Annotated in this window: 109 protein-coding genes and 1 pseudogene (2 of these 110 only partly in view); 56 read left to right on the forward strand and 54 right to left on the reverse strand. The window is 71.8% G+C overall.

Features of this window, described 5'->3' with window-relative positions; translation table 11 throughout:
• The 7 genes from O7614_RS13905 to O7614_RS13935 form a co-directional block, all read right to left on the reverse strand.
• Positions 1-1383, reverse strand: partial view of a PIN-like domain-containing protein gene (locus O7614_RS13905; protein ID WP_278138856.1) — the 5' portion only. It extends 147 nt beyond the left edge of the window; only the first 1383 of its 1530 coding nucleotides appear in the window; it begins with the start codon at positions 1381-1383; the stop codon falls past the left edge of the window.
• Between the two features lie 294 nt (positions 1384-1677).
• Complete coding sequence (locus tag O7614_RS13910; protein WP_278138857.1) at positions 1678-3348, reverse strand: hypothetical protein; 1671 nt, start codon at positions 3346-3348, stop codon at positions 1678-1680.
• A 273-nt stretch (positions 3349-3621) separates the two neighbouring features.
• Positions 3622-4353, reverse strand: coding sequence for an SUMF1/EgtB/PvdO family nonheme iron enzyme (locus O7614_RS13915; RefSeq protein WP_347404400.1), 732 nt, complete (start codon positions 4351-4353; stop codon positions 3622-3624).
• Between the two features lie 158 nt (positions 4354-4511).
• Positions 4512-4913: a DUF4260 domain-containing protein gene (locus tag O7614_RS13920; protein ID WP_278138859.1), complete on the reverse strand. Its 402-nt coding sequence runs from the start codon at positions 4911-4913 to the stop codon at positions 4512-4514.
• Between the two features lie 385 nt (positions 4914-5298).
• Positions 5299-5580, reverse strand: coding sequence for a (4Fe-4S)-binding protein (locus O7614_RS13925; RefSeq protein ID WP_278138860.1), 282 nt, complete (start codon positions 5578-5580; stop codon positions 5299-5301).
• Positions 5581-5611: 31 nt separating this feature from the next.
• Positions 5612-5920, reverse strand: a complete 309-nt coding sequence (locus O7614_RS13930; RefSeq protein WP_278138861.1) for a GNAT family N-acetyltransferase — start codon at positions 5918-5920, stop codon at positions 5612-5614.
• Between the two features lie 639 nt (positions 5921-6559).
• A complete protein-coding gene (locus tag O7614_RS13935) occupies positions 6560-7219 on the reverse strand; it encodes a TetR/AcrR family transcriptional regulator (protein ID WP_278138862.1) in 660 nt (219 codons plus the stop codon).
• 124 nt (positions 7220-7343) lie between these two features.
• Between O7614_RS13935 and O7614_RS13940 the strand changes: the two genes are divergently transcribed.
• Both O7614_RS13940 and O7614_RS13945 read left to right on the forward strand, forming a co-directional pair.
• Positions 7344-8315 (forward strand): aldo/keto reductase, encoded by a 972-nt coding sequence (locus tag O7614_RS13940; RefSeq protein ID WP_278138863.1) that lies wholly within the window; start codon positions 7344-7346, stop codon positions 8313-8315.
• Between the two features lie 37 nt (positions 8316-8352).
• Entirely contained in the window at positions 8353-9186 is an 834-nt protein-coding gene (locus O7614_RS13945; protein ID WP_278138864.1) for an SDR family NAD(P)-dependent oxidoreductase, read from the forward strand.
• An 859-nt stretch (positions 9187-10045) separates the two neighbouring features.
• Here O7614_RS13945 and O7614_RS13950 read toward each other — a convergent pair.
• From O7614_RS13950 to O7614_RS13960, 3 genes are all read right to left on the reverse strand, one after another.
• A complete protein-coding gene (locus O7614_RS13950; protein ID WP_278138866.1) occupies positions 10046-10783 on the reverse strand; it encodes an SDR family oxidoreductase in 738 nt (245 codons plus the stop codon).
• Positions 10784-10855: 72 nt separating this feature from the next.
• Positions 10856-11905: an alpha/beta hydrolase gene (locus O7614_RS13955; protein ID WP_278142260.1), complete on the reverse strand. Its 1050-nt coding sequence runs from the start codon at positions 11903-11905 to the stop codon at positions 10856-10858.
• A gap of 119 nt (positions 11906-12024) precedes the next feature.
• Complete coding sequence (locus O7614_RS13960) at positions 12025-12714, reverse strand: maleylpyruvate isomerase family mycothiol-dependent enzyme (protein WP_278138867.1); 690 nt, start codon at positions 12712-12714, stop codon at positions 12025-12027.
• Between the two features lie 81 nt (positions 12715-12795).
• Here O7614_RS13960 and O7614_RS13965 point away from each other — a divergent pair, with 81 nt between their 5' ends.
• Complete coding sequence (locus O7614_RS13965) at positions 12796-13455, forward strand: TetR/AcrR family transcriptional regulator C-terminal domain-containing protein (protein ID WP_278138868.1); 660 nt, start codon at positions 12796-12798, stop codon at positions 13453-13455.
• A 279-nt stretch (positions 13456-13734) separates the two neighbouring features.
• Here the strand turns inward: O7614_RS13965 and O7614_RS13970 are convergent, their stop codons facing one another.
• The 6 genes from O7614_RS13970 to O7614_RS13995 all read right to left on the reverse strand — a co-directional run bounded on the left by O7614_RS13970 (position 13735) and on the right by O7614_RS13995 (position 23107).
• Complete coding sequence (locus O7614_RS13970) at positions 13735-16827, reverse strand: hypothetical protein (RefSeq protein ID WP_278138869.1); 3093 nt, start codon at positions 16825-16827, stop codon at positions 13735-13737.
• Between the two features lie 145 nt (positions 16828-16972).
• Entirely contained in the window at positions 16973-17692 is a 720-nt protein-coding gene (locus O7614_RS13975; RefSeq protein WP_278138870.1) for a VOC family protein, read from the reverse strand.
• A gap of 203 nt (positions 17693-17895) precedes the next feature.
• Positions 17896-20367, reverse strand: coding sequence for an FtsX-like permease family protein (locus O7614_RS13980; RefSeq protein ID WP_278138871.1), 2472 nt, complete (start codon positions 20365-20367; stop codon positions 17896-17898).
• Positions 20364-21125, reverse strand: coding sequence for an ABC transporter ATP-binding protein (locus tag O7614_RS13985; protein WP_278138872.1), 762 nt, complete (start codon positions 21123-21125; stop codon positions 20364-20366). Before O7614_RS13985 ends, O7614_RS13980 begins: the two co-directional genes overlap by 4 nt.
• Before the next feature lie 111 nt (positions 21126-21236).
• On the reverse strand, positions 21237-21893 hold the full coding sequence (locus O7614_RS13990) for a response regulator transcription factor (protein WP_278138873.1): 657 nt from the start codon (positions 21891-21893) through the stop codon (positions 21237-21239).
• Entirely contained in the window at positions 21881-23107 is a 1227-nt protein-coding gene (locus O7614_RS13995) for a sensor histidine kinase (RefSeq protein ID WP_278138874.1), read from the reverse strand. Before O7614_RS13995 ends, O7614_RS13990 begins: the two co-directional genes overlap by 13 nt.
• 168 nt (positions 23108-23275) lie before the next feature.
• On the opposite strand from O7614_RS13995, the gene O7614_RS14000 reads away from it, so the two are divergent.
• Entirely contained in the window at positions 23276-23506 is a 231-nt protein-coding gene (locus O7614_RS14000) for a hypothetical protein (RefSeq protein WP_278138875.1), read from the forward strand.
• Between the two features lie 81 nt (positions 23507-23587).
• On the opposite strand, the gene zwf is transcribed toward O7614_RS14000, so the two are convergent.
• The 3 genes from zwf to O7614_RS14015 all read right to left on the reverse strand — a co-directional run bounded on the left by zwf (position 23588) and on the right by O7614_RS14015 (position 29148).
• Positions 23588-25081 (reverse strand): glucose-6-phosphate dehydrogenase, encoded by a 1494-nt coding sequence (zwf, locus tag O7614_RS14005; protein WP_278138876.1) that lies wholly within the window; start codon positions 25079-25081, stop codon positions 23588-23590.
• A 263-nt stretch (positions 25082-25344) separates the two neighbouring features.
• The gene (locus O7614_RS14010; RefSeq protein WP_278138878.1) at positions 25345-28563 is read right to left on the reverse strand and encodes a DNRLRE domain-containing protein; all 3219 of its coding nucleotides are present in this window, start codon (positions 28561-28563) and stop codon (positions 25345-25347) included.
• Between the two features lie 249 nt (positions 28564-28812).
• Positions 28813-29148, reverse strand: a complete 336-nt coding sequence (locus O7614_RS14015) for a cupin domain-containing protein (RefSeq protein ID WP_278138879.1) — start codon at positions 29146-29148, stop codon at positions 28813-28815.
• A 217-nt stretch (positions 29149-29365) separates the two neighbouring features.
• On the opposite strand from O7614_RS14015, the gene O7614_RS14020 reads away from it, so the two are divergent.
• Entirely contained in the window at positions 29366-30568 is a 1203-nt protein-coding gene (locus tag O7614_RS14020) for a M48 family metallopeptidase (RefSeq protein WP_278138880.1), read from the forward strand.
• A gap of 53 nt (positions 30569-30621) precedes the next feature.
• On the opposite strand, the gene O7614_RS14025 is transcribed toward O7614_RS14020, so the two are convergent.
• Positions 30622-31494 carry an oxygenase MpaB family protein gene (locus O7614_RS14025; RefSeq protein WP_278138881.1) on the reverse strand — a complete coding sequence of 291 codons (873 nt, stop codon included), beginning with the start codon at positions 31492-31494 and terminating at the stop codon, positions 30622-30624.
• 185 nt (positions 31495-31679) lie between these two features.
• Positions 31680-32603, reverse strand: a complete 924-nt coding sequence (locus O7614_RS14030) for an AEC family transporter (RefSeq protein ID WP_278138882.1) — start codon at positions 32601-32603, stop codon at positions 31680-31682.
• A gap of 409 nt (positions 32604-33012) precedes the next feature.
• Between O7614_RS14030 and O7614_RS14035 the strand changes: the two genes are divergently transcribed.
• Positions 33013-33645: a hypothetical protein gene (locus O7614_RS14035; protein WP_278138883.1), complete on the forward strand. Its 633-nt coding sequence runs from the start codon at positions 33013-33015 to the stop codon at positions 33643-33645.
• Between the two features lie 63 nt (positions 33646-33708).
• Here the strand turns inward: O7614_RS14035 and O7614_RS14040 are convergent, their stop codons facing one another.
• The 5 genes from O7614_RS14040 to O7614_RS14060 all read right to left on the reverse strand — a co-directional run bounded on the left by O7614_RS14040 (position 33709) and on the right by O7614_RS14060 (position 48946).
• A complete protein-coding gene (locus tag O7614_RS14040; RefSeq protein WP_278138884.1) occupies positions 33709-39897 on the reverse strand; it encodes a S8 family serine peptidase in 6189 nt (2062 codons plus the stop codon).
• 14 nt (positions 39898-39911) lie between these two features.
• Positions 39912-40073 (reverse strand): hypothetical protein, encoded by a 162-nt coding sequence (locus O7614_RS14045; protein WP_278138885.1) that lies wholly within the window; start codon positions 40071-40073, stop codon positions 39912-39914.
• A gap of 81 nt (positions 40074-40154) precedes the next feature.
• Complete coding sequence (locus O7614_RS14050) at positions 40155-43109, reverse strand: LuxR family transcriptional regulator (protein ID WP_278138886.1); 2955 nt, start codon at positions 43107-43109, stop codon at positions 40155-40157.
• A gap of 120 nt (positions 43110-43229) precedes the next feature.
• The gene (locus O7614_RS14055; protein ID WP_278138887.1) at positions 43230-47516 is read right to left on the reverse strand and encodes an NACHT domain-containing protein; all 4287 of its coding nucleotides are present in this window, start codon (positions 47514-47516) and stop codon (positions 43230-43232) included.
• Positions 47517-47707: 191 nt separating this feature from the next.
• Entirely contained in the window at positions 47708-48946 is a 1239-nt protein-coding gene (locus O7614_RS14060; protein WP_278138888.1) for a helix-turn-helix domain-containing protein, read from the reverse strand.
• Between the two features lie 237 nt (positions 48947-49183).
• On the opposite strand from O7614_RS14060, the gene O7614_RS14065 reads away from it, so the two are divergent.
• From O7614_RS14065 to O7614_RS14085, 5 genes are all read left to right on the forward strand, one after another.
• On the forward strand, positions 49184-50101 hold the full coding sequence (locus O7614_RS14065) for a dihydrodipicolinate synthase family protein (protein ID WP_278138889.1): 918 nt from the start codon (positions 49184-49186) through the stop codon (positions 50099-50101).
• Positions 50102-50280: 179 nt separating this feature from the next.
• Positions 50281-52323 carry a M6 family metalloprotease domain-containing protein gene (locus O7614_RS14070; protein WP_278138890.1) on the forward strand — a complete coding sequence of 681 codons (2043 nt, stop codon included), beginning with the start codon at positions 50281-50283 and terminating at the stop codon, positions 52321-52323.
• 85 nt (positions 52324-52408) lie between these two features.
• Positions 52409-52843 (forward strand): hypothetical protein, encoded by a 435-nt coding sequence (locus tag O7614_RS14075; protein ID WP_278138891.1) that lies wholly within the window; start codon positions 52409-52411, stop codon positions 52841-52843.
• Positions 52840-53418 (forward strand): TlpA disulfide reductase family protein, encoded by a 579-nt coding sequence (locus O7614_RS14080; protein ID WP_278138892.1) that lies wholly within the window; start codon positions 52840-52842, stop codon positions 53416-53418. The genes O7614_RS14075 and O7614_RS14080 overlap by 4 nt, the downstream gene beginning before the upstream one ends.
• 166 nt (positions 53419-53584) lie before the next feature.
• Complete coding sequence (locus O7614_RS14085) at positions 53585-55480, forward strand: CocE/NonD family hydrolase (protein ID WP_278138893.1); 1896 nt, start codon at positions 53585-53587, stop codon at positions 55478-55480.
• A 66-nt stretch (positions 55481-55546) separates the two neighbouring features.
• Here O7614_RS14085 and O7614_RS14090 read toward each other — a convergent pair whose 3' ends face one another.
• From O7614_RS14090 to O7614_RS14100, 3 genes are all read right to left on the reverse strand, one after another.
• Positions 55547-56788, reverse strand: coding sequence for a PQQ-dependent sugar dehydrogenase (locus O7614_RS14090; protein ID WP_278138894.1), 1242 nt, complete (start codon positions 56786-56788; stop codon positions 55547-55549).
• A 187-nt stretch (positions 56789-56975) separates the two neighbouring features.
• Entirely contained in the window at positions 56976-57446 is a 471-nt protein-coding gene (locus O7614_RS14095; RefSeq protein WP_278138895.1) for a carboxymuconolactone decarboxylase family protein, read from the reverse strand.
• A 48-nt stretch (positions 57447-57494) separates the two neighbouring features.
• Positions 57495-58412 carry an NADP-dependent oxidoreductase gene (locus tag O7614_RS14100; RefSeq protein ID WP_278138896.1) on the reverse strand — a complete coding sequence of 306 codons (918 nt, stop codon included), beginning with the start codon at positions 58410-58412 and terminating at the stop codon, positions 57495-57497.
• A 583-nt stretch (positions 58413-58995) separates the two neighbouring features.
• Between O7614_RS14100 and msrA the strand changes: the two genes are divergently transcribed.
• Together msrA and O7614_RS14110 are read left to right on the forward strand one after the other, a co-directional pair.
• A complete protein-coding gene (gene msrA / locus O7614_RS14105) occupies positions 58996-59499 on the forward strand; it encodes a peptide-methionine (S)-S-oxide reductase MsrA (protein WP_278138897.1) in 504 nt (167 codons plus the stop codon).
• 181 nt (positions 59500-59680) lie between these two features.
• Positions 59681-60337 (forward strand): TetR/AcrR family transcriptional regulator, encoded by a 657-nt coding sequence (locus O7614_RS14110; RefSeq protein ID WP_278138898.1) that lies wholly within the window; start codon positions 59681-59683, stop codon positions 60335-60337.
• A gap of 246 nt (positions 60338-60583) precedes the next feature.
• On the opposite strand, the gene O7614_RS14115 is transcribed toward O7614_RS14110, so the two are convergent.
• The 4 genes from O7614_RS14115 to O7614_RS14130 all read right to left on the reverse strand — a co-directional run bounded on the left by O7614_RS14115 (position 60584) and on the right by O7614_RS14130 (position 65908).
• On the reverse strand, positions 60584-63067 hold the full coding sequence (locus O7614_RS14115) for a tetratricopeptide repeat protein (RefSeq protein WP_278138899.1): 2484 nt from the start codon (positions 63065-63067) through the stop codon (positions 60584-60586).
• A gap of 66 nt (positions 63068-63133) precedes the next feature.
• Positions 63134-64156 (reverse strand): alcohol dehydrogenase catalytic domain-containing protein, encoded by a 1023-nt coding sequence (locus tag O7614_RS14120; protein WP_278138900.1) that lies wholly within the window; start codon positions 64154-64156, stop codon positions 63134-63136.
• Positions 64153-65343 carry a radical SAM protein gene (locus O7614_RS14125; protein WP_278138901.1) on the reverse strand — a complete coding sequence of 397 codons (1191 nt, stop codon included), beginning with the start codon at positions 65341-65343 and terminating at the stop codon, positions 64153-64155. The genes O7614_RS14120 and O7614_RS14125 overlap by 4 nt, the downstream gene beginning before the upstream one ends.
• A 97-nt stretch (positions 65344-65440) precedes the next feature.
• The gene (locus O7614_RS14130; protein WP_278138902.1) at positions 65441-65908 is read right to left on the reverse strand and encodes an NUDIX domain-containing protein; all 468 of its coding nucleotides are present in this window, start codon (positions 65906-65908) and stop codon (positions 65441-65443) included.
• Positions 65909-66104: 196 nt separating this feature from the next.
• Between O7614_RS14130 and O7614_RS14135 the strand changes: the two genes are divergently transcribed.
• The gene (locus O7614_RS14135; protein ID WP_278138903.1) at positions 66105-66734 is read left to right on the forward strand and encodes an AAA family ATPase; all 630 of its coding nucleotides are present in this window, start codon (positions 66105-66107) and stop codon (positions 66732-66734) included.
• A gap of 19 nt (positions 66735-66753) precedes the next feature.
• Here O7614_RS14135 and O7614_RS14140 read toward each other — a convergent pair whose 3' ends face one another.
• From O7614_RS14140 to O7614_RS14150, 3 genes are all read right to left on the reverse strand, one after another.
• Positions 66754-69075: an FG-GAP-like repeat-containing protein gene (locus tag O7614_RS14140; RefSeq protein WP_278138904.1), complete on the reverse strand. Its 2322-nt coding sequence runs from the start codon at positions 69073-69075 to the stop codon at positions 66754-66756.
• Between the two features lie 155 nt (positions 69076-69230).
• Positions 69231-69971, reverse strand: a complete 741-nt coding sequence (locus tag O7614_RS14145; protein WP_278138905.1) for a class I SAM-dependent methyltransferase — start codon at positions 69969-69971, stop codon at positions 69231-69233.
• Positions 69972-70302: 331 nt separating this feature from the next.
• Entirely contained in the window at positions 70303-72150 is a 1848-nt protein-coding gene (locus O7614_RS14150; RefSeq protein ID WP_278138906.1) for a glycoside hydrolase family 15 protein, read from the reverse strand.
• A gap of 603 nt (positions 72151-72753) precedes the next feature.
• Between O7614_RS14150 and O7614_RS14155 the strand changes: the two genes are divergently transcribed.
• Positions 72754-74472: a cellulose binding domain-containing protein gene (locus O7614_RS14155; protein WP_278138907.1), complete on the forward strand. Its 1719-nt coding sequence runs from the start codon at positions 72754-72756 to the stop codon at positions 74470-74472.
• A 149-nt stretch (positions 74473-74621) separates the two neighbouring features.
• Here O7614_RS14155 and O7614_RS14160 read toward each other — a convergent pair whose 3' ends face one another.
• The gene (locus O7614_RS14160; RefSeq protein WP_278138908.1) at positions 74622-75176 is read right to left on the reverse strand and encodes a hypothetical protein; all 555 of its coding nucleotides are present in this window, start codon (positions 75174-75176) and stop codon (positions 74622-74624) included.
• A gap of 180 nt (positions 75177-75356) precedes the next feature.
• A complete protein-coding gene (locus tag O7614_RS14165) occupies positions 75357-75626 on the reverse strand; it encodes a GlsB/YeaQ/YmgE family stress response membrane protein (RefSeq protein WP_278138909.1) in 270 nt (89 codons plus the stop codon).
• A 303-nt stretch (positions 75627-75929) separates the two neighbouring features.
• Here O7614_RS14165 and O7614_RS14170 point away from each other — a divergent pair, with 303 nt between their 5' ends.
• From O7614_RS14170 to O7614_RS14205, 8 genes are all read left to right on the forward strand, one after another.
• Positions 75930-76973 carry an aromatic ring-hydroxylating dioxygenase subunit alpha gene (locus O7614_RS14170; RefSeq protein ID WP_278138910.1) on the forward strand — a complete coding sequence of 348 codons (1044 nt, stop codon included), beginning with the start codon at positions 75930-75932 and terminating at the stop codon, positions 76971-76973.
• Positions 76970-77176: a hypothetical protein gene (locus O7614_RS14175; protein WP_278138911.1), complete on the forward strand. Its 207-nt coding sequence runs from the start codon at positions 76970-76972 to the stop codon at positions 77174-77176. The genes O7614_RS14170 and O7614_RS14175 overlap by 4 nt, the downstream gene beginning before the upstream one ends.
• Positions 77173-78126 (forward strand): PDR/VanB family oxidoreductase, encoded by a 954-nt coding sequence (locus O7614_RS14180; RefSeq protein ID WP_278138912.1) that lies wholly within the window; start codon positions 77173-77175, stop codon positions 78124-78126. Before O7614_RS14175 ends, O7614_RS14180 begins: the two co-directional genes overlap by 4 nt.
• Before the next feature lie 30 nt (positions 78127-78156).
• Positions 78157-78912 carry an IclR family transcriptional regulator gene (locus tag O7614_RS14185; protein WP_278138913.1) on the forward strand — a complete coding sequence of 252 codons (756 nt, stop codon included), beginning with the start codon at positions 78157-78159 and terminating at the stop codon, positions 78910-78912.
• 76 nt (positions 78913-78988) lie between these two features.
• Complete coding sequence (locus tag O7614_RS14190; protein ID WP_278138914.1) at positions 78989-79915, forward strand: SDR family NAD(P)-dependent oxidoreductase; 927 nt, start codon at positions 78989-78991, stop codon at positions 79913-79915.
• Between the two features lie 23 nt (positions 79916-79938).
• Positions 79939-80820 carry an amidohydrolase family protein gene (locus O7614_RS14195; protein WP_278138915.1) on the forward strand — a complete coding sequence of 294 codons (882 nt, stop codon included), beginning with the start codon at positions 79939-79941 and terminating at the stop codon, positions 80818-80820.
• Positions 80821-80837: 17 nt separating this feature from the next.
• Complete coding sequence (locus O7614_RS14200) at positions 80838-81290, forward strand: MaoC family dehydratase (RefSeq protein WP_278138916.1); 453 nt, start codon at positions 80838-80840, stop codon at positions 81288-81290.
• Between the two features lie 57 nt (positions 81291-81347).
• Positions 81348-82871 carry a long-chain fatty acid--CoA ligase gene (locus O7614_RS14205; RefSeq protein WP_278138917.1) on the forward strand — a complete coding sequence of 508 codons (1524 nt, stop codon included), beginning with the start codon at positions 81348-81350 and terminating at the stop codon, positions 82869-82871.
• Here the strand turns inward: O7614_RS14205 and O7614_RS14210 are convergent.
• The 7 genes from O7614_RS14210 to O7614_RS14240 form a co-directional block, all read right to left on the reverse strand.
• On the reverse strand, positions 82795-83682 hold the full coding sequence (locus O7614_RS14210; RefSeq protein ID WP_278138918.1) for a PaaX family transcriptional regulator C-terminal domain-containing protein: 888 nt from the start codon (positions 83680-83682) through the stop codon (positions 82795-82797). The genes O7614_RS14205 and O7614_RS14210 overlap by 77 nt on opposite strands.
• Positions 83683-83721: 39 nt before the next feature.
• The gene (locus tag O7614_RS14215) at positions 83722-84534 is read right to left on the reverse strand and encodes an ABC transporter ATP-binding protein (protein WP_278138919.1); all 813 of its coding nucleotides are present in this window, start codon (positions 84532-84534) and stop codon (positions 83722-83724) included.
• Positions 84527-85351 carry an ABC transporter permease gene (locus O7614_RS14220; RefSeq protein WP_278138920.1) on the reverse strand — a complete coding sequence of 275 codons (825 nt, stop codon included), beginning with the start codon at positions 85349-85351 and terminating at the stop codon, positions 84527-84529. Before O7614_RS14220 ends, O7614_RS14215 begins: the two co-directional genes overlap by 8 nt.
• Positions 85348-86148, reverse strand: coding sequence for an ABC transporter permease (locus O7614_RS14225; RefSeq protein ID WP_278138921.1), 801 nt, complete (start codon positions 86146-86148; stop codon positions 85348-85350). The genes O7614_RS14220 and O7614_RS14225 overlap by 4 nt, the downstream gene beginning before the upstream one ends.
• Before the next feature lie 72 nt (positions 86149-86220).
• A complete protein-coding gene (locus O7614_RS14230; protein ID WP_278138922.1) occupies positions 86221-87195 on the reverse strand; it encodes an ABC transporter substrate-binding protein in 975 nt (324 codons plus the stop codon).
• A gap of 195 nt (positions 87196-87390) precedes the next feature.
• Positions 87391-88563: a 4-hydroxybenzoate 3-monooxygenase gene (gene pobA, locus O7614_RS14235; protein WP_278138923.1), complete on the reverse strand. Its 1173-nt coding sequence runs from the start codon at positions 88561-88563 to the stop codon at positions 87391-87393.
• A gap of 14 nt (positions 88564-88577) precedes the next feature.
• Positions 88578-90038: a benzaldehyde dehydrogenase gene (locus O7614_RS14240; protein WP_278138924.1), complete on the reverse strand. Its 1461-nt coding sequence runs from the start codon at positions 90036-90038 to the stop codon at positions 88578-88580.
• A 274-nt stretch (positions 90039-90312) separates the two neighbouring features.
• Between O7614_RS14240 and O7614_RS14245 the strand changes: the two genes are divergently transcribed.
• From O7614_RS14245 to O7614_RS14280, 8 genes are read left to right on the forward strand one after another with little or no spacing between them, the layout of a single operon-like run.
• Positions 90313-91131 (forward strand): CoA transferase subunit A, encoded by an 819-nt coding sequence (locus O7614_RS14245; RefSeq protein ID WP_278138925.1) that lies wholly within the window; start codon positions 90313-90315, stop codon positions 91129-91131.
• 38 nt (positions 91132-91169) lie between these two features.
• Positions 91170-91916, forward strand: coding sequence for a CoA-transferase (locus O7614_RS14250; RefSeq protein ID WP_347404401.1), 747 nt, complete (start codon positions 91170-91172; stop codon positions 91914-91916).
• A complete protein-coding gene (gene pcaH, locus O7614_RS14255) occupies positions 91913-92662 on the forward strand; it encodes a protocatechuate 3,4-dioxygenase subunit beta (RefSeq protein ID WP_278138927.1) in 750 nt (249 codons plus the stop codon). Before O7614_RS14250 ends, pcaH begins: the two co-directional genes overlap by 4 nt.
• Positions 92655-93227 (forward strand): protocatechuate 3,4-dioxygenase subunit alpha, encoded by a 573-nt coding sequence (gene pcaG / locus O7614_RS14260; protein ID WP_278138928.1) that lies wholly within the window; start codon positions 92655-92657, stop codon positions 93225-93227. The genes pcaH and pcaG overlap by 8 nt, the downstream gene beginning before the upstream one ends.
• On the forward strand, positions 93202-94542 hold the full coding sequence (gene pcaB / locus O7614_RS14265; RefSeq protein ID WP_278138930.1) for a 3-carboxy-cis,cis-muconate cycloisomerase: 1341 nt from the start codon (positions 93202-93204) through the stop codon (positions 94540-94542). Before pcaG ends, pcaB begins: the two co-directional genes overlap by 26 nt.
• Positions 94539-95327, forward strand: a complete 789-nt coding sequence (gene pcaD / locus O7614_RS14270) for a 3-oxoadipate enol-lactonase (RefSeq protein WP_278138931.1) — start codon at positions 94539-94541, stop codon at positions 95325-95327. Before pcaB ends, pcaD begins: the two co-directional genes overlap by 4 nt.
• The gene (gene pcaC, locus O7614_RS14275) at positions 95314-95694 is read left to right on the forward strand and encodes a 4-carboxymuconolactone decarboxylase (RefSeq protein ID WP_278138932.1); all 381 of its coding nucleotides are present in this window, start codon (positions 95314-95316) and stop codon (positions 95692-95694) included. The genes pcaD and pcaC overlap by 14 nt, the downstream gene beginning before the upstream one ends.
• Positions 95691-96497 carry an IclR family transcriptional regulator gene (locus O7614_RS14280; RefSeq protein WP_278138933.1) on the forward strand — a complete coding sequence of 269 codons (807 nt, stop codon included), beginning with the start codon at positions 95691-95693 and terminating at the stop codon, positions 96495-96497. Before pcaC ends, O7614_RS14280 begins: the two co-directional genes overlap by 4 nt.
• Here O7614_RS14280 and O7614_RS14285 read toward each other — a convergent pair.
• The 4 genes from O7614_RS14285 to O7614_RS14300 form a co-directional block, all read right to left on the reverse strand.
• Complete coding sequence (locus tag O7614_RS14285) at positions 96488-97864, reverse strand: permease prefix domain 1-containing protein (protein ID WP_278138934.1); 1377 nt, start codon at positions 97862-97864, stop codon at positions 96488-96490. The two genes, O7614_RS14280 and O7614_RS14285, sit on opposite strands and share 10 nt — an antisense overlap.
• Entirely contained in the window at positions 97861-98226 is a 366-nt protein-coding gene (locus tag O7614_RS14290; protein ID WP_278138935.1) for a PadR family transcriptional regulator, read from the reverse strand. Before O7614_RS14290 ends, O7614_RS14285 begins: the two co-directional genes overlap by 4 nt.
• 159 nt (positions 98227-98385) lie before the next feature.
• Complete coding sequence (locus tag O7614_RS14295; RefSeq protein WP_278138936.1) at positions 98386-99129, reverse strand: SDR family oxidoreductase; 744 nt, start codon at positions 99127-99129, stop codon at positions 98386-98388.
• 140 nt (positions 99130-99269) lie between these two features.
• Positions 99270-99668: a hypothetical protein gene (locus tag O7614_RS14300; protein ID WP_278138937.1), complete on the reverse strand. Its 399-nt coding sequence runs from the start codon at positions 99666-99668 to the stop codon at positions 99270-99272.
• Between the two features lie 128 nt (positions 99669-99796).
• Between O7614_RS14300 and O7614_RS14305 the strand changes: the two genes are divergently transcribed.
• Complete coding sequence (locus O7614_RS14305; protein ID WP_278138938.1) at positions 99797-100975, forward strand: aminotransferase class I/II-fold pyridoxal phosphate-dependent enzyme; 1179 nt, start codon at positions 99797-99799, stop codon at positions 100973-100975.
• 233 nt (positions 100976-101208) lie between these two features.
• Complete coding sequence (locus tag O7614_RS14310; RefSeq protein ID WP_278142261.1) at positions 101209-101805, forward strand: HNH endonuclease family protein; 597 nt, start codon at positions 101209-101211, stop codon at positions 101803-101805.
• A 107-nt stretch (positions 101806-101912) separates the two neighbouring features.
• Here the strand turns inward: O7614_RS14310 and O7614_RS14315 are convergent, their stop codons facing one another.
• Positions 101913-102557 (reverse strand): alpha/beta hydrolase, encoded by a 645-nt coding sequence (locus O7614_RS14315; RefSeq protein WP_278138939.1) that lies wholly within the window; start codon positions 102555-102557, stop codon positions 101913-101915.
• Between the two features lie 74 nt (positions 102558-102631).
• On the opposite strand from O7614_RS14315, the gene O7614_RS14320 reads away from it, so the two are divergent.
• The 4 genes from O7614_RS14320 to O7614_RS14335 all read left to right on the forward strand — a co-directional run bounded on the left by O7614_RS14320 (position 102632) and on the right by O7614_RS14335 (position 108850).
• Positions 102632-102997, forward strand: coding sequence for a DNA polymerase ligase N-terminal domain-containing protein (locus tag O7614_RS14320; protein ID WP_278138940.1), 366 nt, complete (start codon positions 102632-102634; stop codon positions 102995-102997).
• Positions 102998-103203: 206 nt separating this feature from the next.
• Positions 103204-103854, forward strand: a complete 651-nt coding sequence (locus O7614_RS14325; RefSeq protein ID WP_278138941.1) for a TMEM175 family protein — start codon at positions 103204-103206, stop codon at positions 103852-103854.
• Positions 103855-103968: 114 nt separating this feature from the next.
• Positions 103969-105408, forward strand: coding sequence for an AMP-binding protein (locus O7614_RS14330; RefSeq protein WP_278138942.1), 1440 nt, complete (start codon positions 103969-103971; stop codon positions 105406-105408).
• Positions 105409-105664: 256 nt separating this feature from the next.
• Positions 105665-108850 (forward strand): BTAD domain-containing putative transcriptional regulator, encoded by a 3186-nt coding sequence (locus O7614_RS14335; protein ID WP_278138943.1) that lies wholly within the window; start codon positions 105665-105667, stop codon positions 108848-108850.
• 105 nt (positions 108851-108955) lie between these two features.
• On the opposite strand, the gene O7614_RS14340 is transcribed toward O7614_RS14335, so the two are convergent.
• Positions 108956-109141, reverse strand: coding sequence for a hypothetical protein (locus tag O7614_RS14340; RefSeq protein ID WP_278138944.1), 186 nt, complete (start codon positions 109139-109141; stop codon positions 108956-108958).
• Positions 109142-109414: 273 nt separating this feature from the next.
• On the opposite strand from O7614_RS14340, the gene O7614_RS14345 reads away from it, so the two are divergent.
• The 3 genes from O7614_RS14345 to O7614_RS14355 are packed head-to-tail and all read left to right on the forward strand — an operon-like array spanning position 109415 to position 114409.
• Positions 109415-109753 carry a hydroxyisourate hydrolase gene (locus O7614_RS14345; protein ID WP_088990103.1) on the forward strand — a complete coding sequence of 113 codons (339 nt, stop codon included), beginning with the start codon at positions 109415-109417 and terminating at the stop codon, positions 109751-109753.
• 58 nt (positions 109754-109811) lie between these two features.
• The gene (locus O7614_RS14350; protein WP_278138945.1) at positions 109812-111587 is read left to right on the forward strand and encodes a 2-isopropylmalate synthase; all 1776 of its coding nucleotides are present in this window, start codon (positions 109812-109814) and stop codon (positions 111585-111587) included.
• A gap of 47 nt (positions 111588-111634) precedes the next feature.
• Positions 111635-114409, forward strand: coding sequence for a LuxR family transcriptional regulator (locus O7614_RS14355; protein ID WP_278138946.1), 2775 nt, complete (start codon positions 111635-111637; stop codon positions 114407-114409).
• 87 nt (positions 114410-114496) lie between these two features.
• Here the strand turns inward: O7614_RS14355 and O7614_RS14360 are convergent, their stop codons facing one another.
• The gene (locus O7614_RS14360; RefSeq protein WP_278138947.1) at positions 114497-115354 is read right to left on the reverse strand and encodes a metallophosphoesterase; all 858 of its coding nucleotides are present in this window, start codon (positions 115352-115354) and stop codon (positions 114497-114499) included.
• A 214-nt stretch (positions 115355-115568) separates the two neighbouring features.
• On the opposite strand from O7614_RS14360, the gene O7614_RS14365 reads away from it, so the two are divergent.
• Both O7614_RS14365 and O7614_RS14370 read left to right on the forward strand, forming a co-directional pair.
• Positions 115569-116537: an ATP-binding cassette domain-containing protein gene (locus O7614_RS14365; RefSeq protein ID WP_278138948.1), complete on the forward strand. Its 969-nt coding sequence runs from the start codon at positions 115569-115571 to the stop codon at positions 116535-116537.
• A gap of 13 nt (positions 116538-116550) precedes the next feature.
• Entirely contained in the window at positions 116551-117303 is a 753-nt protein-coding gene (locus tag O7614_RS14370; RefSeq protein WP_278138949.1) for an ABC transporter permease, read from the forward strand.
• 78 nt (positions 117304-117381) lie between these two features.
• Here O7614_RS14370 and O7614_RS14375 read toward each other — a convergent pair whose 3' ends face one another.
• Positions 117382-117756: a DUF5988 family protein gene (locus tag O7614_RS14375; protein ID WP_278138950.1), complete on the reverse strand. Its 375-nt coding sequence runs from the start codon at positions 117754-117756 to the stop codon at positions 117382-117384.
• A gap of 307 nt (positions 117757-118063) precedes the next feature.
• Between O7614_RS14375 and O7614_RS14380 the strand changes: the two genes are divergently transcribed.
• The 11 genes and pseudogenes from O7614_RS14380 (at position 118064) to O7614_RS14430 (ending at position 194366) form a co-directional block, all read left to right on the forward strand.
• Positions 118064-128152, forward strand: coding sequence for a type I polyketide synthase (locus O7614_RS14380; protein ID WP_278138951.1), 10089 nt, complete (start codon positions 118064-118066; stop codon positions 128150-128152).
• Positions 128153-128185: 33 nt separating this feature from the next.
• Positions 128186-146305 (forward strand): type I polyketide synthase, encoded by an 18120-nt coding sequence (locus tag O7614_RS14385; protein WP_278138952.1) that lies wholly within the window; start codon positions 128186-128188, stop codon positions 146303-146305.
• Between the two features lie 44 nt (positions 146306-146349).
• Complete coding sequence (locus tag O7614_RS14390; protein WP_278138953.1) at positions 146350-152757, forward strand: type I polyketide synthase; 6408 nt, start codon at positions 146350-146352, stop codon at positions 152755-152757.
• Between the two features lie 33 nt (positions 152758-152790).
• Positions 152791-162162: a type I polyketide synthase gene (locus O7614_RS14395; RefSeq protein ID WP_278138954.1), complete on the forward strand. Its 9372-nt coding sequence runs from the start codon at positions 152791-152793 to the stop codon at positions 162160-162162.
• A 38-nt stretch (positions 162163-162200) separates the two neighbouring features.
• A complete protein-coding gene (locus tag O7614_RS14400; RefSeq protein ID WP_278138955.1) occupies positions 162201-172862 on the forward strand; it encodes a type I polyketide synthase in 10662 nt (3553 codons plus the stop codon).
• Entirely contained in the window at positions 172862-177715 is a 4854-nt protein-coding gene (locus O7614_RS14405; protein WP_278138956.1) for a type I polyketide synthase, read from the forward strand. The genes O7614_RS14400 and O7614_RS14405 overlap by 1 nt, the downstream gene beginning before the upstream one ends.
• Before the next feature lie 29 nt (positions 177716-177744).
• A complete protein-coding gene (locus tag O7614_RS14410; RefSeq protein ID WP_278138957.1) occupies positions 177745-186978 on the forward strand; it encodes a type I polyketide synthase in 9234 nt (3077 codons plus the stop codon).
• A gap of 13 nt (positions 186979-186991) precedes the next feature.
• Positions 186992-190846, forward strand: a pseudogene (locus O7614_RS14415) (alpha/beta fold hydrolase); the annotation flags it as partial.
• A gap of 13 nt (positions 190847-190859) precedes the next feature.
• The gene (locus tag O7614_RS14420) at positions 190860-191615 is read left to right on the forward strand and encodes an alpha/beta fold hydrolase (protein ID WP_278138958.1); all 756 of its coding nucleotides are present in this window, start codon (positions 190860-190862) and stop codon (positions 191613-191615) included.
• A 43-nt stretch (positions 191616-191658) separates the two neighbouring features.
• Positions 191659-192429 carry an ABC transporter ATP-binding protein gene (locus tag O7614_RS14425; protein ID WP_278138959.1) on the forward strand — a complete coding sequence of 257 codons (771 nt, stop codon included), beginning with the start codon at positions 191659-191661 and terminating at the stop codon, positions 192427-192429.
• The gene (locus O7614_RS14430) at positions 192414-194366 is read left to right on the forward strand and encodes a hypothetical protein (protein WP_278138960.1); all 1953 of its coding nucleotides are present in this window, start codon (positions 192414-192416) and stop codon (positions 194364-194366) included. The genes O7614_RS14425 and O7614_RS14430 overlap by 16 nt, the downstream gene beginning before the upstream one ends.
• Before the next feature lie 58 nt (positions 194367-194424).
• Here the strand turns inward: O7614_RS14430 and O7614_RS14435 are convergent, their stop codons facing one another.
• Positions 194425-195666: a cytochrome P450 gene (locus O7614_RS14435; protein ID WP_278138961.1), complete on the reverse strand. Its 1242-nt coding sequence runs from the start codon at positions 195664-195666 to the stop codon at positions 194425-194427.
• Positions 195667-195903: 237 nt separating this feature from the next.
• On the opposite strand from O7614_RS14435, the gene O7614_RS14440 reads away from it, so the two are divergent.
• The 3 genes in view from O7614_RS14440 to O7614_RS14450 are tightly spaced (at most 28 nt apart) and all read left to right on the forward strand, a layout consistent with a single transcriptional unit that may run on beyond the window.
• Positions 195904-212499 carry a type I polyketide synthase gene (locus O7614_RS14440; RefSeq protein WP_278138962.1) on the forward strand — a complete coding sequence of 5532 codons (16596 nt, stop codon included), beginning with the start codon at positions 195904-195906 and terminating at the stop codon, positions 212497-212499.
• A 28-nt stretch (positions 212500-212527) separates the two neighbouring features.
• Positions 212528-228142 carry a type I polyketide synthase gene (locus O7614_RS14445; protein ID WP_278138963.1) on the forward strand — a complete coding sequence of 5205 codons (15615 nt, stop codon included), beginning with the start codon at positions 212528-212530 and terminating at the stop codon, positions 228140-228142.
• A 23-nt stretch (positions 228143-228165) separates the two neighbouring features.
• Positions 228166-230686 carry the 5' end (the start) of a type I polyketide synthase gene (locus O7614_RS14450; protein ID WP_278138964.1) on the forward strand. 11840 nt of this gene lie beyond the right edge of the window, so only the first 2521 of its 14361 coding nucleotides appear in the window; it begins with the start codon at positions 228166-228168; its stop codon lies beyond the right edge, outside the window.

Raw genomic sequence — 230686 nt, forward strand, 5'->3', positions numbered from 1 at the left:
TCCGAGGATATCTTCGATTTCAGCGAAGGTCATCGAGGTCGAGTCGGCCCTGATCGCGCTGAGGTAGTCGGTGAGCGGCCTGTACTTGCCGGCTGGCTCGAACTCCACTCCCGTGTCTGATCGTGGCAATCTCGGGCCAAGGATCTCCGTGACCTCTGGAGGGATCCGTACCGCGTAAAGCCGTCCGGGACCGCGGTACAGCGCCGTCAGCATGGGGGTTACCGCTTCAGGCAGACGCTGTTCGGCTTGCAGGCTGGCGGTGATGCGGGCGGTTGGCCGGGTGAAGCCAACCAACAGTCGGTCATTGCTGTAGCCGCATATCGCATAGACGGCATCGCGGCTGATGGTGCCACCCTGGCGAGCGGCCTCAAGGATAACCTCGGCCAGATCTCGTCGGCTCTCAACGCGAAGCCGATCCAGCAGGTCGTCCACGGTCTCGGCGGTCCACTCTCCGACGCCCACGTCGTCCGCACCCGCATCTATGACGTCATCGATGTCAGAGCGGCTGGTGCCGGCGTCTTTTGCGGAGTTCGGGTTCACCTGCACATTGAGGGCGTCCGAGTGGTCGAGTAAATCACTGGGACGCATCAGAAACAGCCTGTGTCCCGTGAGGTCAAAGAACTCTCTCGTCATCTCCTGGCGCGGTCCGATCAAGTCTCCGCCCCGTCTCCACCACCAGTCTTCCTTCTCGTCGTTGGTGACGATAACCAGGTCTAGTTGGCGGGTCTTGGCCTCTTCGCATGCCTGGATGTATACGAGGAAGTCACCCGCGGCGCCCTCCGGATTCTGATCGCTTTTCTCCGCATCCAGGTAACCGGGCGGCACCACGTCGGCTACCCGCTGCTTCCCCTCGTCGATGAGGGCAGACCAGCGGCCGTCGTCGGGGCGCGGAAGCACCTTACCGTCGAGAAGCTCTGTCAGTCTGCGCAGGACGGGGTCCTCGTCGGTAGGTGTGGATGGGTGAACGCGATCTGGCGCGGCGCCGTCGACGGCGCTCCGCAGCTTGTCGAAGATCTGTCCCACGTCGGCGTGTAGGTGCTGCAGCCGGGGTTCATCCAGTGCGACCTGCTTGGACCAGCTATCGAGGGCGCGCAAGGCTGCCTGCTGACTCTTGTCGAGCGCGGTACGTGCATCGTTGTTTGCTTGTTCCGGGTTGCCGATCGCTTTGAGGCGGTTGCGGTGAAACTCTAGAATTGCCTGATGGGGTACGACGAGTCGATCGCCGAGCTTGTCGAGAACCGCCAGTAGGTCGTTCGTCGTCCGCGGGTTGTAGCGGTACAGGTTGAGAAGCACGTTGGCGTCGACTGCAACCAGGGCTGCGGTGAGCGCTTGGCGCTTCTCCGCAGTGGTCACTACCCGGTAGCCCTCGAAACCGTCGAACAAGCCGGCCATCATTGCCTTCCGCCAGGGCCCTCCGGGGCTGACCAATCTCGCAGCGTGCCGAGGTCATTGAGATTAGCGAATCTCCACGGGTCCTGGGAACTATGGAGATCTGGCGAAGCGTGGGCAGGGCCGACCGTTGGCCCCGACCACCCCCAACCCGTGGTGGTCGGGGTGGCAACAGTGGTTCGATCTCGGCCCAGAGTTCGTCCGAGACGATCCACGGCGGTGGCTCACCCTCCTCACGTTCCGACAGAACGATCCTCGTGTCCCGAGGACTCGCCCAACATCGTTTCGCTAGGGGTTCTTGGTGTTGGTGTCGATGGTGTAAACCACGTCTGACCCGACGTCGTGGCGCGTGATGCCGGGTACGTCGGGGATGTTGAGCAGTGGTTCGTATGGGGTGCCTTGGACCCGGTTGCGCAGCAGGACGACGCTGCGGATGCCGAGCTGGTGCAACCGATCCAAGGCCGGCTGGCTGGGGAAGGTCGTCATGACATCGCGGATCGCCTGACGGTTGGGTGTGGTGTAGCTGGCCGCACCGTTGACCATGGCGGGAAAACCGTCGGTCGACCAAAGTAGGACGTGGAGATCGATGCCGTCGTCGGACGGCAAAACCATGATCGGAGCGTGCGCGGAGGCTAGCGCCATCGCGGCCGGTTTGGCTGGGGTTTGGGGGTGGTCCAGGTCAGGCAGGCCCTCAGCTAGCACGAGGACCAGCAACGGAACGGTCAGTAGACGTGCCGCTCCCACCGACCATTTCGGCTTGGCGCCCTTGCGAGCCACCTCGGCCAGGTGGGTAACCAGGCCGGCCGCGAGGATGGCCAGGCAGAGAGTGGGCCACAAGATCAACCGGCCTGGTGTACGGGATCCATCGAACCCGGGTACGTAGAGATAGAGCAGGCGGTAGATCGGCCCGTTCGTGCCTAGCGCGAACAGCACTCCGACGACCGTCCCAAGCAGCAGCAGGAGCCGTTGCGTCGGTGACCAGCGGGACAGGAAGAGGCCGGCGAAGGCCAGTAGATACAGTGCGTACCCGCACAGCAGCACTTTCTCAGTCGGTGCGCCACCAAGAGCGATGCGGGCGTCGTTGTGCAGGGTGCCCCAGGGCAGGGAGGACTGCGGCGCCACGAGAAGTCCGCGCAGTGTCGGGGAGAAGTAGGCGACGTAGTCCCAGTCCCGGGTGACATGTGGATTGAGCTCGCGGACTTGTTGGTACGCGTACGCGAAGTATCCGGTCACCGCGGTGAAGACCAGCCCGCCGATCAGATCACTGATGATCAGCCGGAGGTTGAGGCGTGGGCGGTGGATCAGCCAGGCTGTCAGTGTGATCAGGCAGAGGGCGGCGAGGATGTATACGAATCCCAGCCCCACGCCGAAGCCGAGGCTGACCTGCCAGGCCGCGACGAGCCAGCCAGCGAACGCCCATCCCGGCCGGACTCGTTCGGGACGGTAGCCGCGGGTGAACGAGAGTCCGTGGCCGCGCGCCAGCATCGCCAGGGCCAGAGTGATGCCGCCGGTGGAGAGAATATTCAAATGGCCGGCGTGGCCGTAGCGCCAGGGCGCGTAGGCGAGGGCGGCCCCGGCCACCGCGGCGGCGACCTTGTTCGCGCCAAGTTGGCGCAGGAGCGCGTAGCCGCCGAGGAAGGCGAGCGCGAAAGCCAGCACGAACAGGATGTTGTAGCGCAGCACGGCGGCGACTACACCGTTGCCGATCAGCCCTGCCGGGGCATAACCGAGCAGGCTGTCGTTCAGGGCCAGGCCGTAATTGTCGGGATAGAACGCGTTGGTATTCCACAGGCCACGCAGACCGTGGGTGAGAGCGTGGCCACCCCATCCCACCAGCCATGCTTGGGCCGTCGGGTCACCCGCGTCACCGACGATGGTGTGGGCCGGGTCGGCGATCGGCGCAGTCTTGGCGCCGGCAGTCATCACGCGAACCGCGTACGGCGGAATCAGCCAGATCATCGCGACAGCGAGGAGCACCGAACCGAGGACCGCGATGCTCAGTTCCCGCCGATGGGCCCCACGTGTCAGCCAATCCCTCGTGCCTGAACTGGCACGCGCGAGTCGGCCATATTTTCCAGGCTCGCTGCGAGTGGCGGCTGATGTGGGGCCTCCTGCTGGTGGCTCTACCTGCGTCATCACATTGACCCTCACTGTTGAACCGCCGCAGTAAATCATGAGCAGGGCGGCGCACAGAGTCAAGACCTCGATCAATGCCTTTCAGGTAGCCGGGACTTAGTGGGGTGGCAATGGTGCGGCCGGGCGTACGGCTGTGAAGTCGGCGTGTTCGTATCGGGTGGCGGAGAGCAGTAGCAGCCACTCGTCGCAGCCCTGCCATGGATACAAGTCGGCGGCTCCGCCGCGTACGGTCCGGGGTCCGTCTCCGGTCCGCGGTCGCGCGTTCGACGGTGCGCCGTCGAACCCGGGAATCCATACGTCGGCGCAGAGCTCGTTCGCCGAACCCATCGCCGCCAGCCCGAACGCGTTCTCGCCGGCGGCCGTCCGTGTCTCGTCGCCGAAGTCGTCGAGAAGCTGGTCCTCGTCGGGTTTCCCGTCGCCGTGGAAGGTCAGCGTAGTGGTGCCGGCCCGGGCTGCGTATTCCCATTGCGCCTCGCTGGGCAGGTCGAACGGCAACAGCTTGAGCAGGTCCTCCAGGTCGCCTTCGAGCCGGGCTGTGCCGGTGTCCGCCTCGGCGTAGTCGTCTTCGTACTCGGGCAGCCAGTATTGGACCTGCGCCACGGTCAGCGGGTGTCGGGCGAGCAGGAACGACTCGACGTGCACCTCGCGTACCGGTTGTGCGTCCGTGGCGCCGGTAAGGAACGGGTCGATGGTGTCCTCGACCCCGCCGCTGCGCTCGATGGCGCGTACGGCGTCGAGCTCCGCTTCGGACAGCCCCATCCGGAACGCACCGCCCGGAACCTCGCGAAACACGGTACTCCCGACCCTCGGCGTGCCTATGCCGGGCACCTGCGTCGGCTGCCGAGTGGGCCAGCGCGCACCGTTGTTCGCATCGGCAGTTGGGGCGCGTCCCGTGATGCTGGACATCTGTCAACGCCGGCTGAGGTATTACGCGGGGGTGACAATATCCTCCCGGAACCCATCAGGCTCCTGATCCTGGATGTCCGTCAATGCGGGTCAGGCCTTCGGGCCTTGCCGATCAAGCCGAGGTGGGTGTGCTCGAATCCTTCGGTCGTCTTGAGGCCGTAACCGAGGCCGCGATCGACGGCGATGTGGAACACCCAGGCAAGGGCCAGAACTCCGAGCCAAGCGATCCGGTCGCCGAATCCGGCCGCGGCCACGGCAACCGCGCCCAGCGCAGCCGGCAGCGTGTAGGAGTGCGCCAGGTTGTAGCAGAAGGCGCCGACGCGTGGCCCGCGCAGGTAGCCGAGCATGGACAGGTCGAAGACGAGGAAGAGGGCAAGCAGCGACCACCACGGGTACCCGGCGGTGACGGTCACGACGACGGCGAGAGCCGCGACGACGAGGCCTTCGACGCGCTGCACTGCGACCGGACTCAGATACGGCATCTCACACCTCGATGTCGGTCAGGGACACGGGTGGGTTGTCGTCCCGTTGCTGGCCTGACCTCGGGAAGAGGATAGACCGGCGGTGGCGACCCTCGTGCTCGGTTAGCGGACACCAGCTTCGTCGAAGGCGACGAGCCGCCCCGCGAACCAGGCGGGTCGGCCAGATGGGGTGGTGGGTGACGGCCGGTGCCGATGTGACGAGCGCACGGGACGGCGGCTGCGAAGCCAGTCGGGGTAGTGGGTCAGCCCTGCGGTGTCTGACCGCAGGGCTGACCCGCGTGGCCGCAGTACGGCTGAAGACGGCTCTGCCAGCAAGCACACAGGACGGCCCTGGTGTCGGTGCGTGGGCCTTTCGGCGTGTGCAGGCTCAGCTCTCCGTGCACGACTAACTGTCCGACGGAGTTGCGCGTGATCTGCGTGGGCCGGTCTGGGTCTCGGCCCCGCCGTCCACGAGTTCGTACTGCAGCGCCCCCGATGGGCAGCGCCGTACCACTTCGGCCAGGCGCTCGGCCTCGGCACCGTCGGGCCGAATCCACGGGCGCTGGGCCGTGTCGAAGACCTCCGGCAGGCCGCGGACGCACTCGGCGGCGTGTACGCAACGCCTCGCTTCGAACGTGACAGTGATTTTCTGGCCCTCGTACGCCTTCTTCATGGTTCCGTTGCTCATCGCGGCCTCCGTCGTCGCTGTGCTCGGCCGTTCAGTCACTGACCCTGCTGTAGGCCTGGTACACCAGGTTCTGATACTCGGGGTGCCTGGCGATCCACCCCGCGATAAATGGGCAGGTCGCCAAGACCAGCAGGTTCGCGGCGCGCGCATCGTCGAGGGCGGTTCGGGCCAGTGCTGCCCCGACTCCCCTTCCCTCGTACTCCGGCGAGACCTCGGTGTGTACGAACGCGACGAGTTCCGTGGTACGGATGTACTGCGCGACGCCCGCGACCTTGGACTCTCCGTCGACGCGGGCCTCGTATCGCTTGGCCTCGGGGACATCACTCACTCTTACTGCCATGTGTCCTCCATATGTCTTTAGCGTGGATCTCAAGCCACGGTGGTTCGGTCTAGTTGATGCATCACTTAACGCCCCCGGCCTCCTGGGCCGACCCGTTATCAGGACTTGGTGGACAACGCGGCGCTGGGCGTCGCCAAGTTGCCCGGGCGCAGCCGTCTCCGCGTCGTCTCGGTCAAACGCGGCGGTTCCGCGGTCACCACCCAGTGTGCGTCAGCAACCGGCCGCGACCAGTGACACCGCGTCACATGCGGTGATGACACGGTGCCACTACCGGATCGGCTGCTCCCGCACTTCAAGGGAGTCCTGGCCACCAAACAGTCGCCGACGTCGAACGGCTCAACGTCATCTGCAGCGGCGCTCATTCAGTGGAGGATCTCTCTTTCCAGGTACGGCGAGGCGAGCACCACGTGCCGTTCGGCAAGAGCGGTGCCGGAAGGACCTCGATCCTGGTCGTCATCGAGGGGCACCGGACGCCGATTTCCGGCATAACGCCCGGGCTCAGGCCTCCGGCAGTGCGTGTTTGCGGGCGCAGCCCGCGCGATCAACGGCGGGGGTGCTCGATGCGCCAGCGTCTCTTGAACAGCACGACGAACATCCCCAGGCCGATCCAACGGAGACAGGCCAAGTGACGTTGGAGTATTAGCCCGCGGCGAGTCGGCTGAGGAACGCAGATGTGCTCAATGGTTGCTCGGGAAGCGACGTCGGCGCGTCCGCCCGTAGGCCATCAAGGAGAATCGGGAGAAGTCGCCGCCAGAGCCGTGGGTTCGCCTCGCCGAAGGTCTCGATGAGGTGCGCCATCAGGGACATCAGGACTCCGATGTCGGTGGTTGTGACGTCGGCCCGGATCGCCTGCTGCTCGCGACCGCGCTGCAACAGGTGGTCGATGCAGCGCTCGACACGGGCCCGGACGTCGTCGGCTCCAGAGTCTTCAGTCGGCGCGCCTCTCAGAAGCTTCCCGAGGGCCCGTTTGTTCGCCTGCGGTTCGAGCACCGCTTCGAAGAAGGCCGCAAGTCCGTCGGCCGCGTCCGCCATCGTTGCCGCGCGTTCTGCTGCCTTGAGCATTGTCTCGACCGTCTCGGCGAAGACTGCTTGCGCGAGAGCGTACTTGTTGGGGAAGTGGCGATAGGCGGTGCCAACACCGACTCCGGCTCGTCGTGCGACGTCGTCGAGCGTCGGCATCAGCCCTGCCGCGTCGAACAGCTCGCTTCCGGCGGCGATGAGCGCAGAGCGGTTCCGCTCCGCGTCCTTGCGTCGCACCCGTCCATCGGGCGGCTGGGCTGGGCGTGTGCTCTCGTCCATACGTCCTCCCAATCACGTGTCCCAGGAATCGGAGACGCTTCTCCGCTATGCTACCGTGGCTGTAGCGGAGATACTTCTCCGTTTCCGTGAGGCATGTCGGCCCAGGTGGAGGAGGAGGACTTCTGTGCCCGTCGAGCGGATCATCTTCGGCACCATGACACTCGGCTACCACGGCAGGGGAGTGCGCGTCCGCGACGTCTCCACGGCGAGGCGGATGCTCGATCAGTTCCATAGCCGTGGCTACCGCGAGATCGACACCTGCTACGTCTACGGCGACGGCTCGTGCGAGCAGATGCTCGGCGATCTGCGCGTCCATGACCACCTCGAGGTCGCCCTACGGTACGACCCGGTCGCCACGCCCAGGGGCCACGAGCCGGAGGTGCTTCGCGCCTCCTTGAGCGCCAGCCTCAAGCGACTCCGCGTAGCACGGGCCGACCTGCTCTATCTGAACCTGCGCGGCCGGGACACCCGCTGGGAGGACACTCTGCGAACCGTCCATGAGCTGCACGAGGAAGGCCTCGTCACGGAGTTCGGACTGAGCAATATCGCTCCGGAGGATGTCGCGGAGACGCTCGCCATCGTGGCGCGCGAAGGCTGGGTCCGCCCGACGGTCTACCAGGGCCTGTACAACGCCATGTCCCGCTCGGCGGAGGTCGAACTCTTGCCGCTGCTGCACGAACAGGGAATCCGTTTCCACGCCTACAACCCGCTCGCTGGCGGTGCCTTCGCACCCGGATTCGGGGACGACGAGTCAGTGGGCACCGGCTCCCGATTCGACCAGGGGCACCCTCAGGGCATCGAGTATCGCCGCCGATATTGGAACGAGCCGTACCTGCAAGGGATGCATCAGTTCAGGGCTGGTTGCGAAGCATCGGGCGTCTCACCCACCGATGCCGCCCTGCGCTGGCTCGTGCATCACTCCCACCTCGGCGCCGTACATGGCGACGGCATCATCCTCGGCGCGTCCAGACCCGAACACCTCGTCCAGAACCTCGACGCGGTGCAGAGCGCGCCGCTTTCTCCCGAGCTGCTCGTCGCGATCGACGCGGCGAGCGAGACCACTCGCCCGGCCTGGCCGTCGATGCGCCGAGCCTGACACCCACGGATAGTGAAGTGATAAGGAGTTCACTGGCATGACGACAAACGCCCCTAAAACCTGGTTCATCACGGGAGCATCGCGAGGCCTGGGCGTCCGGTGGGCGGAAGCTGCGCTCTCCCGTGGCGACCGTGTCGCTGCGACCGCACGATCTGCCGACGCGTTGCGCCCTCTCGTCGAGAGTTATGGCGACCTGGTCCTTCCGCTCGAACTCGATGTCACGGATGAGACGGCGGTGCATCAGGCGATCGATACCGCCGAGGACCGGCTCGGCGGTATCGACATCCTGGTCAACAACGCGGGGCAGGCGGTGATGGGCGCCGTCGAGGAGGTCAGCGCGGCGCAGGCACGAGTGCAGATGGAGGTCAACTACTTCGGCGCTCTGTACGCGACGCAGGCAGTTCTGCCGCACATGAGGGAGCGTCGCCGCGGCCGGATCATCCAGATCTCGTCCATGGGTGGGGTCATCGCCACCCCTGTCATGGGGACCTACCACGCAACGAAGTGGGCGCTGGAGGCGCTGAGCCAGGCTCTGGCGGCAGAGGTCTCGGAGTACGGCATCCACGTGACGCTGATCGAACCACTGACGTTCCCGAGCGAACTCGGTACTCCTGCTCCGCAGATGTCCGAGTACGACCATGCCCGCAAGGCGCTGATGGCGGGCTTCGAGGGCACCGGAATCGCTCCAGGTGATCCGGCCGCGGCCGCACAGGCGATCCTCGCCGTCGCTGATGATCCCAATCCACCGCTGCGAGTTCTGTTCGGCGCGAATGGCCTGAAATTGCTTCGTCCAGAGTACGCGCGCCGAATCGCCCTGTGGGAGGAGTGGGATCACCTCGCCCGGCTCGCACAGGGCACCTCACCAGCCTGAGGTTGGGACCCTGCCCCGGGCTTGGTTGAACGACGGTGTCGGGCATTCCTCGGGAGGCGCCCGACACCGTCGGACGGGTCGCCACGGCACGCAGAGAGCCAGCCACGCCTGGACCTGAGCGGCCTGCCGGTTACCGTCTGGCGCGCCGAGCAGAGAGTGCCACGGCGAGACTGCGGAGTGGCGCGGCCTTGGCAATGGCGGCAGCGAAGTGGGGCCACCTCTCGCCACGTCGAGACCGACCCGTCCGGGTCAGATCACCCTGCCTGCGGGTAGGGCGGGCCGAGGAGCACTCGCTCCGCGCGAGTCTCCAAGGGGTCTGCACGTCGACCTGGTCAAGACCGTCCTCGGCGGACGTGGCGGCGGCAATGCCGGCCTCGCCCAAGGCGGCCGGGGCGGGGTACGGCCGGAACAGGGCGTCGATCTGGTACGGGAGGTTACTGGCGGCAGCAACGGGACAGAGTGATCATGTCCGCTGACGGGCGGACAGCCGGTCGGCGGACATGATCACCTCTGGCCTCTGCCGTGTACGACCACTCCGCGGAGTGTCCCGCCGGGTCGGCGCTGAAACCGGCCTCGCGCGCCGCCTCCACTACGCCCCGATCACCGCAGCGGCTGGAAACTGGACGGCGCACACGACGGGGCTCGACCGGCTCTCCGTACGGCCCCCCTGGTCGGCACCGGTATGTGCGGCGTGCCGGAGTCAACGAAGGCCGGCGACAGGATCCTCACGTGAGGCGAGGTTGATGATGGATGTGTCGCGCACGGGGAGCTTCTTTTCGGGGTTGTGGTCGGGCGCCACTCGATGGTGGTCTCGGGCGCCACGAACCCATCGCGGCAGGCATCTGAGCTTCACCCGTTCTCACACGATGGTGCGGCCGCCGTTCACGTCCAGCACGGTGCCGGTGACGAACCGTGCCTCGTCGCTGACGAGGAACGCGATGGCTGCGGCGATGTCTTCCGGATTGGCGACGAAGCCCAGCGGGGCCTGCGCTGCGAGCAGTTGCAGGTAATCTCCCATGGCCTCGGATCCCGGAGTACGGGTCGGACCGGGGCTGACGGAGTTCACGCGTACACCGGCGGGGCCGAACTCGGCTGCCCAGCTCTTGGTCAGCAGGTCCAGGGCGGCCTTGCTCGCCCCGTAGACCGACAGACCGGGGAGCGCGACTTCGGCGGCCAGCGTGGACACGTTGACGATCGCTCCACTGCCGCGCGCGGCCATCGCGGGTGCGATGTTCGCGACCAGGTAGAACGGGGCCTTCAGGTTGGTGGCCAGCACCGCGTCGAAGGTCGACTCCTCGGTGCCGGCGGTGGGGCCGCCGGCACCGATCGCCGCGTTGTTCACCAGGATGTCGAGGGTTCCGCCGGCGACCTCGGTGGCTTTGGCCGCGAGTTCGACAGCGGACTGTGCGTCACGCAGGTCCGCGCGGACGAAGTGGGCCTCGTTTCCTTCGGAGCGGATCTGCTCCACTACTTCCTGCCCTCGTCGCGTGTCGCGGCCGGAGACGACGACATGGATGCTGTTGCGGGCGAGCTTGAGCGCGGTGGCGCGGCCGATTCCGCTCGTCGAGCCGGTGATGAGGGCGGTTTTGGTGCTCACGGGATCTCCTCGCTGGTGGTTTCTGACGGTCCGGGATGTGACCGGGTGACGGGGGCCAGGAAGCGGTTGGTGTTAAAGGCCCTGAAGGAAGGCGACGCGATCTGCGAACGCGCTCTGTGCGATGCGGGAGTGGGGCGCGAGTCGGTCGAAACCGTGGAATGCGCCGGGGCGCACCGACAGGTGCACGGGCACACCGTGTTCCATGAGTCGCGTGGCGTAGGCGACCGTCTCCGCGCAGAAGAGATCCAGTTGGCCGACTTCGAGGTAAGCCGGTGGCAGCTCGTGGAGTGAGCCTGCTCGGGCGACGGACGCGGAGGCCGGCACGTCCTCGGTGCCGTACTTGTCGCCGAGGTAGGCCCGCCAGCCGGTGATGTTGTCGGCCACCGACCAGGCCAGAAACGGCTCGACCGCCGGGTCGGCGACTGCGGTGCGGTCATCGAGCATCGGGTAGACCAGGATCTGCGCCGCCAAAGGCCCGATCTGACGGTCACGACACACCAGCGCGGCCGCTGCCGCGAGGCCGCCTCCGGCGGAGTCGCCCATGAGCGCGACTCGGGCCCCGGGTACGCGCTCTGCGGCGTGCTCGATCGCCCACCGGACCGCTGTGACGCAGTCCTCGACCGCTGCCGGGAACGGCGATTCGGGCGCCAGGCGATAGTCGACCGCGATCATCGCTACCCCGGCCTCCTCGGCGTAGCGGCGGCAAACGTGGTCGTAGCCGTCGAGGTCACCGGCGATGAGACCGCCTCCGTGGACATAGACAACTAGTGCGTTCGGTACGTTCTCCGGCTTGTAGAGGCGTAGCGGAATGGCGTGCCCATCCGAAGACGGCACGGTGAAGTCCACGATCTCGACACTGTCGTCGGGTGTGGCGACGGCAGTGAGTCCGTTGTAGAGGGCGTCGATGTTCGCCCGCCGCGTCTTCCAGTCATCGACGACCGGCGGCGTGGGTGGGGCGGCGGCCACGATCGCGCGGGCGGCCTCGAAAAGTTCCTTGTCGATACTGAACATGTGATCCTCTGAATGAGAGTGAATTCGCCCCGGCCCCGCTGCGCTCTTGATTGGGCCAGCCGCCGGGATCCGTCTGCTGATCGCGCAGAGCGGGTGCCCCCAACAGGACACGTACAACGTACGTAAGCCTGTCTCGCGTACGCCGTACGTGTCAAGTGATCTGGGGCACCTCGCGTCGAGAGGCTGGGCTCGGCACGACGCAACTGGGCCATCCCGAGCCTGATTCCGGTTCAGAGTCGGCTTGTCAGGGTGGCGACGCCGCTGCCGGTCAGGTCGGGGATGGCGTGGGGTCGGCCGGCGAGGACGGAGATGATGTTCTCGGCGGTGCCGAGCACTTCGAGGGGTTGCCCCGACGAACGCCACCAGTTGGTGTCGGTGGTGCGGAACGCGATGCCCCGGGCTCGCGCGGCCGCCGGGATGAACGGGTTGGGCACGCGCGTCTCGACGGCGAGGACCGCGTCGGTCACCTGCGGCGACAGGACGCCGGACCGGCCGAGCGCGAGCGCGATATCGAGGTGGTGGACGGCGTGGTCACCGAGCATCAGCGGTGCCGGCAGTAGGCGTCCGATACCTTTCGGGCGCGCCCGGGCGCGGTCGAGCGCGTCGATCAACTCATGAGCGGTGCACTCGCTGGCGTACGCGCGACTGAGGGCGTCGTTTGCCGCGTCGAACGACCAGTGCCGCCGCGCCATCGCGAGCAGCAGTCGGGGCGGCGGTAGGCGCAGGCCGAGCACGAGGTGCGCGAGCACATCCTTGTTCGTCCAGCCCGCACAGAGGCTGGGTCGCTCCCACTCTTCGTCGGTCAGGGTGCGGGCGAAAGCGACGAACGCGTCGTCCTGGTGTCGAACGAGGTCGCGGAAGCCGGTTTGGCCCCTGCGGCCGGTTTGGGACGGCAGGCCCCTCGGGTTCGTGATCGTCACTGAACTCCTCCTCATCTTACGTACGTTGTACGTATAGTAGCCTGGGATACGTACGCCGTACCTAAGTCGGGAGTGGCCAGCATGAGAGCCCGTTTCACCCTCGTGGACATCCAGCAACATGCGCTGGCGATCGTCGACCGGGACGGTCTGGCCGGACTCACCATGCGCTCTCTCGCGGCGTCCCTGCAGACGGGGGCCATGACCCTGTACAACTACGTCGACAGCCGCGAAGCCCTCGAGGAACTCGTGGTCGACGCCGTCTCCGCGCTCGTCGAGATACCAGAGCCGACCGACGACTGGATGGCCGACACACGGGCAGTGGCTACGGCCCTATGGCGAACGTTCCGTGCGCATCCCGCGGTGATCCCGCTCGTACTCACGCGCCGCACCTCCTCCCGCGCCAGCCTCGCCCCAGCCGAGGCGCTTGCGGCAGCGCTGGCACGCGGAGGCATGGACGGCGTCGACCTGTTCGTCGCATTCCGCACCGTCTCGGCCTTCGTGATGGGTATCGCGCAGAACGAGCTAGCCGGCCGACTGTCGCGCGAGAAGGATGCCGACTCCGCCGCCCAACGTGTCGCAGTGCTCGCACCCGACGCACTCCCGACCCTGTCGAAGTTGGCCCCGGTCGGTGCCGCGTTCACCGGCCAGGAATTCGAGCGAGGATTGACCGTTGTGCTCAACGGCCTCGTACACACACCCCGTCCGTTCGATTCCAGCGCCCAGGCGTCTGGACTTTCGTGATTGACACCTGCAGCCGGCTCTGATCACGCCGGACATCTGCCGAACCGCACGGCGACTCCGGCGGGCCGTACCCGGACCGATCGCAGTGGTGGCCCAGATGCTCAGCCAGCCGATCGCGGCCCACGAAGTCGCACACTGTCTCGTCGACCTCGCCCTGCTCGGCCTTCTCGTCATCGCCCCTGACGCTCACCCGAGACGCCAGGCATCGCACTTGAGCGGGGCCTGTTCGGTTGGGCAAGGGGCTGTCTCGCTGACGAACTTCTCTGGCGCGACGGTGCTCTACGTCCGGTGGCGGTCGAGTGAGAGGAGGAGGCCGGCGGCGGCCAGGGCGATTCCGGCGGCGGCGCTGTAGGCGGGGAGTTGGGCGGGGATGCCGAGGTGGACGGTGATGCCGAGGATGCGGGACAGGCCCCAGGGCAGCAGCGCGAGCTGGTCGTTCCACACCGTCAGCGCGCGTTCCAGGCCCACTACCCAGACCAGAGCGGACAGCACGCCGAGGGGCACACCCACGGCGGTGAGGGTCAGCCCGACGGCGCTTCGGCGGCGCAGGCCGTACCGGTCCCGCAGGACCACGGCGACGGCCACGAACAGCCAGCAGAACGCCGCGAACGCGACGGTGACGTACGCCGCGCGCAGGCTCGGTGCCGTCCAGAAGACGAACCAGTAGCCGCCCGGTCCGCGCCCGGCGAGCGCCGCCAGCAGCAGCACGCTGCGCAGCAGCGCGACACCGCCGATGACGGCCCAGAGGTGGAACGGATCCCGCCGGCCGACGACGAGGCGTACGACGAGGGCGAACAGCACCCACCCACCGAGGGTGACCAGCAGGTGCGCCGGCGCGGCGAACCAGGTCAACACGAGTCGGCTCGCCACCAGCACCACGGCCGGGACCAGCCACACCAACACCCGGTCCGCCCGTGTCGTGGGCGTCGGCAGCGCGGCGACCCGCCACGGCCGGAGCGCGCCGAGCAGCAACCCGCGCGCGGCGGCTGCGCCGAACCCGCGCCCGTACCGGCCGAGCAGCACCAGCAGCAGGATCGATCCGAGCATCACCCGGGCCGCCCAGGCCATCGCCGGGTCCCGGTCGGCGCGGCGCGCGCCGAGGTCGGCGGCGGTGAAGTTGTACGCGGGCAGGTCCAGGTCGGCGCCGTAGCGCTGCCGGTGCGCGTCGCGCGCGTCGTGGTATGCCGCCGCGGCCAGCCGCCAGTCGTGTCGGGCGGCCGGGGTGCCCGTGTCCAGCCACTGCGCGTGCCGCAGCACCATGGCCCGGTACGCGCCCAGCGTCTCGAACAGGTCGACCTGGTAGTCGAGAGTCGCAATGAAGCGCCCGCGCAGTTCGGCGTCCCGCCAGGTCGCCGGATCGGTCGCGGCGACCAGGTCGCGCATGCGCCGGGCCAGCGCGACGGCCTGCGTGCCCTCTTCGATCGCCTCGTCGACACGGCCGCCGGTCACCGCGTAGATGCTGTCCAGCGCCGCGGAGTCACCGGTCGGGATGTCCCACTCGAAGATCCACATCATGGGCGGCGGTTCCAGCCCGAGCGCCCGCACCGACCGGTCGGCGTACGGGCCGATGTAGAGGCCCTTGGTGACCGCCTGCCGGGACAGCGCCATGGCCTGCCCGATCGCCGCGACGGTGCCCGGGTCGCCGGAGAACGTGCGGTACGCCCAGTCCGCCGTGACTTGCGCCGGGTCGGTGGCCGGGTCCCAGGCCAGGCGGCCGACGGCGTACGTGTTGAGGTCGTAGAGCTGCCAGAACCCTGCGCGTAGGTACAGCGACATGGGCCCGGCGCGCAGCGGCCCGCCGTCCTGCGTCCAGTTCCAGACCCCCTCGACGTTCGGGTTGGCGGCGAGGAATGCGCGCAGCGCCTGGCGGTGCAGCGGGCCGAGGTCGTTGGGCAGCGAGCCGAACGCCTCGAACTCGCGCCGGGCCTGGAACTCCACGATGCGGCGGTGCCCGCCGCCGAGCAGGGTGGTGTTCAGCGGTAGGTGGCTGTAGAAGTCGCCCAGGGTGTACTTGGTGGACACGATCAGGTGCGGATCGTCGAACCCGCCGAGGACCTGCGCGTACGACGTCGGGTTGGTGTGCAGGTCACCGACGGCCCCGACGCCCACCGTCCACGTCCGGAAGATGATCTCCTTCCCGGCTGGGCCCGCCGTGTCCAGCAGCGCCCGCAGCATCGCGCGCACGGACGCTTCCGTGGTGACGGCGAGCCTTGACGAGTAGTCCCAGCCGGTCCCGGCGTACACCTCGCCACCCTCGCCGACGCGGACCATCAGGCCGTCGACGAACGGCATGCTCTCGAACAGCTCGGCCAGACCGGCCTGGTAGACCGCCCACAGCCGAGGGTCAGCCGCGTCGAGGCCGCCGACGGTCCGCGTCAGGTACGCCTCCAGCGGGGGCGACACCGCGAGCATGTCGGTCAGCAGGAAGACCCGCACGCCCATGTCCTCGGCGTACCGGAAGACGGGGCCGAACGCCGCGACCATCGCCCGTGCGCGGTCGACGTGCGGGTCGCCGGGCGGGTAGACCGCGCGCCCGTCGCCGACGTTGGCGAACGTGACGTACTCCAGGAAGCCGGGCACGACGATTCCGTTGAAGCCCTGCGCCACCGAGTGGTCGACGAACTGCCGGAACTGTGCGTCGATGCGGGCCACCGCGCCGGCGTCCACCCACGGGGCGTCAGGCAGCACCGCCGACCCGACCACGTCGGTGTTCAAGCCATAGTCGTCGCCGGCGGCGAAGACGGCCGGGTCGGGCTCACGCCCCACCGACCCGGCGTCGGTCAACCGCAGGCCGAGCCGGGGGGTGACCACCCGACCCGCGTCCGCCGCGGGCAGCACCTCGGCGCCGGAGCGGATCCGGTCGGCCAGCCGGTACATCCCGGCTGCCACGCCCGCGACGTCGCCGCCCTGGACGGTCAGCTCGGCGTCGCGCACGTCGAGCCGGTACGACTCGGGCGTCCCGCTGAGGGTGGCCAGCACGCCCGCCCGTAGCGTGCTCGCCGCCGACAGGTCCGGGGCGGTGACGCGCGCCATGCCGGTGCCCGGGGCGGCCGCCGCGGACCTGGCCGGGCTCGACGCGGCCGGGGCGAGCAGCGGCCGGGGCAGGCCGCGAGAGACGACCGCGTCGGCGACGGCGGTTGCGGCCTTCCTGACGCGCGGCTCGTCGGGCACGACGAGGGACTCCAACGGTGGGACCGGCGCGGGCGTCCGCGCCGGCGCGGCGACGGCGTCCTCGCGCGGCACGGCGGCGGGGGCGTGGCTCAGCCCCAGCGTGTCGCCGACCGCCCAGGCCGTGGCCGCGCCGAGCGCCAACAGGACCGCCGCGGCGACGAGCAGCGGGTACGGTCTGCGGGCCTGGGCAACGTGAGCCACGCTCGCATGGTAGTAGCCTCACCGGCTTCGTCCTCGACGTGCGAAAGCAGCCGGCGAACGCCGTCGTGGACCTGTCGTGCTGACACCGCTGCAGGCGGGAGGGCGGCGTCCGTGGATGTCGAGACGAGGGGATTCGTATGGTGCGTCACCGCAGTGCCTCTGCGAGTTCGGCGGCGTTGTCGAACGCGGGTGCCGCCCTTTCGGACTCGTCTTCCGTGAGCGTGACGGACCGGGCGCGGGCCAGCATCTCGGTCGCGGTTGTTGGATCGTGCAGCACCATCGCGAGTTCGGCGCGGTAGACCAGGACCTCCACCTGCTCGACCGGGTCGTCGTCGGCTCGTAGGCGGGCCAACGCGCTGTCGAGGATCCGAACGGCTTGTCCGACGCTTCCCCTGGAATCGGCCTGCACGACGGCATTCGCCAGGGCCTTGGCCAGCCGCCCGGCGGGCGTGGTGGCCGGCATGGGAGCGGGGGCGGCGTTCCGGAAGACGCGGATCCAGTTGCCGCCCGGGTCGATGACGCTGAACCCGCCCAACCCGTCGGCGTTCTTCCGCGCCCTGGGCCGGGTCATCCGTGGCGTTCCGGACACCAGTACCTTGCCGTACGCGGCGCGCATGCCGGCTGCGAATGCTCGGTGTAGTCCCTCGATGTCCGCGGTGAGTACCAGACAGGAGCCATAGGACTGCTCGGGGTCAAACCCGGCGATCTCGAAGAACTGCAGCTGCAGGTCTTCCCGCTGCACCCCCACACACGCGTTGGGCTTGCGCTGCTTGTACGTGGTGCGGAAACCGAGAACTCGGTAGAAGGCTTCGATGTCGTCGATGGATGCGCACGGCAGCAGGGGGACGGTCACCTCGTTGGTCATGCCTCCTTCCTAGGCGCTGAAGGGTGTTCGTCGCCCATGGAAATGTCCGATCATCGCCCTCGGCCAACCGATCGGCCGGGCTCGTGTACCGACCGTGGCGGAGCTCCCGCCGCTCGACACCATCCGTCTCCGGGACATCAGGGCGACCGTGCCGCCTCCGGGATGTCCCGGAGGCGGCACGGTCGCCGATGTTCGAGCCGCGGCTACTCCTTCACACCGATGTTGTCGATCGGAGGTGCGCCGAGCAGCCGTCGGACGGGCCATACCGTGGTGGTCAACGCCAGCAGTGTCGTGCCGCCGAGCACCGCCGCCCAGCCGAGCGGCGGGACGTACGGGATCGGGCTGCCGGTCAGTCCGTTGACGACCGCGCTCAGGGTCAGCGCCGCGATGGTCGCGCCGATCAGCACCGCGGTGCCGAGCAGCCCGGCCTGTTCGGCGTGGACCATCCAGCGAATCTGACGGCGGGTGACCCCGACCAGTTGGAGCAACGCCAACTCGCGGCGGCGAGCCAGCGCGGCCAGCACCATCGTGGTGGCCGCCGCCAGCGCCGCGTACCCCACCATCACGCCGATGAGCAGCCGGTTCAGCCAGGCGCCGAACGCCAGATCGGTGCTGATCAGGCGCGTACGGGTGGCCGCGTCGAGGACCTGGCTGCCCGGATGCCCAGCCGTCCAGGCGGCCAACGCGGTGTCGGCCTCCGGGCCGGCGCTGACCAGGATCTCGTCGTCGGTATTCCCGGCCGTGTGCCCGGCGACCGTCTCGGCGGCCAGTGTGACGTCGCCGAAGCCGAGGCCACGGCCGTAGATCGCGATGACGTCCAACGTGACCGGGGTGCCGTCGCCCAGCCAGAGCTCCGCCTGATCGCCGACGTCCCAGCCGGACGAGGACGCCTGCATCGCAGACAGTGCGACCGTGCCCGCCCGCAGGTCGGCCAGGTTGCCCTCGCGCACCGCGAGGTCCATCGTCGACGTGATGCCCGCCGGGTCGACCGACTGCGCGCTGACCGGCTCGATTCCGCCGAGCGCCCGCACCACCACCTGCGTACGGTGCACACCAGTGGCCGCCCGCACCCCGGCCAACTCCCGGATCTCCCGCGCCGCGTCCGCCGGCAGCCCACCCGGAGCGACAAGCACCCGCTCGGCGAGGGTTCCCGCGCTGCTCTGCGTGGTGGTCTGCCGTTCCAGGTTCGTCTGCAGGAACCAGACCGAGTCGCCGAACCCCACGGACAGCACGAGGGCGGTCAGGACTGTCGCCATGCCCTGCGCGTTGGCCCGCAGATTGGCCGCAGCCAGGTAGCCGCTGACCCGCCACATCCGCGGCAACAGCGGTGTGAGCAGGCGTGCCGCGTACGCGTTGATCCTGGGTGCGAGCAGCGCCACCGCGATGACGAACAGGTACAGCATGCCGACCGCGCCGGCCAGTGCCCCGGTCGACCCGGCGGCACCGAGCGTGAACGACGCGGAGGCGCCGGCCGCCACCAGCGTCACCACGCCGGCGATCAGCCGCACCCGGCCGCTACGCCGAGGCTCGACAGCGATCTCGCCGAGCGCCTCGATCGGCTTGATCCCGGTGATCCGGCGTGCGGCGACCAACGCGGCGAGCACCGCCACGAGGACCGCCGTACCGACCGCGGCCGGCACCGCGAACAGGCCGTCGGCCATCGGGAAGCTGGCCGGCACGAACCCCCGCCCGACCAGCTCGCCGTGCAACCAGCGGGCCGCCAGCAGGCCGGCCGGGCCGCCGATCGCAGAGCCGATCAGGGCGAGCAGCGCGGCCTCGGCGACCAGCATGCGACGCACCTGCCCCGGCGTGGCCGCGACCGCGCGTAGTAACGCCAGGTCACGTCGACGGTGCCGGACGGACAACCCGATGATGCCGGCCACCACGAAGACGATCAGCAGGACGACGTACCCCCCGAAGACCGATCCGACCTCGATCAGCAACGTCTGGGCGGCCTGGTTCTCCGACTGCTCGACGTTCCCGCGTTCTTTCCCGCCGTACGTCGTGGCGCCGGCCGCCGACGCGATCTCGCGTACCGCGCCGAGGTCGGCGCCGGGCACCATCCGCACGCCGATCGCATCCACCCGACCCGGGTGGGCGGACAACCGGGCGGCCTGCGCGTCGGTGAAGAACACCGCCGCCGAACCGATCTCGGCGGCTCCGCTCACCCGGTACGACCGCCCGACCCCGCCGACGACCAGCTCGATGCGCTCGCCGGGTGCCACGCCGAAACGGGTGTCGACCAACACCTCGTCGTCGGCGCGTGGCGCGGCACCCGCGGCGATGGGACGACCGGTGAAGGCGTACGTGTCCCAGCCATGTCCCACGGCAGCGGGTGAGCCGATCAGCACCCCTTCGTCGCCGGTGACGGCCGCGACGCCCGGCACCCGGCGGATCCGGTCCACCAGGGCCGCGTCCACAGTGCCGCCCTCGGGCAGCGTGACGGTGCTCGTGGTGGTGTCGCCGCCGAACTCCCTGAACGTGTGGCTGACCGTGCGGTTGGCGACGACCACGTCGGCCGTGGCCCAGAGCCGTGGCTCCGGGCGGAAACGCAGCCCGGACTCGACGAGCGTGCCCATCGCTACCAGGATCAGCACGCCGGCCATCAGGGCCAGCAGGGTCGCGGCGGCCGGGCCGGCGCGGTGCCGCAGCAGGCGGGCGGCGAGGCCGATCATCGGACGACCCGCCGATCCAGCGATGCCAGGTGCTCGGCGATACCGGCGGCGCCGAGCTGCGGAAGGTCGGCGACGATCGCACCGTCGGCCAACACGAGCACACGGTCCGCGTACGACGCGGCGATCGGATCGTGGGTCACCATCACCACGGTCAGCCCGTGTTCGTCCACGACCGCGCGAAGCAGCGTCAGCACCTCCGCCGCGGTCCGCGAGTCGAGGGCGCCGGTGGGCTCGTCCGAGAAGATCACCTCGGGGCGGGTGGCCAGCGCCCGGGCGATCGCCACCCGCTGCTGCTGGCCGCCGGAGAGCGCGGCCGGCCGGTGGTGCAGTCGGTCGGTGAGGCCGACCCGCTCGACCACCTGGGTCAGCCAGGCCCGGTCCGGACGAACGCCGGCCAGGCGCAGGGGCAGCACGATGTTCTCCTCGACGGTGAGCGCGCCGATCAGGTTGAACGCCTGGAAGACGAACCCGATCCGGGTACGACGCAGCTCGGTCAGGCGGGTCTCGGACAGCCCGGACAGGTCGGTGCCTCCGATGACCACCCGACCGGAGGTGGGCCGGTCGAGCCCGGCCGCGGTCTGCAGCAGTGTGCTCTTGCCGGAGCCCGAGGGCCCCATCACCGCGGTGAAGGTGCCCCGGTCGAAGCCGACGTCGACGCCCGCAAGCGCAGTCACCGGGTTACGGCCGGCGTCGTACACGCGGGTGAGGTGTTCGACGCGTACCGCCGGTTCGATGGTCTGTCCCGGATAATCCGGCATTCTGGTGGCCTCTCTCCGTCTCATCGGCAAGAACTGCGCGCACCAGAAACGCTATTGACGTACGAGAACGGCGACCATCCCGCGGGCTACCAGGTCCGGGTACAGCAGGCGCTACCGCCGATCACCGTTCAGGTAGCGCAGCACCGCGGTGACCCGGCGATCGGCTTGGTCGTCCGGTGGAAGCTGAAGCTTCGAGAAGATGCTGCGGATGTGCTTGTGTACCGCGCCGTCGCTGACGAACAGCCGCCCGGCGATCGCGCTGTTGCCAAGCCCTTCGGCCATCAACGCCAGCACCTCACGCTCACGCGGCGACAGCTCGCTCAGCGCCGTGTCCGTCCGGCGGTTGCGGGCGAGCAACTGCGCCACCACCTCCGGGTCGATCACGCTGCCGCCGTTCGCGACGCGGTGCAGCGCGGCGAGGAACTCCTCGACCCGACCCACCCGCTCCTTCAACAGATAACCGAGCCCGACGGCGCCGACCGAGAACAATTCGGTGGCGAACGCCTGCTCCACGTACGCCGACAGGACCAGCACCGCAAGGCCGGGGCGGCGCTGTCGGGCCTCCACCGCGGCCACGATGCCCTCGTCGGTGTGGGTCGGCGGCATCCGTACGTCGACGATCGCGACGTCCGGCGCATGGTCGTCGACGGCGATCAGGAACTCACCCGGAGTACCGGCCGTGGCGACCACGTCCAGATCCTCCGCCCGCAGCAGCAGAGCCAGCCCCTCACGCAGCAGCGGGTCGTCCTCGGCGATCACGATCCGCACGGCAGCTCCACGTCCATCCTCGTCGGCCCTCCCGGTGGGCTCGTCAGCGTCATCCGGCCGTCGTACGCCTCGACCCGCCGGCGGATACCGGCGAGCCCTGAGCCACGTGCCTCGTCCGCGTCACCGTGCCCGTCGTCCTCGATGCACACCAGCAGCCGGCCGCGTTCGCGGCGCACGGCCACGTCCACCTGGCTCGCACCACTGTGCCGGACGACGTTGGTCAGCGCCTCGGCCACCACGAAGTACGCGGTGGCCTCGACCGAGGCCGCGCACCGCACCGCCACGTCCACCTCAAGCCGGCAGGGCACCACACAACTGCCGGCCAGGCCCGCCAGTGCGCCGGCGAGACCCCGGTCGTCCAGCACCGGTGGCAGGATCCCGCGCACCACCGTACGCAGCTCGGCGAGCGCCTGTTCCGCAGCGTCCTGCGCCTGCCCGAGGATCTCGTCGGCGCGGTCCGGATTGCGGCGCGCGGCCCGCCGCGCGGCACCCAGCAACACGTTGACCGCGACCAACCGGTTCTGGGTGCCGTCGTGCAACGAACGCTCGATCCGGCGCAGCTCGACCGCGTGGGCGTCCAGCGCCGCGGCGCGGGTGGCGGTCAGCTCGGCCACCCGCAGCGACAGGTCGACGCCCGGCGGCGGAGACAGCAGCAGCCGGCTCGGCCATGCCTGGAGACGGGCCAGGACCGGGCCGAGCCAGAGCGCGGCGGCCAGCCAGCCCACCCCGAGCAACCCGACCGCGAGTGCCTCGGACAAACCGTCGATGCGCCACCAGACGATCCCCGGCGCTCCGGCGTCGGCAGGGAGCAGCCCGTACCACAGCGGGAACGTGACGTACTGCACGGCAGAGAGTGGCAGCGTGAGGCCGACCAGCCCGGTCACCAGGCCGATGAGCGAGTACAGCGCGACCCAGCCGAGCTCCCGGCGCACGAAAGGATCACGGGTCGCCGTCCGCAACCCGGCCGGCACCGGCCCCGGCGTGGGGATCGGCTCATCCCAGCGGGACAGCCGGGCCCGCTCGCGGTCGGCCACCGAGCGCACCGCCCGCAACGCACCGGGCGCCGCCAGCAGCCCCACCCCGCCCACGCAGGTCACCGCCACGATCGCCGCCCAGAGCAGCGCGCCCAGCGCCAACGTGGCGGTGCCCAGCCCTCCGACGAGGTGCTCCAGGGCGTCGACCAAGGTGCGAACCCGGTCCCGCACGTCCGCCATCGACCCACCTCCCCCGCCAACATAGGCCACCGCGGAACCCGCCCGGCAACGTCCGGCGTGCAAGGTACAGCCTGCTGTACCACGGTCGTCGAGCTGGCGGGATCGTCCCCGCCGCGCCGCCCGCCTAGCGTTGACGGCATCGAGGAACGTTCGTCGAAGGAGGTTGTCATGACCGATCCGTATCGCCTCACCCAGGCCCCGGTCACCGCACCGAACAAGCCGGGCGGCCTGCTCCGCCCGCTGCTGTGGCTGGTGCTCTTCGTCAGCGCGGCGGCCAACGTGGTGCTGTCGACCGCAGCGGACAACCCGTGGGTCAGCTCGGCGTCCGGGCTGGTGGCGGTGCTCTGCGCGGTCGCGCTGATCGTCCACCACCGCCGTAACCGCGCGCGAGAGTCGTAGGGGGACAACCCCACCCGTCGTCGCGCTCGATCACCCCCCGCCACTCCGGCTCGGCAGCGCGGTCACACTCGTGGTGGCGGGTCACGCGGAGTTGCGCCACCTGCGGCCGTGCCGGCCGATGAGCCGGTCGGCGTCGGTGGGGCCCCAGGAGGCGGCCTCGTAGGTGGGGATCGGCGAATTGTCCTTCGCCCAGTTGTCGATGATCGGGTCGACGATCCGCCAGCACTGCTGCACCTCGTCGCTGCGGATGAACAGCGACGCGTCGCCGATCAGTGCGTCCAGGAGCAGACGCTCGTACGCCTCCGGGGACTCCTCGGCGAACGTCTGGTCGTAGGAGAACTCCATCGTGGCGGTGCGGACCCGGAAGGAGTGGCCCGGCACTTTGGCGCCGAAGCGCAGCGAGATGCCCTCGTTCGGCTGGATCCGCAGGATCAGCGCGTCAGCGTCGAGGCCGGTGAGCTGGTCGGTCGGGATCGGCAGGTGCGGCGGCCGTTGGAACTGCAGTGCCACCTCGGTGAGCCGGGCCGGCAGGCGCTTGCCGGTGCGCACGTAGAACGGCACCCCGGCCCAGCGCCAGTTGTCCACGTTGAGCCGCATCGCGGCGTACGTCTCGGTCCGCGACAGGGGGTCGACGCCGGCCTCCTCGCGGTAGCCGGCCATCAACTCCTCGCGGGTGCCGCCCCGGGTGTACTGCCCCCGGACCGCGGCCTCGGCGATGTCCCGGTCGGTGGGCAGGCGGATCGCCTGCAGCAGCTTCACCTTCTCGTTGCGCAGGCCCTCAGCCTCGAACGAGGCCGGTGGCTCCATCAGGGCCAGTGCGAGGACCTGGAGCACGTGGTTCTGCACGATGTCCCGCATCGCGCCGGCGTCCTCGTAGAAGCCGCCGCGGCTGCCGACGCCGAGGGTCTCGGCGACGGTGATCTGCACGTGGTCGACCCAGGAGCGATCCCAGATGGGCTGGAAGATCGAGTTCGCGAAGCGCAGCGCCAGCACGTTCTGGACGGTGTCCTTGCCCAGATAGTGATCGATCCGGAAGACCTGGTGCTCGTCGAACGCGTTGTGCACGACGCCGTCGAGCTCACGGGCCGTGACCAGGTCGCGCCCGTACGGCTTCTCGATGACCAGGCGGGAGAAGGAACCTTCGCGTGGCTGGTTGAGCCCGACACCGGCCAGTCCGTTGATCACCGGCTCGAACGCGCCGGCGGGGGTGGACAGGTAGAAGAGCCGGTTGCCGGACGTGCCCCGCTGTGCGTCCAGCTCGTCGAGGGTCTCCACGAGCCGCTTGTAGGTCTGCGGGTCGTCGTAGCCGCCGGCCACGTACCGCACCCCGCCCTGGAGTTGGCGCTTGCTGGCGAGGGTGCGTTCGCCGAGGGCGCTCTCGGCGAACTGTTCGTCGGTCATCGGCGTGCGTGCGACGCCGACCAGCGCGAACTGGTCCGGGAGCCGCTCGTGCCGAGCCAGGCTCTCGACTGCGGGCAGCAGCTTACGCCGGGTCAGGTCACCGGAGGCACCGAAGATCACCAGCGTGGCCGGTGGGGCGCTCCGCTCCTGGATGAGCTGAGATGCGTGGTCCATGGTCTGCGTTCCTCCGGGCACAAGGGGTGTGGGGTTGAGGGGTGCCGCGCTGTCACGCCAGAAATCGTGCGGTTGTGGCGGTAGGGTCCGGGGGCCACGCGGCGTGGCCCGTTGGTCGCGAACCTTGAGCGTCGCATGCCGAGTTGACGGTTAGGCAACTCGGCAGCGATTCGGCGCGGCCTGTCGGCTCCCCGCCAACACGAGCTGCCTCGATCGAGGCTGAGCCGGAGGATGGCCGCCGGATACCCGGCACCGCTCTCCGCTCAAGAGACCGTCAACTCGAGGAACGGCCGCTGGAAGCTGGCCTCCCTGCTGTTGAAGCCGACCCACGGGCCGTGACCGGCCGCCAGTTGTGCGACGCCGATGCTGATGGGCTTGCCGGCGGCCAGCTGGTCCCTGACATAGCTGGTGAGGTCGAGGCGACGCCACATCTTCTGCTCGTCCGAGCCGATCACGCCGAGTATCGCGCCCAACGCCGGACGGTTGGCGCAGGTGACGTCGTACTCTTTCCACGGTGAGTCCACCATGAGGACTGCCGACGTGGTGAAGTCCACGTCGGGGTCGGCCGCCATCCCGCCGTAGAGCCACAGGGTGGCGCTGCGGACCGTGCCGGGGACGGAGGCCGGCTCGAACCGGAGATAGCTCAACCGCCGGTATTCGGCTAGGACCGTCGGGTCGTTCGGATGGTTGCGGATCTCCAGCTGGCTTCCGCGGCCGAAGTTGGTGCCGGCGTGGCTGCCACAGCGGACGAAGGCGTCGGCGGTCGGCGTCATCCGGCGGGCCGGCGTGTCCGCGTATGCGTCGGTGGTGCTGGCGTAGATCCGGACCTCGGCGACCACCGTGGAGCTGGTGGACGAGTTGCCCTGCCCGACAAGGCGCACATAGCGGGCGGTGGTCGGCGTGATCGGGTACACCTCGGCGTTGTCCGTGGCGGCGGAGGAGACGGCTCTGGTCGCGGCGGCCTGCCAACTGGTGCCGTCGGTGGAGGTCAGCAGGTCGAATGCGAAGCTTCGCTGCGAACCGAAGGCGAAGGCGACGTTCACCGCCCCGACGGTGCGCTGCGCACCGAGGTCGAGGTCGAGGGTCGAGCCGGCCCAGGTGGTGTCCAGGTCGGCGTCGATGGTGGCCGCGGCTCGGTGGGCGTACTCGCCGGCGGTTACCGAGGCGATGGGCAGCGAGTTGCGGGTCTTCCCCGGCACCCGGAAGTGGATCTTGTAGCTCGGACCGGCGGCCCCGTCCTGGCGGTAGGTGCTCACGGTGGCCGTGCCGGGCAGTTCGGTCGCTTGGCTCACCTGGGCGTACCCGCCGCTCTGGCTCACCGGCGTGACCTGCGGTGGGTCGGTGGTGCCGGGGCCGAGCACCACCTCGTACCGGAAGCGGTTCGGCGTGAACCCGGCCACCGGCGCGCCGTCGACGTGTAACCCGGCCAACTGGGTCGTCGGTGACGCCGGCACGGACCAGTTGGCCAGCGGCGTCAGGGACGGCGCCGCTGGCGGCTGCTCGCCGCCGAACAACGGCGTCAGGCGTAGCGCCAGGGTGGCATTGGTGACACCGGGCAGGTGTACGACGAGCTTCCGGAGCGCTGGCTGGGAGTTCTGCCCCGGCGGGTTGGGGCTGCCCGCCATCGGGGCGGGAAGTCCGACGGACATCGTCGCACCGGCTGGGCCGACAAGTTGCACCGCGAGGCGCTCGTCCCCCCGGTGCAGGGTCGCGGACCGTCCGTCCGGGGCCAACACGACGTCGGCGCGGGTGTGCAGGAAGGACCGGTAGTCGATCGCCGTGGTGGACCGTACCTCGTCCTGGACGAGCACCTGACGACGGTCGTCGAAGAGTTGGATGCCGCGTCGGGCCTGCTGCACCCGGCCGCCGTACATGGCGGTCAGGTCGGTGATGGCATGCCACTGCCGGGGGGAGGAGCCGGTCGACACGATCCGGGCGCCCTGGGTAAGGGCGGTGGACGGCGTCGGGCCCGCACCCAGCAGCATGGTGTTCTGCCCCTGCGGGTGGTTCACGTAGTGGTCCCACCGGCCGCCGGTGTTGCTCTGCCAGGTGAAGTAGTTGGCCAGGTCGTAGTCGTCCGCGCCGAGATCCTCGAACCAGCGCGTCCCGCTCGCGTCCAGGACGAACGAGCCGGCGTCCAGGTTCTCGTGGCCGGCGACCGGATCGAACCCCGCTCGCAGTCCCTTCGTCGCGACATGGACGCCGTTCGGATCGTCCCAGTCGCTGCGTGCCGTGGCCACCTCCACGTGCCGGAAGTAGGCATCGGTCGCGGCTGGATGGGTGGTGCCGGTGGCGGTTGCCGGGTCGTACCAGAGGATGTCCAGCGGCGTGGCCCCCTCGTCGGCCCGGGCAGCTGCCCAGGCGGCCCATTCGGGCCGTTGGTAACGCTGGGCCAGCCACATCAGATAGGGCACCTGCCGGCCCCCGGCGGTGAGTGAGTTGTAGAAGGTTGTACCCCCGTCGCCGTAGTTGAAGAGCGCCCCCTTCGGTCCACTGACGTGAATGGCGAAGTCACCGGTCTTCGCCAGGCCGGGCAGGCCGGAGAGGCCGAAGTCGGTGCCCGTCGCGGTGGTGAAGGCGGCCAGCCAGGTGACGAGGTACTCGGTGGCGAAGAGCCAGTAGGCCGGACCTTCGGCGTAGGCGCCGTCCGGGCCGTACTCCGCGATGCCGTACTGGATGGAGCGGACGCTGCCGACCAGCAAATTGTTGACCTTGGTGCGGACCGTGTCGCCGGCATCGGCGCCGATCGCCAGCGCTCCCAGCGCGACACCGTTGCAGACGATGTTCCAGTTGTGCGGTGCGGTGAAGTTGCCTCCACCCAGCAAGGGCAGCGTCGCATCGATGCCGTGCCTGATGATCGCGTCACGGATCGTCGTCCTGTCGCTCGCGGACAGGAACTGGTAGAACCAGTCGTAGCCGATCGCGAGGGCGTGTGTCATCTGCGCGACGTCGAGGAACCTGCTGTCCGGGTTCCAGGTCTGCAGGCCGGCCGCGGCGAGGAGCTCCGCCCTCGCGCGTTGGGCGTACTCCTGCGGGTCGGTCCCGCCACTGGGGGAGATGTTCCAGACCAGACCCAGCGCGTAGATCCGGCGCTTCACGTCGTCGGCGGTGACCTCCCCGCTCTGCAAACGCTCGTTGGTCGGCAGTTTCTCAGCGGTGGTGTCGAGGACCCGATCGGCGCGTTCCCGTACCGCGGTGAACCACCGCTGTGCCCGGCTGTCGGTCGCGAGCCGGTTGCGCGCGTTGCCGAAGGTTTCCGCGGTGGCGAGCAGCCGGGGGTGCGGCCGGCCGGCGATCTGGGACACGATGTCGGCCGGCGGTTCGATGGCGGCCAGCTGACCGGCTGCCGATCGGCTGGCAGATGGGGTCGCCCCCGTGGCCGGGCCGGGTGCGGAGATGGCGACGAGGCAGGACGCGCCGAGCACCAGAACGGTCAGCCGAGCGCGCCAGCGGGCAGCCGCAGGCGTGATGACATTCGACACAGACAACCCCCGTTGAAGCGTGACGAGCGCGATGACCGTATCGAGGGTGGTGTGTCGTCACAAGAGGTCGCCCGACTGATCCACCACGGCCGAGAGGCCAGGCCGTGCACCGGGTCCACCAGTCCATGGCCCACGGTCCTGCTGGACGAATCCATGATCGCTCGGCCGGTACCGCTGTTCGCACCTACTCGTTCGGCGTCGACGGCGCGATGGCCGCGGCACCTGTTCGCGGTGGAGGCGGTGAACGTCTCACCGATCCGAAGCGCGCGAGCCGTAGGCCGGGCCGAACACCACCAGCAGCGCCAGGTCCTCGGTCACCTCCTCGAACCGGTGCTCCTCGCCAGCCGGCACGAAGATCACCGAACCCGGGCCCACCTCGGCCGCGCCGTCCGGGGTCACGATCCGGGCCTGCCCCGCGGTGACCACGTAGATCTCATCCTCGGTGTGCGGGCTCTGACCGTCGAGACCGCCCGCCGGGATGCAGTACGTTCCCACCGACAGGTCCGGCACCCTCAGGTGTTCGACCCAGTCGTTGGCGGCCCCGGCGGGTGCGGTCCACCGGCCCGCGCCCTCGATGATCTGCATGGCAGAACCCTAAGGGGCATCTCGCAGCCGGTACCCATCGCGCCCCCTCGCATCCGTAGGCGCACTCGCTGCTGGGGCAGGTGCCCGGCATCTACACTCCACCCTCGTGCCGACGAAGACGACGACGCCGCGCAGGTGTCCGACCTGTGCTGACGACCTGGTCCTGCTGGAGGCGGGGGCGCTCTCCTGGTGCGCTGCCTGTCAGTGGAACCTGGACGTGTACGACCCCGCCCTGGCGCCGTGGCGCGGCACTACGATGGTCGGCCGCTGGGGCTTCCGGCGAGGGCTGGAACTCGACCGGTCGACGCATGAGGACTTGCTGGCCGATCCGGAGGCACGCCCGGCCGGGCCGTCGTCGGGCGAGTTCTGGCTGTCGGCGGTCTCCGTGGTGCTGGCGCTGCTGGGGGTGGCGGCAGCGGGCTATCTCGTCTGGCTCGTCGTGGCCAGCGACCTGCCACCGGGGGTACGGCTGGCTCTGGCGATCCCCGCTCTGCTCGTCTTGCTGCTGGTCAAGCCGTCGTTCGGGCGGGTGCCCAAGCATGGCGTGATCACCGAGCGCGAAGCCCCGCAGTTGCATCGTCTGGTGCGGGAGGTCGCAGATGCTGCCGGGACACCGGTTCCCGACGTGATCTGTGCGGACCTGAGTCTCAACGCCGGTGTCGCCCGGCTGGGCTGGCGGCAACGGTCGGTGCTCGTCATCGGGATCCCCCTGTGGGTGATGCTGCCGCGGCCGGCTCGGCTGTCCCTTCTGGCCCATGAGCTGGGTCACCTCGCCAACGGCGATCCGCTTCGGGTCCGCCGGACCCTGCTGGCGAGGACGTTCGGCACCCGGGCGGTAATGGCCACCGGTGGGCGGAACCCTTGGCAGCGGGCCATTCGCGCCTCGGAATCGCTGGCCTCGAACGTCAGCGGGACGGCCGTCCTCTTCGGAATGATCGTTAATGGAATCGTCGCTCTGGTGAACGTCGCCGGCGCGACCGCGCAGCTGCTCGTGGACAGTGTGGCGATGCCCGACAGTCGCCGTGCCGAGTACCGGGCCGATCTGGTCGCCCGCCGGGTGGGCGGCAGCGCACCCTTCCTCCGGTCTTCTGAGACGGTCCTGCTCGCCGGCCGGATCTGGCAGGACTTGTGGCATCAGGCCCCGCGTGTCGACGCTGAGCAACTGGAGGCGATGGCCGCTGAAGCCCGCCAGCGCCTGGCCGCTGACCTGCCGCTGGCCCGTCAGCTCAGCCGGCGGACCACCGATCTGTGGAGTACCCACCCGGGCGAAGACCAGCGGATGCGGCTGATCGAGGCTCTGCCTGACGTCGACGGGGTCCTTTCTGTCGATGACGTCCGTTGGGCCGGGGTCGACACCGAACTCGCGCCGTGGCGCCGTGCCGCACACAACGCCCTCCTTGGTACCCGGGACCGGTTCTGAAGGCCTCGCGCCGCGGCAGCGTGGTGGTGCCGATCGCAGGGCCGGCCGGGCGCTCAGGCGTTGGGTCGACCGGGTACCTGGTCGTGCTGCGGACCGAGCTGGCTGATCTCGTACCCGTCGGGGTAGCTCTTGGCCCTGATTCCCTCGGCGAACAACGGCGTGGTGCGCGGCGCTCCGAACCATCGCTGCAGCCGCGAGCGCACCTTGAGGGCGCCGTGCAGGCCGGCCCGGATCGGCCATGCCGGCGGATCGACCCGCATCGCGCGCCGCAGCGGGGCGTCGTACATGGCGCTGACCAGCGCGTTCCCCAGCGGGCCAAGCATCCGGGGGATCCGGGTGAGCATCAGCATGCGGGTTGCCCGCTCGATGGCTGCCGCGTCGGCGTTGGGCTGTAGGTGAGCAGCGTCGTGGGCGTTGAACCAGGTTTCGAACTCGTCGTACGAACCGGGGATGTCCGTGATGCCCATCCGTCGGCCGAGCTCTCGGTAGAACAGGTGCGTGGCCCGCAGTTCGTGGCAGCAGGGTGGGCGCCAGCCGTATTCCTGCAGCCATCGGGTCGGGATCACCACCAGGCAACCGAGGACGTAGCGGAAGTCGTCGTTGCTGATGTCGTACGGGCGGTGGATCTGGTTGACGCGCCGCAACGCGTCGCGCCCACGGGGTTGCTCGAAGCCGTTGAGCACCATCTCGTACATCAGCAGGCCGGTGTCGTCGATCCGCTTCTGGGTGCGTTCGGTCAGCTCTCCGGTGGCCGTGTGCACCGCGGCGATGGCCGGGACGGAGAAGGACCGGTTGAAGGCGAGGTTGAGGCCGAGTTTCAGGTCCCACGGGAACTCGTGGCGCAGCATGGTCTGGTAGATGTCCAGATAGTTGCGCTCGGGGTCCAGAGTCCGGATCCGGTCCAGGTTGGCGTAACGGCCTTTCATCGGCGGGCCTCTCCTACCGTCGGCTGCGGGGCGCATTCAGTCGCGAGCGCTCAGGTCCAGGCGAGTGTCTCAGTGATGCGGAAGCCACGGCGCAGCCAGGGGCACCCGCAGATTTTCGCGAAGTCCCGGCCAGCGTCATCGTCGACGTGACTCACGACGGTTGCTGGACGAGTCAGCTGACGGACCTACCCGAGTAGCGTCGCCGCCGCGGCCAGGGTGGCCAGCGACAGCGTCGTGGTCACCGCCACCGCCCGGTTGACGACCGTCTCGCCGACGCCGTACTCCTGGCTGTAGATGAAGGTGTTCTGCGCTGTCGGCAGGCCCGCGCACACCACTACGGCGAGCAACTGCGGCGTGGACAGGTGCAGGGCCAGGCCGGCCGTGTACGCGATGATCGGCTGTACGACGAGCTTCAGCGCGGTGATCACGGTCAGTTCGGCCAGCTCAGCCGGCTCTGCCCACGACGGCGCCGTCCGGTGCAGTGACGCGCCGAGCGCGACCAGGGCGGCTGGAACCGCGGCGCCCGACAGCAGGGTGAGCGACGCGCTGGCGGTCGACGGCAGGTGCAGGCCGGTAGCCGAGCAGGCGACACCGAGCAGCGACGCCAGGATCACCGGGTTGCGTACCGGTAGGGAGGCGATACGGCGGACCCGTACCCGCCCGGACGGGTCGCTGTGCCGGTCCAGGGCGACCAGGATCACCGGCGTCACCACCAGTACCTGCAGCAGCACCACCTCGGCCAGGAACGACACGTCGCCGAGGACCTGCGTGGCGATCGGGATGCCGAGGTTCGCCGAGTTCACGTAACCGGCGGCCATGCCCCAGATCGGCCGTTCGCCGCGTGTGCGACCGAACAGCCGGCTCGCGCCGACCCACCCGAACCCGACGACCGCGGCGGTGCTCACCGCGAAGGCGAGCAGCGGGCGACCGGCGAATCCGGATAGCGGCATGCGGGACAGGGCGAGGAACAGGGCGGACGGCATCGCGAGATGGAACACGAACCGGCCGAGCACCGACGCCACCGCCTCGCCCAGCAGGCCCCAACGACAGGCGATGTAGCCGACGGCGGTGAGGATCCAGACCGGTATGAACGCCGACACCAAGCTCATGGGGGCGTCACCGGCGGGCCTGCGCCGCGCTTTCGCCGGTCTTCAGATACACCGACGCGCCCAAGGTACCGACCACGCCGCCGGGGGTTGTCCACGGGCACGTCGACCGGGAAGCCACGCGCTCAGCCTCGCATCCCGTCCGGACCGAACAAACATCCCGCTCATCCGCGGCGTCACGTCACTGACTGTCCCGCCTCGGCACCGTCGGGTTGCGCGCGGAGGGAGGCAGCGAGTTCGTCCTGCTGTCGAAGCCGAGTAACAGTCGGCGCGGAGCGGCTGGCACCGCACCCGGCGACCCTGTTCGCCCACTCGATCCAGACGGGTGGTCACCTACGACCCTTCAGTGCTTACCGCCCGGCGGTTCTGTGCATAGCCTGCTCGAATGAGGCGCCCCCGGAACGTCATGAGAGTGGTCATCGGCGGGGTCGCACTGTTTCTGTTCCAGTATTTCGAGGAGAAGGTGGCGAAGCAGCTCACGTTCGCCTTGTACATTCTCACCCTGTTCGTCGAAACCTGGTTCACCGACAACGCCAAGAAGATCAAGGCCGGACGGGGGAGCGGAGGCAGCCCCGCCTCCCCGGTGTCCGTGCCCGGGCAGACGTGGCCGTCCTCGCTGCCGTCGGACCGGTCCACCTTCGGGGATTTCCTCTCGGTCCTGGCGATCTTCATTCCGTCGGCCATCATGGCCGACTCGTTCTTCTTCACCGACTGGCTCGACCTTCCCGCGACGTCACCAGGTCCGGGTGAACTCGACCTCGGCGCCATCGCTGTGGTGGTGAAGATCGTGGCCTCGGTGCTCGCACTGGGGATCGCATTCCTGGGACCGGTGGTCGTCAGCGTCTTCTCGTACATCGGGCTGACGTCCTGGATGGAGGAGCGGACCGCCGACCGCAGAAGAGCCGCAGGGGAACCTGCCACGCAAGCCGTAGGGGCCGGCTGTCTCGCCCTCGTGCCGGCTGCGGTGGTCCTGCTCCTCGGCTACGGTCACTTTCTCCTGAGCTATGCGTTCTACGAGGCGATCGGTGCACTCAGGACGCAGTGAGGTGGTCAGAGCCGCCCCGGCAACCCTGCTCCGGTGCGGCTCTGACCACTGTCCGCGGCTACCTCACCGGCGAGGGTCCTCCTGGACCTTCAGGGCGTTGAGGATCGGGTCGCTCTCGCCCTTCTCACGGCGAAGCTCGATCGTCAGATCGCCACCGGCGTGTTCGACGGTGACCGCGTTCGTGTCTGCGGTCTTCGCACCCACCTTCGCCTGCACGTCGTGGTCGTGGAGCACCACCTTGCCGTCGGCCAGCACATCGAAGGCGCGGTTGCCGGCCTTTACCTTCTCGATCTCCGCGAAGTCGAGGCCGATCCGGTACGTCCCGGCAGGGGCGTTCTTGAACACGTAGCTGAACGTCTTGCCGCTCCGCTGGGTGCGGAACAGCGCGTCGTCCTCGGTGCCGGCGATGTCGGCCCTGGTGGAATGCGCCTTGCCGCCGACGTGACCCCACGGCCGCGAGCCGAGCCCCTGGTCGGGCGACCAGAAGAAGCCGTCGGCACCGACGTACCCGGATCCACCGACGTCGACGCCCTTCCAGTAGGCCGAGGTCGCCACACGGACCGGCTTGAGCTGGGCTTCGCCCTTGCCGGCGTTCGATGCCACGAGCAGGTCGCCGACGAGTACGCCGGGCTCGACGCCGGCGTTGTCGGCCGTCGCCGTAACCGTGGTGGACGTGCCGGCCGCGAGGGTGACCGTGCCGGTTGCTGCCGCGCCCGTGAGGGTCAGCCACGGAAGGTCGGCGGCCTCGTGCCCACCGTCGCTGGTGCGCTTCTGCTCGCTGATCCGCACCTCGAGCGGGGCGGAGCCGGTGTTGGTCACCGTCACGTCGGCCGTCGCTTTCTGGTCCTTGTCGAGGAGCCAGTCGACGTCAGCGCCAGTGACGGTGGCGACGCCCGTGGTCAACGCCGTGTCGACAGTCTCGGCCTGATCCTTCTTGGCGATGGTCACCGGGTGGCTCGCGGTGACGTAGTTCGGCGCGTCGACCTGTACGGTGTTCTCGCCGACCAGCGCCTGGGCCTTCCACCGGCCCTTCGCGTCGGTCGTGATGACCCGCTCACCGGCCGGCCCCTTGAGCGTGACGATCGCGCCCTCGATCGGCTTGCGGTCGTTCGCGTCGGTGACCGTGCCCTCGATCGTGCCGGCGGCGGGCAGGGTGTACTCCAGCCCCAGACCGGCCTTCAGGATGGGCTGGTTGAAGGAGTACTGGCTCGCGGGGTTGCGGTTCAGGCTCTCCACGCCGACCGTCGCCGACGAGCCCTTGGTGAGGGGGTTGTCGCCGCCGACGCCGTCGCCGTACCCGATCTGGATCCGTCCGTCCGCGATCAGGGTGACCGAGAAGCTCACGCGGGCCGTGCGGTCACTGTAGAACGCGACGTTGCGCCACTCGACGACCTGCGCCGCCAACCCGTCCACCTCGGTCGTGCCGAAGTAGATACCCGCCTCGTCGTCGACGATGAGGTCGTCCCAGAGCGGATAGATCGCGTCGATCGGGTACGGCGACGGCAGTGCCGTGTTGTTCCCCGACGTGCTGGCGCGGTCGAAGGCCAGCGTGCCGTTCGTCGTCACGCACACGCCGTCCCACGCCGTGTCGTAGAACGGTTGCAGGAAGCTGGAATCAAACCACAGGGGGCCGCACAGGTCGTCGCCGTGCCACCCGGACTCCTGCGTGCCCTGGCGGTAGAGCCCGTCGGTCACCTTCATCGAGTACGAGCGACCGGCGGGGGACACCGGCACCGGGCCTGGCTCCGGCTCCTCGGGCTGAGGCTCCGGCTCCGCCTCGTCCCCGCGCGGGTCGAGCGTCACCCGCAGCGCGGCGATGGTCGGAGGTTTCAGGCCCTTCGAGCCCCGCAGTTCCACGGTCAGCGGACCACCCTCGTGCTTGACGACGGCGGTGCGCCAGTCGGCGACGTCCGACCCCACCGCCCCAGCCGGGTCGTACGCGTAGTCCGTCAGCGTTCCGCCCACGAGGACGTCGAACACCCGCTTGCCCTTGGCCACCTTCTCGATCTCGGCGAACCCGAGGTCGACCGCGTAGGTGCCCTTGGGCGCGTCGGGGAAGCGGTAGAACAACTGCTTGTCCGATGTGGTGCGCTGCGACTGGAACAGGATGTCGTCCGTCGTCCCGTCGATTCCGTTCTTCGTGGCGGTGACCTTCGTCTTCCCCTCGTAACCCCACGCCTTCTTGCTGGCGGCCTGGTCGGCGAGCCAGGTGTAGCCGGAGCCGTCGGTGACCTTCGCGCCACCGGCGTTGACGCCGACCTGGTACTTCGTGGTCGTGAGCGTCACCGGTACGTAGGTCTTGGACTGGCGTCCCGAGTCGGACCTGACCACGATGTTCGCGCCGAGGACGCCCAGCTTGGCGCCCTTCGCGGAGATCGAGACCTTGACGGTCGTCGACTGACCCGGGGCGAGGGTGCCGCCGGTCGAGGAGAGCGACAGCCACGGCAGGTCGGTGACCAGGTCGTCCTCGACGTCGACAAGTACGACGTCGTCGGCGAGCTGGTCGGCCGCCCACAGCGCCCCGGTCGAGTCGGTCTCCAGGCCGCCGCCCTGGCCCGCCTTCTGGCCGGGGAACCACCACGCGTTCACCAGCGCGCAGTCGTCGGGGTCGACCTGCAGCAGGCGGGTGGGCCTGTTCGAGGTGAGGTCGGTGTACCAGATGGTGTCGGACGCCTGGTTGTAGGCCAGGCCCATCACCTCGGGCAGCGGCGGGGTGCAGAAGGACAGCAGCGCACCCGGGTTGTCGTGCGACGTCCCGGCGACGGTGCCGATCATCCCGTTCCTCCGGCCGCCGACGTAGAACACGTCCTGGATCGGGTTGTAGGCGAGGCCGGTCAGCTGCAGTGTGGACCAGTCACCCTTGATCTGCCGGGTCTCCTTCCCGGTCGTGCGGTCGAAGCAGTGAATGAAGCTGGCCGGGCTGTCCTCCATCTGGCACATGTCACCGGTCTTGGTGTCGAGCGCCATGTCGAACGCCCGGTACGCGGGGTTCCACGAGGCGTCGAAGACCTTTCCGGTCGGCTTGCCCGTCACCGTGTAGGCGGTGTTGGTCCGCTTGTTGTAGTCGTGGACCCAGACGTCGCCGTCGTACCCGATGCCGGAGGGCTCTTTGTCTTCGATCGTGCCCGGGATGGCGATCCGGGTGATGACGTCGCCGCCGGAGGTCGTGCCGACCTTGCCAGCCGCCTGTGCCTCGGCGGCGCTCGACGTCGCCGCCTTGCCGTCGACGTTCGACGGCTTCATGCCGCTCGCCCCGGACCTCCACGCCGTGAGGTCGATCGTGCTGGCCGCGCCCTTGCCGGTGCGCGCGGTGGTGCCGGCGGCGTCGAGGTCGGGGTGGCGCGCCGCCTCACCCAGGTTGTACGTGAGTGGGGCGGAACCGTTGTTGGTCAGCGTCAGCGAGCCCACGCCGTTCTGGTCGGCGCCCAGGAGCGCGTCGAGGCCGTCGGCCTTCAGGCCGGCGACGCCCGTGGTCAGACGTGCGTCGATCGTCGCCTTCGCATAGAGCTTGTCGAGGGAGAAGGGGTATGCCGCGGTCGTGTAGTTCGGCGTGTCGACAGTCATGGTGTAGTCGCCGACCGGAAGCTGGCGATGCACGATGCCGGTCCCGTCGGTCGTGACGGTCTCGACCAGCCCGGACTTGTTCGTGAAGGAGACCTTGGCCCCGGCCACCGGCAGCCCGTCGTTCTGGTCGACGACTGTCGCGTCGAGGTACCCGAAGTCAGGCAGGTCGTAGGTGACGATCATCCCGTCGCGCAGCACCGGGGCGCTCTCGGAGAACCGGATGCCGTCGACACCGGCCCAGCCCTGGATGCCGGTGGTGGCGTGCGCGCCGGCGGTCACCGGGTCGTCGGTTCCGATGCCGTCGCCGTAACCGAAGATCACCGTGCCGGATCGGGTGAGCGTGGCCGAGAAGTTGACCGGCTCGGTGTACTCCGACCGGTCCGGATAGGCCCACAGTTTGGCGTTGCGGTACTCGACGACGAACGCGTCCTCACCGTTGACCTTGGTGGCTGCCGTGAACACTCCGCCGCCGGGGGCGAACTCGACCGGGGTCTGGACGTAGAAGGGGAAGATGCCCGCTCCGCCGTTGCCGGGTCCGGTGCTGGTGTCCGGGGAGATCACGCCGCGCCGGCCGACACCGAGGGTGTCGTGGCTGCCGTTGTAGAGCGCGACCGGGAACGGCAGCTTCACCGTCGCCCACACGCCGCTGGTGAAGGCGACCGGGTCGGTTCCGCGCAGGTACTCGCCGTCGGAGACGGCGCAGCTGTAGCCGCCCTTGTCGACGACGAGCCCGACGGGGATCTCGCGCGACTCGTTCTGCGCGCCGACGGTCAGCGGGACCGCCGTGGCCGAGAAGCAGGCGTTGGGTTTGACGGTCAGAGTGTACCCGCCCTCGGGGACAGCGCCGATCGTGAACGCGCCGTTGGCGTCCGTGCGTACCGGCTTGAGCGGCGTGTCCTTGACGGAGACGTCGGCGTTCGGGACGGGCCGCTTCTTGTCGTCGACGACCCTGCCGCTGATGTCGTGCTTCGCGGCGGCGGTGAGCGGCAGCTTGACGGAGGTGTCCTGGCCGAGGGAGATCGTGACGTCGGCGGTCGCGGTCAGGTAGCCGAAGACCTTGGTGCTGAGCTGGTAGTCGCCGACCGGGAGGTTCGTGGTGAACCGGCCGTCCTTGTCGGTGCCGATCGAACGGCTGAACGGTCCGCTGATCGTCACCTCGGCGGCGGGGACCGGGGTGCCGTTGGCGGTGACCACACCGGTGAGGGTGCCGCCCTTGCGGGGGGCGAGTTCGAGCAGGCGGACGAGGTCGAGCCGCCCCTCGCCGTACTTGTTGTTGACCTCGGCGGTCCCGCCGCACTCGGTGTCGTCGACGTCGACGGCCGACTCCCCGAGCAGGCGGCGGGTCTCCTCGACCTGCCCGATCAGGGTCGGGTCGTAGCTCCACAGCGCCGCGACGGCGCCGGCGACGTGGGGGGCCGCCATCGAGGTGCCGGACATCTCGACGTAGCTGTTACCCGGGTACGACGAACGGACCCCGTCGCCCGGAGCGGAGATCTCGGGCTTGATCCGGCCGCCTTCGCCCTCGCCCTTGCGGGAGAACAACGCGAGCGTGCCGTCCGAGGAGTAGGCGCCGACGGAGTAGGCACTCACGGCGGAGCCGGGCGAGGAGACGGTGTCGCAGGCCGCGTACGGCACGGTGTTGCCCGATGACCAGACGCTGAAGATGCCCGCCGCGCTCCAGGCCTCGTCGACGGCCTGGAAGAAGTCGTCGAAGTTGTGCTCGATGTCCTGGCCCCAGGAGTTGTTGACGACGTGGGGGCGCTTGGACGGGTCGGGGTTGTTGCCCTGGACGTCGGTCGGCGCGAGCAGCCACCAGCCGGACCGCAGCAGCGACTCGGCGCCGGTGCTGTCGCAGCAGCCGTTCGTCGCGATCCACTGCGCGTCCGGGGCGACGCCGACGTGATTGGTGCCGTCGTCGCCGACCATGGTGCCCATGGTGTGCGTGCCGTGTCCGTTGTCGTCGCACGGTGCGCCCGTGCACGCCCCCCGGGTGGCCATCCAGTTGTAGTTGTGGTCGACGGTGCCGTCGGCCTTCGTGCCGCGGTACTGGTGCGTCAGGGCGGGGTGGTCGAATTGGACGCCCGAGTCGAGGTTGGACACGGTGATGCCCGCACCGGTGGCGCCCATCGCCCAGGCCTGCGGGGCGTGGATGGCCTCCAGACCCCACGTGGAGGTGCCCGCCTCGGCGGTGGCCTTCGGCGCGGAGGGGCGGGCGGCCTGGTCGGCGGGGACCTTCTTTTCCACGGGCTCGACCAGCGCGACCTGTGGCGTCGCGTGGATCTCGGCGACCTGCACCTTCGCGGCCACGTCGAGGGCGAGCTTCTCGGTGCCCCCCTTGACGAGAACGGCGTTGGCGATCGGGTACGAGGTGTACTTGACTCCTGCCCGGTCGAGTTCGGCGGAGACGGACGCCACCGAGTCCTTCGCCGCCGCGGCCAGCGCGTCGTAGACGAACTGACCACGAGCGGTCCAGTTGGCGATCTTCTTCGCCGGCCCGAGGTCGGCCTTGGTCCCGAACGTGATCCAGAAGTCGGAAGCCGGAGATGTGCGGAAGCGGTCCTTCAGGCTCGACGCGATCTTCTTTGCGGCCGAGCCGGGATCCGGCTCGGCGGCGGACGCCGACGACGGTTGGATGATGCTGAGGCCGACCACAACGGCCAGCGAGGCCGCGAGGGTTTTGAGTCTCATCTGAGTCCTTTGACCTACAGGGGCTGATAGGGGTCGTGGCTCGTGTGGTCGTCGACACCGTCGACGTCGCGGGCGTCGGAGTCGTCACGGGCGCCGACGCGCGGCTCGCGGGACGGCTCGGGTGGTGGCCGGTGCTCGATGGCGGAGTCGTCACGCGCGGCAGGTCGTTCAGGCATGCATCGCCCTACGGCTATGGATCATGCAGTCATGCTCGGGGCGGACGAGTGACCTTAGCTATCCGGCGGATACGTCAATTTTCACGATGCGTCGTCGAGGGAGTGCTCTTCTGCGAACACTCCGGCCTCCACTGCCTTGACCGCGAGCGCGGTGCGGGAGGTCACCTTCAACTTGCGCATCGCCGCACGTAGCTGCTGATCCACAGTGGCCGGCGACTTGGCCAGAATCCGGCTGATCTCCCGGTTCGTCTTGCCGGCGACCACCAGTTGGACCACGTCGAGCTCGCGAGGTGAGAGCTGGTCGCCGTACCCGCGTCGGCCCCCGCGCCACAGTCGCGGGACATCGGCGCCGTGTTCGCGGAGCCGCTGTGCGACACGGTCCGCATCGCCGCGGGCTCCGAGCCTGAACAGTCGCTCGTACTGTGCCGCCAACAGGTCTCGGCCCTGTTCGATCTGGCCCTGCGCGATGAGCGCCTCGGCTTGACGCTCGCGGGCGAGCATGGCGTCGTAGGGGCGCGGCAACGCGCTCCAGGCGCGCGCCGCCCGATCGTATGCCGTCGCCGCGCGGGCGTGGTCTCCGGCTGCGGCGAGCAGCAGGGCACGGCACACGGTGAGCGCGGCGCGAGGCGCGGGCGCCGTACGACCACGCAGTCCTCTGGCGAACTGGTCGCCCAGGCGTGTCGCGGCCTTCAGGTCGCCCGCGGCGAGGTGCGCCTCGATCCGGGCGGGGACGAGGTCCGTCGCCCAGACCCAGATGCCCTTTCTCCGCACGGTGTCCATCGGCTCGTTCGTGATCTGCAGCGCCCGGTCGCTGTTGCCGTCCGTCAGCCACAGTCTGGCCAGCGCCGCGGCGGCCTCCATCGTGTCGTCGGCTGCGCCGAGACGGGCGGACTCCTGGAGGACCAGCCGGAACTGCTCCTCCGCAGCGCGCCGCCGTCCTGCTGCGGCTGCCAGTCGGGCAGCGAGGCGAACGCTGCCGAGGTAGTGCGCCGGACGGTCTCGGTCGGCGTCGGCGAGCGCCTCGCTCCGCTCCGCGAGGCCCTCCCACCGACCGGTGAGCCACGTCAGGTTGGCCTGTTCGAGCCGGACGTTGTGATGCAACCGGGACGCCTGCTCGGCGTCGGCAAGACGCAGGGCCACGTCGAGGTGCTTCTCCGCGTCGGCGTACCGACCCCAGAGCAGTGCCCCGGTGCCGACGTTGGCGTGGATGCGGGCCACGTCGAGACGCTCCGCCGGAGTCGCGCCGTCGGTGGGCAGGTCGGCGACGACGTCCCAGGCCTCCTCTTCGCCGAGCATGAGCAACGCGGCGGCTCGGTTGCCGGCCAGGTTCAGCCGTTCCGCGGGAGAAGCGAATTCGGCGGTGAGCTCGGCAGCGCGATCCAGCCAACGCCGGTGGGTCGACGCCGGCCACGGTCCCGCGTAGGCCCATCCGAGATAGGTCATTGCCCGAGCCCCCTCGATCGGGTCATGGTCGAGGTTGGCCACCGCCTGTTCGAGCTCGCCGAGCGCGGCCTGCGCCTCACCCCCGATGATCAGGAGCCGACCCAGAGGGTTGCGGATCTCGGCCTGCTGGCGGGCGGAGAGGCCGGGGGTCTCCAGCACCGAGCGCAGGGTACGGATCACGCGGTGGTAGACCGCGTCGACCGGTTCGCGCCGGCCCAGTGCGGCAACTCCGGCGATGCGTGCGACTCGTGCCCGATCCACCGGTGGCAGCACGGCCCGCGACAACAGATCGACCAGCAGATCGACCGCCTTGGTGTGGTCACCCGAGGCCATGGCCAGCTCCGCACCCTGCTCGGCGTACCGCGCCCAGGACCGCGTCTCGCCCGCTTCCCGGAAGTGGTGGGCCAGGCGTGCGACAGGTGGCGGATGGATGTCCTCCAAGGCCCGGCCGGCCAGCAGGTGGATGTGTCTGCGGTCGGTCAACGGGATCGCCTCGTAGACAGCCGTGGCGGCCAGCACATGCCGGAACCGCCACCGGCCGCGGTCGTCCCCGTCCAGGACGCCAGCGGATGCCGCCTCCGCGACAGCGCCTCGGCAGGCGGCTTGCGAGAGACCGGCGGTCACCGCGATCGTGGCCACCGATGACCGCTCGACCAACGTGGCCGCGGCTCGCAACACCTGCTGCGCCGTCGGCGACAGACGGCCCACCCGCTCCCGGGTGGAGTCACGCACCGTTGGCGGCACCTGAAGCTCGCGCAGCTTCAGCCGGACCCACTGTCCGTCGCGGACGACGAGGTCGGCGCGGTCGCACATGAGGCGAACCGACTCCTCCAGCGCCAACGGAACGCCACCGGTCCGCTCGTGCATGAACGTGGTGAACTCCTGCGATATTGGGTTGCCGTCCAGCATCGAGGACACCAGCGCCGCCGTGTCGTCGGGTCGCATGGGTGCCAGCGCGATCCTCAGCTGGGTCACGCCGGCGGGCAACCGGGATGTCAACCGCAGCAACAGCGACCCCACGTCCACCTCCTCCGGCCGGTAGGAGACCACGAGGCTGGGCCCGTCCGAATGCTGTCGGGAGGTCACGAACAGCAGGAACTCCAAGGTCACCTCGTCGGCCCAGTGCGCGTCCTCGAGCACGAGAACGTCGACACGTAGAGCCCGCAGCAACTCGTCCAGGGCGCGGAACAGGCGATGCCGTGCCGCCTTCGCATCGTCCAGGGGCGGCAGTGCGGGTGGCAGGTCCGAAGACCACTCAGGGAACAGGGGCCGTAACGCACCCGCGAGCTCGGTGAGCCGCAGCCGCGGTACCGGACGGTCGATCCCACGGAACGCGTCGACGATCGGCCCCAACGTCAGCGACTCACGAAGCGGCGGGCACACCGACACCAGAGCGGTGCGCTGGTCCGGTGCGGCCAACCACTCTCGTAACAGGCGGCTCTTCCCGATCCCGGCCTCGCCCTCCACCAGCACGATCGCCGGTGGTCGGGCCAACGCGCCCCGAAGCGCCGCCACCTCCCGGTCACGTCCGACGAAACGCGGCGCGGAGACCGTCGGTGAGGTCCCGTCGTCCTCGGGCGAGGGGTCGAGCATGCGTGATGATCTCGCTTTTCCATGCTCGGGCACAAGTGCCCGCCTTCGACGAGGCTCAACTGGCGACGAGTTCGGCGCTTGAGGGCCCTCGGTCGGGTGCTTCGAGGTGGCTGCTCGGTCTCAATAGAGTTTGCTTCTGCATATCTCCCGGTAGGGCGCGTCAGCCGGCGCGATTTCCCGCCATCGTTCCTGGCTGAGCGGTGTCTTGACCAGCCCGCAGGCAACCTGCCAGGGTTCCCTCTTGAGGGACGGCGGCCGCGGTTCGAGTGGTTGGACCGACATCATGGTTCCGCTCGGCTCCCGGGGGCCGTGTTCGAAAAGCCCCCACTCGCCGCCGTCGGCGAGTGTAATCCCCGAGACGTATTCCCGCTGGGATCGCAACTGCGGCTTGTCGCCGTCGGCCGGCAGATCGTAAACCCGGGTCCCGGCCGCGTCGTCGGTGTAGACAAGGTGGCGGCCCGAGAACGACGCCCATCTCCCGTCGTACAGCGCCCCGAGCTCAGTGGCCTTCGGCGTCCCGCGGAGGTGCCACAGCTCGACCGCGAAGTCGTCCGTCCTTTCTCGCTCCAGCAACACCCAGGACTGCGTCGCGTCGATCTCGATCGCGGTGAAATCCGCAGCGTCCTGGGAGATCGGATTGGCGGGAAGATCGCCGACCCTCCGTGGCTCGTCCGCGATGGTCCACAGCGTCGTCGTGGGGGCCTCGTCGTCGCCAGCGATCAAGGCCCAGTCCCGGGTCAGGGCGATCCAGGGGGCAGGGCCGACCTCTCCGACCTCGTGCACGCTCGGCGGACCCGATCGCAGGTCGACCAGCGCGACACTGCCGTCGGGCCGGGTGGCCGCGACAACATGGTCGCTTCCACCGGTGACGACATCCTCGACGCCGGCCAGGAACTCCTCTTTGGCGGGCTGTCCGGTGCGCTCGTCGATCAGCCAGCGATCCACGACCCCCGAGTCGTGCGTCACTGCGAGCGATTCATCCGGCAGTTCGACGAGAGCGGTGACATCGTCGCCGAGGGAGATGTTCTGCTGTCGCGCGTCCCGCTCGTAGAGCGCTGCCGAACCATCGTCCTGTGCGACGGCGAACCATGCGGGGCCGAGCAGGGCGTCGTCAACGGCCTGGCTTTCCAGAACGACGTCCCGGCCCGAGCGGAGGACTCGGACCGCGAAATCGTCGTCGGTCACGTACTGCACTAGCCCGGCCGAGCGCAACCGTTCGTTCGGCAACAAGTCGTTCGGCAACGAACCGTTTGGGCTGATCCGTTGCGGTGCCCCGGATCCGTCGAGCGGTCGGGCCTCCAGGCCGCCGCCGGACCGTTGATAGATGATCCAACCGTCGTCGACGTCCAGCAGCTGTAGGTCGGTCGGTCCGATCTTGACCGGCTCGGAGTGCGGACGACGGAGGTCGGATACGTAGGTGAGCCCGTCGATGCCTTCGTAGGCCATCCAGTTGGCCTCCACCGACAGAACCAACTCGATGTCGGCCGGCAGCGCGACCAGAGACAGCGGCGCGTTCTCGAAGTCGACAGTCGTGTAGCGACCGTCGTTCATCGAGAACACTCCGAAGCGGTCGTTGACATCCTCCACGATTGCCGGATGTGGAGAGAGGAGGACGGGAGCCGGCCGGCTGCCGGTCAAGTCCCAGGCCCGTAACGGCTGCTCGATACCATGGGTTAGCGCCCAATGTCCCGCCCGGATGACACCGAAAGAGCGCATCCGCGGCACACCGGCGGGTGTCTGAAGAACGGCGCCCAGCTCGTTCTTCGAGCTCGGATCGGAGTCGATCTCAACGGCGGCGATGCGCAGCCGAAGGGCGTCCTCGGACGCGCTCGTCTCGATCTTGTCGGCTGCCAGGTCGAGCTCGTGGGCCTGATCGCTGCGCACCCGCTGAAAGTAGCCGGTGACCTGGTCGCGGACCACCGGAACGGTCAGCGTGCCGACGACCACCGGCACGACGACGCAGGCGATCGCCGTGCCAATCCGCGAGCGCGAGACCCCAGCGCGCTCGGCCCTTGACTGGGTCGCGAGGTCCGGGAACTCTCGGGCCTCCCGAACGGGCTGTATCCGGCGGCGGATTCTCGGGTGTCCGGCCAGATGCCGCTGCACCAGGTCGTGGCGGAACTGGTAGGCCGGTCCGACCTGCCGCAGGATCCCGCGCTGGTGCGCGTCGTCGAGAAAGCCCATCAACCGCCACGGCAGGCGTCCCCAGAGAGCCAGCCATGCCCGGGCCACCGTGTACGACGTCCATGGCGATCCCGCGCCGAGCAGAACCGAGCCGAAGACGGCTAGGCCGCCGAACCCGGCCGGGCCGAACGACGTCCCGCCCGAGTGCCCCGAGAAGGCGAGCAGCTCCGGATCCACCCGATGCACGATCGCTAGGCCGGACCCAGCCGAGACCCCGGCTGCCAGGGAGACGGTCAGGCAGGTCACGCGGTCGCTGCGCAGAACCGAGCGCGGCGAGACAGGCGCCTGATCGTCCAAGGGTGTGGCGAGCCACCGTCCGATGCCGATCGGAACGCCGATACCCACGGTGATGGCGAGGACCGTCCACATCGCGAGCGGACCGCCATCGGCCATGATCGTGGCCAACATCTCCGACTCGGAGTCAAGGTCGTCGAGGCCGACGATCAACCCGACCAGGGCACCGACGGGAATCGCTAGGGCGAGCCCGGTGGCGATCCCGGACAGCAACCGGGCCGGCAGGGTGCGTAGATTCCAGGACGGCCGGGTGGGCAGCGCCTTGCGCCAGGTACTCAGCACCGTGTTGATCAGGCTGAACGCGCTAGCCAGAGCCGCGACGAAGATGGCGTCCTGCAGTGCGGTGAGCGGGTCCACCGACCCGCCGAGGTCAAGGGCGTTGATGGTGTCGGCGACCATCGTGACAGGATTGACCGAAGCGCCGCTTTCGACCCGCCGGATGACCTCGGCGACGGTGGTAACGAGCGCGACGGCGGCGAACGCGTCGCGGGCCGTGGTGGCTACCACGCGACCGGCCCGGCGCAGCCGTCCCGGGTCGCCCACGTCGCGCCGGGCCCGGCTGCGTCCCGCGCCGAGGCCTGAGACGATGCCCGCGCCAAGGCCGAGCGCGGCGCCCAACTGGGCATTGTCGCCAGCGCTGCCCGGGAACGGCTCGATGAGCGTGCAGCTGACCGCCCCCGTCAGGCCGATCACGAAGGTCACCGTGCCGACGATCACCGCCGACGGCACCGCCCGCGGCAGGTCCCACCACGTCAGGGTAGGGCTGAACAGGCGATGTTCCAGGTGGCGGGCCAGTGTGGTCAACCACCGCTCCGGGCCGCGGGCCTTTTCGCGGCTCCCGTAGGTGCCGACCAGGAACTGGTCGAGCAGGTGACTCTCGGCCTCGGTCCGCGACGTCAGGTGGGTCAGCTCGTCGGGGTCTGTCGCGCCAGGGCCGTAGACCGTCCGTGCCAGGGCAATCATGAGCGGCGTCGACAGTGCCTCGGCGAGCCAGCCGCCCGGCGCGGCCCGCATCACCTGCGTGATCTTCTCCCAGCGGCGGCTGCCCGCCGGTTCCGGGCCGGTCAGGAACTCGATCGCGTCCTCGACCGTGACCGGGCTGATCGTGACCTCGGCGGCCATGGGCAGGCGGCCCGCCTCGTCCACGATCTCCTCGTACTGGGCCGCCCGGCAGGTCACCACGGTGTTCAGGCCGTTGCGGGTGGCCACGTCGCCCAGCTCGCGCGCCGCCGCCGGGCGCAGCGCCTGCGGCATCTCGTCGAGGCCGTCGAGCACCAGCAGCACTCGGTCGTGGTCGACCAGCGCCCGCGCGGCGCCCGGGCCGTACTTCTGCTCGTTGGCCAGCTCCGGATAGGTGTCACCGATCCACTCGGCCGCCCAGCCTCGGAGGTCCTGCAGGTCGGGGCGCCACCCGGCCAGCGGCAGAAGCACCGGCACCTTCTCGCCCGGCTCCAGGGCGGCCATCGTGAACAGCAGCGCCAGCGTGCTCTTGCCCGAGCCGGGCGCACCCAGAATGAGCAGCTGCCGGTTGGTCAGCGCGCGGAACTGCCGCACCATCCCGGCCGCCGGCACCCGATCGGCCGGCTCCAGCAGCTGCCCGTCGGTCACCACCGAGGACGTCTCCCCGGCCGGCCGGCCGGTAAGGACCCAGCGCAGACGCAGCGGCCGGGGATGTTCGAGCCGCCGGGTCGCGATCTCCTGCTCCCACTGCCGGCGGACCCGGTGGCGCAGCACGTCGGCAGCGGCGGTCAAACGGTCGGTCGGCGTACCCGTGGACGTTTGAGCCCGGACACCGAAATAGATGGCCACCACCAGCGACAGGAGACCCACGATGGCCGAGGCGACGCTGGCGAGCGAGTCGGCGGCGTCTCGAACGTTGCTGCGGCCGAAGCCCAAACTCAGCAGAAACGCGGTCAGCGCCACCGCCACGGCGACCGCGCAGACCGTCCACCTGGCCCTGACGCTCAGCCGTCCGGGGATGCGCACGTCTCATGATTACGTAAGAGCGGCCGAGCCGCCACGGCACGACCTGATCGAACTGGTCCTCACCGTGGGTCGAGGCGGTCATGGGCGGGTGCCACTCGACTCTGCCAACTGGTGATCGTGCTTGTCCAGGTCACTCACTGCATGCCGCGCGAGCGGTAGTGACCGGTGAGCCGACCGAGCTTCATGGCCAGGTGCAGGCACAGCCGTTCGTTGCCGTCCTTGAGGTCGGTCCCGGCGAGCTGTTCCACCCGTTGCAGCCGGTAGTAGAGGGTCGTCCGGTGCAGTCTGAGCTTCTCGGCGGTCGCGTGCGCGTTGCCCGCCAGGTCGAGGTAGGCCTCCAGGGTCTCCAGGAGCACCTGGTGGGCGTCGTCGCGCAGCAGTCGCTCCAGCCCGGGATGCACGCCCGCGACGTCGAGGTGCTGACTGTCCAGTTGGGACAGCACCCGGTAGATGCCCAGACCAGCCCAGGAGACCACCCGGCCCAGCGCGGGCAGTTGCGTACCGACCCGGGCGGCCTGCGCGGCCTCCTGGTACGACTCGATCGCGCTGGACAGCCCGGCCCGGGGCTGGCCGATCCCGGTCACGGTCCGGTCCACGGAGGCCAGACCCCGGGTCGCGGTGCCCAGCGCCTCGTCCAGGTGCCCGGCGGAGGCCTCCGGCGAGGGGCGGCCGGCAACCCGGTCGCCGCAGAGCAGCAGCACCCCGTGGTCGTGCCAGACGAGGTGCAGCGTCTCCCGCACTCCGATCCACCGGCGAGTGGTGACCAGGGCCTGTTCCAGGGCGATCCGCGCCACCTCGTCGGGTTGCCGCCCGCCGGCCGGCACGAGCTGCGCGACGAGCGCGACGGTGGACCCGTCTGCGGCCACCACGCCCTCCTCCACCAGCGCCCGCGCCGCGTGCTCGCGCGCCTGCCGGCTCTGGACGAGTAAGGTGCGGGTGGCCTCCGTCTCCCGCTGCGAGGCGAGCTCACCGAGCAGGTTCTCCCGGTACAGGGCCAACGACAGGTCGGCGAAGGGGCCGGTCGCGGTGGCGATGTCGGCGTCGGTCATCGAACCGTCCGCGTCGATGAACCAGACGAACCCGAGCAGCAGGTCGTCGTGCCGGATCGGCACGCAGACCCTCGCCAGCAGGTCCAGTTCGGGGCACGCGGGGGTGCGGATCGGCGCGTAGGCCGTGAGCACGCCCATGCCCCGGAACCAGGCGATCACCTCCGGCGTGGTCTGCCGCCGCAGGATCGACGTCCGGCGGACCTCGTCCATCGGGCCGTCGTGCTCGCTGTAGGCGACCACCCGCTGTCGCCGGTCCTCGATGAGGGCGGGTCGCCCCACCCGGGCGGCGACGGCGTCGACGATTCGCTGGAGCTCACCGTGCATCTAACTCCCCAGGTTGCGCTGCGTGACAGGAATCGCGCGACCGCCAGTCCTTACCCTCCGGTGCGGGTGGGTCATCGCGCAAGGTCCACTGTCGAAGTCTCGACAAAAAGACGGACGGCACCGCGACGGTTCCGGCATCTGTCCGAAGACCGGAGGCGACAGGCGTTCCTAGGGTTCCGATACGCACCGCGCCGGCGCCCTCCTACCGGACGGTGTCGGCGGAGAGGGGATTTCCGAGTGGGAACTGGTAGGCCCTGGCGGGGCGTGCTGGTCGCCATCACCACGCCGTTCCGCGCCGACCTGTCGGTCGACTTCGACCAGCTCCAGGAACACGTCCGTCGGCTCGCCGCCGAGGGGTGCCACGGGGTCGCGCCGTGCACGTCGTTGGGGGAGTACCGGGCCCTGTCCGACGACGAACGGGCCGCCGTGGTGCAGGCGACCGTGGAGGCCGCGCCGTCCGGGTGCGCCGTGGTGCCCGGCGTCGGCGGCTACGGCAGCAGACAGGCCCGCCGCTGGACGGAGCAGGCCGCCGAGGTCGGCGCCCACGGCGTGCTCGCCCGGCCACCCGACGGGCCCGCGGCCCGAGCCGCCGACGTGGTCGCCCACTACCGGGAGGTGGCGGCGGTCGGCCTGCCGGTGGTCGCCCACAACGACCCGTACGACACCCGGTTGGACCTCACGCCGGACCTGCTGGCCACCGTCGCCGAGATCGACGGGATCGTCGCGGTCAAGGAGGTCACCGGCGACGTACGCAGGCTGCACCGCCTGCGGGACCTCTGCCCGCACGTCGACGTGCTGGTCGGCGCCGACGACGTGGTGCTCGAACTGGTGCTGTGTGGCGCCGCAGGATGGGTCGCCACCCTGCCGAACGCGCTGCCCCGCCAGGCCGTGCGCCTGTACGAGCTGTGCGTCGCCCGTGACCTGGGCCGGGCGCTGCCGCTCTACGCCGAGTTGCACCCGATTCTCGGTTGGGCCTCCCGGCCCGAGTCCGTGCAGGCCGTCAAGTTCGCCATGGAGTGCGCCGGACGGTCCGGCGGGCGGTGCCGCCCACCGCGCGGACCCCTGTCCGGGTCTGCCGTCGACCGGGTGCGTCGGGACGTGCTGCGGGCCCTCGCGGCAACCGCCGAACCCGCTCCCCGCGGCCACCCCGGCTGACCCGCCGGCAGCTGCCGGTCCTTCAGGTGTCGGAAGTCGCCGGCCGACCTGCCGACATCTGCACGGTGACCGGCACCGGCCCGCCCTCCTAGATTCGCTGCGCGGCCTGCTGACAGATGTTCCGCGAGACCCCCACCGGGACGTCGGCGCCGCGCTTTCCTCCGACGAGAGGTGGTTCCGTGCACCGTACCCCCCATCGAACCCGGCTGCGGCGAGCCGTGCTGGCCGCAGCCGTGGTGACCACGCTCGTGGCGACCGGGGCGGCGCAGGCCGCCGCGGCTCCGGCCAACCCCGCCGGCGGTACCGCGCCGTTCCAGGTCCTCGACCCGCAGGCCTGGCAGAACCCGGACACGATGACCTGGAACGACTACAAGGCCGTGCCCGGCAAGAACTGGGCGGACCCGAGCGTGTCGGGGTCGGTCCGCAACTTCAAGATCGCCCTGGTGGCGCTCGACTATCCGGACGAGACGTTCGCGGTCTCCCAGCGGGCCCGCTCGACGGTTTTCGGCAATCCCCAGTCCGTCGCGACCAACATCCCCCGGGCGGACGTGCCGACGTTCTACCAGGACTTCCTGAACACTCCGAACACCCTCAACAAGGGTCACACCCTGCACGAGTACTGGATGCAGGACTCCAACGGCCGCTACGGCGTCGACCTCACCGGGTTCGGGCCGTACCAGATGCCGGCCAAGTCCTACCAGTACGGGCTGGACAACGGGTTCAACCCGGGCGCCTGCCCGAGCGGGGACGTGTGCGCCAAGAACATCCGCACCGACGGCCTGGGCGCCTGGCGGGCGGCCGTCGGCGAGGAGGTCGCCAACCAGTACGAGCTGGTGTTCATCCTCAGCGCCGGTCAGGACGAGTCGTCGACCTGGCAGGAGTTCGGGCAGATGATCTTCCAGAACAAGGAGGACGTGCCGGACGCCTGGGGTCCGCCGGACCCCAACCTGCCGAACTGGGCGAAGACCCGCTACGTGGACTGGACCTCGTGGAAGGCGGCGGCGACTCTGTGGCCGAACGCCGGCGGTGGCTCCTCGACGCAGGGGGAGAGTTCCGGCATGGGCGTCTACGCCCACGAGCTGACCCATCTGCTGGGCATCGGCGACAACTACAACAACCCGTACGGCGAGCCGCTGCGCAGGGCGTACACCGGGATCTGGAGCATGATGTCGCGCGGGTCGTTCAACGGCCCGGGCGGTCCGCACACCCGCTGGCAGATCCCGCCCACCAACGGCGGCTCGATGGGTTCGCTGCACACAGTGCGGGACAAGCTCAAGATCGGCCTGCTCGGCGAGGAGCATGTGCTGCGACTGTCGCGGGAGTCGCTGGCCTCCTCGGGCCTGGTGGTCGCGCAGGTCACGGCCCGGGCGGTCGACGCCGGCCCGAAGGGTCTGACCGGCGTGAACGTCGCGCTGAACAAGGACCTGTCGCCGGCGTGCGGGGTCAGCACCGACCCGCTGTGCGACGGTGGCAACTTCAACAACTACACGGTCGAGGTCGTCGACCGGATGGGCGCGGACTCCTTCACCCCGGACAGCGGCGTGCTGCTGAGCAAGACGAAGAACGCCGACAGCGCGCCGTTCCAGTGGGTGGTGGACGCCAACCCGCAGGACATCGACATGATCGACTTCTACCGGCCGGACGGCACCCCGCAGAAGATCACCATGGGGGACTACCGGCAGCTCTCCGACGCGCTGTTCCACGCCGGCGCGGACACCGGCAGCCAGTACGAGTACGTCGACGAGGCCAACCGACTGCACTTCTACGTCATCGACCTCAAGCGGGACGCGACCGGTTCGCTCTCGTACACCGTGGCGGTGCGTTCGCTGGACGGCACCGGCGGGCCGAGCAGCCACGGCGTGACGCTGGCCAAGGGCGAGGTGACCGGCGGCGGCAAGCCGACCAACCGCGGAGTGACCTGCTCGTTCGAGCTGACCAACACCGGTTCCTACTCGGCCGGCGGCCAGCAGCACCCGGAGAACGTCAGCGCGTACCTGAAGTCGGATGTCTACCGCCTGTCGGCGGAGGTGGCCGGAAAGGGCTGGCGGACCTGGCTTCCCAACCAGCTCGCCACCGCGCAGTTCGGCAAGGCCACCACGGTCAAGGTGTCGGTGGGCGCCACTGCCGCCGCCGCGGACACCGGTTTCGTGAAGCTCACCGCCACCTCGGAGAGCGACCCCACGAAGACGGTGACCAAGCAGTGCCGGGTCGAGAAGTCCTGACCGACGCCCGGGGTTGACCCCGTTCCTGCCGGGTCCGCGGTGGCCTGCCATCGCGGACCCGGCAGGCGGGCGAGAGGAGGATGACGTGCGGCGAGGCACCATGGCGTTGCTACCCCTGCTGCTGGCCGGAGCGACCGGCTGCGGCACCGTCGGCGCCGACCCGGAGGCGGTCTCCCCGACGACCGTCCGGGTCCTGGTACGCGACATCAACATCCGGGCCGCAGGCGTGGACTGCGCCGGCACCGGTCCCTACCAGCACTTCCACAACCGGGCACCGTTTCGCGTGCTGGCCCCGGACGGGTCGGCGCTGGCCAGCGGGCAGCTGTCGGCGGGTACCGCGGTGGCGGCGTTCACCGAGGACCTGGGGGTCGAGCGGCTGCCCACCTACTGCGAGTTCGCCGTCGGTGTGCGGGTGCCGCAGCGGGCCTCCTACCGGCTGGAGGTGGACGGCCGGCCGGCGCTCGACCTGACGCCGGACCACAGCGAGGGCCCTGCGCTGGTGGCGGTGGTCCCGTCATGAGGCGGGCCGTCCTGCCACTGGTGCTGGCCGCGGCGCTGCTGGTCGGATGCAGTACGCCCGAGCCCGCACCCGGGCCGGCACCGGCCGGAGGGGCGGCGGCGCTGCCCGGACCGGTCCCCGCCGACCTGGCGCTGCGCCCGGCACCCGGCACCGCACCGGCCGCCCCGACGTTCACCGGCGCGCTGACCGACGGCACACCCTTCGTCGCGGCCGACCTGTGGGCGCAGCGTCCGGTGGTGCTCACCTTCTTCACCTCCTGGTGCACCACCTGCGCCAGTCGCCAGGCCGCCTTCAGCGAGCTCGCCCGCACCTATCGGGACCGGGTGGTCTTCGTCGGTGTGGCCGGCACCGACCAGGCCGACGAGGTCCAGGACTACCTACGCGCGCACCGGGTGGAGTATCCGGTCGTCCTGGACGACCAGCAGACCATCTGGCGTTCCTACGCGGTGCGGGAGCCGCCGGCCGTCGTACTGGTGGCCAAGGGTGGCGCCCTGCTCCGCGGCTGGCCGGGTGGCCTGGACGCCCCGGCACTCGACCAGCGGCTGCGGGAGCTGGTGCTGGCCGGCCAGCCGTAGTCCCGTCACCCAGACACTTTGATGCGGCCTCACCCGGGACCCCCGCCCTCGACAGGCGAGGGCCGCAGCCGTCGAACCACACCGGGTGAAGTTCCTACACGTGCAGATGGCGGCACCGGCCACCGGCTCGTAGCGTACGCATCCTCGGACACATCAAGGAGACTGCATGTCTACAGTGGGAACGCGCTGGCGCTCAGCCGTGGCCGTACTGTCCGCGACAGTGCTCGCCACCCTCGGCGCGGCGCCGCAGGCGCTGGCGGCGGACGGCCCGCCGTCGATCGTCGTCCAGGACGGCGTCACCCAGCCGGTGTTCGGCTACGCCGACGCCATTCGGGAACGCCTCTTCATCGACTCCACCTTCGACAGCGACAACGACGGTCTGCGCGACATCATCGCGTTCGACCTGATGCGGCCGGCGGCCACCGCGCAGGGGTTCAAGGCTCCCGTGGTGATGGACGCCAGCCCCTACTACTCGACGGTCTGCCGGGGCAACGAGTCCGAGTGCAAGGCGGACCTCGACGGCGACGGGCTGCTGGACAAGTGGCCGCTGTTCTACGACAACTACTTCGTGCCGCGCGGCTACGCGGTCATCCTGCTGGACATGGTCGGCACGAACAACTCCACCGGCTGCCCGACCACCAACGCCAACCAGGACAACCTGAGCGCCAAACAGGCCATCAACTGGCTCAACGGTCGGGCCACCGCCCGTAACGCCGCCGGTGAGGTCGTCAAGGCGGACTGGCACAACGGCAAGACGGGGATGATCGGCAAGTCGTACGACGGCTCGCTGGCCATGGCCACGGCGGTGACCGGCGTGAAGGGCCTGACCACTGTCGTGCCCATCAGCGGACCGACCGAGTACTACGACTACGTGCGCAGCAACGGTGTGGTCACCCGAGGCAACAGCTACGTTTCGTCGCTGGCCAACACGGTCACCAACCCCGAGCGTCGGGACTACTGCAAACCGGTGCGGGACGCGATAGGCGCCGCCGACGGCGACGAGCACGGCGACTACACGGCCTTCTGGAACGAGCGCAGCTACGTCAAGAAGGTCCCCAACGTCACCGCCAGCGTGCTGCTCTACCACGGCCTCAACGACGACAACGTCCGACCGGACCACTTCAGCAAGTTCTGGTACGCCCTGGCGGAGAACAACGTGCCGCGCAAGCTGTGGTTGTCGCAGGAGGGCCACGTCGACCCGTTCGACTCACGCCGCGCGGTGTGGGTGTCGACGCTGCACCGCTGGTTCGACTTCTGGCTGCAGGGCGTCGCCAACGGCATCATGGACGAGCCGCGGGTGGACCTGGAGCGCTCCGCCGACGTGTGGGAGACCCACGCCGACTGGCCGATCCCCGGCAAGGCCGACACCGAGGTGTTCCTCCAGCCCGGCACCACCGGAGCGGGCGGTCTCGGGCTGGTGCCCGCCGCGAAGCCGGCGACCGGGGCGTTCCAGGACAGTCGTACGCAGAGCCAGAACACCATGATCCTCAACCCGGACGTGGTGCAGCCCAACCGGCTGGCCTTCCTGTCCGCGCCACTGACCGCGCCGCTGCACATCTCCGGCACCCCCACCGTGCAACTGCGGGCCTCCGCCGACCAGACCGACACCAACCTCGGCGCGATCCTGGTCGACTACGGCACCGACGAGCGCGTCGCACACCGGGCCTCCGGCGAGGGCATCATCACCCTGACCACTGAAGACTGCTGGGGCCAGAGCAGCCCGACGGACGACGGCTGCTACAAGCAGACGGAGAAGCGGGTGGCCACGGCCGACTACGAGCTGGTCACCAAGGGCATCATGGACGCCCAGAACCGGCAGTCGATCCGCATCGCCGTGCCGCTGGTGCCCGGGGATTCGTACAACTTCAGCTTCCCGCTGCTGCCGGAGGACTACGTCTTCAAGCCCGGCCACCGGATCGGCGTGATCATCGTGGCCAGCTACCCGCAGTACTCCAGCCAGGCGGACACCACCGCCGCGAACCTGCAGGTCTCGCTCAAGAGCAGCAACATCGTGCTACCCGTCGTCGGCGGCACCGCCGCCGCGCACGCCGCCGGGCTCTGACCGGCTGATCGGGGACGGCCGCCCGAAAGCGGCCGTCCCCACGGGTGCTGCGGATCGCTCCGAGGTTCAGCGGGTCGGCACCCCGGCGGTCGGGGTCGGTTGGACCCGCTCGAATCGCACCTTGCTCAGCCAGCCCGGGAGGTCGCTGAGCACGTACAGCTCGCCGTTGACATCGGCGCCGAAAGCCGTCGGCTGGGTGGGGAAGGTGCCGATCTCAGCGGACTCGTACCCACCCGTCGACTTGGGACGGATGGCGAACGCGCGGGTCGAGCAGTAGTCGCTGGCGATGTAGGTCCCGCGGGCCTCCGGGGTGACGGACCCCCGGTAGACCAGGCCGCCGATGATGGAGCAGTTCTCCGTCATGTAGTGGTCGTACTCGGCGATCGGGTCGGTGAGCCGCACGCCCGGCCGGCACTGCGTCTGGTCGAAGACCGGCGTGCCCTCCCGGCAGGACCAGCCGAGGTTCGCGCCACGCTGCGACGGGCGGATGTGGTTGATCTCCTCGATCAAACCCTGACCGACGTCACCGATCCACAGCGAGTTGTCGACCGGGTCGACGGAGAACTTCCACGGGTTGCGCAGCCCGTACACCCAGATCTCCGGCCGCGCGCCCGGCGTGCGGACGAACGGGTTGTCGAAGGGTACGCAGTACGGCTTGCCGCCGCAGCTGCGGTTGACGTCGATCCGCAGGATCTTGCCGAGCAGGGTGCCGAGGTTCTGGCCGCTCTTGAACGGGTCGTTCGCGCCGCCGCCGTCGCCGGTCGACCAGTAGAGGTAGCCGTCGCGGCCGAACGCCACCTGTCCGCCGTTGTGGTTGCCGTACTCGGCGTGCTCCTGGGTGAGCAGCACCTGCACCCGATCGGGGGCGCCGATGGGCACTCGTGCCAGGGTCAGTGCGCCGGCCGGCAGGCTCGTGTAGGCCACGTAGAGGATGCCGGTACGCGCGAAGTTCGGCGCAGGCGTGATGCCGAGGAGGCCGCGCTCGTTGTCCGACGCGTCGATCCGGGAGGTCAGGTCGAGCACCGGATCGGCCGCCAAGCCGCTGTCGGGGTGGTACGCGCGGACGGTGCCGCCTTTCTCCGCGATCAGCATCCGGCCGTCCGGCAGCCCGGTGATCGCGACCGGACGCTGCAGGCCGAACGCCACCCGTTCGGATACCACGGTCAGCTCGGCGAGTGGCGTCGCACGGGTGTGGGATGGGCCGGTTGCAGCGCTGCCGGTCGCCGACAGCGGTGGCAACACGAGTGCGGTCAGGGTGAGGATGAGCAGCCCGGCCAGGATGGCCGGGCGACGACGTCGTCGCGACATGTTCAGCTCCTCGAGCAGGTGGGTGGTGGACGCGGTCTGGGAGCGTTCCCACACTACATTGACTGGAGTCAATGACAAACTCACCTGTCGTCTGCGGGCGAACCGCCCTCGGGCTGCTCCGGCGGGCAGCGGATCTCGCCGTTCATGCCGGCCGGGTAGCGGCCACTCGACGTCGCCGGGCCCCGGCTCACGTACCGGGCATGGCGCCTTCGGCGAGCTTGAGGCGCGTCCAGATGTTCATGTTGATCACAATGGCGACGATCTCCAGGATCTCCGCCTCGGTGAAGTGCATGGTCATCTTGTCGTGTGCCTCCTGGACCCGGTCGTTGACGGTGTTGTCCGCGGTTCGGGTCAACGCCTCGGTGTAGGCCAGCGCGGCTCGCTCCTTCTCGGTGAACAGATGCGTCTCCCACCACGCGGTGAGGGTCTCGACCTTGGCGGGCGGGATGTCGGCGGTACGAGCGGCGGCGTGGTGCACCAGGAGGCAGTAACTGCAATTGTTGATCTGCGCGACGCGTAACCGCAGAAGCTGCGCCAGGGCGGGTTCCACCTGGAGTGTCGCGGTGTGGTCGAAAGCCGCCGCCCCGGCGTCGGCCAGCGCCATGAGCTGCTCGTTCGACGCGGCGTTCAGTCGGACGTTCTGGATCCTGGCGTCCACGAGGCGACCTCCTCCAGGTGTTCGTGTAACCGAGCGTGGTAGGGGCCATCACCGACGAACGTTGACGACGGTCTTCCCGGTGACCCGCTCGGTCGGGTTGAGTGCGGCGACGGCGTCGTCCAGGGTCGTGACGGTGCCGATATTCGTCCGTAGTCGTCCGTCCCGCACCCGCCCAACGATCTCAGACAGCTGGGCGCGATCGGACACGACGACGAAATCGACCGCCAGGCCGTCCGCCGGCCGCGCCTCGGACGGGCCGACGACAGACACCAGTGTTCCTCCGGCTCGGATCAGAGCGGCGGAGCGCTTCCCGATGTCACCGCCGATGACGTCGAAGACGAGGTCGACTCCACCGATGTCTTCCAGGGCGTCCTCGCCGAGGTCGACGAACTCCTGTGCGCCGAAGTCGAGCGCGCTCTGCCGGTCGGCAGTGCGTCCGGTGCCGATGACGTGGGCGCCGAACTCACGTGCGAGCTGCGCCACCATCGAACCGACTGCGCCGGCGGCACCGTGCACGAGGACGCTCTGCCCCGACCGGAGGCGGCCGTGTTCGAACAGTCCCTGCCACGCGGTCAGCCCCGAGATCGGCAGGCTCGCAGCCACCGCGTAGTCGACGTCGGCGGGCAGCGGCGCGAGGTTGCGAGCCTCGACCGCCGAATACTCCGCCAGGGTGCCGTCGCGAGTCCAGTCGGTGAGGCCGAAGACCCGCTGTCCGACGGACAACCCGGTCGTGCCATAGCCGAGAGCGGTGACCACTCCGGCCAACTCGTGCCCGGGCACAGACGGCGTCCGGTCACGGCCGAGGCGATCCGTCCAGGTCGAGGGCCAGGCCATCTCGGTCGGCACGAAGCCCGAGGCGTGAACCTGAACGACGACGTCGTTCAGCGACGGTTCCGGCTCGGGCCGCTCCACCAGCGTCATCCCGGCCGTTCCCGCCGCCTCGTCCGTCACCACGATCGCCTTCACTCATTACCTCCTCAATCCAGCCCTCGTTCGCGCCATCACGAGGAGCACGATCGTCAACAGCATCAGCGGTGCCGGGCTCGGCGTCCTGTCACGGCCGTCGGCAGCGCTCGGGGTCACGGGTGTCGAGGAGCGGGCGCGACAGCGGCGGCATCGGCAGCACGGCACCGCGTCGAGACGCCACCCGTCGAGACTCGCGCTCATGACCGGCGTTCTTCCGGGCAGCACCGGGTTCCCCCGAGAGTGGCGGACACACGTTGGAACTCGATGCCGGTGGGTAAGTCGAACCGTCGGTCGCGAGCGAAGGACGACCCGAAGCTAGTCCCGCCAGAACTGGTCCGTCAAGTCCAGTTTTGGGAACGAGGAGTGCCGGTGCGGAAGGGTGCAGGCCAGCTCATCTGCCGTTGGAATGACCCTCCGGGGTGGCTTAGGATTCCTCGCAGCGGGACTATACAGTCCATGAAGAGCGTGATCTGGAAACGAGCCCGGCCTGCGGGGCGCTCGGACTTCTCGCCTGATTAATCGGTTTCGGGTGCTCTGTCCCGTGACCGCGACACCGGTACCAACGACACGTTGAGGAGACGACATGACCACCGAAAAGGCGATCCTCGCCGGCGGCTGCTTCTGGGGCATGGAGGAACTCTTCCGCCACCAGCCGGGCGTCGTGTCCACGCGTGTCGGCTACAGCGGCGGCGACGTGCCGAACGCCACCTACCGCAACCAGGGCACCCACGCGGAGTCCATCGAGGTCGTCTACGACGCCGAGAAGACCGACTTCCGTGCGCTGCTCGAGTTCTTCTTCCAGGTCCACGACCCCTCGACGAAGAACCGCCAGGGCAATGACATCGGTGTCAGCTACCGCTCGGCCATCTTCTACACCACTGACGAGCAGAAGCGCGTTGCCGAGGACACGATCGCCGACGTCGACGCCTCGGGCCTGTGGCCTGGCAAGGTCGTCACCGAGGTGACCCCGGCGGGCGACTTCTGGGAGGCTGAGCCTGAACACCAGAACTACCTGCAGACCTACCCTGACGGTTACACCTGCCACTTTCCCCGCCCTGGGTGGAAGCTGCCGAAGCGGACCGCCTGACGCCGCGGCGATCCGATCCGACTTTCGCCAGGGTGAGGACCGAATAGTCCACCAAAACGCTCCGGCGATCGCTGAAATGGCGAACCTGGAATAGGTGGGATCAGTTGGCACGACGCACAATCGGAGGACTCGAAGGTCCAATTCCCAACTGACTATCCGGTGCGCTGGATAGACTCGGCCGATGAGCGACGAGCAGGTGGCTGTGCCGACGAGTCAGCGGCGGATCAGTCAACGCGGCATCGCGACCCGAGAGCGGATCCTCGAGGCAGCGAACCGGTTGATGTTCGTGCGTGGGGTGAACGCCACGACCCTCGACGACGTCCGCGAGGCCAGCCAGACCAGCAAGTCTCAGCTCTACCGGCACTTCGCCGACAAGCAGGAGCTCGTACGCGCACTGGTCGGGTATCGAGGTGCGCTTGTGCTTCAGCGTGAGCGCGCAGGGCTCGAACGACTGAGGTCCTTCTCAGGGCTGGTCCGGTGGCGCAACGCGCTGGTCCAGGCGAATTCGCTGAACAACGGCAAGTACGGGTGTGGCCTCGGGTCGATGGCTCTCGAGCTGTCCGATCAAGATGAGCAGGCGCGTTCGATGCTGGCAGAGACGTTCGCGGCCTGGGAGAAGCTGATCAGCGATGGTCTGCGCCGGATGCGGGACGCCGGCGCGCTGCGCCGGGACGCCGAGCCGGAGAAGCTGGCCACCGGGTTGATGGCGGCCCTGCAGGGCGGCTACCTGCTGGCGAATGCCGCGCACGACGTCGCTCCCATGGAGGTTGCTCTGGACATGGCGCTGGAGCACATCAAGTCGTTCCTCGTGGAGCCGTCCGGCGAGCCGACCCGGTGAGGCCGGCTATCGGTAGGTGAGTCCACCTGAGTCGCGGGAGGCGACGTCGAGCGCCCGCGCTGGGATCAGGCCGATCACCGCCCGGTGTGGGCATCGCCAGATCTGGCGCCGCACACACCGATCCTCACCCCCCGGAGAACGTGCTCACTGTTTGTTGCGGATGTCGCAGGTCGTGACGACCGCTGCGGGAGGATCAGCTGGCCGAGTTCCTCGGTGCATCGGCAACGGCCGCCGTCGAACTCCCCATCATCCGGTCGACGTCGACCCCGAGGCAGCCTCTGGTGCCCCCGCCCCCTTGAGAGCACGGTGCTTCAGCGTCAGCCGCTCGCCGGCCCTGACCTCCTCGCGCATCCCCAGCCGCGCGGCGAGCCGGGTCGCCTCGCTCAGGGTCGTGGCGGCTTCGTGCACTCGGCCCTGGTCCAGCTGGACGTCGGCGAGGCGGATCAGGAGAGTGGCCAGGTTGGACGCGCTGCCGTGCTCCCGGGTGAAGTCGACCGCCCGTTGGAGCAACGCCGAGGCCGACGCGAGGTTGTCGCGGCGATGCTCGACCACGCCGAGGTTGCCGAGGACGCGTACCGCCCACTCGGGGTCGTACGTCGGAGTCTCGCCGTCGGCCAACGCCCGGGTGACCGCCTCGGGGTCGAACACTCGACTGGTCTCGCGGAAGGCGCGCTCGGCCGCGTCCCAGTCGCCCAGGTCGCGTGCCAGCTTCCCCGCCTCGAACGTCAGGTGGGCCACCAGGCCGGACGCCGCCGGCATGGTGAGGTCGGGCACCAACGCCTGCGCCTGGTCGAGGTGCGCCGCGGCCTCCTCGTGGCGTCCCTCCCGACGGTACGTCTGCGCGCAGCAGACCTGATGGCGTAAGCGTTCCTCGGGCGTCGTCGGTAGGTGCGAGACCCGGTCGAGGGCGAGCCACGCCTGGTCGAACTCGCCTCGCTGTGCGTAGATCCAGTTCTGGTACCAGCCGGTGTGCAGGACGAGCTCGTCGGCAGCCGTGGAGGACGCGTAGCTCTCGACCTCCGCGCAGGTCGCGAGCAGGTCGTCCCACCGGCCCACGGCGTCGAGGTCGGCCAGCACCGCACCGGCGAGCGCCAGCGCGTGGTGGACCTGCCCGCTGTCACGCGCCCAGGCGTACGCGACGTGCAGGTGCGGGCCGAGGGAGCGCAGCCGAGTGAGATCACGCCAGCTCGGATCGGGCAGCCGGTACTGGGCGGCGACCTCCAGCATGGTGGTCAGCCAGGCGGCGCGTACCCGGTCGCGGAGGTCGGGGTGTTCCTCCAGGAGACGTTCGACGTACGTCCGGGTCAGCGGCAGTAGCGTGAACATGCCGGCCCGCAGGTCGATCAGCGACAGTTGGATGAGCGTCTGGATGCCGTCGTCCCGGGCGACGACGTCCTCGCCGAGGCCCGCCGCGCGACCGAGGAGAGTGCGGTCCACGGGATCCTCGAACATGGCGATCGCCGCGAGCACCCACAGCGCCTCCGTGCCCTCCACCGCCCGGACGCTCTCCCGGAAGCAGAAGGCGGCGATGTCGCTGTGACCGGAGCCGAGGCGTCGGAGCACGGATTCGACCGAGTGCCCGAGGTTCATCAGACTCAGGCTCCAGACGATGGCGAGCGGAATACCGCCCGTCTTGCGAGTGAGCGCGGACGCCTCCGCCTGACTCAGCACAAGGTCACGCTGGTCGGCCTGGGCGGCGATCAGCTGCGCCGCCTCGTCCTGCGGCAGCCCGGACAGGCGGAGGGAGTAGGCGACGTCGAGGCGGTGCCGGGACGTGACGATCGCCTTGGTGGGCTGGGGCAGGTCGCGCAGGAAGGCGGCGATCTCGTTGTCGTCGACGGTCTCCAGGTTGTCCAGGACGAGCAGGATCCTGGTGTCACCGGAGAGTAGTTCCCCGATGACGGCCCGCTGTTCGCGGAACGGCATCTGGATCAGTTCGCCGCGTCCGAGCACCGAGCCCATCACTGTGAACAGGTCCCGGAGCACGGCCAGCTCGGGCTGCCGCGTGTTGATGCCGTGTGCGGTCAGCAGAGTCTGTTTCGCCGAGACCCAGATCGCCGCGTCGAACTGCCGTTGCCCTGGGTCGCCGTCGATCAGTTGGTACGCCGCCTCCAGGGCCAGCGACGTCTTGCCCACGCCCCCGATGCCGTCGATCACGACCACCCACGTCCGATCCTCGGGACGCATCCGCTTGAGCACCAGCTCAAGCTCCGTGGCTCGCCCGACGAGTCGGTGGTACGTCCGGTGTGGCAGGTTGTGCCGCGACGATCGGTCGCTCGGTGCCGGGGAGGTCGGCCGAGCCGTCGCGCGCAGCACCTCAAGCTGTTGTTGCTGGTACATCAGGGCGAAGGACGGTTGGAGCTCCGGCAGGTGTTGTAGCTCGTCGCGGAGGCAGCGGACGAGTTCCTGCAGGGCCCGGTCGACTCTCTCCTCGTTCACCGACGGGGCGAAGCGTCGGAGCACCTGGGCGAAGTCGTCGCTCGCCTGGTCCTCCGAGCGGGCCGGGTACAGCACGAGCTGCCGTAGCGCCTCACCGACGCTGGGTAGGTCCAGAACCGGCGCGTCGTCCAGGAGGAACGAGGTCAGTTCCCGGTCGACCGAGAGGTGCCGGTCGCGGAAACGCTCCACCGCCCGCTCTGTGGCCGCCCGTAGCCGCCGATCGAAGTCCCGCTTGCGAAGGTGGGCGCCGACGGCCGTCTCCACGGCTCGCACGAGGACGTCTGCCAGCATGCCTAGCACGGTAGGGCTTCGCTGCCACTTCCTCACCGGTCGGACGGTCGAGATGGGACGGTGCCCTCATCGGGGCCTCGGCAGCAGCATCGTCCGGCGGCCGGGATGGGCCACGGCGTACACCATCGCCCGCTGGACGTCCGCCAGTTCGAAGGATCGGCCCACCAGGTCCTCGGTCGGGATGGCGCCGGACGCCACCAGCGCCGCGGCTGCGGCGAAGTCCTCGCGGGTGTGGCTCACGGAACCGGTCAACATGATCTCTCCGCTGCGCAGGCGCGGCAGGGTGAGGTCGAGCGGAACCGACGGGGTCACGGACTCGAACAGGACCACCTGACCGCCGAGGCCGACGACCTCCATCGCCGTCTCGATCGACGCGCTGCCGCCACGGGTGACGACGGCCGCCGCCACCTCCGATCCGACCGCGGCGCGGATGCTCCGGACCGCGTCCCGCCCGTCCGGCTCGATGATCACATCCGCCTCGACCGGTGCGCGTCCGTCCACGTCGCGGGCTGTCGCGATGCCGACCGTGCGCAGGCCGCGGGCTCGGGCGGCGGCAAGGTGCAGGGCCCCGGTGAACCCGAGGCCGAACACGGCCAGCAGGTCTCCCGGCCGACATCCGCTGCGGTCCAGCGAGTGGACGACGCAGGCCGTCGGTTCGACCAACGCGGCGTCCTGGCACGTCGCCGCCGCTGCGAGGGGGAAGACGTCGACGTGCGGGACCACGAGCAGGTCGGACATCCCCTTCGGTCCGTGGGGCTGCCGGTGCGGGCCGGCGGCCTTCGCGTACGAGCACAGGTTGCTCCGCCCGGCTCGACAGAACGAGCAGTCACCGCACCTCGGAAGTAGCGAGACGGCAACCACCTCTCCCGAACGCAGACCCGTCGAAGCAGGCGCGTCGAGGACGACCGCGCCCACCTCGTGCCCGCCGAGCAGCGGATACTCCGGTCGGACGCCGCGGAACACCCGCTGCTCCCACGTGCAGATCCCGCAGGCGCCGACCGAGACCAGCACCTGCTGAGCAGCCCGCTGGGGCTCGGGCACGTCGCGGACCTCGACTCGGCGCGGTGCCACGAACACCGCCTGCCTCATGCACCACCGGGGCCGGTCGAGGACAGCGCTGTCAGCGGGAGCAGACGCCGACCGGGCGGGCCCGCGGTCGCCGGCGGCGTCTCGGCGTACGGGGTAGGGCGAGCGGCGTCGCGCAACATGGCCGCGGGGAAGTGGCCGCCGTCGTAGAGCACCTGGCAGAGGGGGTACGGCGCGCGCAGGTCGCGGTAGCGGGCGATGGCGCTGGCCCGGCACAACCCGCGACACGACTCGGCGACGGCGCAGTTGCCGCAGACTCCGTGCAGGTCGTCGACCTGCCAGGCCCGGGTGCTGGTGAACAGCGGGCTGTCGTGCCAGATGTCGGCCAGCGAGCGTTCCCGGACGTTGCCGGCCTTGGCCTGGTCGAACTCGTACATGCCCTGACAGATGGCCACGTCGCCATTGGCGAGTACGGCGAGGAAGGACTTGCTCCAACCACAGGTGGTCGTCGCGCCGCCCGGTTGGAAGGCGGGCGGAAGGGTGGTCATCAGCACCGGGGTCCGCGATCGGTGCGGATCCCAGGCGTAGTCCCAGAGGCGCTGCGGTGGTAGGTCGGCCAGGAGCCCGAACAACTCGTCGGCGTCGATGACGTCGCTGGCGAGGCCGTGGCCGCGCCCCAGCTCGTGCACGCTGAGGATCAGCTTCAGTTGGGACGCGCCCAGGTCGCCGGCCAGGTCGAGAATGTCGCGGATCTCGTGCAGGTTGCCCCGCCGGACGACGGTGTGGATGGAGAAGTAGAGGTCGTTGTCACGCAGGCGGCGAATGTTGTCGACAGTACGAGTGAACGCGCCGCGCTGCCCGCGGAAGGATTCGTGTGTGGCCGGTGAAGCACCATCCAGGCTGACGTAGAGGTGCAGACGATCGCCGACCCGGGTGAGCTGCGCGAGCGTCGCGTCGCTCAGGATGGTGCCGTTCGTCTCCAACGAGATCCGGAACCCCTGGTCGTACGCGGCGCGCAGCACGTCGACGAAGCCCGGACGCAGCAGGGGTTCACCGCCGGTGAACTTGACGTGCCGAGCACCCAGACGGCGGGCCTGCGTGAGAACGGAGCGGATCTCGTCATCGTCGAGTTCGCCAGGCTGTGCCGTTCCGGCGTCGACCCAGCAGTGTTGACATGCCTGGTTGCACGCCAACGTCAGAGAGATGGTGAGGTTTTCGAGAGAGTGAGAGCCGGACTCGCGGTCTGTCATGCATGGCCCCTCGCTGTCGGCGGATGGAAGCCTCAGCGGATGGTCCCACGCCCTCACCCGGGTGTGAAGTGTCGTGATTCCGGTTGCGTCGACGACGCTATTCCTGGTGGCGCGCGCCCAGCCAGTCGATCGCGGCGGCTATCAGCGCGGGCAGTTCCGGTGGGGTGTCCAGGTGTTCGACCTCCGCCGCCGAGAACCAGCGGCAGGCGCTGACCTCGTTCAGCTGAGGGCGCAGGGAGCCCGCACCCGGCCGACAGACGTAGATCATTTCGACATGGTGGTGAACCTCGAGGGCGGCGGTCTTCATGTCTATCTCGAGAATGGCGAACGGGGAAGGAATGGTCCGGGCCGCCGGATGGGCGAACGGCTTCCGGTCGACGACGCGGACGTCGATGCCGGTCTCCTCGCGGACCTCGCGTACCGCCGCCTCCGCCGGATCCTCCTGCTCGGCCAGGTGACCCCCCGGATAGATCCACATTCCGATCTTGTTGTGGTGGACCAGCAACACTCGACGGTCGTCGTCGACCACGATCGCGGCAGCTGTGAAGTGGCGGGCGGGTCTCATGAACATCTCCGATACGACTGCGTGCTGCGGCGGCAGATGAGCTGATGCTGCCACGTGACGACCGGGATGACCCCGTGGCGACACGGCCGATCCATGGTCAGCACATTGTGACTCCGCTCGACGCGGTTAGGCTTGTCGATCTGCCGGGAGACGACCGCACCGTGCACGATCAGGTGGCAACGGGGGAACGCGGACCATGAGCTATCACGAAACGCCGGACAGTCGCCTCGTCGTCATCACCGGCGGGCCGGGGTCCGGCAAGACCGCGCTGGTGGATGCGCTGCACCTGGCCGGGTACCGGGCGGTACCCGAAGCGGGTCGCGCCATCGTCACCGACCAGCGTGCGATCGGCGGTAGCCTGCTTCCCTGGAACGATCCCGCTCTCTTCGACGAACTCGTCCTCGCGATGGGGATGCGCGCCCACGCGGACGCGTGCGCGACCGGTGGGACCGCCTTCTTCGACCATGCGATTCCCTGCACCGTCGGCTTCATCAGAGCCCGCGCCGAGCCGGTGCCGGCTCACTTCCGCGCCGCCGTCGCGCGCTTCCGGTATCACCCGACGGTTTTCGTGGCACCGCCATGGCCGGCGATCTACCGGCGTGACGAGGCGCGGTGGGAGACCTTCGAGCAGGCGCAGGGCATCCACGCGGCGATCGTCGAGGCGTACCGTGAGGTCGGCTACCGGTGCGTCGAGCTGCCCCGCGCCGACGTCGCGACGCGGGTGCGCGTGGTCCTTGATCTGCTCGGGGACGGCGACGAGCGTCAGCACGGCGGCGGCCAGCCGCTCGGCCAGCCTTCCGTGTACGAGCAGCGGTCTGGTCTGTGAGTCGGGCAGCCGGTGCCGTTCACAGGATCGGCCCGAACTCGGTCGGGTCGCCCCACACCTGGCCGCCGGTGGAGGTGCCGGGGTATACCCAGACCTGTCCCGTCGCCGCGTCGCCCGCGACCAGGTCGTCGTAGCCGTCCTGATCGAAGCGGAGGGAAGCGAGCTCGTTTCGGCCGGCCCAGCCGCCGCCGAAGACCTCGACCCTGCCGGCGAAGGAGCCGCCTCCAGCGGTGCCGGGGTAGAGCCACACCTTCCCGGTGGCCTTCTCCACTGCCATCAGGTCGTCGTAGGCGTCCCGGTTGAACCGGCCACGCACCACCGCGCCGAGAGTGTTCCAGTCGCCGGAGTCGATGATGCTGCTCGCACCCCAACTGCTGCCGGCGGCGGTGCCCGGGTAGAGGCGCAGCTTCCCGGTGGCCTTCTCCACGGCCACCACGTCGTCGTACGCGTCGCCGTCGAAGCGGCCCGCGGTCAGCCGCTCCAACCCCAGCCAGTTGACGCCGACCGGCTTGGTGCCACGACTGCCCCAGAAGGTGCCGGCCGCCGTGCCCGGGTAGAGCCACAGGCTGCCCGTGCTCACCTCCATGGCGAGCAGGTCGTCGTACTCGTCCCGGTTGAACCGGCCGACCGTGAGATCCCGGTAGCCGTTCCAGCCCGAGCCGACGGCGACTCGAGCGCCCCAGGTGCCTGCGGCGGTGCCCGGGTACAGCCAGAGCCGCCCGGTGCCCTTCTCGACACCGATCAGGTCGGCGTACCCGTCGCGGTTGAACTCGCCGGTCACCGACTCCAGCAGACCGTGCGGCTGCATGACGGGAACGCGGCCGACGGGTGGCACACGGGCGCCGAGAGTGCCGCCTGCGGCGGTGCCCGGGTACAGCCAGACCTGGTCACTCTCGACGGCGAGCAGGTCGTCGTAGCCGTCCGGGTTGAGCTTGCCGGCCACGAGCGCGGTCAGCCCCTTGCCTCCGGTCTGAATGGTGGCCAGCTGTCCCCAGGACGATCCACCGGTCGCGGTGCCCGGGTACATGTGGAGGTCGCCGCTGCTCTTGTCCAGTGCCACGAGGTCGTCGTAGTTGTCGCGGTTGAAACGGCCCGCGACCAGTTCGCGCTTCGTCGTCCACCCGCTGAAACCGATCTCCGTCAGGTCGCCCCAGAGGGTGCCTCCGGCTGACGTGCCGGGGAACATGAGCAGCTTGCCGGTGGAGAGTTGGATGCCCGCCAGGTCCTCGTAGGCGTCCCTGTCGAACCGGCCGACGACCAGGTCGGTCAGGTCCTGCCAGTTGGTGCCGGCCACCAGGCGGTCACCGAAGTCGGTCCCGCCCGCGGTGCCCGGGAAGAGCCACAACGTGTTGGTGGAGACCTCGATGCCCAGCAGATCGTCGTATGCGTCCCCGTCGAACTGGCCGGCGACGAGGTCCCGGTACCCGGTCCAGTTGGTCTCCGGCTCGATCTGGACACGCTCGCCCCAGACCCGGTCCGTCGACGTCCCGGGATAGAGCCAGAGCTTGCCGGTGCCCGGCTCGGCGGCCACCAGGTCGTCGCGTCCGTCGCGGGTGAACTCTCCTGCGACGGTGTTGGACAGCGCGTAGGGCTGAAGACGCAGGGCCTGCCGGAACCACTCGCCCAGGTCGTCGAGCCGGGTCTGGGTGACGCCGGTGCGGGTCTCGGTCTCGCCGAGGCAACCGTGTTGCCAGCTCGAGTTGTTGATCGCCACCAGCTCGATGTCGGCGCCTGACTCACGGAAGGCCGGACCGCCCGCGTCGCCCTTACAGACCGTGGCCGCGGCAGAGGTGCCGGTGACGTCCACTGTCGACGCGCCCACCGCGCCGACGGTGAAGGTGGCGGTGTGCAGCCGATCGGGCGTCCACTCGGTCGCGGTACGGCCGAAGCCGGTGACCCGCAGGGTCTCCGCCGACGTGGGCGGCGTGTCAGACCAGGGAACCGGCGTGACGTCGGTGACCGGCGCGGACAGTTCCGCGAGCAGGACGTTGCGGGTCGGATGCGGAACCAGGGTGGTGACCGCCAGGCGATGTCCTGAGGCGCCGGCGAGATTCGTCCGGCCTACCACGGCGCTCGTGGGTCGGCTCGGCGCGCCCTCGGCGACCGGCGCTGTTCCGTCGGTGAAGCAGGTCTTCGCGGTGACGATCCACCGGCTGGCGACGAGAGCACCGGTGCAGCTGTGCAGGCTCCCGAACGTCACCTTGGCGGTGAACGGGTAGCCGCCGTCGGGCACGTCCTGGCCGCCTGAGACCGCGGACGCGCCGCTGCCGACGAGCACCCCGGCGGCCAGCCCAGCCGTCGCCAGAACGCCGCCCCAGGTGCGTGCAGACCTACTGAACAAGATGATCCCCCGTCATCCAGGTGGCCGACCCGACGTCGGGCTGGTGGTCGAAGGCTATCCATGTCTGCAGGGTGGGAGAGACCCGCGAGAATAAGTCGGGCGAATTGCCCGGGCAGCGGTCACCGTGGTCCGGACCGCTGGCGTAGCCGTGCGGCTCACCCTCCGCCGGGGCCACGACGCGGCTGACCGTACGCGTTCACGAGCGAGAACACGATGAACGCGGGACTGGCGGACAGGCGTTCCGAGACATCCGGGTAGCGATCGCGCAGCTGTGCTGACGGCCGTGGTTCATGCACCCGCTCGATGAGAAAACCAGCTGCGCTGAACTCGTCACACGTGACGTCCAGCGGTTGACGCCAGTAGGCGACGTCCCACCCCTTGTTCCAGCGTTCCCGCACCCTCTCCACGGTGAAGTAGCTCCCGCCCAGACGGCGCCAGTCATCCATGGGGTGATGCGTGGAGACGACCAGCCGGCCGCCGGGCCGCAGCAGACGGGCGATCTCCCGCAGCGCACCGACCCGATCGTCGACGTGAGGCAGCACCAACGGCATCACGGCCACGTCGAACTCCCCATCAGTGGCCCACGACATCGGGGTGTTGAGATCGTGTTGACGGAACTCGACCGGTCCGCGAACCCGCTCGGCTGCCAACCGCACCATCGCCGCGCTGGCATCGACACCGACGACCCGGCTGGCACCCCGGGCCACCAGACTCTCGGCATACAGCCCCGGCCCGCAGCCCACGTCGAGCACCGCGAGGTCACGCACGGAGCCCACGACGGCCAGCACCGCGGGCCGGTCGTAATAGGCGTTGTACGCACCATCACGGGCGTGTTCGAGGAACTCCTCGGCGAAGGCGTCGTACATGCCGGGGTCCGACTGCGGATTCTCGCTCACCGAGCCATGCCTACCAGCGCTGACGCTGCTTGTCGCTCGCATTCCGGTGCCTGCGGCGGCAGATCGAGTAGCACGCCAAGCCGAGGCAGCGCTCGTAGCGGCTGTCCGAGGGCGCGTGCGAGCGGTACCCGCAGGAGTAGATCCGGCCGGCACACGCCATGGCGCCGTCGCGACGGAACCGCGAATCGTGCTGACCCTCGACCATGCCCACCTGGCGGACCTGTGACCCATGGCGATGATCTTCCGGGCCGCGCACCCGGGCCGCCGTCTCGCTCCCTGTCGTATCCGCCTGCCCGGCGGTGACCAACGGTCACCGCCGACCATTCCCCTGCTACCGGCGGCGTCGGGCGTCGGCCTCGGTGTCGAGCAGGTCGTTGAGCGTCAGCGCCGAGTTGATCAGCGAGAGGTGACTGAATGCCTGGGGGTAGTTGCCGATCTGCTCGCCGGTCGACGCGATCTCCTCGGCGTACAGCCCCAGGTGGTTGCTGAAGGTGAACATCTTCTCGAAGGTGAGTCGGGCGTCGTCGAGGCGGCCGGAACGGGCCAGCGCCTCGACGTACCAGAAGGTGCACATGTTGAAGGTGCCCTCGTGGCCTGGCAGACCGTCGGGGGAATGGACCGGGTCGTACCGGTGGACCAGGCTGTCGGAGACCAGGTCGCGCTCGATCGCGGCCAACGTGGACTGCCACAGCGGATCGCTCGGCGTGACGAAACCGACCGCCGGCATGGCGAGCAACGCCGCGTCCAGCACGCTCTCGCCGTACGCCTGTACGAAGGTGCCGCGGCCCCTGTCGTACCCGCGCTCCATGACCTGGTTGTAGATGCGGTTGCGTTGCTCGGTCCAGCCGCTGATGTCGCCGGGTCGGCCGGTCCGCAGGGCGAGGCGGACGGCCCGGTCCAGCGCGACCCAGGACATCACCCGACCGAAGGTGTAGTTGCGGGGGTGGTGGCGGCTCTCCCAGATGCCGGCGTCGGCCCGGTCCCAGTGGCGGCAGAGCCAGTCGACAAGCCGGACGGTGCTCTTCCACACCTGGTGTGAGACGCGGATGCCCTGCTCGTCGGCGAGGTGCATGGCGTACAGCGCCTCGCCGTGGATGTCGAGCTGGAGTTGGTCGGCGGCGCCGTTGCCGATGCGCACCGGCCGCGAGCCGCGGTAGCCCTCCAGGTGATCGAGGTTCTCCTCGTGCAGGTCGGACGAGCCGTCCACCCGATACATGATCTTCAGGGGGTCCTGGAGGTCGCCGGCTTCGCGGATCCGCTCGTCCAACCAGTCCATGTACCGGCTGACCTCCTCGGTGAAGCCGAGGCCGAGCAGCGCGTGCACCGAGAACGACGTGTCCCGTACCCAGGTGTAGCGGTAGTCCCAGTTGCGGGTTCCGCCGACCAGTTCGGGCAGCGCGGCGGTGGGTGCGGCGATCATCGCGCCGGTCGGCGCGTACGTCATGAGTTTCAGCGTGATGGCGGAGCGCTCGACCATCTCCCGCCAACGGCCGGTGTAGCGCGAGCGTTCGAGCCAGCGTCGCCAGTAGTCCCGGGTCCACTCGAACATGGCCTGGACCTCTTCCGGCGCGAAGATCCGCGGCTCGGTGCCGTCCGTCTCCAGGACCACGCCGCCGGTGTCGCCCTGGCTCAGGGTGCCGTACGCGACCAGGTCGCCGTTGTCGAGACGGATGTCGCCGCGTTCGGAGATCAACTGCCGGACCGGGTCGACGGGGTTGAACGTGAGGCTCGCCGACCGGCCGCGGAAGACGTAGCCGTTGCGGTGGGTCTCCAACTGGTGCTCTTCGCGGGCGTAGTCGAACCGGGGCCGGCACTCGACCTTGAAGCGCATGCTGCCGCGGACCATGGTGACGAGGCGGACCAGGCGGTGCGCGTCGGTGGCCCGCTCGCCGGTGACCGGCATGAAGTCCATCACCTCCGCCACGCCGTCCGCGCTGATGAACCGGGTGATCAGGATGGGTGTGCCGGGAAGGTAGAGCTGCTTGGTGACGTACCGAACCTCGCAGGGTGCGATCCGGAAGTAGCCGCCCTTGTCCTTGTCGAGCAGCGCGGCGAAGATGCTCGGCGAGTCGAAGCGCGGCGCGCAGAACCAGTCGACCGTCCCGTCACAGGTCACCAGCGCGGCGGTCTGCAGGTCGCCGATGAGCCCGTGATCCTCGATCGCCGGATAGCTGTCCACGTCTCTCCCCGGTTCGGCGGCGTCCTGCGCATCGAACCTAGGGGAGAAGTTGTCGGGTTAGGCGTGTTTCATGTTCCGCCACCCTGTCGCGTACCCCGATGGGGTGGCGTCCTGCTGGTCCGTGACCCTGGAGGACGCGTTGGGTCGTGCGACCAGGGTCATCGGGCGGCTGGCGGCGCGGTGCTGCCACGGACGACGAGGGTCGTGCCGAGGTCGTACCGTTCCTGGGCGCGGGACGAGACTTTCGCGAAACCTGTCGGCGCATCTTGACGAGCGGTATACGAATCCACGAAAGTCGATGTGGGCATGGTGGCGCTCCGGCTGGGAGCACGGGCGCCGTCCAGACATCGACGATTTCAGCGCTGGGTGCGACGGGCCGCCCCTGTTAGCGCTAACGACGATTTTTGCAGCCGACCTGACCAGGGTTTCGGTTCGCCCACGGCGATCGATCGACCACTGCCGGGCCCGGTCATGGGCGTCGCGGTCCCTGCCGGCACCTCGCCGGCGACGTTCGGGTTCACCGCCAACGGCAGTGCGACGACACCGTCCCTCGCCGGTGGCCGCCTCTGGTCCGGGCGGCTCCCAACCCCCAGGAGAATGTCGATGAGAAGACTGAGAAAGACCAACCTGGCGCTGACGTCGGTGGGTGCCGTCCTTGTGGCATCGACGGCGGTGGCCACAGCGGTGCCGGCCGGGGCCGCGGCCGCCGGTTGTTCGGTGGACTACGGCGTGTCGTCGCAGTGGCAGGGCGGCTTCGGGGCCAACGTGGCCATCACCAACCTCGGTGACGCGCTGTCGAGTTGGACGTTGACCTGGTCCTACGGTGCCGGCCAGACGGTGACGCAGGCGTGGAACGCGACGGTGACCCAGAGCGGTGCCGCGGTGACCGCGAGGAACGTCAGTTACAACGGAGGCGTCCCGACCAACGGCACGGTCTCGTTCGGCTTCAACGGCTCGTGGACCGGCAGCAACCCCGCTCCGACCAGCTTCGCGTTGAACGGGGTGGCCTGCACCGGTGCGACGACGCCGACCACACCGCCGCCGACGACTCCGCCTCCGACGACCCCGCCGCCGACGACTCCGCCCCCCAACGGGCCGGCGGACATCACGGTGAACAGCGCGACCAGGTACCAGACCGTCGACGGGTTCGGGGCGGCGCAATCCATCTGGGGCAGCGCGTGGTCGACGGCCGAGACGCAGACGTTGGTCGGGATGGGCGCCAACCAGTTGGGGCTGTCCATCGTGCGGACCGGACTCTCGCCGGTGTCGAGCGAGTGGGCGACGCATGTGAACTCGTTGAAGACGGCGAAGTCCTCCGGATCGAACGTGAAGATCCTCGCCTCGCCGTGGACCGCTCCGGCGGCATGGAAGACCAACAACAGCCGGGTCAACGGCGGGAAGCTGAGGACCGACTACTACGACGACTACGCCAACCACCTCAACAGCTACGTCCAGTACATGCGTGGCCAGGGTGTGACCATCGACGTGACCTCGGTGCAGAACGAGCCGGACTGGCACCCGGACTACGACTCGATGGACTGGAACGGCACCGAGCTGCGCACCTTCGTCCGCGACCAGGGCGCCAGGGTGCAGAACACCAAGCTGATGGTCGCCGAGGCGGTGAACATGAACTACAACTTCACCGATCCGACCCTCAACGACGCGACCGCCCGCAACAACATCGGCTACATCGGAGGGCACCTGTACGGCACTGAGGAATCCGGCCGGCTGCGGCCGTACTCCCTGGCCGAGCAGCACAACAAGCCGGTCTGGATGACCGAGTGGAACCTGCACGCCGCAGACGGTGGCGGCTCCAACATCTGGGGCAACCCCGCCAACACGGCGGTCTGGAACGAGACCCTCGACGACATCATGCGCACCGTGCACAAGTCGATGGAGGCCAACTGGAGCGCCTACATCTGGTGGTACGGCAAGCGCTACTACTCCTTCATCGGTGACGGCGAGTCGGCGTTCGGCACCGTGGCGGGTGCTCCGCTCAAGCGCGGGTACGCCTTCTCCCAGTACGCCAAGTACGTGCGCCCCGGCTACCAGCGGGTCGCCCTGACGAAGAGCTCGAAGGCCTCCCCACTGGAGGTGACCGCCTACCAGGGTGACGGGAAGATCACGCTGGTCATCCTCAACCGCTCGAACAGCGCGGTCAACAACGCCGTCGTCCAGGCCCCGCAGAACGTCAGCCGGGCTGAGCACTACCTCACCTCGCAGAACGCCAACGCCGCCAGTCAACCGACCAGCGTCAACGGGGGGCAGGCCACCATCAACGTCGGCGCACGCAGCATCTCCACGCTCGTGTTCACCCTCTGAGGTCGCCCGCCGGCGTCTCGTCAGGCGGTCGGGCTGGTGCGGTGCGCACGATCAGTCGCACTCCACCGGCCCGACCGGTCGGCAAGCTCTGGCCTGCGCCAGGACGGACACCGCTACCGCGGGGGCCGTCCTGGCGAACTGCCCGCTGGTCAGCTCAACACGAAGGTCACGTCGTCGACGTCGAAGGCCGTGGCGCCGTTGCCGGCCACCTCGCTGGCCAGGAAGCTGGCCGTCGCGGTGCGCTCGGTGGCCGCCGTCCCGGTCGACATGGTGTACTGCCGCCACTGTGACCCGCCGTCGAAGGCCAGCGAGAACCTCGTCTTCGGGGGTATCCCGGTGACCGCCAGCCCGACGTTCAGGTAGTCGCCGCGGGTGGTCTCCGTGGTGGTGGTCCGGACCCAGAAACGGACAGTCAGGTCGCAGTTCGCGGGCACCGTGACGGTGGCGCGCAGCAGGTCGGTACGCGTCACGTCCAGACCGGCGAAGGTGGCGTACGCGCGGCCGGTGTGTGCGGGCCGGGCCTCGTCGCCGAACACGACGATGCGGGGGCCGGCGGTCCAGCCGGTGGTGCCGCGCTCGAACCCCGGGTTCGCGTGGATCTGCCCGGCGCACGGCGCGTCGGCCGCCGGCCGGCCGTGCGACGCGCCGCCCGTGGCCAGGAGTAGCAGTGCAGCGGCCGAGACGGTGGTGACGAAGGCCTTCATCAGTCCTCCCGCATTCGTCTAGACATTCGAGACTGTCGATGCCTGATCGACCATGCGTGATGGGCCTCGGCTCGTCAAGTCCTTCCCGGTGCCAGCGCTGCCTGGAGGTGGTTGGTTGCGGACAGTGTGCTACGCGGACCAGCCCAGAGGGTGAGGGCGGGCCCGCGCGGCGGTGGTTGGCTAGTGCCTGCGACGGCCGTAGGTGCGGTCCAGGATCGCGACGCCGGCCACGGCGAAGGCGAGCTGCAGGCCCAGCTCGATCCAGTCGACGCCGGAGGTGTCGTCGACGCCGAGGGCGCCGGCGAGCAGCGTACCGACGATCGCGGCGACAACGCCGACGGCCAGGGTGACCAGGAACGACAGGTTCTGCTTGCCCGGCAGGATCAGTCGTCCCAGGACACCGATGATCAGGCCGATGATGATTGCGCTGAAGAAGCCAGCGATTTCCATGGTCTTGTTCCTCCCACCGAGTTCTCGTCGGGCTGGTCACTGCCCCGGCCCGCGCGCCGGCAAACCCCGGCGACGCGTGCCGAGGCGCTCGCCACGGGTACGCCGCCGGCATCGGTGTTCGGGTCGCTGCCGCGCCGACGGCACGGCAGCCACCCGACGGGTCCTGGAGGTTACCGCCCGCGCAGACCCGACTCCGCTGCGGACGAACGCTGGAGTTTTCACTCAGTGAAAGCTCCGGTCTCCGCTGCGGAGGCCGCACGGGATGATTCGACCCTATCGACGGTCGTCTGGCTGGAGGGTCGCATGGCATTCGCTCGTAACCAGTGGTACGTGGCGGCCTACGGCAGTGAAGTCGGTCGGGACCTGCTCGCCCGCACGGTGCTCGGTGAACCGCTGGTGCTGTACCGCACCGCCGCAGGGCAGGCGGTGGCCCTCGCCGACCGGTGTGTGCACCGGCGTTTCCCGCTGTCGGAGAGTCGCCTCGACGGCGACACGATCGTCTGCGGCTACCACGGTTTCACCTACGACCCGACCGGCGCGTGTGTCTTCGTACCCGGTCAGCAGCGCATCCCCCGCACCGCGCGGGTCGTCTCCTTCCCGGTGGTGGAACTGGACTCCTTCGTCTGGGTCTGGATCGGCGACCTGGACCGGGCCGATCCGGCCGCGATTCCCCGCGCGCCGTGGCTGGCGGACCCGCGGTACGCGGTGGTGAAGGGCATGGCGCCCTTGAACGCGCGGTACGGCCTGCTGGTGGACAACCTGTTGGACCTGTCCCACGAGACGTACCTGCACGGTGGTTACATCGGCACGCCGGAGGTGGCGAACACCCCGATCACCACCACCGTGGACGAGGACCGGGGCATCGTCCACGTCAGCCGGCACATGGACGACGCCGAGTGTCCGCCGTTCTACGCGCGATCGACCGGGATCCAGGGCCGCATCACCCGGTGGCAGGACATCGAGTACCACCCGCCCTGCCTCTACCTCCTGCACAGCCGGATCGCTCCGCAGGGCGTCTATCCGCCGACCGAGGGCGACGACACCGAGGCCTTCCACGCCGAGATCGTGTACGCGATCACCCCGTCGACCGAACACACCACCTACGACTTCTGGGCCGTGGCGCGTGACTTCGCGATCGACGACGAGTCGGTCAGCGAGTACCTGCACGACAGCAACCACACGGTGGTCATGCAGGACGTGACGGCGCTCAACATCCTGGAGCAGGTGATCGCCGCCGAGCCGGACCGGTACCAGGAGTTGAGCATCAACATCGACACCGGGGGCCTGGCCGCCCGGCGGCTGTTGGCCCGGCTGGTCGGTTCGGGGACGGTGGGAGTGCCGCGGTGAGTTCCCACTCCGGGGAGCGGGTCTACCGGGTGCACTGGTTGCCGGGCACCGACATCCTGCGGGGCAGCTGTCACTGCGGCGCCGAGCGCCTCGCCGAGGAGCCGATCGAGCTGTGGGAGTGGCTGCTGGCTCACCCGCAGGGCCACCAGGCCGCGGCCGTGCCGGCGCCCGACCCGCCGACGCGGGTGGCGATGCCAGCGTGACGGTGGACGAGTTGGCCGGTGTGGAGCTGGTGGTCACCCGCCGGGACCAGGTGGCGACGGAGGTCGTCGCGATCAGCCTGGGCCGCCCGGATCGCGGCGACCTGCCTGACTGGACGCCGGGCGCGCACATCGACCTGGAGCTGGGCACCGGACTCACCCGCCAGTATTCGCTCTGTGGCGACCCGGCCGACCGGTCCGTCCTGCGGATCGCGGTACAACGCGAACCGGACGGGCGCGGCGGCTCCCGGCTGGCGCACGAGCGGCTCACCGTCGGCGCGACCGTCCGGGTGCGGGGGCCCCGCAACACCTTCCGGCTGGTCGCGGCCCGGCGATACCTCTTCGTCGCCGGCGGTATCGGCATCACCCCCATCGCACCGATGGTCGCCGCCGCCGACGCCGCAGGCTCCGACTGGCAGCTGGTGTACGGGGGACGTAGCCGCGCCACCATGGCCTTCGCCACCACCCTGCGGGAGCGGTACGGCGACCGGGTGAGCCTGTGTCCGCAGGACGAGACCGGGCTGCTCGACCTGGCCGGGTTGCTGGGTCGGCCGGACGACCGGTTGGTCTACTGCTGCGGCCCTGAGCCACTGCTGAAGGCGGTCGAGGAGCGGTGCCTCGGCTGGCCGCCCGGCCGGTTGCACGTCGAACGTTTCACCCCGCTGGCCACCACCGGCGGGGAGGAGACGTCGATCGAGGTCGAGCTGGTGCTCTCCGGGCGGACGGTCACCGTGCCGCCGGGCACACCGATCCTGCAGGCGGTGGAGGAAGCCGGGGTGACAGTCCTGTCGTCCTGCCGGGAGGGCACCTGCGGCACCTGCGAGACGCCGGTGCTCGACGGTGTGCCGGATCATCGCGACAGCCTGCTCACCGCGCAGGAGCGGGCCGCCGGGGACACCATGATGATCTGCGTGTCCCGGGCCCGTACGCCCCGGCTCGTGCTGGAGCTGTGACCTGCCGGCGCGGGCGGGGATGATGGCGGAGTGCGCGCGCAACCGGGGCGGTCGGTGACGAGCAAGGTGCTGGCCCTGCTCGACGCGTTCAGCCCGGCCACCCCTGCGTTGACCCTGAGCGAGCTGGCCCGTCGCGCCGGGCTGCCACTGCCCACTGTGCACCGACGGGCCGCGGAGCTGGTCGAGTGGGGTGCGCTGGAGCGCGGCGACGACGGGCGGTACCGGATCGGCCTGCGGTTGTGGGAGGTGGGGTCGCTGGCACCGAGAGGTCTGGGGTTACGGGAACTCGCCCTGCCGGTGATGGAGGACCTGTACGAGGTGACCCACGAGAACGTCCAGCTCGCCGTCCGGCAGGACCTGGAACTCGTCTTCATCGAACGGATCTCCGGGCGGCACGCGGTGCCCGTGCTCACCCGGGTTGGTGGCCGCTTCGCGTTGCACGCCACCGGAGTCGGGCTGGTCCTGCTCGCCCACGCACCTGGCGACGTGCAGGAGCAGGTGCTGGCCGCGCCGTTGGAGCGGTACACCGACATGACGATCACCGACCCGAGGCGGCTGCGCCGCTGCCTCGCCGAGGTGCGCCGGGCAGGTTACGCGGTCAGCGACCGTCAGGTCACGATGGACGCGCTCTCGGTGGCGGCGCCGATCCGCGTACCGGAGGGTGTGGTCGCGGCGATCTCGCTGGTGGTCGCCCACGAGCGGGCGGACCCGGTGGCGCTGGCCCCGCTGGTGCGGGCGGCGGGTCGGGCGCTCTCCCGGGCGCTGGGAAAGACTGCAGATCGTTGACGCCCGATCAAATTCTGCATTACGTTTCCGGTGCGCGTGTTACCCGGAGGTCCGGCACCGACGAGAGGGAGCACTCATGTCTCTGCACGGCAAAGTCGCCATCGTCACCGGGGCCGGGCGCGGTCTGGGCCTCGCCTACGCACAGGAGTTGGCGCGGCGCGGCGCCGCGGTCGTGGTCAACGACGTCGACGCCGAGGCCACCGCCGACGCCGTGACGGCGATCCACGCGTCCGGCGGCCGGGCCGTCGCGGTGGTCGCACCGGTCGGCCCGACCGAGACCGCGAAGGAACTGGTCAGCACCGCGGTCGAGCACTTCGGGCGGCTGGACATCCTCGTCACCAACGCCGGCGTCCTGCGCGACACGGTGCTGTGGAAGATGAGTGACGACGACTTCGACACCGTCATCAACGTGCACCTGCGCGGCACGTTCACCACCGTGCGCGAGGCGGTGCAGCACATGCGGCAGGCCGGTGAGGGCGGGCGGATCATCTGCGTCGGGTCACCCACCGGGCAGCGGGGCACCTTCGGCCAGACCAACTACGCGGCGGCCAAGGCGGGCATCGTCGGCATGGTCCGTACCTGGGCGCTGGAGCTCAAGCGGGCCGGTATCACCGCCAACACGGTCGTCCCGGTCGCCGCGACCGCGATGACCGCCACCGTCCCCTACTTCGCGGCGGCGGTCCGGGCCGAGGCGAACGGGGAACCGATGCCCGCTTTCTTCCGACACGACCTGGGGTTCGGCACCGCGGACGACGTGGCCGGGCTCGTCGCGTTCCTCGGCTCCGACGCGGCGGCCTCGGTGACCGGCCAGGTGATCGGTGTCGGCGGGGACCGCCTGCAGATCTGGACCCACCCGGAGGCGGCGTTGACCGCGCACCGCGAGGGCGGCTGGACGTACGACGCGCTCGTCGACGCCTGGCCGACGACCTTCGCCGGTGCCGCGCAGAGCGTCGGCGAACGGTTCCCGAAACTCCCCGAGGAGTTCGAGCCCGCCACGTCCTGACCCGCCCGACGAAGGTTGGCCCCATGTACCAGCCCGCGATCGACCTCGACACCATCACGGCGATCGACATGCACGTGCACATCGAGGTCGACGACCACGGTCACGCCTCACTGCCCGAGCCGCTCGTGGCGGCGGCGTCGGCGTACTTCCGGACGGACGGCCCACGGCCCGCTGTCGGCGCGGTGGCGCAGTACTACCGCGAGCGGAGCATGGCGGCCGTCGTGTTCACCGTGGACGCGCGTACCCAGCTGAGGCACCCACCGCTGTCGAGCACCGACATCGCCCGCGCGGCGGCCGAGCACGCCGACGTGCTCATTCCGTTCGGCTCGGTCGACCCGCGCACGGGGGAGGCCGCCCTCGAACTGGCCAGCCGGCTGATCGAGGAGGAGGGCGTACGCGGAATCAAGTTCCACCCCACCGTGCAGGGCTTCGACCCCAGCCACCACGAGTACGCGCCGCTGTGGGGTCTCCTGGAGCGGGCCGGCGTCCCGGCGCTGTTCCACACCGGGCAGACCGGCATCGGCGCGGGCACCCCGGGCGGCTACGGCCTGCGGCTCGGCCTGTCGAATCCGATCCTGCTCGACCCGATCGCGGCCGACTTCCCCGACCTGCAGATCATCATGGCGCACCCGTCGGTGCCCTGGCAGGACGAGGCGTTGTCGGTCGCCACGCACAAGCACAACACCTGGATCGACCTGTCCGGCTGGAGCCCGAAGTACTTTCCGGCCGAGTTGGTGCGCTACGCCAACTCGGTGCTGAAGCGACGGGTGCTCTTCGGCACCGACTACCCCCTGCTCACCCCCGACCGGTGGCTGCGCGACGTGCAAGCGACCGACCTGAAGCCGGACGTGCTCCCGGGCATCCTCAAGGACAACGCGGCCCGCCTGCTGGGCCTCGCCGGGTGACGACGAGAGGAACCGCCATGACGACGACCATCACCTACGACCGGCTGGGCGACCTCGCCGGCACCGATCTCGGCCACACCGGATACCGAACGGTCACCCAGGACCAGGTGGACCTGTTCGCGGACGCCACGGACGACCACCAGTGGATCCACGTCGACCCCGAACGGGCCAAGAACGGCCCGTTCGGCGCGGCCATCGCGCACGGCTTTCTCACCCTCTCCCTGGCCGTGCCCTTCTGGACCGAGTTGCTGGAGGTCAAGGGCGTCACCACGAAGGTGAACTACGGCCTGGACAAGGTGCGCTTCCCCGCGCCGGTAGTGGTCGGGGCGCGGGTACGCATGCAGGCCACCGTCGTCGAGGTCGTCGAGGTCCGCGGTGGCTACCAGATCGCCGTCGACCAGACGATCGAGATCGAGGGCGGGAGCAAGCCGGCGGTGGTCGCGCGAGGTCTGTACCGCTTCTACGCCTGAGCCCGGGCGTCCGCCGAACCGGGTGAGCACACCACCTCCACCACCAGGAGACTGATGATGCACCAGCACGGAATCGGCGCCTGGATGGCCAAGCGCCGGCTCAAGTCCCCGGACAAGGTCGCCCTCATCCACGGCGACGGGTCGACGATGACGTACGGCCAGTTCGCCGACGCCACGGACCGGATCTCGGCACTGCTGCGGGAGTGGGGCGTCGGTAGGGGTGACTCCGTCGCCTACCTGGGAGAGAACAGCCCCGAGTTTCTTCAGGTGATGTTCGGGGCGGCGCAGGTCGGGGCCGTCTTCGTGCCGGTGAACACCCGGCTCGCCGCACCCGAGATCGCCTACGTCCTCGCGGACTGCGACGCGCGGGTGCTGATCCACGATCCGGACCTCGCGGTGCCGGTGTCCTCCGCCGCGCCGACCGTCCCGCCCCCGTACGTCGTCGTCAACGGCGCGGGCACCGCGGACCGGCCCGGGCTGGCTCACCTGGCGCGGGCCGCCGCCGGTTTCACCGACCACGCCGACACCGCCCACCGGGATCCGGCGGCGATCGTCTACACCTCGGGTACGACCGGCCGGCCCAAGGGCGCCGTGCTGACCCACGGCAACCTCACCTGGGTGGCGCTCAACTGTGTGGTCGACTACGACGTCGTCTCCACCGACGTCGCGCTGATGATCTCGCCGCTGTTCCACGTCGCCTCGCTCGGGATGGGCGCCCTGCCCGTCATCCTCAAGGGCGCCACGATGGTCATCGAGAAGGGCTTCGAGCCGGGCCGCGCGCTCGCGCAGATCGAGCGGCACGGAGTCACCATGCTCAGCGGTGTGCCGACCACCTATCAGCTGATGGCCGACCATCCCGCCTGGGCGTCGACCAACCTGTCGACGTTGACGAAGCTCACCTGCGGAGGTTCGGCGGTGCCCGCTCGCATCCTCAACGCGTACGAGGCGCGGGGTCTGTCGTTCTCCCAGGGTTACGGCATGACCGAGGCCGCGCCGGGCGCGACCGCGCTGCCCTCGACGATGACCCGCGTCAAGCAGGGCAGTGTCGGTCTGCCGCACTTCTTCACCGACGTGCGGATCACCGATGCGACAGGCGCCGTGCTACCCACCGGCGGTGTCGGTGAGATCGAGGTGGCCGGACCCAACGTCTTCCCCGGCTACCACGGGCTCCCGGAGGCGACCGCCGAGGCGTTCACGGCCGACGGGTGGTTCCGCTCCGGCGACCTCGGCCGCCTGGACGCCGACGGCTACCTCTACATCTCCGGCCGCCTCAAGGACATGATCATTTCGGGGGGCGAGAACATCTACCCACTCGAAGTCGAACAGCTCCTCACCGAGATCGACGGGGTGACCTCGGCGGCGGTCATCGGGGTGCCGGACGAGCGCTGGGGGGAGGTGCCGTGGGCGATCGTGACCGTGCGGGAGGGGGCATCGGTGGACACCGCCACCGTCCGGGCGGGCCTCGACGGCAGAATCGCGCGCTACAAGCTCCCGAGGAACGTGGTCATCGTGGACGAGCTGCCGCGGACGGCGTCGGGGAAGGTGCGGAAGGCCGATCTGCGGACCCGTTTCGGCGCCTAGTCGTGGGCCGGGCAGCGACGAGCGCGGCGAACTCCGCAGTCGACGCCGCGGCCAGCTTCTCGTGCACCCGGCGGTAGGTCTCCACCGATCTCGCGGCGGGCCACTCCGCGTCCATGAATTCGGCCGGCAGCCTCGGGTCGGCGCGTAGCAGCGCGAGCCAGTCCGCCACGAGCATCGTCCGTACGGTCAGGGCGCTCGACGCCATCGCTGTCGCGGACGGATCGGCCCACACGTCGATGAAGGCGAGGTGCGCACGCCGGATCGCCTCGATGTCCCACGCGGCGCGCACGCTCTCACCGATCGGGAACCCGGCGAGTTCACGGGCGTGGAAGGCGACCACCGTGTTGGGCGCGAGGTCCTGGCGCAGCGGCTCCAACGACCCGGCGAGGTCGACCTCGCCGGGCGCAAGCCAGAGCCCGTCCCGGATCGGCGCGAAGCCCTCCCAGGTGAGGATCGAACGCAGCCGGTGCCGCAGCGTCCGCTGACCCTCCGGAATGGAGAAGGTCACGAGCGTCCACCCGCTGCCCTGCGGGTCGAACGGCCGCGGCCCGCGAACGCGGGACTTCGCCTCGCGCAGCACCGCCACGCCGTGCTCGGTCAGCGAGAACAGGGTCTCCCGGCCACTCCTGCTGCGGGCCAGGATGCCGCTGTGCACGAGGCGGTCGAGGGTCGCGCGGGTGGCCGGCGCGGCGACGTCGGCACCCTCCAGCACGGTGATCAGGACGCTCGCCCGGATCGGGCCGGTGGCGCCGTCGACGACATGCTCGCCGAAGAAGGCGAGCAACAACTGCTTCGGCTGACGACTACCCACAGCCCTTCCCTTCGGGGAACTCGTTGGCCTGGCCGCCGATCACCGCGCGGATCGCGGGGCCACAGCCTGCCCGCGCTTGGCCCGCTGGATCTGGTCGTAGACGTGCGTCCGCAGTTCCGTGAAACGGGGCAGAGCGCGGGTCGTGATCTGATCGCGCTCCGGCGGCAGGTCGATCGCGAGGTCCTCCTGGACCCAGGTCGGCGAGGTGGACAATACTAGAACCCGCTGCCCCAGATACACCGACTCGTCGATGTCGTGGGTGACGAAGACAACCGAGATGGTCCGGCTGGCGTGCAGCTCGCGGACCAGGTCCTCCAGATCGGCCCGGGTCTGCGCGTCCACCGCCGCGAACGGCTCGTCCATGATCAGCACGTCCGGCTGGTAGGCGATCGCCCGCGCGATCGCCACGCGCTGTTGCATCCCCCCGGAGAGCTGCCACGGGTGGCTTCGCGCGGCGTGCGCCAGGCCCACCGCCTCCAGGGCATCGGCGACCAGTTTGTTCCGGTCCGCGCGGGGGAGCTTCTTGTGCCGCAGCGGAAGCTCGACGTTGCCCCGCACCGTCAGCCAGGGGTAGAGGCTGCGACCGTACTCCTGGAAGACGACGGCCATGGCCGGGCTGGGCCCGGTCACCGGCGAGCCGTCCATCTCGACCACGCCGCTGGTGGGCCGCAGCAGGCCGGCGAGGCACTTCAGGAGGGTGGTCTTGCCGCAGCCGGACGGCCCGACGATGCAGACCAGCTCGCCGGCGTCCATCGTGAAGCTGATGTCCCCGATCGCCTCGACGTTCCCCGTCGGCGACTCGTAGACCTTCCGCAGATGCTCCACCCGCAGCAGGGCGCTCCGATCAGGCACGGTTGACCTCCCTGATTCCGTGGTACCAGCGCAGGACGCGCCGTTCGACGAGACCGAAAGCTACGGCGAGGAAGACGCCGACGAGACCGAGCAGGAGGATGCCGCTCCACATCTCGGCGATCAGGTAGTTGCGCTGGAAGTAGGCGATCCGGTAGCCGAGGCCGGAGGACGAGGCGAACATCTCGGAGATGACCATCAGGATCAGCGCGACCGAGAGGGCCTGCCGCACCCCGGCCATGATGCGTGGGCTGGCGGCCGGAAGCACGAGGAACCAGAGCCGTTCCCACCAGGAGACCTGGAACGACTCCGCGGTCTCCGTCATGACACTGTCCGTCGCCCGGACACCCTCGATCGTGTTCAACAGGATCGGCCAGACCGCCCCGGAGACGATCACGACCACCTTCATGGTGTCGGTGATCCCGAGCAGGAGCATGGCCACCGGAATCAGCACCGGTGGCGGGATGGCCCGGAGGAACTCCAGCAGCGGTTCGAGGAGTTCCCGCAGCCAGTGGGTCAGGCCGATGACGGTGCCGGCGGCGATGCCGAGCACGATCGACGCGGCGACACCGAGGCCGAGGCGGGCGAGGCTCGGCAGGACGTCCTCGACGAACGCCGGGCCGACCCAGGTCTCCCGGAACGCTTCGGCGATCGTCAACGGGTCGGGGAAGAACTGACTCCTCGCCCTCGTCGCCACCAGACCCCAGACCACCAGGAGGAGCGTCGGCAGCCCCAGCGTGTAGAGGAGACTCACCGCGATCCGGGTTCCGACCTTCCGGCTGCGCGGCGCGGTGGCGATCCGGCCGGTGTACGCGGTCACCGCGCCTCCTCTCCTCGAATGGACTGGTGCCACGACAGCACCCGACGCTCGACGAACCGGAAGACGATGTTCACCATGAGCCCGAGCAGGCCGGTGACCACGACCAGCGCGTACAGGCCGGCGGCGTCTCCGGCGGACCGGGACAGCTCGATCATGCGCCCGAGACCGGGGTTGCCGATCACCATCTCCGCGGTGATGGCGAGGATGAGCGCGACCGCCGCCGCGAGTCGCAGGCCCGTCATGAGGTACGGCAGGGTGGTCGGCAGGACGAGGTGCGACAGCTGCTCCCGCCGGGTCAGACCGAAGCTGCGGGCGGTGTCGCGGGCCACCGCGTCGACGTCGGCGACGCCGTAGATCACCTGCACGAACACCTGCCAGAACGACGCATAGATGATGATGACGAGGGCGGCCTGCATCTGGATGCCGAACATCAGCACGGCGAGCGGGATGAGGGCGACCGACGGGATCGGTCGAAGGAACTCGACAGCCGTGTGGGTGCAGCGCCGTAGGAACGGCACCAACCCGACGACCGTGCCGAGGACGACCGCGGCGATCGTCGCCACCGTCAGGCCGATCGCCCAGGACGTCATGGTGCTGCCCAGCCGCCGCCAGAACGCGAGGTCGACGAGCTGCTCGAACAGCCGCGCCAGGACGTCCGTCACGTACGGCAGATACAGCGGGTTGACCAGTCCCAGTGTCGGGAGCAGCTGCCAGACGACGAGGAAACCGGTCAGGCCGACGACGCCCAGCATCGCCTTGCGTAACGCGCGCCGGCGTCGGGTGGAAAACACGCGCATGTCACTCCCGTCGTCAGGCGGGCGGCGAGGCCCTCCCCGGTCCGCAGGCAGGGGAGGGCGGGATCGCGCCGGCTACTGCTGCTGGATGAGACGGTCGAAGTTCGGTTGCTTGTCGAGCACCTTGTACTTCAGCGCGAGCTCGGCGAGCGTCTGCAGGCTCGACCGGTCGACCTCCCAACCGAAGGCCGGGAGCCGCACCGAGTCGGCCACCGGCGGGGGCAGCTCCAGGTTGTCCTTGATGGCCTGCCGCAGGGGTGCCACGTTGGCGGGGTCGTTGGCCCACTGCAACGTATCCTTCATCGCCGCCGTGAAGTCTTCGACCAGCTTGGCGTCCTTCTCCGTGCGTTCCTTCGTGGTGATCGTGGTGAGGGTGGCCAGGCCGGGCACCACCGCCTGGTACGGCGCGACGACGAAGGTGTCGCCACGGGCCTTCAGTTGCGTGACGAACGGCTCCGGCACCCAGGCGGCATCGATGTTGCCGGACTCGAGTTGGGCCGGGGCGTCCGGGAAGGCGACCTCGACGAACTTGATCGTCTTGGGGTCGCCGCCGTCCTTCTCGACCGCCGCCATGATGGTCACGTCGCCGGCCGCGCCCAGGCTGTTGACCGCGACCCGCTTGCCCGCGAGGTCGGCCGGCCGCTTGACGCCGGACTTCGCCGAAGCCACCACGGCGTTGATGTCGTCGCCGTCGGCGTACGAGGAGGCGTAGTTGCCGATGATGACGACGCCGAGGTCGCGCAGGTCGGCCCGGAACGGGCCGAAGGGCTGGCCGATCGCGAAGTCGATGTCGCCGTTCATCAGCGCGGGAATGGCCTGCGCGCCACCCTGGGCGGGCAGCACCTCGACCTGGAGCCCGCGTTCGGCGAAGAGGCCCGCCTTGATGCCGCCCCAGAGCGCGGCGGTCTCGGTGATGGGCAGCGCCGCGACCCGGACCTTGCGTAGATCGCCTGAGGTCTGATCGGACGGGTTGGACGCGTCGGAGTCGGTACATCCGGTGAGGGCGATCGCGGTGGCGGCGATCAGCCCGAGAACCATGACCTTCTTCATTGACGAGGCCCTTCCTGGGCGGGGGTGGTGGGTGCGTCGGAAGTCGGCGGATGCCTCGGATCTGCAGGTGGACTACCGCTGCGTGGGGGCGCACGCCGGTGTGTTGGCCATGGTCAGTCACCTCGGCATTGAAAGTCAATAATTTCTGACGCCCGTCATGAATAAGTTGAATAATGCTCCGCGGCGCGGCGGCGCTCAGACCTCGGGCAGGCCCACGTAGTTCTCGGACAGGCTCGTGGCGTACGCCTCGGACGTGGCGACGTACCTCAACGTGGCGGTCTGCAACTTCGTCTCGTACGGGTCGTCGCGCTCCAGCCGGTGCAGCATCGAGGTCATCCACCAGGAGAAGTGCTGGGCCCGCCAGACCCGGCGCAGCGCCGTGGCCGAGTAGCTGTCCAGCAGATCGGTGCGCCCCCCGTCGTACCAGGCGGCGAAGGCGTCCCCGAGCAGCGCGACGTCGGCGAGGGCCAGGTTCATTCCCTTCGCGCCGGTGGGTGGGACGATGTGCACGGCGTCCCCGGCCAGGAACAGTCGCTCCCACCGCATCGGCTCCACCACGAAGCTGCGCATCGGCGTGACGGACTTCTCCAGGATCGGCCCCTCGTTGAGCGACCAGCCCGGCACCGTCTCCAACCGCGCCCGCAACTCCGTCCAGATCCGCTCGTCCGGCCAGTCGGCGATGTCCTCGTCCGGCGCGACCTGCAGATACAGCCGGGACAGCTCCGGGGAGCGCATGCTGTAGAGGGCGAAACCCCGTTCGTGGTTGGCGTAGATGAGCTCCCGCACCGCGGGCGGGGCGGCGGCGAGGACCCCCAACCAGGCGAACGGGTACGCCCGCTCGTAGGTGGTCAGCACCCCGTCGGGCACCGCCGCGCGGCTCACCCCGTGGAACCCGTCGCAGCCCGCGACGAAGTCGCAGTGCAGCTCCTCGTCCCGCCCGTCGCGTCGAAAGTGGACGACCGGCGCGTCGGTGTCCAGACCGTCCAGGCGTACCACCTCGGCCTCGAAGAGCACCGAGCCGCCGACGGCGAGCCGGGCGGCGATCAGGTCCTTGACCACCTCCTGTTGGCCGTAGACGGTGATCGCCCGTCCGGTCAGATCGGTCATCGGCACCCGGTGCGACTCCCCGGCGAAACGCAGCTCGATGCCCTCGTGCCGCAGCCCTTCCCGTTGCAGCCGCTCGCCGACACCGGCACCGCAGAGCAGGTCGACCGAACCCTGTTCGAGGACTCCGGCCCGCAGTCGGTGCTCGACGTGGTCGCGGCTGCGGCTCTCCAGCACCACGGACCCGATCCCGCGCAGGTGCAGCAGGTGCGACAGCATGAGTCCCGCCGGCCCGGCGCCGACGATGCCGACCTGGGTACGCATCTTCCCTCCCGGTGTCAGAACGGGTACCGCGTGATGTCGCCCTGCACGGTGAGCCACTGGGTCTCGGTGAACGCCTCGACGTTCGCCGCTGCCCCGCCGAACCGCGAGCCGGTGCCCGAGGCACCGACCCCGCCGAACGGCGCCACCGCCTCGTCGCTGACCGTCTGGTCGTTGATGTGCACGATCCCGCTGGGGATCCGGTCGGCGAGGGCCATCGCCCTCATCACGTCCCGGCCCAGGATGCCCAGCGACAGGCCGTACTCGGTCTGCCGGGCCAACTCCACCGCCTCCTCCTGGTCGGCGAAGGTGGTCACCGGTGCGACCGGGCCGAAGACCTCCTGGGCATACGCCGGGGTCGCGGGGGTCACGTCGGCGAGGACCGTCGGCCGGTAGAACAGCCCCTCGTAGGTGCCTCCGGCCGCCAGACGGGCGCCCGCGTCGACGCTCGCCGTGACCAGCGCATGGATCTTGTCGCGCTGGCGCTCGTCGATGATCGGCCCGAGCGCCACCTGTTCCTTCGCCGGGTCGCCGACCGGCAGGTGGTCCGCCTTCTCGGCCAACCGCTCCACGTACCGCTCGGCCAGGCTCTCGTGCACCAGGTGCCGACCGGTGGTCATGCAGATCTGACCCTGGTGCAGGAAGGAGCCCCAGGCGCCGGCGGAGACGGCGAGGTCCAGGTCGGCGTCGTCGAGCACGATGAGCGCCGAGTTGCCACCGAGTTCGAGGTGCGCCCGCTTGAGGTGGCGTGCGGCCGCCTCGCCGACCTTGCGGCCGGCCGCCGTCGAACCGGTGAAGCTGACCACCCGCACGTGCGGGTCGGCCACCAGCGCCTCGCCGACGTCGACCCCGCCGGGAAGGACGTGCAGCAGGCCGTCGGGCAGGCCGGCCTCCTCGAAGACCCGGGCGATCGAGACACCACCGCAGACCGCCGTGCGCGGATCGGGCTTGAGCACCACGGCGTTGCCCAGCGCCAGGGCCGGAGCGACGGAACGGGTGGCCAGGATGAGCGGGAAGTTGAACGGCGCGATGACGCCGACGACGCCGACGGGCAACCGGCGGGCCAGGCTCAGCCGCGGTTGCGCGCTCGGGATGATCTCGCCGAGCGGGTGCGAGGCCAGCGCCGCCGCCTCGTAGCACTCCTGCGCCGCGGTGTCGGTCTCGACACCGGCCTTGGGTGGGATGGACCCGGACTCCCGCACGATCCAGTCGCCGATCTCGGTGGCGTGCCGTTCGAACAGCTGCCCGGCCCGGCGCAGCACCGCGGCCCGCTCGGCGTAGCCGGTGGCGGCCCAGGCGCGTTGGGCGGTGGCGGCGCGGGCGCAGGCTCGCGTCACGTCGTCGGAGTTCGCCACGCCAACCTGGCCGATCTCCTCGCCGGTGGCGGGGGAGCGCACGGACGCCGTGCCGCCGGCCGGCTCCACCCAGCCGCCGCTGTGCACCGTGCCGTGCCAGGTCGTGGCGTCCAGCAGTGTCATGGCGGTCCTCCTGGGAGCGTGGGGCGGTGGGGTGGTCCCGGGCGTGACCGGGCGTGCCGTGGTTCCGCTCACGACGACCCGGGGTGTTCGCTTACCGAACGGCCGTTCTCTCCATGAACGTTGGCACGTGGTCCGGCTCGCGTCAACGCATCGGCCGGCGTGACTTGGCAGCGCTGGACGGCCCGCACCAACCTGTCGTTGACGGAGAGTCTCGCCCGCCGTACGTTCGATGTGAGTACAGCGGTCCGCATAGCGAACAAGGGCGGGGAGGCTCATGGCGAAGCTCGTCTCGCTGGCCGAGGGCGTGGCGCACCTGGTCCGCGACGGTGACGTGGTGGCCCTGGAAGGGTTCACCCACCTCATCCCGTTCGCCGCCGGTCACGAGATCATCCGCCAGGGACGGCGCGATCTGACCCTGGTGCGGATGACACCCGACGTCATCTACGACCAGCTCATCGGCGCGGGTTGTGCCCGTCGCCTGGTCTTCTCGTGGGGCGGCAACCCGGGCGTGGGGTCGCTGCACCGCTTCCGCGACGCCGTGCAGCACGCCTGGCCGTGCCCGCTGGAGTTGGAGGAGCACAGCCACGCCGGCATGGCGAACCGCTACGTCGCCGGGGCGTCCGGGCTGCCGTTCGCCGTCCTGCGCGGCTACACCGGCACCGACCTGCCCGAGCACACCACCAACATCCGTCCCATCACCTGCCCCTTCACCGGCGAGACGCTCACCGCCGTCCCCGCCCTGCGCCCCGACGTGACGGTGGTGCACGCCCAGCGCGCCGACCGCGACGGCAACGTGCAGATGTGGGGCATCACCGGGGTGCAGAAGGAGGCGGTGCTCGCCGCCGACCGTTCCCTGGTCACCGTCGAGGAGATCGTGGACGAGTGGGAGCCCGTACCCGGGCAGGTGGTCCTGCCCGGCTGGGCGGTCACCGCGGTGGCCGAGGTGCCCGGTGGAGCACACCCCTCCTACGCGCACGGCTACTCGGTCCGGGACAACGACTTCTACCGGGCCTGGGACGCCGTCAGCCGGCACCGCGACACCTTCCGCGCCTGGCTGGACCAGCACGTGCACCGGGCGGGGGCAGCGGCGTGACCGACGAGACCACGACCACCGGCTGGACCGCGGACGAGATGATGACCGTCGCCGCCGCCCGGCAACTGCGCGACGGCACGGCCTGCTTCGTCGGGATCGGGTTGCCCAGCACCGCGGCGAACCTCGCCCGCGCGACCCACGCTCCGAACCTGGTGCTCATCTACGAATCGGGCTGTCTCGGCGCGAAGCCGGGCCGACTCCCGCTGTCCATCGGCGACGGAGTCCTCGCCGACACGGCGGACGCGGTGGTGTCGGTGCCCGAGGTGTTCAACTACTGGCTCCAGCCCGGCCGGATCGACGTGGGCTTTCTCGGTGCCGCGCAGCTCGACCGGTACGGCAATATCAACACCACGGTCGTCGGAGGCGACTACCACGCCCCGAAGGTCCGGCTGCCCGGCGCCGGCGGCGCCCCGGAGATCGCCGCCTCCTGTGGTGAGGTCGTGGTGATCGTCCGGCAGGACCTCCGGACGTTCACCGAACGGGTCGACTTCGTCACCTCGGTCGGGTACGGGAACGGCCCGGGCGACCGGGAGCGACTCGGCCTGCGTGGCGGAGGTCCCCGAGTGGTGATCACCGATCTCGGCGTCCTCGAACCCGATCCGGCCACCTGCGAGCTCACCTTGACCCGCCTGCACCCCGGTGTGACGCGGGAGCAGGCGCGGGCGGCCACCGGTTGGGACCTCGCCGTCGCCGAGGGGCTGACCACGGGCGATCCGCCGACGGCGCGGGAACTCGCGGTGCTGCGGGCGCTGGAGGCGACGAGGTCCGACGGGAGACGACAATGACCACTCAGGACACCCGGGCCGGCAGTGGCCTGGTGCTACCGAGCTACCGGCGCGACGACGTCGACGCCCACCCACCCCTGCTCAGCCCCGGCTACAAGTCGACGGTGGTGCGGGCGCCGAGACACCCACTGGTCCACCTGCCGCAGCGGCTGACCGAGGTCACCGGACCGCTGCTGGGGGAGGGGCGGCTCGGCGAGCTCGACCACGACCTGACCCGCCAGCACGACGGCGAGCCGCAGGGACAGCGGATCATCGTGCACGGGCGGGTCCGCGACGGTGACGGTCGACCGGTGCCCCGCACGCTCGTCGAGATCTGGCAGGCCAACGCCGCCGGCCGGTACCGCGACTCCCGGGACACCTGGCCCGCGCCGCTCGACCCCCACTTCGAAGGGGTGGGCCGGGCGCTCACCGACGACCAGGGGCGGTACCGGTTCGTCACCGTGCAGCCCGGCGCCTACCCCTGGCGTAACCACGACAACGCCTGGCGGCCGGCGCACATCCACTTCTCCCTCTTCGGCCGGGCGTTCACCCAGCGGCTGGTGACACAGATGTACTTCCCGGGCGACCCGCTCTTCTTCCAGGACCCGATCTTCAACTCGGTCCGCGACCCGAAGGCCCGGGAACGGATGATCGCCCGGTACGACCACGCCGCCACGACACCGGAGTGGGCGCTGGCGTACGAGTTCGACATCGTGCTGCGCGGCCGGGAGAGCACCCCCTTCGAGGACGGCGACGACGATGAGTGAGCAGTTGGGCGTCATGCCCGCGCAGACCGTCGGACCGTACCTGCACATCGGTCTGCACTGGCCCGACGGCCCGTACGTCGTACCCGAGGACACACCGGGCGCGTTCTGGATCAGGGGTCGGATCTTCGACGGCACCGGGGCGCCGGTGGTCGACGCGATGGTGGAGAGCTGGCAGGCCGACCCGGACGGCCGGTTCGACCACCCGGACGACCCGCGTGGCGCCCGGCCGCCCGCGCTCGCCGGTTTCCGAGGATTCGGGCGCAGCGAGACCGACGGGCAGGGCTGGTACCGGCTGCTGACCGTCAAGCCGGGTTCACTACCCGCGCCGGGCGGCGGCACCGAAGCGCCCCACCTGGCTCTGTCGGTCTTCGGGCGTGGGCTGCTGCACCGCCTCGTCACCCGGATCTACTTCCCCGACGAACCGGCGGCGAACGCCGCCGACCCCGTGTTGCGCAGCGTCGACGCCGCCCGCCGTGACACCCTGCTGGCGAAACCCGCGACGGACGGGCTCCGGTTCGACATCCACCTGCAGGGAGACCATGAGACCGTCTTCTTCGCCGTCTGACGGCCTGCTCGGCGGCGTCTCCGGTGCCCCGGACGTCGACACGGAACTCAGCGACAGGTCCCTGCTCCAGGCGATGCTCGACGCGGAGGCGGCGCTGGCCCGGGCCACGGCGGACGTCGGCATCCTTCCCACACCGGCGGCGGATGCGATCGTCGAGCAGTGCCGCGCCGACCGGTACGACCCGGGGGCGCTCGGCCGGGCGGCCGACGACACGGGCAACCCCGTCGTCCCCCTGGTGGGCGCGCTGACCGCCGCCGTGCCCGAGCACGCCCGAGGCTGGGTGCACGTCGGAGCGACCAGTCAGGACGTCCTGGACACCGCGCTGGTCCTGGTGGCCGTCCGGGCACTCGAGCCGCTGCTGCGTCACCTCGACGCCGCGGTGGACGCCGCCGCGAGGCTGGCCGACGCACACCGGGGCACCGTGCTGGTCGCCCGAACACTCGGACAGCAGGCGGCACCCACCACGTTCGGGCTCAAGGCCGCGGGATGGCTGACCGGTCTGGTCGAGGCCCGGGGCCGGCTGCGTCAGGCCGGTGCCGCCCAGCCAGCGCAGCTCGGCGGTGCGGTCGGCACCCTGGCCGCGTTCGGCCCGGCCGGCACGGAGGTCGCCGAGCGGTTCGCGGCGCACCTGGGCCTCCCGTCGAGCCCTCTGCCCTGGCACACCCGCCGTCAGTCCTGGCTCGACCTGGCCGCCGCCCTCGGTGGACTGCTGGTGAGCACCGGCAAGGTCGCGCTCGACGTCGGGTTGCTCGCCCAGAACGAGATCGGCGAGGTCGCCGAGGGTGGCACCGGTCGGGGCGGCTCGTCGGCCATGCCGCACAAGCGCAACCCGGTCGACTCCATCCTTGTCACCGCCGCGGCGCGACGCGGGCCGGGGCTCGTCGCCACAGTGTTCGCCGCGGCGGTGCAGGAGCACGAACGGGCCGCCGGTGCCTGGCACGCCGAGTGGGAGCCCCTGCTCGACCTGCTGCACGTGTCCGGCGGGGCCGCCGCCCGGTGCGCACGGATGCTGGCCGGGCTTCAGGTCCACCCGGAGCGGATGCGGGAGAACCTCGACGCGACCGGCGGTCTCCTGCTCGCCGAGGCCGTCGCGGCGCGACTGGCACCCGCCGTCGGTCGCGGCGTCGCACACGACCTGGTTACCCGCGCCGCCACCGAACCCTCGTTCCGCGCCGCGCTGCTCGCCGACCCCGAGATCCGCGCCCACCTGTCCGAGGCCGAGATAGCCGAGGCGCTCGACCCGTACCGTTGGCTCGGCTCGGCCGGCCGGTTCGTCGACCGGGCCCTGGTCGCCGCTCGGGGAGCGGCCCGGTGACCTCCCTGTTGCACCTCGCCGTCGACGGCCCACACGACGCGCCGCCGCTGCTGCTCGGCAGTTCCCTCGGCACCGCCGCCGCGATGTGGGAACCGCAGGTCCCGGCGCTCGCCGCGCGGTTCCGGGTCATCCGGTACGACCACCTGGGTCACGGCCGTTCGGCGGTGCCGTCCGGGCCGTACACGATTGACCAGCTCGGCCGGGAGTTGCTGCGGACGCTGGACGACCTGGACGTGCCGTCGGTCCACTACGCGGGGCTGTCCCTCGGGGGCATGGTGGGCATGTGGCTCGCCGCGCACGCGCCCGACCGGGTGCGGCGGATGGTGCTGCTCTGCACGTCGGCGTCGCTCGGGCCGCCCGGGCAGTGGCACCACCGGGCGGCGACGGTACGGGCCTCCGGTCTGCCGGCGATCGCCGACGCGGTGGTGGCCCGTTGGTTCACCCCGGCCTTCGCCACCGCCCGGCCGGACGTGGTCGCCGCCCACCGCGCGATGCTGACCGCGACGCCGCCGGACGGCTACGCCGCCTGCTGCGAGGCGATCGCCGCGATGGACCTCCGACCCGACCTCGGCCGGATCACCGCGCCGACGCTCGTCGTCGCGGGCGCGGACGATCCGGCCACCCCGGTCGAGCACGCCCGCGAGATCGTCGGCGGCATCCCGCGGGCCCGTCTGGCCGTGGTCGGCGCGGCGGCGCACCTGGCCAACGTCGAGCAACCCGAGCAGGTGCGTCGACTCCTGCTGCAACACCTCCACGAGGACCCGGTGACAGATGAACGACAGTGAGCGGCACGAGGCGGGCATGGCGGTACGCCGACAGGTGCTGGGCGACGCCCACGTGGACCGCGCGATCGACGGCACGGACGAGTTCACCGCCGACTTCCAGGACTTCATCACCCGCTACGCCTGGGGGGAGGTGTGGAGCCGCCCGGGCCTCGACCGGCGTACCCGCAGCTGCATCACCCTCGCCGTGCTCGCCACCCTGCACCACGACGACGAGTTGGCGATGCACGTGCGCGCCGCGCTGCGCAACGGGCTGAGCCCGGCCGAGGTGGCCGAGGTCCTGCTCCAGGTCGGCGTCTACGCTGGCGTACCGGCGGCGAACCGGGCGTTCACTGTGGCCCGGGAGACCCTGCGGCAGGAGGCCGGGTGAGCGTGAGCGAGGACGCGGCGAGGTCGGCGGAGTTCGTCCAGTCACTGGAACGCGGGCTCGCGGTGATCCGGGCGTTCGACGCCGAACACCCGCAGCTGACCCTCAGCGAGGTGGCCCGCAGGACCGGGCTGACCCGGGCCGCGGCGCGTCGGTTCCTGCTCACCCTGGTCGAGTTGGGCTACGTGCACACCGACGGTCGGCTCTTCTCGCTGCGCGCGCGGATCCTCGAACTCGGCTACGCGTACCTGTCGAGTCTGAGCCTGCCCGAGGTCGCGCGGCGGCACATGGAGGCGCTGGTCGCGCAGGTGCACGAGTCCTGCTCGGTGTCGGTGCTCGACGGCGACGAGGTGGTCTACGTGGCCCGCGTTCCCACCAAGCGGATCATGACAGTGGGGATCAGCGTCGGCACCCGGTTCCCCGCCTACGCCACCTCGATGGGTCGGGTGCTGCTCGCCGCGCAACCGGTGGACTGGCTGGACGACTACCTCGCCACCGCGGAGCTGCGGCCGTTGACCCGGCGCACCGTCACCGACCCGGCGAAGCTGCGCGGCGTCCTGACGAAGATCGCCGCCCAGGGGTACGCCATCGTGGACCAGGAGTTGGAGGAGGGGTTGCGCTCGGTGGCCGCCCCGATCCGCGGCGAGAACGGGTCGGTGGTCGCGGCGGTGAACGTCTCCGCGCACGCCACCCGAGGATCCTTCGAGATGATCCGCCGCGAACTGCTCCCGCCGCTGCTGGTCGCCGCGAAGCGGATCGAGGAGGACGTCCGGGGCGGCCCGGGCCACCGTGCCGGTCAGGCGTAGCCGAACAGCGGCGGGAAGACCAGCACCACGAACCACGCCCAGCCGGCGTACACCGGCAGGTAGCCGGTCTGCCACCGTTCGAGCGCCGCGAACGGTGCCCGGCGGCGGAGGAAGGTCAGCAGGAGCCACGCCGACCACGCCAGGTTGACCAGCAGGATGACGTTCTCGCCGAGCGCGGCCGCCCGGTTGGGCGTGCTGCCGTAGTCGTCGGTGAGGCGACCGGTGATCTCCACCAGCACGAGCACGTCGATGGCCAACGCGCTGACCACGAGCGCCAGCTGGAGTTTGTCGAACGGCCCGGGCGGGGCCAGTGGATCACGGGCGGACAGCGAGTAGAGCAGCAACCCCAGCACCACGACCAGCAGCAGGTCGAACAGGATCAGGGTCTCGCGTTCGACGTCGATGCCGTGGCTGGTCCACACGACGGCGACGAGGAACGCGAGGAGGGCGGCGGTGAAGAGCGGGGTGAACAGTCGGGTGAGGACCGGCGCGATGTTCTCGACGACGCTCTGCTTGGCCTCGACGAGCCACCCGGCCACGACGACCGCGGCCGCCGCGCCGCAGGGCAGCAGCCACTGCGAGATGAACTCCTCCGGGGCGATGCCGATGGCCGCGAACGTGTTGAACAGGAACGCGGAGAGGACACCGCCGCCGAGGGCCATCAGCACCAGGTAGATGAACCACTCGCCGGTGAAGCGGATGAAGTCCATCCGTCGCCGGGAGGACCGCCAGTCGTCGGCGACGTACGCCAGACCGACGACCAGCCACAGGGCGATGGGGAGGTGGATGCCGGTGACGACGACGGACTGCGAGTCGTCTGCCAGCGGATAGACGTTGGCCGCCACGGCGCCGAGGACGAACAGCGCCACCAGTGTCACTATCACCGACCGTCGGGCGCCGCGTCGCCAGGCCAGGAATGCCGCGAGCCAGGGCAGCGCGAACAGTGTGAAGTTCCGCGCGTAGAACGAGCCGTCGTCGTCGAAGCCCAACCCGAACAGCGCCGGCACCTTGACCGACGCCACCGCGCCCGCCGCGCAGACGAGCATGACCCACAGGTCGCGCCGAGAGCGGCTGCCGGCCGTCGGGCTGCTCGGGTCGCCGGTCAACACCAGCTGCTTCCACAGCCGTTCCGAGTGCTCCCGGGCGAACTCGCGAGAGAGCTCGTCGAGGCTGCCCATGCGTTTGACAGCGACCAGGAACGCCTCGTCCGGACTCAGTCCTCTCGCCACGAGTTCGTCGACCGAGCCACGGAGGTGGTCTTCCAGCTCGTCGGCGTCCGTCGGCTGCAGCTCCCGGCGGCGGAGAACGTACCGGCGCCACTGTTCGAACTGGGCCTCCAGCTCGTGCTGCCCGTCGTGGTCGGTCATGCGAGGCCCTCCAGTGGGTCCACCGTCAGTGGCACCCGGTCATGCCAGATCTCCTTCAACGCGCCCACCACGGTGTCCCACTGCCGGCGCTGCTCGGCCAGCTCGGCCAGGCCCGTCTCGGTGATGCGGTAGTACTTGCGCCTGCGCTCGCCGGTGACCGACTGCCAGCTCGACTCGACATGACCGAGGCGCTCAAGCCGGTGTAGCAGCGGGTAGAGCAGCCCCTCGGTCCAGTCGAGCTCGCCCCCGGACAGCTCGTTGATCCGTTTGAGGATGGCGTAGCCGTAGCTCTCGCCCTCGGTCAGGATGCCGAGCACCATCGGCGTGGCCGAGGCGGCCACCAGATCCTTCGCGACCTTCACCAGACGTCACCTCCACTTGTAAGCCTAGCGGTGCAAGGCATAATACTGCTAGGTATTGGCGCGGCACAACGGCCGGTGTGGCCACGGCCCGTCCCCGCTCGGAAGCCTGAGGGACGGGCCGTGGCCACGGAGGGTGGACGGGCGGCGGTGAGCCGACGATCAGATGGTGAAGCCACCGTCGACGTTGACAGTCGCCCCGGTGATGTAGCGCCCGCCCGGGCCGGCGAGGAAGGCCACCGTGGCCGCCACGTCACTCGGCTCCGCGAAGTGGCCGAGGGCGGTGAAACCGTTGATCGTGTCGGCATTGGGGCCGTCGGCCGGGTTCAACTCGGTGTCGGTGGCCCCAGGGTTGACCAGATTCACGGTGATCGCCCTTCCGCCGAGTTCGCGTCCGAGCGCCTTGGTCAGGCCGATCAGTGCGGTCTTGCTCATCGCGTACAGCGCGAAGCCGGGGAAGACCGACCGCTCGGCCATGTTGCTGCCGATGTTGATGACCCGACCGCCGGCTCTCATGTGGCGTACCGCCGCCTGCGCGGCGACGAACGGCGCCCGGACATTGACCGCGACGGTCTGATCGAACTCCTGCAGGCTCAACTGCTCCAACGGGCCGAGCAGGAACGCGCCGGCGTTGTTCACCAAGATGTCCAGTCGGCCCAGTTCGCCGACGACCCGGTCGACCGCGGCGACCACCGCCGCCGGGTCGGAGCTGTCCGCCTGCATGGCGACAGCCCGCCGTCCCACGGCCTTGATCTGGTCCACCACGCCGTCCGCGCGTTGCTGATTCTGCTGGAACGTCAATGCCACATCGGCGCCCTCCTCCGCCAGGCGCAACGCCACCGCCGCGCCAATACCACGACCACCACCGGTGACCAGGGCCACCTTGCCGTCAAGTGTGTTGTTCATGACGGCAAGCCTGGTCGGCGAGAGACCATCCGTCTGGCGATGATCGGACGTCGCGTTCCGACGCGTTGACGAGCAGATGCCGCCTCGGCTGTGCGACAGGCCCCGCGTTGTTGCTCCGCTCGCTCGATGGTCAACCCGGGTCAGGTCGTAGCCGACTGGCGAGGGGCCCCGGCGCCCACCACGCCGACGATCAGGAGCAGCGCCGCCGGCAGGAACGCCACACCCACGCCCAGCCCGAGCAACAGCCCCCACCCGGCGATGACCAGCGCGGCCACCATGTCGGCGATCACGGCCCACCTGCCGAACCGCTGCGCGAGAACCGGTAGCACCGCGGCGACGACGGGCACCCCGAGCAGGTAGGCGGCCGCGGCCCCGGAGTCGTCCACCGTGTAGGGGGTCAGCGCGGCGGCGACCAGCACGGTGATCGCCAGTGCCGACCAGCGGACCACCCGCCGAACGTCGGCCGGCCTGCGGACCAGGACCACGACACCGACGAGCAGGACGGCGGCGACCGCGCCGATGGCCACCAGACCGACCATGATGCCCTCCTCGACCGCATGCGGGCTGTCATCGACGGTAGCAAGTGCGCGGACGGTAGCAAGGCAGCGCGACGAGGTGCCGGTGGTCAGCCGAACCGGTCCGCACCGCAGCGGATTAGGCTTCGGCAATGATCGGTGTGCCGAGTGCTACCCCGGACGCGGCGAATCCCCTTCGCCAGCTCACCATCGCCCAGCTCCGCCAGCGGACGAGCCTCAAGTGGCGGGAGTACCCCGACGACGTGCTGCCGCTCTGGGTGGCGGAGATGGACGTGCCGCTGGCCGAACCGGTGGCGCGGGCGATCACCGACGCCGTCGCACGCGGCGACACCGGCTACACCGCCGGCACGGCGTACCCGCAGGCACTGGCCGAGTTCGCCCACCGTCGGTCGGGTTGGGACGGGTTGGCCACGGAACGCACCGCGCTGGTGCCCGACGTGATGCACGGCATCGTCGAGGCGCTCCGGGTGATCACCAAGCCGGGGGACGCGGTAGTCGTCAACTGTCCGGTCTACCCGCCGTTCTACGACTTCGTGACACACGCCGGCCGCCGGATCGTCGAGGCACCGCTCGGTGAGGACCTGCGGATCGACGTCGGGGCACTGGAGGAAGCGTTCCGGCAGGCCCGGGCCGGTGGCCGGCAAGCCGCGTACCTTTTGTGCAACCCGCACAACCCGACCGGCGTGCTGCACACCGCGGCCGAGTTGACCTCCGTCGCCAGTCTGGCCGACCGGCTCGGGGTACGAGTGGTCGCCGACGAGATCCACGCGCCGGTGGTGGTCGGGGGAGCGCGGTTCGTGCCGTACCTCTCGGTGCCCGGCGCGGAGAACGGCCTGTCGCTGATGTCCGCCTCCAAGGGGTGGAACCTGGCCGGTCTGCGCGGCGCACTGCTCATCGCCGGCCCGGCAGCGGCGGAGGACCTCGCCCGGGTTCCGTTCGAGGCCAGTGTCAGCACCAGCCACCTCGGCGTTATCGCCCACACCGCCGCGTTCCGCGACGGCGGCGAGTGGCTCGACGCCGTGTTGACCGGCCTGGACGACAACCGCCGGCTCCTCGCCGCGCTGCTCGCCGAGCACCTGCCGGCCGTCCGGTACCACCCCGGTCAGGCCACCTACCTCGCCTGGCTCGACTGCCGGGCCCTGGGCCTCGGCGACGACCCCGCCGGCGTGTTCCTCGACCGGGGTCGGGTGGCGCTCAGCTCCGGTACGGCCTTCGGCACCGGCGGCGGCGGCCACGTCCGGTTGAACCTGGCCACCGCACCGGAGCTGATCACCGAAGCGTTACGCCGGATGGCCGCCGCCGTCGCCTGAGAAGTCTGCAGGCACGCTCCAATTCCGGTACGCGGGCGACGGCTGCCAGCCGAGCCGTCTGCTCAGGAGCTGTACGGCAATTCTTCAGAGTCGCATCGATCGATAGACATGATCGACAGAGATGGTTGTCCTCCACCCCGCAGAGGAGGCTCGCCATGTCGACCACCCCATCCGCACCTCGCCGTACGCGCGTGACGCGCCGTGCCGTCGTGCTCGCCGTCAGTGCGCTCGCGATGGCCGGCCTGACCGCCACGAACGCCCAGCCCGGTTGGGCCGCGCCGCCCGGGATCCCGTCCAAGGCCACCGCGCAGTCGCAGCTCAACGCTCTGACGGTGGCGGCGCAGGGCTCGACCAGTGGCTACTCGCGGGACCTGTTCCCGCACTGGATCACGGTCAGCGGCAGCTGCAACACCCGCGAGCAGGTCCTCAAGCGCGACGGCACCTCCGTCGTCGTGGACAGTTCCTGCGCGGCCACCTCCGGCCGCTGGTACAGCCCGTACGACGGCGCGACGTGGACGGCGGCCTCCGACGTCGACATCGACCACGTGGTGCCCCTCGCGGAGGCGTGGCGCTCCGGCGCGAACTCGTGGACCACGAGCCGCCGGCAGAGCTTCGCCAACGATCTGAGTCGTCCGCAGTTGATCGCGGTGACGGACAACGTCAACCAGGCCAAGGGCGACCAGGACCCGTCGACCTGGCAGCCGCCGCTGTCGTCGTACCGGTGCACCTACAGCAAGATGTGGATCACCGTGAAGTACAACTGGGGCCTGACGCTGCAGTCGTCGGAGAAGTCCGCCCTGCAGAGCATGCTCAACACCTGTAGCTCCTGAGCACGACCACGGCCGGCGGGCGTCCCGACGGCGCACCGCCGGCCCCGGCCGCCATGGCACCGGCCCGACTGCCGTACTGAGGTGCGCCGTTGATCGGTGCGGCGTCCTCAGCCCGGCAGGTACGCGATGAGTCGGTCGGCGAGTTGCTTCGGGTGGCTGAGCGCGACAGCGTGCCCACCGACGATCTCGTCCGGGGTGACGCCGAGACGGTCGGCGGCCACCCGGCGCAGGAAGTCCGCCGGGAAGAATCGATCGTCACGGGCGATGAGCACCCTCGTCGGCACGTCCGGCCAGGTGCCCAGCGGCCACGGCTCGCTGCCTTCCGCGCTGACCTGGTCCCGGCCGTGCGCCGCGGCCTGCGCGACGATCTCGGCCGGCACACCGTTGTAGAACTGTTGCTCCTCGCTGAGCCCTTCCACACCCTGGTAGCCGGTGTTGTCCCACCAGTCGCCGGGCTTCTCGCCAGGCTCGGGGATCATCGGTGTGAGCAGGACGATGAGTCGCACCGGCAGCTTGTCGGCGATCAGCGGCGCGGTGAACGCACCGTACGAGTGCCCGACGACGACAAGGTCGCGCCGGTCACCAATCACGCCGACGACCGTGTCGCAGAACTGGGCGAACCCTGCCGACCTGTCGTCGATCGGCAGCTCCGGGACGACCACCTCGTGGCCGAGGCTGGTCAGCTCGGGGACGACGAGGTGCCAGTCCCAGGCGCTGCCCCCGCCACCGTGGATCAGAACGAACGTAGCCATGACCCGAAGCCTCACAGGTGGGTACGACAACCAACCCACGCGTTGACAGGCGAACGAGCCGCCCAACGCCGACAATGGTAAGAGTGGCACCCGCCTTCGTCCTGCATCACCACCGCAAACCACGACCGCACTTCGACCTGCGGCTCGAGGAGGGCGGTGTGTTGCGCTCCTGGGCGGTCCCTCGTGGCCTGCCGGACAGCCCGGACGACAACCGGCTCGCGATAGCCGTGCCCGACCACCACCTCGATCACCTGACCTACGAGGACGCCGACAAGTCGATCGCGGACATCGGCACGTGGGAGGAGCACGACCGCACCGACCGTCGGATGCTGTTCACGTTGCACGGCCGTGCCGGCCGACGGCGCTACGCGCTGATCCGTACCGGCGAGGGGTGGCTGCTCCACCTGACGAAGGAGCAGCCGCCGGACGAGCGCGGATAGCCGGCACGGCCACTGCGTCGGTGGTCCATCGAGGACGCGCGGAGCCGACCGACCTCGCCGCCGACCACGGCACGACTGGATGCCGACTTCTCGGGTGAGGACGCGGTTCCGCGTGCGCTCCCAATTCCGACCCAAGCGCACCGCGATCAGCACGAGAAGTGTCGGTATGCGGCGGCGGCAGTGCTTCCTCTAAGCATAATCAGGGCGTGGAGTCCGAGAATGGCAATCGTCGGTTGGTGCGTCAGCCGGGCCGGCTGATGTCCTTCAGCGATGCGGTATTCGCCATCGCCGTGACACTTCTGGTGTTGGAAATCCAACCGCCGCAGGATTTCCGGCATCTCCTCCGGGGTCTCGGCGCGCTGTGGCCGTCCTACCTGGGTTATGTGTTGAGCTTCCTGCTCGTCGGGCAGGTGTGGGTCAATCACCACGTCATGTTCGACCGTGTCCGGCACGTCGACCGGAAGGTCCTGTTCCTCAACACCCTGCTGTTGATGGTCATCGCCTTCCTGCCGTTCTCCACCTCACTACTCGCCGACGCGATACGCGCGGAGCTGGGGCTGCGCACGGCGGTTGTCGTCTACGGTGCGACGCTGTGGACGGCGGCAGCCCTGTTCAACGTCATCTGGGCCCATCTTCGCCGGGCCAAACTGCTGGACCCCGACCTCGGACCCTCCGGCGTCCGCGCCATTGGCCGCCGGTTCGCACTCGCGCTGGTCTGGATCGGCTCCGGCATCCTCGTCGGCGCCTTCGTGCCGCTCGCGGGCGTCGTCATCATCGCGGGCTTCCTCCCCGCCTACTACCTCCCCATCCGCGGCGAGTACGGCGAGGATGACACGGCCGCCGACCGGCCCAGCTAGACCGGATGGGTTGTCCGATGTCAGGGGAACCGAGGCCATTAGGGGTGGGCCGGCGCCGGGCGGGTCCGTAGATTCAGTTCCGGTTGCGTTCGTGCGGCCACGAGGGGGTCGGGCATGCTGTTGCCGTCGTTGTCCGGAGCTGGGCCCGACCGTGCGGACGCCGTGAGCGTCGACGGCCAGGTCATCTCCCGGGAAGCATTGCGGGCCGGTGCGGGTGCGGTGGCCGCCGACATCGCCGGGGCCTCGACGGTGGCGGTGCTCGCCAGCCCGGGCGTGGCGACGGTGGCCGCGATCGTCGGTGGTCTGCTGTCCGGGGTGGCGGTGGTTCCGGTGCCGCCGGACACCGGCGCGGCCGAGCTGGCCCATGTGCTCACCGACTCCGGGGCCGAGCTGCTGCTGGCCGGTGAACCGGAGGCGCCGGTGTTGGCGGACTGTCCGATACCAGTGCTACCGGTCGACGTTGCCCGACGCGGTGAGCTGTCGAGCGTCGACCCCGACCCGTCCACGACCGGGCTGATCCTCTACACCAGCGGCACCACCGGCCCACCGAAGGGCGTCCTGCTGAGTCACGCCGCGATCCGGGCGGGCATCGACGCTGTCGCACACGCCTGGGACTGGACCGACGAGGACGTCCTCGTGCAGGGGCTGCCGCTCTATCACGTACACGGTCTGATTCTTGGTCTGCTGGGGCCGTTGCGGGTCGGCTCGCCGCTGGTGCACACCCGACGGCCGACGCCGGCCCGGTACGCGGCCGCGCGAGGTTCGATGTACTTCGGGGTTCCCACGGTGTGGGGCCGGGTCTGCGGCGAGCCGGCCGCCGCCCGCGCGCTGTCCGCGGCCCGACTGCTGGTCTCCGGCAGCGCGCCGCTGCCCGCGCCGGTCTTCGCCGAGCTGGAGGCGTTGACCGGGCACCGGCCCGTCGAGCGGTACGGCATGACCGAGACGCTGATAACGCTCAGTACCCGGGCTGACGGCCCGCGGCGAGCCGGTTCGGTCGGCCGTCCGGTGCGCGGGGTGCAGGCCCGACTCGTGGACGACGCCGGTGCACCGGTGCCGTCCGACGGGCGAACCTTCGGGGCGCTGCAGATCCGTGGTGCCACGCTGTTCGACGGCTATCTGCACCTGCCGGAGAAGACCGCCGAGACGTTCACCGCCGACGGCTGGTTCCGCACGGGTGACGTGGCGACTGTCGACGAGGCGGGGGACTACCGCATCGTCGGGCGGGCCAGCGCCGACATCATCAAGAGCGGCGGGTACCGGATCGGCGCCGGCGAGATCGAGGACTGCCTGCTCACCCACCCTCAGGTACGCGAGGTCGCCGTGGTCGGTGCCCCGCACGCCGACCTGGGCCAGGAGGTGGTGGCGTTCATCGTCGGTGAGGAGTCGCTGGCCGCCCGATCGCTGGTGACCTATGTGGAGAAACGGTTGTCCCGGCACAAGCGGCCGCGTCACGTGCACGTGGTGGAATCATTGCCGCGCAATGCCCTGGGCAAGGTGCAGAAGGCAACTTTACTGTCGTTGCTGGAATCGGGCGCCTTGCCGGGCGGTGTCTGACGCATGTCATTCTGATGACCGCCTAGCCGAAAGGTGGAGTTTTGGCTGGGACCTTCGGGCATCTAAACGCCTCTCGTGTTTTCGACCCGTGGTGACTGCTCGTAGTCTCTAGGCGAACACGGGGGGTGAGTCGTGTATCTAGATGTCTCTATCTCCGGGCCGATCAGGCCACGGTCGGAAAGCTCGATCGGTAGCCGACCGGGGGGATGGCACCGAGCGACGACGCCGACGTCGCGTCACCGCGGGGGAGGTGCGCGTGGAGGTACGGGTTCTGGGACCGCTTGAGGTCCTGGTCGACGGCAGACGACTTGACCTGGGCGGCCACCGCCAACAGATCGTGTTCGCCAGCCTCGCGCTGGAGGCCAACCGGGTCGTCCCGGTGGGACGCCTGATGGAGGCCATCTACGGCGACGACCTGCCCAGCACCTCACGTGCCCAGGTGCAGATCTGCGTCTCGGCGCTCCGACGACTGTTCAACACCCACGACCACCCCGACACCATCGTCACCCGGTCCCAGGGTTACCTGCTCCGGGTCACCGACGGGACGTTGGACCTCGACCGGTTCGTCGGTCTGGTCGAGGGCGGCCGGCGTGCTCGCTCCGCGCAGAACGTCGACGAGGCGGTCGGGCACATCCGCGCCGCCCTCGCCCTCTGGCGTGGCCGCGCTCTCTACGGGCTGGAGAGCCGGCTGGTCCAATCAGCGGCCAACCGCCTCGACGAGCGGCGGATCAACCTCCACGAGGACTGCGTCGAACTCGAACTCGAACTCGGCCGGCACCGCGATCTCATCCCGGAACTCTCCGACCTGGTCGAACAGCACCCGCTGCGCGAACGGCTGCGCGGGCAGCTGATGCTCGCCCTGTACCGGTCCGGTCGCCAGGCCGAGGCCCTCGACGTCTACCGTCAGGCTCGCCGCACGATGATCGACGAGCTGGGCCTCGAACCGAACCAGTGGCTACAGCAGCTGGAACACGCGATCCTCACCTCGGACGAGGAACTCGCCGCACCGGTCTCACCCGCGCCAGCGCCGACCGCTCCGGCGCCGCTGCCGCCGGTCCCGCCGGCGCTGGTCGTCGCGCCGGTCGACGACCTCCCCCTCAGCGCGATCACCCCGCCGGTGATCGTCGCCCCCACCGAGCCGGTCGTCCCGGTCACCGTGCCGTGCCTGCTCCCCACCGACATCGCCGACTTCACCGGCCGGTCCAAGCAGATCGACGTCATCGAGCAGCAACTGTTGATGGCCGCGGAGAGCCCGACGCAGTTCGCGGTGCCGATCGTGGTGGCCGCCGGCAAACCCGGCATCGGCAAGACCACCCTCGCCGTGCACGTGTCGCACCGCGCGGCGACCCGCTACCCCGACGGGCAACTCTTCGCCGACATGCACGGCCGCAGCCCGCAGCGGGTCGGCCCGATGCAGGTGCTGGAACGCTTCCTGCGGACCCTCGGCGTCCCCGGCACCGCGATGCCCGAGGTGCTGGAGGAACGCGCCGAGCTCTACCGTGACCTGCTCTCCGACCGCCGGATGCTGATCGTGCTGGACAACGTGGCCGGTGAGAGCCAGGTGCTGCCCCTGCTGCCCGGCACCCCTCATTCAGCCGTGCTGGTCACCAGCCGCAGCCGGCTGGCCGGTCTGCCCGGCGCGATCCACCTCGACGTCGACGTCTTCGACGAAGAGCACTCGCTCGAACTGCTGGCACACGTCGCCGGGCGGGAACGGATCGAGCAGGAGCCCGAGGCGGCCGCGCAGCTCGCCTATCTCTGCGGGAACCTGCCCCTGGCCCTGCGGATCGCCGGTGCCCGGCTCTCCGCCCGGCAGCACTGGACCGTCGAGCACCTCGTCGAGCGGCTCGACAACGAGGCGCGGCGCCTGGACGAGCTGAAACACAGCGGGATGGGGATCAGGGCCAGCATCTCGCTCACCTACGACAGCCTCACCGAGGAGGCCCGCCGGCTCTTCCGCCGGCTCGCCGTCCTCGACGTGCCGTCGTTCTCGGGCTGGGTCAGCGCCGCACTGCTGGACGAGCCGGTGATGGACGCCCAGGATCTGCTGGACGACCTCGCCGAGGCGCAACTCGTGGAGAGCACGAGCATGGGTCCGGGGCAGGTCCCGCAGTACCGGTTCCACGACCTGATCAGGGTCTTCGCCCGGGAACGCCTCGCCGCCGAGGAGACCGTCGCCGACCGCAACGCCGCGCTGTGTCGGGTGCTCGGCGCCCTGCTGTTCCTCGCCGAGGCCGCCCACTGCGGCCTGCATGGCGGGCCGTACTTCGTCCTCAGCAGCGACGCCCCGCGCTGGCCGCTGCCGCAACGACTGACCGAGCAGCTGGTCACCCGTCCGCTGAACTGGTTCGAACGGGAGCGGCACTCGCTCGTCGCCGGAGTCCGGCAGGCCGCGCAGGCCGGCTTCACCGACCTGTGCTGGACGCTCGCCCACATCGCGGTGACCCTCTTCGAGCCGCGCATCTACCTCAACGACTGGCGGGAGACCCACCGCATCGCGCTCGCCGCCAGCAAGACGGCGGGTGACCAGCGGGGGCAGGCGGCCATGCTCTACTCCAACGGCTCACTCTTCCTCGCCGAGCAGCGGTTCGACGAGGCACGCCGCGACCTGGAGGCGGCCGGGACCATCTTCCGCGGCCTCGACGACGAGCAGGGGCTGGCGCTGGTCACCCGGCAGATCGCGTTCGCCGACCGGATCCGAGGTGACCTGCCGGCCGCGGCCACCCGCTACGAGCACGCGCTGGACAGCTTCCGACGCAGCGGCGACCTGGGCGCCGCCGCCTACGTGCTGCACAGCCTGGCGCAGGTGCACATGGAGAGCGGCAATCCGCAGGAGGCGTTGGCCATCCTGCCCGAGGCGCTGGTGATGAGCCGCAGCGCCCGCAGTCGTCGGGTCGAGGCGCAGGTGCTGCACCGCATGGGCGACACCTACCTGAACACCGGGGACCCGCACGCGGCGGCCAGCGCGTTCGCCGAGGCGTTGGCCGTGGTGCAGGACATCGGCGACCCGGTCGGCGAGGCGTACGCGCTGCACGGGATGGGCGTGGCGCACATGACGGCCGGTGACCTGACCGCCGCCGAAACAGCGCTGCAGAGCGCCCTCGGCCTGGCGAGCACGGCCGGTGAACGACTCATCGAGGCGCGGGTGTCGCTGGCGCTCGGCGAACTCGCGCTCGAACACGGCAGCGCGACGCAGGCGGTGGTGCATCTGCACCGGGCACTCGGGCTGTTCCGGGGCATCCGCGCGCCGAAGTTCGAACAGCGGGTGCTGACCAAGCTGACCGAGGCGTACGTGGCGGCCGGGGGCCGGGAACATCCGGCGTCTGCGGCGGCCGAACCGCTGCGGGACAACGTGGTTCCGCTGGTGCGTCAACCTCGGCCGCAACGGCCGGATCGCACGGGCAGCGGTTCCTCGGTGGTGCAGAGCGTTCGTCAGGGCTGAAACTCGGGGTGCGACCGGCCGGCTCGTCAGCCGTACCGGGCTCCCGGGACGTGCGCCCGGTGGCCGTTGATCAGATGGCCCGCCGAAGGCTCACGTGGTGCTGCGTCAGCCCCAGGGCTGGCTGAGGGAGGCGGTCGTGCTCGGCGTGGGGGTGGCCGCCGGCGCCGGGGTGCTGCCGCTGGCGTCCTCGGCGTGTGCGGCGGTCGCTCCGAACAAACCGACCGTGACGGCGGCGGCGGCGAGAGCGATGGCGACGCGGGCCTTGACCGAGAGCGAGACGTTGGTGCGCATGGCGATGTTCCTCCAGGTGAGGGGGGATGTCGTTCCGCCGTGTTCGGCGATGACACAAACGTAGGAACAGGCCCCATCACCGCGTTATCTGTTCGCCTGCCACCCCCTATCACCGCTATCGGAGCGCCACCGATAGCCGGCGATAGAACGGCGAAGGCCAGCCGATAGCCGCTCGGCGCAGTCTTCTGCCCTAGGCCGGGGAATCCGGCAACCAACCGTCGCCGGCTCGCACCGCGGGTCACCGCGGCGGGACCGACTGGCAGGTGACAACACATGAGTGTTTCGGCGCAAGCTTTGGACGGTGTGTTCGGCCGCCCCGCGGCGGGCATCCGGGCGCGATTGGAACGCGCTGACGACGGCGGCTGGAAGCCCGTCGCCGATGCGGAGTCCGACCCCGACGGCCACATCGACGACTGGGCGGCGGAGCTCCTGGAGAGGGGCCCCTACCGGATCGTCTTCGACAGCGACCACTACTTCTCCGGTCTCGGCGTCAGCGCCGCGTACCCGGAGATCGCGGTCACCTTCCGGGTCCAGGACGAGTCCGACACCTGTCAGGTCCAGGTGCTCCTCACTCCCTACTCGTACTCGATGTACTTCGGCACCCGCGGATGAGTCAGGTGGCGGCCGGACCGCACGCGCCGGCTCCGTACAGCGAGGAAAGGAATCCATCGTGAACCCGAGTCGACGATCCGCCGGCCGCTACCTGCCCACCGCCTCGGTGAGCCTGCCGGACCGGACATGGCCGAGCCGTACGGTCACCACCGCGCCCCGGTGGCTCTCGACCGACCTGCGCGACGGCAACCAGTCGTTGGCCAACCCCATGAGCCCGGCCCGGAAGCTGGCCATGTTCCGGTTGCTCGTGGAGATGGGCTACCAGGAGATCGAGGTCGGTTTCCCGGTCGCGAGCCAGGACGACCACGACTTCGTCCGGCTGCTGATCGAGGACGACCTGATTCCGGACGACGTCTGCATCACGGTGCTGACCCAGGCTCGCGACGAGCTGATCCGGCGCACCGTGGAGAGCCTGGCCGGCGCGCCGCGGGCGCGCGTCCACATCTACAACGCCACCTCACCGCTGTTCCGCCGGGTCGTCTTCGGCATGACCCGGGCGGAGTGCCTGGACCTCGCGGTGCAGGGGACGCGCCTGATGATGAAGTACGCGGACCGCACCCTGGCCGGCACCGACCTGCGCTACCAGTACTCGCCGGAGCTGTTCAACGACACCGAGCTGGAGTTCTCCCTGGAGGTCTGCGAGGCGGTGATGGACGTGTGGCAGCCGGAGACGGACCGCCCGATCATCCTGAACTTCCCGACCACCGTCGAGCGCACCATGCCGAACGTGTTCGCCGACCAGATCGAGTGGCTGGACCGCAACCTGTCCCGCCGCGAGCACGTGTGCCTCTCGGTGCACCCGCACAACGACCGCGGCACCGGCGTCGCCTCCGCGGAGATGGCCACCCTGGCCGGCGCGCAACGGGTCGAGGGCTGCCTGTTCGGCAACGGCGAACGGGCCGGCAACGTCTGCCTGGTCACCCTCGGACTGAACCTCTACACCCAGGGCGTCGACCCGGGCATCGACTTCTCCGACATCAACCGGATCCGGCGGACTGTCGAGTACTGCAACGAACTGCCGGTGCACCCGCGCCACCCGTACGGCGGGGATCTGGCGTACACCGCGTTCTCCGGCTCGCACCAGGACGCCATCAAGAAGGGTTTCGACGAGCGCGCCCGGGCCGCGATGGCGATCGGCGCGTCGGTGGACGACCTGCCCTGGGAGGTGCCGTACCTGCCGCTGGACCCGGAGGACGTCGGCCGCACCTACGAGACGGTGGTCCGGATCAACAGCCAGTCCGGTAAGGGCGGCGTCGCGTACGTGCTGGCCAGCCGGCACGGCCTGCTCCTGCCGCGCGACCTGCAACTGGAGTTCGCCGCCGTGGTGCAGGCGCAGGCCGACGCCGCCGGGGCGGAGATCTCACCGACGCGCATCGGGGAGCTGTTCCTCCAGGAGTACGTCGTGCGGCGCCCCCTGTCGGTGCCGCTGCGCTTCCGCGACACGGTCGCCACCGAACTGCACGTCGGGGGCGGCGGCTTCACCGTCGGCGCGGCCCGGGCCGACGCCGTCGAGCAGATCCGCACCACGATGCTGTCCTGGGGGATCGACGTGCGCGCCGTGCACCGCACCGGGGTCGGCGCGGTCAGCGAGCGCGACGACGTGGTCGTGTACGCCGAGTGTCGACTCGGCACCCGTACCGTCTGGGGCGTCGGCATCGACGCTGAGCCGGACACCGCTGCCTTCGCCGCCGTCCGCGCGGCGCTCAGCCGCGCGTTGCGCTCCGGCAACGCCCTGGAAACCGTCGGGGACCTCGACGCCCCCGTGATGCACCCCGCGCCACCCCGGCTGCGCCCGGTCCTGGCCGGCGCCGTCGGTCTCGACCGGGCCGGCTGAACACCATTCGAGGCCGTTCACCATTATCAGACCTGGGGGAAATCCACATGGGACTCGTTGAGAGAGACAAGGCGGTGACAGGGCTCGAGGGCCTGCTCACCGAGGCGGTCGCGGGTCGCGGCCGGGTGGCGATGATCACCGGTACCGTCGGCACCGGCAAGAGCGAACTTCTGCACACCCTGGCCGACCGGGCGGTCGACTTCGGTGCCCTGGCGGTCACCGCGAGCGGCGCCCACGCCGAGCGCAACCTGCCCCTGGCGCTGCTCAGCCAGCTCTTTCACGACGCGCCCCTGCAGGACCGCGAGCGTGAGCGGGCGATGAGCCTGCTGCACGAGGGCACTGTCGCGGCCCTGGCCGCCGACAACCGGGACGACAACGAGCACATCGACGTGCAGATCGTGCACGGGCTCTGCACCATCCTGCTGGAACTGGCCGAACGCTATCCGCTGGCGTTGCTCGTCGACGACGTGCACCACGCCGACCGCGCCTCGGTGGTCTGCCTGGCGTACCTGGCCCGGCGCGCCCGGTTCGCGCCGGTCCTGGTCGCCTTCACACAGACCGAGTTCGGGCGCAGCGCCGATCCGTCCTGGCAGGCGGAACTGCTGCGCCCCGGGCACGGCAGCCGGCTCAAGTTGGCTCCGCTCACCGGCCTCGGCGTCCAGCAGTTCGCCGCCGAGACGGTCGGCACCGAGGTCGCCGAGCGGCTGGCCGGCCAGTGGTACCAGCTCACCGGCGGCAACCCGCTGCTGGTCGGCGGCCTGCTGGAGGACTACCAGGCGGCCACCGAGGAGACCGGCGCCGCACCGGACGAGGTGGTGGTGGGGGAGCGGTACGCCCAGGCCGTGGTGTCCTGCCTGCGTCGCGGTGAAGCGCAGCTGCTGGAGGTCGCCCGGGGCGTCGCCGTGCTCGCCGACACCGAGGCACTCGACCGGCTCCTGCGGACCGACGCGGGGGTGGTCGCGCAGGCCATGCGGGCGCTGACCACCGCCGGCATCTTCACCCTCGGTGGGTTCCGGCACCCGGTGGCCGCGGCCGCCGTGCTCGCCGGGTTCGACCAGGACGAGCGGGCGGAGCTGCACCGGCGCGCGGCGGTGCTCGCCTACGACGGCGGCGCGTCGGCGCGGGTGGTGGCCGAGCACCTGCTGGGCGCCAAGGAGGCCAGCGAGGCGTGGGGAGTGGCGGCGCTGGAGGACGCCGCCCGGCAGGCCCTGCGTGAGGGCCAGGTGGAGTCGGCCGTCAGCTACCTCAAGCTGGCCTGGCGGGCCTGCACCGACGAACGGCAGAAAATCAAGATCATGACCACTCTGGTACGCGCCGAGTGGCGGGTCAACCCCAGTACCTCCAGCAGCTACCTGCCCGAACTCGCCGGCGCCCTGGACAAGGGCTTCCTGCAGGGCAGCGACGCGGTGATCCTGGCCAAGGCGCTGCTGTGGCACGGGCAGCTCGCCGAGGCGGAGGTGATCCTGGCGCACCTCGCCGCCACCGGGGTGGACCTCGACCCGGCCGCCGCCGGCGAACTGGCGATGACCCGGCCCTGGCTGCGCTGCTCGTACACGCCGCTGGCCCAGCACTTCCGGCCGGCGCCGGTGACCGTCTCCACGGTCTCGGCGAGTCGCCGCCTGGAAGCGGCCAACGCGCTGTCCACGGTGCTCAGCGACACCCCGTCGGAGAGTGTGGCCGGCGTCGTCGAGCGCATCCTGCGCAGCTCCCGGCTCGACGAGATGAGCCTGGACACGGTGGAGAGCGCCCTGCTCACCCTCACCTACGGCGGGCACGCCGAACAGGCGGCGCCCTGGTGCGACCTGTTCATCGAGGAGGCGCACACCCGGCGCGCCCCCAGCCGGCAGGCCCGTCTCGCCGCGATCCGGGCCGAGGTCGCCCTGCGCCTCGGTGACCTGCCCGGCGCGGCCCGACACGCCCGCCTGGCCCTGGAGATCATGCCGCCGAGCAGTTGGGGGGTGGGCGTCGGCGTGCCGCTGGCCAGCCTCGTCACGGCCTGCACCGCGATGGGTCGCTTCGACGAGGTGTCCGAGTGGCTGGACCAGCCGGTTCCGGAGACCATGTTCCAGACCCGGTACGGGCTGCACTACCTGCACGCCCGTGGTCGCTACAGCATGGCGACCGGCCACCTGCCGCTCGCGCTCCGGGACTTCCAGAAGTGCGGTGAGCTGATGACCACCTGGGAGCTGGACGCGCCGGGCCTGGTCGCCTGGCGCACCGACGCCGCCGAGACCCTGCTGCGGATGGGACGCCCCGACCAGGCCCGTCGGCTCATCGAGGACCAGCTGGGCCGCTGCGGCAAGGACATGCCGCGCGTACACGGCTCCGCGCTGCGCCTGCTCGCCGCGACCAGCCAGCTGCGGCACCGGCCGATGCTGCTGCGGCAGGCGGCCGACCTGTTGCAGTCCGGCGCCGACCGGTACGAGCACTCCCGGGTGCTCGTCGACCTGACCGAGGCGTACCACGCGCTCGGTGAGTCGCGGCGGGCGGGAATGATCGGCCGGCGGGCCCGGGCACTGGCGGAGGAGTGCGACGCGCAGCCTCTGCTCCGCCGGCTCTCGCGGGACATCGGCTGGGACGACAAGGAGACCGCCGCGGCGCAGCCCAGCGTCACCGGCAGTGCCGCGATGCTCAGCGACGCCGAACGCCGGGTGGCCGCCCTGGCCGCGATCGGCTACACCAACCGGGAGATCTCCGACAAGCTCTACATCACGGTGAGCACTGTGGAGCAGCACCTGACACGCATCTACCGCAAGCTCGGCGTGGTGGGGCGTACCGACCTGCCGGCGCACCTCGAACTCGACCTGTCCGCGACCGTCTGACCCCACACACCAGGGCCCCGCACCGCGTCACGCGCGGGCGGGGCCCCAGTGTGTGTGCTGTGCGGGAGTGATCGTCGGGCCGCGAGGTCAGGACGGATCGGGCGCGGGAAGGATGACCCGCAGTGGGTCACCGTGCCGGCCGTACAGGTCCTGTTCGCGGGGGTAGCCGAGAGAGACCTCCTCGAACCGGACGCCGTCCTCCACTGTCGTCCGTGGGATGTGCAGATGGCCGTAGACCACCACTGCCGCCCGGTGGTCCAGGTGCCACGTCGCGGTGCCGGTGGTGCCGCACCACTGGGCGAACTGCGGATAGCGCAGCACCCACGTCGGCTCCCGGGTCAGCGGGAAGTGGTTGACCAGCACCGTCGGCAGCGCCGGGTCGCACTGGGCGAGACGCCGCTCGGTCTCCCGCAGCCGGGCCCGGCACCAGTCGTCCGCTCCCGGGTAGGGGTCCGTGTGCAGCAGGAACTCGTCGGTGCAGACGATCCCGGCCGACTCGGCCCAGTGCCGCGCCTGCTCCTTCGTGGTCCCCGGCGGGCGGAACGTGTAGTCGTAGAGCACGAACAGCGGCACCACGACCACCGGGCCGCCGGCCCCGCGCCACACCGGGAAGTCGTCCTCGGGCGTGACGACGCCGAGGTCCCGGCACATCCGTACGAGATCGCGGTAGCGCTGCTCGCCGCGCAGCTGCACCGGGTCGTCGGCGGGCGTCCACAGCTCGTGGTTGCCCGGCACCCAGACGACCTTCGCGAAGCGCTCGGCGAGCAGTGTCAACGCCCACTCGACGTCGGCCATCTTCTCGCCCACGTCGCCGGCGACGATCAGCCAGTCGTCGGTGTGCCCGGGGCGCAGCCCGAGCACCGTCTCCCGGTTGCGGGCATAGCCGACGTGCAGATCACTGATCGCCAACAACCTGCCGTGCGGGACCGTACCGGGAACACTCACGACGCCGATCGTAGGCGCGCGGCGGTACCGGCCGGAACGCCCGCCGACCGGTTCTCGGGCCGTCTGAGCTGCGCTACGGGGCGCTAGGGGGCCGGCTAAGGGTTGTCCGGGCACTGGCCGCTCTCGATGCTGGTTGCGATAGGCGAATGCCGGTACCAGCGCCGTTTCGAGGATTTCCGCCGACGGTGGGATCCCTGTCGAGAGGAGACCACCGATGATCAAGGCGCGGGGTCTGACCAAGACGTTCCAGATCAACAAGTTCACCGTCGAGGCCGTCCGCGGCATCGACCTCGACGTCTCGTCCGGCGAAATGGTCGGCTTCCTCGGCCCCAACGGGGCGGGCAAGTCCACCACCCTGCGGATGCTGACCACGTTGCTGCGACCCACCTCCGGCGAGGCCAACATCGGCGGCTGCGACCTGCTCAGCGACCCCGCCGGAGTGCGCAGGTTGATCGGCTACGTCGGCCAGAACTCCTCGGCCGGCGTCGAGTACAAGGTCCGCGAGGAGCTGATCACTCACGCCCGCCTGCAGGGCCTGTCCGCGTCGGCCGCCCGTACCCGGGTGGGCGAGATGCTGGAGCAGTACGACCTGGCCGGGCTGGAGGATCGCATGATCGGTGCCCTCTCCGGCGGTCAGAAGCGGCGCATCGACATCGTGATGGGCGTGCTGCACCGGCCGCCGGTGGTCTTCTTCGACGAGCCGTCCACCGGGCTGGACCCGCAGAGCCGTAGCAACCTGTGGGACCACATCCGCAACCTGCGCCGCGAGCACGAGACGACGGTCTTCCTCACCACCCACTACCTGGACGAGGCCGACAGCCTGTGCGACCGGATCCTCGTCATCGACGGCGGCCGGATCGTCGCCGAGGGCACCGCCGACGAGCTCAAGGCACAGGTCAACGGCGACCTGGTGACCCTGGAGACCTCCGCACCCGGGCAGACCGCCACCGCCGCCGAACGACTCGACGGCGCGAAGGAGGTCACCGTGGACGGCACGACGGTGCGGTTCCGCATCCCCCGCGGCGACAGTGTCCTACCCGGCCTGCTGCGCGAACTCGACCGCAACGACGTCGACGTGTTCTCGGTGCGAACCAGCCGACCGACACTCGACGACGTGTTCCTGACCGTCACCGGGCGCAGCCTGCGCGACAGCGAGACCGCCCCGGCGTTCCCGGGCCTGTGAAGTGAGGATCCCCATGTCGTTCCTGCGAGACACCTGGTTGACGTTCGACCGGGCGGTCCGTCCCGCCCTGCGCAGCCCCGGCACGCTGATCGTCGGTGTCGCCGTGCCCCTGGTCTACCTGGTCCTGTTCGGGCCGCTGCTGAGCGACACCACCGACGAGAGCGGACTCAGCTCCTGGCAGTGGTTCGTCCCCGGCATGCTCATCCAGCTCGCCCTGTTCATCACCGCCAACGCCGGCTTCTCCCTCATCCCGGACACCCGCTCCGGCGTGCTGGAGCGGATGCAGGTCACCCCGCTCAGCCGGGTCGCCCTGCTCACCGGCCGGGTCCTCAAGGACGTGGTGCTGCTGCTCGTCCAGGCCATCCTGATGATCGGGCTGGCGTTCATCCTCGGCTTCCGGGCCGGCGTCCTGCCGATCCTGGCCGGGCTGGTCCTGCTCGCCATCACCGCGGTCGCGGTCGGCTTCACCTCCTACGGCCTGGCGCTCAAACTCAAGCACGAGTTCGCGCTGGCCCCGGTGGTCAGCGGCATCGTCGTGCCGCTGATGCTGCTGTCCGGGGTGCTGCTGCCGATGGACCGTGCCCCGGACTGGCTGTACTACCTGTCGCGGGCCAACCCGCTCAGCTACGTCGTCGAGGCCGAGCGTGAGCTGATCAGCGGCAACTACGACCAGCAGATCGTGTTGATCGGCGCGCTGGTCGCGGTCGGCCTGCTGGTGCTCAGCACCACCTGGTCCCTGCGGCTGCTGCGCCGCCAGCTCGCCTGACCCGCGTACGCCCGGACGCCGCCGGCCTCGGTGCCATGACCCCCGCGGGGGCCGTGGCACCGAGGCCGGCGGCGTGTCTCAGAAGGCCATCGAGGTACGCATCGACCAGACGAACACGTCGCCCAGCTCCGCGTCGCGCTCGAAGTGCTCGTACCCGTCCAGGTAGCAGATCTTCAGCTTCTCGTTCGCCGCCAGCGTCTTGCTGACGACGAGGCTGCGCGGGATGGCGCTGGGGCCACCGACGAGCATCACCTGCACCACGGAGGTGAGCTGTTCGGCGGTCACCACCGTCCGGGACTGGAAGGCCGCCTTCTCGAAGTCCAGCGGCGGGTTCGTCGCCGGGTTCGCGGCGTCGTGGCTGAAGTAGTGCTGACCCAGGAACCTGCTCAGATCGGCCGGCGGGCTGAACGTGTCGGTAGGAGCATCGATCGGCGTCAACAGTGTCGTGGTCATTGTGTTCTGCCTTCCCGAAGAGTCACCCGGTCCTTCCGGTGGAGCCCGGGTCGGCGCTTCCTCGCTGCCATCCCGCTCTGCTCCGTGCTTTGTGTATTGAGAATGACCGGGGCGGCACCCCCGTAGACATCCCCTACCTACCCCTATCGGTTGGCCGGTATCGGGGTGCCGTCGGGGCGCGCGAGGGTCCGCCGCGAGTCCGCAGGGGTTGTTGGCCCACCAGGGCGACCATAGCGTCCTGATTGCGGATCGTCGTATTCCGGCCCAGCTCATTCCGGGTCGCTCTGCCTTGAAGAGGTGGCATCGTATGGCAAGCGAAGAAACGCTCCGGGACTATCTGAAATGGGTCACGACCGACCTCCACAAGGCGCGTCAACGTATTCGGGAACTGGAATCGGCCGGTTCCGAGCCGATCGCCCTGATCGGAATGGCCTGCCGTTATCCGGGCGGGGTGCACAGCCCCGATGACCTCTGGCAGCTGGTCGCCGAGGGGCGCGACGGGATCGGCGCGTTCCCCACCGACCGGGGCTGGGACCTCGACGGGCTCTACCACCCCGACCCCGACAACCCGGGTACCTGCTACACCCGCGACGGCGGCTTCCTGCCCGACCTGGCCGCCTTCGACGCCGAGTTCTTCGGGGTCAGCCCCCGCGAGGCGATGGCCATGGACCCACAGCAGCGGTTGCTGTTGGAGACCGCGTGGGAAGCCACCGAACGGGCCGGCATCGACCCGCATCAGCTGCGCGGCACCCGGACCGGCATCTTCGCCGGCACTCCGAGCACCCAGGACTACGTCTCGCTGCTTCAGCAGAACCCACCCGAGGGCAGCGAAGGCTACTTCCTCACCGGCACCGCGCCCAGCGTGATCTCCGGGCGGGTCGCGTACCTGCTCGGGCTGGAGGGCCCGGCCGTCACCCTGGACACGGCCTGCTCGTCGTCGCTGGTCGCGCTGCACCTCGCCGGTCAGGCGCTGCGCCTGGGCGAGTGCGACCTGGCCCTGGCCGGCGGCGCCACCATCCTCGCCTCGCCGACCGCGTTCATCGGCTTCAGCCGCCAACGTGGCCTCGCACCGGACGGGCGGTGCAAGTCGTTCGCCGCCGCCGCGGACGGCACCGGCTGGTCCGAGGGGGTAGGCCTGCTCATGCTGGAACGGCTCGGCGACGCCCAGCGCAACGGCCACCCGGTCCTCGCGGTGCTGCGCGGCTCCGCCGTCAACCAGGACGGCGCGTCCAACGGACTCACCGCCCCCAACGGCCCCGCTCAGCAGCGCGTCGTGCTGCAGGCCCTGGCCAACGCGGGGCTGACCACCGCCGACGTGGACGCCGTCGAGGCGCACGGCACCGGCACCGTGCTCGGCGACCCGATCGAGGCCCAGGCGCTGATCGCCACGTACGGCCAGGACCGGCCCGAGGACCGTCCGCTGTGGCTCGGCTCCCTCAAGTCCAACCTCGGGCACTCGCAGGGCGCCGCCGGTGTCGGCGGTGTGATCAAGATGGTCGAGGCACTGCGGCACGAGACGCTGCCCCGGACCCTGCACGTCGACGAGCCGAGCCCGCACGTCGACTGGTCCGCCGGCAACGTACGCCTGCTCACCGAGGAGCGTCAGTGGCCGACCGGGGACCGGCCGCGCCGCGCCGGGGTGTCGTCGTTCGGCATGTCCGGCACCAACGCCCACGTCATCATCGAGGAGGCGCCGGCCGCCGAACCGGTCGCGCCGGTCACTCCGGGCGCCGGGGAGCTGCCCTGGCTGATCTCCGCCGGCACCGCCGACGCCCTGCGGGAGCAGGCATCCCGGCTGGCCGCCCACCTCGACGGCCCCGGCGTCGGCACCGCACCGGCGGACGTCGCGCACACCCTGCGGACCGCCCGCTCGACCCTCGCCCACCGGGCTGTCGTCCTCGGCCCGCGCCACCGCGACGGCCTGACCGCCCTCGCCACGTCCGGCACCGACGCCGACGTCGTCACCGGCACCGCCGTCGCGGACGCCGAGGTGGTCTTCGTCTTCCCAGGCCAGGGCTCCCAGTGGAGCGGCATGGTCGCCGACCTGCTCGACACCGCCCCGGCCTTCGCCGACCGGATCGCCGCCTGCGCCGACGCCCTGGACCCGCACGTCGACTGGAACCTGCTCGACGTGCTCCGCTCCGACGACCCCGGCCTGCTGGAGCGGGTCGACGTGGTGCAGCCGGCGCTCTGGGCCGTGCTGGTCTCGCTGGCCGAGCTGTGGCGCGGTCACGGTGTCACGCCGGCGGCGGTGATCGGCCATTCGCAGGGCGAGATCGCCGCCGCGGTCGTGGCCGGCGCGCTGTCCCTCCACGACGGCGCGAAGGTCGTCGCGCTCCGCAGCCGGGCCCTGCTCCGACTCGCCGGCACCGGCGGCATGGTCTCGGTCAGCGCCCCGCTGAGCACCGTCGAGGACCTGCTGGCCGACGGGTTGACGATCGCCGCCGTCAACGGGCCGTCCGCCGTCGTGGTCGCCGGGCCACCCGACGCCGTGCAAGCCTTCCTGACCCGGTGCGAGAGCGCGGGCGTCCGGGCCCGGCGGGTGGCTGTCGACTACGCCTCGCACTGCTCCGCCGTGGAGTCGGTCGAGGCCGAACTGACCGCCGCGCTGGCCGGCATCACGCCCGGGCCGACGTCGGTGCCGTTCCTGTCCACAGTCACCGGCGTCGCTGCCGACGGCGGCAGCCTCGACGCCGCCTACTGGTATGCCAACCTGCGTAACCCGGTCCGCCTCGACCAGGCCGTCACCGCCGCGGCCACCGCCGGGAACCGGCTCTTCCTCGAGATCAGCCCGCACCCGGTGTTGACCGGCGGGATCAGCGACACGGTCACCACCCCCGTTCTGCACACGCTCCGTCGGGGCGAGGGCGACCGGCGACGGATCGTCCGCGCTCTCGCCGAGGCGCACGTCGCCGGTGTCCCCGTCGACTGGTCCACGGTGCTGCCCGAGGCGCACCGCGCCGACCTGCCCACCTACGCGTTCCAGCGGCGTCGGTTCTGGCCGGAACCGGCACCCGGGCGGATCGCCGCCGACCCGGTCGACGCCGAGTTCTGGGCGGCCGTCGAGGGCGGCGACCTGACCGCTCTCGGCATGGCCCACCTCAACGACGCTGTGGCGCACCTCGGCGAATGGCGCCGGGAACGCCGCGAACACCGGGCCCTGGACACCTGGCGCTACCGGGTGACCTGGCGTCCGCGCACCGACCTGCCGGAGCCGCAACTGCACGGCGGCTGGCTGCTGCTCGTACCGGAGGACACCGACCAGGCTCTGGTCGCCAACAGCACCGACCAGGACCTGGTCGCGACCAGCACCGACCAGAGCCTGGTCGCGGCCATCACCGACCGGATGACCCGGGCCGGCGCGACGGTCACCGTCACTCCCGAGGCGGCGCTCACCGCGGCGCTGGACGGCCCCGCCCCGGTCGGCGTCCTGTCACTGCTCGCCCTCGACGAGCGCCGCACCGACCAGCACCGGGCCCTCACCCGGGGCGCCGCCGCCACCACCGACCTGCTCGCGGCCCTGCGCGACACCCACCCGCAGACCCCGGTCTGGGCCGTCACCCGGGGCGCTGTCTCGACCGGCCCGGCCGACCCGGTACGCCGAGTCCCGCAATCATTCGTCTGGGGTCTCGGCCGGGTCGCCGCCCTGGAACAGTCCGCCTCCTGGGGCGGACTCGTCGACCTGCCGGAAACGCTCGACGAGCGGACCGCCGACCGGCTCTGCGCCGTGCTGACCGGCATCACCGTCGGCGACGGAGTGGAGGACCAGGTCGCGGTGCGCCCCTCCGGTGTGCTCGCCCGACGGCTGACCCGTGCCGCCGCCGGCACCGCGCCCACCTGGCAGCCGTCCGGCACCGTCCTGATCACCGGTGGCACCGGTGGCATCGGCACCGAACTCGCCCGGTGGCTCGCCCGCAACGGCGCCGACCACCTGGTCCTCACCAGCCGGCGCGGTGCCGCAGCTCCGGGCGCCGCCGAGCTGACCGAGGAACTCACCGCCACCGGTGTACGCGTCACCGTCGCCGCCTGCGACGTCGCCGACCTCGACGCGATCACCACGCTGGTACGGCAGTGCGCCGACGCCGGTGACCCGATCCGGGCTGTCATCCACACCGCCGGTGTCGCCCAGCACACGCCGATCGCCGACGTCACACTCGCCGAGTTCGCCCACGTGCTGGACGCCAAGGTGACCGGCGCGGCGAACCTGGACCGGCTCTTCGGCGCGCCCGACGACCTGGACGCGTTCGTGCTGTTCTCCTCGGTCGCCGGGACCTGGGGCAGCGGCGGGCAGATCGCGTACGCGGCCGGCAACGCCTACCTGGACGCGCTCGCCGAGGCCCGCCGGGCCCGCGGCTGCGCGGCGACGGCGGTGTCCTGGGGTGCCTGGGGCGGGGGCGGTATGGCCACCAAACAGGAGACCGCCGACCACCTGCTGCGTCGTGGCCTGCCGCCGATGCCGCCCGAGCAGACCACCGTCGCGTTGGCGCAGGCGGTCGCGCTCGGCGAGGCCACCGTCACTGTCGCCGACGTTCGGTGGGACCGGTTCGCCCCGTCGTTCACCGTCGGGCGGCCCAGCGCGTTGCTCGCCGACCTGGACGACGCCCGCACCGCGCTGACCAACGCGGCCCCCGACGACGACAGCCAGGCGGCCGGGCTGCGCGCACGACTGGCCGGCATGACACCGGGCGAACGGGACACGTTCCTGGTCGACCTGGTCCGCGCCGAGGCCGCCGCCGTGCTCGGGCACGCCGACGCGTCCGCCGTCACCCCGGACCGGGCGCTGCGCGACCTCGGCTTCGACTCCCTGTCGGCCGTCGAGTTCCGCAACCGGCTCTGCGCGGCGACCGGCCTGCGACTGCCCACCACCCTCGCCTTCGACCACCCGAACGCCCACGCCATCGCCCGGCTGCTGCGCGACGAGGTGGCCGGCCCCGCCCCGGCCCCGTCGGTGAACCCCACCACGGCCCCCGCCGGCACCGACGAACCGGTCGCCATCGTGGCGATGAGCTGCCGCCTGCCCGGCGGCGTGCGTACCCCGGACGACCTGTGGCAGCTGGTCCTCGACGGGCGCGACGCGATCGGTGACTTCCCGGCCGACCGTGGCTGGGACGTCGACGCCCTCTACCACCCCGACCCGGACCACCCGGGCACCAGCTACACCCGCTCCGGCGGATTCCTGCACGACGCCGCCGAGTTCGACGCCGCCTTCTTCGGCATCTCGCCGCGCGAGGCGCTCGCCACCGACCCCCAGCAGCGGCTCCTGCTGGAGACCGCCTGGGAGGGCTTCGAACGGGCCGGTATCGACCCGCACGCACTGCGCGGCACCCGGACCGGCGTGTTCGTCGGCGCGTCCAGCCAGGGCTACGGCGCGGGCGTCCAGAACGCCCCCGAGGGCACCGAGGGCTACCTGCTCACCGGCACCGCCACCGCGGTCATCTCCGGTCGCATCTCGTACGCCCTCGGCCTCGAAGGTCCGGCGCTGACCGTCGACACCGCCTGCTCGTCGTCGCTGGTCGCCCTGCACCTGGCCGCCCAGTCGCTGCGCCGGGGCGAATGCGACCTCGCCCTGGCCGGCGGCGTCGCGGTGATCGGCAACCCGATGGTCTTCGTCGAGTTCAGCCGGCAACGCGGTCTCGCCGCCGACGGCCGCTGCAAGGCGTTCGGCGCCGACGCCGACGGCACCGGCTGGGCCGAGGGTGTCAGCGTCCTGGTCGTCGAACGGCTCCGCGACGCCGAGGCGAACGGTCACCAGGTCCTCGCCGTGATCCGGGGCAGTGCGATCAACTCCGACGGTGCGTCCAACGGTCTGTCCGCCCCGAGCGGCCCGGCCCAGCAGCGGGTCATCCGGGCCGCCCTGGCCGACGCCGGACTCACCCCGGCCGACGTGGACGTGGTCGAGGCGCACGGCACCGGCACCGTCCTCGGTGACCCGATCGAGGCACAGGCGCTGATCGCCACCTACGGCGCCGGCCGCGACGGGGACGCCCCGCTGTGGCTGGGCTCGCTGAAGTCCAACATCGGCCACACCCAGGCCGCTTCCGGCGTCAGCGGGGTCATCAAGACCGTCCTCGCGCTCCGAGCCGGGGTGCTGCCCCGCACCCTGCACGCCGACGAGCCGTCACCGCACGTGGACTGGTCCGCCGGCACCGTCCACCTGCTCACCGAATCCCGCGACTGGCCGGACACCGGTCGTCCCCGCCGGGGCGCCGTCTCGTCGTTCGGCGTGAGCGGCACCAACGCCCACGTCATCCTGGAACACCCGGCCGACCCGGCACCGGTGCCGCCGACCCGCGGCGGGCGGCTTCCCGCCGTCCCCGTCGTGGTCTCCGCCACGACCGCCCCCGCCCTGCGGGCGCAGGCGGCGGCACTGCTCGACCACCTCACCGGCGAGCCCGCCGCGCACCTCACCGACCTCGGCTGGTCCCTGGCCACGACTCGGGCGGCCCTCGAACACCGCGCGGTGATCGTCGCGACCGACCTCGACGAGGTACGCCTGAGCCTCACCGCCCTGCGCGACGACACCACGGCTCCCGCGCTCATCGCCGACGTCACCGTCGACGGGCGTACCGCGGTGCTCTTCACCGGGCAGGGCAGCCAACGAGCCGGGATGGGCCGGGAACTGTACGACGCGTACCCGGTCTACGCGGACGCCTTCGACGCGGTCTGCGCCCACCTGGACACCCACCTCGACCGGCCGATCCGCGACCTCGTCCTCGACCCGGCACACGCCGACCTGCTGGACCGCACCGAGTACACCCAGCCGGCGCTGTTCGCCGTCGAGGTCGCCCTGTTCCGGCTCTTCGCGCACTGGGGCGTCGTCCCGGACTACCTGGCCGGGCACTCCATCGGCGAGCTGAGCGCCGCCCACGTGGCCGGTGTCCTCGATCTGGCCGACGCGGCCGCGCTGGTGGCGGCCCGTGGCCGGCTCATGCAGGCGCTGCCCGACGGCGGCGCGATGGCCGCCGTGCAGGCCGACGAGGCGGAGGTGCTCGCCTCGCTCGACGGGGTGGACGGCCGGATCACCGTCGCCGCCGTCAACGGACCGGCCTCCACTGTGGTCTCCGGCGACGAGTCGTCGGTCGAGCAGGTCGGCGCGTACTGGCGCGACGCCGGGCGGCGGACCAAGCGACTCCAGGTCAGCCACGCCTTCCACTCGCCGCACCTGGACCCGATGCTCGGCGAGTTCCGGCGGGCCGCGACCGCGGTGACCTACCAGCCGCCGCAGATCCCGATCGTCTCCACCCTGACCGGGAGACTCGCGACCACCGCCGAACTCACCTCGCCCGACTACTGGGTACGGCACGCCCGGGAGACCGTCCGGTTCGCCGACGCCGTCCGCGAACTCCACCGGCACCAGGTCCGTACGCTGCTCGAACTCGGCCCGGACCCGGTGCTCGCCGCGATGGCCGAGGAGACCCTCGCCGACCAGACCGGCCGCGCGGCGATCGCCGTGGCCGCGCTGCGCGGCGGGCACCCGGAACCGGTCACCGTCCTCACCGCGCTCGCCCGGCTGCAGACCCGGGGCGTCGACCCCGACTGGGCCGCCGTCTACGCGGGCTCCGACGCCCGCCGCACCCCGCTACCCACGTACGCCTTCCAGCACCAGCCCTACTGGCTGCACGGCGACCCGGCCGACGCCGCGTCCAGCGGCACCGGCCACCCGCTGCTGCACACCGTCACGACGCTCGCCGACACCGGCGAGGTGCTGTTCACCGGCCGACTGGCCACCGCCCGGCAACCCTGGCTCACCGACCACACAGTGCTCGGCACCGCGATCCTGCCCGGCACCGCCTTCGTCGAGATGGCCGCGCACGCCGCCGACCACGCCGGCTGCGGCCAGGTCGAGGAACTGACCCTGGAAGCGCCACTGGTCGTCCCGTCCGGTGTCGGGACGAGGCTGCAGGTACGCGTCGGCCCGGCCGACGCCGACGGCCGCCGCGCCCTCAGCGTGCACTCCCGCCCGGACCGGGACGACGACACCCCGTGGACCCGACACGCCGCCGGCACCGTCTCCCCGGTGCCGGTCAGCGAACCCGACCCGGAGCAGACCTGGCCGCCCGCCGACGCCACCCCGATCGACGTCGACTTCCTCTACGACTTCCTGCCCCAACTCGGCTACGGGTACGGCCCTGCGTTCCAGGGCCTGCGCGCGGCCTGGCAGCGCGGCGAGGAGACGTACGCCGAGGTCGCCCTCGCCGAGCCGACCGCCACCGAAGCCACCCGTTACGGCGTACACCCGGCGCTGCTCGACGCCGCCACCCATGCCATGGGACTCGGCACGGCGGCCGAGGCGCAGCAGGGACTGAGTCCCACCCAGAGCCGGATGCCGTTCTCCTGGACCGGCATCAGCGTGCACGCCACCGGCGCCGCCGCGGCCCGGGTCCGGATCACGCCCAACGGCGACGACGGGGTCCGCATCGACCTCGCCGACCAGGCCGGACGACCGGTCGCCACCGTCGGCAAGCTGGTGCTGCGCCCGGTCTCGGTCACCCAGCTGCGGCAACCGGCCGACGAGGCCCCGCTGTTCACCGTCGACTGGACGCCCGTCGAGCCGCAGATCGCCCCCACCGGAGGCCGGTACGCCGTCATCGGCGCACCCGACTCGTTCGTGGCCGACGCGGCAGCCGCCGTGGGATCCCTGGTCGACGACTACCCGGACCTGGACGCGCTGGCCGCCTCGGGTGCCGTACCCGAGCTGGTCTTCGTTCCGGCACAACCCGGCGGGGACACGCCCGGCCCGGCGGTCGACGCCTGGCTGGCGCTCGCCCAGCGCTGGCTCGCCGACCCGGACTTCGCCGGGGCCCGCCTGATCCTGCTGAGTCGCGGCGCGGTCGACCCGGATCCCGCCGCCGACGCCCCCGACCTGGCGCACGCCGCCGCCTGGGGCCTGATCCGCTCCGCCCAGTCGGAGGACCCGGGCCGGATCGTGCTCGCCGACGTGGACGACTCGCCGCTCTCCGCGGCCAGCCTGCCCGGTGTCCTCGCCGCCGGCGAACCGCAACTGGCGCTCCGCGAGGGCCGCGCCTACGCGCCGCGCCTCGCCCGGGCCACCGCCGCGCCGACCGGCCTAAAGACCGACCCGGACGGCACGGTCCTGGTCACCGGCGGCACCGGCGCTCTCGGCGGTCTGCTGGCCCGGCACCTGGTCAGCACCCACGGGGTACGGCATCTGCTGCTGACCAGTCGCCGCGGACCGGACGCGCCGGGCGTCGAGGACCTGACCGCACACCTGACCGAACTCGGCGCGAGCGTCACCGTGGCGGCCTGCGACGCCGCCGACCCCGACCAGCTCGCCCACACCCTCGCCGCCGTCCCCGCCGAACACCCGCTCACCGCCGTGGTGCACGCCGCCGGCATCGTCGACGACGGCGTCCTCGCCTCACTGACCCCGCAGCGGGTCGCCGCGGTCCTGGCGGCCAAGGCCGACGCCGCCCACCACCTGCACCAACTCACCCGGGACCGGAACCTGACCGCGTTCGTCCTGTTCTCCTCCTCGGCCGGCAGCTTCGGCGGCCCGGGGCAGGGCAACTACGCCGCGGCCAACGCCTACCTCGACGCGCTCGCCCGGCACCGCCGCCACCACGGCCTCGCCGCGATCTCCCTGGCCTGGGGGCCGTGGGCGGTCGGCGGCGGCATGGCCGGACAGCTCAGCGACGCCGACGTCAACCGGATGACCAGCTTCGGCATCACCCCGTTCACCGCCGAGACCGGGCTCACCGCGTTCGACGCGGCGGTGGGGGCCGACACCCCCGTCGTCCTGCCGATCGGACTGCAACCGGCCGCCGTCGCCGGCAACGGCTCGGTGCCGCCGCTGCTGCGGGGTCTGGTCCGACGACCCGTTCGGCGGGTCGCCGAGAACACCACCGACGGCGCCGACCCCGCCGAGGCGCTCAAGCGGCGACTCGTCGTCGCCGCACCCGCCGACCGGCCACGGATCCTCCTCGAACTGGTGCAGAGCCAGGTCGCCGCCGTCCTCGGCCATGCCTCCGCGGACGCCATCCAGCCCGACCGGGGCCTGGTCGAGTGCGGCCTCGACTCGCTGGCCGCCGTCGACCTGCGTAACCGGCTCGCCGCCGCCACCGGTCTGCGGCTGCCCGCCACGATCGTCTTCGACCAGCCGACGCCCGGGGCGCTGGCCCGCTACCTCCAGGACGAGTTGCTCGACGAACACGCCTCGTCCGCCCTGTCGGTGCTCGGCGAACTGGACCGCCTCGAAGCGGGCCTGGCCGCCGTCAGCGCCGACGACCCGGACCGGGCCAAGGTCGCCAGCCGGCTCCGCAGCCTGCTCGACACCTGGACGACCGGCGCGAACCCGACACACGACAGCGGCGCCCTGCACGGCGCCACCGCCGAGGAACTGTTCGACCTCCTCGACGACGAACTCGGCATTGCCTGACCGCATGGAACACCGACGGGGAGTGACGTTCTGATGGCCGACGAAGCCAAGCTCCTGGACTACCTCAAGCGCGCCACCAGCGACCTGCGCGACACCCGTCAGCGGTTGCGCGAGATGGAGGAGCGCGACCGCGAGCCGATCGCGATCATCGGCATGGCCTGCCGCTACCCCGGCGGTGTGGAGACCCCCGAGGACCTGTGGCGTCTGGTCGCCGACGAGCGGGACGGCATCACCGAGTTCCCCGTCGACCGTGGATGGGACCTGGAGTCGCTCTACCACCCCGACCCCGACCACCCCGGGACGTCGTACACCCACGAGGGTGGCTTCCTGCACGAGGCGGGCCGGTTCGACCCGGCCTTCTTCGGCATCTCACCCCGTGAGGCGATCGCCATGGACCCGCAGCAGCGCCTGCTGCTGGAGACGTCCTGGGAGACCTTCGAAAGGGCCGGGATCGACCCGACCCGGTTGCGGGGCAGCCGCACCGGGGTGTTCGCCGGCGTCATGTACCACGACTACGCGGTCAACCTGACCAGCATCCCGGACGACGTCGCCGGCTACCTGGGCACCGGAAACTCCGGCAGCGTCGCCTCCGGCCGGGTCGCGTACACCCTGGGCCTGGAGGGGCCGGCGGTCACCGTGGACACCGCCTGCTCGTCGTCGCTGGTCGCGCTGCACCTGGCCGTCCAGTCGCTGCGCCAGGAGGAGTGCTCCCTCGCCCTGGCCGGCGGCGTCGCCGTGATGGCCACCCCGGTCGTCTTCGTCGACTTCAGTAAGCAGCGGGGACTCTCGACCGACGGCCGGTGCAAGTCGTTCGCCGCCGCCGCCGACGGGACCGGCTGGGCCGAGGGTGCCGGCATGCTGCTCCTGGAACGGCTCTCCGACGCGGTCCGCAACGGTCACCGCGTCCTCGGCGTCGTCCGCGGCACCGCGGTCAACCAGGACGGTGCCAGCAGCGCCCTGACCGCCCCGAACGGCCCGGCCCAGCAGCGGGTCATCCGCAGCGCCCTGGCCAACGCCCGGGTCCCCGCCGAGCACGTCGACCTCGTCGAGGCCCACGGCACCGGCACCACCCTCGGCGACCCGATCGAAGCCCAGGCGCTGCTCGCCACCTACGGCCAGGACCGGCCCGCCGACCAGCCACTGTGGCTCGGCTCGATCAAGTCGAACATCGGGCACACCCAGGCCGCCGCCGGCGTCGCCGGCATCATCAAGATGCTGATGGCGATGCGGCACCGGACCATGCCGCGAACTCTGCACGTGGACGAGCCGACGCCGCAGGTGGACTGGTCGGCGGGCGCGGTGGAGCTGCTCACCACGGCCCGGCCGTGGCCGGACGCCGACGACCGACCGCGCCGCGCCGGGGTGTCGTCGTTCGGGGTCTCCGGCACGAACGCGCACGTCATCATCGAGGAACCGCCGGCCGCCGAGCTGTCGCCCCGCGACGAGGCCGTCGTGCCCGCCCTGGTGCCGTGGGTGTTGTCGGCGCGGTCCCCGGAGGCGCTGCGCGCGCAGGCGGCCCGGCTGATTCCCGTGGACGCCGACCCGGTGGACGTCGGGTTCTCGTTGGTGTCGTCGCGGTCGACGCACGCGCATCGGGCGGTCGTGTTCGGGCGCGACGAGCTGGCGGCGGTCGCGGCTGGTGAGCCCGGCCCGGTTGTCGGGTCGGTGGCGCGGGGCAAGACGGCGTTCGTGTTCTCCGGTCAGGGTTCGCAGCGCCGGGGCATGGGCTTGGACCTGGCGTCGTCGTTCCCGGTGTTCGCGGAGGCGTTCGACGCGGCGTGCGCCGAGTTGGACCGGCACCTGGATCGTCCGGTGCGGGAGGTCATCGCCGAGGGCGACGACTTGGACCAGACGGTGTACACGCAGTCGGCGTTGTTCGCGGTCGAGGTGGCGTTGTTCCGTCTGGTGGAGTCGTTCGGGGTGACTCCGGATTTCCTGGTGGGGCACTCCATTGGTGAGATCGCCGCGTCGCACGTCGCCGGGGTGCTGTCCCTGCCCGATGCGGCGAGGCTGGTGACGGCCCGGGGTCGCCTGATGCAGGCGCTTCCGGCCGGTGGGGTGATGGTGGCGGTGCGGGCGACCGAGGCGGAGGTGTTGCCGCTGTTGACCGGCGGGGTGTCGGTCGCGGCGATCAATGGCCCCCGGTCGGTGGTGCTGTCCGGCGTCGCGGACGAGGTCATGGCCGTGGCGGCCCGGTTCGAGAAGTCGAAGCGGTTGCGGGTGAGTCATGCGTTCCATTCGGTGTTGATGGAGCCGATGCTGGCCGAGTTCGCGCAGGTGGCGGAATCCCTGGCCTACGGGTCGCCGCGTATCCCGGTGGTGTCGAACGTGACCGGGCAGGTCGCGTCGTCGCAGGACGCGGCGTACTGGGTGCGGCACGTGCGGGAGGCGGTGCGCTTCGCCGACGGCATCACCACCCTGGAGTCGATGGGTGTGAGCACGTTCGTGGAGATCGGCCCGGACGGGGTGCTCTCCGCGATGGGCGCGGACTGCGTGAGCGACGCGGTGTTCGTACCCGTGCAGCGATCTGACCGGGCCCAACCTGCCACGTTGCTGACCGCGCTGGCGCAGGTCTTCGTGCGCGGTGTCGCTGTCGACTGGACGCCGTGTCTGACCGGCGGGCGACTGGTCGACCTGCCCACCTACCCCTTCCAACGGCAGCAGTACTGGCTCACCTCGCCACCCGCCGAGCGGGCCGAGACGGCTGGCGACCCGGCCGACGGACATTTCTGGTCGGCGATCGAGCGCCAGGACACCGGCTTCCTCGCGGAAACCCTCGGCCTCGGCTCCGACGAGGACCGCGAGACCCTGGAAGCGCTGCTGCCGGCGTTCTCCGCGTGGCGGCGACGCCGGCACACCCACGCGGTGCTCGACACGCTGCGCTACCGGATCGGCTGGGAACCGCTGACCGGTGCACCCCACCCGCCGACGACCGGCCGGTGGATCGTGCTGACCGGCACCGACGCCGACGACACCACGCTGCTGCTGTCCGCGCTCGGCGACGCCACAGTGCTCACCGTGACACCCGATCGCGCCGCCCTCACCGAACGACTGCGCGCCGCCGGGCCCACCGACGGCATCCTGTCCCTGCTCGCCCTGGACCCCACGCTCGACCCGGCCGCGGCCCTCCTGACCGTCGCGCAGGCGTGCGCCGACGCGGACCTGGAAGCGCCACTCTGGGCCGCCACCCGGGGCGCCGTCTCCACCGGCCGCGCGGACCACCTCGACGCGCCCCGCCAGGCCCTGGCCTGGGGCCTCGGTCGGGTCCTCGGCCTGGAACGCCCCCACCTCTGGGGTGGCCTCGTCGACCTGCCGGAGAAGCTGGACCAGCGCGCCGCCGACCGGGTGGTCGCCGCGCTGCACGGCAGCGGCGAGGACGAGATCGCGGTACGCGGCTCCGGCACCTACGTACGCCGACTGTTGCGTCACCCGTACACCGAGGCCGCGCCCTGTCACGCGTGGCTGCCGCACGGCACCGTCCTGGTCACCGGTGGAACCGGTGGCCTCGGTGCTCGGGTGGCGAGCTGGGTCGCCGTCCGGGGAGCCGAACACGTGGTCCTGGTCAGCCGTCGCGGTCTCCAGGCACCCGACGCCGACGTGGTGGCCGCCGAGGTGCGACGCCACGGGGCCCGGGTGACAGTCAGCGCCTGCGACGTCGCCGACCCGGACGAGGTGAACCGGCTCGTCCAGCAACTGCGGGCGGCCGGCGAGCGGGTCGACACAGTGGTGCACGCCGCCGGCGTCGACCATCACACCGATCTCAACACCGCCACCGCCGCCGATCTCGACGCCGTCCTGGCCGCCAAGGTCGCCGGTGCGATCAACCTGGACGCCGCGCTCGGCGACGAGCCCAGCACCTTCGTCCTGTTCTCCTCCATCTCCGGCGTCTGGGGCAGCGGCGGGCAGGCCGCGTACTCGGCCGGCAACGCCTTCCTCGACGCGTTCGCCGAGTGGCGTCGCGCCCGTGGTCTCGCGGCCACCTCGATCGCCTGGGGCGTCTGGGCCGGCGGGGGCATGGCCGACGACCCGGAGATCACCGAGCAGCTACGTCGGCGCGGACTGCTCACCCTCGACCCGGAACTCGCCCTCTCCGGCCTCCAGTCGGTCCTCGACCGCGACGAGACCAGCGTGACGATCGCCGACGTCGACTGGGACCGCTTCCTCCCGATGTACGCGTCCGCCCGGGTCCGCCCGCTGGTCGACGCGCTGCCCGACCACATTCGACTCCAGAGCACCGACGCGACGCCGACCGCTCCCGCAGCCGGCCGGTACGCCTCGATGAGCACCGAGGAGCGGTCCCGCGAACTGCTCGACCTGGTGGTCACCAGCGCGGCTGCCGTCCTCGGGCACAGCGGCGCCGGTCTGATCGACGCCGACCAGCCGTTCAAGGAACTCGGGTTCGATTCGTTGACTGCGGTGGAGTTGCGTAATCGGTTGAATGTGGTGACGGGTTTGTCGTTGCCGTCGAGTGTGGTTTTTGATTATCCGTCGGCGGGTGTGTTGGCGGGTTATCTGGGGTTGTTGTTGGGTGGGGATTCGGGTGTTTCGGAGGTGGTGTCGTCGTCGGTTGTGGTGGATGAGCCGGTGGCGATTGTGGGTATGGCGTGTCGTTTTCCGGGTGGTGTGGGGTCGCCGGATGAGTTGTGGGATTTTGTGGTGTCGGGTGGGGATGGGGTGGTGGAGTTTCCGTCGGATCGGGGTTGGGATTTGGCGGGGTTGGTGGGTGATGGGGAGTCGTTCGGGACGTCGTATGTGTCTGCGGGCGGGTTTTTGACGGGTGTGGCGGGTTTTGACGCGTCGTTTTTCGGGGTGTCGCCTCGGGAGGCGTTGGCGATGGATCCGCAGCAGCGGTTGTTGTTGGAGGTGTCGTGGGAGGCGTTGGAGTCGGCGGGGGTTGATCCGCTGGGGTTGCGGGGTTCTGCGGTTGGTGTGTTCACGGGGACGAATGGTCAGGATTATTCGACGTTGTTGTTGGCGGTGCCGCGGGAGGCTGATGGTTTCTTGGGGACTGGTAACGCGGCGAGTGTGTTGTCGGGTCGGGTTTCGTATGTGTTAGGTGTGGAGGGGCCTGCGGTCACTGTGGATACGGCGTGTTCGTCGTCGTTGGTGGCGTTGCATTTGGCGGTGCAGGCGTTGCGGTCTGGTGAGTGTGGTTTGGCGTTGGCTGGTGGTGTGACGGTGATGTCGACGCCGGGGACGTTTATTGAGTTTTCGCGGCAGCGGGGGTTGGCCGGTGATGGTCGGTGTAAGGCTTTTGCTGCGGGGGCGGATGGCACGGCGTGGGGTGAGGGTGTCGGTGTTCTGGTGGTGGAGCGCCTGTCGGACGCGGTGGCTAATGGGCATCGCGTGTTGGCGGTGGTGCGCGGTAGTGCGGTCAATCAGGACGGTGCGTCGAATGGTTTGACCGCGCCGAATGGTCCGTCGCAGCAGCGGGTGATCCGATCGGCGCTCGCGGCCGCTGATCTCACGACCTCCGACGTCGACGTCGTCGAGGCGCATGGGACGGGCACCAAGCTGGGTGATCCGATCGAGGCGCAGGCGTTGTTGGCCACGTACGGCCAGGACCGGCCGGCCCACCAGCCGTTGTGGTTGGGGTCGGTGAAGTCGAACATCGGTCACACGCAGGCCGCCGCAGGGGTCGCCGGTGTGATCAAGATGGTGCAGGCCCTCAAGCACGGGGTGCTGCCGGCGACGTTGCACGTGGACGAGCCGACCCCGCAGGTCGACTGGACCGCCGGTGCGGTGCAGCTGCTCACCGAGGCCCGGCCCTGGCAGCCCGAGGCCGGCCGACCCCGCCGGGCCGGGGTGTCGTCGTTCGGGTTCTCCGGCACCAACGCCCACCTCATCCTCGAAGAACCACCCACCACCGAGTCCGTCGACTCTCCGGTCGTCGCGCCGAGTGACAGGTCGCTCGGTGCGACCAGCGCGGTGGTGCCGTGGTTGATCTCCGCGCGTAGTGCCGACGCCCTGCGCGCCCAGGCCACCCGCCTCACCCACCACCTCGACCAGCGGCCCGAGATCGGCCCGGTAGACGTCGGGCGTTCGCTGGCCGCCCGCGCCACCCTCGCCCACCGGGCCGTCGTCCTGACTGAGGATCGGCAAGCTGCGCTCACTGCTCTCGCCGCAGGAGCCACGGCTCCCGGTCTGGTCACCGGCACCGCACAGGGCGGGCGCACCGCATTCGTCTTCTCCGGCCAGGGTTCGCAGCGGCCCGGCATGGGCCTGGATCTCTACGACACGTTCCCGGTGTACGCGGAGGCGTTCGACGCGGTCTGTGCCGAGTTGGACCGGCACCTCGATCGACCGATCCGGGACGTGATCGCCGCCGACGCGAAGGCCCTCGACCAGACCGTCCACACCCAGGCGGCGTTGTTCGCCGTCGAGGTGGCGCTGTACCGCCTGGTGGAGTCGTTCGGTGTCAGGCCGAACTACCTGGTGGGGCACTCGATCGGTGAGATCGCCGCCGCGCACGTCGCCGGGGTGCTGTCCCTGCCCGATGCGGCGACGCTGGTGACGGCCCGGGGTCGCCTGATGCAGGCCCTTCCGAGCGGCGGGGTGATGGTGGCGGTGCGGGCCACCGAGGCGGAGGTGTTGCCGCTGTTGACCGGCGGGGTGTCGATTGCCGCTATCAACGGCCCGCGCTCGGTGGTGCTGTCGGGTGTGGCCGACGAGGTGGCCGCTGTCGCGGGGCACTTCGAGAAGTCGAAGCGGTTGCGGGTGAGTCATGCGTTCCATTCGGTGTTGATGGAGCCGATGCTGGCCGAGTTCGCGCAGGTGGCGGAATCCCTGGCCTATGCGTCGCCGCGCGTCCCGGTGGTGTCGAACGTGACCGGGCAGGTCGCGTCGTCGCAGGACGCGGCGTACTGGGTGCGGCACGTGCGGGAAGCGGTCCGGTTTGCCGACGGCATCACCACCCTGGAGTCCCTGGGTGTGAGCACGTTCGTGGAGATCGGCCCGGACGGGGTGCTCTCCGCGATGGGCGCGGACTGTGTCTCCGACGCGGTGTTCGTACCCGTGCAACGATCTGACCGGGACCAACCGACCACGTTGCTGACCGCGCTGGCGCAGGTCTTCGTGCGCGGCGTCGCTGTCGACTGGACGCCGTGCCTGACCGGCGGGCGGATGGTCGACCTTCCCACCTATGCCTTCCAGCACGAGCGCTACTGGCCGAGTGCTCCCGAACCGGTCGCCGCGACCGCCGCCGGCGAGCCGGCCGACGCCGACTTCTGGGCCGCCATCGAAGACGGCGACCTGGCCCGGTTGGGCATCACCGCGGACAGCGCGGGTGACCTGCTCCCCGCGCTGGCCCAGTGGCGCCGCAAGCGCCAGGACGCCGAAGTGGTCGACGGCTGGCGCTACCGGACCACGTGGCGTCCGGTCACCGGCGACACCGCCGACACCCTCGACGGCCACTGGCTGATCGTCGGGGCCGACCCCAGCGACCAGAACCTCGTCGGCTTCCTGGCGCGGACGCTCACCGAGGCCGGAGCCGACGTGCGCCACGCCCACGAGGCGACCGACCTGACCGACCTGTCCGCACCGATCGCGGGCATCATCGCCGTGGCCGACACGGGAGCCGACCTGCTCGCCCTGGTCCAGCAGTTCGCCGACCAGGAGGTGACCGCTCCCCTGTGGGTGGTGACGACAGGTGGCGTGTCGGTCGGGCGCGCGGACGTCGTGTCGCCGGCGGTGTCGGCGGTGTGGGGTCTGGGTCGGGTGGTCGGCTTGGAGATGCCGCACCTGTGGGGTGGCCTGGTCGATGTCCCGGCTGCCCGGGATGCGCGGGTCGGCGCCCGTTTGGTGCGGGTGTTGGCCGGTGGGTTCGGTGCCGAGGACCAGCTCGCGGTGCGGTCCTCCGGTGTGTACGTGCGGCGGTTGGTGCACTCGGCTGCGGTGGCCGGTGAGCAACCGGGTTGGTCGCCGTCGGGGACGGTTCTGGTGACCGGCGGTACGGGTTCGTTGGGTGGCCGCGTCGCGGTGTGGGCTGCCACGCACGGTGCCGAGCACCTGGTGTTGGTGTCGCGGCGCGGCCCGCAGGCCGCCGGCGCGGCCGATGTGGCTACTGCGGTCGAGGCGGCCGGCGCCCGGGTGACCGTCGCCGCCTGTGACATGGGCGACCGCGACGCGGTTCGGGCCTTGCTCGACGGTCTCGACACTCCGGTCCGGGCGGTGGTGCACGCCGCCGGTGTGGAGCGCTCCGCTCTGTTGACCGAGACCACCCCTGAGGTGTGGGACGAGGTGTTCATCGGGAAGACCGCTGGGGCGGTGCACCTGGACGAGCTGCTCCCCGATGACCTGGACGCGTTCGTGGTGTTCTCGTCGATCTCCGGGGTGTGGGGTAGTGGTGGTCAGGGTGCGTACGCGGCGGCGAACGCTTTCCTGGACGGGTTGATCGCGGCGCGGCGGGTTCGGGGTGTGCTGGGCACGGCGGTGTCGTGGGGTCCGTGGGCTGACGGTGGGATGGTCGCGGCGGCGGGTGATGACGGGCCGTTGCGTCGTCGGGGGTTGCCGCCGATGTCGGCGCAGGTGGCGATGGCGGCGTTCGCTCAGGTGGTGGAGTCGGGGGAGCGGGCGGTCACTGTCGCGGATGTGGACTGGGACCGGTTCGGTGCGTCGTTCACCTCGGCCAGGTCGCGTCCGTTGCTGGAGGAGGTGTACACCCCGGTCGAGCAGACGACCGCGCCGAGCACCTTTCTGGACGGGTTGAGCCCGGCGGAGCGGTCGAAGCGGCTGCTGGACGTGGTGCGGACCGAGGCGGTAGCGGTGCTCGGGTTGGGCAGCGTCGCCGACATCGGCGTCGACCGGCCCTTCCGCGAACTCGGGTTCGATTCGTTGACTGCGGTGGAGTTGCGTAATCGGTTGAATGTGGTGACGGGTTTGTCGTTGCCGTCGAGTGTGGTTTTTGATTATCCGTCGGCGGGTGTGTTGGCGGGTTATCTGGGGTTGTTGTTGGGTGGGGATTCGGGTGTTTCGGAGGTGGTGTCGTCGTCGGTTGTGGTGGATGAGCCGGTGGCGATTGTGGGTATGGCGTGTCGTTTTCCGGGTGGTGTGGGGTCGCCGGATGAGTTGTGGGATTTTGTGGTGTCGGGTGGGGATGGGGTGGTGGAGTTTCCGTCGGATCGGGGTTGGGATTTGGCGGGGTTGGTGGGTGATGGGGAGTCGTTCGGGACGTCGTATGTGTCTGCGGGCGGGTTTTTGACGGGTGTGGCGGGTTTTGACGCGTCGTTTTTCGGGGTGTCGCCTCGGGAGGCGTTGGCGATGGATCCGCAGCAGCGGTTGTTGTTGGAGGTGTCGTGGGAGGCGTTGGAGTCGGCGGGGGTTGATCCGCTGGGGTTGCGGGGTTCTGCGGTTGGTGTGTTCACGGGGACGAATGGTCAGGATTATTCGACGTTGTTGTTGGCGGTGCCGCGGGAGGCTGATGGTTTCTTGGGGACTGGTAACGCGGCGAGTGTGTTGTCGGGTCGGGTTTCGTATGTGTTAGGTGTGGAGGGGCCTGCGGTCACTGTGGATACGGCGTGTTCGTCGTCGTTGGTGGCGTTGCATTTGGCGGTGCAGGCGTTGCGGTCTGGTGAGTGTGGTTTGGCGTTGGCTGGTGGTGTGACGGTGATGTCGACGCCGGGGACGTTTATTGAGTTTTCGCGGCAGCGGGGGTTGGCCGGTGATGGTCGGTGTAAGGCTTTCGCTGCGGGGGCGGATGGCACGGCGTGGGGTGAGGGTGTCGGTGTTCTGGTGGTGGAGCGCCTGTCGGACGCGGTGCGCAATGGGCATCGCGTGTTGGCGGTGGTGCGCGGCAGTGCGGTCAATCAGGACGGTGCGTCGAATGGTTTGACGGCGCCGAATGGTCCGTCGCAGCAGCGGGTGATCCGATCGGCGCTCGCGGCCGCTGATCTCACGACCTCCGACGTCGACGTCGTCGAGGCGCATGGGACGGGCACCAAGCTGGGTGATCCGATCGAGGCGCAGGCGTTGTTGGCCACGTACGGCCAGGACCGGCCGGCCCACCAGCCGTTGTGGCTCGGGTCGGTGAAGTCGAACATCGGTCACACGCAGGCCGCCGCAGGGGTCGCCGGTGTGATCAAGATGGTCCAGGCCCTCAAGCACGGGGTGCTGCCGGCGACGTTGCACGTGGACGAGCCGACCCCGCAGGTCGACTGGACCACCGGCCAGGTGCAGCTGCTCACCGAGGCCCGGCCCTGGCAGCCCGAGGCCGGCCGACCCCGCCGGGCCGGGGTGTCGTCGTTCGGGTTCTCCGGCACCAACGCCCACCTCATCCTCGAAGAACCACCCACCACCGAGCCGGACGACGTTCCGGCCACCCCGCCGAAGAGTGTGGTGCCCTGGCTGATCTCCGCGCGCAGCGACGACGCCCTGCGCGCACAAGCCACCCGACTCACCCACCACCTCGACCAACACCCCACCGCCACGATCGACGTCGGTCACACGCTCGCCGCGCACCGCGCCGCCCTGCCGTACCGGGCGGTGTCGATCGGCGCCGACCACCGCGACGCCCTCGACGCGCTCGCGGCCGGTACCGCCTCGACCGGGCTGGTCGTCGGTGAGGTCTCCGACGGCAAGCTCGCGTTCGTCTTCTCCGGCCAGGGATCACAGCGCCCGGGCATGGGCCTGGAGCTGGCCGAGACGTACCCGGTCTTCGCCGACGCGTTCGACGCGGCCTGCGCCGAACTCGACATCCACCTGGACCGCCCGCTCCGCGACGTGATCGCCGACGGCAGCGACCTCGACCAGACCCTCTACACCCAGACGGCGCTCTTCGCGTACGAGGTCGCGCTGCACCGCCTGGTCGAGTCGTTCGGCGTCACAGCGGACTACCTGGTCGGGCACTCGATCGGTGAGATCGCCGCCGCGCACGTCGCCGGGGTGCTGTCGCTTGCCGACGCGGCGACGCTGGTCACCGCGAGGGGCCGCCTGATGCAGGAGCTGCCGGCCGGCGGCGTCATGGTTGCCGTACGAGCCACCGAGGCCGAGGTACGGCCACTGCTGACCGAGGGCGTGGACATCGCCGCGATCAACGGGCCTCGCTCGATCGTGCTGTCCGGTGCCGCCGACGCGGTGGCAGCCGTCGCCGCCCACTTCGAGAAGTCCAAGCGACTGCGGGTCAGTCACGCGTTCCACTCGTCGCTGATGGAGCCGATGCTCGACGCCTTCGCCCGGGTGGCCGGCGGGCTGAGCTACCACCCGCCGCGCATCCCGATCGTCTCGAACATCACCGGACAGGTCGCGACGACACCCGACGCCGACTACTGGATGCGGCACGTCCGCGAGGCGGTGCGCTTCGCCGATGGCATCACCACCCTGGAAGACCTCGGTGTCAGCACGTTCGTGGAGATCGGCCCCGACGGGGTCCTCTCCGCGATGGGCGCGGACTGCGTGACCGGGGCGGCGCTCGTCCCCCTGCAACGCGCCGCCGCCGACCAGGTGTCGACCTTCCTCACCGGCCTGGCCCGAGCCTTCGTCCGCGGTGTGGCGGTCGACTTCACACAGTGCTACCCCGGTGGACGCCTCGTCGACCTGCCCACCTACGCCTTCCGGCACCGTGACTACTGGCCGAGCACCACCCTGGCCGACGTCTTCGCCGGAGTCGACGGCGGGACGACCGGCACCGACGTGCCGGACGCCGACTTCTGGGCCGCCATCCAGGACGGCGACCTGGACCGTCTCGGCATCACTGCGGACAGCACCGGCGACCTGCTCCCCGCACTGGCCGAATGGCACCGCAAGCGGCAGGACGCCCACCTCGTCGACGACCGGCGCTACCGCGTCGAGTGGCGTTCGGCCACCGGGGACGCCGTGACCACGCTGACCGGCCCCTGGCTGGTCGTCGGCCCGACCGGTGTCGGCACCGACATCGTCACCACACTGGCCGACGCCGGAGCGGACGTCATCCGCGTCGAACTGGCCCCGACCGCCGACCGGGCCGTCCTCGCCGCCGTCCTCGCCGACCTGGAGAGCGTGAGCGGTGTCGTCTCGCTCTTCGCCCTGGACACCGAGTTCACCGACCCCGCCCGACCCACCCTCGCCCTGGTGCAGGAACTCGTACGGGCCGACGTGACCGCTCCGCTGTGGGTGGTGACGGCGGGTGGGGTGTCGGTCGGGCGTGCGGACGTGGTGTCGCCGGCGGTGTCGGCGGTGTGGGGTCTGGGTCGGGTGGTGGGTTTGGAGTTGCCGCATCTGTGGGGTGGCCTGGTCGATGTGCCGGCTGTCCGGGATGCGCGGGTCGCGGGCCGGTTGGTGCGGGTGTTGGCGGGTGGGTTCGGCGCTGAGGACCAGGTGGCGGTGCGGTCCTCGGGTGTGTATGTGCGCAGGCTGGTGCGGTCGGTTGCGGTGCGTGGTGAGCAGCCGGGTTGGTCGCCGTCGGGGACGGTGCTGGTGACCGGTGGTACGGGTTCGTTGGGTGGGCGGGTCGCGGTGTGGGCGGCCGAGCGTGGTGCCGAGCACCTGGTGCTGGTCTCACGGCGGGGCCCACAGGCCGAGGGTGCCGCCGACATCGTCGCCGCCGTCGAAGCAGCCGGCGCCCGGGTGACCGTCGCCGCCTGCGACATGGCGGACCGGGACGCGGTCAGCGCATTGGTGCAGAGCTTGGACGCTCCGGTGCGAGCCGTCGTGCACGCCGCCGGTGTGGAGCGGACGTCAGTGTTGACCGACCTCACCCCGGAAATCTGGGACGAGGTCGTGTCCGGCAAGACCGCTGGGGCGGTGCACCTGGACGAGTTGTTGGGCGATGACCTGGACGCGTTCGTGGTGTTCTCGTCGATCTCCGGGATCTGGGGTAGTGGTGGTCAGGGTGCGTACGCGGCGGCGAACGCTTTCCTGGACGGGTTGATCGCGGCGCGGCGGGCTCGGGGTGTGCTGGGCACGGCTCTGTCGTGGGGCCCATGGGCCGGTGGTGGCATGGTCGCGGCGGCGGGTGATGACGGGCCGTTGCGTCGTCGGGGGTTGCCGCCGATGTCGGCGCAGGTGGCGATGGCGGCGTTCGCTCAGGTGGTGGAGTCGGGGGAGCGGGCGGTCACTGTCGCGGATGTGGACTGGGACCGGTTCGGTGCGTCGTTCACCTCGGCCAGGTCGCGTCCGTTGCTGGACGAGGTGTACACCCCGGTCGAGCAGACGACCGCGCCGAGCACCTTCCTGGACGGGTTGAGCCCGGCGGAGCGGTCGAAGCGGCTGCTGGACGTGGTGCGGACCGAGGCGGTAGCGGTGCTCGGGTTGGGCAGCGTCGCCGACATCGGCGTCGACCGGCCCTTCCGCGAACTCGGGTTCGACTCCCTGACCGCCGTCGAACTGCGCAACCGACTGGTCACCACGACCGGCCTGCAACTGCCGTCCAGCATCGTCTTCGACTATCCGAGCGCCGCCACCCTCGCCGGCCACCTGGCCGCGCTGCTCGGCACCAACGACAGCCCCACCCCGCAGACCCGGGCGACGACCATGACGTCCGAGCCGATCGCCATCGTCGGCATGGCCTGCCGCTACCCCGGCGGGGTCGGCTCGCCGGAGGACCTGTGGCGACTGGTCGAGACCGGCACCGACGCCGTCTCGGCGCTGCCCGGCGACCGTGGCTGGGACCTCGACGCCCTCTACGACGCCGACCCCGACGCGCGCGGCACCTCGTACGCCGCAGCCGGCGGTTTCCTCGACGGCGTCGCCGACTTCGACGCCCGGTTCTTCGGCATCTCGCCCCGCGAGGCGCTCGCCATGGACCCGCAGCAACGCCTGCTGCTGGAGACGTCCTGGGAGGCGGTGGAACGCGCCGGCATCGACCCGACCGCACTGCGCGGCACCCACACCGGTGTCTTCACCGGCACCAACAGCCACGACTACCCGACGCTGCTGATGGCGGCGCCGGACGCGGTGGAGGGCTACCTGGCCACCGGCAACGCCGCCAGCGTCATCTCCGGTCGGGTGTCCTACGCGCTGGGTCTGGAAGGTCCGTCCGTCTCGGTGGACACCGCCTGCTCGTCGTCGCTCGTCGCGCTGCACCTGGCCGCCCAGGCACTGCGGTCCGGGGAGTGCGACCTCGCCCTCGCCGGGGGCGCGATCGTCATGGCCACGCCCGGCACGTTCACCGAGTTCTCCCGCCAGCGCGGTCTCGCCGCCGACGGCCGGTGCAAGTCGTTCGCCGCCGCCGCCGACGGCACCGGCTGGGCCGAGGGCGTCGGCGTCCTGCTGGTGGAGCGGCTCTCCGACGCCCGACGCAACGGCCACCAGGTCCTCGCCCTGGTCCGCGGCAGTGCCATCAACCAGGACGGCGCCTCCAACGGCCTGACCGCCCCGAACGGGCCCGCCCAACAGCGGGTGATCCGGGCGGCGCTCGCGGCTGCCGATCTCACGACCGCCGACGTCGACACCGTCGAGGCGCACGGCACCGGCACCAGGCTGGGCGACCCGATCGAGGCACAGGCGCTGCTCGCCACCTACGGTCAGGGCCGCCCCGCCGAACAGCCGCTCTGGCTCGGCTCGATCAAGTCGAACATCGGCCACGCGCAGGCCGCCGCCGGAGTCGCCGGGATCATCAAGATGGTCGAGGCCATGCGCCACGAGACCCTGCCCCGGACCCTGCACGTCGACGAGCCGACCCCGCACGTGGACTGGTCCGCCGGCGCTGTCGAACTTCTCACCGAACCGCGACCGTGGCCGGCCGGCGACCGCCCGCGCCGGGCCGCCATCTCCTCGTTCGGCATGTCCGGCACCAACGCCCACGTGATCATCGAGGAGCCGCCGGCCGCAGCCGACGACGACGAGCCGGCCCCCCGCGCACCGCAGACCGGCATCGTGCCCTGGATGCTCTCCGCGCGCGGCCCCGGCGCGCTGCGCGACCAGGCCGCCCGCCTGCTGACCTGGGTCTCCGGCGAGGACAACCCGAACGCCATCGACATCGGGCACTCGCTTGTCACCACCCGCGCCGCGTTGACCGAACGCCTTGTGGTGCTCGGCCCCCAGCACGCCGACGCCCTGGCGGCGGCCGCCGCCGGCAAGCCGGCCGGCGGCCTGGTGACCGGCGAGACCTCCGACGGCAAGCTCGCCTTCGTGTTCTCCGGCCAGGGTTCGCAGCGCCCGGGCATGGGCCTGGACCTGGCCGAGGCCTTCCCGGTGTACGCGGAGGCGTTCGACGCGGTCTGCGCGGAGCTGGACCGGCACCTGGACCGGCCGGTCCGCGACGTCATCGCCGAGGGCGACGACCTGGACCAGACCGTCTACACCCAGGCGGCGTTGTTCGCGGTCGAGGTGGCCCTGTTCCGGTTGGTGGAGTCGTTCGGGGTGACCCCGGACTACCTGGTGGGGCATTCGATCGGTGAGATCGCCGCCGCGCACGTGGCCGGGGTGTTGTCCCTGTCCGACGCGGTAACGCTGGTCACCGCGCGGGGTCGGTTGATGCAGGCGTTGCCGGCCGGTGGGGTGATGGTCGCGGTGCGGGCCACCGAGGCGGAGGTGTTGCCGCTGCTGACCGGCGGGGTGTCGGTCGCGGCGGTGAACGGTCCTCGTTCGGTGGTGCTGTCCGGTGTGGCCGAGGAGGTCACCGCCGTCGCGGCGCACTTCGAGAAGTCGAAGCAATTGCGGGTGAGTCACGCGTTCCACTCGGTGTTGATGGAGCCGATGCTGGCCGAGTTCGCCTCGGTGGCGGCAACGCTGACCTACGGGACGCCGCTCATCCCTGTGGTGTCCAACCTGACCGGGCAGGTCGCGTCGTCGCAGGACGCGGCGTACTGGGTGCGGCACGTGCGCGAGGCGGTGCGCTTCGCCGACGGCATCACCACCCTGGAGTCGATGGGTGTGAGCACGTTCGTGGAGATCGGCCCGGACGGGGTGCTCTCCGCGATGGGCGCGGACTGCGTCGGCGACGCGGTGTTCGTACCCGTGCAGAGATCTGACCGGGACCAGCCGACCACGTTGCTGACCGCCCTCGCGCAGGCCTACGTGCGCGGCGTCGCGGTGGACTGGACGCCCTGCTACCCCGGCGCGCGGCGCGTCGACCTGCCCACCTACGCCTTCCAGCACGAGCGCTACTGGCCGGAGCACGTACGGCCCGCCGCCGGCCCGCAACCCGCCGACGCCCGCTTCTGGGACGCCGTGGAACGCGCCGACCTCGACCTGATCGCCGGCGACCTCGACAGCGCCGCCCGCGAGGTGCTCGACGCCGCCCTGCCGGTCCTCTCCACCTGGCGGCACCGGAGCAGGCAGCACGACACCGTGAGCACCTGGCGGTACCGGGTCACCTGGAAGCCGTTCCCGTCCGACCCCGCACCGGCCCTCAGCGGCACCTGGCTGCTGGTGTCGCCCACCGACGACACCCGATGGGTACGGGTCGCGCTGGAGGAGCACGGCGCGACAGTCATCACCACGACAGTCGACGACACCACCACCGACCGTGGCGTGCTCACCGACCAGCTCTGGCAGATCGTCTCGGAGACCCCCGACCTGGCCGGTGTCGTCTCCCTCCAGGCCCTGCACGACAGCACCGGCACCGACCCCGCACTGTCCGCGCTGCGCCTGCTCCAGGCGCTCGGCGACAGCGGCGGCGCGGGTGCACCGCTCTGGTGCCTCACCCGAGGCGCGGTCACCGTCGACCGGGACGATCCGCTGCGCCGGCCGTCCCAGGCGACCGTCTGGGGCTTCGGCCGGGCCGTCGCCCTCGACCACCCACGACGCTGGGGTGGGCTGGTCGACCTGCCCGAGCAGATCGACGAGCGCACCGCCGGTGACCTGGCCTCCGTGCTCGCCGCCGGCAACGAGGACCAGGTGGCCATCCGGCGTGGCGGTCCGCACGGGCGTCGCCTCGTCCGCATCGCCACCGACATCGACGGCCCGTCCTGGCGGCCCACCGGCACCGTCCTCATCACCGGCGGTACGGGTGGTCTCGGAGCGCACGTCGCCCGCTGGGCCGCCCGCTCCGGCGCGGAACACCTCGTCCTGACCAGCCGGCGTGGAACGGCCGCGCCCGGCGCCGCGGAACTCTCCGCCGAACTGCAGAGCCTCGGCGCCCGGGTGACCATCGCGGCCGTCGACGTCACCGACCGGGCCGCGGTCGCCGACCTGCTCCTCGACGTGCACGCCGGACCCACCCCGCTGCGGGCCGTCGTGCACGCGGCCGGAGTCGACCACCCCACCCCGCTCGACGAATGCACCGCCGAAGAGTTCGCGGCGGTCACCCGGGTCAAGGTGGACGGCGCGACCCACCTCGACGACCTGCTCGCCGGCCACGACCTCGACGCGTTCGTGCTGTTCTCCTCGATCGCCGGAATCTGGGGCAGCGGCGGCCAGAGCGGTTACGCGGCCGCCAACGCCTTCCTGGACGCACTCGCCGAGCACCGGCGCGCGACCGGACTCCCGGCCACCGCCGTCTCCTGGGGCCCCTGGTCCGGGGCCGGCATGGCGGACGACCCCGCCGTCGAGGAACGCCTACGCCGGCGTGGCCTGCTGCCACTCGACCCGGACGCGGCCATCGCAGCCCTGGCCCGGGCGGTCGCCGGCACCGACGCCACCACCACGGTCGCCGACGTCGACTGGGCGACGTTCACCCCCGCGTACACCATGGCCCGCCGCAGCGGGCTGCTCGCCGACCTGCCGGAGGCCCGCGACGCGCTGGCCGGCGCGGAGGCCGACGGCCCGGCAAGCGGCACCGACACGGCGGCGGCGCTGCGCGACCACCTCACCGCCCTGCCCGAGCAGGACCGGGAGAAGCACCTGCTCGACCTGGTACGCACGGCCGCGGCGACGGTGCTCGGCCACTCCTCGGTCGACAGCATCCCGCCGACCCGGGCGTTCCGGGAACTCGGCTTCGACTCCCTCGCCGCGGTCGAGGTCCGCAACCACCTGAGCCGGGAGACCGGCCTCAGACTGCCCGCCACGCTGGTCTTCGACCGGCCCACCGCGACAGTGCTCGCGCGGCACCTCAAGAACGAGCTCCTGCCCGACACCACGACGGTCCTGCCCACCGCTGCCGAACTCGACCGGCTCGAACTGGCGCTGACCAGCCGCGACGTCGACGACAGCGGACGCGCTCGCATCGTCCTGCGCCTGCAGAGCCTGCTGGCGAAGCTGAACACCGGCGGGGCCGACACCGACGGCGTCCCGGACGCCCTCGCCGACGCCTCCGACGACGAGTTGTTTGACCTGGTCGACAACGACCTCGGTCTGTAACGCCGGACACCCTTCCCCCGCCGGCCCGAGCAAGGAGCGTTCTGATGGCGGACGAACTACGCCTGCGCGAATCCCTCAAAAAGGTGATCAACGAGTTGCAGCGCACCCGCGACCAGGTGCGCGACCTCGAAGCCACGGACCGCGAGCCGATCGCGATCGTCGGGATGGCCTGCCGCTACCCGGGCGGGATCACCACCCCGGCGGAGCTGTGGCGGATCGTCGCCGACGGCGCCGACGTGGTCTCCGGGCTGCCCGACGACCGCGGCTGGGACCTCGCCGCCCTGGCCGGCGACCCGGACGACCGTGGCTCCTCGCACACCGCGCAGGGTGGCTTCATCGACGGCGTCGCCGACTTCGACGCCGCCTTCTTCGGGATCAGCCCCCGCGAGGCCCTGGCCATGGACCCGCAGCAGCGGCTCCTGCTGGAGGTGTCGTGGGAGGCGATCGAACGGGCCGGCATCGACCCGGCGTCGCTGTCCGGGTCGCGGACCGGCGTGTTCGCGGGCACCAACTCGCACGACTACTCGACACTGCTGATGGGCGCGGCCGACGACGGCCTCGACGGCTACCTGGCCACCGGCAACGCGGCCAGTGTCGCGTCCGGACGGGTCGCCTACGCACTGGGCCTGGAGGGGCCGGCGGTCACCGTCGACACGGCCTGCTCGTCGTCGCTCGTCGCGTTGCACCTCGCCGCGCAGGCGCTGCGGCGCGGCGAGTGCTCCCTCGCGCTGGCCGGGGGCGCCGTCGTCATGGCCACCCCCGGCACGTTCGTCGAGTTCTCCCGGCAGGGCGGCCTCGCCGGTGACGGACGGTGCAAGGCGTTCGCACGGGCTGCCGACGGCACCGGCTGGGCCGAGGGCGCGGGAATGCTGCTGGTGGAGCGTCTCTCCGACGCCGTCCGCAACGGCCACCGGGTGCTCGCCGTGGTACGCGGCACCGCGGTCAACCAGGACGGCGCCTCGAACGGGCTCACCGCCCCCAACGGACCCGCCCAGGAACGCGTGATCCTCCAGGCGCTCGCCGCCGCCGGACTCTCCACGGCCGAGGTCGACCTGGTGGAGGCGCATGGCACCGGCACCACCCTCGGTGACCCGATCGAGGCGCAGGCGCTGCTCGCCACGTACGGGCAGGAGCGACCCGCCGACCGGCCACTGTGGCTCGGCTCGATCAAGTCGAACATGGGCCACGCCCAGGCCGCCGCCGGCGTCGCCGGGATCATCAAGGTCGTCCACGCGATGCGGCACGAGACGATGCCGCGCACCCTGCACGTCGACGAGCCGACGCCGGACGTGGACTGGTCGGCCGGCGCGGTGGAGCTGCTCGTCGACGCGCGGCCGTGGCCGGCGGGGGAGCGCCCCCGACGGGCGGGGGTGTCGTCGTTCGGCATGTCCGGCACCAACGCCCACGTGATCATCGAGGAGCCGCCGGTCGCACCGGCCGCGCCGGCTCCGGTTGCGTCGACCGCGCCGTGGTTGCTGTCGGGGCGTACCGCGGCGGCGGTCACCGACCAGGCCGACCGGCTGTCGGACGTGGACGCCGACGCATCGTCGGTGGCGTACTCGCTGGCGGTGTCGCGCGCGGCGTTCGTCCAGCGCGCGGTGGTGCTCGGCCCGGACCACCGGGCCGGTCTGGCCGCGTTGGCCGACGGGTTGCCGTCGAGTGCGGTGGTGTCCGGTGTGGCGCGTTCGGCCGGTGTGGTGTTCGTGTTCCCGGGTCAGGGGTCGCAGTGGGTCGGCATGGCGGCCGGGTTGTTGGATGCGGAGCCGGTGTTCGCGGCGCGGATCGCGGAGTGTGCGGCGGCTCTGGCGCCGTTGGTGGACTGGAACCTGTTGGACGTGTTGCGCTCGGATGACCCGTTGGAGCGGGTGGATGTGGTGCAGCCGGTGTTGTGGGCGGTGCACGTCGCGTTGGCCGAGGTGTGGAAGGCCAAGGGGGTGATCCCTGATGCGGTGATCGGTCATTCGCAGGGGGAGATCGCGGCGGCGTGTGTGGCGGGTGTGTTGTCGCTCGGTGACGCGGCGAAGGTGGTCGCGTTGCGGAGCAAGGCGCTGCTCGCGTTGTCGGGCACCGGTGGGATGGTGTCGGTGAGCGCCGGTCTGGACGTGGTGACCCCGTTGCTGACCGAGGGTGTGAGTGTGGCGGTGGTCAACGGTCCGACCAGTGTCGCGGTGGCGGGTGCGGACCTGGACGCGTTCCTGGCTGCTGCTGAGGCGGCGGGGGTGCGGGCCAGGCGGGTGAAGGTCGACTACGCGTCGCACTGCGCGCTGGTCGAGCCGGTGCAGGCGGAGCTGGCCCGTCTGCTCGACGGGGTGCAACCGATGCCGGGGTCGGTGCCGGTGTTCTCGACAGTCGAGGACGGCGGGGCAATGGACGCCGACTACTGGTACCGCAATCTGCGCCAGCCGGTCCGCCTCGACCTGGCGGTCGCGGCCGCCTACGCGGCGGGGCACCGGATCTTCGTCGAGGTCAGCGCGCACCCGGTGTTGACCGGTGCGATCGCCGACACCGCCGACGTGGCGACGGTGGGAACGCTGCGCCGAGGTGAGGGCGGCCCCGAGCAGATCGTGCGAGCCCTGGCCGAGGCGTGGGTGCACGGCGCACCGGTCGACTGGACCACGATCATCCCAGCGACACCGATAGTGGAACTGCCCACCTACCCGTTCCAACACCAACGGTTCTGGCCGCGCCCCGGCACGCGGGCCCACGGCGACGCCTCCGCATTCGGTCTGGCCCCCGTCAGCCACCCGGTCCTCGGCGCGGCCCTCGGACTCGCCGGAGCCGACGGCACGATCTTCGCCGGACGGCTCTCGCTCACCACCCACCCGTGGCTCGCCGACCACCGCGTCTCCGGTCGCCTGGTGGTCCCCGGCACCGCACTGCTCGACCTGGCCATCCGGATCGGCGACCAGCTCGGCAGCGCGACCGTCGCCGACCTCACCCTGGAACGGCCGCTGATCGTGCCCGACCACACCGGCCTGGCACTACAGGCGGTGGTCGACGCCCCCGCAGACGGGCCGGACCGGGCGTTCACCCTCTACGCCCGGCCGGACACCGCCGACGTCGAACAGCAGTGGACCCGACACGCGACCGGCCTGCTCAGCGCCACCCGACCCGACGCACCGCAACCCCTCCCGGTCTGGCCACCGGCCGGCGCGCAGGCCGTGCCGGTGGACGGCTTCTACCCGGACCTGGAAGCCCGCGGCTACGGCTACGGACCGGCGTTCCAGGGGCTGCGGGCGCTCTGGCGCTCCGACGACGACGTGTACGCCGAGGTCGCCCTGCCCCGAGGAACCGACGCCGACGCGTACGGGCTGCACCCGGCGCTGCTCGACGCGGCGCTGCACCCGATCGGACTGGCCCTCGAAGCGGCCGGCGCCGGACAGGGCGGGCTGCTGCCGTTCTCCTGGACCGACGTCGACCTGCTCGCGTCCGGTGCGGAGATGCTGCGCGTCCGGCTACGACCGCAGGGCCCGGACACGGTGTCGGTGCTCGCCGCCGACCAGGGCGGCAGCCCGGTCCTGTCGATCGGCTCGCTCGTGCTGCGCCCGATCGCCGCCGGTGCCCTGGAGACGGCCGACGACCCGGCCCGCACCTCCCTGTTCCGCCTCGACTGGACCCCACTGACCCTGCCCGCCGCCGGTGCACCGGCCCTCGTCGCGGTCCTCGGCACCGACGAGATCGGCGTGTCCGCGGCCCTCAGCGAGGCCGGACACGACGTCGTGGCGTACGCCGACCTCGCCGGTGACCCGAGTCGACGCCCCGACCTGGTCGTCGCGCCGTTCGGCCCGGGTGGCACGGCCGGGGCGGTCGCCGCGACCGCGACCGCCGCGACGCACTCCTTCCTCGCCCTGCTCCAGGACTGGCTCACCGGCCCGGACGCCCGGCTCGTGGTGGTGACCCGACGTGCCGTCTGCACCGGAGCCGAGGACCCGATCGAGGACCTGGTGCACGCCCCCCTGTGGGGTCTGGTCCGCGCCGCCCAGGCGGAGAACCCGGACCGCCTGCAACTGGCCGACGTGGACGGCGACGTCGCCTCGGCCGCCGCACTGCTCGCCGCGACCAGCACCGGGGAACCACAGGTGGCGGTGCGCGGCGGCACCGCGTACGCGCTGCGCCTGGCCCGCGCCGCGACCACCCCGGCCCTGGTCCTGCCGGACGGGGACGAACCGTGGCGTCTCGACGTACGGGAGCGCGGCACCTTCGACAACCTGGAACTGCTGCCCTGCCCGGAGATCGGCTGGGACCTGCCCGACGGACACGTCCGCGTCCGCATCCGCGCCAGCGGCCTGAACTTCCGGGACGTGGTGCTGACCCTCGGCATGGTCCCCGACCAGCAGGTGCTCGGCAACGAGGCGGCCGGTGAGATCGTCGAGGTGGGGCCGGGCGTGCGCGGCTATGCCGTCGGCGACCGGGTGATGGGCCTCTTCTCCGGCTCGATGGCACCGATCGGCGTCACCGACCACCGCATGATCGCCAAGGTGCCCGACGACTGGTCCTACCCGGTCGCCGCGACCGTGCCGGTCGCCTTCCTGACCGCGTACTACGGTCTGGTCGACGCCGGTCACCTCCGTGCCGGGCAGTCGGTGCTGGTGCACGCCGCGACCGGCGGCGTCGGCATGGCCGCGGTCCAGTTGGCCCGGCACTTCGGCGCCGAGGTTTTCGGCACCGCCAGCCCCGGCAAGTGGGACGTGCTGCGCGCCGACGGCTTCACCGACGACCGGATCGCCTCGTCGCGCAGCCTCGACTTCGAGCAGCGCATCCTCGACGCGACAGGTGGCCGCGGCGTCGACGTGGTCCTGGACTCCCTGGCCGGTGAGTTCGTCGACGCGTCACTGCGGCTGCTACCCGGTGGCGGGCGGTTCGTCGAGATGGGCAAGACCGACATCCGCAACGCGGACAGCGTGGCCGCGCAGCACCCGGGCGTCGGCTACCAGGCGTTCGACCTGATCGAGGCCGGTGGCGACCGGATCCGCGAGATCTGGGCCGATCTGATCGCGCTCTTCGCGGCCGGGCACCTGCGCCCGATGCCGCTGCGCACCTGGGACCTGCGCCGCGCGCCGGAGGCGTTCCGCTTCCTCAGCCAGGCCCGGCACATCGGCAAGATCGCCCTCACCGTGCCGCCCCGGCCGGACCCCGAGGGCACCGTCCTCATCACCGGTGGCACCGGCACGCTCGGGGCGTTGATGGCCCGGCACTTCGCCCGGCAGGGTCGCCGCCGCCTGCTGCTCACCAGCCGGCGTGGCCCGCAGGCACCCGGTGCGGCCGAACTGTGCGCGGAACTCGCCGACCTCGGCGCGCAGGCCCGCGTGGTCGCCTGCGACACCGCCGACCGGGACGCGCTGGCCGCACTGCTCGCCGGCATCCCCGCCGAGCACCCGCTCAGCACCGTGGTGCACGCGGCCGGCGTCCTCGCCGACGGCGTGGTCGCCTCGCTGACGCCGGAGCGCCTGGACGAGGTGCTGCGGCCCAAGGTGGACGCGGCCTGGCACCTGCACGAGCTGACCCGGACGGCGTCGGTCGCCGAGTTCGTGCTCTTCTCCGCCGGCGCCGGGACCTTCGGCGGTGCCGGCCAGGCGAACTACGCGGCGGCGAACACGTTTCTCGACGCCCTCGCCCAGCACCGGCGCGACCAGGGGTTACCCGCCGTGGCGCTGGCCTGGGGCCTGTGGGCCGATGCCAGCGGGATGACCGGTCACCTGGACGCGACAGACCACGCCCGGATGGCCCGTGGCGGCATGGCCCCGCTCACCGCCGAGCAAGGGCTCGCCCTGCTGGACGCGGCCCTGCGCCACGACGAGGCGATCCTGGTCCCCGCGAACATCGACACCGGGATCCTGCGGGGGCAGGGCGGTGCGGTGGCGCCGCTGCTGCGCGGCCTGGTGCGCACACCGGCCCGCCGGGCGGCGGCCACCGCCACCGAGACCGGCGACGACCTCGGCCGGCGGCTGGCCGGGCTGGGCGCGGCGGACCAGCAGCGGATCCTGCTCGACCTGGTACGCGGGAACGCCACTGTGGTCCTCGGCCGCCCCGCCTCGGAGCCGATCGAGGCCACCCGCGCGTTCAAGGAACTCGGCTTCGACTCGCTGACCGCCGTCGAGCTGCGCAACCGGCTCAACGGCGCGACCGGGCTGCGGCTGCCCGCCACGCTCGTCTTCGACTACCCGAACGCCCAGACGCTCGCCGAGCACCTCGGCAAGGAACTCACCACCGGCTCCGAGCCGGACGGCAACGCGGTGCACGTCGCCTTCGACCGGCTGACCGGCGCGATCTCGGCGCTGGACGCCGAGGCGCTGGCCGGCACCGGCATCGCGTCCCGGCTACGGGAACTGCTCGCCGCCGTGGAACCGGCCTCGGCCGTGCCCACCGTGACCACGTCCGACGACGCCGACCTCGACGACGCCTCCGCCGAGGACATCTTCGACCTGATCGACAACGAACTCGACTTTCCGTGATCCACCACTTCCGTCCTAGGGGAGGGCCGAACGATGGCCGATGAGCAGCAGCTTCTCGACTACCTCAAGAAGGTCACCGCTGATCTGCGGCGCACCAAGCGGCAGCTGCAGGCCGTCGAGTCACGCGACCAGGAGCCCATTGCGATCGTCGCGATGAGCTGCCGCTTCCCGGGCGGTGTGAACAGCCCGGAAGAGCTGTGGCGGATGCTCGCCGACGGCCGGGACGGCATCACCGAGTTCCCGGCCGACCGGGGATGGAACGTGGAGGAGCTCTACGACCCCGACCCGGAGCACCGGGGCACCACGTACACCAAGCACGGCGGGTTCATCGACGCGGTCGGCGAGTTCGACGCCGCGTTCTTCGGGATCTCGCCACGCGAGGCCCTCACCATGGACCCGCAGCAGCGACTACTGCTCGAATCGGCGTGGGAGACCGTCGAACGCGCCGGGATCGACCCGCTGTCGCTGCGCGGCACCAGCACCGGCGTCTACGCCGGCGTCACCATGCAGGACTACAGCGCCCGGGTGCTGATGAGCGCACCGGACGCCGTCGAGGGACAGCTGCTCACCGGCAGCTCGACGAGCGTGGTGTCCGGGCGGATCGCGTACTCCCTCGGGTTGGAAGGGCCGGCCGTCACGATCGACACCGCCTGCTCGTCGTCGCTGGTCGCCGTCCACCTGGCGGCGCAGGCGCTGCGCCGCGACGAGTGCTCCCTGGCCCTCGCCGGCGGCGTCGCGATCATGTCGACGCCGACCCCGTTCGTCGAGTTCAGCCGGCAGCGTGGCCTGGCCCGCGACGGCCGGTGCAAGGCGTTCGCCGCGTCCGCCGACGGTACCGGCTGGGCCGAGGGCGTCGGCCTGGTGCTCCTGGAGCGGCTCTCCGACGCGCAGCGCCGGGGCCACCCGGTCATCGCCGTGGTGCGCGGCAGCGCCCTCAACCAGGACGGCGCGTCGAACGGTCTCACCGCCCCGAACGGGCCGGCCCAGCAGCGGATGATCCGTCAGGCGCTCGCCGACGCGAAGCTGACCGCCGCCCAGGTCGACGTGGTCGAGACGCACGGCACCGGCACCACCCTCGGCGACCCGATCGAGGCGCAGGCACTCATCGCGACGTACGGCAAGCAGCGCGCCGCCGAACGGCCGCTGCTGATCGGCTCGGTCAAGTCGAACATCGGCCACACCCAGGCCGCCGCCGGCATCGCCGGGATGATGAAGATGGCGTTGGCAATCCAGCACGGGGTGGTCCCGCCCACCCTGCACGTCGACGAGCCCACCGGCCAGGTCGACTGGTCGGCCGGCACTGTCGCGCTGGCCACCGAACGCCTGCCGTGGCCGGACACCGGGCTGCCCCGCCGTGGTGGCGTGTCGGCATTCGGGGTCAGCGGCACCAACGCGCACGTGATCCTGGAGGAGGCCCCGGCACCGGCGTCCGACCCGGTGACCCCGGCGCCCGCCACTGCGGTGCTGCCGTGGGTGCTGTCCGGGCGTACCGAGGCGGCGGTGCGGGAGCAGGCCCGCCGGCTCGCCACCCACCTGGACACCGTGGGGCCCGTCGACCCCGCCGACGTGGGCTTCTCCCTGGCTACCACCCGGGCGGCCCTGGAACACCGGGCCGTGCTGGTCGGCCGTGATCTGGTCGGTCTGCGCGAGCGTCTGGACACGCTCGCCGCCCAGGGGCCGGACGCCGCGGACGCGTACGCCTGCCGTGGTGAGGCCGCCGGTGCGGTGCTCGTCTTCCCAGGTCAGGGCTCCCAGTGGGTCGGCATGGCCGCCGAGCTGATGGAGACCGCACCGGTGTTCGCCGCGCGGATCGAGCAGTGCGCGGCGGCTCTGCGGCCGTACACCGACTGGTCCCTGCTCGACGTGCTGCGCTCCACCGACCCGGCCGTGCTGAAGCGGGTCGACGTGGTGCAGCCGGCGCTCTGGGCGGTCATGGTCGCGCTCGCCGAGCTGTGGCGCTCGTACGGTGTCGTCCCGGCCGCGGTCGTCGGCCACTCCCAGGGTGAGATCGCCGCCGCCGTCGTCGCCGGAGCGCTGTCCCTGGAGGACGGCGCGAAGGTCGTCGCGTTGCGCAGCCAGGCCCTGTCGGCGTTGTCCGGGCTGGGCGGCATGGTCTCGGTCGCGGCACCCGCCGACGCGGTACGCCGACGACTGGAGACCTACCCCGGGCGGATCAGCGTCGCCGCTGTCAACGGGCCGGCGTCGGTCGTGGTGGCCGGCGACGCGGACGCCCTGGAGGAGCTGCTCGCCGAGTGCGAACGCGACGGCGTCCGGGCCCGGCGGATCAACGTGGACTACGCCTCGCACTCCGCGCACGTCGAGCGGATCCGCGACGCCGTACTGACCGCCCTGGAGGGGTTGACCCCCGGCCCGGCGGAGATCCCGTTCTACTCCACGGTCACCGGCGAGCCGCTCGACACCACCACAGTGGATGGTGACTACTGGTTCCGTAACCTGCGCCAGCAGGTCCTCTTCGCGCAGACCGTGGATCGGCTGCGCGCCGACGGGCACCAGGTCTTCGTGGAGTGCAGCCCGCATCCCGTGCTGACCGGCGGGCTCACCGAACTGCTCGGCGGCGCGGACGAGGCCGCCGCGGTCATCGGCAGTCTGCGCCGCGACGAGGGCGGGCTGGCCCGCTTCACCCGGTCACTGGCCGAGGCCCACGTGCACGGCGTCCGGCTGGACTGGCCGGCGGTGTTCCCCGGCGCGCGTACCGTCGCCCTGCCCACCTACCCGTTCCAGCACCAGCGCTACTGGCTGGAGGTGGAGTTCGGCGCGGCCGACCCGGGCACCGGCACCGGCGGCGGCACCCCCGCCGAAGCCGGTTTCTGGTCGGCGGTGGACCGGGCCGACGTGGGCGCGCTCACCGCCACCCTCGGCGTCGCCGACGAGGTGGTCGAGCCGATCCTGCCCAGCCTCACCTCGTGGCACCGGGGCAGCCGGGACCAGGCGACCGTCGACTCGTGGCGGTACCACATCGCGTGGCGTCCGCACCCGGGCGGCGCAGACGGCACCCCCGCCGGCACCTGGCTGGTCCTGGTCCCGACCGGGCGACGCGGTGACGACCAGGTCTCCGCCGTCCTCGACACGCTCGGCCGGCACGCCGCCGGGGTGATCGCCGTCGAGGTCGACACCCGTACCGCCGAACGGGACTCGCTGGCCGACACCCTGCGTGGCACCCAACCCGGCGGCATCCTGTCCCTGCTCGCCCTGGACGAGCAACCGCTGCCGGACCACCCGGACGTGCCGGCCGGCTTCGCCGCCACCGTCGCGCTCACCCAGGCGCTCGGGATCGCCGACCTCGGTGCGCCGCTGTGGTGCGCCACCTCGGGCGCGGTGTCGGTCGGTCGTACCGACCCGGTCACCAACCCGGCCCAGGCGTTGGTCTGGGGCTTCGGGCGGGTTGCCGCGCTGGAGCACCCGGACCGGTGGGGTGGGCTCGTCGATCTGCCCGTCGACCTGGACGAGCGCACCCGGGGCCTGCTCGCCACGGTTCTCTGCGGCGCTACCGGCGAGGACCAGGTGGCGCTGCGCAGCAGTGGCGTCTTCGGCCGCCGGCTGGTCCGCGCGCCGCTCGCCGGGACCGCCCCGACCCGCCGTTGGAACCCCGAGGGCACCGTCCTCATCACCGGCGGCACCGGTGCGCTCGGCGGACACATCGCCCGCTGGCTGGCCCGCTCCGGAGTCGGGCACCTGCTGCTGCTCAGCCGCCGCGGACCGGACGCCCCGGGCGCCGCCGACCTCGCCACCGAACTCACCGAGCTGGGCACCACGGTCTCCGTGGTGGCCTGCGACGCCGGTGACCGGGACGCGCTGGCCGCGGTGCTCGCCGACGTGCCCGCCGCGCACCCGTTGACCGCCGTGGTGCACACCGCCGCCGCCATCGACGACACGGTCGTCGACGCCCTCGACGTCGACCGGATGTCCCGTGCCCTGCACGCCAAGATGACCGCAGCGGCGAACCTGGACGAGCTGACCCGCGACCTGGACCTGTCCGTCTTCATGCTCTGCTCGTCGGTGGCCGGCACCCTGGCCAGCTCCGGCGTGGGCAACTACGCCCCCGCGAACGCCTACCTCGACGCGCTCGCCCAGCAACGCCGGGCGTCCGGACGGCACGCCCTCTCGGTGGCCTGGGGCGCCTGGGACGGTGGCGGGCTGGCCGACGGTCGCTTCGGTGACCTGCTGGACCGCCACGGCATGCCCGGCATGGCACCGGCACTCGCCGTCGAGGCGCTGCGCGGCGCTGTGGACCACGACGAGACGTACCTCGCCATCGCCGACATCGCCTGGGACCGGTACTTCGTCGCCTTCACCGCCACCCGGGCGGCCCCGCTGCTCGACGCGGTGCCCGAGGTGCGGGAGCTGCGGTCCCGCACCGCGACGACCGAGGCCGGCGACCCGACCGCGACATCCGCCAACGGGTACGCCCGGCAGCTCGCCGGCCAGTCCGAGGCGGACCAGCGGCGCACGTTGCTCGACCTGGTCCGCACCCAGGTGGCCGCGGTGCTCAGCTACCCGTCGCCGGAGGCGGTCGAACCGCGCCGTACCTTCCAGGAACTCGGCTTCGACTCGGTGACCGGCGTCGAGCTGCGCAACCGGCTGGCCCGCGCCACCGGTCTGCGCCTGCCGGCCACCATGGTCTTCGACCACCCGTCGCCGCACGCCCTCAGCGCCCGTCTGCGCGAGCAGCTCACCGACACCGACACCGGATCGGGCATCCCGGTCCCGACGACCGCCGTGGTGGCGGACGAGCCGATCGCCATCGTCGGCATGAGCTGCCGCTACCCGGGTGGCGTCGGCTCCCCGGAGGACCTGTGGCGGCTGGTCGCCACCGACGGTGACGGCATGGGTGTTTTCCCTGCGGACCGGGGCTGGGATTTAGGGGTGTTGTTCGATCCCGATCCCGACAACGCTGGGACCACATACACCCGGAACGGCGGGTTTCTCTACGACGTAGGTGAGTTCGATGCCGAATTCTTTGGTGTCAATCCGCGTGAGGCATTAGCGATGGATCCTCAGCAGCGGTTGTTGTTGGAAGCCTCCTGGGAGGCCGTCGAGCGCGCCGGAATCGACCCGGCGGGGCTCGCCGGTTCGCGGACGGGCGTTTTCGCCGGCACCAACGGTTCCGACTACTCCGCCGTGCTGTTCGGTGCCTCCGACGGTCTGGAGGGTTACCTGGCCACCGGCAACGCCGGCGCGGTCCTGTCCGGCCGGGTGTCCTACGTGCTGGGTCTGGAGGGGCCGGCGGTCACCGTCGACACGGCCTGCTCGTCGTCCCTGGTGGCGCTGCACCTGGCGGCGCAGGCCCTGCGCAACGGCGAGTGTGATCTCGCGCTGGCCGGTGGCGTGACGGTGATGGCCACCCCGTCGTTGTTCGTCGGTTTCTCCCGGCAGCGGGGTCTGGCCGAGGACGGCCGCTGCAAGGCCTTCGCCGGGGCGGCCGACGGCACCGGATTCTCCGAGGGAGTCGGAATGCTGCTCGTGGAGAGGCTTTCCGACGCGCGCCGAAACGGTCACCGGGTGCTCGCCATGGTACGCGGTTCCGCTGTCAATCAGGACGGTGCCTCGAATGGCCTGACCGCGCCGAACGGGCCTTCCCAACAACGCGTCATCCGGGCCGCCCTGGCCAATTCCGGATTGTCCGCCGCAGATGTCGACGTGGTCGAGGCGCACGGCACCGGAACCCGGCTCGGCGACCCGATCGAGGCGCAGGCGCTGCTCGCCACGTACGGCCAGGACCGCCCCGCCGACCAACCGCTGTGGCTCGGATCGGTCAAGTCGAACATCGGGCACACCCAGGCCGCCGCCGGGGTCGCCGGGATCATCAAGATGGTCGAGGCGCTACGGCACGAAACCCTGCCCCGGACCCTGCACGTGGACGAGCCGACCCCACAGGTGGACTGGTCCGACGGCGCGGTGGAGCTGCTCACGTCGCCGCGACCGTGGACGGCGGGGGAGCGCCCGCGCCGGGCCGGTGTCTCGTCGTTCGGGGTCTCCGGCACCAACGCCCACGTGATCATCGAGGAGGCGCCGGCCGCCGCCGACGACCAGGTCGCCGCGCCGACGCCGGACATGCCGTGGCTGCTGACCGGGCGTACCGCGAAGGCCGTCGCCGACCAGGCGAGGCAGCTCGCCGCGCTGGACGCCCCGGCCGGCGAGGTGGCCTACTCGCTGGCCGCGACCCGGTCGGCGTTCAGCCAACGGGCCGTGGTCCTCGGCCCGCAGCACGCGGCCGGTCTGGCCGCACTGGTCGACGGTCTGCCGTCGAGTGCGGTGCTCACCGGGTCGACGTACCCCGACGCGGAGGTCGTCTTCGTCTTCCCCGGCCAGGGCTCGCAGTGGGTCGGCATGGCGGTGGGTCTGCTCGACGCCGAGCCGGTGTTCGCGGCCCGGATCGCCGAGTGCGCCGCTGCGCTCGATCCGTTCGTGGACTGGAACCTGCTGGACGTGTTGCGGTCCGACGACCCGTTGCAGCGCGTCGACGTGGTGCAGCCGGTGTTGTGGGCGGTGCACGTCGCGCTGGCCGAGGTGTGGCGCGCGAAGGGGGTGACACCGAACGCGGTGATCGGTCACTCGCAGGGCGAGATCGCCGCGGCCTGCGTCGCCGGCGTCCTCTCGCTCGGCGACGCCGCCAAGGTGGTCGCGTTGCGCAGCAGGGCGCTGCTGGCGGTCGCCGGCACCGGCGGCATGGTCTCGGTCAACGCCGGTCTGGACGTGGTCACCCCGTTGCTCACCGACGGTGTGACGGTCGCGGTCGTCAATGGCCCGACCAGCGTGGTCGTCGCCGGGGCACCCGCCGACCTGGACGTGTTCCTGGCCGTCGCGGAAGCGGCCGGCGTACGGGCCAAGCAGGTCAAGGTTGACTACGCCTCGCACTGCGCGCTGGTCGAGCCGGTCGAGGCCGAACTGGCCCGACTGCTCGACGGTGTGACACCACTGGCCGGCGAGGTGCCGGTCTTCTGCACTGTCGACGGTGGTGGTGTCATGGACGCCGCCTACTGGTACCGCAACCTGCGCCAGCCGGTGCGCCTGGACCTGGCCGTCGAGGCCGCGTACGCCGCCGGGCACCGGATCTTCGTCGAGGTCAGCGCCCACCCGGTGCTCACCGGCGCGATCGCCGACACGGTCGACGCGGCCACCGTCGGCACCCTGCGCCGCGGCGCGGGCGGCACCGACCAGGTCGTCCGAGCCCTCGCCGAGGCGTGGGTACGCGGCGCGCCTGTCGACTGGAGCACCGTCATCCCGGCCACCCGGGTCGTCGACCTGCCCACCTACCCGTTCCAGCACCAGCGCTACTGGCCCACCGGTGGCGGTGCGATGACCGCCTCCGACCCCGTGGACAGCCAGTTCTGGCAGGCCGTCGAGGACGGCGACCTGACCCCGCTGGGCATCACCGGCGACGGCGTCGACCTGCTGCCCGCACTCGCGGCCTGGCGGCGCACCCGCCGGGAGCGGGGCACCACCGACACCTGGCGCTACACCGTCGGCTGGGCCCCGATCCCCGACGCCGGCACCCCACCCCGGCTCGACGGCACCTGGCTGCTCGTCGTACCCGACACCACCGACCAGCACCGGATCGCCACGGACTGCGCCGCCGCCCTGCGCGAGCACGGCGCCGAGGTCCTGGAGATCGCACCAGCCACCACCGAGCGCACCGAGCTGGCCGCTCTGCTGAACCGGCTCTCCGCCATCGACATCCCGATCGCCGGGGTGCTGTCGCTGCTCGCGCTCGACCAACGTCCGGATCGAGAGAACCCGCAGATCACCACCGGGACGACCGCCACGCTGACGCTGCTGCAGACGCTCGGCGACATCGGTTCCCCGGCGAAACTGTGGTGCGTCACCCGTGGGGCGGTTGCCGTCGCCCCCGGCGAGGACGTGCCGCATCCGGCCCAGGCGATGCTCTGGGGCCTTGGACCCGTACTCGAGGCCGAGGACCCGCAGCGCTTCGGCGGGCTGATCGATCTGCCCGACACTCTCGACCCGGTGGCCGGAACCCGGCTCGCCGCCACCCTCCGCGGCGAGCCGGGTTCGACCGGCGAGAACCAGGTGGCGATCCGCGCCACCGGGGCGGTCGCGCGACGCCTGCGGCCGGCCCCGCTCACCGTCACGACGCCGACTACCGGCTGGTCGCCCACCGGCGCCACGCTGGTCACCGGCGGCACCGGCGCGACCGGGGCACACGTGGCGCGCTGGCTGGCCGGTCGCGGCGCCGAGCACCTGGTGCTCACCAGCCGTCGAGGCCCGGACGCCCCCGGGGCCGGCGACCTCCGTACCGAGTTGGAACAACTCGGCGCCCGGGTGACGATCGCCGCCTGCGACGTCGCCGACCGTGACACCCTGCGCGCACTGGTCGACGGCATCGACGACCTGACCGCCGTCTTCCACCTCGCCGGGACCCGCGACTCCGGCCTGCTGACCGGGCTCACCGGTGACCGGCTCGCCGCCGTCGCCGCCGGTCGGGCCACCGGCGCCCGGTACCTGCACGAGCTGACCCGTGACCACGACCTGACCGCGTTCGTGCTGTTCTCCGCGCTGTCCGGGACGCTCGGCGGCACCGGACAGGGCGCGTACGCCGCCACCAACGCCTACCTCGACGCCCTGGCCGCCCGGCGTGCCGCCGCCGGCCTGCCCGCCACCTCGATCGCCTGGGGCGAATGGGCGCGCAGCGAGGCCGCCGGTGGCGATCCCGCCGCCACCCCGCTGCCCACAGCGTCCGCGCTGACCGCGCTGGGCCAGGTCCTCGACCACGGCGAAACCCGGATCGTGCTGGCCGACATCGGCTGGGACCGCTTCGCCGAGCAGTACCCGGCCGGCCCGCCACGTCTGGTCGGCGACCTGCCGGCGGTGCGCGCCGCGTTTGCCGCCGGCACCGGCGACCCGTCCACCGCGCCGTGGCTGCGCCGCATCGACGGGCTCGACCCGGCCGACCGGGACGCCGTCCTGCTCGACCTGGTCCGCGCCCAGGCGGCAGCGGTGCTCGGCCACCCGGACAGCACCGCTGTCGAACCGGACCGGGCGTTCAAGGAACTCGGCTTCGACTCGCTGACGGCGGTGCAGCTGCGCAACCAGATCAGCGCGGCGACCGGCGTGAAACTGCCGGCGACCCTGGCCTTCGACCACCCCACCGCCCGGGCCCTCACCACCCACCTGGTCGGCCGGATCGTCGGTGACTCGGACGCCGAGCTGCCGCTGCTGGCCGAGGTGGACCGGCTCGCCGGGCTGATCGCCGGGCGAACCCTCGACAAGGGCGCCCGGGCCCAGCTCACCGCCCGACTGCAGGCACTCCTGGCCGACGTGCACGGCACCACCGAACACACCGGCGACACCGTCACCGAGAAGCTCCAGTCGGCCAGCGCCGACGAGATCTTCGACTTCATCGACACGCAGCTCTCGGTGTCCTGACACCGGACGCCGCGCGCATCCGAAGGGGTTGGCAAGCGATGCTGACTGAAGACAAGCTCCTCGACTACCTGAAGCGGGTCACCGCCGACCTGCACCAGACGCGGCAACGGCTGCGCGAGGTCGAGGCGGGCGAGCAGGAGCCGATCGCCATCATCGGCATGGGCTGCCGTTTCCCCGGCGACGTGCGTACCCCCGAGGACCTGTGGCAGCTGTTGCTCGACGGCCGCGACGCGATGGCCGAGTTCCCGGACGACCGGGGCTGGGACCTGGCCGCGCTGTTCGGCGACGGCTCCGGCGCGGCGGGCACCTCCGACGCACGCCAAGCCGGCTTCGTCTACGACGCGGCCGACTTCGACGCGGCCTTCTTCGGCATCTCACCACGCGAGGCCACCGCCATGGACCCCCAGCAGCGGATGCTGCTGGAGGTCACCTGGGAGGCCCTGGAGCAGGCCGGGATCGACCCGGTGACGCTGAAGGGCAGCCAGACCGGCGTCTTCGCCGGCACCGCCGGCCAGGACTACGGCACGCTGCTGCTGGGCGCATCCGTTGGGCTGGAGGGGCACCTGCTCACCGGCAACGCGGCGGCCGTCGTCTCCGGCCGGATCTCGTACTGTCTGGGCCTGGAGGGCCCGGCGGTCACCGTCGACACCGCGTGCTCGTCGTCGCTGGTGGCGTTGCACCTCGCCGCGCAGGCCCTACGCCAACAGGAGTGCGGGCTCGCGCTCGCCGGTGGCGCCACCGTGATGGCCACGCCGGGCGCGTTCCTCGAGTTCTCCCGCCAGGGCGGTCTCTCCGGCGACGGGCGGTGCAAGGCGTTCGCCGCCGCCGCCGACGGCACCGGCTGGGCGGAGGGCGCCGGTGTGCTGGTCCTGGAGCGGCTCAGCGACGCGCAGCGCAACGGCCACCGGATCCTCGCCGTGATCCGTGGCTCGGCGGTCAACCAGGACGGCGCCTCCAACGGGCTCAGCGCCCCGAACGGCCCGGCGCAGCAGCGCGTCATCCAACGGGCACTGGCCAACGCCGGCCTCACCCCCAGCCAGATCGACACGGTCGAGGCACACGGCACCGGCACCAGCCTCGGCGACCCGATCGAGGCGCAGGCCCTCATCGCCACCTACGGCCAGGACCGCGACCCCCAGCGCCCCCTGTGGCTCGGCTCGATCAAGTCCAACCTCGGGCACACCCAGGCCGCCGCGGGCGTCGCCGGGATCATCAAGATGGTCCTCGCCATGCGCGCCGGCATCCTGCCGCAGACGCTGCACGTCGACGAGCCGACCCCGCAGGTCGACTGGTCCGAGGGCGCCGTCGAACTGCTCACCAGCCGACAGCCGTGGCCCCGGACCGACGAGCCACGCCGGTCTGCGGTCTCCTCGTTCGGGGTCAGCGGCACCAACGTGCACGTCGTCCTCGAACAGGCCCCGGACGTCGCCGACGACACCGCACCGGCGGCGAGCACCGCACCGGACGGACCGTGGCTGCTGTCCGGGCGTACCGAGCGGGCGTTGCGGGCCCAGGCGGCGAAACTGCTCGCCCGGGTGGCCGGCGACGACCGGGTCGGCCTGCGCGATCTGGCGTACGCCCTCACGGCCGACCGCAGCACGTTCGACCACCGGGCCGTGATCCTCCCCGGTGACCGCAACGACCTGGTGCACCGGCTCGCGGCGCTGGCGGAGGGGCGCCACGACACCGCAGTGCTCACCGGTGGGCGGCAGCCCGTACGGACCGCGTTCCTGTTCTCCGGACAGGGTTCCCAGCGCACCGGCATGGGTGGCGACCTGTCCGCGACGTACCCGGTCTTCGCCGCCGCGTTCGACGAGGTCTGCGACGCGCTCCAACCGCACCTGGACCAGCCGCTGCGCCGGGTGATCGCGGAGAACCCGGACGGCCTGCTGGACCAGACCGCCTACACCCAGGCCGGTCTGTTCGCCGTCGAGGTGGCGTTGTACCGGCTGGTGGAGTCCTGGGGGATCGTCCCCGACCACCTGATCGGCCACTCGATCGGCGAGCTGGCCGCCGCGCACGTGGCCGGGGTGCTGTCCCTCGCCGACGCGGCGACACTGGTCGCCGCGCGCGGCACCCTGATGCAGGCGCTGCCCGCCGGCGGGGTGATGGTCGCGGTACGGGCCACCGAGGCAGAGGTGCTGCCGCTGCTGACCGAGGGCGTCTCGATCGCGGCGGTCAACGGCCCGCGCTCGATCGTGCTCTCCGGTGGACAGCAGGCGGTCGAGGCGGTCGCCGCGCACTTCGGCAAGACCAGGCGGCTGACCGTCAGCCACGCCTTCCACTCGGCGCTGATGGAGCCGATGCTCGACGACTTCCGCCGGGTCGCGGAGAGCGTCACCTATCACGAGCCGCGCATCCCGATCGTCTCCAACGTCACCGGCCGGCTCGACGAACGGCTCGACGCCGCCTACTGGGTGCGCCACGTCCGGGACGCGGTCCGCTTCGCCGACGGCATCGCCGCGCTGGTCGACGTCGGTGTCACCACACTGGTGGAGATCGGCCCGGGCGGTGTCCTGACCGCGCTGGCCGAGGAGTGCCTGACCGGTGACCAGGTGGCCGTCCCCGCGCTGCGCAAGGACCGTCCCGAGCCGGTGGCGCTGCTCGCCGCGCTCGGCCGCCTGCACGTGCACGGGGTGTCAGTCGACTGGCGTACCGTGCTCCCCGCCGGACGGCCGGTGCACCTGCCCACGTACGCCTTCCAGCACGAACGGTACTGGCCGGACACCTCCCGCCGGTGGACCGGCGACCTGACCAACGTGGGCGTCCGCCCGGCGGGGCACCCGCTGCTCGGCGCGGCCGTCGCGCTCGCCGACGGCGGCGGCTTCCTCTACACCGGCCGACTCAGCCTCGACCGGCACGCCTGGCTCGCCGACCACGCGGTGCAGGGCACCGTGCTGGTGCCCGGCACCGGTTTCGTGGAACTCGCGTTGCGCGCCGGTGCGCAGGTCGGCGCCGGCCACCTGCGGGAACTCACCCTCCAGACGCCGCTGGTGCTGGCCGAGCGCGGCGACACCGAGCTGCAGGTGTCGGTCGGCCCGGCCGAGGAGGACGGCTCCCGCCCGGTCACCATCCACTCCCGGGCGGTCGACACCGCCGACCCGGACAAGCCGTGGACCTGCCACGCCGCCGGTGTGGTGCAGGTCGCCGAGGCGTCCACCACGGACTGGCGGGACTTCACCACCTGGCCACCGGTCGACGCCCGACCCGCCGACCTGACCGGCTTCTACGACCGGCTCGCCGCGCAGGGCTTCACCTACGGGCCCGCGTTCCAGGCACTCCAACGAGCCTGGGTGGCCGGCGAGTACGCGTACGCCGAGGTGCGCATCCCGGACGGCGGCGGCACCGACCCGGCCGACTTCGGTCTGCACCCGGCGCTGCTCGACGCGGCCATGCACGCCACCGGCCTGCTGCCGGCCCGGACCACCGAGCAGGGCAACCGGCTGCCGTTCGCCTGGAACGACGTGGCGCTGCACTCGGCCGGCGCCACCGACCTGCGGGTGCGGGTACGGATCGCGGAGAACGCCGACGTGAGCGTGGCCGCCGCGGACGCCACCGGCGCGCCGGTCGCCGAGGTACGGATGCTCACGCTGCGTCCCATCTCCGCCGACCAACTCGCCACCCCCGACGACACCCTCTTCCACGTCGACTGGCCGAGCGTCACGACCACCGCCGTCGACAGCGGCCGGATCGCGATCCTCGGCGACGACCTGCCCGAACTCGCCGACGTCGACGCGGACCGCTACCCGGACGTCGCGGCCCTCGGTGTCGCACTGGCCGGTGGCGCGGACCGCCCGGACCTGGTCCTGGCCGGCTGCTCCGCAGCGGACGACGACCCGGAGTCCACCCACGCCACCACCGTCGCGGCGCTGGTCACGGCCCAGCACTGGCTGGACGACAGGGCGTTCGACGGGGCCCGGCTGGTGGTGGTCACCCGCCAGGCGATAGCCGCCGGCCCGGACGAGGACGTGACCGACCTGTCCGCCGCCCCGGTCTGGGGTCTGCTCCGCTCGGCCCAGTCGGAGAACCCGGACCGGTTCGTCCTGGCCGACCTGGACGGGCACCCGGGCAGCGCGGCCCGCCTGATCGAGGCGGTCACCTCCGGCGAACCGCAGGTCGCCGTGCGACGCGGCGTGGTGCGGGTGCCCCGGCTGGCCCGGCTCGCCCCGCCCCGCGAACCGAACCCCCCGCTCGACCCGGACGGCACCGTCCTCATCACCGGCGCCACCGGCACCCTGGGCGGCCTGCTGGCCCGACACCTGGTCACCCGGCACGGCGCGCGGCACCTGCTGCTGACGAGCCGCCGGGGCAGCGCCGCCGAGGGCAGCGCGGAACTCTGCGCCGAACTGACCACACTGGGCGCCGCGGTGACCCTGCGGGCCTGCGACACCGCCGACCGCGCCGAGGTGGCCGCGCTGCTCGCCTCGGTACCCGCCGAGCACCCGCTGACCGCTGTGGTGCACGCCGCCGGGGTTTCCGACGACGGCGTGGTCAGCGCGCTCACCCCGGGACGGGTCGGCGCGGTGCTGCGGCCCAAGGTCGACGCCGCCCACCACCTGCACGACCTGACCCGGGACGCGGACCTCAGTGCGTTCGTCCTGTTCTCCTCGCTCGCCGCGACCCTCGGTGGTGGCGGCCAGGGCAACTACGCCGCGGCGAACGCCTACCTGGACGCGCTCGCCCAGCACCGGCGGGCGGCCGGGCTGCCCGGCGTGTCCCTGGTGTGGGGCCTCTGGGACGCCCGCAGCGGCATGTCGGAGCACCTCGACGACACCCACTTTTCCCGCATCGCGCGCGGCGGCATCGTCTCCATGCCGTCCGCCGACGCGCTCGCGCTCTTCGACCGGGCGATCGCCGCGCCCGTACCGGTGGTCGCGCCGGCCCGGCTGGACTTCGCCGCGCTGCGGGCGCAGGCCGCCCAGGGTGGCGTGCCGGTGCTGCTGCGCGGGCTGGTCCGGGTGCCGGGAGGCAAGCCGGGCGCCAAGACCCGCGCCGGCACCGCGTTCCTCACCCACCTCGCCGCCCTCGCCGAGGCAGACCGGGAGCGCACACTGCTCGATCTCGTACGCGGACAGGCCGCCGCCGTCCTGGGCCACTCCGGTCCGGCGGCCGTCCCGCCGCTGCAGCCCCTCTCCGAACTCGGCGTCGACTCGCTCACCGCTGTGGAGATCCGCAACCAGTTGGGCGGTGCCACCGGGCTGCGCCTGCCGGCCACCCTCATCTTCGACTACCCGACCCCGCAGGCCATCGCCGGATATCTGCACGACCAGTTGGGCGGCATCGAGGCGCCGGCGGCGGCGATCCCCGAGGCCACGCCGGTCGCCGCGGACGAGCCGATCGCCATCGTCGGCATGGCCTGCCGCTACCCCGGCGGGGTGCGGACGCCCGAGGACCTGTGGCAGTTGGTCGACCTGGGCACCGACGGGATCACCGGGGTGCCGGAGGACCGGGGCTGGGACATCGCCGGCCTCTACGACCCCGAGGCGGACCGGCCGGGCGGTTTCTACGTCCGGGAGGGCGGCTTCCTCGACGGCGCCACCGACTTCGACGCCGCGTTCTTCGGGATCAGCCCCCGCGAGGCGGTAGCGATGGACCCGCAGCAGCGGGTGTTGCTGGAGGTGTCCTGGGAGGCGATCGAGCGGGCCGGCATCGACCCGGTGTCGTTGCGGGGCAGCCGGACCGGGGTGTTCGCCGGCACCAGCGGCCAGGACTACGGCGGGGTCCTCGGGCGTGACCCGTCCAGCGTCGGCGGTTTCGGCCTGACCAGCACCACCGCGAGCGTCATCTCCGGCCGGGTGTCGTACGCGCTCGGGCTGGAGGGCCCGTCGCTGTCGGTGGACACCGCCTGCTCGTCGTCGCTGGTCGCCCTGCACCTCGCGGCCCAGGCGCTGCGGCAGGGGGAGTGCTCCCTCGCGTTGGTCGGTGGCGTGATGGTGATGGCGACCCCGGCCGCGTTCGTCGCGTTCAGCCAGCAGCGCGGACTGGCCCCGGACGGGCGGTGCAAGTCGTTCGCCGGGTCCGCCGACGGGATCGGCTGGGCCGAGGGCGCCGGTGTCCTGGTGGTGGAGCGGCTCTCCGACGCCCGGCGCAACGGCCACCACGTCCTGGCCGTGGTCCGTGGCAGCGCGGTCAACCAGGACGGCGCCTCCAACGGGCTGACCGCACCGAACGGTCCCTCCCAGCAACGCGTCATCCGCGCCGCCCTGGCCAACGCGGGACTGCGCAGCGCCGACGTCGACGTGGTCGAGGCGCACGGCACCGGTACGGTGCTCGGCGACCCGATCGAGGCGCAGGCGCTGCTGGCCACGTACGGTCAGGGCCGCCCGGCGGACCGGCCGCTGCGACTGGGGTCGATCAAGTCGAACATCGGGCATGCGCAGGCCGCCGCCGGTGTCGCCGGGATCATCAAGATGGTCGCGGCGATCCGCAACGAGACGATGCCACGCACCCTGCACGTGGACCAGCCCACACCCGAGGTGGACTGGTCGGCCGGTGCGGTCGAGCTGCTCACCGACGCGAGGCCGTGGGAGGCGTACGGGCGGCCACGGCGGGCCGGCGTCTCGTCGTTCGGGGTCTCCGGCACCAACGCCCACGTGATCATCGAGGAGGCGCCCGCCGAGCCGGCCGCCGAGCCGGCCGTGGTGTCGCCGGACGTGCCGTGGGTGCTGTCCGGGCGTACCGCCAAGGCCGTCGCCGACCAGGCCCGCCGACTCGCCGGCGTGGAGTGGGCGCCGGCCGAGGTCGCCCACTCGCTGCTGGGCCGATCCGAGTTCGTCCAGCGCGCGGTGGTGCTCGGCCCGGACCACCGGGCCGGTCTGGCCGCGTTGGCCGACGGGTTGCCGTCGAGCACGGTGGTGTCGGGTGTGGCGCGTTCGTCGGGTGTGGTGTTCGTGTTCCCGGGTCAGGGTTCGCAGTGGGTCGGCATGGCGGCCGGGTTGTTGGAGTCCGAGCCGGTGTTCGCGGCGCGGATCGCCGAGTGCGCCGCGGCTCTGGCTCAGTTCGTGGACTGGAACCTGCTGGACGTGTTGCGCTCGGATGACCCGTTGGAGCGGGTGGACGTGGTGCAGCCGGTGTTGTGGGCGGTGCACGTCGCGTTGGCCGAGGTGTGGAAAGCCAGGGGTGTCACCCCTGATGCGGTGATCGGTCACTCCCAAGGTGAGATCGCCGCGGCGTGTGTGGCGGGTGTGTTGTCGCTCAGCGACGCGGCGAAGGTCGTCGCGTTGCGCAGCAGGGCTCTGCTGTCGATCGCGGGCAGCGGTGGCATGGTGTCGGTCAGCGCCGGCCTGGACGTGGTCACACCCCTGCTCACCGAGGGTGTGAGTGTCGCGGTGGTCAACGGTCCGACCAGTGTCGCGGTGGCGGGCGCGGACCTGGATGGGTTCCTGGCTGCTGCGGAGGCGGCGGGGGTGCGGGCCAGGCGGGTGAAGGTCGACTACGCCTCGCACTGCCCGCTGGTCGAGCCGGTGCAGGCCGAGCTGTCCCGTCTGCTCGACGGCGTGCAGCCGCTGTCTGGTGACGTGCCGGTGTTCTCCACTGTCGAGGACGGCGGTGTGATGGACGCCGGGTACTGGTACCGCAACCTGCGGCAGCCGGTGCGGCTGGATCTGGCGGTGCAGGCGGCGTACGCGGCCGGGCATCGGATCTTCGTGGAGGTCAGCGCGCACCCGGTGCTGACCGGGGCGATCGCCGACAGCGTGGACGCCCCCGCCGTCGGGACGTTGCGCCGGGGTGAGGGCGGCAGCGAGCAGATCGTGCGAGCCCTGGCCGAGGCGTGGGTGCACGGCGCACCGGTCGACTGGAACACAGTCATCCCGACGACCCGGACCGTCGACCTGCCCACCTACCCCTTCCAACAGCAGCGGTTCTGGGTCGACGAGGTCAACCTCCCGACCACCGCCGACATCGCCACCGCCGGCCTCAACGCGGCGAACCACCCGATGCTCGGCGCCGCCATCCCACTGCTCGACTCCGACGCGGTCCTCTTCACCGGCCTGCTCTCCGTCGAGGCCCACCCCTGGCTCGGCGAGCACAAGGTGATGGGCGCCAACGTCATGCCCGGCACCGCCTTCGTCGAACTCGCCCTGCACGTCGCGGGTCAGACCGGCTGCCGGCGGCTGGAAGAACTCACCCTGCTCACCCCGCTGATCGTGCCCGAACGCGGTGCCCGCCAACTACAACTCTGGGTGGGCCCGCCGGACGGCAACGGTCGACGCGTCGTCAACGTCCGCTCCCGCTCCGACGACGGCCAGGGCGACGACCCGTTGAACGGCGCCGGCTGGATCCACCACGCCACCGGAGCGATCAGCACCGCCGCCGATCCGACCGGGCCGGCCGACCTCACCACCTGGCCGCCACCCGGCGCCCGACCGGTCGACCTCAGCGAGTTCTACGAGGCCGTCAGCCGGACCGCGTTCGACTACGGACCGATGTTCCAGGGCCTCCGCGCCGCCTGGGTCACCGAGGACGACGTGTACGCCGAGCTGTCCCTGCCCGAGTCGGGCCGGGCCGCCGCCGGCGCGTACGGCATGCACCCGGCCCTGCTCGACGCCGGCCTGCAGGCCATGTCGCTGAACACCTTCCTGACCCGGATGGGCGACGGCGAACCCGCCGAGCGCAGTCGCCTCCCGTTCGTCTGGAGCGGCATCTCCCTGCACACCACCGGCTCCTCCAGCTTCCGGATCCGACTCAAGCCCGCCGGCGCCGTCGGCGTCTCGTTCACCGTCGCCGACAGCACCGGCGCCCCGGTCGCCGAGATCGACTCGCTGATCATGCGGCCGGTGTCGGCGGACCGGCTGGCCAGCGCCCGCGGCGGCGACCACGAGTCGCTGTACCGGCTGGACTGGACCCCGGTGCTGCCCGGGACGGTGCCGAGCACCACCGTCGTCGGCGTCGACCCGTACCAGCTGACCCGCGTCGCCGGGACCGGATATCCGGACCTGGCCGCGCTGGTGGACGCCCCGGTCGTACCCGAGATGGTCTTCCTGACGCTGCCGGCGGACGCGCAGGCTACGGCCGAACCGGGCACCGGCGCGCGGCGCAGCACCAAGGCCGCGCTCGACCTGGTGCAGCGCTGGATCGCCGAGCCCGCGTTCGGGGCGTCGCGGCTGGTCGTGGTCACCCGGGGCGCGGTCGCGACGAACACCGACGACCCGGCCGGTGACCTGGCGGCAGCCGCCGCGTGGGGCCTGATCCGCACCGCGCAGGCCGAGAACCCGGACCGCTTCGTCCTGCTCGACCTCGACGACGATCCCACCTCGCTGACCGTGGCCGTCCCGGCGGTCGCCTCCGGCGAGCCGCAGGTGGTGGTCCGTGCCGGTCGGCCGCTGGCCCCACGCCTGGCACCGGTCCCGGTGGCCCCGGAACCGCGCACCGACATCACCGGCGGCGACCCGGACGGCACCGTGCTGATCACCGGTGGCACCGGCACCCTGGGCGGGTTGCTCGCCCGGCACCTGGTCACCGAGCACGGGGCCCGGCGGCTGGTGCTGACCGGACGTCGCGGACGCGCCGCCGACGGGGTGGACGCCCTCCTCACCGACCTCACCGAGCTCGGCGCGGAGGTCACCGTGCAGGCCTGCGACGCCACCGACCGGGACGCCCTCGCGGCGGTCCTCGACGGAATCCCCGCCGACCGGCCGCTGACCGTCGTGCACGCGGCAGGCGCGCTGGACGACGGTGTCGTCACCGCGCTGACGCCGGACCGCATCGACGCCGTGCTGGCACCGAAGACCGACGCCGCGTGGAACCTGCACCTGCTGACCAGGGACCGCAAGGTCGCCCGGTTCGTGCTCTTCTCCTCGGCGGCCGGCGTCCTCGGCGGCGCCGGACAGGGCAACTACGCCGCCGCCAACGCCTTCCTCGACGAGTTGGCCCGGCACCGGCGGGCGCTCGGCCTACCCGCCGAATCCCTGGCCTGGGGCCTGTGGGAGCAGGCCAGCGGGATGACCGGGCACCTGGACGGCGCCGACCTGCGCCGGGTGGCTCGCGGCGGGGTCCGGCGACTGCCGACCGCCCGCGCGCTCGCCCTGTTCGACACGGCGGGAGTGCTGGACGAGCCGCTGCTGGTCCCGGCCGACCTGGACCTGGCCGGCCTGCGCAACCAGCCGGTGGAGACCGTACCGGCGCTGCTGCGCGGTCTGGTCCGTGGCGCGGCCCGGCCGGTCGCCGAACCGGCCGGCGGTCCGTCGGTGGTGGGCCTGGCCCAGCGCCTCGCCGGTCTCGCCGACGAGGACGCCGACGCCCTGGTCCTCCAGGTGGTACGCGCCAACGTCGCCGCCGTCCTCGGCTACCCGGGCCCCGACGACGTGGACCCGACCCTGCCGTTCAAGGAACTCGGCTTCGACTCGCTGACCGCCGTCGAGCTGCGCAACCGGCTCAACGTCGCGACCGGCCTGCGGCTGCGGGCCACCCTCGTCTTCGACTACCCGAACGCCCACTCGCTCGCCGCGTACCTGCGGGCGCAGGTGGTGCCGGACGAGGCCGGGGCGGCCGAGCCGCTGCTGGCCGAGCTGAGCCGGATCGAGGCGGCAGTGGCCACCCTGCCCGGCGACGGATCGGTACGCGAGCAGGTGACCAGCCGCCTGCGCGACCTGCTGGCCGGGCTGGAGCCCACCGGCGCCGCGGACGTGGCGCAGGACCTCGAGTCGGCCACCGACGACGAGATGTTCGAGTTCATCACCCGAGAGTTCGGAGTGTCGTGATGGCAGACGACGAGAAGCTTCGCCATTTCCTCAAGAAGGTCACCACCACCCTTCAGGAGACCAAGCAGCAGTTGCACGAGGCTGAGAACCGTGACCGGGAACCGATCGCGATCGTCTCGATGAGCTGTCGGTTCCCCGGCGGCGTACGCGGTCCGGAGGACCTCTGGCAGATGCTCGTCGACGAGCGCGACGCCCTCGGCCCGCTGCCCGCCGACCGGGGCTGGGACCTGGAGTCGCTCTACAGCCCGGACGCGGACGCACCCGGCCAGAGCTATGTCCGGGAGGGCTCGTTCCTGGACGACGCCGCGGACTTCGACGCCGCGTTCTTCGGGATCAGCCCGCACGAGGCGCTCGCCATGGACCCGCAGCAACGGCTGTTGCTGGAGGCGTCCTGGGAGGCGATCGAGCGGGCCGGCGTCAACCCGCAGAGCCTTCGCGGCAGCCAGACCGGCGTGTTCGTCGGCATCACCCAGCAGAACTACGGCACCGCGTTGCACGAGGCGCCCGAGGGCGTCGACATGTACCTCGGCACCGGCACCACCACCAGCGTCGCGTCCGGCCGGATCGCGTACAGCCTGGGCTTCGGCGGACCAGCCGTCACCGTGGACACGGCCTGCTCGTCGTCGCTCGTCGCGATGCACTGGGCGGTCCAGTCGCTGCGGTCGCGTGAGTGCGACCTGGCCCTGGTCGGCGGCGTCACGATCATGGCGGCACCGGGGGCGTTCATCCTGTTCAGCAGGCAGAAGGGGCTGGCCCCGGACGGGCGGTGCAAGCCGTTCGCCGAGGCCGCCGACGGCACCGCCTGGGGAGAGGGTGTCGGCATCATCATGGCCGAGCGGCTCTCCGACGCGCAGCGCAACGGCCACCCGATCCTGGCGATCGTGCGGGGCAGCGCGACCAACCAGGACGGCGCGTCCAACGGCCTCACCGCCCCCAACGGCCCGGCCCAGGAGCGGGTCATCCGGGCCGCGCTCGCCAACGCCCGACTCACCCCGGACCAGGTCGACACCGTCGAGTCGCACGGCACCGGCACCACACTGGGCGACCCGATCGAGGCGCAGGCGCTGCTGGAGACGTACGGCCGGGGCCGTCCGGCGGAGCACCCGCTCTGGATCACCTCGGTCAAGTCGAACATCGGGCACACCCAGTCGGCGGCCGGCATCGCCGGGCTGATCAAAGCGGTGCTCTCCATCCAGCACGGGGTCCTGCCGAAGACGCTCAACGTCGACGCGCCCACCTCGCACGTGGACTGGTCGACCGGCGCCGCGCAGGTGCTCACCGAGACGATCCCGTGGCCGCAGACCGGGCACCCGCGCCGGGCCGGGGTGTCGTCCTTCGGCGTCTCCGGCACCAACGGGCACATCATCCTGGAGCAGCCGCCGACCGAGACCCCCGCCGAGACCAGCGACCCCGCCGACGGTCCGGTCGCCGCCTGGCCGATCTCGGCCCGCACCGAGGCCGGTCTCGCCGCGCAGGCCCGCCGCCTGTACGACCACCTGACCCGGCACCCCTCGCTCACCCCGTCGGACGTCGGACACTCGCTGTGCAAGACCCGGGCCGCCTTCGACCACCGTGCGGTCGTCGTCGGCACCACCCGGGAGGAGATGCTGAGCAGCCTCGCCGAGTTCCCCGACGGCAACGCCCCCCGCGCCGACCGGCAGCTCGGCGGCCGACCGCTGTTCGTCTTCCCCGGTCAGGGCTCACAGTGGCTCGGCATGGCCACCGAGCTGCTCGACCAGGAGCCGGTCTTCGCCGCCCGGATCGCCGAGTGCGCCGCCGCCCTCGACCCGTACGTCGACTGGTCGCTGCTCGACGTGCTGCGCTGCACCGACCCGGCGGCGCTGGACCGCGTCGACGTGGTCCAACCCGCGCTCTGGGCGGTGATGGTGTCGCTGGCCGAAACCTGGATCTCCCGTGGCGTACGGCCCGGCGCGGTCGTCGGCCACTCGCAGGGCGAGATCGCCGCCGCGTGCGTGGCCGGCGCGCTGTCGCTGACCGACGCCGCCAAGGTGGTCGCCCTGCGCAGCCGCGCCCTGCTCGCCCTGTCCGGCACCGGCGGCATGGTGTCGGTCAACGCTCCGCTCGCCGCTGTCGAACCGCTGCTCACCGACGGGATCGCCGTCGCGGCGGTGAACGGCCCGTCCAGTGTGGTCGTGGCCGGTGCCGACGTGGCGGCCTTCCTGACGGCGGCCCAGGCGGCCGGCGTCCGCGCCCGGCAGGTGCAGGTGGACTACGCCTCGCACTGTGCCCAGGTCGAGCCGATCGAGGCCGAGCTGGCCCGGCTCCTGGACGGGATCACGCCGACCGCCGGCACCGTGCCGATCATCTCCACGGTCACCGGCGCGCCGATCGACGGCACCGCGATGAACGCCGCGTACTGGTACGACAACCTGCGTAACCCGGTCCGCCTGGACCTGGCCGTCCGTGCCGCCCTGGACGCCGGTCACGCCCTGATCGTCGAGATCAGCCCGCACCCGGTGCTGATCGCCGGGCTCACCGGGCTGGCCGAGGACGCCGGTGGCGACGCCGTGGTGCTGGGCACGCTGCGGCGCGGCGACGGCGGGCTCCGGCGGTTCACCCACTCGCTGGCCTCCGCGTACGTGCACGGTGCCGCAGTCGACTTCGCCACCGTCCACCCGCACGGGCGTACCGTGCCGTTGCCGACCTTCGCGTTTCAGGGGCGGCCGTACTGGCTGGGCGGCCGGCGGCCCCCGGCGCCCGCCGCCGCGACCCCGAGCACCGACGACGCGGTCTTCTGGAACGCGGTGGAGCGGCAGGACGCCGACGTGCTCGCCGAGACCATCGGCGTCGACCCGGCGGCGGTGGGAGACCTGCTCCCGGCGTTGTCGTCGTGGCGGCGGCAGCGGCAGACCGGCTCGACGCTGGACAGCTGGCGCTACCGCGACGAGTGGGTACGCGTCCCCGACCAACCGGCCCGTCTCACCGGCACCTGGCTGGTCGCCGTACCGGCCGGGATCGACTCGCCGCTGCCGGCCGAGGTCAGCTCGGCTCTGCGAGTCGGCGGCGCGCGGGTGGTGCCGGTGGAGATCGACCCGGTCGACGTCCACCGCACCGCGCTGGCCGCCCAGCTCACCCTGGCGCTCGACGCGGCCGGCTGTGACCGTCCCGACGGTGTGCTCTCCCTGCTCGCCCTGGACGAGCGGGTCCTGCGCGACCACCGCTCCACCCCGCGCGGCTTCGCCGCCACCGTCGTACTGGTGCAGGCCCTCGGTGACCTCGGCGTAGGCGCACCGCTGTGGTGCGCGTCCCGGGCCGCGATCGGCACCGGACCGGACGACCCGCCGGCCAACCCGGCCCAGGCGCTGCTCTGGGGCTTCGGCCGGGTGGCCGCCCTGGAACACCCGGACCGCTGGGGCGGCCTGGTGGACCTACCCGCCAGCCTCGACGAGCGCGGTTCCGGTCTGCTCTGCGCCCTGCTCTCCGGCGTCACCGGCGAGGACCAGGCCGCGATCCGACCGACCGGCCTGCTCGGCCGGCGGCTGATGCGCGCCCCGGTCGGCGACCGCGGCCCGGTGCGGAGCTGGCAGCCGCGCGGCACCACCCTCATCCTGGGCGGCACCGGTGGTCTCGGTTCCCAGCTGGCCCGCTGGCTGGCCGCGCACGGTGCCGAGCACCTGCTGCTGGTCGGCCGCCGCGGCCCGGACGCACCCGGCGCACACCAGCTCCGCGACGACCTCACCGCGCTGGGCGCGACGGTCACAGTGGCCGCCTGCGACGCCGCCGACCGCGACGCCCTTGCCGCCCTGATCGACGCGATCCCCGCCGATACGCCGCTGACCACAGTGGTGCACAGCGCGGCCGTCCTCGACGACTGCGTGATCGACGCCCTGCAGACCCACCGCGTCGACGGCGTCCTGCGCGCCAAGGTGGACTCCGCCCGCCACCTGCACGAGCTGACCCGGGACCTGGACCTGGACGCGTTCATCACGTTCTCCTCGTTCGCCGGCACGGTGGCCAGCTCCGGGGTCGGCAACTACGCCCCCGCCAACGCCTACCTGGACGCCCTGGTGCAGCACCGCCGCTCCCTCGGCCTGCCGGGCACCGCGATCGCCTGGGGCGCCTGGGGTGGCGGCGGCATGGCCGACGGCGAGTTCGGTGAGCTGCTGACCCGGCACGGCGTCGCCGAGATGGCGCCCGAGCTGGCGATCACCACGCTGCGGCAGGCGGTGGAGCACGACGAGCCGTTCCTCACCGTCGCCGACATCCGCTGGGAGCGGTTCTTCGTCGCGGTCACCGCCACCCGGCCCAGCCCTCTGGTCGGCGCGATCCCGGAGGCGCAGCAGGTGCTCGCGGCGATCGCCCGCGACGGGGACGGGGCCGGCGAGAGCGCCGCCGCGCGCCTGGCGGGCCTGCCACCGGCCGAGCGGGCCAAGGCCCTGCTGGACACGGTACGGGCGCAGGTCGCCACGGTGCTCGGCTACGCCTGCGCCGACGAGGTGCCACCGAAGAAGGCCTTCCAGGAACTCGGGTTCGACTCGGTGACCGCCGTGGAGCTGCGCAACCGCCTGGGTGCCACCACCGGGCTGCGGCTGCCCGTCACGCTCGTCTTCGACTATCCGAACCCGACCACGCTCGCCGCCTTCCTGGACAGCCTGTGCGGCGGGCCGGGGGACAGCTCCGCGCTGGACGACCTGGACCGCCTGGAAGCGGCCCTGGACAACCTCGAACCGGACGACGTCACGTACGTCCGGCTGATGACCCGGATGCAGGCGCTCGTCGCCGACTGGAAGCACGGGCGCGCCGAGCCGGTGGAGACCGCGGGCGAAGCCCTGGCCGACGCCACCGACGAGGAGATGTTCGACCTCCTCGGCAAGAAGTTCGGCATCGCCTGACCCGCACGCTCACAAGGGGAGACCTACCGATGGCCAACGAAGAGCGGTTGCGCTACTTCCTCAAGCGGGTCACCGCCGACCTGGAGACCGCCCAGGAGCGTATCCGGCACCTGGAGGTACGCGCCGACGAGCCGATCGCGATCATCGGCGTGGGCTGCCGGTTCCCCGGTGGCGTGGACTCCCCGGAGTCGCTGTGGAACCTGGTCGCCGGGGACGGGGACGGCATCACGCCGTTCCCGTCCGACCGGGGCTGGGACACCGAGGCGCTGTACGACCCCGACCCGGACAACCCCGGGACGTCGTACGCCGCCGAGGGCGGGTTCCTGAGCGGGGCGGGCGACTTCGACGCCGGCTTCTTCGGGATCAACCCTCGCGAGGCCCTCGCCATGGACCCGGCGCAGCGCCTCCTGCTGGAGGTGTCCTGGGAGGCGATCGAGCGGGCCGGCATCGACCCGGCGTCGCTGTCCGGGTCGCGGACCGGCGTGTTCGCCGGCACCAACGGTTCGGACTACTCGGCGATCCTGATGGGTGCGTCCGAGGGCCTGGAGGGTTACCTCGCCACCGGTAACGCGGGCGCTGTCATCTCCGGTCGGGTGTCGTACGCGCTGGGTCTGGAAGGGCCGGCGGTCACCGTCGACACGGCCTGCTCGTCGTCGCTCGTCGCGCTGCACCTGGCGGCGCAGGCGCTGCGGGCCGGTGAGTGCTCCCTCGCGCTGGCCGGCGGTGTGACAGTGATGGCCACCCCGTCGCTGTTCGTCGGCTTCTCCCGTCAGCGTGGTCTGGCGGCCGACGGCCGCTGCAAGGCGTTCGCCGGTGCGGCCGACGGGACCGGCTTCGCCGAGGGCGCGGGCGTGCTGCTGGTGGAGCGGCTCTCCGACGCGGTCCGCAACGGTCACCGGGTGCTCGCCGTGGTGCGCGGCAGCGCGGTCAACCAGGACGGTGCGTCGAACGGGTTGACCGCCCCGAACGGGCCGTCGCAGCAGCGGGTGATCCAGGCCGCGTTGGTCGACGCCCGACTGTCGGCGGCCGACGTCGACGTGGTGGAGGCACACGGCACCGGCACCACGCTGGGCGACCCGATCGAGGCGCAGGCGGTGCTGGCCACCTACGGCCAGGACCGGCCCGCCGACCGGCCACTGTGGCTGGGGTCGGTGAAGTCGAACATCGGGCACACCCAGGCCGCCGCCGGTGTCGCCGGGATCATCAAGGTCGTCGAGGCGCTGCGGCACGAGACGTTGCCCCGGACGCTGCACGTGGACGAGCCGACGCCGCAGGTGGACTGGTCGGCGGGTGCGGTGGAACTGCTCACGTCGCCGCGCCCGTGGGCGGCGGGGGAGCGTCCGCGCCGGGCGGGGGTGTCGTCGTTCGGGGTGTCCGGCACGAACGCTCACGTGATCATCGAGGAGCCGCCTGCCGCGCCGGTCGACTCGCCGGTCGTCACCGAGCCGAATGTGCCGTGGCTGCTGTCGGCGGCAGCGCCGGAGGCGCTGCGCGGGCAGGCCGAGCGCCTGTCCCGGGTGACGGCGGACCCGGCGGCGGTGGCGTACTCGCTGCTGTCCACCCGGTCGGTGCTGAGCCACCGGGCGGTCGTGCTCGGCCCGGATCATGCCGTCGGGCTGTCCGCCCTCAGCGACGGCCTGCCGTCGAGTTCGGTCGTGTCCGGTACGGCCCACCCGGACGCGGGTGTGGTGTTCGTCTTTCCCGGCCAGGGTTCGCAGTGGGTCGGCATGGCGGTGGGGCTGTTGGATGCGGAGCCGGTGTTCGCGTCCCGGATCGCGGAGTGTGCGGCGGCTCTGGCGCCGTTGGTGGACTGGAACCTGTTGGACGTGTTGCGCTCGGATGACCCGTTGGAGCGGGTGGATGTGGTGCAGCCGGTGTTGTGGGCGGTGCACGTCGCGTTGGCCGAGGTGTGGAAGGCCAAGGGGGTGATCCCTGATGCGGTGATCGGTCATTCGCAGGGGGAGATCGCGGCGGCGTGTGTGGCCGGGGTGTTGTCGCTCGGTGACGCGGCGAAGGTGGTCGCGTTGCGGAGCAAGGCGCTGCTCGCGTTGTCGGGCACCGGTGGGATGGTGTCGGTGAGCGCCGGTCTGGACGTGGTGACCCCGTTGCTGACCGAGGGTGTGAGTGTCGCGGTGGTCAACGGTCCGACCAGTGTCGCGGTGGCGGGTGCCGACCTGGACGCGTTCCTCATGGCCGCGGAGGCGGCGGGGGTGCGGGCCAGGCGGGTGAAGGTCGACTACGCGTCGCACTGCGCGCTGGTCGAGCCGGTGCAGGCGGAACTGGCCCGTCTGCTCGACGGGGTGCAACCGATGCCGGGGTCGGTGCCGGTGTTCTCGACCGTCGAGGACGGCGGGGCAATGGACGCCGGGTACTGGTACCGCAACCTGCGGCAGCCGGTGCGGTTGGACCTCGCTGTCGAGGCCGCGCAGGCGGCCGGGCACCGGATCTTCATCGAGGTCAGCGCCCACCCGGTGCTCACCGGCGCGATCGAGGCCACCACCGTCGGTACGCTGCGCCGTGACGAGGGCGGCCCCGAGCGATTCGTGCGGTCGGTGGCCGAGGCGTGGGTGCTCGGCGCACCCGTCGACTGGCACACGGTCATCCCGACGACCCGGGTCGTGGACCTGCCCACCTACGCGTTCCAGCACCAGCGTTACTGGCCCACCCCCGGCGCTGCGGCGAGCCTGGCCGACCCGGTGGACAGTGAGTTCTGGCGGGCCGTCGAGAACGGCGACCTCACCCCGCTGGGCATCACCGGCGACGGCACCGAGCTGCTGCCCGCGCTGACCGCCTGGCGTCGCCGCGCCCGCCAGCACCACATCCTCGACGACTGGCGGTACCGGATCACCTGGCAGAGCCGGACCACCCCGGCCGAGACCACGGCCACCGGCACCTGGCTGGTGCTGCGCCCCACCGGCGAACCCTGGTCGGACGCCGCCGAGGACGCCCTCCGGCAGGCCGGTGCCCGGACCGTACCGGTGAGCTTCGCACCGGGCCCGGTCGACCGGACCACCGTCGTCGACGCGGTGGCCGCCCACATCGGAACGACACCGGTCGACGGGGTGCTGTCCCTGCTGTCGCTGCCCGCCACCGACGCCGCCGACGCGGTGCACGACGCGTCCACGCTGCTGCACGGGCTCGCCGACACGGGCGTAACCGCCCCGCTCTGGCTCGCCACCCGGTCCGGTGTCCGGGTCGGCCGATCCGACGCCGCCCCGGCACCCACCCAGGCGGCGCTCTGGGGCTTCGGCCGGGTCGTCGCGCTCGAAGAGCCGCACCGCTGGGGTGGCCTGGTCGACCTGCCGGCCGAGCCCGACCCCCGCTCGGCCGCCCGGCTCGTCGCGGCACTCACCGGCGGCGACGACGAGGACCAGTTCGCCGTCCGCGCCTCGGGCCTCTACACCCGCAGGCTGACCCGCGCCCCGCAGAGCGGCACAACCGACTGGTCGCCGTCGGGCACCGCGCTGGTCACCGGCGGCACCGGTGCGATCGGCGCGCACACGGCCCGCTGGCTGGCCCGCAACGGCGTCGAGCACCTGGTGCTGGTCAGCCGGCGTGGCCCGGACGCCCCCGGCGCCGACGACCTGCGCGCCGAACTGGAGCAGGCCGGCGTCCAGGTGACGATCGCCGCCTGCGACATCGCCGACCGGGACGCCCTGCGCACGGTCGTCGACGGCCTGGCGGACCTGACCTCGGTCTTCCACACCGCCGCAGTCCTGGACGACGGCACGCTGGGCAGCCTCGACCGGTACCGCGTCGAGCGGGTCCTGGCCCCGAAGGCCACCGCCGCCCAGCACCTGCACGACCTCACCCGGGACCGGGACCTGAGCGCGTTCGTGTTGTTCTCCTCGTTCGCCGGCACCCTCGGCAACGCGGGACAGGCCGCCTACGCCGCCGCCAACGCGTACCTCGACGCCCTCGCCGAGCAGCGGGCCGCCGACGGTCTACCCGCGACCTCGATCGCCTGGGGTCGCTGGGGCGACGGTGGCCTCGCCGAGGAGGCCGTGCGTCGGGAGCGACTCAGCCGAGGCGGCCTGGGCGCGATGGACCCGGAGCTGGCGCTCACCGGCCTCGCCGACGCGATCGGCGGCGGTGAGCCGGTGCTGGCCCTGACCGACGTCGACTGGGAGCGGTTCGCTCCCGGCTTCACAGCGGTACGCCCCAACCCGAGCCTCGCCACCATCCCGGAAGCCGCCGCGACCGCCGGCACCGACCCGTCCGGCGACCTGACCCGGCAGCTGCTGTCGATGACCGCCCGCGACCGTGGCATCGCGCTGGTCGACCTGGTCCGTGGGCACGCCGCCGCGGTCCTCGGCCACTCCGGCGCGGACAGCGTCGAACCGGAGCGCGCCTTCCGCGACCTCGGCTTCGACTCGCTCACCGCTGTCGAGCTGCGCAACGCGCTCGCCGCCGCCACCGGCCTGCGGCTACCCGCCACCCTGATCTTCGACCATCCGAGCGCCCTCGCCCTCGGCACCCACCTCAGCGGTCTCCTCGGTGCCGACGGGGATGCCGGCCGCGACGTCCCCGCCGGCACCGCCGACCCGGACGTCCCCACCGGTGCCGCCGACCAGGACGACCCGATCGTCGTGGTGGGCATGTCGTGTCGCTTCCCCGGCGGCGCGGACAACCCCGACCAGTTGTGGCAGCTCGTCCGCGACGAGGTGGACGCGATCTCCACGTTCCCCGCCGACCGTGGCTGGGACGTGGACAGCGTCTACGACGCCGACCCGGACAACTCCGGCACCAGCTACGTCCGCGAGGGCGGCTTCCTCTACGGCGCCGCCGCGTTCGACAGCGAGTTCTTCGGCATCTCGCCCCGCGAGGCCCTGGCCATGGACCCGCAGCAACGGCTCCTGCTGGAGACCGCCTGGGAGGCGTTCGAGCACGCCGGCATCGACCCGTCGACCGCCCGCGGCGACCAGGTCGGCGTCTTCGTCGGCTCCAACGGCCAGGACTACGGCGCGCTGCTCTACGGCTCCACCGAGGGCGTCGAGGGGCACACCATGACCGGCAACGCCGGCAGCGTCGCCTCCGGCCGGATCTCCTACGCGCTCGGCCTGGAAGGACCGGCCGTCACCATCGACACCGCCTGCTCGTCGTCGCTCGTCGCGCTGCACCTCGCCGCCCAGTCGCTACGTCGCGGCGAGTGCCGGCAGGCCCTCGCCGGCGGCGTCACGGTGATGGCCACCCCGGGCCGGTTCGTCGAGTTCAGCCGCCAACGCGGGCTCGCCGCCGACGGCCGCTGCAAGGCGTTCGCCGACGACGCCGACGGCACCGGCTGGGGCGAGGGCGCGGGCATGCTGCTGCTCGAGCGCCGATCCGCGGCGCTGGCCGCCGGCCACCAGATCCTCGCCACCGTACGCGGCAGCGCGATCAACCAGGACGGCGCGTCGAACGGGCTGACCGCCCCGAACGGGCCCGCCCAGCAGCGGGTCATCCGGGCCGCCCTCACCGACGCCGGCCTGCGACCCTCCGACGTGGACCTGGTCGAGGCGCACGGCACCGGCACCCGACTCGGCGACCCGATAGAGGCCCAGGCCCTGCTCGCCACCTACGGGCAGCACCGACCGGCGGACCGCCCGCTGCGGCTCGGCTCGATCAAGTCGAACATCGGCCACACCCAGGCTGCCGCCGGTGTCGCCGGGGTGATCAAGGTGATCCAGGCGATGCGGTACGGGGTGCTGCCCCGAACACTGCACGTGGACCGACCGAGCGCCGAGGTGGACTGGGAGTCCGGAGCGGTCGCCCTGCTCGACCGGTCCCTGCCGTGGGAGGGCGTCGGACCGCGCCGGGCCGCCGTGTCGTCGTTCGGCATCAGCGGCACCAACGCCCACGTCGTGCTGGAGGGCGACCCGGTCCCGGCAGCGCCGGCCCCCGCCCCGAACCCGCAGCGGCCGTGCACGTGGCTGCTCAGCTCGCGTACCGAGGAGGGGCTTCGGGACCAGGCCGGGCGGCTGCTCGGCCACTTGGACGAACACCCGGGGCTGGACCCCTACGACGTCGGGTTCTCCCTCGCCACCACCCGTACCCAGCACCGGCACCGGGCCGCGGTGTCCGGCCGCGCCGAGCTGGCGGCGCTGGCCGCCGGAGCACCGGGTCCGATCACCGGGGCGGTGGTGCGGGGCAGGACGGCGTTGGTGTTCTCCGGTCAGGGTTCGCAGCGGACGGGCATGGGTTTGGAGCTGGCCGCCACCTACCCGGTGTTCGCCGAGGCGTTCGACGCCGCCTGCGCCGAGTTGGATCTCCACCTGGACCGGCCGCTGCGCGCGGTGATCGCCGACGGCGACGAGCTGGACCAGACGGTCTACACCCAGGCCGCCTTGTTCGCGGTCGAGGTCGCGCTTTACCGCCTGGTGGGCGTCACCCCCGACTACCTGGTCGGCCACTCGATCGGGGAGATCGCCGCCGCCCACGTCGCCGGTGTGTTGACCCTCGCCGACGCGGCGAAGCTGGTCACCGCGCGCGGCCGGCTGATGCAGGCGCTACCCGCCGGTGGGGTGATGGTCGCGGTACGGGCCACCGAGGCCGAGGTGCTGCCGCTGCTGGTCGACGGGGTGTCCGTCGCGGCCGTCAACGGCCCCCGCTCGGTGGTGCTGTCCGGTGCCGCCGACGCGGTGGCCGCCGTCGCCGCCCACTTCGACAAGTCCAAGGCGCTGACCGTCAGCCACGCGTTCCACTCGGCGCTGATGGAGCCGATGCTGGCCGAGTTCGCGTCGGTCGCCGCGCAGTTGGCGTACGCGCCGCCCCGGATTCCGGTCATCTCCAACGTGACGGGGCGGATCGCCGAGACGCAGGACGCGGCCTACTGGGTGCGGCACGTGCGGGAGGCGGTCCGCTTCGCCGACGGCATCACCACCCTGGAGGGGCTGGGCGTCACCACGTTCGTGGAGATCGGCCCGGACGGCGTGTTGTCGGCGATGGGCGCGGACTGTGTGACGGACGCGGTGTTCGTACCGCTGCAACGATCCGACCGGGACCAGCCCACCGCGCTGCGCGCCGGGCTCGCCCAGCTCCACGTCCGGGGCGTCGCGGTGGACTGGGTCGCCGTGCACCCCGGGGCGCGGCGGGTCGACCTGCCCACCTACGCCTTCCAGCGGCAGCACTACTGGCCGGGGGCGGTCTCCTGGGCCGCACCCACCGGCTCCGACGACGAGCACCTGTGGGACCGCATCGAACGCGCCGACCTCGCCGGCATCGGCGCCGAACTGGCCCTGCCGCCGGACGCCACCCTCCCGGCGGTAGTGCGGGCACTCTCCGACTGGCGGCGACAGGCCCGGCGCAGCTCGACGATCGACGGGTGGCGCTACGGCGTACGGTGGCGGCCGCTGTCCTCGACCGGTACGCCCACCCTGACCGGCACCTGGCTGCTGGTCGGCACCCCCGACCAGCCCACCGCCGACCTCGCCGCCGTGCTGCGCAAGCACGGCGCGGCGACCGGAACGGTCACGCTCACGCCGACGGACCTGACCCGCGCCGGCACCGCCGCGCGGATCGGCGCGGCCCTCGACGAGTACGGCCCGGTGCACGGCATCCTGTCCCTGCTCGCCCTCGACGAGGACCCGCACCGCACGCACCCGATCCTGACCAGGGGCGTCGCCGGCACGGTGATCCTGGTGCAGGCCCTCGACCAGCTCGGCGCCACCGCTGCGGTGTGGAGCGTGACCCGTGGGGCTGTCGCGATCGGTGGCTCGGAGCGGGTCGCCGCGCCCGCCCAGGCGCAGGTCTGGGGTCTGGGCCGGGTCGCCGCCCTGGAGCAGCCACGGCTGTGGGCCGGTCTGGTCGACCTGCCGCCGCTGCTCGACGACCGCGCCGGTTCGCGGCTCTGCGCCGTGCTGGCCGGGGCCGGTGCCGGTGGCGGCGAGGACCAGGTGGCGATCCGCGCCTCGGCGATCTTCGGCCGTCGCCTGGTCCGCCACCCCCGCGGCAGCACACCGGGCCCGCAGTGGCGTCCACACGGCACAGTCCTGGTCACCGGTGGCACCGGTGCGCTGGGCGGGCGGGTCGCCCGGCTGCTCGCCGAGCGGGGAGCCGAGCACCTGCTCCTGCTCAGCCGCCGGGGCGCCGACGCGCCCGGGGTGGCCGACCTGACCGGCGAGCTGACCGCTCTCGGCGCCCGGGTCACCGTCGAGGCCTGCGACGTCGCCGACCGGGACGCGCTGGCCGGCGTGCTCGACCGCGTCCCCGCCGGCCTGCCGCTGACCGCTGTGGTGCACGCCGCCGGTATCGGCACACCCGGATCGCTGCGGGACACCGACCTGGACGAGTTCGCCGCCGTGGTCCGCGCCAAGATCGCCGGCGCGGTGCACCTGGACGCGCTGCTCGGGGAACGGCCGCTCGACGCGTTCGTGCTCTTCTCCTCCATCGCCGGGATCTGGGGCAGCGGCGGGCAGGGCGCCTACGCGGCCGCGAACGCGTACCTCGACGCCCTCGCCGAGGCGCGGCGTGGTCGCGGCCTCGCCGGTACCGCGGTGGCCTGGGGCCCCTGGGGCGACGGTGGAATGGCCGAGGGGCCGGCCCAGGAGCAGTTGCGCCGTCGCGGCCTGCCCGTGATGAACCCGGAGTCGGCGATCGAGGCGCTTGCCGCCGCCATCGACGACCGCGAGGTGGCGCTCGCCGTCGCCGACGTCGACTGGGCGCGCTTCGCGCTGCCGTTCCAGGCGGTCCGCTCCGGTCGGCTGCTGGACGAGATCGACGAGGCGCGGGCCGCGCTCACCGCCGGTGCGCCGGGGGCCGAGAGCGCCGCCGACGCCGACGCCCTGCGCCGCAGCCTGACCGGCCTGCCGGCGGCCGAGCGGGAGCGGGTCGTGCTCGACCTGATCCGCAAGAACGCCGCGACGGTGCTGGGGCACACCGCCCCCGGCGGTGTGGACGTCGACCGCGGCTTCCTGGAACTCGGCTTCGACTCGCTGACCGGGGTCGAGCTGCGCAACGCGCTCTCCGCCGAACTCGGCCTGCCGTTGCCCGCGACGCTGATCTTCGACTACCCGTCACCGCTGGTCCTGGCCGAGCACGTCCTCGACCAGTTGGCCGGGCCGGAGGCGGCCGGTGACCCGCAGGAGGAGCAGGTCCGGCAGGTCCTGTCCCGGATCCCGATGGAACGGCTGCGTGCGGCCGGCCTGCTGGACACCCTGCTCGGCCTGGCACAGACCGGGCCGGAGGCGCCGGACGCGCCGCCGGCCACCGATGACGACGGTGAGGACCTGGCCGAGCTCGACGTCAGCGAGCTGGTCCGCCTCGCCCTCGACGGCACCGAGAGCTGACGGGGAGTAGACGATGGCCACGAGTTACGACGAGGTGGTGGCGGCGCTGCGTGCGGCGCTCGCCGACAACAAGCGACTGAAGCAACGCGTCGCGGCACCGGCGGCCCCGCCCGCACCCGAACCGATAGCGATCGTCTCGACGGGCTGCCGGCTGCCCGGTGGTGTCCGCGGCCCCGAACAGCTCTGGGACCTGGTGTCCGAGGGCCGGGACACGATCGGCGAGTTCCCGTCCGACCGCGGTTGGGACCTGGCCGCGCTGTCCGAGCTCAGCACCGCCGGTTCCGGTGCCTTCCTCTACGACGCCGGTGACTTCGATCCGGGCTTCTTCGGCATCTCGCCGCGCGAGGCGATCGCCATGGACCCGCAGCAGCGGCTGCTCCTGGAGATCGCCTGGGAGACCTTCGAACGGGCCGGGATCGACAAGGCCACCGCCCGGGGCAGCCGTACCGGGGTCTTCGCCGGGACCAACAACCAGGACTACACCGGTGTGCTGGTCGCCGCCCTGGCGCAGGGCTTCGACGGGCACCTCGGCACCGGCAACTCGGCCAGCGTGGTCTCCGGGCGGATCTCGTACACGTTCGGTCTGGAGGGGCCGGCGCTGACCGTGGACACCGCCTGCTCGTCGTCGCTGGTCGCTGTCCACCTGGCCGCCCAGTCGCTGCGCGACGGCGAGTGCGACCTGGCGTTGGCCGGTGGAGTCGCGGTGATGGCCACCCCGTCGGTCTTCGTCGAGTTCTCCAAGCAGGGTGGACTCGCCGCCAACGGCCGGTGCAAGTCGTTCGCCGCCGCCGCCGACGGCACCGGCTGGGGCGAGGGCGCCGCGATGGTGCTGCTGGAACGGCTCTCCGACGCCCGCCGCAACGGTCATCCGGTGCTCGCCGTGCTGCGCGGCAGCGCTGTCAACCAGGACGGCGCGTCCAGCGGCCTGACCGCCCCGAACGGCCCTGCCCAGCAGCGGGTGATCCGGGCCGCGCTGGCCAACGCGCGGCTCACCGTGGCCGACGTGGACGTGGTGGAGGCGCACGGCACCGGCACCCGGCTGGGTGACCCGATCGAGGCGCAGGCGCTGCTGGCCACCTACGGTCAGGACCGCCCCGCCGACCGGCCGGTGTGGCTCGGCTCGATCAAGTCGAACATCGGCCACACCCAGGCCGCCGCCGGGGTCACCGGCATCATCAAGATGGTCGAGGCGATGCGGCACGGCGTACTGCCGGCCACCCTGCACGTCGACCGGCCCACCCCGCAGGTCGACTGGTCCGCGGGCGCCGTCGAACTGCTCACCTCGTCGCGTCCGTGGCCCGCCGAGGGGCGGCCCCGCCGCGCGGCGGTCTCCTCGTTCGGCGTCAGCGGCACCAACGCCCACGTGATCCTCGAACAACCGGCGGAGGCGGAGAACCGGATCGCCACACCGGGCAGCCGTGCCACCCACGGCGTCCTGACCTGGCCGGTGTCGGCCCGCGAACCCGCCGGGCTGCGCGCCCAAGCGGCGCAGCTCCTGGCGTACCTGCGCGAGCACCCCGGCGTGGACCCGGCCGACGTGGCCGGGTCGCTGGCCGTCACCCGCTCGCACTTCGAGTACCGGGCGGCGGCGGTCGGCACCGAGATGGACGCCCTGACCGCGGCGCTGACCCGGATCGCCGACGGTACCGACCCGGGTGACCTCGCGGCGACCCGGCCGCAGGTGGCCTTCGTCTTCTCCGGCCCGGGCGCGCAGCGGGCCGGCATGGGCCGCGACCTGTACGCCGCCTTCCCGGTGTTCGCCGAGGCGTTCGACGCGGCGTGCGCCGAACTCGACGTACACCTGCACCGGCCGATCCGGGAGGTCGTCCTCGACGACGCGGCGGCCCTGGACCGGACCGAGTACGCCCAGGCGGCGCTGTTCGCCGTCGAGGTCGCGCTGTACCGCCTGGTCACGTCGTTCGGTGTGGTCCCGGACCAGCTCATCGGCCACTCCAGCGGCGAGATCGCGGCGGCGCACGCGGCGGGAGTGCTGTCGCTGCCCGACGCGGCGGCGCTCGTCGCGGCGCGAGGCCGGCTCACCCAGGCTCTCCCGCCCGGTGGCGTGATGGTCGCGGTCCGGGCGACGGAGGCGGAGGTCCGGGAGGCGCTCGCCGGATTCGAGGCGGTGGCGTCCGTCGCCGCGGTGAACGGACCGAAGTCGGTGGTGGTGGCCGGCGCGGCGGAGGCCGTCGAGCAGGTGGTCGCGCGGTTCGGCAAGACCCGGAAGCTGGACGTGGACCGCGCGCTGCACTCGCCGCTGATGGCGCCGATGGTCGCGGACTTCGCCCAGATCGTCGGTGGGCTGACCCATACCCCCGCTCGCATTCCGGTCATCTCCACGGTGACCGGCGACGTCGCCGCGTTCGACGCGGACTACTGGGTCGACCAGATCCGCGCCACCGTCCGCTTCGCCGACGGCATCCGGACCCTGCACGAGCGGGGCGTCGGCGCCTACCTGGAGATCGGCCCGGACGCGGTGCTCACCCCGCTGGGCGTCGACTGCGTCGAGGGCGCCGACAAGGACACCGCCCCGCTGTTCGTCGCCGCCCAGCGCCGCGCCGGGGACGACGTCGAAGCCCTGGTCACCGCGCTCGCCCGGCTGCACTGCCGGGGCGTACGACTGGACTGGCCGGCGCTGCTGCCCGGCACCGCGCGGGTCGACCTGCCCACCTACCCGTTCCAGCGGCAGCACTACTGGCCGGCACTGGAGCCGGTCACGATGCCGGCCGCGACGCCCTCCGCCGAGCAGCCGCCCACCGGGTCGGCGGCGCCGGTCCTGTCCCGGGACTCCACGTTCGAGGAGGTCCGCGACCTCATCCGGCTGGAGACCGCCGAGGTTCTCGGCTACTCCGGCATCGAGTCCATCCGTCCCGGCCGGGACTTCCTCGAACTCGGCGTCGACTCGGTGATCGGGCAGGAGATCCGGCTACGTCTCAACAGCGCCACCGGCCTGACCCTGCCGCCCGGTCTGCTCTTCGTCCACCAGGACCCGGACCGGTTGGCCCGGCACCTGATCGCGGAACTGGCCGGGACCACGCCGGACCTGCCGGCCGCCACCCTGGACGCGCTGTTCCGGCAGGCGCGGCAGAACGACGACCTGCACGGGTACACGACGCTGCTGATGCGGCTGGCCGGGTACCGGCCGAGCTTCACGGCCGACGACGTGGACGCGGGGCGCGTGGCCGTACCCGCCCTGGCGCGCCTGGCCGAGGAGGGCGGCGGCCCGCGGATCATCGCGTGCTGCACCACCTCGCTGATGGCCGGTCCGCAGGAGTACGCCCGACTGGCCGGCGCCCTACGCGGCCGGTACCGGATGTCCGCCCTGGTCAACCCCGGTTACCAGGCGGACGAGCCGGCCCCCGCCGACCTGGCCTCGGCGTTGCGCCTCCAGGTCCGGGCGATCCGCGAGGACGTCGGCGCCGAGCCGTTCATCCTGCTCGGACACTCGGCCGGCGGTCTGGTCGCCAACGCCCTCGCCGCCGAGTTGGAGGCCGGGGGAGTCGGACCGGCCGCCGTGGTGCTGCTCGACTCGTACCCCCCGGCCGACGCGGTGCTCGGCCGGTGGATACCCGAACTGCTCGACGGCCTGGACCTGGACGCCGCGGCGGTGCCCGACGAGCGGTACCTCGCCTGGGCGTCCTACATCCGCCACTACGGCGACTTCGAGCCGTTGCCCAGCAGCGCACCGACCCTGCTGGTCCGCGCCGGGGAGCCGCTCGGCACGGTGCCGGAGGACCGCGACTGGCGGCCGACCTGGCAGCACCCGCACACGATGGCGGACGCCACCGGAAACCACTTCACGATGCTCGGCGACCACGTCGGTCGCACCGCCCAGACAGTGCACGACTGGCTGACCACGACCCTGTGAAACGGAGACTTCGATGACGATCACGACAGCTACCGTCGACACCAGCCTGTGGCTGCGCCGGTTCCACCCGGCGCCCGACGCGCCGGTGCGCCTGGTCTGCCTGCCGCATGCCGGTGGATCGGCCAGTTACTATCACCCGGTCTCGCGCGCCCTGACCGGCGTCGAGGTGCTCGCGGTGCAGTACCCCGGCCGGCAGGACCGTCGCGCCGAGCCGTGCATCGACACCGTCCACGGCCTGGCCACCCGGGTCGCGGAGCAGGTCGCCACCCTCGCCGACCGTCCGATCGCCCTGTTCGGCCACAGCATGGGTGCCTCGGTCGCCTTCGAGGTGGCCCGGCTCCTCGAGGAGGACGGCATCGTCCTGAAGCACCTGTTCGCCTCCGGGCGGCGCGCGCCGTCGCGCCACCGTGAGGAGCACATCCACCAGCTGGGCGACAACGGCCTGATCGCGGAGATGCGCCGGCTCAACGGCACCGAGGGCAAACTGCTCGACGACGACGAGCTGATCCGGATGATCATCGGGGCGATCCGCAACGACTACAAGGCGGCGGAGACCTATGTGTACCGTCCCGGTCCGCCGCTGTCCTGCCCGATCACGGTCCTGACCGGCGACTCGGACCCGAAGGTGACAGTGGACGAGGCCGATTCCTGGCGGACGCACACCACCGGCCCCTACTCGATGAAAGTTTATAGGGGTGGTCACTTCTACCTGAACAACCACCAGACGGACATACTGGAGACCATTGTGGATCGCCTGACGTCAGGCTGACGACGACGCCGGCTTGACCAGTCCGAGACTTCCGGAGGTACCAGTGACAACCCCGACACCCACGCCGGCTCTGCGGCTCATCGGGCTGTCCAAGGCATTCGGTGACAAGCGCGCCGTCGATCATGTCGACTTGGAGGTTCCGGGCGGCTCGTTCTTCGGGCTGGTCGGTCCCAACGGGGCCGGCAAGACCACATCGCTGTCCATGGCCGTCGGGCTGCTGCGCCCGGACAGCGGTCGCGCCGAGATCTTCGGTGTCGACGTCTGGGCCGACCCGGTCCGCGCCAAGGAGCTGATCGGCGTCCTCCCCGACGGCCTCGGTATGCCGGAACGGCTCACCGGCCGGGAGGTGCTCACCTACCTGGGTCTGCTGCGGGGCATGGAACCCGAGGCGGTGGCCGAGCGCAGCCAGGAGCTGCTGGAGGTCCTCGAACTCGACCGGGCCGACAGCACCCTGGTCCTGGAGTACTCGACCGGCATGCGGAAGAAGATCGGCCTGGCCACGGCGTTGCTGCACGCACCGAAGCTGCTGGTCCTGGACGAGCCCCTGGAGGCCGTCGACCCCGTCTCGGCGGCGACGATCAAGGTGATCCTCCAGCGGTTCGTCGCCGCTGGCGGCTCGGTGGTCTTCTCCAGTCACGTCATGCCCGTCGTCGAGCAGCTCTGCGACCACGTCGCGGTGGTCACCGGCGGTCGGGTGGTCGCCTCGGGGCCGCTCGACGAGGTCCGCGGCGGCAGCTCCCTGGAGAACCGGTTCGTCGACCTGGTCGGCGGCCAGCCGGTGAGCGCGGGGGAGCTGTCATGGTTGGCATCCTGATCCGGATGAAGCTGGCCGTTCTGCGGCACTCGATGACCGGGCAGCGCGCCGCCGACATGATCGGTGGCGGCGTGCTGGGCCTGGTTCTCGCCGGCGGCACGATCTGGCTCGCCCTGCGCGACTGGCCGGTCGACGGCCTGCCGCTCGACCTGGTCGGCGCGGCGTTCGCGATCTGGATGATCGGCTGGCTGTTCGGCCCGGTGCTGTTCGGTGGCGGCGACGAGACGCTGCGCCCGGAACACCTGGCGTTGCTGCCGATCCCGCCACGCCGGCTCGCCTTCGGTCTGCTCGCCGTCGCGTTCGTCGGCGTCGCCCCGGTGGTCAGCCTGGTGGCCTTCACCGCGCTGATCGTCGTGGCCCTTCCGGTCGGTGGCGCCGCCGCGCTGATCGCGGTGCCGGTGGTGTTCCTGCAGCTGTTGTTCGTGGTGCTCGCCTCCCGGTTCGTCACCGCCGCGCTCAGCACGCTGATGCGCGCCAAGATCGGCGCGGTGCTGGCCGCCGTGATCAGCGGCGGCATCCTGGCGCTCACGCACACCGGCTGGGTGCTCAAACCCACCATCCAGTACGCCCTCACCGCCGGCTTCCCGGACAACCTGGCGGACTGGGTGCGTCGGCTGCCGTCCGGCTGGGGCATCGTCGCGGTGGAGGCCGCCGGACGTGGTGACTGGCTGCTGGCCGCCGCCGTGCCGGCGGGGTTCGCCGTGCTCAGCGTGCTGGCCATGCTCGGTTGGTCCGCGTTGCTGGTCCGCCGGCTCAGCCACCGCAGCGCCAGCGGCCGGCCGGCCCGGGGCCGAACCGCTGCCCAGCAGATCCGGGGTGGCGGCACGCGAGCCGTCGTGGGTCGTGAGCTGCGCACCGCGTCCCGCGACCTGATGCGCTTTCACTACCTGGTCTTCTCGCTGGTCTACGCGTTCGCGTTCTGCCTGCTGCCGCTGATGGTCGACCTGCCGATCTTCGTACCGTTTATCGGTGTCGCGTTCGGCATCTGGGCCGCCGCCATCTCCGCCAACCTGTACGGCGAGGACGGCACGGTGATCTGGCAGACCGTGCTCACCCCGGGGGCCGCCCGCCGGGACGTCCGTGGCCGGCAACTCGCCTGGCTACTGCTGACCGCCCCGGCGGTCGTGGTCCTCAGCGTCGTACCCACAGTGCTCAGCGGCCAGACCTGGGCCTGGCCGTGGCTGGCCGCTCTGGTTCCGGCCCTGCTCGGCGGCGGCGCCGGCGTCATCGTGCTGATCTCGGTGCTGCGGCCGGTGCCGATGACCGACCCGCACAAGCGCAGCGGCAACCTCCTGGAGAACGGCACCGACTTCACCCAGGTGCTGCTCATGCTGGTGCTGGTCGCGGCCACCGCCGCCCCCGCCTACCTCACCGTCCGCTACGGCCCGGACTGGGCGGGCGCCGGAGTCGGCCTGGTCACCGGCGTCGTGCTGGCCTGGCTGCTCGGCGACTTCGCGGCCAAGCACCTGGAGGCCACCGGCCCCGACCTGCTCGCCACCATGCGGGCCGCCACCTCCCGCAAGAGCAACCTCACCGGCGACGTCGACTGGGACCAGATCACCGCGTCCCTCGGCGGGGTGGATCTCGGCGAGAGTCGCCTCGGCATCGAGAAGGCGTCGCCGGCGCGCCGCGCCGCCGTCTACGTGTGCTTCACCGTCTGCTGGGTCCCGCTGATCGCACAGGGTGTGGTCCCGGCGATCCTGAAGTACAGCGACCCCGACCGCGACTCGTGGTTCGTGGCCCGGCTCGTCCCCGAGGCGCTGCACTGGCCGGTCGTCGGCGTGATGGTCCTGCTCGGCCTGGGTCTCATCGCCGCGGGCTTCCACCAGCTGCGGATGGGCCGCGCGGAGAGCCGTCAGGCGACGGTGGACCGTGCCGGCCTCGCCGCCCCGGTGGTGACCCGGCAACCCGAGAAGGTGGACGAGCTGAACCACTGAGCACGACGAGGAAAGGGCTCGGCCACCGAAGTTGCCGAGCCCTTTCGGGTGCCTGACGTCACCAGGCGACGGGCAGCTCCCGCACACCGTAGATCAGGGACTCCGAGCGCAGCGGGACGTCGTCCGCCGACCCGTGCAGGCGCAGGCCGGGGAAGCGGGTGAGGAGGGCCCGCAGGGCGATCCGGAGCTCCGCGCGGGCGAGCTGCTGACCGATGCACAGGTGTACGCCGTGACCGAAGGCGAGGTGCTGGTTGCCGGTCCGGGTCACGTCGAAGACCCCCGGGTCGGCGAAGCGGGACGGGTCGCGGTTGGCGGCGGACAGCGACAGGCTGACGCTCTCACCGGCGCGGATGAGCTGACCGCCCACCGGCACGTCCTCGGTCGCCAGGCGGGTCACGCCGAACTGGAACGTCGGCAGGTAGCGGAGCAACTCCTCGACGGCGTCCGGCACCCGGTCCAGGTCGGCGCGCAGGACGGCCAGCTGCTCGGGGTTGGTGAGCAGCGCGAACACGCCGAGGCTGAGCTGGTTGGCGGTCGTCTCGTGGCCACCGACGAGCAGCAGCATGGCGATGCTGGTCAGCTCCTCGTCGGTGAGCGGCTCGTCGTCCGAGTCGTGGATCAGGCCGGAGATCAGCGCGCCGTCCGGCTCGTCGTGTTTCGCCGCGACCAGGGCCGCCAGGTACTGCCGCAGGTTCCACGCGGACATCCCGACCTCCATCGGGGTGGCGTCGGTGCGCAGCATCGCCGCGGTCAGCGTCTGGAACTGCTCGCGCTCGGCGTACGGGACGCCCAGCAACTCGCAGATGACCAGCGAGGGAATCGGCAGGGCGAAGTCCCGGACCAGGTCGGCGGGCGGGCCGGCGGCCTCGATCGCGTCGAGACGGTCGGTCACGATCTCGGAGATCCGCGGCTCCAGGGCGCGGACCCGGCGCATGGTGAACTGACCCATCAGCATCTTGCGGTAGCGGGTGTGGTGCGGCGGGTCGACGTGGATGAAGAACGCCGGGTCCGGTGGGAGCTGCTTGGCCTCCTCCGGGATCACCTGGATCGGGTTCGACGCCTTGAGGATGTCCGCGCTGAACCGGGTGTCGGCGAGCACCGCGCGGACGTCATCGGCCCGGGTGACCAGCCAGCCGACCGACCCGTCCGCCATGATCAGCGGGCTGACCGGGTGCTCCTCGGCGCGCTGGAGAAGTTCGTCAGGTGGAGAGAACGGACACTTGCCGCGCTGGCGGGGCAGCGGAGCCGGCTCCCCGGTGCCCGATCCGGCCGGGGCGGGATGTTGCGTCGCACTGGTCATCGTCACCACTCATTTCCGCATGGACATTGCCTCCACGATAGGAAGAACGGGCGTTCGGGAAATGCGCCGCGACCCGGATCGGGGGTCGATCCAGGGGGATAGGGGCCGTCATCCACTGTGGCCCGCGCCCGGGGTGCGGTGCAGCCCGTAGGGGTGTCCGGCCTCCACCGACGCTCATTACCGTCCGAACCGAACGCGCCATCGGGCCGTGTGGACGAGTGGGGGCCGCGAGTCGTCATGAAGAGCGAATCAGCATTCACCGATGGAAATGCGGAACGCGACGGCGTCGCCATTGTCGGTATCGCCTGCCGGCTTCCCGGCGCGGACGATCCGACGGCCTTCTGGCGGCTGCTGGCGGACGGCCGCGACGCCATCACCGAGGCACCCGCGCACCGCTGGGGGAGCCCCGACGGCCGACCGCGCGGCGGCTACCTGGACCGGGTCGACGGCTTCGACCCCGGCTTCTTCGGCATCGCCCCGCGCGAGGCGGCCACCATGGACCCGCAGCAGCGGCTCATGCTGGAACTCGGCTGGGAGGCGCTGGAGGACGCGGGCATCGTCCCGGACACCCTCGCCGGCGCCCGAGCAGGTGTCTTCGTCGGCGCGATCGGTGACGACTACGCCACAGTGACCCGCCGCCTCGGGGTCGACGGCATCACCCCGTGGACACTCACCGGCACCAACCGGGGCATCATCGCCAACCGGCTGTCGTACGTCCTCGGGCTACGCGGCCCCAGCCTCACCGTCGACGCGGCACAGGCGTCCTCGCTGGTCGCCGTCCACCTGGCGGCGGAGAGCCTGCGCGAGCGCCGCTGCCAGGTCGCCCTGGCCGGCGGGGTCAGCCTCAATCTGGTCCCGGAGAGCACCCTCACCGCCGCCGCGTTCGGTGGCCTGTCGCCGGACGGGCGCTGCTACACGTTCGACGCCCGGGCCAACGGCTACGCCCGCGGTGAGGGCGGCGTGGTGCTCACCCTCAAACTGCTCACCGACGCGCTCGCCGACGGCGACCAGATCTACGGCGTGGTCCGGGGCAGCGCGGTCAACAACGACGGTGGTGGCGACAGCCTGACCACGCCCACCAGCGACGGTCAGCGCGACGTGCTGCGCGAGGCGTACCGGCAGGCCGGTGTGGACCCGGCGGTGGTCCAGTACGTGGAGCTGCACGGCACCGGCACCCGGGTCGGCGACCCGGTGGAGGCCGACGCCCTCGGTGCGGTCCTCGGGGTGGCGTCCGGCCGGCGGCAACCGCTGCTGGTCGGGTCGGCGAAGACGAACGTCGGCCACCTGGAGGGTGCGGCGGGTGTGGTCGGGCTGCTCAAGACCGTTTTGGCGCTGCACCATCGGGAGCTGCCACCGAGCCTGAACTTCGCCACACCGAACCCGCGCATCCCGCTCGACGAGCTGCGGCTGCGGGTGCGTACGGAGCACGGGGCGTGGCCGGAGTCGGAGCGGCCCCTCGTCGCCGGGGTGAGCTCGTTCGGTATGGGCGGGACGAACTGCCATGTGGTGCTGTCGTCGGCACCGCCCCGGCCACCCGTGGCAGACGCGACCGAGACCACCGCACCCGTGGCGTGGCTGTTGTCCGGGCGGACCCCGGCCGCCGTTCGGGCCCAGGCCGGCCAGTTGCGCGACGCGCTCGCCGCAGATGCGCGGCCGGTGGACGTGGCGTACTCCCTCGCCCGGCACCGCACCGGCTTCGACCACCGGGCGGCGGTCGTCGGAGCGGACCTGACCACCCTGACCGAGCGCCTGGCCGCCCTCGCCGCCGGCGACTCACCGGTGCACCGGGTCGGCGACGGCAAGCTCGCGTTCCTGTTCGCCGGCCAGGGGTCGCAGCGGGTCGGGATGGGCCTCGACCTCGCCGACACCTACCCGGTGTTCGCGGCGGCCTTCGACGCCGCCTGCGCCGACCTCGACGCGCACCTGGACCGTCCGCTGCGCGAGGTCGTCGCGGACGGATCCGAGCTGGACCGGACCGTCTACACGCAGGCCGCCCTCTTCGCCTTCGAGGTGGCGTTGTTCCGGCTCGTCGAGTCGTTCGGAGTCACCCCGGACTACCTGGTCGGGCACTCGATCGGTGAGATCGCCGCCGCGCACGTCGCCGGCGTGCTGTCCCTTCCCGACGCGGCGAAGCTGGTCACCGCCCGGGGTCGGCTGATGCAGGAACTACCGGCGGGCGGCGTGATGGTCGCGGTGCAGGCGGCCGAGACCGCGGTGCTGCCGCTGCTCACCGACGGGGTGTCGGTCGCGGCGGTGAACGGCCCCCGGTCGGTGGTGCTCTCCGGTCACGCCGACGCGGTGGCAGAGGTTGCGGCGAGGTTCGAGAAGACCAGGCAGCTGCGGGTCAGTCACGCCTTCCACTCGGCGCTGATGGAGCCGATGCTCGCCGCCTTCGCCGCGGTCGCCGACACGCTGACGTTCGCGCCCCCGCGCATCCCGATCGTCTCCAACGTGACGGGGCGGGTCGGCGAGACGCAGGACGCGGCCTACTGGGTGCGGCACGTGCGGGAGGCGGTCCGCTTCGCCGACGGGATCGCGACCCTGGAAGCCGAGGGCGTCACCACGTTCGTCGAGATCGGCCCGGACGGGGTGCTCAGCGCGATGGGCGCCCACTGCGTGTCTACCGGCGCGTTCGTCCCGGCCCAACGCCCGGACCGCCCGCAGGCGGAGACCTTCGTCGCCGCCCTGGCCAAGCTGCACGGCCGGGGCGTCGCCGTCGACTGGACGCCGTCGCTGGCCGGCGGGGTGCGGGTGCCGCTGCCCGCGTACGCCTTCCAGCGGGAGTCCTACTGGGTGTCCGAGACCGCCGACGAACCGGCGGCGCCGGCCGAGCGGAGCGCCGCGCGTTCCGAGGACGACCTTCTCGATCTGGTACGCACGCACGCCGCCTCGGTCCTCGGTCACCCGGACCCGTTCACCCTCGACCTCACCCACTCGTTCAAGCAGCTCGGCTTCGACTCGCTGACCGCCGTGGAACTCCGCGACCGCCTCGGTGCCGCCCTCGACCTCGCGTTGCCGGCCACGCTGCTCTACGACAGCCCGGACCCGGTCACGCTCGCCCGGTGGCTGCACAGCGTGGCGGGCGGCGTCGATCCCTCGACCGTGGAGGAGTCCGCGCAGCCGGGGCGGCCCAACGCCGACGAGCCGATCGCTGTCGTCGCGATGGCCTGCCGCTACCCCGGTGGCATCACCGAACCCGAGGAGCTGTGGCACCTGGTGTCCGGCGGCGGCGACGCCATCACCGGCTTCCCCACCGACCGGGGTTGGGACCTGAGCGCCCTCTACCACCCGAACCCCGGCCAGCCGGGCACCAGCTACACCCGCTCCGGCGGTTTCCTGCACGACGCCGGCGAGTTCGACCCGGGCTTCTTCGGCATCTCCCCGCGCGAGGCGTTGGCGATGGACCCGCAGCAGCGACTGCTGTTGCAGGCCTCCTGGGAGGCGGTGGAGCGGGCCGGCATCGTGCCGGGCGCGCTGCGCGGCAGCCGCACCGGAGTCTTCGTCGGCGCCACCTCGCACGAGTACGGCGCACGCCTCGCCGAACCCGCCGACGGCCTCGACGGCTACGTGTTGACCGGAAGCACGATGAGCGTCGCCTCCGGCCGCATCTCGTACGTGCTCGGCCTGGAGGGTCCGGCGCTGACCGTCGACACCGCCTGCTCGTCGTCGCTGGTCGCCCTGCACCTGGCCGCCCAGTCGCTGCGCCGGGGGGAGTGCGAGCTGGCCCTGGCCGGTGGCGCCACGGTGATGGCCGGCCCCGGCATGTTCGTCGAGTTCAGCCGCCAGCGTGGCCTGGCCGGCGACGGCCGCTGCAAGGCGTTCGGCGCGGGTGCCGACGGCACCGGGTGGGGCGAGGGCGTCGGAGTCCTGGTCCTGGAACGGCTCGCCGACGCGCAGGCGAACGGTCACCAGGTCCTCGCCGTGATCCGGGGCAGTGCGATCAACTCCGACGGTGCGTCCAACGGTCTGTCCGCCCCGAGCGGCCCGGCCCAGCAGCGGGTCATCCGGGCCGCCCTGGTCGACGCCGGACTCACCCCGGCCGACGTGGACGTGGTCGAGGCGCACGGCACCGGCACCGTCCTCGGTGACCCGATCGAGGCACAGGCGCTGATCGCCACCTACGGCGCCGGCCGCGACGGGGCCGAGCCGCTGTGGCTGGGCTCGCTGAAGTCCAACATCGGCCACACCCAGGCCGCCGCCGGTGTCGGCGGCGTGATCAAGATGATCCTCGCGTTGCGGGCCGGGGTGCTGCCCCGCACCCTGCACGCCGACGAGCCGTCACCGCACGTGGACTGGTCCGCCGGCACCGTGCGGCTGCTCACCGAGCCCCGCGACTGGCGGCGGACCGACCACCCCCGCCGGGCCGCCGTCTCCTCCTTCGGCATCAGCGGCACGAACGCCCACCTGGTCCTCGAAGAGGCACCGGACGTCGACCGGCCGCCCCGCCCGGCCGTGCGCCGGACCGTGCCGGTGTTGGTGTCCGCCCGTACGCCGCACGCCCTGCGCCGCCAGGCCGCGCGTCTGCGCGAACGGATCGGGGAGGACGACACCCACCTGGCCGACCTCGCGTACACCCTGAACGTCACCCGGACCCGGTTCGAACATCGCGCTGTCGTCCTCGCCACGACACCATCGGACCTGCGCGACGGACTGGCCGCCCTGGCCGACGCCCGGTCGGCGGCGAACGTCGTCACCGCCCACCCGGCCGAGCCCGGCCGGGTCGCGTTCGTCTTCCCGGGACAGGGTTCCCAGTGGCTGGGCATGGCCGTCGAACTGGCCGACGCCGAGCCGGTGTTCCGCGAGCACCTGAGCGCCTGCGGTGCGGCACTGTTCCCGTACACCGGTTGGGATCTGTTCGCCGCGCTGCGCGGCGGCGACGACGCGCCGTCGCTGGACCGGGTCGACGTGGTCCAGCCCGCGCTGTGGGCGGTGATGGTCTCCCTGGCCCGGCTCTGGGAGGCCGCCGGTGTCCGGCCGGCTGCGGTGATCGGGCACAGCCAGGGCGAGGTCGCCGCCGCGCACGTCGCCGGCGCGCTCACCCTGGACCACGCCGCCCGCATCGCGGCCCGTCGCAGCCAGGCGATCGTCGCGCTGGCCGGGCGGGGTGGGATGCTCGCGGTCCAGGCGTCCGTGGCCGCCGTGGAGCCGGTCCTGGCCCGCTGCGGCGGCCGGATCAGCGTGGCCGCCGTCAACGGTCCCACCGCCGTGGTGGTCGCCGGGGAACCCGCCGACCTGGACGACCTCGAACCGGCGCTGGCCGCCGCGGGCATCGAGGCGAAACGCATCAAGGTCGACTACGCCTCGCACTCGGCACACGTCGAGGCGATCCGCGACGAGCTGCTGCACACCCTGGGCGCTGTCGAACCCCGCACCGCCGACATCCCGTTCTACTCCACCGTCTACGGCTCGCGGCTGGACACCACCGAGCTGGACGCCGACTACTGGTACACCAACCTGCGCCGGCCGGTCCGCTTCGCCGAGACGGTGAACGTGCTGCTGTCCGACGGGTACCGGGCCTTCGTCGAGGCCAGCCCGCACCCGGTGCTCGTCGCGGCCGTGCAGGACTCGGCCGACGAGGCCGGAGTGGACGCCGCCGTGCAGGGGACGTTGCGACGCCACGACGGCGGCCCGGACCGGTTCCGGGTCGCGCTGGCCGAGGCGTACGCGCGCGGGCTCCCGGTGGACTGGACCGACCTCACCCCGCACGGCTCGCTGGTGGCGCTGCCCACCTACCCCTTCGAGCGGGACCACTTCTGGCATCACCCGGTCGTGCCGGGCAGCGCCGACGACCCGGCCAACGACCCGTTCTGGGCGGCCGTGGAGCGGGGCGACGCCGCCACGCTCGCCACCGACCTGGCCCTGGCGCCGGGCGCCCTGGACGAGATCGTGCCGGTGCTGGCCGCCTGGCGACGCGAGCAGCGGGTCCGCGCCGGTGCCGCGGGCTGGCGCTACGTCGTCCAGTGGAAGCCGCAGCCGGACGTCACTGTCACCGCCGGCGGGCACTGGATCGTCGCCGTGGCCGCGTACGACCCGAGCACCACCGCCGTCCTCCAGGCCCTCGGCGACGCCGGGCTCACCCTCGACGTGGTGGTCGTCGCCGCCGACGCCGACCGGGCCACGCTCGCCGAGCGGCTCACCGGCAACGCCGACGGCGTCCTGTCCCTGCTCGCCTTCGCGCAGGGGGCTCTCGGCGAGGGGCTGCGCCGCACCCTGACCCTCACCCAGGCACTCGGTGACGCCGGCGTCGACGCCCCACTCTGGCTGGTCACCCGTGGTGGCGTCGACACCGGGCCGGCGGACCGGGTGGACGACCCCGAGCAGGCCCTGATCTGGGGTCTCGGCCGGATCGTCGCCCTGGAACACGCCGAACGGTGGGGCGGCCTGGTCGACCTGCCCATCGACCTCGACGAGCGGGCCGTCGAGCGGCTGCTCGCCGTCCTCGCCGGGGACGACGGTGAGGACCAGGTGGCCATCCGGGTCGACGGTCGCTACCTGCGCCGCCTCGGCCACGCACCCCGCCCGGCCCGGCTGGCCGGCGGCCCCGGGCCGGACGGACCGGTGCTGGTCACCGGCGGTACGGGTGCCCTCGGCGCCACCGTCGCCCGCTGGTACGCCGAGCGCGGCGCGCCGCACCTGATCCTGCTCAGTCGGCGCGGCCCGGACGCGCCCGGTGCCGCCGACCTGGTCGCCGAACTGGCCGCACTGGGCGCCACCGCCTCCGTGGTGGCCTGCGACGCCGGTGACCGCGACGCCCTCGCGGCGGTCCTCGCCGCGCATCCGGTCAGCGCTGTCGTGCACGCCGCCGGCCTGCTCGACGACGGCACCGTCGACACCCTCACCGCCGACCAGGTCGACCGGGTGCTCGCCGCGAAGGTGGCCGCCGCCCGTAACCTCGACGACCTCACCCGGGACCGTGACCTCAGCGCGTTCGTGCTGTTCTCCTCGATCGCGGCGAGCATCGGCATCCCGGGACAGGGCAACTACGCGCCGGGAAACGCGTACCTCGACGCCCTGGCGGAGCAGCGCCGTGCCGACGGCCTGCCCGCCACCTCGATCGCCTGGGGTCCGTGGGCCGGCGGCGGCATGGCCGCCGACGCCGCCGTCGGCGACCTCATGCAACGCCACGGCATCACCCCGATGGACCCGCAGATCGCGCTCGCCGCCCTGCAGCAGGCACTGGACGACGACGCCACCACGCTCACCGTCGCCGACCTGGACTGGGACCGGCTGGCTCTGGCGCTCACCGCCGGTCGCCGCCGCCCGCTGATCGAGGACCTGCCGGAGGTGCAGCGCGCCGTCGGTTCCGGCGCGGTCACGTCCCACGCGGCCGGTGGCCCCGCGGAGAGCCTCGCCGCCGCCCTGGCCGCGCTGCCGGAGGCGGCCCGCGAACGGGCCCTGACCGGCCTGGTCCGCGAACAGGCGGCGCTCGTGCTCGGCCACGCCGGCCCGGACGCGGTCGACCCGAACCGCCCGTTCCGCGAGCTGGGCTTCGATTCCCTCGCCGGGGTCGAGCTGCGCAACCGCCTGCGGACGGTCACCGGCCTGCGCCTGTCCACCACACTGGTCTTCGACCATCCCACCCCGGCCGCCCTCGCGGCACACCTGCACGACGAACTGACCGGAACGCTGCCCGCCCAACCGGGCGACGACCCCGCCACGGTACGGGTACCCGACGAGCCCATCGCGATCGTGGCGATGGCCTGCCGCTACCCCGGGGACGTCACCTCACCCGCCGACCTGTGGCGGCTGCTGGACGACGGCGGGGACGCGATCGGCGGCTTCCCCGCCGACCGAGGGTGGGACCTGTCCGGGCTCTACCACCCGGACCCGGACCACCCGGGCACCTCGACCACCCGGCACGGTGGGTTCCTCTACGACGTCGCCGACTTCGACCCCACCCCGTTCGGCATCTCCCCCCGCGAGGCCCTGGCGATGGACCCGCAGCAGCGGCTCCTGCTGGAGACCTCGTGGGAGGCGTTCGAACGGGCCGGCATCGACCCCGCGACGCTGCGCGGCCGGCACGCCGGGGTGTACGTCGGCCTCACCTACCAGGACTACGCGTCCCGGGTCCGGCAGGTGCCCGCCGACCTGGAGGGCTACCTGCTCACCGGCAGCACCGCGAGCGTCGCCTCCGGCCGGATCGCGTACGCGTTCGGCCTCGACGGCCCCGCCGTCACCGTCGACACCGCCTGCTCGTCGTCGCTGGTCGCGCTGCACCTGGCCGTGCGGGCACTGCGGGCCGGCGAGTGTGACCTGGCGCTGGCCGGTGGCGTCGCCATCATGTCCACCCCGCACATGTTCGTCGAGTTCAGCCGTCAGCGTGGCCTCGCCCCGGACGGCCGCTGCAAGCCCTTCTCCGCCGACGCGGACGGCTTCGGCTCCGCCGAGGGTGTCGGCATGCTGCTGGTCGAGCGGCTCTCCGACGCCCAGCGGCACGGTCACCCCATCCTCGCCGTGGTCCGGGGCACCGCCGTCAACTCCGACGGCGCGTCGAACGGCCTGACCGCCCCGAACGGCCCCGCCCAGCAACGGGTGATCCGGGCTGCGCTCGCCGACGCGGCGCTGACGCCCGGCGACATCGACGTGGTGGAGGCGCACGGCACCGGCACCCCGCTGGGCGACCCGATCGAGGCCCAGGCGTTGCAGGCGGCGTACGGGCCGGACCGCCCGGCGCAGCGACCGTTGTGGCTGGGCTCGGTCAAGTCGAACCTGGGTCACACCCAGGCCGCGGCAGGTGTCGCCGGCATCATCAAGATGGTCGAGGCGATGCGCCACGAGGTGCTGCCCCGCACCCTGCACGCCGAGACGCCCAGCCCGCACGTGGACTGGGCGGACGGCCCGCTGCGACTGCTGGACACCGCCCAACCGTGGCCGGCGGACGTGCCGCGCCGGGCCGCCGTGTCGTCCTTCGGGATCAGCGGCACCAACGCACACGTGATCCTGGAGGCTCCCGCCGGAGTCGGCCCCGTACCGGCCGTTGCGCAGGCGTCCCCTCCCGTCGTACCGCTGGTGCTCAGTGGGCAGTCGGCCGGCGCGCTGCGCGCCCAGGCGGGTCGCCTCGCGGACCGGCTGGCCGACTCGGGCACACCCCCACTGCTCGACACCGGCTGGACCCTGGCCGCCGCCCGGACCGCGTTCGCGCACCGGTCGGTGCTGCTCACGAACGAGAGCGACGCGGTGGGCGCGCTGCGCGATCTGGCGGCAGGCCGGGACCACAGCGGCGTCCACACCGGTGAGGTACGGGCGGGAGGTCTCGCCTTCGTGTTCTCCGGCCAGGGTTCGCAGCGCCGGGGCATGGGCTTGGACCTGGCGTCGTCGTTCCCGGTGTTCGCGGAGGCGTTCGACGCGGCCTGTGCCGAGTTGGACCGGCACCTGGACCGGTCTATCCGCGGCGTCATCGCCGAGGGCGACGACTTGGACCAGACCGTGTACACGCAGTCGGCGTTGTTCGCCGTCGAGGTGGCGTTGTTCCGGCTGGTGGAGTCGTTCGGTGTCAGGCCGGATTTCCTGGTCGGGCACTCCATCGGTGAGATCGCCGCCGCGCACGTCGCCGGGGTGCTGTCCCTGCCCGATGCGGCGAGGCTGGTCACGGCCCGGGGTCGGCTGATGCAGGCGTTGCCGGCCGGTGGGGTGATGGTGGCGGTGCGGGCGACCGAGGCGGAGGTGTTGCCGCTGTTGACCGGCGGGGTGTCGATCGCCGCGATCAACGGCCCGCGCTCGGTGGTGCTGTCCGGCATCGCGGACGAGGTCATGGCCGTGGCGGCCCGGTTCGAGAAGTCGAAGCGGTTGCGGGTGAGTCATGCGTTCCATTCGGTGTTGATGGAGCCGATGCTGGCCGAGTTCGCGCAGGTGGCGGAATCCCTGGCCTACGGGTCGCCGCGCGTCCCGGTGGTGTCGAACGTGACCGGGCAGGTCGCGTCGTCGCAGGACGCGGCGTACTGGGTGCGGCACGTCCGGGAAGCCGTGCGGTTCTGCGACGGCATCACCACCCTGGAGGGTCTCGGCGTCGCCACCTTTGTGGAGATCGGCCCGGACGGGGTGCTGTCCGCGATGGGCGCGGACTGCGTGAGCGACGCGGTGTTCGTACCCGTGCAACGATCTGACCGGGACCAACCTGCCACGTTGCTGACCGCGCTGGCGCAGGTCTTCGTGCGCGGCGTCGCTGTCGACTGGACGCCGTGCCTGACCGGCGGGCGACTGGTCGACCTTCCCACCTACCCCTTCCAACGGCAGCGCTTCTGGCTTGAGGACGACACCGCCGCCGACGCCGCCGACACCCCGTTCTGGCAGGCAGTCGACCGCGGCGACCTCGCCGACCTGCTCGGCGTCCCCGACGACCGCCCTCTCGACGAGGTGCTGCCCGCGCTTCGCGCCTGGCGTCGCCAGGGCACCGACCTCGGCCTGCGCTACCGCGTCGACTGGCCGGTCCGCGACGTCACCACCGCCCCCCGCCCCGGCCGCTGGCTGGTCGTCGTCCCCGACCTCGACCTCCCGGTCACCGCGGGCCTCCTGGCCGCCGGCGGTCCCGACGTGATCGCGGTGCCGGCCGACGCACTGCCCACCATCGACCCGCACGAGGTCGCCGGCGTGCTGTCAGTGGTCGCCCTGGACGAGCGCCCCGACCCGGAGCACCCACACCTGTCCCGTGGCCTGACCGGCACCTCGACGCTGCTGCGCGACCTTCCGCAGGGCACCCCGCTCTGGGCCGTCACCAGCGGCGCGGTACGCGTCGGCGACGAACCCCGGATCAGCCCACACCAGGCCACCGTCTGGGGGTACGGCCGGGTCGCCGCCCTCGAACTCCCCGACACCTGGGCTGGTCTCGCCGACCTGCCGGAGAACCCCGACGCGCACACCCTCGCCCGACTCTGGGCGGTGGTACGCAGCACCACCACCGAGGACCAGGTCGCCATCCGGGGCACCCGCGTGCACGTCCGACGCGTCGTACCGGCCGCCCCGCCCGCGACCCCGACCACCTGGTCGCCGCGCGGCAGCGTCCTGATCACCGGCGGCACCGGCGCGCTCGGCGCGCACGTGGCCCGCTGGCTCGCCGGAGCCGGCGCCCCCCACCTGGTGCTGACCAGTCGGGCCGGCGCGGACGCCCCCGGCGCGGACCGGCTGCACGCCGAACTGACTGCGCTCGGCGCCCGGGTCACCATCGCCGCCTGCGACGTCGCCGACGCCGACGCCCTCGCCGACCTGCTCGACACCATTCCGGACCTGACCGCCGTCTTCCACACCGCCGGCGCACTGCGCTTCGCCGGAGTGCTCGACGACGACCCGGCCGGGCTCGCCGAGGTCGCCGCCGCCAAGGTGGCCGGCGCCGCCCACCTGGACCGGCTCCTCGCCGACACCCCGCTCGACGCGTTCGTGCTGTTCAGCTCGATCGCCGCGCTGTGGGGCAGCGGCGAGCAGAGCGGGTACGCCGCCGCGAACGCGTACCTGGACGCCCTCGCCGAGGACCGGCGAACCCGTGGCCTGACCGCCACCTCGGTCGCCTGGGGCCCCTGGGGCGACGGCGGCATGGTCGACGCCGGCACCGAAACCCTGCTGTTCCGGCGCGGTCTGCCGGTCCTCGACCCGCAGACCGCGATCGCCGCGCTACGACAGGCGGTGGACGGCGACGAGACCTACCTGGCCGTCGCCGACGTGGACTGGTCCCGTTTCGCCCCCACCTTCAGCGCCGCCCGGCCCCGGCCGTTGATCGGCGACCTGCCGCAGGTGCGGGCGCTGGTCACCCCGACCGTCGAGCCGACCGCCACCCCGCTGGGCGAGACGCTGGCCGCGCTGGCACCGGCCGAACAGGAACACCACCTGCTCACAGTGGTGCGCGGCGTCACCGCCGCCGTGCTCGGGCACGCCGGGCCGAACGCTGTCGGTGCGGAGCAGGCGTTCCGGGAGATGGGCGTCGACTCGCTCACCGGTGTGGACCTGCGCGACCGGCTACGCCGCGACGTCGGCTTCGCGCCGCCCGCCACCCTCGTCTTCGACCACCCGACCCCGCTCGCGGTGGCCCGCTACCTGCGCGACCGGCTCCTCGACCAGCCCGCCGCAGCGGCACCGGTCCCGGCTTCGACGGTGACACCCGACGACGACCCGATCGTCGTGGTCGGCATGTCCTGCCGCTTTCCCGGCGGTGTGCAGGGGCCCGACGACCTGTGGCGACTCGTCGCCGACGAGGCCGATGTCATCTCCGGTTTCCCCGCCGACCGTGGCTGGGCACTGGACGCGCTCTACCACCCGGACCCGGACCACCAGGGCACCGCGTACACCCGCTCCGGCGGCTTCCTGCACGACGCGGCCGACTTCGACGCCGACCTGTTCGGGGTGAACGGCCGCGAGGCCCTGGCGATGGACCCGCAGCAGCGGCTCCTGCTGGAGACCGCCTGGCAGGCCCTCGAAGACGCCGGCCTGCCCCCGCGCGCCCAGCGCGGCCACCGCACCGGCGTCTTCGTCGGCGGCGCGCACCTCGGGTACGGGGAGGGCGCACCGCCACCACCCGGCGTCGAGGGATACCGCCTCACCGGCAACGCGACGAGCGTGATGTCCGGCCGGGTCGCCTACACCTTCGGCTTCGAGGGGCCTGCCGTCACCATCGACTCGGCCTGCTCGTCGTCGCTGGTCGCCCTGCACTGGGCGGCCCGCGCGCTGCGGCAGGGTGAGTGCACGCTCGCCCTGGCCGGCGGTGTCGCGGTCATGTCGAGCCCGGCGGTCTTCGTCGAGTTCAGTCGACAGGGTGGACTCGCCCCGGACGGCCGGTGCAAGGCCTTCGCCGCCGGTGCCGACGGCACCGGTTGGGCCGAGGGCGTCGGGTTCGTGGTCCTGGAACGGATGTCGGACGCCCTGGCCAACGGGCACACGGTGCTCGCCGTGGTCCGCGGCAGCGCGGTGAACCAGGACGGCGCGTCCAACGGCCTGACCGCCCCGAACGGGCCCGCGCAGCAGCGGGTGATCGTGGAGGCGCTGGCCGACGCGGGTCTGTCCACGGCGGACGTCGACGTGGTGGAGGCGCACGGCACCGGCACCACGCTCGGCGACCCGATCGAGGCGCAGGCGCTGCTCGCCACGTACGGGCGGGGTCGGCCGGCCGCGCAACCACTGCTGCTGGGCTCGCTCAAGTCGAACATCGGGCACGCCCAGGCCGCCGCCGGCATCGGCGGGATCATCAAGATGATCCAGGCGATGCGGCACGGCCTCGCGCCCCGCACCCTGCACGTGGACGAGCCGACACCGTATGTGGACTGGTCGGCCGGCGCGGTGCGGCTGCTGACCTCGGCGCAACGGTGGCCGGACACCGGTCGGGCCCGCCGTGCGGCAGTCTCGGCGTTCGGGGTCAGCGGCACCAACGCCCACGTCATCCTCGAACAACCGGAGCCGGTCGCCCAGCCCGAGGTGACCGCCCCGGACCCGGTCCCGGCGACGCGGCAGCTCCCGTACGTGCTGTCCGGACGCTCCGACCGGGCACTGCGGGCCCAGGCGGAACGGCTCCTCGCGGCCGGCGTCACCCGGCACGTCGAGGCCGGCGCGGGCGTGGCCCTTGCCCGCTCCCTGGCGACCACCCGCTCCGCCCTGGACCACCGGGCGGTCGTCCTGGCCGCCGACGCCGACGCCCTGCGTACCGGCCTGCACGCCGTCGCGTCCGGCGAACCCGACCCGTCGGTCATCGGTGGCACCGCCACCGCCACCGGCAAGCTCGCCTTCCTCTTCACCGGCCAGGGCAGTCAACGCCCGGGCGCGGGCCGCGGCCTGTACGCCACCGAACCGGTCTTCAGCGCGGCGCTCGACGAGATCAGGGCCGCCTTCGCCCCGCACCTCGGTCGCCCGCTGCTCGACGTCATGTTCGCCGAGCCGGGCACCGGTGACGCGGCCCTGCTGGACCGCACCGAGTACACCCAGCCGGCGCTCTTCGCCCTCGAAGTGGCCCTGTACCGCCTCCTCGAAGCGCGCGGAGTGACAGCCGACTACCTGCTCGGGCACTCCATCGGGGAACTCGCCGCCGCGCACGTCGCCGGTGTGCTGTCCCTGGCCGACGCCGCCCGGTTGGTCGCCGCGCGGGGCCGGCTGATGCAGGCGCTCCCGTCCGGCGGCGCGATGGTGGCGATGCAGGGCACCGAGGCGGAGATCCGGCCACTGCTGACCGGCGACGTGTCGATCGCCGCGGTCAACGGACCCGACTCGGTGGTCGTCGCCGGAGACGCGGACACGGTCGACCTGATCGTCGAGCGGTGGCGTGCGGACGGACGACGGGCCAAGCGGCTCAACGTCAGCCACGCCTTCCACTCCGCCCACATGGACCCGATGCTCGCCGAGTTCGGCCGGATCGCGGCCGAGCTCACGTACGCGCCGCCGACGATCCCGCTGATCTCCGACCTGACCGGCGAACCGGTCGGCCGACCGGACGCCGACTACTGGGTACGGCACGTCCGCGAGGCGGTGCGCTTCGCCGACGGGATCACCGCCCTGGACGACCGGGGAGTCACCGCGTACTGCGAGATCGGCCCGGGTGGGGTGCTGACCGCGCTGGCCCGGGACTGCCTGCCCCCGGCGCGGCGGACCGACGCCGTCCTGGTCACCGCGCTGCGCGGCGACCGGGCCGAACCCACGGCTGTCGCCGAGGCGGTGGCCCGCCTGCACGTCGGCGGGGTGCCGATCGACTGGACGGCCGCGCTGCCCGGCACCGGGACCGTGCCGCTGCCCACGTACCCGTTCCAGCGCCGCCGGTTCTGGATCGCCCCAGCGGCGGGCGGCACCGGCGCGGACTCGTCGGACGCCCCCTTCTGGTCCGCCGTGCGGCACAACGACCTGGAGACCCTCGGCGCGATGCTCGGCGACGCCCGGGTGGCGGAGGTGGCGCAGGCGCTACCCGCCCTGGCCGACTGGCACCGGGGCCGTCAGGCCCGCGACACCGCCGACCGGCAGCGGTACCGGGCGCAGTGGGAACCCGTCGCCATGCACGGCACCGCCCGTCTCGGCGGGACCTGGCTGGTCGCGCTCCCCGGTCCGGCGGACGCGTACGCCCGTACCCTGATCGACGCCCTGACCGACGCCGGCGCCCGCACCCTGCCGGTGGTGCTGGACGGCCGTGACCGGGCGGCGATCGTCGCCGAACTGGGCGCGGTGGCCGAGGTCACCGGTGTCCTGTCGCTGCTCGCCCTGGACGACCGGGAGATGCCCGGACACCCCGGGGTGCCCAACGGGCTGGCCGCCACCCTGGCGTTGATCCAAGCCGCCGGGGACGCCGGCCTGGACGCGCCACTGTGGGCCGTCACCCGGGGTGCGGTCGCCGCCACCGCCGAGGTCACCGACCCGACCCAGAACGCGGTGTGGGGCCTCGGCCGCGTCGCCGCCCTGGAACACGCCGCCCGCTGGGGTGGCCTGATCGACCTGCCGGACCGCGTCGACGGTCCAGCGCTCTGCCGGGTGCTCGCCGACGGCGGTGCCGACCAGGTGGCTCTGCGCGACGCCGGTACGTTCGTCCGCCGCCTGGTCCGGGCGCCGCTCCCGGCCGGCACCCCGACCCGCTGGACACCCCGCGACACCGTCCTGATCACCGGTGGCACCGGCGCGCTCGCCGGGCACGTGGCCCGCCGACTCGCCCAGGACGGCGCCGGCCACCTGGTCCTGGCCAGCCGACGAGGTGCCGACGCCCCCGGCGTGGACGACCTGACCCGGGAGCTGACCGCGCTCGGCGCCCGGGTCACCGTGGTGGCCTGCGACCTGACCGACCGCGACGACGTCGCCGAGCTGCTCCGCCGGGCCGACGCCGACGCGTTGCCGCTGCGCGCCGTCGTGCACACCGCCGGCATCGGCGACTCGGTCCCGCTCGACGAGACCACCCCGGAGCTGCTCGCCGCCATCGTCGCGGCGAAGATCGGCGGCGCCCGGCACCTGGAGGACCTGCTCGGCGACCGCGACCTGGACGCCTTTGTCTGCTTCTCCTCCATCTCCGGCGTCTGGGGCAGTGGCGGGCAGGCCGCGTACGCGGCCGGCAACGCCTTCCTCGACGCGTTCGCCGAACGACGCCGGGCGAGGGGGCTGGCCGGCAGCGCGATCGCCTGGGGGCCGTGGGGCGAGGGCGGCATGGTCGCCGACACCGGCACCGAGGAGCACCTGCGGCGGCGCGGCCTCACCCCACTGGTCCCGGCGGCGGCGGTCGACGCCTTCGCCCGCACCCTCGACCACGGCGACATCGCCGTCGCGGTCGCCGACGTCGACTGGGCCCGCTTCGCTCCCGCCTTCACCGCCGCCCGTCCCAGCCTTCTGCTGGACGGGGTCGAGGAGGCCCGTACGGCGGTCGTCGAACCGGCCGTGCCGGTGCGGGCCGCCGGGCCGATCGACGGGCTCACCGACCTGCCCGAGGCCGAACGCGGGCACCTGCTGCTCGACCTGGTCCGGACCGAGACGGCCACCGTCCTCGGCTCGGACGGCGGCTTCGAGGCGAACCGTGCCTTCCGCGAACTCGGCTTCGACTCGCTGACAGCTGTCGAGATGCGCAACCGGCTCACCGCGGTCACCGGGCTCAGCCTCCCGGCCACCCTGGTGTTCGACCACCCGACCCCGGCGGTGCTCGCCGCGCACCTGGACACCCTCCTGATGCGCGAGCACCGGCCGACCGCGCCGACCCTGGCGGGGCGGCTCGACGACCTGGAGGCGGCCCTCGCCGCCACCGGTGTCGACGACGCCGAACGGCCGGCCCTCGCGGCCCGGCTACAGGCGCTGGCACAGCGCTGGGCCGCCACCGAGGAACCGGCGGAGGTGGTCGGCGACGAGATCGGCGACGCGACAGCCGACGAACTGCTCCAGATCATCCAGAACGAATTCGGCAGATCTTGATCCGCGCAGCGGGAACGGGGTACGTGTGATGGCGAACGACGAGAAGCTGCTCGACCATCTCAAGTGGATGACCGCCGAGCTGCGGCGCAGCAAGCGGCGCCTCGAAGAGGTGGAGACGGCGGCCGGTGAACCGGTCGCGATCGTCGCGATGACCTGCCGCTACCCCGGGCGGGTCAGCACCCCGGAGCAGCTGTGGGAGCTGGTCAGCGCCGGCGGTGACGCGATCGGTGACTTCCCCGCCGACCGTGGGTGGGACGTCGACGGGCTCTACGACCCCGACCCGGACGCGAAGGGCAAGAGCTACGCCCGCGAGGGCGGTTTCCTCGCCGAGGCGGCCGACTTCGACCCGGCGCTGTTCGGCATCTCGCCACGCGAGGCACTGGCCATGGACCCGCAGCAGCGGCTGCTGCTGGAGACCGCCTGGGAGGCGTTCGAACGGGCCGGCATCCCCGCCGACAACGTTCGGGGCAGCCGGACCGGCGTGTTCGTCGGGATCAGCGGGCGCGACTACGACACCCTGTTGCAGCGGCACACCCAGGACGGCATCGAGGGCTACCGGCTGACCGGCAGCGCGGCCAGCGTGCTCTCCGGGCGGATCGCGTACCAGTTCGGTCTGGAGGGGCCGGCGGTCACCATCGACACCGCCTGCTCGGCCTCGCTGGTCGCGCTGCACCTGGCGGTCCAGTCGCTGCGGCAGCAGGAGTGCTCCCTCGCCCTCGCCGGCGGTGCCACGGTGCTCGCCACCCCGGAGGCGTTCGTCGAGTTCAGCCGCCAGCGCGGTCTGGCCCCGGACGGCCGGTGCAAGCCGTTCGCCGCCGCCGCCGACGGCACCGGCTGGTCCGAGGGCGCCGGTCTGCTCCTGCTGGAACGGCTCTCCGACGCCCGCCGCAACGGCCACCCGGTGCTCGCCGTCGTCAGGGGCACGGCGGTCAACTCCGACGGCGCGTCCAACGGTCTCACCGCCCCCAACGGGCCCGCCCAGCAACGCGTCATCCGGGCCGCGCTCGCCAACGCCCGACTCACCGCGGCCGACGTCGACCTGGTCGAGGCGCACGGAACCGGAACCCGGCTCGGCGACCCGATCGAGGCGCAGGCGCTGCTCGCCACCTACGGTCAGAGCCGCCCGGCCGGCGAACCACTCTGGCTCGGCTCGCTCAAGTCCAACCTCGGCCACACCCAGGCCGCCGCCGGGGTCGGCGGCGTGATGAAGACGGTGCTCGCGCTGCGGGCCGGTGTCATGCCGCGCACCCTGCACGTCGACGAGCCCACCCCACACGTGGACTGGACCGCCGGGAACGTCCAACTGCTCACCACGGAGCGCCGCTGGGCGCCGGGGGAGCGACCGCGACGCGCCGCCGTCTCCGCGTTCGGCATCAGCGGCACCAACGCCCACGCGATCATCGAGGAGGCCCCGGCGCCGGACGCCGCGACGGCACCCGAGCCGGCCGCCACCGACCCGGTCTGGGTGCTCACCGGTCACACCCCGCAGGCGCTGCGGGCCCAGGCCGGGCGTCTCAGCGCCTTCGCTGTCGACTCCGGAGCCGACCCCACCGACATCGCCCACTCGCTCGCCGCGACCCGTTCACCGCTGCCCGTCCGGGCGGTCGTCACCGGCGTCGACCTCGCGGCGGGTCTGGCCGCCCTGGCCGACGGGAACACCACCGCCGGGGTGGTCACCGGCACGGCCCAGGAGGGCCGCACCGCGTTCCTCTTCTCCGGCCAGGGATCGCAGCGGCGGGGCATGGGCCTCGACCTCGCCGAGCGGTTCCCGGCGTACGCGCAGGCATTCGACCTGGTCTGCGTGGAACTGGACCCGCACCTCGACCGTTCACTGCGGGAGGTGATCGCCGACGGGGTGGACCTGGACCAGACCGTCTACACGCAGGCCGCCCTGTTCGCGGTCGAGGTGGCCCTGTTCCGTCTGGTCGAGTCGTTCGGGGTCACCCCGGACTACCTGGTGGGGCACTCGATCGGCGAGATCGCCGCCGCCCACGTGGCCGGCGTGCTGTCCCTCGCCGACGCCGCGACGTTGGTGGCGGCGCGGGGCCGGCTGATGCAGGCGTTGCCGCCCGGTGGGGTGATGGTGGCGGTACGCGCCACCGAGGCCGAGGTGCTGCCGCTGCTGTCCGACGGTGTCGACATCGCCGCGGTCAACGGTCCGCGGTCGGTGGTGCTGTCCGGCTCCGCCGACGTGGTGTCGGCCGTCGCCGCCCGGTTCGACAAGTCCAAGGCGTTGACCGTCAGCCATGCCTTCCACTCGGCGCTGATGGAGCCGATGCTGGCCGAGTTCGCCCGGATGGCGAGTGCCCTGACCTACCACGACCCGGTCATCCCGGTGGTGTCCAACCTGACCGGGCAGCTCGCCGGCACGCCGGACGCCGGCTACTGGGTCCGGCACGTGCGCGGGGCGGTCCGGTTCGCCGACGGCATCACCTGGCTGCGCGGCCGGGGCGTCACCCGGTTCCTGGAGATCGGCCCGGACGGTGTGCTCACCGCGATGGCCCGGGAGAGCGACGACACCGAGGCCGCCTACCTGCCCCTGCTGCGCCGGGGGCGTCCCGAGGTGACAGCAGTGGTCACCGGGCTGGCCGAGGCGTACGTGCGGGGCGTCGCTGTGGACTGGACCGTACTGGCCCCCGGTGGCCGCCGCGTCGACCTGCCCACCTACGCGTTCCAGCAGCAACGCTACTGGCCGACCACCTGCAGCGTCACGGTCGGCGACACCCGGGGGCTCGGCCTCACCGGTGTCGACCACCCGCTGCTCGGTGCCTCCGTGGCGCTGGCCGGTGCCGACGAGCACCTCTTCACCGGTCACTGGTCCGCCGCCGGGCACCCGTGGCTCGCCGACCACCGGGTCGCCGGGGACCTCGTCGTACCCGGCACCGCCCAGCTCGAGGCGGTGCTCGCGGTGGGCGCCGAGATCGGCTGCCCGACGGTCGAGGACCTGGTCCTGGCTACCCCGCTCGTCCTGCCGCCGGCAGGGGTGCAGGTGCAGGTCCGGGTCGACGCGGCGGACGGCGACGGACGGCGCACCGTGAGCGTGCACAGCGGGGACGGCGAGACGTGGACAGTGCACGCCTCCGGCACCCTCGGCGTCACCGCAGGCGTCCCGCCGGCCCTGATCGACTGGCCGCCGCCGGGGGCCGAGCCCGTCGACATCACCGACCTGTACCCCGGGCTGGCCGAGCGCGGCCTGACCTACGGGCCCGCGTTCCGTGGCCTGGAAGCGGTCTGGCGCGGCCCGCAGGGGGAGACGTTCGCCGAGGTACGCGCCCCCGAGAGCGTCGACGCCACCGGTTTCGGTCTGCACCCCGCAGTCCTCGACGCCGCCCTGCACGCCCTCGGTTGCACAGGCACCGACGACGAACCCGCCGCCGTCCCGTTCGCCTGGAACGGGGTGACCCTGCACGCGGTCGGCGCCGACACGATCCGGGTACGACTGCGGGGCACCGACACCGTCACCGTGGATGTCTGGGACACCACCGGGCAGCCGGTCGTCACAGTCGGCTCCCTGGTGCTGCGGCAGTACGCCCCACCCACCGCGACGACCCTCCCGGTCGCCGACGCCCTGCACCGCCTCGCGTGGACACCGGTCACCGCACCCGCCACCACCACCGCCCCGACGCAGATCTGGCGACCGCCGACCACCGGTGCCGACCCGCTGACCACGACGCACGCCGCGACGGCCGCCACGCTCGACGTACTCCAGCGGTTCCTGCGCGACGCCACCGACACCGACGCCCGGCTCGCCGTCGTCACCTCCGGCGCGGTGGCGACCTCGCCCGACGGGGACGTCACCGACCTGGCCGCCGCCGCGGTCTGGGGGCTGGTCCGCACCGCGCAGACCGAGAACCCGGACCGCTTCGTCCTGGTCGACCTGGACTGCCCCGACGACGACGGTGCGCTCGCCGCCGCGCTCGCCACCGGGGAGCCGCAGCTCGCCGCCCGCAACGGCAGCCTGCTCGTCCCACGGCTGGCCCGCGCCGTGACCGGCCCGGCCCTCGTCCCGCCCGCCGGAGTGCCATGGCGTCTCGACGTGCCGGTCAAGGGCACCCTCGACAACCTCACCCTGGTCCCGTGCCCCGAGGTCGACGAACCGCTCGCCCCGGGCCAGGTCCGGATCGCGGTTCGCGCCACCGGCCTCAACTTCCGGGACGTCCTGATCGCCCTGGACATGTACCCCGACGTCGCCCAACTCGGCAGCGAGGGCGCCGGCGTCGTCACCGCCGTCGGGACCGGTGTCGACGGGGTGCGGGTCGGCGACGCGGTGATGGGTATGTTCTACGGCGCGTTCGGCCCGGTGACCGTCACCGACCACCGGCTGGTCACCCCGATCCCGGCCGGCTGGACGTTCGAGCAGGCCGCCGCCGTGCCCATCGTCTTCCTCACCGCCTACTACGCCCTGGTCGACCTGACCGACCTGCGCGCCGGGGAGTCGCTGCTGGTGCACGCCGCCACCGGCGGTGTCGGCATGGCCGCCGTGCAACTGGCCCACCACCTCGGCGCCACCGTGTACGGCACGGCCAGCCCGGCCAAGTGGGAGACGCTGCGCGGTCTGGGTGTCGACGGCGACCGGATCGCCTCGTCCCGGACCACCGGGTTCGAGGAGCGGTTCCGCGCCGCGACCGGCGACAGTGGGGTCGACGTGGTGCTCAACTCGCTGACCGGCGAGCACGTCGACGCCTCGCTGCGGTTGCTCGCCCCGGGCGGCCGGTTCGCCGAGATGGGCAAGAACGACGTCCGCGACCCCGCCGCGATCGCCGCGGCGCACGGCGTCACCTACCGGGCCTTCGACACCATCCAGGCCGGCCCGGACCGGATCCAGGAGATGCTGCGCGCCCTGGTCGACCTCTTCGACGCCGGCGCGCTGCGACCGCTGCCGGTGACCACCTGGGACGTCCGCTCGGCCGGTGCCGCGTTCCGGCACGTCAGCCAGGCCGCGCACGTCGGCAAGGTGGTCCTCACCGTCCCGAACGCCCTGGACCCGGACGGCGTCGTCCTGCTCACCGGCGGCACCGGCGCGATCGGTGCCGCCGTCGCCCGGCACCTGGTCACCACCCACGGCGTTCGGCACCTGGTGCTGGCCGGCCGACGCGGCCCGGACGCGCCCGGCGCGACCGACCTCGCCGATGAGCTGCGCGACCTCGGTGCGAGCGTGACAGTGGCCGCCTGTGACGTCGCCGACCGCAGCGCCGCCGCGGCCCTGATCGCGGCCAGCACCGCGGACCGGCCGCTCACCGCCGTCGTCCACCTCGCCGGCGTCCTCGACGACGGCGTGCTCGGCGCGATGACCCCGGGCCGGCTGACCGGCGTGCTGCGCCCGAAGGTCGACGCGGCCTGGCACCTGCACGACCTCACCCGGCACCAGCCGCTCGCCGCCTTCGTGCTCTTCTCGTCCCTGTCCGGGCTGCTCGGTGCGGCCGGTCAGGCCAACTACGCGGCAGCGAACGCGTTCCTGGACGGGCTCGCCGCGCACCGGCGCGCGCAGGGCCGGCCGGCGATCTCGCTCGCCTGGGGCCCGTGGACCGCCACGACCAGCATGGCCGGGCGGCTGGACGACACTGACACGCGGCGCATGGACCGCACCGGTGTGCTCGGCTTCAGCACCGGCGAAGGACTGGCACTGCTCGACGCGGCGCTCGGCGTCGACGAGTCGTTGACCGTCCCGGTGCGACTCGCCCGTACCGTCTCCGCCGGCGCCACGCCGCCGCCGCTGCTGCGCGGCCTCGTCCGCGGCGTCACCCGCCCGGCCGGTAGCGCCGGGCCCGCCGACCCGGCGACCGCGCTGCGCCGCCGCCTGGCCACCGCACCCGCCGAAGCGGAACGGATCCTCCTGGACATCGTCGTGGCGGACGTCGCCGCGGTCCTCGGGCACGCCCCGTCCGACGTCGTCGCCGGCCGAGCCTTCAAGGAACTCGGGTTCGACTCGTTGACCGCCGTCGAACTCCGCAACCGGCTCACCGCCGTGACCGGGCTCCGGCTGTCCGCGACCCTCGCCTTCGACCACCCCAGCCCGCTCGCGCTCGTCGCCCACCTGCGCGACGAACTGCTCGGCGCCGCGATCCCCGAGGCACCCCCACCCTCCACGGAGGCCGCCGGGGACGACGACGACCCGATCGCGATCGTCGCGATGGCCTGCCGCTACCCGGGGGGCATCAGCACCCCGGAAGAGTTGTGGCGGCTGGTCGCCGACGGCGCCGAGGGCATCAGCGCGGTCCCGACGGACCGGGGGTGGCGAGCCGACCTCTTCGACACCGACAGCGACGGCGGCTCGGCCACCGACCGGGGTGGCTTCCTGCACGACGCCGCCGACTTCGACGCCGACTTCTTCGGCATCTCACCGCGCGAGGCCCTGGCCATGGACCCGCAGCAGCGGCTGCTGCTGGAATCCACCTGGGAGACCCTGGAACGCGCCGGCATCGACCCGGAGACGGTTCGCGGGGAGCCGGTCGGCGTCTTCGTGGGTGCCTCGGCCCAGGGCTACGACACCCTGCTGCAGGGCCGGGACGCCAGCACCGGCTACCTGCTCACCGGCACCGCCGCGAGTGTCATCTCGGGCCGGCTCGCGTACGCGTTCGGGTTCGAGGGCCCGGCGGTCACCGTGGACACCGCGTGCTCGTCGTCGCTGGTCGCGCTGCACCTGGCGATTCGTGCGATCCGCAACGGCGAGTGCGCGATGGCCGTCGCCAGCGGCGCCGTGGTGATGGCGACACCGACGATGTTCCTGGAGTTCTCCCGACAGGGTGGGCTCGCCGCCGACGGGCGCTGCAAGGCGTTCGGGGCGGGCGCCGACGGCACCGGCTGGTCCGAGGGCGTCGGCGTGCTGCTGGTCGAACGGCTCTCCACGGCCCGCCGACACGGGCACCCGGTGCTCGCGCTGGTCCGTGGCACGGCGGTCAACTCCGACGGCGCGTCGAACGGTCTGACCGCTCCGAACGGCCCCGCCCAGCAGCGGGTGATCCGGGCCGCGCTCGCCGACGCCGGTCTGTCCACCTCCGACGTCGACGTGGTGGAGGCCCACGGCACCGGCACCGTGCTCGGTGACCCGATCGAGGCGCAGGCGCTGCTCGCCACCTACGGGCAGGGCCGCGCCGCCGACCGGCCACTGTGGCTCGGCTCGGTCAAGTCGAACCTGGGGCACGCCCAGGCCGCCGCCGGGGTCGGCGGCATCATCAAGATGGTCATGGCGATGCGGGCCGGGCTGATGCCCCGCACCCTGCACGCCGACGAGCCGACCTCGCACGTCGACTGGTCGGCCGGCTCGGTCACCCTGCTCACCGAGGCCCGCGAGTGGACCGGTGACGGGCGTCCCCGCCGGTCGGCGGTCTCCTCGTTCGGGGTCTCCGGCACCAACGCGCACGTCATCCTCGAAGCGGCACCCGAGGAGCCGGCCCGCGAGGAGCCGGCCCGCCTGAGCGGGGTCGACGTGCCGCTGGTCCTGTCCGCCCGCAACCCGGAAGCGCTGACCGCGCAGGCCACCCGGCTGCTCGGCGGCGACGACCTGGACCCGGTCGACGCCGCGTACACCCTCGCCGGGCGGGCCCGCCTTCCACATCGGGCGGTGGCGTTCGGTCGCGAAGCCCTGGAAGCCCTCGCCGCCGGTCGGCAGGACCCCGCGCTGGTCACCGGTGTACCGGTGGCCGGCCGGACGGCGTTCGTGTTCTCCGGTCAGGGTTCGCAGCGCCGGGGCATGGGCTTGGACCTGGCGTCGTCGTTCCCGGTGTTCGCGGAGGCGTTCGACGCGGCGTGCGCCGAGTTGGACCGGTACCTGGATCGTCCGGTGCGGGAGGTGATCGCCGACGGCGGCGAGCTGGATCAGACGGTGTACACGCAGTCGGCGTTGTTCGCGGTCGAGGTGGCGTTGTTCCGGCTGGTGGAGTCGTTCGGTGTCAGGCCGGATTTCCTGGTGGGGCATTCGATTGGTGAGATCGCCGCGGCGCACGTCGCCGGGGTGCTGTCCCTGCCCGATGCGGCGAGGCTGGTGACGGCCCGGGGTCGGCTGATGCAGGCGTTGCCGGCCGGTGGGGTGATGGTGGCGGTGCGGGCGACCGAGGCGGAGGTGTTGCCGCTGTTGACCGGCGGGGTGAACATCGCGGCGATCAACGGCCCCCGGTCGGTGGTGCTGTCCGGCGTCGCGGACGAGGTCATGGCCGTGGCGGCCCGGTTCGAGAAGTCGAAGCGGTTGCGGGTGAGTCACGCGTTCCACTCGGTGTTGATGGAGCCGATGCTGGCCGAGTTCGCGCAGGTGGCGGAAAGCCTGGCCTACGACTCGCCGCGTATCCCGGTGGTGTCGAACGTGACCGGGCAGGTCGCGTCGTCGCAGGACGCGGCGTACTGGGTGCGGCACGTGCGGGAAGCGGTCCGGTTTGCCGACGGCATCGCTACCTTGGAGGCCGCAGGTGTGAGCACGTTCGTGGAGATCGGCCCGGACGGGGTGCTCTCGGCGATGGGCGCCGACTGTGTCTCCGACGCGGTGTTCGTACCCGTGCAACGGTCTGACCGGGACCAGCCGACCACGTTGCTGACCGCCCTGGCGCAGGTCTTCGTGCGCGGCGTCGCTGTCGACTGGACGCCGTGCCTGACCGGCGGGCGACTGGTCGACCTGCCCACCTACCCCTTCCAACGCCGCCGCTACTGGCCGGCCGCCGCCGTCGGCGAGGCCGGCGCCGGCAGTCACCCGCTGCTCGGCGCGATGGTCCCGCTGGCCGGCAGCGACGACGAGCGCGTGCACACCGGCCACTGGAGCACCGGCTCGGTGCCCTGGCTGGCCGACCACCGCATCGCCGGCTCGGTCGTCGTGCCCGGCACCGCGCTGCTCGAACTGGTCCTCGCGGCCGGCACCGAGGCCGGTTGCGAGCACGTCGACGACCTCGTCCTCTCCGCCCCGGTGGTGGCCGGCGACCGGGGCGTGCAGTTGCAGGTCCGGGTCGGCCCGGCCGACGACGCCGGACGGCGACCCGTAGCGGTGCACGCCACCACCGACGGGGTGCGGTGGGCGGCACACGCCACCGGCACGGTCAGCCCTGCCACAGAGCCCGCCCCGGCGACCGGCGAATGGCCCCCACCCGGGGCGACCCCCCTCGATCTCGGCGACCTCTACCACGACCTGGCCGACCGTGGCCTCGACTACGGTCCCGCCTTCCGGGGGTTGCGCGCGGCCTGGCGGGCCACCGACGGCACCATCCACGCCGACCTGGCCCTCGACGGTGACGCCGACGGGTACGCGGCGCACCCGGCGCTGCTGGACGCCGCCCTGCACGCCCTCGGCCTGACCGGTGACGCCGGACGGGACGCCAAGGTGCCGTTCTCCTGGACCGGTGTCACCCGGCACGGTCAGACCGGCAGCGCCGCCCGGGCCCGGCTGACCCGTACCGCCGCCGACACCGTCCGGATCGACCTGACCGACGACCTCGGCCGCCCCACTGTCACAGTGGAGTCCCTGCTCCTGCGGCCGTACGCCCCGCCGTCGGTGCTGCACACGCTGACCTGGTCGCCGATCCCGGTACCCGTGGAGGCGACCGCGCCGGACCTGACCGTGCTGCGCGTCCCGCCGATCCCCGGCGACCAGGCCGCCGCCGCGCACACGCTGACGGTGCAGGCACTCGCCGCCGCGCAGGCCGTCCTCGCACAGGACGACACCCGTCTGCTCGTCCTCACCACCGGCGCGGTGGCGGCTGTCGCGGACGACACGGTTCCGAACCCGGCGGGCGCCGCGGTCTGGGGCCTGATCCGCAGCGCCCAGTCCGAGCACCCCGGCCGCTTCCTGCTGGTCGACGTCGAACCCGGCGCCGACCCGGACGACGCCCGGCTGGCAGCCATCACCGCGGCAGGGGAGGACCAGGTCGCGGTACGCGGCGCCGCTGTCCTCGTACCCCGGCTCGTTCCGCACCGCCCGACCGGCGACGGCCCGGCCCTCGGCACCGGAACCGTGCTGGTCACCGGCGCCCTGGGCGCGCTCGGCGGGATCGTCACCCGGCATCTGGTGGCGCAGCACGGCAGCACCGACCTGATCCTGCTGGGCCGCCGGGGCGCGGACACGCCGGGCGCGGCCGAGCTGGTCGCCGACCTGGCCGCCCTGGGCGCCACCGCGAGAGTGGTGGCCGCCGACGCGGCCGACCGGCACGCCCTCGCGGCCGTCCTCGCCGCGGCACCCGACCTGACCGCCGTCGTGCACATCGCCGGGGTCCTCGACGACGGTACGGTCGACCGGCTCACCCCGGACCGCACCGCCGCCGTCCTGCGGCCGAAGGTCGACGCCGCCTGGCACCTGCACGACCTCACCCGGGACCGGAACCTCTCCGCGTTCGTGTCGTTCTCCTCCGCCGCCGGCGTCTTCGGCGGCCCGGGGCAGGGCAACTACGCCGCCGCCAACTCCTTCCTCGACGCCCTCGCCGCGCACCGGCGCTCCGCCGGACTGCCCGCGACCTCGCTGGCCTGGGGACCGTGGGCGGACGGCATGGCCGCCGGTCTCGCCCCGGCCGAACTGGACCGGATGGCCCGCTCCGGTGTGCTGCCGCTGCCGACCGACGCGGCGCTCACCGCGCTGGACCAGGCCGGCGCCGACGGTCCGGCCCTGCTCGTACCGGTCCGCCTCGACCCGTCGGCGACACCGTCGCACGTCCCCGGCGTCCTGCGCGGCATGGTCCGCGCGATCCCCCGGCCACGTGCCGGTCGGGCATCCGGAGACGCCGCACTGGTGCGCCGGCTCGCCGGTCTGGCGCCGGGCGCGCGCCGGGACCAACTGCTGGATCTGGTACGCACCCACGTCGCCGGTGTGCTGGGCCACGGCTCCGGGCGGGCCGTCGTCGCCGACCGCCCGTTCAGCGAGTTCGGCTTCGACTCGCTCGCCGCCGTCGAGCTGCGCAACGGTCTGAACGCCGCGACCGGGCTGCGGTTGGCCGCCACCCTGGTCTTCGACTACCCGACCCCAGTCGCCCTCGCCGAACACCTGAACACCGCCCTCGGTGGCGGCGACGAAGGCCCCACGGCCGGTGTGAGCAGGGCGGTCACGGCCGACGAACCCATCGCGATCGTCGGCATGGCCTGCCGCTACCCCGGAGGTGTGACGACACCCGAGGACCTCTGGCAGCTGGTCGACACCGGCGGTGACGCGATCGGGGAGTTCCCCCCTGACCGGGGCTGGGATGTAGGGGTGTTGTTCGATCCCGATCCTGACAATCCTGGGACCACGTACACCAAGGAGGGCGGTTTCCTCTACGACGCGGGCGACTTCGACGCGGGATTCTTCGGGATCTCGCCCCGGGAGGCCCTCGCCATGGATCCGCAGCAGCGGCTGTTGTTGGAGACCTCCTGGGAGGCGTTCGAGCGGGCCGGGATCGACCCGGCGGTCGTACGGGGAGCGCAGGTGGGTGTGTTCGCTGGGGTCATGTACCACGACTACGTCAGCCAGCTCGGCTCGGCTGACGGAGTCGAGGGTCTGCTGGGTGTCGGTAACGCCGGCAGTGTCGTCTCGGGCCGGGTGGCGTACACCTTCGGCCTGGAGGGCCCGGCGGTCACCGTGGACACCGCGTGCTCGTCCTCCCTGGTGGCACTGCACCTCGCGGTGCGGGCGCTGCGCAACGGCGAGTGCGTCATGGCACTGGCCGGCGGGGTGACGGTGATGGCCACCCCGGGTACGTTCGTCGACTTCTCCCGGCAGCGCGGCCTCGCCCCGGACGGCCGGTGCAAGTCCTTCTCCGACGACGCCGACGGAACCGGCTGGGCGGAGGGCGCCGGTGTGCTGCTTGTCGAGCGGCTCTCCGACGCGGTCCGCAACGGTCACCGGGTGCTCGCCGTGGTGCGCGGCACCGCTGTCAACCAGGACGGCGCGTCGAACGGGCTGACCGCCCCGAACGGCCCGTCGCAGCAACGCGTCATCCGCGCCGCCCTCGCGGACGCCGGCCTGACCACCGCCGACGTGGACGCGGTCGAGGCGCACGGCACCGGCACGCGGCTCGGTGATCCGATCGAGGCCCAGGCGCTGCTCGCCACCTACGGCCAGGACCGGCCCGCCGACCAGCCGCTGTGGCTCGGCTCGATCAAGTCGAACATCGGGCATACCCAGGCCGCCGCCGGTGTCGCCGGGATCATCAAGATGCTGATGGCGATGCGGCACGACACCATGCCGCGGACCGTCCACGTCGAGCGGCCCACCGGGCACGTCGACTGGTCCGACGGCGCGGTGGAGCTGCTCGTCGACGCGCGGCCGTGGCCGGCGGGGCAGCGCCCCCGACGGGCGGGGGTGTCGTCGTTCGGGGTTTCCGGCACCAACGCCCACGTGATCATCGAGGAGCCGCCGGTCGCACCGGTGGTCGAGTCGGTGGTGACCGAGTCGGGTGTGCCGTGGTTGCTGTCGGGGCGCAGCCCGCAGGCGGTCGCCGCTCAGGCGCAGCGCCTCGCGGCGTGGGAAGGCGATGCCGGGGAGGTGTCGCACTCGCTGGCCGCGTCCCGTGCTGTCTTCGACCACCGGGCCGTGGTGCTCGGCCCGGACCACCGGTCCGGTCTGGTGGCGTTGGCCGACGGGTTGCCGTCGGGCACTGTGGTGTCCGGTGTGGCGCGTTCGGCCGGTGTGGTGTTCGTCTTTCCCGGCCAGGGTTCGCAGTGGGTCGGCATGGCGGCCGGGTTGTTGGATGCGGAGCCGGTGTTCGCGGCGCGGATCGCGGAGTGTGCGGCGGCTCTGGCGCCGTTGGTGGACTGGAACCTGTTGGACGTGTTGCGCTCGGATGACCCGTTGGAGCGGGTGGATGTGGTGCAGCCGGTGTTGTGGGCGGTGCACGTCGCGTTGGCCGAGGTGTGGAAGGCCAAGGGGGTGACCCCTGATGCGGTGATCGGTCATTCGCAGGGGGAGATCGCGGCGGCGTGTGTGGCCGGGGTGTTGTCGCTCGGTGACGCGGCGAAGGTGGTCGCGTTGCGCAGCCAGGCTCTGCTGTCGATCGCGGGCAGCGGTGGAATGGTCTCGGTCAACGCCGGTCTGGACGTGGTCACCCCGTTGCTGACCGAGGGTGTGAGTGTGGCGGTGGTCAACGGTCCGACCAGTGTCGTGGTGGCGGGTGCGGACCTGGATCCGTTCCTGGTGGCCGCTGAGGCGGCCGGGGTGCGGGCCAGGCGGGTGAAGGTCGACTACGCGTCGCACTGCCCCCTGGTCGAGCCGGTGCAGGCGGAGCTGTCCCGTCTGCTCGACGGCGTGCAACCGCAGGCCGGGACGGTGCCGGTGTTCTCGACAGTCGAGGACGGCGGTGTGATGGACGCCGGGTACTGGTACCGCAATCTGCGCCAGCCGGTCCGCCTCGATCTGGCGGTCGCGGCCGCCTACGCGGCGGGGCACCGGATCTTCGTGGAGGTCAGCGCGCACCCGGTGTTGACCGGGGCGATCGCCGACACCGCCGACGTGGCGACGGTGGGAACGCTGCGCCGAGGTGAGGGCGGCCCCGGGCAACTGGTCCGCTCGTTGGCCGAGGCGTGGGTGCACGGCGCACCGGTCGACTGGACCACGATCATCCCGGCCACCCGGACCGTCGACCTGCCCACCTACCCCTTCCAACACCAGCGTTACTGGCCGGCCGGCGACCCGCCGACGTCAGCGGTGGACCCGGTGGACAGCGAGTTCTGGCAGGCAGTCGAGAACGGCGACCTCACCCCGCTCGGGATCACCAACGGCGGCGACGACCTGCTACCCGCCCTCACCGCCTGGCGGCGTACCCGCACGGAGCGCGGCACCATCGACGGCTGGCGCTACACCGTCGGCTGGACCGCCCTGCCCGAGCCGCCCGACGCGCTACTCACCGGCACCTGGCTGCTGCTCAGCACCGCCACCGCGCGCACCGTCACCGAATTCGCCGGCGCCGCGATCGAGCAGGCCGGCGGCACCGCCGTCATCGTCGAGGTCGACCCGGCGGCGGCCGACCGGGCCGCCCTGACCGCACAACTGAGGGCGGCGGCCGGCCCGGAACCCGCCGTCTCCGGTGTGCTGTCCCTGCTGGCCGTGGCCCCGGACACCGACGGTGCCGTCCCACAGTGCCTGACCGCGACCGTGCTGCTGGTCCAGGCCCTGGCCGACGCCGGGATCCCCGGCCGGCTGCGGATCGTCACCCGCGGCGCGGTCACCGTCACCGCCACCGACGCGCCGCCGCTGACCGGACCCGCCCAGGTCTGGGCCACCGGCCGGGTGCTCGGCCTGGAACAGCCGGACCGCTGGGGCGCCCTGATCGACCTACCGACCCGGCTCGACAACACCGCGCTCACCCGCTTCCAAGCCGCCGTCGCCGGCATCGACGACGAGGACCAGATCGCGGTACGCGACAGCGGCGTGCACGCGCGACGCCTGCGCCCCGCCCCGCTCGACAACCCGACACCCTCGACCGGATGGACGCCGTCCGGCACCACGCTGATCACCGGCGGCACCGGCGCGATCGGCGCACACGTGGCCCGCTGGCTGGCCGGACGCGGCGCCTCGCACCTGGTGCTCACCAGCCGTCGAGGCCCGGACGCCCCCGGCGCCGGCGACCTGCGTACCGAGTTGGAACAGCTCGGTGCCCGGGTGACCATCGCCGCCTGCGACACCGCCGACCGGGACGCCCTCACCGGCCTGCTCGACGGCATCACCGACCTGACCGCGGTCTTCCACGCCGCCGGCGTCGCCCGCTCGGCACCGCTGGCCGACACCGGACTGGACGAGTTCGCCGACGTGGTCAACGGCAAGGCGGCCGGCGCCGCCCTGCTCGACGACCTGGTCGGAGACGTCGGCGCGTTCGTCCTGTTCTCGTCCAACGCCGGGGTCTGGGGCGGCGGCGGGCAGGGCGCGTACGCGGCGGCCAACGCGTACCTCGACGCGCTCGCCGCCCGTCGCCGGGCCCGTGGTCTGCGCGCCACCTCGATCGCCTGGGGGGTGTGGGACGGCGGCGGCATGTCCGACGCCGTGATCGTCGAGCAGTTGCGCCGACGCGGCCTGGCCGCGATGGCACCCGACCTGGCCATCGCCGCCATGGCCCGCACCCTGGACCACGACGAGACCTTCGTCGCCATCGCCGACGTCGACTGGCAGCGGTTCGCGCCCGCCTACGAGTCGGCCCGGCCCCGGCCGCTGCTGCACGAACTGCCGCAGGTACGCCGGATCCGCGACGCCGACCAGGCCGCGATCGGCGGACAGGGGGCGTCCGCGCTCTACACCCGGCTGCGCGACAGGTCCCACGGCGAGCGGCACCGGGCCCTGCTCCAGACGGTACGGGCGGAGGCCGCCGCAGTCCTCGGCCACCCGTCGGCCGAGTCCGTCGAACCGGAGCGGGCGTTCCGGGAGCTGGGCTTCGACTCGGCGACCGCGATCGAGATGCGCAACCGGCTCAACACGAGCACCGGCCTGCGGCTCAGCACCACCCTCGTCTTCGACTACCCCAGCGCCCTCGTCCTCGCCGAGCACCTGCACGACGAGCTGTTCGGACCGGACGAGGTCGACGACGACGCCCGCATCCGGCAGGCGCTCGCCGCGATCTCCCCGGCCCGGCTGCGGGCCGCCGGGTTGCTCGACGCTCTGCTGCGCCTCGCCGACGGCGACGACGCCGAACCCGCCGCCGGGGAACCGGACGGCACCGACCTCGACGGGCTGGATGAGGACGACCTCATCCGGCTGGCACTCGATTCCTCTCGCTGAACCACCGACGTGCGGAGCTCATGATGGCCACCTCCAGCGACAAGCTCGTCGAGGCACTGCGCTCCTCCCTGAAGGAGAACGAGCGTCTGCGTCACCAGCACCGCCGGCTCACCGAGGCGCAGCGGGAACCCATCGCGGTCGTCGGGATGGCCTGCCGGTACCCCGGCGGTGTCGACTCGCCCGAGGCTCTCTGGCGTCTCGTCGCCGACGGCGCCGGCGCCCTGTCCGGCTTCCCGGACGACCGCGGCTGGGACCCGGCCGCCTCGTACGCCCGCCCGGCGGGGTTCCTGGACGCGGCCGGTGAGTTCGACGCGGCGCTGTTCGGCATCTCGCCCCGGGAGGCCGTCGCCATGGACCCGCAGCAGCGGCTCCTCATGGAAACCGCCTGGGAGGCCCTGGAGCGCGGCGGTGTGGACCCGCTTTCGCTGCGTGGCCACCAGGTCGGCGTCTTCGTCGGCTCCAACACCCAGGACTACGCGTCGGTGCTGATGCGCACGCCGATCGCCGACGAGGGTCACCTGCTCACCGGGAACGCGGCAGCCGTGGTCTCCGGCCGCCTGTCGTACTTCTTCGGTCTCGAAGGCCCGGCCGTCACCGTCGACACCGCCTGCTCGTCGTCGCTGGTCGCGCTGCACCTGGCGGTCCAGTCGCTGCGGCAGGGCGAGTGCACGATGGCGCTGGCCGGCGGCGCGACGGTCATGTGCACCACCGGCGCGTTCGAGGAGTTCGAACGACAGGGCGGGCTCGCGGCGGACGGCCGCTGCAAGTCGTTCGCCTCGGCCGCCGACGGCACCGGCTGGGGTGAGGGCGTCGGGCTGCTGCTGGTGGAACGGCTCAGCGACGCCCGCCGGCTGGGCCACCCGGTGCTCGCCGTCATCCGGGGCAGCGCGGTCAACTCCGACGGCGCGTCCAACGGCCTCACCGCACCGAACGGGCCGTCCCAGCAGCGGGTCATCCGGGCCGCCCTGGACAACGCCGGGCTCACCGGCGCCGACGTGGACGCCGTCGAGGCGCACGGCACCGGCACCGTCCTCGGCGACCCGATCGAGGCGCAGGCGCTGCTCGCCACCTACGGCCGCGACCGAGGGGAGGGCGACCCGCTCTGGCTCGGCTCGATCAAGTCGAACATCGGCCACACCCAGGCCGCCGCCGGTGTCGCCGGGATCATCAAGATGGTCATGGCGATGCGGCACCGCACACTGCCGCAGACCCTGCACGTCGACGCGCCCACCCCGCACGTCGACTGGTCGGCCGGGGCGGTGGAACTGCTCACCGAGGCCCGCCCCTGGCCATCCGGCGACCACCCGGCCCGGGCGGGTGTCTCCGCCTTCGGCGTCTCCGGCACCAACGCCCACGTCATCGTCGAGCAGGCACCGGCCGGGGACGAGGAGCAGCCCCGCGAACCGTCCACGGTCCCGGCGCCGCTGCTGCTCTCCGGGCACGACGACGCCGCCCTGCGCGCCCAGGCGGCCCGCCTCGCCGGTCACCTCGCCGACTCCGACGCCGACCCCGCCGACGTGGCGCACTCGCTGGCCACCACCCGTGCCGGCCTGCGGCACCGCGCCGCGATCACCGGCACCGACCCGGCGGAACGGCTCGCCGCGCTGACGGCGCTCGCCGAGGAACGCGCCACGGCCGGCGTCCTGCGCGGCACCGTCACCCGCGGCCCACTGGCATTCGTGTTCTCCGGCCAGGGTTCGCAACGCCCGGGCATGGGCCTGGACCTGGCCGAGGCCTTTCCGGTGTACGCGGAGGCGTTCGACGCGGTCTGCGCGGAGCTGGACCGGCACCTGGACCGGCCGGTCCGCGACGTCATCGCCGAGGGCGACGACCTGGACCAGACGATCTACACCCAGGCGGCGTTGTTCGCGGTCGAGGTGGCCCTGTTCCGCCTGGTGGAGTCGTTCGGGGTGACCCCGGACTACCTGGTGGGGCATTCGATCGGTGAGATCGCCGCCGCGCACGTGGCCGGGGTGTTGTCCCTGTCCGACGCGGTAACGCTGGTCACCGCGCGGGGTCGGTTGATGCAGGCGTTGCCGGCCGGTGGGGTGATGGTCGCGGTGCGGGCCACCGAGGCGGAGGTGCTGCCGCTGCTGACCGGCGGGGTGTCGGTCGCGGCGGTGAACGGTCCTCGTTCGGTGGTGCTGTCCGGTGTGGCCGAGGAGGTCACCGCCGTCGCGGCGCACTTCGAGAAGTCGAAGCAATTGCGGGTGAGTCACGCGTTCCACTCGGTGTTGATGGAGCCGATGCTGGCCGAGTTCGCCTCGGTGGCGGCAACGCTGACCTACGGGACGCCGCTCATCCCGGTGGTGTCCAACCTGACCGGGCAGGTCGCGTCGACGCAGGACGCCGCGTACTGGGTGCGGCACGTGCGGGAGGCGGTGCGCTTCGCCGACGGCATCACCACCCTGGAGACCCTGGGCGTCAAGACCTTCCTGGAGATCGGCCCCGACGGGGTCCTCTCCGCGATGGGCGCCGACTGCGTGAGCGACGCGGTGTTCGTACCGGTGCAGCGGGCCGACCGGAACCAGTCCGCCGCCCTGC

Origin of the sequence: Micromonospora sp. WMMD961, assembly GCF_029626145.1 — a bacterium.
Classification (GTDB): domain Bacteria; phylum Actinomycetota; class Actinomycetes; order Mycobacteriales; family Micromonosporaceae; genus Micromonospora.

Bases quoted from the DNA above. Each gene is read 5' to 3' on its own strand.
- O7614_RS14380 (WP_278138951.1), top strand. From the start codon at position 118,064: ATGGCAAGCGAAGAAACGCTCCGGGACTATCTGAAATGGGTCACGACC.
- O7614_RS14090 (WP_278138894.1), bottom strand. From the start codon at position 56,788: ATGTCGCGACGACGTCGTCGCCCGGCCATCCTGGCCGGGCTGCTCATC.
- O7614_RS14420 (WP_278138958.1), top strand. From the start codon at position 190,860: ATGACGATCACGACAGCTACCGTCGACACCAGCCTGTGGCTGCGCCGG.
- O7614_RS14120 (WP_278138900.1), bottom strand. From the start codon at position 64,156: ATGAGGCAGGCGGTGTTCGTGGCACCGCGCCGAGTCGAGGTCCGCGAC.
- pcaB (WP_278138930.1), top strand. From the start codon at position 93,202: ATGAGACCGTCTTCTTCGCCGTCTGACGGCCTGCTCGGCGGCGTCTCC.
- O7614_RS14285 (WP_278138934.1), bottom strand. From the start codon at position 97,864: ATGACCGACCACGACGGGCAGCACGAGCTGGAGGCCCAGTTCGAACAG.
- O7614_RS14205 (WP_278138917.1), top strand. From the start codon at position 81,348: ATGCACCAGCACGGAATCGGCGCCTGGATGGCCAAGCGCCGGCTCAAG.
- O7614_RS14340 (WP_278138944.1), bottom strand. From the start codon at position 109,141: ATGCGCACCAACGTCTCGCTCTCGGTCAAGGCCCGCGTCGCCATCGCT.
- O7614_RS14080 (WP_278138892.1), top strand. From the start codon at position 52,840: ATGAGGCGGGCCGTCCTGCCACTGGTGCTGGCCGCGGCGCTGCTGGTC.
- O7614_RS14135 (WP_278138903.1), top strand. From the start codon at position 66,105: ATGAGCTATCACGAAACGCCGGACAGTCGCCTCGTCGTCATCACCGGC.
- O7614_RS14320 (WP_278138940.1), top strand. From the start codon at position 102,632: ATGGTAAGAGTGGCACCCGCCTTCGTCCTGCATCACCACCGCAAACCA.
- O7614_RS14165 (WP_278138909.1), bottom strand. From the start codon at position 75,626: ATGGAAATCGCTGGCTTCTTCAGCGCAATCATCATCGGCCTGATCATC.
- msrA (WP_278138897.1), top strand. From the start codon at position 58,996: ATGACCACCGAAAAGGCGATCCTCGCCGGCGGCTGCTTCTGGGGCATG.
- O7614_RS14405 (WP_278138956.1), top strand. From the start codon at position 172,862: ATGGCAGACGACGAGAAGCTTCGCCATTTCCTCAAGAAGGTCACCACC.
- O7614_RS13930 (WP_278138861.1), bottom strand. From the start codon at position 5,920: ATGGCAGTAAGAGTGAGTGATGTCCCCGAGGCCAAGCGATACGAGGCC.
- O7614_RS14230 (WP_278138922.1), bottom strand. From the start codon at position 87,195: ATGAAGAAGGTCATGGTTCTCGGGCTGATCGCCGCCACCGCGATCGCC.
- O7614_RS14085 (WP_278138893.1), top strand. From the start codon at position 53,585: ATGTCTACAGTGGGAACGCGCTGGCGCTCAGCCGTGGCCGTACTGTCC.
- O7614_RS14190 (WP_278138914.1), top strand. From the start codon at position 78,989: ATGTCTCTGCACGGCAAAGTCGCCATCGTCACCGGGGCCGGGCGCGGT.
- O7614_RS14410 (WP_278138957.1), top strand. From the start codon at position 177,745: ATGGCCAACGAAGAGCGGTTGCGCTACTTCCTCAAGCGGGTCACCGCC.
- O7614_RS14385 (WP_278138952.1), top strand. From the start codon at position 128,186: ATGGCCGACGAAGCCAAGCTCCTGGACTACCTCAAGCGCGCCACCAGC.
- O7614_RS14305 (WP_278138938.1), top strand. From the start codon at position 99,797: ATGATCGGTGTGCCGAGTGCTACCCCGGACGCGGCGAATCCCCTTCGC.
- O7614_RS14015 (WP_278138879.1), bottom strand. From the start codon at position 29,148: ATGCAGATCATCGAGGGCGCGGGCCGGTGGACCGCACCCGCCGGGGCC.
- O7614_RS13910 (WP_278138857.1), bottom strand. From the start codon at position 3,348: ATGATCTGGCTGATTCCGCCGTACGCGGTTCGCGTGATGACTGCCGGC.
- O7614_RS14400 (WP_278138955.1), top strand. From the start codon at position 162,201: ATGCTGACTGAAGACAAGCTCCTCGACTACCTGAAGCGGGTCACCGCC.
- O7614_RS14040 (WP_278138884.1), bottom strand. From the start codon at position 39,897: ATGAGACTCAAAACCCTCGCGGCCTCGCTGGCCGTTGTGGTCGGCCTC.
- O7614_RS14160 (WP_278138908.1), bottom strand. From the start codon at position 75,176: ATGAAGGCCTTCGTCACCACCGTCTCGGCCGCTGCACTGCTACTCCTG.
- O7614_RS14110 (WP_278138898.1), top strand. From the start codon at position 59,681: ATGAGCGACGAGCAGGTGGCTGTGCCGACGAGTCAGCGGCGGATCAGT.
- pcaC (WP_278138932.1), top strand. From the start codon at position 95,314: ATGAACGACAGTGAGCGGCACGAGGCGGGCATGGCGGTACGCCGACAG.
- O7614_RS14390 (WP_278138953.1), top strand. From the start codon at position 146,350: ATGGCGGACGAACTACGCCTGCGCGAATCCCTCAAAAAGGTGATCAAC.
- O7614_RS14355 (WP_278138946.1), top strand. From the start codon at position 111,635: ATGGGACTCGTTGAGAGAGACAAGGCGGTGACAGGGCTCGAGGGCCTG.
- O7614_RS13980 (WP_278138871.1), bottom strand. From the start codon at position 20,367: ATGATCGGCCTCGCCGCCCGCCTGCTGCGGCACCGCGCCGGCCCGGCC.
- O7614_RS14200 (WP_278138916.1), top strand. From the start codon at position 80,838: ATGACGACGACCATCACCTACGACCGGCTGGGCGACCTCGCCGGCACC.
- O7614_RS13920 (WP_278138859.1), bottom strand. From the start codon at position 4,913: ATGCCGTATCTGAGTCCGGTCGCAGTGCAGCGCGTCGAAGGCCTCGTC.
- O7614_RS14445 (WP_278138963.1), top strand. From the start codon at position 212,528: ATGGCGAACGACGAGAAGCTGCTCGACCATCTCAAGTGGATGACCGCC.
- O7614_RS13935 (WP_278138862.1), bottom strand. From the start codon at position 7,219: ATGGACGAGAGCACACGCCCAGCCCAGCCGCCCGATGGACGGGTGCGA.
- O7614_RS13985 (WP_278138872.1), bottom strand. From the start codon at position 21,125: ATGCCGGATTATCCGGGACAGACCATCGAACCGGCGGTACGCGTCGAA.
- O7614_RS13965 (WP_278138868.1), top strand. From the start codon at position 12,796: ATGAGAGCCCGTTTCACCCTCGTGGACATCCAGCAACATGCGCTGGCG.
- O7614_RS13945 (WP_278138864.1), top strand. From the start codon at position 8,353: ATGACGACAAACGCCCCTAAAACCTGGTTCATCACGGGAGCATCGCGA.
- O7614_RS14395 (WP_278138954.1), top strand. From the start codon at position 152,791: ATGGCCGATGAGCAGCAGCTTCTCGACTACCTCAAGAAGGTCACCGCT.
- O7614_RS14435 (WP_278138961.1), bottom strand. From the start codon at position 195,666: ATGACCAGTGCGACGCAACATCCCGCCCCGGCCGGATCGGGCACCGGG.
- zwf (WP_278138876.1), bottom strand. From the start codon at position 25,081: ATGGACCACGCATCTCAGCTCATCCAGGAGCGGAGCGCCCCACCGGCC.
- O7614_RS14045 (WP_278138885.1), bottom strand. From the start codon at position 40,073: ATGCCTGAACGACCTGCCGCGCGTGACGACTCCGCCATCGAGCACCGG.
- O7614_RS14345 (WP_088990103.1), top strand. From the start codon at position 109,415: ATGAGTGTTTCGGCGCAAGCTTTGGACGGTGTGTTCGGCCGCCCCGCG.
- O7614_RS14060 (WP_278138888.1), bottom strand. From the start codon at position 48,946: ATGCACGGTGAGCTCCAGCGAATCGTCGACGCCGTCGCCGCCCGGGTG.
- O7614_RS13975 (WP_278138870.1), bottom strand. From the start codon at position 17,692: ATGACCAACGAGGTGACCGTCCCCCTGCTGCCGTGCGCATCCATCGAC.
- O7614_RS14000 (WP_278138875.1), top strand. From the start codon at position 23,276: ATGACCGATCCGTATCGCCTCACCCAGGCCCCGGTCACCGCACCGAAC.
- O7614_RS14300 (WP_278138937.1), bottom strand. From the start codon at position 99,668: ATGGTCGGTCTGGTGGCCATCGGCGCGGTCGCCGCCGTCCTGCTCGTC.
- O7614_RS14225 (WP_278138921.1), bottom strand. From the start codon at position 86,148: ATGCGCGTGTTTTCCACCCGACGCCGGCGCGCGTTACGCAAGGCGATG.
- O7614_RS14170 (WP_278138910.1), top strand. From the start codon at position 75,930: ATGGCATTCGCTCGTAACCAGTGGTACGTGGCGGCCTACGGCAGTGAA.
- O7614_RS14310 (WP_278142261.1), top strand. From the start codon at position 101,209: ATGGCCGGCCTGACCGCCACGAACGCCCAGCCCGGTTGGGCCGCGCCG.
- pcaH (WP_278138927.1), top strand. From the start codon at position 91,913: ATGACCACTCAGGACACCCGGGCCGGCAGTGGCCTGGTGCTACCGAGC.
- O7614_RS14330 (WP_278138942.1), top strand. From the start codon at position 103,969: ATGCTGTTGCCGTCGTTGTCCGGAGCTGGGCCCGACCGTGCGGACGCC.
- O7614_RS14240 (WP_278138924.1), bottom strand. From the start codon at position 90,038: ATGACACTGCTGGACGCCACGACCTGGCACGGCACGGTGCACAGCGGC.
- O7614_RS14115 (WP_278138899.1), bottom strand. From the start codon at position 63,067: ATGCTGGCAGACGTCCTCGTGCGAGCCGTGGAGACGGCCGTCGGCGCC.
- O7614_RS14025 (WP_278138881.1), bottom strand. From the start codon at position 31,494: ATGAAAGGCCGTTACGCCAACCTGGACCGGATCCGGACTCTGGACCCC.
- O7614_RS13925 (WP_278138860.1), bottom strand. From the start codon at position 5,580: ATGAGCAACGGAACCATGAAGAAGGCGTACGAGGGCCAGAAAATCACT.
- O7614_RS14295 (WP_278138936.1), bottom strand. From the start codon at position 99,129: ATGAACAACACACTTGACGGCAAGGTGGCCCTGGTCACCGGTGGTGGT.
- O7614_RS14315 (WP_278138939.1), bottom strand. From the start codon at position 102,557: ATGGCTACGTTCGTTCTGATCCACGGTGGCGGGGGCAGCGCCTGGGAC.
- O7614_RS14370 (WP_278138949.1), top strand. From the start codon at position 116,551: ATGTCGTTCCTGCGAGACACCTGGTTGACGTTCGACCGGGCGGTCCGT.
- O7614_RS14430 (WP_278138960.1), top strand. From the start codon at position 192,414: ATGGTTGGCATCCTGATCCGGATGAAGCTGGCCGTTCTGCGGCACTCG.
- O7614_RS14125 (WP_278138901.1), bottom strand. From the start codon at position 65,343: ATGACAGACCGCGAGTCCGGCTCTCACTCTCTCGAAAACCTCACCATC.
- O7614_RS14365 (WP_278138948.1), top strand. From the start codon at position 115,569: ATGATCAAGGCGCGGGGTCTGACCAAGACGTTCCAGATCAACAAGTTC.
- O7614_RS14030 (WP_278138882.1), bottom strand. From the start codon at position 32,603: ATGAGCTTGGTGTCGGCGTTCATACCGGTCTGGATCCTCACCGCCGTC.
- O7614_RS14250 (WP_347404401.1), top strand. From the start codon at position 91,170: ATGATGACCGTCGCCGCCGCCCGGCAACTGCGCGACGGCACGGCCTGC.
- O7614_RS14195 (WP_278138915.1), top strand. From the start codon at position 79,939: ATGTACCAGCCCGCGATCGACCTCGACACCATCACGGCGATCGACATG.
- pcaG (WP_278138928.1), top strand. From the start codon at position 92,655: ATGAGTGAGCAGTTGGGCGTCATGCCCGCGCAGACCGTCGGACCGTAC.
- O7614_RS14245 (WP_278138925.1), top strand. From the start codon at position 90,313: ATGGCGAAGCTCGTCTCGCTGGCCGAGGGCGTGGCGCACCTGGTCCGC.
- O7614_RS14130 (WP_278138902.1), bottom strand. From the start codon at position 65,908: ATGAGACCCGCCCGCCACTTCACAGCTGCCGCGATCGTGGTCGACGAC.
- O7614_RS14050 (WP_278138886.1), bottom strand. From the start codon at position 43,109: ATGCTCGACCCCTCGCCCGAGGACGACGGGACCTCACCGACGGTCTCC.
- O7614_RS14155 (WP_278138907.1), top strand. From the start codon at position 72,754: ATGAGAAGACTGAGAAAGACCAACCTGGCGCTGACGTCGGTGGGTGCC.
- O7614_RS14375 (WP_278138950.1), bottom strand. From the start codon at position 117,756: ATGACCACGACACTGTTGACGCCGATCGATGCTCCTACCGACACGTTC.
- pobA (WP_278138923.1), bottom strand. From the start codon at position 88,563: ATGCGTACCCAGGTCGGCATCGTCGGCGCCGGGCCGGCGGGACTCATG.
- O7614_RS14440 (WP_278138962.1), top strand. From the start codon at position 195,904: ATGAAGAGCGAATCAGCATTCACCGATGGAAATGCGGAACGCGACGGC.
- O7614_RS13995 (WP_278138874.1), bottom strand. From the start codon at position 23,107: ATGGCGGACGTGCGGGACCGGGTTCGCACCTTGGTCGACGCCCTGGAG.